The organism is Dyadobacter sp. HNCC25DJ186 (assembly GCF_056895235.1).
In genome coordinates this window covers 980,414-1,162,349 of the sequence record NZ_JBXHAS010000001.1, presented here as the reverse complement: position 1 = coordinate 1,162,349, position 181,936 = coordinate 980,414, and the positions used below count along the sequence as shown (strand labels likewise).

Sequence of the window (181,936 nt, the reverse complement as noted above, 5' to 3'; positions counted from 1 at the left end):
TATTAAACGAAGACCATCTCAAAAGGATGGTCTTTTTTTGCGTTGTTGACCTCTTCCAGGCTGCGCCAGCTTGGTCGAAAGCCCAGCCCAGAACCGCCGATAATACTTGGGTCAGCGCGACGCGGTCAACGTGACGCGGTCAAACCTGGTAAAGTAGGCGGGGCGCGCAGTTTAGTCGCCAAATACGATTACAACTAATCCCATCTTCATAAGAGATGGGATTTTTTTTGCGTTATTCCTCTCTTCCCAGACTCTGATTTGCGTAGGAATGATAACGTTGGTTCTAAATCATGCCGATTACTACTCGTCATGGCAATTTAAACACCCCAGGCCGTTACAACTAAACTTCGAGAGCCACCAAAATCCCGATGCTCGCAAAGATAAATTCCCTGCCAGATTCCCAGAGCTAACTTTCCATTTCGAATAGGAATGATGACCGAGCTGCCCAGCAGAGAAGCTTTTAAATGAGCCGGCATATCATCGGAACCTTCATAATCATGCCTATAATCCGGATCGTTTTCCTTAACAGTTTTGTTAAAAAACATCTCAAAATCTTCTCTCACCGTTGGGTCTGCATTTTCGTTGATAGTCAGTGAAGCAGAAGTGTGCTGAATAAATACCTGAAGCATACCCATTTTTATTTCATTGATCTCCGGCATTGTCTGCATAATTTCCCTTGTGATCAAATGAAAACCTCTTCTTTTTTCTTTTAACTGTATAATCTCCTGGAACATTTTCATAGCTTTTGGTGATGGCTGATTTCATTGTAATTAATATATACTAGTCCCGAGTACCCTTTGTAAAAAAAATGGTAAGTCACTCTGTCAATTTATCTCATCTAAAATTAAAGGTTTATTATTGCTGATCGCTGTTATACTCCTAACGTCTTCCGACGTAAATTGAATCAATGCAGATACTTAAATGGACACTCTAATTTTTGCCTGGCTTTTCTTTTTCATTCACCATTTATTCAAGCAGGATTGTCTTGCACAGTTTCAGTATCAAAATGATAATACTCGACCTGTTCAACAGCAAAAACGGGATTTCAGATTTTTATTTCTGAAATCCCGTTTTACATATAAAGAATAAGTATCATGAACCCTTCACAATCTTCCTGAAAGCACGGTCATTTCCTTGTTTGATTTCAAGGATATAAACACCTGCTGGTAACGTTGAAATATCGATTTTTTCTACCTCCGAGGCATTACCGGTCTGGAAATATATTTTTTTATGAAGCCTTCCAACTCCGGCATCAAACAAATTGATTTCTATCGGAGCGTTGCTATTATTTTTCATATCAACTGTGATATAGTTCACCGTTGGATTTGGGTAAACATTCACTGAATTGTGTAAAGTAAAAGGCTCTTTTTCCGTAGCGGCAAGATAATTTACCGATAATGCGGAATCAACGACGGATTGCCTGGCATTTGAGGCTGAGGATGGGATAATAAAAGTTGGCGTTTCAGTAGCTGTGATAGTCAAATTTCCACCCAGCGCTTCGACTTCTTCCATATCCATATTATCACTTCCGGCTTTTGGACGATAAATTTTGGCACCATTAAATTCACCAATATTTAATGTATAATTCGCAGTTCTGCCTTTTTCATCAGGAACTGTCAGAATATAGAGTGATTTTCCATTCAGTTCATAACGGTCAACAATGGGATCCTGATTCGTTGTTTCTTTATAAGCATACTCACCAAAAAGTTTGTTCACCTGATGAAAATAATCAGCAGCGGGCCTGCGGGTCAGATCTCCATTAATAAGTCCGGAAGTACCAAACATTCCCCCTGAGTTATTGTCGTCATACATTTGATAAAAGAATACTTTTGAAACGCCATGACGAGCTGAAAATAATGAAGTTCTCAATATCCAGTCTCCTTGTGTTTCCATAGCCGTTTTATTCCCAATCGGAATCGCTTTTAACGGGCTACCCTGATTAACATCATAACCTGCCTCCGTAATCCACACGGGCATGTCCTGGGAAACGTCATGGGAAACTTCGATAAATTTATCCAGAATCGTGTTGGCGTTAGTCACCTCTGGTGCTGCGCCACGTGTGGAGGTTCCACTTTGGGAAGATGACGCGTCATCAGTATATAAATGGAAATTTACAATATCCCAGCATAAATTGACAGAACCATCTGCCTTGTATCCGCGGAATTGTTTACACCAGTCTACCATTCCTTTTACATAATCTGAACCCGTTACCAGCCCTGCGATAACGACTTTCATGTTTGGATCAGCATTTTTTACGCCAACAGCCGTACCCATCGTATTTTTGTGTCCGTCATAAAATGCCGATAAGTTCGCGGCATATTCTCTCGCAGTCTGATAACCTTTCCGGCCCTTCCACCATTTATCCCGCTCGTTGTCACATTCGATATATTTAATCAGATTTAAACCTATTTTAACCGAATTAGGTGTGTCTCCAAACCACCGGGGCGTTGTGTGAACACTCAGCAAACCAGGATCCACATTTGTATTGCTTCCATATCGCGCTGCGTACTGAAATGCAATTTTTGCCTGTTCGATATAAGACAATGGATCTGCAAAATCTTTTCCAAATCGGACAGGTACGTTCTCATTATCTTGCAGATCAGCGGGATAAGTTTCTTTCATCCATTCCGGAATCGTTTTTAAATCGGCTAAAACTTCGATATTGGCTGCTTTACAACGTTCGTAGATGGCGTCGTAATTCCAACCACCGCTAAGCGTAGGATTATATGAAAACACACCTTCCGATGATTCAAGTTTTCCCCAGTCCATGTAATGTCTTATACCGGTAAAACTTTTTGCAGCGTTCATTTTGTCCTCATTGATTTGCCATGGACTGTTGCCATCTTCAAAATTCCATTCATAGGCATTTACACCGAACATATCCCGAAGTCTGATATTTTTTGCCGGAATTGGCGTTACAGGTTTTGTTCCGCCTGAATGTGTTCCATATAATTCAATTTCGGTAGGTAGTCCACTTTTAATATTGATGACCAAATAACGGATGTTGGAAACCGGATGATCCAAGTTAAACTGGGCATTACCGGAAAGATTTCTATCCGGATAGGGCCCTACCCAGCCATTATAAATTTCACCAGTGAAAGTGGCAACAGGAATACGTTCCCATTGATCTGTTATCACAGACAAGGTCATCGGATTCTCCTTGAAATTGCCTGTGAAGTCGAAAAATTTCAGACTTTCCAGTGTTATTTGCTCTCCATCCAACAAGGGATAGTAGGCGTCCCAGGAACTTAATGCCAAACCCCACCCAAGCTGAACCTCTGTTTGGGTATCCCCATCAAAAAGTCCGTCCATACCTCTGGCAGTATTGTTCAACTGATACCAACGTTTTGGATCCAGTGTAATCTTTTCTCCTTTCAAAGGTACATCAGGTGCTGAAGCAGGTTGAATAACCTGATTTCTTGTCACATTTCCAGCCGCAAGAAAGTTGGTGCTTTCGGCCTGTGAAGCTGAAATCGTTACTGTACCTTCCGTATGAATGGTCGCTTTCCAACTCCCTGTTTCATTAGATACTGAAACGATTGACGGATTTGAAGAAGTGAAAGTGATCGGCGTTTCGTTATTTGTACTATTGGCTGCAAGATCGAAAACCCCTGATCCAACATTTCTTGTAGGAAGCTCTGAGAACGTGATCACAGCCTGTACTTTTTCCGGCGCAGATTCATCTGTTGAAACTTCAAACCAGTTGAAATTAAAAGCACCTTTATTTGCATATATTCTCAGGATCTGGCTTCCGGCATTTAAGTTTGCAGTTGTACTGAGCGTAATATAAGATTCCCATCCGCCCGTACGCGGTACATTTACGTGACCTAATACATTTCCAGACGCATTTTTTATTTCGATTAGCCCATCACCGTAACTGTTTGCAACCCGAAAGTTGAAAGCATAAGTGCCAGAAGAAGCTACGTTGACATTATAATCCAGAAAATCTCCGTCGTCAATATAACTGACATTTTTTCCACCGTCGATATCCCCGGTATCATCTGTTCTGATATCGCTGGATAGGTCATAATTTTCTGCTTCGATTTTTCCAGGCAGAGGTTTTGAGACTATGGATTCAAACCAGTTTAAGCTAAAAACTCCTTTTTTTGCAAAAACACGTATCACCTGATCGCCAACTGGTAATGAAGCGGTTAAGTTCGATGTGCTCCATCCTTGCATCCCGCCCGTACGTGGAAGATTATTAATGGTTCCTAAAACAGTTCCATCAGCGGCACGAAGTTCCAGTGTGGCATCATCACTAAATCCATTTGCATACCGGAATTTGAAAGAGTAAATCCCCGCTGTTGCTACTTTCACATGATAATCCAGCCAGCCATTGTCGCCGATCCAGCCAACATCCAGTCCTCCGTCTGCATCAGCAGTTTGTTCTGTTCCTGCTCCACTTGTTGCAGAGAAATCTTCTGCTTCAATTTTTCCTGGAACAAGATTGGCCTTTTCAACTTCAAACCAATTAAAATTGAAGGATCCGCGATTTGCGTAAATCCGGATGACCTGACTTCCTGGTGTCAGGGAAACGATTGTGCTGACATTAATATACGTTTGCCACCCTCCTGTCCGAGGTATGTCAACGCTGCCAAGAACGATTCCGGTAGCATTTTTTATCTGGATATTGCCATCTCCCCAGCTGTTTGCTACCCTGAAACTGAATAAATAATTTCCGGCAGAAGTCACGTTGACATTGTAGTCCAGGTAATCGGCATCATCGATGTAGCTCACATTTTTTGCTCCGTCAGCATCTCCGGTATCTTCTGTTCTTACATCGCTTGAAACGTCAAAGTCCTCAGCCTCAATCTTGCCCGGTATAGATCTAGAACCTTTTGCTTCAAACCAATTCAAACTGAAAACTCCTTTTTTTGCAAAAACACGTAACGTTTGCGTGCCCGCTGGTAAAGACGCAGTCAGGCTGGCTAGTCCCCAACCTTGCATACCGCCTGTCCTTGGAAGATTGTTTATTTCGCCTAATACTGTTCCATCTGATGATTTCAAAGAAAGCGAGGCGTCATCGCTGAACCCGTTTGCAACACGGAATTTGAAAGTATATATTCCGGCTGTTAACACTTTTACCTCATAATCTATCCAGCTATTATCGCCGATCCAACCGATATCCATTCCACCGCCGGCATCTTCCGTATTTTCAGTGTTCGCGTTATATATTGCGGAATAGGCTTCGGCCTCAATTTTTCCTGGAATAAGATTTTCCTGGATGGCTTCAAACCAGTTAAAATTAAATAAACCGCTTTTAGCAAAAATTCTGATGGTTTGAACACCAACAGGTAGTACCGCTTGCGTGCTGACAGTAATGTAGTTTTGCCAGCCGCCCGTTTGTGGAATATTTACCTGTCCAAGCACCTCACCTGCAACAGTCTTAAGTTCTAAAATTCCGTATCCATGACTGTTTGCAACGCGGAAATTGAAGGTATACGCGCCGGCTGTGGTAACATCGACCTGGTAATCCATCCAGTCTCCGTCTTCGATGTAACCAATGTTTTGTCCGCCGTCAGTATCACCGGCTGTTTCAACTACCACTCCATTCATTTGAGTGAAGCTCTCTGCTTCCAGTTTTCCTGGAAATGAGGAGATTGTCTGAGCAAAACTCAGAAACGCAGCAAAAAAAAATATTACGCAGAGCAGAAGTTTTCTCATAGATGAAATGTTTGAATTTTTCATCTAAGATACTCTTGTTTTCAATTTTTTGTAGACAATATTTAATAATTGTAGAAACAATTCGCACCGCCAGGTAAAATAATTGCCTAATTAAAAGTCGTAAAGCGCCAAGGAATAAACTTGACGCTTTTAGCTTTTATATTTTGGATATTTAAATTTCAAGCTGTTATCATTTCTGAGCAAGCTTCTGCACACTTTCGGCAGGCTTCGGCACATACTTCGCAATGTTTCATCCCCATAGCTGCATGTTTTTCACATTCTTCGGCACATGCATTACATACATCCGCACAAACCTTACAAAGATCATCAGCAAATTCGCTATCCAGGGTTAGTAATTGTGCAGTGGCATAACATAAAGCAGCGCATTGCAAATCCAGATTTATACATTTGGCCTGCATGTTCACGTCTTTTTCTTTCAAACAAGCACTTGCACAATAATTACAGGCAGCCGCACAGGCATTACATAAATCGATACAGTTTTGTAGTGTTGAATTAGCCATAAGTTCTTTTTTGATCGTTATTGATGTGTTGAACTGATATCTAATAAAATCTTGCCAGCTTATTCTGCTGAAATGTGTTGCGCTACACAACCAAAATATTAGCCGTAGAAAGATTACCTTTATGAAAATTTTGAAATTGAATTAACTATGCTATTTAAACAAAAACACCTTGAAGGAATTAAGGCAGGCACCATATCTATCGCATTCCGTAAATGGAAAAAGCTGACAGTAACTGCCGGAAGTCTTATTAAAACCAGCGTGGGTGTAATAAAAATTATTTCAACAAAGGAAATATCTTTGAACGAAATATCTGACTCAGAGGCTAATCAGGCTGGTTTTACCAGTGCACAGGCTTTAACTCAGCTTTTGGAAAGCCAGAAAGAAGGCCTGATTTATAAAATCGAGGTAGCATTTGATTCTGAAGACCCGCGAATCGAATTAAGAGAAAGTGTAACACTGGACGAGGAAGAATTTGAGACGCTGAAAACGACGCTTGAAAATTTGGACAAATTCAGCAAAGTGGGTAAATGGACGACCAAAACTTTGCAGGTCATCAAGGAAAATCCCAAAATGAAGGCAGCTGATCTTGCCGTTAAAGCAAAAAAAGAAAAAGAATGGCTCAAATTAAATATTAGGAAACTAAAAGGACTTGGACTTACAATAAGCCATGAGCCTGGTTACACATTATCGCCCAGAGGTGAAGAATATTTAAGATTGATAAGTCAGTAATGAACAAGCCGGATTCTGTTCGGCTTTTTTATTTGTAAGAGTAAACGCAATTGGGATTCTTCTAATCTGATTTTAATTTGGAATGGTTATTTTAAGTATCAAATTATAAATGGTTCTGATAACTTAATTAAATATGTCAGGGTATGAATAATGACGGACCGATAATAGTCATTGAGGATGATTTGGAAGACCAGTTTTTAATAGCAGAAACATTCAAGAATCTTGCATACACGAATCCGATTTTGTTTTTTGAAGATGGCGCTAAAGCACTTAACTACTTAAATGAAACGGATACAAAACCGTTGTTAATTTTGTCAGACATAAATCTGCCAAGGATTAACGGTATGGAAGTGCGGGATCAGGTGAAACAGAACGATCATATTAATGTGAAGTGTATACCTTATTTGTTTTTCACAACTTCTCCAAATCATAAAATTGTAATTGATGCATACTGTTCTTCGGTGCAAGGTTTTTTTCGAAAACCAGCTTCTTTTCAGGACTTTGAGAAGACCATCCAGATCATTGTAGATTACTGGAAAGTTTGTATAAAACCAGATGAATGTTATTAAATCAGCAGCACTATGAAAACGTTAAGTTCCAGAATTGAAGTTATCCAGGGTGATATCACAAGGCTTAATGTGGATGCAATTGTCAACGCTGCCAACTCATCGTTGCTGGGTGGAGGAGGTGTGGACGGAGCAATTCACAGAGCGGGCGGCTCCGGGATTTTGGAGGCTTGTAAGAAAATTGTTTCAGAACAGGGTGGCTGCCAAACCGGAGAAGCGGTTATAACCTCGGCGGGGAAACTGCCAGCAAAGTTTGTTATCCATACCGTTGGTCCCGTTTGGCATGGAGGGAAAAATGGTGAGCATGAAAAGCTGGCTTCCTGTTATATCAATTCGCTACAATTGGCCGTCATAAATGATTGCAAATCTATTGCCTTTCCCAACATTAGTACTGGTGTTTATGGATATCCCAAAATACAGGCCGCTCAGATCGCTGTGAGTACGGTTTCAGGTTTTCTCTCAAAAAATAGTGAAATAGAAAGCGTAATCTTTGCCTGTTTTGACGAAGAGAATTATCAGCTTATTCAGCAACAGTTAAATGTGTTAAGCATGTATTCCTGACTAATTATATTTTTTAATTGATTTTTTGAACTATAAAAATATAATTGTTAAAAACGATTTGAGATGCCAAAACAATTCAAAAACCAAGAACTCAGATCGATAATTATTGTTGTTTAAATATGGGCTAACCCATTTATATTCAGGGTTGACTTTTATTTAAACCATTTGAACGACACGTTGAAATTACCCGAAAAGCACGACGCATACTCCGCACTTCGTTTTCCCGAATTCCGTTATTTTCTTGCCAATAGTTTTTTATACCGGTCCGCGCTTCTTATTCAGGAAGTGATAATTGGCTATGAGCTCTACCGATTAACTCATGATCCGCTGGCTCTGGGAATGATCGGTCTGGCAGAAGTCGTACCGTTTATCACAGTTTCGCTTTTTGGCGGTCACGTGGCTGATCGTTATGACAGGAGGATTATTCTTCGTATCAGTTTGTGCGTGATTATCGCAGGTTCAGCTATTCTGTATTTTTTATTTCAACCGGAATGGCTCGCGGCACTTAACAAAAATCAGCATTTATGGGCCGTTTATGCTGCATTTTTTCTGATCGGCCTGGCAAAGGGTTTTTATTCACCCGCTTCCTCTTCTTTGAAACCGTTTCTCGTTCCGAGGGAATTTTATTCTAATTCATCAACCTGGAGCAGTACTTTTTCGCAGGCAGGGGCAGTTTTAGGGCCAGGTATTGCCGGTTTTTTGTATGTATATCTAGGCTTAACGGAAACGCTTTTGGGCATTATGCTCACCATGGTGTTTTGTCTGGTATTAATCACACTTATAAAAACGAATCCGGTTAATATTCGTCATGCAGGAATATCGATCTGGGAAAGTCTTCGTGACGGTCTGAGGTTTGTTTTCCGTACAAAAATCATTTTGTACGCACTTTCTCTGGATATGTTCTCCGTATTGTTTGGCGGAGTAATCGCGATTTTGCCGGTTTTTGCTGAGGATATTCTGCATGTTGGCCCGGAAGGTTTGGGATTATTGAGAGCCGCTCCGTCGGTTGGCGCTTTGATCACCATGTTTGGCATGGCGCATTTTCCGCCAACCCATCAGGCGTGGCGTAACATGCTGATCGCGGTGGCTGGCTTTGGGGTTTTCACAATCATTTTCTCGTTGTCGACAAATTTCTGGCTTTCTTGCGTTGCACTTTTCGCGACCGGTGTTTGCGATAGTATCAGTGTGGTGATTCGTCAAACGATTATGCAGATTTTTCCACCAGACGAAATGCGCGGGCGGGTGGCTTCTGTAAGTGGCATTTTCGTAAGTTCTTCTAATGAACTGGGTGCTTTCGAATCCGGATTAGCCACAAGAATTGCCGGTCCAATTCCGACTGTTCTGGCAGGCGGAGCGATAACACTTCTCGTTGTTACCTATGTGTATTTGAAGTCGAAAGATTTGTTTGCGATGCGATTGACGTAATGGAACTATGATGTGAGATTGTAAATGTCTGATATTCTTTCTCTAACGTATTTAATGTTGATTGTGTTTTTTATAATCATACCTTTATACGTTGCTGAATTTTATCGGAAACTTACCCCTTCTCATGAATAGAATTAAAAGTATTGATGGCCTTCGGGCTATATCCATTATAATGGTCTTGCTGGCTCATGCAGGACCAACAATGCCGCAGATTTTAAGAGGCCACTTTCTATTCAACTTTCTGGCCAATGCGGGGCTTGGCGTCAGGATTTTCTTTGTTTTAAGTGGTTATTTAATCACAAAAATATTAATAATCGAAGAAGCAAAAACAGGAATTATTAACATCAGACAATTTTTCTTGCGTAGGATGTTAAGGATATTTCCTATTTTTTATCTCTATATCCTGGTGGTAGTACTTCTGAAATTATATTACATCCCCAATATTATTGACAAAGTATCAGATGTGTTTCCCGCATTGTTTTACGTATGGAATTATAAATTTCTATGGGTAAATATCTCAGGAAATGCCAACTGGTTTTTAGGGCATTTCTGGTCGTTATCGATGGAAGAGCAGTTTTATTTATTTTGGCCATTTACTTTTGCCTTTTTTTATTCAAATGATTCCAGGTCACGTTTTTTTCGTGTATTAATAGCAGTCATCGTTTTAATGCCTGTTTTAAGAGTTGCTTCATACTTTCTCATGCCGGAGAATCGGGGACAAATCGCGTGGATGTTACATACAGGCGGCGATTCTATTCTGATAGGATGTCTGGGTGCTCTGATCGAGAAAACGGAAAGATTTAAGTCTGTTTTTATTGATTATTTAAATAATAAATGGTTGATCGTTTTTACATTGTTATTTCTTTTTATTCTATCACCGTCCTTATCCTTAGCTTATGGAGGAGCTTATCAACTGCCATTTGGGATCAGTTTAGACAATATTTTTATATTAATCCTGCTTTTTTGGATCATGTATATTCCAACGATTTTTACAAAATTTCTGAACCATAAAGTGATGGTGAATATCGGAACTTTGTCGTATTCCCTTTATGTCTGGCAACAAATATTTCTGACAAATATTTATAAATACTGGTTTAATCTGTTTCCCCAAAATCTGATTATCGTTTTTCTGATTGGGTATTTTTCATACTATGTCATAGAAAAGCCAATTTTAAGATTAAAAAGAAAACTTAAACCTGTTGCTGCAAACAGTGCAGTAGGTATACCCGGTATTTAACAATTTATCGTTGAGGAGAGAAATGACGATATAGATTGAAATAACACCAAATAATAGATTTTCCATTAACGCCATGCTAATAAGACTAAAAATGAAAAAATTGCTACTATTCGTGATGTTGCTTTTTACCGTTTGCACTGCTTCCGGACAGACATTATACAGTAAGACTTTTGGCGATAAGAATAATAAACCCGTCATATTTATTCACGGTGGCCCCAGTGGAAACGCTGTACACTTTGAAGCAACAACAGCTAAAAAACTAGCTGAAAGAGGCTTTTATGTAATTGTTTATGATAGAAGAGGAGAAGGCCGCTCTGCTTATAAAAATGCTAAAATTAACTACCATGAGGCTTTTAACGATTTAAATAATCTTTACAAAACGTATGGCCTCAAAAAGGCAACTCTGATAGGATTCAGTTTTGGGGGTTTGGTGAGCACGCTCTATGCAGAAAAATATCCGGAAAAGATTAATTCGTTGATCCTGGTGAGCGCGTTATTTAATCAACAAGAATCTTACGACCATATTTTAAGTTCGGTCAGGAAAATATACACGGAAAAAGGTGAAGCTGAAAAGCTTAAAAAAGTTACCGAGGTGGAAATTCTGGATAAAAATTCTGCTGAATACCGTGGGGAATGTTTTGCCCTGGCTTCGGAAAATGGATATTTTAAAGTTGCAAACCCGGATAAAGAAGCTGTAAAAATTTACAATGACTATGAAACGGATGAATTGTATAAAAGCAATATCAGAAATAAAAATGCACCAGCACTTTTCTATAAAAATGAACCGCGGAATAATATCAATGTAAAGCCTGTTTTAGAACATCTCAGGAAGAAAGGCATGGATATTTATGCGTTGTATGGCAAGCAGGATGGTATTTTTTCGCCAACACAAATGATGGGTATGAAAAATTTGGTTGGAGCAACAAATTTCAAATTCCTGAACAATTGCTCCCATTATTTGTATGCTGATCAGCAAATGGCGTTTTTAGATAGTATTGAAGGGTGGTTGAAGTAGTCAATCAGACATTATAACAATAATATTGAAAGAAACCAGCTCCTGTAAGGCTCTACAAGAGCTGGTATATGTCTCATCACGAAGCTTTAAAAAACTTTGAAAAGAACAAGACCTGGTAACCAATCGCGTTGCTCCAATATTCCCAGTTATGAGCACCTTTGCGGCTAATGAAGTCGTGCGGAATATTTGTTTCCAGAAGTTTGTTGTGCAATTTTACGTTGACAGGATAAAAGAAATCTTCCGAGCCGCAGTCGATAATTAATGGCAATGATTTAGCAGTAAGCAAATGTGTTAGGTTAATGACGCTATGGTTGTCCCATCGCTCAGGAAATTCTGAATACGACCCCAGTCTTTTTGACAGATCCCAGTTTAAAGGAAACGGTCTCAGATCGACACCTCCGCTCATACTTCCTGCCGCTCCAAAAATATCCTGATGTTTAAAAGCCAGATATAATGCGCCGTGGCCGCCCATGCTCAACCCGGTAATTGCGCGTCCGGAAGGCGTATTGTTCGTTTTGTAATGTGAATCAATCCATGCAGGAAGTTCAGTGCTGACATAAGTTTCATACTTCCAGTTTTTATCAGCCGGACTATCAAAATACCAACTTGAAAAATTCCCATCCGGGCAAACAATGATCATTTTATATTGATCGGCATAATCTGCTACGGTTTTTACTTTACTGATCCAGTCGGAATGATTGCCGCTGTAGCCATGCAGAAGATATAATACCGGTAGTTTTTCGCCTGAATTTGAAACGTCCGGAGTAATGACAACAGCCTTGATATTTTGCTTCATCGACGTGCTGTATGTCATCACAGTATCAACTTTGGATGCTTTGGCGGAAATGAAGCCGGATATAAGGAAAACGAAAGCAATTAATTTTTTCATTTTAAGAAATATTATTGAAAGGGATAATAAAGGTTTTAAATATTGAATAGTATATTTTGATAAAACGGTGACTTTGGATAACAAACCCTAAAGTAAATTTTTATCCTTTAATCAGTCAATCATTTATGGAACTTGATCCAAATTATTCCCGCAAGATCACATTTTATGGACAGGGCAACAAACTGTTTGGTATCTATATTGTCAATATCTTGTTAACCATCCTAACCCTTGGTTTGTATTATCCATGGGCGAAAGCAGCTGTTCTGCGTTACGTTTATCAGGAAACCGAATTCGAAGGCAGTCGATTTTCTTTTCACGGCACAGGAAAAGAAATGTTTAAAGGATTCATTAAAGCGATCGGGATTTTTATCGGCCTTTATGCCGTTTTGATCGGCTCAGTTCTAACCAAAAACAGTGTAATTGTAGCACTTGGAATGCTGTTTTTTTATATGGCTTTGTTGTTATTAATCCCCGTTGCCATTCACGGGTCGTTAAAATACCGTATGTCTCGTACTTCATGGCGGGGTATTCATTTTGGATATCGCGGCATTCTTAAAGATTTTATGGAAGAGTTTGTTGTGGGTGGATTGCTGTCAATCGCTACGCTTGGGATTTATTCTTTCTGGTTTACAATAAAATTGAGAAAATACATTTTCGGCAATATCCGTTTTGGAAATATTTCTTTTTCCTACAAAGGTGATGGTACCGAGTATTTTATGTTAAATCTCAAAGGCTATTTTTTAAGTTTCCTGACGCTGGGAATTTATTCTTTCTGGTTTGTAAGTGATCTTTTTGCCTATTTTATTGACAATATGCGCATGAATCAGGAAGGGAATGTGGTCAAATTCCGGTCTACTGCAACGGCTGGCGGTTATTTTGGATTGATATTGGGAAATATTTTTATTATCGTGTTTACGCTGGGATTAGGAACTCCGTGGGCAACGGTTCGTACGCTCAACTTTGTTTTTTCAAACATCATGATGGAGGGAACCCTTGACGTCAATGCAATAATCCAAACTGAAATAGATTACAGAGATGCAACCGGAGAAGATATATCAGACATGATTGACATCGGTTTGATTTAAAATAGTCATGCAAAAATTTGATATTTTTTATTACGATGGGGAAACTTCGGTTTCTCATAGTGCTCGTTTGTCGCTACATCATGATTCATGGCTCATCGAATATATTGATCCACTTTTGAACAATCGAATTGTCCGTTGGGAGATTAATCAGATCGAAAGGGACATGGGGTTTACGTCCATATTCATTTTTCGGTATGGGGATTTCCCCAAGCAAACGCTGGAATGTAAAAATGAACATTTGCTTGATTCATTAAAACAGCATTATCCGGATCAACCGTCTTTTGATAAAAAGATTGACTTTTTATTGAGGCAGAATACCACGCTTATTCTGGGATTGGCAGTTGTTCTGATTGGTTCGCTGGTCGGCTCGTATCTGTATATACTTCCATGGTTTGCAGAAAAAATATCCATTCAGATTCCCATTTCTATGGAAATTAAATTTGGAGAAATGATGTATGAAAATACGATCAGTCACTATAAAAAAATTGACAGCCTGACGGTTCGCGTCAATGATTTTGTGAAAGATATCGATTTTAAAACGGACTATCCGATCGAAGTGACTGTTGTTCAGGAAAACGAAATAAATGCATTTGCCATGCCTGGCGGGCACATTGTTATTTATGATAAACTGCTCCGGCAAATGAAATCCAAGGATGAACTCGCGGCGCTGCTTGCTCATGAAGTATCTCATGTTCATTACCGCCATTCGTTAAAAAGTATTTTCAGAAGCTTGTCAGGATACCTGGCCATTTCATTGCTCCTGAATGATCTGAACGGGATTGCTGCCGTGCTGGCCGAAAATTCTGATGTGTTGGTTAATCTGAGTTATTCACGATCACTTGAACAGGAAGCGGACGAAAAGGCTGTTGAGATTTTGCGTGCGAATAATATAAATCTTTATGGATTATTGGACCTGCTGACTTTGCTGGAAAAAGGTAATACAGATTCAGAACCTTTCGAACTGTTGAGCACCCACCCTTTAACAAAAGAAAGGATTGCATTTGCAAAAAAAATGGCAAATAAGCAGGTCGGAATATCGGCGAATGAAAGTCTGGAAGATAAATGGAAAGCGATTCATGCTATCAAGGCTAACTAATTTAAGTCGAATGGCACCATTTTTGTTGAACTAAACTGATAGTATTGTTTAAGTTAGCTAAAAATGAATATGAAATCACTCACAAAAGAAGGGGAGAAAAAAATAGAAGATATAGCAGGCCGGTATGGATTAAGTCAGGACAGTGTAAAGTCGTTGTTAAATGCGATCATTCAGGGAAATGCAACCATGGCCCAGTTTAACATTCCAGAGCTTGGCGGTCACGGTCAGTGGATGAAAGGAGGAATGACAATGGTTGGAGATATGTTTAACAGTTCCTTAAAAACCACGGTTGACGCACTTTGTGCCGAGCTGGCAACTTTGGTAACCACTGAAATTTTGTTTGAAAAATCAGAAGAGTCAGCGAATTCCGATAAGATGGAGATCAAATCGAGCAAACCATGGCCATCGGTATTTGGTACGCCAACAACCAGCGGCTCTCAAAACAATTTCCGCTATGCCTACTTTGCCCAGGTTCACCGTCTGATTATCGAGAAAGATGGAAACCGATCAATTTATGATACGAAACATCATCAGATCTCAGGCGTTTCACAACAGCAGGGTTCAGGACAATCATTTGTATTAACCAGCCAGGATGGACCAGTTGACATTGCCAGTTTAACGCTAATTTCAGAACCAGGAACGTTGGCACAACCGACGCCGGAATTGCAGTATGACGTTGTGAAATCTGCCGGGACGCTGGAAAATAATACCACTCAGTCCAAAGTAATTTCAGAAGATGACATTTTTGCCAAGATTGAAAGACTTGCGGCTTTGTTTGAAAAAAGTCACATTACGGAGGAAGAATTCAAAATGAAAAAATCGGAATTACTGGCCCGCTTATAAGAACAGAAAAGTCTGTCTGTTTTCATAATTATTAATAAGAGCGGATAAAAAATAGCCTGGCTGAATATTTCAGCCAGGCTATTTTACCTATTTATTATTACAAGCTGTTTACAGCCTTATGTGCATCACGGTATTTTTTAATCAAATTATGTGATGTCAGCAATGATGCTTTTTGATCTGTAATCATTTGTCTGATTGACACCGGCAGATCTGCATCTGTTGCCAATGCGTCATCGTATGCTTCCTGTGCTGCATCTTCCCCGTATTCGCAACTTTCCAGAACTGACTGTCTGTCGTGACCTGAGAATGTCGCTTTGATATCCATCCACACGCGGTAAATTTTACCTGAATTTGTAGTGCCAGTGGCTACTTCTCCTCCAAGACCAGCAACTTGACTAGTCAATTCAGAAACGTATTCGCGGCTCTCATTGGCCATTTTCTGAAACAGACCTTGAAGATCTACATCAATATCGTCAGTTTCCTTAATCGCTTTTTCGTAACCGTCAATACGGTCATTGTTGATACGGATAAGGTCATTTAATGTTTCTATAAGATTTTCGTTCGTTGACATGATATGTGTAATTTAAATGAATAATAATCAGATACTTAAAAACGCTATGCCATATCCTGATTAGCTAAAAAAAGCAGTTCGATGAAGCAATTTTGTTCAAAGTGTTGCTGATTTTTCCCGATGATGCGCGATCCATGCGCTTCTCGTGTAAGTCATTCCCGTGGAAAATTCGCCCTTTCCATCCGTATCTAAAACGCCACGCCAATTCTCACGCCACCCCATTGGTGCGGCATACCTCCCTCGAATTCTTTGCTGAGGAAAACATGATTAAATTCCAGATAAATATTTCTGAAATTAAGTACGGCACCAAGCGAATTTTGGTAGACCAATCTGTTAATCTCGTTCGCTTTTAAAGTGTATGGGCTGTCCCGATTAAATACGCCGCCTTGCATCGCAGCATCATAACCAACCAGATTGATCAGCGGCTGAGCATAGAGGTATAATTGGAAATTCTGTTTTGTCCGCTTTTCTCTTGCTTCAAATGGGGAGTCAAACTTTCCCAGGGTGAGTGTTGCACCGGCTTGTAATTTATCCGAGAGTGTTCCCAGTCGAATTTGAGAATTTGTATTTAACGAGATAATGTTCGGTATATTAAATATCTCTTTCTCATAATTAACTTCGTAGTTGATTGCAGCATCATTTTTGATCTGGAATTGCCAGCCCATTGGTTCATTGTCACCCGTCCAGGTGTGAATTTTCTTTTGCATTGGACCGGCAATAGCCACGGGCCCAATCATGCCGGTGCTCAGCACAGAGGATAATCGGGAACGACGAATTGTATCAACTGAAATGGTGAAACTTTTTATTAAAATAACACCTGCATACGGACGATCTTTATACAAAATCGAGCTGCTTGCTATGATGGTCGGGGTAAATCCGTAATGTTCAAGCGCAATACCATATTTTACCCGGCTATTTCTAAGCTTTAATAAGGTATGAGAAAGCGGGTTGTTTTTCAACGCTGGATTTACCAGTTCCAGGTTATAGCCCTGCGTGTAATAATAGTCGGATTTTCCCCAAAAGTCATTATCATAATGGAGTCTGATATATTTTTCTCCGCCAATATTCCTGAAAGAGACAATGTTGTCTATTCTCTGTCCTGATGACAGTAGGGGGAATGAAAATAGCAGCAATCCTGAAATGAGTTTTCGCATATTTGATATACGATTTCAGGATCGCTGCGGATTATAATACATTTTTTTGCTTCGATTATAATGTCGGGCGCGCTAGTAAGGATTTTACATGTTGCTCATTCCATGATAGATAAGGGAGGTCGCTTACCTCTTTATTTAAAATACGTTTTAATTTCCCTTTTTCATAGGCTAAGAAAACAGCGGGATGAACATAATATTTTTTACAGACCGTCCGCGTATTCCCCAAATGAGCAGCCACAGCGTCCAGACATGTATTCACTGTCTTAGTATACTCGCGTTTCGTTTTATATTCCAAACGTTCGCTTAAAAATTCGAAAGCGGTTACTGTCCCCATCCAGGTTCTGAAATCTTTCGCAGAAAAACTGGCACCAGTGTGTATCCTGATATATTCATTAACATGACTTGCCGATAGAGCACATTTTTCACCATTGTCGTTAACATACTGGAAAAGTCTGCGGCCCGGCATTTCTTTACATTGTTTGACCAAACGTGCTAATTGAACATCTTTTAATGTAATATCCTGCTTAATTCCCTTTTTGCCCTTAAACATAAACCGGATTGTTTTACCTTTTATCGTAGCATGTCGCGCGTCTAAGGTTGTTATGCCTGAGGATCCATGCTTAATTTTATAACGCTGGTTTCCTACACGAATACAGGTTTTATCCATCAGCTTGATGACCAACGCTATCGCTTTGTCCATATCGAATGTATGTCTCCGCAAATCCGATTCCACGCGTTCACGGAGCTGGGGTAGGGAATCAGAAAAAGTGAGCAAACGGAAATATTTAGCCTGATTTCTTACCAGATTCCAATGTGGATGATACCGATATTGCTTGCGCCCGGCTTCATCAATCCCGGTAGCCTGCAAATGGCCGTTCGAATCTTTACTGATCCAGACTTCCTGCCAGGCAGGAGGCAATACAAGAGATTTTATTCTTTTGATAGCATCTTTATCTTTACACCTGCTTCCGTCTTTTTCAGTGTAATAAAATTTTGGAGCTTTTCCTTTTCTCAAATATCCCGGAGCATCGCTGCCGGATATATAGTTCAGGCCCGCAGCAACGGCAGTTAATGCAGGATCCTTTTTTAACTTTTTAAATTCTTTTGGAGAAATGACAGGCATTTCTGTCAAGGTTCCTACGGATGCGGCTACGGACATGATTTCGATACATTTATTTGAATTAATAGGATGTAACAAATCAATACCAAAAGAATATTTTGACAAAGAGTAAAATTTATGCCTTCTGTAAATATTAGATAATCAGCTGTTTATATAGAAAACTCCGGGTTTTCCTTTTTGAGTGCTCCTGCATCCTATGAATCCGATGCGGAAGTATCTACTCAATATCTGAAAGTGGGGATTTAAAATGACCAGAACTTCTATTCATTTGAGATCAGAAATTCTGACAATGCAGGTCGGTTAACTAAGCTGCTTTTCTTTAAAAGACATCTTTCCAGAATTGTCACGAGATTAGAAAAACTTGTAGGTTTTTGAATATAGAGATTCGCTCCAGCTTTGTATGCGTCTTCAAGTAGATAACCTGCCACTGACGTAGACAGAATTACTACAGGCGTTTTGCTGTAAGTGGTAGAACTGCGTAATTCCTGCAAACATTCCAAACCATTTTTAACAGGCATATTCATATCCAGGAAAATCAGATCAGGCACCACTTCCGTAGATCCCAGCTTTCTCATCAGCTCCATACCATTTTCAGCAATTATAAGATCTGTCGGTACAGGGATTTGCTCAAGTGCTTCTTGAAAAAGAAAGGTATCATCTTCGTCATCATCTGCCAGAAAAATATTGCAGGTCTCGTGCAAGTTCATGGTTTACGTATTGGATCGTTTTTCTTGAATATTACGTGCAAAAATAATATAACTTTCTTAATAAAATATGCCCAGCTTCACTTTGAACAGTTTCTGAAATAGTCCCCTGTTCTAAGCCGAACAATATTGTTAAAAACTCTGATCATTTTTATGCAGACATATATCAACATTGTGGGACAAGGAATATTCATATAGGTAAATCATAAAAAATGTAAAAGATGCCTCGTTTTGGATTGAGGTCATATTGCAGGGTTTGGCACAACTTTTGTTTAGATTTTAATATAATATCACCAAAAATGAAAATTATTATGAAAAAGATAACATTAAGTGCCCTGTTCCTTGCTAGTATAATCACATTTTCATCATGTAACAGTACAGAAAAAAAGGATAGTACAGAGGTTGCTGAGGATGCAAACGAGGCTAAATTTGATGACACTAAGCTTGAAGACGATACTGAATTCGCAGTTGCTGCTGCAGACGGAGGAATGTTTGAAGTAGAGTTGGGAAAACTTGCTGAGAAAAATGCAGTTTCCAAGGACGTAAAAGATTTTGGAGCCATGATGGCGAAAGATCATTCAAAAGCCAACGACGAGCTGAAAGCTTTGGCTTCACAAAAAAATATAACTCTGCCGGATTCGCTGAGCGAAGACAAACAGAAAAAATATAACGATCTTGCTGAGAAAAAAGGTTCTGATTTTGATAAGGCTTATGTTTCTTTAATGGTGGATGATCACAAAGAAGATATAAGAGAATTTGAAGAAGCTTCAAAAGATGCAAAGGATGCGGAAGTGAAGGCTTGGGCGGCTGGTAAGTTACCAACCCTTAACCAGCATCTTGAAACGGTTCAGGCCTTGAAAGATAAATTGAAGTAGTAGATAGATAGCTTCAGATTGAGAGAGAGGGACGGTTGAAAAACTGTTCCTCTTTTTTGTGTTTAGTCATTTGTCAAAAGCTTTACGCTAAATAAAATTTGTTTTTTGAAAGCATATAGATTTAATTTGTCTACTACTTTTATAGACTAATGTTGTGCATCGTCTTGTCACGACGTACCGGATCTTTGAATTGATATAATTGTGCAAAAAACGGAATATGACGCCATTGTAATTGGTTCAGGTCCAAACGGATTCGCAGCTGCCATTACATTACAGCAACAAGGACTTTCGGTGTTGCTGCTGGAAGGTAAAAAGGATATTGGTGGAGGAATGCGAACCCAAACGCTGACTTTACCCGGATTTATCCATGACGTTTGTTCGGCCGTTCATCCAATGGCTGTCTTATCCCCGTTCCTGAATAGTTTGTCGCTGGAAAAGTTTGGTCTGGAATTGATTCAGCCAAAATATGCCGCGGCGCATCCGTTTGATGACGGAACGGCCGGTGTTTTGCACGGCTCTGTGGAGGATACAGCAAAAGGACTGGGTGAAGATTGGGAGCCATACCTGAAATTTATGGGGCCGGTTGTACGTGACTTGCCTAAACTCTTACCTGATGTGCTGGGTCCATTCCCGATACCGAAATATCCGTTCGCTTTGGCTGAATTTGGCTTAAAAGCACTGCCATCGGCGACTTGGATAGCCAAAAGATTTAAAACAAAACAGGCCCGTGGATTATGGGGTGGAATGGCTGCTCATGCGATTCAACCACTTGAAAACCTGACCACGGCAGCAATCGGATTGATGCTTATGGCGGGAGGACATGTGGCCGGCTGGCCAATTCCCAAAGGTGGTTCCCAATCTCTTGCCAATGCTTTGGCAGCTGTATTTGTGAGTTTGGGAGGCGAAATTCAAACAGATTTTATGGTAAAATCCATTGATCAGTTGCCTTCATCAAAAGTCGTTTTATTTGATACAACACCTAAACAATTGGTGGCCATTGCTGGAAATAAACTAAGCTCTTCGTACATTGGAAGGTTGAGTAAATACCGGTATGGGATGGGTGTTTTCAAAGTTGATTGGGCTTTAAGCGCGCCTATCCCTTTTACTGCAGAAGCCTGCCGCAGTGCCGGAACAGTACATTTGGGGAATACCATTGAAGAAATCGCTTCAACGGAAAAAGAGACATCTAAGGGAAAACAGGCTCAGAAACCTTTTGTGTTATTATCACAGCCCAGTATATTTGACAAAACACGCGCGCCTGAGGGAAAACATACGGTTTGGGCCTATTGCCATGTTCCCAACGGCTCAACCGAAGATATGACGCAGGCGGTTGAAAATCAGGTAGAGCGTTTTGCTCCGGGATTTAAAGATCTCATTATTGGCAGGAGTACGATGAATACAGCTCAGATGGAAGCTTACAATCCCAATTATATCGGTGGTGATATTAATGGAGGAATCCAGGATATTTATCAATTATATACCCGTCCTGTTTTGAGCGCATCCCCATACAGAACATCCGCAGATGGTATTTATATTTGTTCGTCTTCAACGCCACCAGGTGGAGGGGTTCATGGAATGAGCGGGTATCATGCTGCTAAACAGGCGCTTATTGATGTTTTTAAAATTAAATTGAAATAAAAAAAATCCATAGTAAGATATTTTTAAATGAAGCTTAATCTTAATTTATTTCTTCTTTTTTTGCTTGCGATGGTAAGTTTTAAATGTAGGACAAAACAAACCGCAGCGGAAAAAACTGCGGATAGTTTGGCCCATTGTATTGCAGAAGGTATACCGTCCAGGGCTTCTGCAATTTTGGCTAGTCAGAACGAAATCATGGAAGGAAAAGGAGATACCACAGATATGGTTTGGATCAGCGGTGGTAAATTTCTGATGGGCTCTGATGATTTTCCTGACTCTCGTCCCATGCATCAGGTAACTGTTGATGGTTTCTGGATGGACTCGCATGAAGTTACGAATGAAGAGTATGCGCGCTTCGTGGCGGCGACAAATTATAAAACGGTTGCCGAACGTCCTTTGAACCCAGCCGATTATCCGGGCGTTCCCGCTGATAAACTCGTCCCTGGATCCGCAGTTTTTACACCGACGGCTGAAAAAGTCTCTTTTGAGAATCCGTTGCAATGGTGGAATTATGTTCCGGGTGCCAGCTGGGACCATCCGGAAGGAAAAGGCAGTTCGATAAAAGGCCGTGATAATTTTCCTGTTATCCATGTCTCCTACGAAGATGCTGCCGCTTATGCAAAATGGGCTGGGAAACGTCTTCCAACAGAAGCAGAATGGGAATTTGCTGCGCAGGGTGGCAGAGGAAATCATACGTACTATTGGGGAGATCAGTTAAAGCCAAACGGAAAATGGGTTGCCAACATTTATCAGGGCAGTTTTCCGGATAATAATCTGAAAGAAGATGGATATGCAGGCGCAGCCCCTGTAAAAAATTTTCCTGCCAATCCTTATGGTTTATATGATATGGATGGAAATGTTTGGGAGTGGTGTGAGGACTTGTATCGTCCTGATTATTATCAAAAAAGCCCAGCCAAAAATCCGACCGGGCCTTCGGATAGTTATGACCCTGATGAACCTGGTGCCGTGAAACGTGTGCAACGTGGCGGCTCTTTCCTTTGCAGCGATGAATATTGTATCCGCTATAAGGCAGGAAGTCGTGGGAAAGGCGAGACATCTAGTGGAAGTAATAATCTTGGTTTTCGTTGCGTTAAATCGGTTAATGGAAAAATTTAATCAATTGTTTGTTAATTAGATTGTTGTGTAATATGAACTCAGATTGAAACTTCACTTTGAGGAAATAAAACTGGTTTATATAATCTATTAAATAAATAGACTATATCTACTATTGTTTAATTCGATTTTAAAGCATTTCTTTGTGACATAGCTATTGATTGTAAGTTATTAAAATCATGAGTACTCGCTTTCTGACAGTTCCGGGCTTGGCAGGTTCCGGACCGCAACATTGGCAAACAATTTGGGAAACGCAATATCCTGATTCTTTTAGAAGGATTGAACAGGATAACTGGGACTGGCCGAATCGTGATCAATGGGTCGCCAGATTACAGGGAATAATCGGTCAGCTAACCGAGCCGACAATTTTGATCGCCCACAGTCTGGGCTGCATGACCGTCGCGCATTGGGCTGCCCGGTTCTCGTCGCCCTGGATTGAGGGCGCATTGCTGGTTGCCCCTGCAGATGCTGAATTATCAAAAAGATTAAATTTTGTAGAAGGATTTACGCCAATCCCTGTAATGCCTTTTCCCTTCAAAAGTATTGTTGTTGCAAGCACAAACGACATCTATGCGACGATCAAACGCTCAAAATTTTTTGCTGATTCCTGGGAAAGTGAATTTATAAATCTTGGGAAAAAAGGACATATCAATGCCGTTTCAGGACTAGGAGATTGGCCGGAAGGCAAAGCAATATTGAAAAACCTGGTAAGTTCAGAACATGCCGGTTTCTTAAAAGTGAATAATTAAGGTTCAGAATATCTTATTTAAGTGGTAATTGGAGCTATTACAGGGTATCGGGCATGAATTTACGTGCCCGATACTCTTTTTAAGCATACCATTTCATATATTTATACAATTCTTTAATCAATTTAACGTCAAACGAAATCATGAAAAAAATTATTCTATTTGCATTGGTTGGTCTGTTTGTAAATTCTGCTGTGATCGCCGGTCCGGATAAAACAAAAACTGCGGATAAAACTTTGGCTGTTGATGCAAAAACCAGCAAAATTACCTGGGGCGCTAAAAAGGTTACGGGCACTCACGCCGGCGAAATTCCTCTGGAAAGTGGCTCTCTGGTTGTTGATGGTTCAAAATTAAAAGGAGGTAGTTTTGTATTTGATGTAAAAAACCTGACTGTTACTGATATTAAAGATGCAGAAATGAACGGCAAGCTGACAGGTCACCTTAAAAGCCCTGATTTTTTTGCTGTTGAATCACATCCGCAGGCGAAATTTGTAATCACTTCCGTGACACCAAAAGGTGGAGATATTTATGATGTTGCCGGAAAATTGACAATTAAAGGAATTACGGACGAAGTGAAATTTCCTGCAACAGTCAAAACTGACGGCAAAAAAGTTGTTGCTGACGCTAAAATCGTTGTGGACAGAACGAAATATGATATCAAATTCCGTTCTACTAATTTCTTTGAAAATCTTGGGGACAAAGCAATTTCCAATGATTTTACACTGGATGTTAACCTTGTAGCGAATAAATAGTCAAATAAAGTTTAAGCTCAACAAGCTTGTTCGCTTTATTATTTAAGAAATCCTGCCTGCAATACATCAGGCAGGGTTTTATTTTATATAAGGATCCCAATATCACGAAGATTCAAAGTTGACTTTTTGATCAATGATTTATTTTTAAGATGGCAGAAGGGTAAGGAAAGTTTATAAGGTTCTTTGCTTATTTAGGCTATCATCAAAAAACAGAAATGAAAAATTCAATGAAGGGATTATTACTGGGATTACTTTTTACAGGATTTCAGGTAAATGCGCAGACTGACAATAAACTTCCCGAGTGGGCTTTTGGAGGATTCAAGCGGCCGGCAGGTGTTAATCCGGTTATTTCGCCGGATACCAGTTCCAGATTTTTTTGTCCTATGAATAAAAAAATGGTGGATTGGGAATCAAACGATACTTTCAATCCTGCCGCGACTATAAAAGACGGGAAAATTGTGGTTCTATATCGGGCGGAAGATAAAGCCGGGAAAGAAATTGGTTACCGGACTTCAAGATTGGGTTATGCCGAAAGCGCAGACGGTATTACTTTCAAGCGCAAAAAAACACCGGTTTTTTACCCTGATGAGGACGGCCAAAAAGCGAATGAGTGGCCCGGAGGTTGTGAAGACCCGAGAGTTGCTGTGACCGAAGACGGAACGTATGTTTTAATTTATACCCAATGGAACCGTGATAAAGCCCGGTTGGGGATAGCAACTTCCAAAGATCTTGTAAAATGGGAGAAACATGGACCTGCATTTGTCAAAGCATACAACGGAAAATTCAATAATATCTGGTCAAAATCGGGCTCGATCGTTACCAAACTGGTGAACGACAGACAGGTTATTGCTAAGATTAATGGAAAGTACTGGTTATATTTTGGTGAAGCGAATGTCAATGTGGCCACATCAACCGACCTGATAAACTGGACTCCTCTCGTGGACGATAAGGAAAACCTGATCAATTTAATTTCACCAAGAAAAGGTTTTTTTGATAGTAATCTGACCGAATGCGGGCCTCCGGCAATTGTGACGGATAAGGGAATTGTACTATTATACAATGGGAAAAATGACGCAGGTGCAAATGGCGATTTGCGTTACACACCTAATTCTTATTGCGCCGGGCAAGTGCTTTTTGATAAAAATGATCCCTCGAAACTTATAAGTCGCCTGGATGTTCCATTTTTCAGACCAATGGAGCCGTTTGAGAAAAGTGGTCAATACGTAGCCGGAACTGTGTTTATCGAAGGTCTTGTTTATTATAAGAAAAAATGGATGTTATATTACGGCTGTGCCGACTCGCGGGTAGGTGTTGCTGTATATGACCCGAAAAATAAGAGCTTGGCAGATCCGATACCCGTTAATTAAGATAAGGTCGTATAAGGATAATACCACTTTTTGAAAATTTAAACTTTTACAGAAATTAAAAATATTAAAAATATTTTACCAGGATCGATCTAAATCATTTTGTTTAACGTATGTCATTAAAACTTAAACAAAATATGATCATTATGAAATCTTTAAAAATCAAATTTACAGGATTGCTTGCGGTTGCTCTGTTAACTACGTTTGGCGCATTTGCTCAAAAAGAAAAAACAGTAATGGTAGGCGGTGCTGAAATGTATCCTTCGAAAAACATTATTGAGAACGCAGTTAATTCAAAAGACCACACAACGCTTGTTGCAGCAGTAAAGGCAGCAGGATTAGTTGAAACTTTGTCCGGAGCTGGTCCATTTACGGTTTTTGCTCCTGTGAATTCTGCTTTTGCAGCATTGCCGGCAGGAACAGTTGACAACCTTTTGAAACCTGAAAACAAAGCAACATTAACTTCTATCCTTACTTATCACGTGGTTCCGGGAAAGGTTGATGCTAAATCTGTGATGACGATGATCAAAGATGGCGGTGGAAAAGCAATGGCGAAAACGGTTCAGGGAGAAGAATTGACATTCTCTTTGAAAGGTAAAAATGTTATTGTTACTGACTCAAAAGGAAACATGGCAAAGGTTACAACTGCTGATGTATTCCAGTCGAATGGTGTCATTCACGTGATTGATAAAGTCTTAATGCCATAGTATCAGTGTTAGTTGAATAAGTGGTGAGTGTTGATTTTCAGCCTCTTTTGCAGATGGAAAAATTTCCGGATCGCAAAGGGGGCTGATTTTTTTTGTTATATAACTAATGATTATAGAATGAAGTTTTCGAGCTTTAAATATATGTAACCATTGTTGTATAACTGAATAAATACGTTTTCAATTTGAAGTATACTTTACGCAAAACATCAAAATAAGTACTTTGATAACTTTTAAAAATAACAAAGCAGGCTAGTACAGGATAGTGTGGTCAATATTTTTAGGAATTTTTGGATATTATTTTCTTCTTTTTAAAGAGTATTATCGTTAAAATACGTCTTGTAAGAAAGAAGGCGTAAGGGTATTAATTCATTCAGAAGTCTAAAAACGAATAAAATGTTGTCTAAAATGAGGTCCAAATTGAATATCGCCGCAGCTGCGATCCTTGTAATAACCCTGCTTTCAGTACAGAGTTCATGCATTGCCCAAAAGAAGGAAAAAGGATTCGTACAGATTTTTGATGGCAAGTCTCTGAAAGGCTGGGAAGGCGATACGAAGTATTGGCGCGTGGAAAATGGAAATCTGGTTGGAGAGATCACGCCGGAAACACTGTTGAAAACTAATTCATTTATTATCTGGAAAGGCGGCGAACCTGGTGATTTTGAATTGAAAGGTTCATTTAAGATTACAGAAAAAGGGAATTCGGGAATTAATTACCGAAGCGATCAGCTGACGGACGTTCCTAATGCATTGAGAGGTTACCAAGCAGATATCGACGGAGCGAACCGCTATACCGGCCAGAATTATGAAGAAAGAAAAAGGACTACGTTAGCATATCGGGGCGAAATTGTAACGATAAACGAGCCAACGGATAAATCGCCTGAGGCATTTAAGGCAAACCTCAAAAATAACGCCTGGCTTGGCAGAACAGTAACGGGTTCTTTGGGAACTTCTGATGAATTAAAAACCAAAATTAAAGGCGAAGAATGGAATGAATTTCATCTGGTAGTAAAAGGGAATCGTTTGCAGCATTATATAAACGGCGTTTTGATGAGCGACGTTACGGATAAAGATACTGTTAATGGAAAATCGAAAGGACTTTTAGGCGTACAGGTTCACGTTGGTCCGCCGATGAGAGTTGAATATAAGGACATCCGAATCAAGCAGTAATTGTTTAGATTAAAATAGCAGGTGGCAATTTCTCCGGCTGCTACATGCCAATAGCTAAAAATTTATGAATAAAATAGGATTTAATGTGCTTGCCTGGACGGCAGCTGTGTCTGACGATTTATTTCCGGTCATTGACAGATTAAAAAAGATCGGTTACGACGGAGTGGAATTTTATCTTGGCGCACCTGATACGGGCGCTTATAAAAGAATGGGTGATTATACCCGCGATCTTGGCCTGGAAACGACAGCTGTGATGACCGTTGGCGTTGATGATAATCCCGTTAGTGAGTCGGTTGCGGTCCGCGAAAAGGCACTGGATAAAATCAAATGGGGAGTTGACCGCGCGCATGATTTGAATGCTAAAATTATTTGCGGGCCATTTCACTCAGCGCATACCGTTTTTGTTAACCGTCCGGCTGTTGATAGGGAATATGCGTTGGCAGGCGAAGTACTGAATGCGGGTGCAGAATATGCGGCTCAGGCCAACATCGTTTTTGCATTGGAAGCACTGAATCGTTTTGAATGTTATTTATGCAACACGATGGAGCAACTGGTGAAACTTGTGAAGGCAGCTGATCATCCGAACGTCAGAGCAATGTTTGACACTCATCATTCCAATATTGAGGAAAAAAGTTATGCTTCCGCATTGGACACAATCGCTCCTTTTCTGGCTCATGTGCATATCAGCGAAAATGATCGGGGGACGCCGGGAGAAGGGCAGGTATTATGGGATGACGCGTTCTCCTCTCTTGCAAAAATCAATTACCAAGGCTGGCTTACCATCGAAGCTTTTTCAAGAAACGATCCCGATTTTGCGAATGCAATTGGTGTCTGGCGTGAATTTTCAGACCCATGGGATATCGCTGAAAAAGGTTACAAATTCATCAAAGAAATGGGCCGAAAACACAACCTGTAACCCAAATCCCCAGTCCAACGGACTTATTATCTTAGCCCAGGGCAACGCCCTGGGGAGACACAACAGTCATTAACAATTCAAAAAAACAATGTCAGAAAAACTCCCATTCCGTTTCGGTTCAGAAGTCTACACCTGGTTTATGAGTAACAACGGACAAACCCATCAGGGGCGTCTTGGACACATGATTGAAGTTATCTCGAAAGCTGGTTTTACAGGAATCCAACCCATATTTACCTGGATGGGAGATTTAATTGACCCAAGCCTTCTGGAAGCAAAATTAAAAGAACAAGGAATCGAATTAGCAGCACTGGCACTTGCCTTAGACTGGAATGAAGCAGAAGAAACAGAGCGTGAAAGAGAAGTAGCGGATCATGCCATAAGCGTATTGCAAAAATTTCCGGGAGCGGTTTTGAATACAGTTCAAATACCAACGGGAAGACATAATCTGGCTGCACGTCAGCAAAATTTGATCAATATCGTTAACCGTGTTTCAGCAAGAGCAGCCGAAAAAGGCGTTCCTTGCAGTTATCATCCCAATTCACCGCACAGTTCTATTATCCGTACAGCAGAAGATTACAAAATTGTTCTGGAATCTTTGGATCCAACCGTTACAGGATGGACACCCGATGTTGGGCATATCATAAACGGCGGCATGGATCCACTGGAAAAGATGAAAGAATATCAGTCGCTAATTAACCATGTGCATTTCAAAGATTGGGATGGAAACCCGGAATTTACTTTGATGGGGAAAGGAAAAGTAAATCTTGTGGGTGTAACGCAGTGGCTGAAAGATATAAATTATAATGGATGGATAATCTGTGAGGACGAAGGGGCAGAAGCACTGGAAGATCCTGACTTTGTAACATTACACGATGGAAAGTGGATACAGGAAGAGTTGATACCAGGACTTAGGTAGCTATTGGCTTTTAGCTATTAGCTTTTGAATTTCTCAACATTTGTTGCTGTCTTCGGAAATACAAAAAATAAATAAACGCATTTAGTCAAATAGTTTCAATCATCAAAAGCTAAAAGCCAAACGCTAGAAGCTAACAGCCAAAAAAAATGCCAACAGTTAAAACCAATGGAATTTATCTGCATTATGAAGAGCGCGGATCCGGAGCTTCTCCTGATGACGTGCCTTTGTTGTTGATCATGGGAATAACGGCTCCCGGATCTGTTTGGAACATTCATTTGGCAGACTGGCAGCATCATTTCAGATGTATTATTGGCGATAATCGAGGTGTAGGATTGTCCGATAAACCGGCAGGGCCTTATTCTTCTGAACAAATGGCGGATGATTATGCCGGATTATTAGATGCAATTCAAATTGAAAAAGTCAGGGTAGTAGGCTGTTCCATGGGAAGTACGATCGCGCAGCAGTTAGCTATCCGGCATCCCGATAAAGTGCATTCGCTGGTGTTAATGTGTCCATGGGCAAGATGTGATCATTATGCAAAATCGCTTTTTCAGCACATTATGAACTGTAAGGGACGGTTCAGGCCGGAGGAATTCAGCTTATACATTCAGTTGCTTATTTTCTCTAAATCAAGCTGGGACAATGCTGAAAAACATGAAGAACTTGCGACTGGGAGAAAACAGGATGGTGCCAATCCATTTCCGCAGCCACTTCATGGACTGGAAGGTCAGGCAGCGGCTTGCATCTCACACAATGCACTGGCAGATCTTCATAAAATTGATAAACCAACATTAGTCATTGGCGGCAGACAAGACATTTTTACACCTGGATGGATGGCTGAGGAAGTCGCTAACGGAATTCCAGGATCTGAGATTTTTCTATACGATAATCTGGGTCACGCATTCCATTTTGAAGATACAGCAGACTTTAATCCAAGGATCAGAAACTGGTTACTGGCTCATTAAAGTTATTTCTAAATAGTTAGTCAGATTAAATATCGTGTGATACTGCCTTTTTTGATTAGGATAATATTTTTAATTTATAAAAAGAAATGAAGGAAGCTGTTGATGTAAAACGGGACTGGAAGGACAAGATATCTAATCACACACAGTTAGGTGGAATAGAAACTTCTGTGATCGATAACGGTGCCGGGCGGGGAACGAGGATCGCATGGATTAATACAGGAACCGGCCTGCGCTTCAAAGTTGTGATTGACCGCGCTATGGATATTGCTGATGCATTTTTTAATCAGCACAGCCTTGCCTGGATAAGTCACGGAGGCATAACCTATCCACAGCCATTCTCTGATAAAGGAATTGAATGGCTCAGAACTTTTGGCGGCGGACTGCTTACAACCTGTGGCTTAACACATGTGGGCGGACCGGAATCGGATGAGTTCGGCGACAGAGGTCTACACGGCCAGATCAGCAATTTGCCGGCAGAAATTGTATCCATCATTCAGCCGGATCCCAGGAGAGGAAATTTGGAAATGAGTATTACCGGCATAATCCGTGAAACAAAACCATTTGGCCCAAGCCTTGAACTTCGACGGACAATATCCGCTACGCTGGGTAAGGCGACAATACGTATTCACGATGAGGTAATTAATAAAGGTAACACACCATCTCCCCATCTTCTGTTATATCATTTCAATTTCGGCTGGCCGCTTGCCGATGAAGGAGCTGATATTTTGTGGAAAGGAAAATGGTCGCCGAGAAACGGTGAGGAAAATGCAAAAATATTTAGAGAGGGTAACGATTTTAAGAAATGTCAGGCACCGCTGGATGAGCATTCAGGTGGAGGCGAAGAGGTTGTTCTGGTTGATATTGAAGCGGACATTTTCGGACAAAGTGTTTGCGGAATCTCTAATCCAAAGATCGGTCTGGCAGTTGCATTAAAATTTAAAAAGGACCAACTGCCCTGGGTTGCCAACTGGCAGCATTGGGGAAAAGGCGAGTATGTGACCGGTCTGGAGCCAAGTACCCATCCGTTGACCGGGCAGGCAAAAGCCAGGGAAGATGGAACGCTCATCTTTATTGAACCCGGAGAAAGCAAAAGTTATGAGCTCGAACTGGATGTATTAGACGATATAGAAATGATTAAGGAGTTTTTAATAGATTATAACTAAACCAAATTTTCAATATCAAACAATGGGACTTTCAAGTATAGCTGAAAAAGCACTCGAGCAGGGAAAAGGAATATTACGTTTGGCTCCGACATGGGTGCCAAGGTCTTTTTGTGTACCTGGTCGCAGAATAAAATTACATCCGGATGATTATTACGTTTTGGGAGGCGAACGGGGCGGAATTGATGAACGTTGGCTGTCTTCAACTACTCCGGCAGAGAACGGCCCGCTTACCGGCGAAAATGAAGGGCTGAGCCAGATCGTTTTTGAAGATGAGTCAGGTGTTCAAAAAGTCACGCTGAAGGATGCGGTAAATGAGCTGAAAGGTGAAATTATAGGTGACAGACTTTGGGATGAATACAAAAGCTGGCCAATGTATTCCAAGTTTTTTGATAATATGGGTCCATTGCCTCACCATATTCACCACAGAGACGAACACGCTGCTATGGTTGGTCAGAACGGAAAGCCGGAAGCATATTATTTCCCTCCACAACTTAATAACCACGGCGGTGATTTTCCATATACATTCATTGGTATAGCGCCTGGCACCTCGAAAGAACAGATCAAGGAGTGCCTGATGAATTTCACCAAGGGTGATAATAAGATTACCAACTACTCGCAGGCGTTTCGTCTGGAACCTGGAACTGGGTGGGATGTTCCGCCTGGCATGTTGCATGCTCCCGGTAGTTTGTGTACCTATGAGCCTCAAAAAGCTTCCGATATTTTTGCAATGTATCAATCGCTGGTCAATGAGGCGGTTATTCCGGAGGAATTGCTTTGGAAAGGTACTCCGAAAGACAGAATTGGTGATTACGACTTGTTAATGGAAGTGATCGACTGGGATTTGAATGTGAATCCTAACTTGATGGAAAAGCACTTCATGCGTCCTAAGCCGGTAAAAGATGTCGAAGAAATGGCGGCAGAAGGGTATAGTGAAAACTGGATTTGTTATAAAAACGAGGCTTACAGTGCCAAGGAACTTACCGTGTTCCCAGGACAGACGGTTACCATTACTGATGCCGCTGCTTACGGATTGATCGTCATGCAGGGACATGGTAAACTTGGTGCGTGGGATATTGAAACGCCTGCACTTATTCGCTATGGTCAGCTTACAAATGATGAGTTTTTTGTAACTGAAAAAGCTGCGCAGGGAGGTGTTGTAATCAGCAATCCTTCGGCAAATGATCCGATCGTTATCCTGAAACATTTTGGTCCGCTTAATCCGGATCTGGTATTGTAGGAGTTCAGAGTTTATGAGTCTATAAGTAATAAGAAGCTCCGTCGCTTATGAACTCATAAACTTTAAACTAAAAACTTTTTAAACATTAAACATTCTTAAACCATGCCAGAAAATAATTATCCCAAAATCCACAATGCCACATGGCCTGGTATTGTTGGAAAAGGTTCTGATTCAGAGCCGGTTATTTCCTTTGATACAATGCTCGAAAAAACTGCCGCCGCTGAGGTGAACGGCATTAAATTTGACGGTGTTGATCTAGGCCTATTCGACCCTCATATTGATCTGGATATGAGTGATGAGGGTATCCAAAAACTGGTTGACAAAGTTGGTGGACTTAATCTCGAAATTGGCAGTCTGGTTGCTCCGATCTGGAGTGGTTCTGCGATGGGCAGCAAAGATGCCCGTGATGAGTTTGTCAATCAGGTGAAAAAGGCCTCCATTTTTGGTCAGAAACTTAGAAAGTTGGGTATGCGTCCCAATGGAATTATTCGTATTGACTCATCAAGCAAGCCCGAAGACTGGGCTCTGGATCCTGTTAATAACACAAAACTGATCGCTGAAACTTTCCGAAGGGCCTGTGATGTAGCGGCAGAATACGATGAAAAACTTGCCGCGGAAGGAGAAATATGCTGGGGCGGTATGCAAAGCTGGAAAACCATGATTGACACGCTGGAAGCCGTGGATCGTCCGAATATTGGCTTTCAGGCAGATATGTCTCACACATTTCTTTATCTTTTAGGATATAATCGTCCTGAAGACCGGGTTCTCCCAGTTGATTTTGAATGGAGCGACCGTGCTGCTTTGGAAGAAGGTTTGAAAAAAATGACAAGTGCTCTGCGTCCCTGGACCATAGATTTTCATGTAGCGCAGAATGATGGAACCGTTCATGGAACTGGTTCCCATGATAAAACAGGCCGTCATTGTTTGGCAACTGATCCGAATGGAAAACTTGATATTACGCATGATGCTGGTTACTGGCTTCGTCACGAAAATGGTGAACTAACCAAAGCGTTCCGCCATATCTGCTGGGATGGTTGTATGTTCCCAAATGCGGTCATGACAGATCAGCAAACCTGGAATGATATCCTTGCCGCAATGGTAAGGGTGCGTCAGGCGCATGGCTGGTACGAGGCTTAGGAGTTGTAAAGTCAAATTGAACCAAACGCATTTTAGATTATGTCAAAAAAGAAAGAACTTAGAATTGGATTGATCGGTACGGGTTTGATGGGCCGTACGCATTCTAATGGATATAACAGAATTGATAATTTTTTTCCTGAACTGGAATATACCCCGGTTTTGAAGGTAGCCTGTTCACGTAACGCTGAGAAAGCGAAAGCTTTTGCAGAGCAATGGGGGTACGAATCATTTGAAACCGACTGGAAAAAGGTAATTGCAAGAGACGATATTGACGCGGTGGACATTTGCACGGCTAATGATACGCATGCGGAAATTGCAATTGCGGCCGCAGCGGCTGGTAAAATGATTTTGTGTGAAAAACCTTTGGCAAGAACTTTGGCAGAGGCACAATCAATGGTGGATGCCATCGAAAAAGCGGGTGTTAAAAATACGGTTTGGTATAACTATCGCCGTGTTCCTGCTGTGACTTTGGCGAAACAAATTGTTGATTCTGGTAAGTTGGGGCGCATTTTCCATTACCGTGCTAATTTCCTTCAGGACTGGACGATCAATCCTGATGTCCCGCAGGGTGGAACTGGTACATGGCGTTTGGATGCTGAGGCTGCCGGTAGCGGTGTAACGGGTGATTTGCTGGCACATTGTATTGATACAGCGATGTGGATTAATGGCGGAATTAAGGATGTTTCAGCTGTAACAGAGACTTTTATTAAAGAACGTGTGCATCAGGAAAGCGGACAGGTTCAAAAGGTGGGGATTGATGATGCGTGTATTTTTCATTGTCATTTTGAAAATGGGTCTTTGGGCCTTTTTGAATCAACGCGTTATGCCCGTGGACACAAAGCCCTTTATACTTTTGAGATTAATGGCGAACATGCATCCATCCGATGGGATTTACACGATCTGAATAGACTGGAATATTTTGATCATTCAGATGATTCGATCGTTCGGGGATGGAGATCCATTTTGGTTACAGATTCAGATCAGCCGTATATGAAAAGATGGTGGATTCCGGGAACAAGTATCGGATATGAGCATTCTTTTATTCATCAGGTAGCTGATTTCTTTGAAAGCTTGCAGACCGGAAAGGATTGCAGTCCGACTTTTAAGGATGCTTTGGAAACGCAGAAGGTTTGTGAGGCTGTGCTGGATTCTGCCAGTTCGAAGAGCTGGAAGGATACTGGCGTTGAATGGGAGGGATGATTTTCTTGAGACATTCGGCGTTGTTATCGAAAACATAGGGCGGTGCCCTATGCTAAAATAATAACCCTTTCAGGGTGGTTGTTTGCGCGACGCCCTGAAAGGGCATAATATCTTAGGATGGGGCATCGCCCTATCGATTTGGGTATTGGCGTCATTTCAGCCAAATCCGCAATAATTGTAAACACACACTATAAGCCTCCGGGCAAAAAGAAAAATGCCGCAGTCATTATCAAAAATCTGTACACACATCGTGTTCAGTACTAAATATCGTCAGCCGTTAATTGACGAAAAAATTGAGGCTGAACTTCACCGTTACTTAGGTGGAATTTGCAAGAAATTTGATTGCTTTCCGATAGTGGTTGGCGGTTATGTTGATCATGTCCATATCCTCTGCGTTTTATCCAGAAAGATTGCTGTAATGAAACTGCTGGAAGAAGTTAAAAAATCTTCTTCGAAATGGATCAAGACACAAGGTTCCGACTATGCTAATTTTTACTGGCAAGATGGGTATGGAATATTTTCGGTAAATCCTTTTGAGTTGGATGTCGTGATCAAGTACATTGAAAATCAAAAGATGCATCATGAAAATAAAACCTTCCAAACGGAGTATCGCGGATTTTTGAAAAAATACAATGTCGAATATGACGAACGTTATGTCTGGGAATGATGGTCAAGTCAGCAGGGCGATGCCCCGCGCTAAGATATGTCGCCCTTTCAGGGCTTTTTTGTTGAGCTATGCATGACGTTATTCTTTCTATAACCAATCTTTCAAAATCCTATTCAGGTGTTAAAGCCCTGGATAATGTCCAGCTTACCCTAAAAAAGGGTGAAGTTCATGCCCTGATGGGAGAGAATGGAGCAGGCAAATCTACCTTCATGAGAATTCTTGCCGGCCTGGTTATCCCCGATTCGGGTGAAATTATGCTGGGTGGCGAGATACTAAAAAACACGACTGTCAACGACATAATAAATAAAGGTATCTCCATGATTCATCAGGAGATACTGATGGTTCCGGAACTTACTGTTGCGCAAAATATATTTTTGGGCCGGGAAAAAAGTGTTACCGGAACCAGGATCGGATGGATCCGGGAGAAAATTTTGACTTCCAGAGCAACTGCCCTTTTAAGTAAAATTGGAGTAACTATACCGGCTGATATTAAAATAAAATATCTCAGTGTCGCACAAATGCAGATGGTTGAAATTGCCAAGGCAGTCTCAAATAATGCCAAAGTCATCATCATGGATGAGCCCACGTCGGCAATATCTGATAAGGAAGTGGGGACCCTTTTTCGAATAATCAGAGAATTGAAGAGTAATGGCGTTGCAGTCATTTACATATCCCATAAGATGGATGAAATATTTCAAATCGCTGATAGAATTACCGTCCTGAGAGATGGGAAATTTGTTGCGACTAAAAGTGCCTCGGAGCTGAACAAAGGTAATTTGATCTCGATGATGGTAGGCAGGGAGCTTACCAGTATGTTTCCTGAACATGCTATTCCAACAAATAACAATGTATTTCAGGCTCAAAATTTATCTCGAAAAGGTATATTTTCTAATATCAATTTCTCTGTACGGGCAGGGGAAATATTTGGTATTGCCGGACTAATGGGTGCCGGGAGAAGCGAAATCGCCAGAGCTATTTATGGATTAGACCCTCTGGATAGTGGAAATATTCTGATCAATGGAAAACCAGTAATAATAAACGCTCCCAGAGACGCCGTCGACAGCGGAATTGGTTTTGTAAGTGAAGACCGAAAAGGATTGGGTTTTATTCCTGAAATGTCTGTAAAACATAATATCACACTTTCAAGCTTGTCGCAGCATCGCCGTGGGGTTTTACTCGATAGCGAACTTGAAAATAATGCTGCCGACCAGATGATTTCAAACCTTAAAATTAAATCTTCTGACAGACACCAAAAAGTGACACATCTCAGTGGAGGAAACCAGCAAAAAGTCGTCCTTGGAAGAGCACTGATGTCTTCGCCAAAAGTATTTATCCTGGACGAACCAACGCGAGGTGTCGATGTTGGGGCGAAGTTTGAGATATATAAATTGATTCATCAACTCGCCTCACAGGGTATGGCAATCATAATGATCTCCTCGGAATTGCCGGAAATTTTGGGTATGAGCGATCGGATAATGGTTATCTCAAAAGGTGTTCAGACAGCTATTTTGTCACGTGAAGAAGCAAGCCAGGAATTAATCATGAAGTATGCTGTTCAATAATTTTCAGTTTCAGCAAGTAATTAAAAATGGACTTTTAAATTCGACCGGGTGGAAAACAGATTTACTTTAAAATTTCGTGGATTAGGACAATATGGCATCTTTCTGGCCTTTGTGATTATTTGTATTGGTTTGGCATTCAGTACTCCTAAATTCTTTACAATATCAAATTTAATGAACATCGGAACGCAGGTTTCGATTAATGCACTGTTAGCTTTTGGGGTAACTTTTGTCATCATCACCGGTGGAATTGATTTGTCTCTGGGCTCCATGGTCGCAGTTACCGGCGTTGTAGCTGCCACTTTTGCGCATCCTGATACTTATCCGGTGATCATTCCGATTTTTATCGGTCTGGTAGCAGGTATTTTTTTGGGAGCCTTTAATGGATTGGTAATCACAAAAAGCAAAGTACCTCCCTTCATTGTCACCTTGGGAACCATGACCATTGGGCGTGGCCTTGCACTGATATTTAGTAAAGGCAGGCCCATATCCAACCTTTCTGATTCTTTTAATTTCATTGGCGGAGGGAATATTTTTGGAATCCCATTTCCCATTGTCATTCTGATTATTGCCTTTATAATCTGTTCGGTTGTATTGAATAAAACAATTCTTGGCAGATATATGTATGCAGTTGGTGGAAATGAACAGGCCGCGCGCGCATCCGGCATTCGCGTTAACCGTGTCAAAATGTGGGTATATACCATTTGTGGGTTGCTTTCAGCAATGGGAGGAATTTTACTTACTTCCAGGATTACGACCGGACAGCCAAATGCCGGAGCAGGTTTTGAACTGGACGCTATTGCAGCAGCGATTATCGGCGGCACCAGCACATCCGGCGGCACAGGCACCATGCCAGGAACCCTAATTGGAGCCTTGCTTATCGGAGTGATCAGCAACAGTCTGGATCTGCTTAACGTAACCTCCTATTATCAGCAGGTTGTGATGGGGGCCATAATTATTGGGGCGGTTGTTCTGGACAGCATGGGAAAGGATAAAAGTTAATCTGATTTTTCTATAAATTATTTGCATTTACATTTTTTTGAATTAACAGTTATGACATTCAAACCATTTTTATTGCTCACACTTTTCGCCATAATTCTCATTGGCTGCAATCAATCCAAAACTGATGAAACCGGGAAAACGGATTCTGGTAAAAAACTTGTCATTGGAAGTACCATGTTAAGTATGCAAAATGAATTTGTTGTGACTGTGAGCGATGAGATGGAAGCGAAAGCCAAGGAACTTGGAGTAGAATTAATCACCGTTGATGCCGAGCGATCTGCGTTAAAGCAAGTGGAACAGGTGGAAAGTTTTATTGCGCAAGGTGTAGATGCGATTATCATGAACCCTTGCGAGGTCGAAGCAAGTTCCCCGGCAGTAAAACTTGCACTGGATGCAAAAATTCCCATCATTAATGTTAACTCAGAAACCAGTAGTAAACCAACTGCATTCGTAGGTTCCGATGATACAGAATCTGCAAGGATTGCGATGAATTACATTGTCAAAAAATTGAGTGGGAAAGGAAATGTGATCATGATGCACGGTTATATGGGGCAGGCTGCGCAGATTAAAAGAGATAAAGGAGCGAAGGAAATTCTAAAAGCCAATCCAGGGATGAAACTTCTGGCTGAACAATCGGGAGAATGGGACCGGGCGAAAGCAATGTCTTTAACTGAAAACTGGATACAATCTTTTGGGACGCAAATCAACGCAATTTTCGCGCAAAATGATGAAATGGGTATGGGGGTTGTCAAGGCACTGGAAGCGGCCGGACTGAAAAATAAAATTATTGTCGTAAGTATCGATGCAATTCCTGATGCTTTGCAAGCTGTAAAAAAAGGAACATTGGATGCAACGGTTTATCAAAATGCGAAAGAGCAGGGAGGAAAGGCGATTGATACTGCGGTGAAAGCTGCAAAAGGAGAAAGTTTTGAAAAGGAAGTTTTGATTCCGTTTCAGTTGGTTACGAAGGAAAATTTAGCCGTTTTTTTGAAGTAAGAAAATGAATTTGGAACTGGCTATTCTATAATAACTAGTTTGATTTTTGATTTGCGATTCGCAAATCGTAAATTGCGAATCGCAAATCAAAAATTGCTATGAAAGATCATAAAGGAATGCGTCCACAGGATATAGTTATTTTGTTGGCAATTGTATCGTTACACCGCGACGGATGGGACAGGTCGGGATTAAGATTTTTACACCGATCTCCGTATCCACAAAATAAGGATTTAGCTGAACTGCTGAAAATCAGCACTGCCGAAATTTCAGCTTCAATTTACAGATCTTCATTTTCAGGGCTTATAGATGCAGGTCCAATGAAACGTGTATTCATGCAGTCTCTTTTTGAATTTCTAAAATTTGGCGTTAAATACGTTTTTCCGGTTCAACCAGGTGCTTTGGTAAAGGGAATACCAACCGGACATTCAGCAGAGCCTTTAAGAAATAGTCTTTCTTTTCAGGAAGAAGTTGTATGGGAACATCCGGAGGGTACCGTTAGGGGGCAAGCCATAATCCCACTTTACCCAACAGTTCCAATAATAGTTAAAAAAAATGAGCTGCTTTACGAATTGTTAGCATTAACTGATTCGTTGCGAATCGGTGGGGCGCGGGAAAAAGACCTGGCAACGACAGAATTAGAAAAAAGATTCTTCAAATGATCTATAATAAACATTTATATATTAAGCGAATCAGAGAGATAGCCTTAAAGCTTGACTATTTGTTGAATGACGTAGTCTTTGTAGGAGGTTCGGTTGTCGCTCTTTATGCAGATGATCCCGCGTCTGATGAAGTCAGGCCTACGGATGATATTGATATTGTAGTATCGATTTCAACGCGGGTAGAATTTGCCTTATTTGAAGAAAAAATACGTCAATTAGGTTTTAAAAATGTAACAGATTCGAATTTTATAGGCCGATATAAAATCAGCGATTTGATTGTAGATGTAATGCCGATTGATGAAAGCATTTTAGGTTTTAGTAATAGATGGTACGAAAAAGGAATACAGGAAAGTTTTTTCTATGAAATAGATAAAGAAATTTCAATACGCCTTATGCCATTTCACTATTTTATAGCTTCAAAAATCGAAGCGCATAACAGCCGAAACGGCGGAGATTTTCGAACAAGTAAGGATTTCGAAGATATTGTCTATTCTTTTGACAACCGTCTGAACCCCTTAGATGATATGCAAAAAGCAACGGGTGAGGTGGAAAATTATTTAAAAATTCAAATCGCTGGATTTTTGCAAAACTTAAATTTTCATGAGGGTATTTATAGCCATCTAAACGCTGGATCAAAATCTAAACGTACAGAACGAATAGAAAGAATTTGGCAAGCTTTTCTTTAAAATGACTGTTACTTAAAGGATACTAAACAGGTTTTTAACGTTTTAGCAAAGTCATAATAAATGAAATTTTTATCCCAACATATTAAATGCAGGCATTTTTTAGTTTAATAGATATCTGAAAGCAGGAATTAAACCTTCCCTTATAAATGTTGTCAGATATACCGTAAACTAAAAATTTATCAACAGTATGAAAAGGATAGTGAAAGTGACAAAATCAATCGTGATGATGGTTATGGCGGGGGCGATGATGATAGCATGTAGTCAGGCACTTCAAACGAGTTATGATTATGACTCATCCGTAAATCTAAAGCAATTCAAAACTTTTAACGTAGAACCTGAAAGTAAAAATGAACAGGATCCATTATTGGGAAGTGAGCTGAATAAAAGGAGGTTGAAAGATGCGGTAGTTGAAGTGATGCAGGCAAAAGGTTATAAACTTGACAACAATCCTGAAATCGTCGTTCGTTTTATGACCGACTTGAAAGAGCGGCAACAAGTACGCTCCAATAATATGTATTCGCCGTATATGTGGTGGTATGGAGGTGGAAATAATATCTCTACTTACAATTATCAGGAAAGTCGATTTATTCTGAATATTTACCAAAGAAGTAGTGACAGGATGATTTGGCAGGGATGGGCGTCTGGCAAAGTAAAAGCACCTTCTAAAAAGGACGATCGCGAAACGATGGTGAAAAACACGATGGCAGATATTTTGAGAACTTTCCCGGAAGCAACGCTTGATACATATAGTAGAAAGCAGTAGTCATTCGGTATGTGGTTATGCATAAAGAAGTTACAGCACCAGTTGCTGTGACTTCTTTTCTTTATACGCTGATCTAATTAACATGTCTTGAAAATGGATTCTGAAATATTACATCAAAACAAGCATAAGAAACAGGATCCATGTGACTGCCGGCTTTGAATTGCTCCATAATACCTAAATCTACGATCATGTCCGCTTTCTTGAAAACGTGACGGAAGTAGGCTGTAAACCGATCTTCCGTGAAATGATAATTGGACCATGTTTGGTGACGTTCAGACGGAATGGTCGATTGATATTCGTCCACAGCAGTCAAAATTTCATTTCCTCCAATGATAAGATTCGTCTTGTCCTGATTTAACGGAACACTTGCTGTGGCTTTCAAACGGATACGAAGTTCAAACGGGTGGGAAGACGGATCCCAGTCAGAAGAATAAAAAGTTCTTGCTTCCGGCCGAAATGCATAATTAAGTGCCACTTTCCTGAATTGCTGACGGTAATAAAGCCGTCCATAGTATCTCAATTCATAACGGTAAGAAGGATCTTCTGCTTCATATGGAGACTCTTCCGAATATAGATTCTGCAAACGGAAGCTGTTTGCAAAAGATACCTGCCATTTTTTACTGAATTTGTAAAGTAACTCCTGGTTGTAAACTGCTATTCCCTGTTTTTGTGTCAAAGACCAGTTATCAGGATTACTCATTCTAGCTGCGCCGCCATAAACTGTCAGGTTCAGCTTTTTATTGAGCACTTGGCTAAAACCAACAACGCCCCAGGAAACTGCCTTGGTTCCATCCAATCCGGGAGGCGAGATCTGAGCAAATATCAGGGAGGTGTAGAGTAAACAAAATAGCGTTAAATAATACTTGATGAGTTTCATTAAAGGTGTCAGTTTGGTACAGAATATTTACTTTTTATTCCGTGCAAAACTATGTTTGAATTCTGGAAACATCCGGGAATTCAAAAATCTGCAAGGCAAAATTTAGTAAATTTACCTTGCAGATTTTTTAATGATTGGAATAGAGCATCCGAATAGATTCAGTTATTTACCTAATGCCTTTATAATATCTTTCTCCAGAGTCTTATTGTTAGGAAATTCCTGAGGTATCCATCGATCAACAATTTTTCCTGACGAATCCAGGACTACAAAAGGATAACGGATGTCAACTGCATAATTTTGTTTCAGTAATTCGGTGCTGTCTTCGGAAGCCCACAGATGTTTCACGCCATTTCTAGCCTGTGTGTAAGGCTTCCAGCTTTCAAACGGCATCCCCGAAATCATCGTGATATATGCAAAATTTACTTTGTCAGCATATTTCGCTTCCATTGCTTTCATTGTAGGTTCGTGTGCACCAATATTAAAAGCAAAAACCATTATGGTTGGTTTTCCTGCCAATTGTTTCAAGGAAACGGCGGCACTGTCGCGGTCGAGCAAGGTAAAATTAGGAGCAGCTGAGCCGCTTGTTAATTTTGATTTGGTAGCAAGAAGTTTCGTGAAGTAATCCGTATACTCCGATTTTGGATATTTGGTTTTATAATCTGCCAATAAAGTCTGACTTGTCTCAATCGTAGGAATAGCGGTTGCTGCGTAATTGAGCCAATAAGTCAGCAGGTATTCTTGTTGCTTAGGATGACTTTGCAGTTTTTCTTTGCTGAAATTATAAACGTCTGTTAAAGCCTTCGGACTCAATTCATAACGTGTCGCTGAGTCCAAAGGAAATTTTCTAGTTGTCGGAATCAACGCCCAATTGCGCAGTTCATCACGGTATGACTGGCTTAATAGCGCTTCGTCAGGTAAAATTTTGAAATTATTTAAGGTGAAATCTTCAAGCTCTTTTTGCTGTGCAGGTTCCAGCTTTTTTGCTCTGTTTCTCCGCATTATTTTTTCCTGCAATAACCGGTGAATAACAAAAGGCTCAGTCGTTGTCGTAGCGTTTACATAAGCATCGAAGGCAGGAACCGGCGCATTTGCAGTTTTAAAAGTAGCATAAGCATTCTGACGAATTTTCTGTAAACTATCACTTTGCTGAGCTACACTTTTATTATCAATTTGGGATGGTTTATAACCGAATACCGGCAGGTATTGGTATTGATTTTCAAGGAAATATGTTTTTAAAAAATCCTGATAATTTGCATTTTTTCCTGAAAAGGCAACGTTCGCTCCTCCCGAAAAAGTGGCTGTAAGATCATCGCCGGGCTGGACAAACAACATCCAGGTTTTATTCACGCCACCGCCGCTGTATTGGAGACGCATAATTTTAGGTTCGCTCATAGGCGCATTAATTTTCTCAGAAGTTTTTTCCTGAAAATTAATCATCGCCAAAGGTTCCAGCTTCGTGTCTGCCAGGCCGATGCCCAGGTTGGGGTGAAAGTGGACATCTTCTAAAACCAGCGAAACAATGGCTTGTTCCGGCTTAGCAGTCGTCAGCGTGATGGTAGAAGTCTTTTGTGCAAAAGATAACAGACTGGAAAGGAGAAAAATAAGTGTGGTAATTTTTTTCATAGTAAACAAGGATGATTTTGTAAGTCGTTCGAAGAATAATGAATTAATATTCAAAGGATTATAGCTTAGATTTGTTGAGATGATAATTAAATAATTATGCCAATATCGGATTTCTTTCCGTGAATACATTTGAACTGCGGATGATCGTTCTGTTTTTCATACGGTAAGGTTATCTTTGAACGAGAAAACCTGATTTCCGAACGATTAGTAAATACTTGCGTCCGCAAGTGCTGCATAGATGATGAACCGCATTACCTTATTAGATTTTAATTCTCTCAAAAACGGATTTGAAGGAGAACTTTATTACGACGACTCCACTGTCCATACAGCCCAAAGACATATTTATGCGACGGATGCCTCAGTATACCAGGAATTGCCGGTTGCCGTTGCTTTGCCGCGAACGGTAGAGGATATCCGGAAGCTTATAAAATTTGCAGGCGAACAAAAACTGACGCTGATTCCAAGGGCGGCCGGGACTTCCTTGGCCGGGCAGGTTGTAGGAAAAGGTATCGTGGTGGACATTTCAAAACACTTTGGCGCAATTCTGGAAGTGAATGCAGAGGAAAAATGGGTTAAGGTTCAGCCTGGTGTGATCCGCGATGATTTAAATAAACATCTGGCTCCTTACGGATTACTCTTCGGTCCGGAAACATCAACAGCCAGTCGTGCCATGATCGGCGGGATGATCGGTAATAATTCTTGTGGCTTGCATTCCATCACCTGGGGAGCGACACGGGATCATTTGCTGGAAGTAAAAGCCTTATTATCGGATGGAACAGAAACCGTTTTTAGTAATTCTTCAACCGAAGATTATGTTAAAAAAGTGTCTAAATCCGGTTCCGGTAAACGTGAGCAGGCGATTTACGCTGGTATGTGGGGAATACTTTCAAACCCGGTTGATCAGGATTTGATTAAGAAACAATTTGCAAAGCCAACAGTAACGCGCCGGAATTCGGGTTATGCGCTGGATGCATTGGTTGACAATTTTGAAAAGAACCAGGTAAACCTCTGTAATCTGATCGCAGGCTCCGAAGGTACACTATGTTTTGTGACAGAAGCAAAACTTGCTTTAGTTGATATGCCTCCGGCTTCAGTTGGTGTTGTTTGTGTTCATGCCAATTCTCTTGCAGAATCCCTGCATGCAAATCGGGTGGCTATGAAACACAATCCGAAAGCATCAGAATTGGTGGATCGATACATTATGGATTTTACCAAAGGCCATCATATTTATTCAAAAAACAGGTTTTTTCTGGAAGGTGATCCCGCCGCTTTGCTGATGGTTGAATTTTGGGGAGATTCGGATGATGAAGTAAAAGCACAGGCCGATGCACTGATCAAGAATTTGCTTGAAGAACAGTTGGGATATGCCTATCCGCTTTTATTTGGCGACGATGCAAACAAAGCCTGGGAAATCAGAAAAGCAGGCTTGGGATTGATCAGGAATTTGCCGGGCGATACCCAACCAGTGAACCTGATCGAAGATTGTGCTGTTGCCGTGGAAGATCTGCCAGCTTACATTCATGACCTTGAACAGTTGCTGGAAAGCCATGGTTTGCACGCATCTTACTATGCTCATGCCGGTGCTGGTGAGCTGCACGTCGAGCCAATGATCAATCTTAAAACTTCTGAGGGAAAACAGAAATTCAGGCAGGTGCTGGCGGATACGGCAGTGCTTGTGAAAAAATATAAAGGCGCTCTTTCCGGAGAACATGGAGACGGCCGCCTTCGTGGCGAGTTTATTCCCTTTATGATGGGGGAGGAAGTGTATGAAATTTTCAGACAGGTAAAAAGAATCTGGGATCCGAATGGCATTTTTAATGCAAACAAGATCGTCGATACACCCCCGATGAATGAGTTTCTGCGGTTTGAACAGGATAAGGAAAAACCAGTTATTACTACCACTTTTGATTTCTCAAAAGACGAAAGCATGTTGCGTCTGGCAGAAAAATGTAGCGGATCCGGCGACTGTCGAAAAACCGAATTGACCGGCGGAACAATGTGCCCAAGTTACATGGCAACCCGCCGTGAACGTGATACCACCCGGGCGCGGGCCAATATTTTACGCCAATATCTAACACCAGGAGCGGCACAAGTTGAAAGTGCAACCACACCGGAAATGGTCAAAGAAGTTCTCGATTTATGCATGTCCTGTAAAGGCTGCAAGTCGGAATGCCCGTCGAGCGTCGATGTCGGGAAAATGAAAGCTGAATTTACACAGCAATATTATGAGACGCACTCCATTCCACTGAGGACAAATCTGATCGCTAATTTTGGTAAGCAGATGAAACTGGCTTCGATAGCACCCTGGGTTTTTAACGCTGTTTTTGGAACAACGGCTCTCAGAAAAGTAGCTAATAAAATGGTCGGATTTCACCCGGACAGATCCATGCCGTTACTTCATAGTACTACGCTTAAACATTGGTGGGAAAAACATAACAGAAAGAATTTGAGTACAAAAATTCACTCAAAAGTCTATCTTTTTTGTGATGAATTTACTAATTATAACGATGTTGAAATAGGCAAGAAAGCTGTAATGTTGCTGGAAAAGCTGGGCTATGAAGTAGTCATACCTGACCACGCAGAATCAGGAAGGTCTTATTTATCTAAAGGTCTGGTAAAAGAAGCGCAAAAGTTAGCAATTCGAAATGTTGAGTTGTTGAAAGACATTATTTCTCAAAAAACACCTTTGATCGGTATTGAGCCGTCCGCAATTCTTTCTTTCCGTGACGAATACATTGACCTGGTTCCGGAAAATTTGAAAATTGACGCCCAAAATATCGCGTCACATGCGCTATTGTTTGAAGAATTTGTATCAAGGGAGATCGACGCAAAAAGAATAACAAAGGAAGCTTTTAATACTAAGGAGCAGTTGGTTAAACTTCACGGTCATTGTCATCAGAAAGCATTATCGTCATTGACCACTTCAAAGAAAGCGCTATCGATTCCTGAAAATTATAAAGTACAACTCATCCCCTCAGGTTGTTGTGGGATGGCTGGTTCTTTTGGATACGAAGAAGAGCATTATGATGTTTCAATGCAGATAGGAGAATTGGTGCTCTTCCCGACGGTGCGCCAACAACCCGAAAACGTAATTATTGCCGCACCCGGTACAAGTTGCCGGCACCAGATAAAAGATGGTACCGGACGTAAGGCAAAACACCCGATTGAAATCTTGTGGGAGGCGCTGAACTAATTATTCAGTGCCTCTGACACTTTTCATGATTGTGTCGGGATGAACTTCCATCGTTGTGTCTGATGCTGCTGTGTCCGCGGGCATGGTGGCATTTTCCGATGGCGTTTCTGCCTCGCTAAAATTCTCATCATGATTCAGGAATCCTCCCCAAAATGCAATTAACATTAATACAACACCAATGCCCAAGATCCATTTCCAAACGTTCTTGGTATTTTTGGTAGCTTTCGCTTCTTTGTCTGTTTCTCCTCTGTCCATGATAGTAGTGATTTGGTTTGCACTTTATAGTACCATTTTTGTACCAAATCAAAATGATACCATTTAATAAGGTTTAGATTTAATTGTGTTGAATAAATTACCCTAAAATGCGCTAAATCGAACGAATGGTATACTAAAATACGTTGGTTCAATGTTTAGTCTCATAGAATTATTGAAAACGCACGATTATAAGTTTTTTTATAAAATTCACTCCCGTATGATAAAGCCTCTTTTTTACTTTCTTTCGTTAACATCGCTATTCTTATTGCTTCAAACGGAGCTTGTTAAGGCACAGGATACCAGAAACTTCTTTTCCGTAACCGGCGGATATAGCTTGCCGGTAGGGGAGCTTGCAACGGAAAAGTTAAATGATCCGCTTGCTGGTCTGGCTGGTTCGGGTTATTTTGGACAGGTTAGTTATGATCACAGAATCGCGCGATGGTTCGGTATAAAATTATCCGGCAGTTACAATCAAAACACAACCAACTCCGGCCCTATCATAGATAAAGCAAACTCCTATGTGGAAGCATTAGGACGAACGTATGCCTGGGATAGCAATGTTTCTAAATGGAAATTAGGTGCAGCTTTAATCGGTCCTGCTATTTACCTTAATTTTAATCGGGTACAATTTGAAGCACACGTTCAGGGTGGGATTGTGAAAGCTACAACGCCGTCCGTGTTGTTAACAGGTCGCCGGCTTAATTCCGATGGGCAGATCATGGAGGGATCCAGCGAAATTCAGGTAAGTTTAGATCGTAAAATTGTTAATCCTATTGGTTTTGGAGCAGGGGCAAGTTTGCGTCTTCCTATTGCAGGTGCTTTGTTCTTTCATGTCAGTGGCGATGTAATCGGTGCAAAAGCAGAGGTAAAGGATTTGGCTATAAAGGCCGTGGGCGAAGGTTTTGATCATAGTGACCGGATCAATGAAAGCAGGTTTATTGGTGTTGTAAATTTAGGAGCAGGTCTTGGAATTGCCTTTTAAAAAGTTAATTCAAATTTTATTTTATAAAAAAAGAGGATACCCGTGTTTGGCAGGTATCCTCTTTTCGTTAAGGTACTTCGATCAGCTGTTTATTTCGCAAACCAAAGTTTAAGTTTCATGTCATTTTTTCCACCTTGACTTTTCAGTGCAGCATCGTAGTTCACGAAGTTCAGTGACTCTTCTGAACCTGGATAAGGAAGACGCGTTGGAAGAACATTTTGGTTTGTGTTATTTGTAGGCGTTACGAGTGCAGGAATGCCAGTGCGACGATATTCTGTCCATGCTTCCAAACCCTGGCCGTACAAAGCAATCCACTTTTGCTCCATGATCTGCGTAAATCCATCTGTCCCACTTTTCAACGCATTCGCTGCGATGTATGCAGTCGGAGCCGGCAACTTGTACTGTGCGAATGAGGCCGTGATCCCAGCCGCATAATTCGTTGCAACATCACCTGCCGAAGTTACGCCTTTGTAAGCAAATTCAGCTTTCAGGAATAACAGTTCAGCATAAGTCATGATTACCCCAGGCGCTGTTGCAGATGTAAAGAAACTTCCTACTTTTGAAGTTTTTGTTAAACCCAAAGCATTGGCATCCGAGGAAGCCAGGCCATTTGGAACGCCTTTATAAGTACCGCCGTCTGCTGGCAAATTCGCATAAATGGCAAGTCTGTCGTCGTTCATGGCTGCCAGTTTATTTACTAAAGTGGCACTTACACGGTGGTCATCACGTGTTCTGCGATTTACGAAAACCGGATTCTGGTTATTTGTTGCGTCCAAATAATTAAGCTGAATGTTTTCAGAAACAGAAGTAATGACAGGATATTTTGCAGGATCGCCAAGGATTCTCGCAATCTCCGTTTTCACATCGATCGGTGCATCTGCCTTATCAATCATTCGACTCAAAAGGCGAAGACTAAGGGTGTTTGCAAATTTTTTCCATTTGGCCATATCGCCGTTGAAAAGTATATCGCCACCAATAGGCATGGATGTGTTTGCTGTATTAATGGATTCACCAGCTGTTTTCAGTTCTGCAACCAAGCCTGCATAAACATTTTTTTGAGCGTCGTAAGTTGGCAGCAAAGTTCCTTCCAGTCCCTGGATAGCAGTTTTGTAAGGAATATCCCCATAAATATCTGTCAAAAGTGAAAACACCCACGAGCGCAGAATTACAGCAACAGCCTGATAATTGGTATTGCCGCTTTCTTCTCCAAGTTTGTAAATACGGTTATAGTCCGCAAGCGCTTCGATGTATAGTCCCTGCCAGCCAGTATTGTAAACATCGGCGGAAACTGTATACTGGTCTATATCGGTATACTGGATACGAGCCCAGTGCTGCGAAAATCCCTCGCCGATATCCATACCCAATGTACCACCTGACTGAATATCAACGGCACTCTGGATTCCGTGCGGCATAAACAAATCAGCAGTTCCGGAAGACGCACTGTTTGGGTTGGTATTAAGTTCATCAAAATCTCCGGTGCAAGCGGAAGCGCACAAGAAAGTGGCTGCTAGTAATATTTTGGAACGGAATGAATATTTGAAACTTTTCATATAAAATCAATTAAAGAAAATTACTTAAAGATTGAAGCTGATGTTAAAACCGATTGATCTGGTTGTCGGAATCTGACCATTTTCTATACCTTGTAAATTACCGTCGTTGTAATAACTTGTTTCAGGATCGATGTGAGGAAGATTGCTTTTTAGGAGAGCAAGGTTTCTGCCTACAACGGACACTGCAATGTCACGGAAAGGAAGTTTTTTCATTACTTTTCCGGAAATCATATAAGTAAATTTCACTTCGCGAAGTTTTACATAACTCGCATCGAAAATGGTGTTTTCGTTGTTTGTCAGCAAGTAATATTTGTGGTGGTATTCCTCAGAGGAGATGCTTTTCGCGTTAGGAACATAGTTTGGCGCATCGGCAGTGCCTGTGTTAATCACGCCCTGACCAACAACACCTGTTTCACGACCAAGCGTTGTTTCTTTCAAAACACCCGTGTAACGTCCAACGTTAATTGATTGCGAGAAGATATCGCCACCGTGTTTGATATCAATCAAAGTACTAAGCGAGAAGTTTTTATATTTAAATACGTTAGAAATACCGCCAATCCAGTCTGGTGTGAAGTTTCCTAAGACACGGCTGACAGGATCAATCATTGGATATCCTTGTGCATCATAAACAATTTGTCCATCCGGGGCGCGTAAAAATCCTCTTCCGAAGAAGGTTCCATAGGGCTGTCCAACTCTTGCCTCAACGGATAATCCACGGAAACTGCTCGTTGATGTGGCCTGAGTAAGCGGATTGTAACTTGTATTTAGCTGGTAAGTAGTCAGGTTATCGGCAAGTGAAACCACTTTGTTTTTGTTACGTGCCCAGTTCAAATTGATATCCCACTGGAAGTTTCCAACTTTAACAGGTGTTGTCGTCAGCTGAATTTCAATTCCTTTGTTCGTGATTTTCCCAGCGTTCAAAAGCTTAGATAAATATCCTGAAGCATTTGAGACGTTTACGTCAAGAATCTGGTCAGTTGAAGATTTGCTATAATAAGTAACATCAAGTCCAACACGGTTTTGCCAAAGTCTGATATCCGCACCGATTTCATAAGAAGTTGTGATTTCAGGTTTTAACTCAGCATTTAACAGCGCATTATTTTCAGATAAACTCGGCGTGCTTCCCCAAGGGTTTTCATATTTGTAAGTACTTGCCAGGCGATATGGATCAGTATCATTACCAACTTGCGCAAGACCAGCTCTTAATTTTGCAAAGGATAGAACATTAGACTTTATGTCAAACATATCCGAAAGGATCGCGCTCACAGCGGCTGATGGGTAGAAATAGGATCTGTTGTTTGCAGGCAGAGAGCTTGACCAGTCATTACGTGCAGTAAGATCAACAAATAAATAGTTACGGAAACCTAAGTTCGCCGAGGCATATAAACTGTTTACCGTTTTCTCAATGAAAGAGTTTTCTGTTACCGGACGCTGACGGGAGTTACCCATATTCCAAACTCTTGGGATCGCAAGTTCGGTTGCGCCCATATAGTTTCTTTGTGCAAAGTTTGAACGGTGGTTACCTCCGATGTTTGCAGTAATGTCAAACTCACCGAATTTTTTCGTTGCGTTCAACAAGAAATCAGAGTTGGATTCGCGAACAAAAACCTGCTCTTCGTTATACGCGTCGTAAAGTTGCGTCGTTCCAAGTTTGGCCTGACGTGCAGCTGTTCTTGTTTTGCGGCGATCTTCATAAAAGTCAGTACCAGAACGACCTGTTAAAGTAAGCCAGTCAGTCAGTTTGTAAGTAGCAGAAATATTTCCATACAAACGATCACGCTGGTTTTCTCTTGTGCTGTTGTTTAGCAGGTAATAAGGATTTGTCCAGTAGTTATCATTCCAGTTATTCTGATAAATGCTTCCCGGTTTCGTATAATTCGTCAGATTATTCATGTTAACCTGACGGCCAAACCAGATGAAATAAAGACCGAAATTGTTACGGTTATCGCTACCATCTTTCACATAATTAACCGTCGCTCTTACGTTCAATTTCGGCGTAAGGTTCCAGCCGGCATTTAAAGAAACCGTCTGGCGTTTGTAATCTGTGTTTGGTAAAATACCTTCTTGTTTCAGGTTAGTGAAAGACAAACGGAAATCCGCTTTGTCGTTTCCACCTGTTACGCCGATGTTGTTGGTATACGTTTTACCAGTTTGATAAAATTGATTTACGTTATCCGGATTTGCAACCCAGGGAGTAGGCGTTCTTGTTCCGTCAGCTGCTATTGGTGAGTCAAATTGCGGCAATAATCTTCCGTCTAATTTTGGTCCCCAGCTTTCATCCACGCCGTCATTTACGCCGCCGCCTTGACCATCCTTATAAGAAAAAAGACCTTTTGCGCCCTGTCCGTATTCATTTTGCCATTCGGGCTGACGGAAAACGGATTCAAAGGAAGTGTTGGTATTGAAAGACACACCGACTCCTTTTGAGCCTTTTCCGCTTTTAGTAGTGATCAATACAACACCGTTCGCGCCGCGAGATCCGTAAAGTGCAGCAGCACTTGGTCCTTTCAAAACGTTGATAGACTCAACATCGTCCGGGTTAATGGAAGCAGCAGCGTTACCATAATCTACACCTGTTCCTGAACCGAAGTTGCTGTTGTCGATCGGTACACCATCAACAACGAAAAGTGGCTGGTTGTTGCTACCAATTGAGCTGGCACCACGAATAATCATACGTGAAGAAGCGCCCGGGGCACCATTTGAGTTGGTAACCTGAACGCCTGCTAATCTTCCTGAAAGTGAGTTGATTAAGTTAGTTTCGCGAGCCTGGGTTAAAGCCTTTCCGCTCACTTCCTGCACCGAATAACCCAACGCTTTTTTCTCACGGGCGATACCAAGTGCGGTTACTACAACCTCATTGAATTGTGTTGCGTCTTCTTCCAGTGCAATGCCGATGGTCGTTTTCGCTCCAACAGGAACTTCAAGCGACTTAAATCCTATAAAGGAAACTACCAGCACTGCGTCAGAAGCAGCATTGATCGTGAATTCCCCATCTGCATTGGTCGTGCTACCGCGGCTTGTGCCTTTAATTAAAACACTTGCACCTGGCAAAGCTCCGCCGTCACCTTTTGATGTGACCTTACCTTTAATGGCTAGCTCCTGTCCAAAACTTGCTAAGCTCAGCAGCATTAGAAGGGACATGAAACCCAGTGTAAAAAGTTTTTTCATCAGTTAGATTTTTAAGAGTGGTTAAATAGTAATATTTAAATAAAATAGGAGTGAAAATTCTAAATTTGATATGGTATAAATTTGAGTGCTTTCTAATAAATTTATTTAAAATCTCATAATTAGGTTGTTTTAAATAGTGATATTAAAAGTTAATTAGATAATTGTTAGAAATTCAATATTCAAAGTAAAGTAATTTATTTCAGAATAATATTCTTTAAAAATAAAATATTTTAAAATTATAGCCTGTAAAATATGATTAACTAAAAATTTAAATTGATTATAATACAGTTTATTGAAATTAAATTTTAATAAATCTTGGAATTGTATAAGTTTTTTGTAGTTGGATTTAGAAATTGTATTTTACCAATTGATTGGTGATGTTTTAATTTTATATAGGACCGTTTTTAGCTGGTCAATAATAAATTATTCACAATAAGGTACGCGGACTCCTTACCCACTTTGCTAATTCGTTTTAGTTGCAATCTTGGGTTGTATCGATTGGTTTTAAATCATGAAAAATGTAGCACTTGACTGCTTTTCATTCTTAAAATCAACCTTCAAGGCATTTGAATTACTATATTTGCAACCCGGCGTCCGCAGGTGCCGGCTTAGTGCACATATCAATTTGATTAATTCGTAATAGCTTTAAATGAAGGTTCTTAAATTTGGTGGCACATCGGTCGGTTCGGTCGATAGTATCAAGCAGGTAATCGGTATTCTTGAAAATAATCTGGCAACTGGCGAAAAGATCGCCGTCGTTTTTTCTGCAATGGGAGGTGTTACAAACCGCCTTATTGAAATCGGGAAAATGGCAGCATCCGGAAACAGCGAGTATACGGAATTCCTGAAAGTAGTTGAGGAACGTCATTTTGTAATTGTTCGCGGATTGATCAATGTCAAAAATCAGAGCAGTACGTTTGCTGCTGTGCGTGGACTTTTTAATGAATTGGGTGATATTCTTAAAGGAGTTTCCTGGATTCGCGAATTGTCGACCCGCACCATGGATCTGATCATGAGCTTCGGAGAACGGCTTTCCACACTTGTTATCACGGAAGTTTTGAAAAGCAGAGGCGTTGCCGCAGAGTTTTGTGATGCCCGCCAAATAATCCGTACCAATGATACATACGGTATGGGCGATGTCAACTTTGAAATTACCAACCAGCTGATTCTCGAATATTTTGCAAAGGTTAATGCCTTGCAATGTGTGACCGGATTTATTTCGTCTACAAAAGATGGTATCACAACTACCCTCGGCCGTGGAGGCTCTGATTACACCGCTTCGATCATCGCAGCTGCTTTGGATGCGGATTCCATAGAAATCTGGACAGATGTTGATGGCATGATGACGGCCGATCCGCGCAAGGTTACCAATGCCTTCACAATTCCGTCGATTTCCTATTCAGAAGCGATGGAGCTTTCGCATTTTGGAGCGAAGGTGATTTATCCGCCAAGTTTGCAGCCGGCATTTGCAAAAAATATAACGCTGAAAGTTCTGAATACTTTTAACATAGGTTTTGAAGGTACATTTGTTCAGAAAGTTGCTAATAAAAAAGAGTTTCCGATTACGGGGATTTCGTCCATAGATGAAATTGCATTGGTCAATATTCAGGGAAGTGGAATGATCGGTGTTGCCGGTATATCCGGTCGGCTTTTCACAGCTTTATCCAATAATGCCATCAGCGTAATACTTATTTCCCAGGCATCTTCGGAGCATTCCATCTGTTTTTCAATAGATCCGAAAGATGCCCAGAAAGCAAATGAAGTGCTTAATCATGAATTCGCTTCTGAAATTGATCACGGATATATTGACAGTATCACGATAGAAAAAAGCCTTTCGATCATCGCGATCGTTGGAGAGGGTATGAAAAAAAGCACGGGTGTTTCCGGTAAACTTTTTTCTGTTTTGGGTAAAAACGGTATCAATGTTGTCGCTACGGCCCAAGGTAGTTCCGAACTTAATATTTCTGTTGTCATTTCAAAAAGTGATTTATCCAAGGCGCTGAATGCCATTCATGGTGTTTTCTTCCATTCCGAGACTCGTTCGCTCAATTTATTTGTGGTTGGTGTCGGACTTATCGGGAAAACGCTTTTGGAACAAATAAAAAATCAGACAAAATATTTGCGGGAGGAAAAATTCCTGAATCTGAACGTTGCCGGTCTCTCCAATACGAAAAAAATGCTGCTCGATCCTGATGGAATAGGATCGGAACAATGGAAAGAAAGAATAGAAGGCGAAGGAGTAAAAACAAGTTTGCCAGCTTTTGTCCAGCGTATGATTGAGCTCAACCTGCCAAACAGCGTTTTTGTGGATTGCACTTCTGATAAAGATATTGTGCAGTATTACAACATGTTGCTGGATGCCAGTATATCGGTTGTTACGCCTAATAAAGTAGCAAATTCCGGGACCTATGCTGAATACATTTCATTGCAGAGAACTGCCTTGAAGAGAGGTGTGAAGTTTTTATATGAAACCAATGTTGGCGCGGGACTGCCAATTATCAACACCATTCAGGGCCTCATGTCGAGTGGAGATAAATTTCTGAAAATAGAAGCAATTCTATCAGGAACATTATCTTATATTTTTAATTCTTTCGGTCCGGGAATTCGGTTTGTGGATGTTGTTAAGGAGGCAAAGGCGAAAGGTTTCACAGAGCCGGATCCGCGCGATGATTTGAGCGGTGCGGATGTGGCGCGTAAAATATTGATTCTGGCTCGTGAAGTAGGTGTCCCTCTCGAATCAGAAGATGTAAAAGTTACCCAGCTTTTACCCCAAAACTGCTTGCAAGCACCAACAGTTGAGTCATTTTTTGACGAATTAATTATCTCGGATGAATATTTCGCTACACTTCAGGCCAATGCAGAAGCAAATGGTGAAGTACTCCGGTTTATTGCAACTTTGGAAAATGGAAAAGCTGTGGTAGAGCTCAGAACTGTAAATCAACAGCATCCTTTTTATACATTGTCGGGAAGTGATAACATCATTTCTTTTACAACAGAAAGATATAAGGACCGTCCGTTGGTAATCAAAGGCCCGGGTGCGGGTGCGGAAGTTACCGCCTCGGGTGTCTTTGCAGATATCATGAGCATTAGTAGTTATTTGGGGTAGAAGGTTTTAAATTGGTGGAGATTTCTAACGAGCCATTTCAATCATGAGCAACAGAATGATTCCGGAATCGGTGGCCAGATTAACTGAGGAATTTGTTAGTCAGGTGACTGCTTTATATGGCGACCGTCTTAACAAGGTAATTTTATATGGGTCATACGCCAGAGGGGACCAACGAGAAGATTCTGATGTGGACTATCTGGTCGTTCTAAACGATGAAAAAATCAGGACTTTGCGGGAAATTAGTCTTATATCACCTATTACGAGTTCATTAGGGCTTAAATATGATGTATGGATTTCTGCTGTGCCTTTTACTAGCAGCAAACTATCTTCTGGTCAAACTCAACTAGGTTTGAACATTTATAATGAAGGAATCTTGTTATGAATGAAACAACACTGGCTAAAATACTATTTAAAATTAAGGATTGTCTGGATAGCAGTCAGGCATCTTTCCAAGATAAATTTTATGAAGCTGCTGTCAATCGCGCTTATTATGCGATGTTCCATTCTGTACAGGCCCTACTTTTTGTTTCTGAATCACCCACAAAAACACACAACGGGGCACATAATAAATTCAGGGAATTATTTATCAAAACCGGAGTTTTGGACAAAGAATTAAGCACTAGCTTACAGCGGTCTTTCGAAAAAAGGCAATTTAGTGATTATGACTACGATGAAGTTTTAGAAGAGGATGCTCAGGAATCAATTCAGGATGCAATAAATTTTGTGAACGCTACAAACCAATATTTAAAGGAAAATAATTTTTTAAAGTGAATTATATAAAAGCATTTGCCCCGGCCACAGTTGCCAACGTTTCGTGTGGATTTGACATTTTCGGTTTTGCAATTGAAGAGCCAGGCGATGTGGTTGAAATTCAGCGTCGCGATGAACCCGGAATTATTATAAAGGATATTTTTGGCGACGAGGGAAGATTACCCCGAAATCCTGAAAAAAATGCAGTAACCGGCGTAATGATTCATTTGCTAAAACATCTGGGTATAAAAGATTTCGGCTGCGAGGTAACGTTACATAAAAACATGCCGCTGGGCAGTGGTATGGGGTCAAGTGCCGCAAGTGCCGTTGCAGGTGTGGTGGCCTTGAATGAGCTTCTGGATTGTCCTTTGACCAGAACTGAACTTCTGCCTTTTGCTATGGAGGGTGAGCGCATCGCCTCAGGTTCTGCCCATGCTGATAATGTCGGACCTGCGCTTCTGGGTGGTTTTGTAATTATCAGAAGTTACAATCCGCTGGATGTTTTTTCAATTCCCGTCCCAAAAGATTTGTACTGCACCCTGGTTCATCCGGATATTGAAATCAATACCAAAGATGCAAGGTATATCCTTCGGGACGAAGTTTCGCTCAAAAATACTATTTCTCAGATGGGAAATGTAGCGGGTTTGGTAGCCGGACTTATGAAGGCAGATTATGATCTGATCAGCCGTTCGATGGTTGATGTGATCATCGAACCGGTTCGTTCTATACTTATTCCTGACTTCGGTAAAGTGAAACAAGCCGCTCTTGACAATGGTGCTTTGGGTTGCAGCATTTCAGGTTCCGGACCATCCATGTTTGCATTGAGCCGTGGAATAGAGCATGCAAAAAAAGTAGGGGAGGTTATGAAAATGACATTTGCAGAAGCTGGAATTGAATCAAGTACGCATGTTTCGCTTATAAATCAGGGAGGTCCGTTGATTATGGATAAGCGATAGACTGCTTGTTCGCAAATAATTGGGGTAATATCAGCGTCCAAACTTATCTTCTCCTGAACTTTCTGCGTTATTTTATACGTTACATAGTCCATAAGCATTAAATTAAAAGATCATGGTTACTGTAAGTGATACTGCGAAGAATAAAATCATAGAATTACGTAAGGCTGATGGGCATGAGGATGATTATCAGATCCGTGTTGGTGTTTTAGGAGGAGGATGTTCAGGTTTGACATATAATCTTGAATTTAACTCTGATACCAATCCTAATGACATGGTTTTTGAAGATAAAGGGGTAAAAATTATTGTAGATAAAAAAAGCATTCTTTACCTGGCAGGCACTACATTAGATTTTTCTGATGGTCTGAATGGAAAAGGATTTCAATTTGTGAATCCAAACGCCACGCGTACTTGTGGCTGTGGCGAAAGTTTTGCCGTATAAATTTTAGATTTTGTGGATAATAGTAAAAGCGTTGTGACTTCTCACAGCGCTTTTTTTATTTCCACCAAAATTGCCGCAAGTAGTATATTTTCCTTATTTTATTGTTTTTTTGTGCAAGGAAAGCATTTGTCAGATATCTGTATATTTCGATTTTCGTGAAATGTGCACCGATAGTTATTCCAGCATAATGGCAGGTCGTTTTCAATTTTTCACTTTCAATTTTCAAACTAGTAAATGAAACCAACTCTTTTAATCTTGGCTGCCGGAATAGGAAGTCGTTATGGAGGTATTAAGCAACTTGACCAGTTTGGTCCCAACGGAGAAACCATTATTGACTATTCTTTGTATGATGCAATTCGCAGTGGTTTTGGCAAGGTGGTATTTATAGTCCGGAAGGAAATTAAGGATGAGTCGGAAGCATTATTTGCTCCAAAATTAAAGGGAAAGATTGACTATGATTTCGCGATACAAGGCGTGCAGTCTTACGTGCCGGAAGATCTTGGAACCGTTGAGCGCGTGAAACCCTGGGGAACGGGGCATGCAACATTGTGCGCCTGGGAACAAACGGATACTCCTTTCGCTGTGATCAATGCCGACGATTTTTATGGTTTAGGTGCATTCGAAACGATGTCGAAGTTTTTGAGCACAGACACCAATGACAAGCAACATGCGATGATTGGTTATGAAATTAAAAGAACGTTGTCCGAAAACGGAACTGTTTCAAGGGGGGTTTGTATTGAAAGAGAAGATCAGAACCTGGCTTCTGTCGTAGAACGCACCAAGATTTTTGAAGAAAACGGGACAATCTATTTTGAAGAAGAAGGTGAAAAAACCGAGTTAGCTCCTGAAACACCTGTTTCAATGAATTTCTGGGGTTTCAAACCTTCTATGTTTCCGATAACAAAAGAATTGTTTGAAGAATATGCCCGCGTTAATCTGGATATACCTAAAGCGGAATTTTATATCCCAACAGTGATGTCCTATATCATCGAAAATGGCCTTGGAGACTGCCGTGTTTTCCGCAGCTCATCAGATTGGTTTGGGGTTACCTATCCGGAAGATAAGCCGAAAGTTCAGGCATCCTTATCTGCTTTGCACGAATCGGGAGATTATCCTGCAAAACTTTGGGACTAGAATATATATTTACAAAAGCAAAAAGTCAGATTTCGACAACCTGACTTTTTGCTTTTGTAATTAAAAAAATTGTAACCTATTTTTTCAACAACGCTTCCATCATTTTCTCAGCCAGGAATTTGTTTCCGGTTTCGTTTAAATGCACACGATCCGTTGTCAGAATTTCTTTTTCTTTGTTTTCAGGATTGTTTTTTACTTCATATTCCTGGAAATATTTTCTCAGATCACAAAGCTGAAGATTATTTTTGGTGGCAATATCTCTTATCAGTTTTGAATAATAATTCAAATCGCCATCCTGCATATTTGAATTATCATTTCTCTCGCCAATCACTGTCGGCGTACAAAGGATCACCCGGATATTTTGCGCTTTCATTTTCCTGATCAGTGCTTCATAAAACTTCACATATTTGTCCGGGTCTGTTCCAGTTCCCATTGAACTTTTGTGCCAGACATCATTGATACCAACATAAATAAAGACAACGTCCGGTTTTTTTGAAAGCACATCATCTTCCAGACGCAAATAAAGATCATAAACTTTATTTCCTCCAATGCCTGCGCCCATCAATTCAAACTGGCCACTTTGGTTATTGGTTTTAAGCATCTCGGTCATCATTGTGATATAACCTTTTGGTCCAACACCTGCCTGCGTAATAGAATCACCAAAAAATATAACCCGTAATGGTTTGTCCTGCTTCATGGCAAGCAATGGAAAGGCGACAAGTGCAATTTGTAAAAGTCGAAAAATAATTCGCATGTGATTGAAAAGATTAGTTTTTAAAAGAAAGACATGGATATATAAAAATTACCCTTAAGAATGCCAGGGTGGTTTTATCGGAAAAACTATGGTTATTTTATCAATTCGATTTCAGGAGTATCAAGTGAATACCGCATTGCAAAGGCACGTCCGGGCGACATATCCGGAAGCCACAGCAGTGGTAATTTTAAAGTACGGACCGTTTGCTGGATCAGCGCAGTTACCAGTAAGTGGTCATCAAAAACAATACAGGTTAAGACTTCTCCAAACAAAACCAATTGTTCATCCGTTTTCTGTTTTGGTAAATATACCTCTGACGGCGTTCCCTGATTGATAATCTGTCCATTTTCAATAACAATAACATGCTGAGCCATTCGAAAAATCTCACCGAGGTCATGGGTTACGATAATCATTGTAAAACCGTGTTGCTTTTGTAGTTTCAGCAAATATTCCTGCAAACGCCGCCGCATATTATGATCCAGCGCAGCAAGCGGTTCATCCAGTAATAACAAATCAGGTTTTTTGACCAGCGCGCGGGCTAAGGCAACGCGTTGCTGTTGTCCCCCGGAGAGTTGATGCGGTTTTCGCTCAGCGAGTTGAGTAAGCTCAACTGCATTGAGCAAGTCATCCACAATTTTTTTATCAGCACTTTTATCAAGCGCAAACAGGAGATTTTCTTTTACTGTAAGATGTGGAAACAATGCATAATCCTGAAAAACAAAACCTAAGCTCCGATGTTGAGCTGCGAGGGAAAACTTAGCGGTTGTGTTCAGCCAAAGATCATCGCCAAACTGGATACTGCCATGATCCGGATGGACCAATCCTGCGATCTGCCGCAATAAAGTAGTTTTTCCTGAACCGGAAGGGCCGGTAACCGCAGTGATATTTCCTTTCCGTGCAGAAAAAACAATATCCATCGGAAGAATTCCGCTGGCTGTTTGTAAAGAATGTTTAATGGAAATATCAAGAAGTTTGTCGGACACCTAATAAGCGATTGTTGATAGTATATACCAAAAGTAAGATAATAAAAGTGATCGCAAAAAGTATCAGCGCATATTGGTTTGCACCGGAATAATTCAACGCTTCTACTTCGTTGTAGATAGCTACGGACGCGACTTTGGTAACGCCCGGAATATTGCCTCCGATCATCAGAACGACGCCAAATTCACCGACCGTATGTGCAAATGTTAAGACGATAGCGGTCAGAATTGCAGATTTGCAATTGGGTAAAAGTATTTTGTAAAACGTTTCAAAACGACTTTTTCCCAAAGTATACGAAGCTTCGCGGAGGGATGCCGGAAGGGATTGCAAACCGGCTCGTAATGGATATACCATGAAAGGTAAGCTGTAAATGACGGAGCCGATGACTAAGCCGGGAAAAGAAAATACGAGCCGTAAACCCAAAATATTTTCAATCCAGGCACCAAACCAATAAGAAGGACTAAATGCAAGTAACAAATAAAATCCCAGAACAGATGGCGGAAGTACGAGCGGCATGCCAATAATGGCTTCTATCAAACCGCGCCCTTTAAACTTTGCAAAAGCCAGCCAATAGGCAAGTGGCAGTGCAACGACAAAAAGAATAATCGAAGTGATGGTTGCCAGCCTGAATGTGAGCCAAAGTGGTTGCCAATCCATTTTAATTTTGAATGATAGAATGAGTGAATGATAGAATGGGTCGCAGGGTTCGGGTTTGGTTATTTATATCCGTATTTTTTGAAAATCGCTTTTGCTTTTGGTGAAAACAGGAAGTCGTAAAATTTTTGGCTTGTTTCTCTTTTTGGAGAATTTTCGCTGTGGCGCAGCAACAATGCAGCCTGTGCAATCGGATTATATAATGTTGAGTCGATAACGGTATAATGTCCTTTTCCTTTCATTTCAGGTGCCAGTATTACGGATAAGGCGGTGAATCCTGCTTCTACATTTCCGGTGGTGATATACTGAGCTGCCTGCGCAATACTTTCGCCGTAAACGATTTTGCTTTTTATTGGCTCCAATAAATTTTGTTTTGTCAAAGCCTGAATTGCTGCTTCTCCATAAGGTGCGACCTTAGGATTTGGTAAAGCTATTTTTTTGACCCTATCAGAAGTTAAAACACCTGGATTTAATTCATTTTCAGGAATCGTGAGAGACCATAAAGCTAACGTTCCATAAGCATAAATTTTGGGCTCGACATCGGAACCGCCGTTTTTAAAAATTTCTTCCGGATATTTTGCATCTGCTGAAACGAAAACGTCAAATGGAGCACCTTCCCGAATTTGTGCAGTTAATTTTCCTGATGAACTGACAACCACTTCAATTTCCTTGCCGGATTCTTTCTCGAATTCGGCCTTTAATTCTTTCATAACATACTGGACGTTGGCAGCTGTGGCAACAATAATCTTTTCTGATGGTTTTGTGCAGCCACTCAGAAGAATCAGAATTGGAAGAAAAATACGTTTCATGTTCATTTTGCTAATTTAACGTATTAGACCGGATACACACAAAAAATCCAAATGCTTTAACCATCTAGCCCTGAAAGGGCGCCATATCTTAGCATAGGGCATCGCCCTATGGCTTCGGGCGTCGAAAGTTTTTGGATCGTTGTATGTCGATTGCGTCCGTTGCGTTTAATTATCGTAAATTGCGTCCCATTTTGATCGGCATAGCCGAAAATAATAATTAATGCGTTAAACAATGATAATAGAAACTGCCCAGCGTACCCGGCAAACGTCGGAGTATTACTTTTCAGTGAAGCTGGCCGAAGTAAGAAAATTAGTAGCCGAAGGACACGACGTAATCAATCTTGGAATTGGAAATCCGGACATGATGCCTTCTGAGCAAACGCTAACAGCACTTTCAGAGGCGGCTTTAAAGCCTCAGGCACATGGTTATCAACCTTATGTCGGTACTGTGTCTTTTCGGAATGCAATTGCAGAATATTATCAGAGAACCTATCATGTAACGCTAAATCCGGCCACTGAAATTCTTCCGTTAATCGGATCGAAAGAAGGCATCACGCATATTTCCCTGACTTTTTTAGATCCGGGAGATGAAGTGCTCGTTCCAGAACTAGGATATCCTGCTTACCGTGCTGTCAGTCAAATGGTTGGAGCAGTTGTTAAGGAATATCCGTTGCGTGAAGAATTCGGATGGCAGCCCGACTGGGAAGTGATGGAAGGATTGGTAACGGCAAGGACAAAAATACTATGGCTGAATTACCCGCACATGCCAACGGGAGCTCCGGCAACCATAGAATTGTTTCAGGCGGCGGTAGCCTTTGCGAAAAAATATAAAATTTTGCTTTGCCATGACAATCCCTACAGCCTTGTTTTGAACAAAAAGGAGCCGATCAGTTTATTGTCAATCGAAGGTGCAAAAGATGTCGCGATCGAGCTTAATTCCATGAGTAAATCGCATAACATGGCAGGCTGGCGTTTGGGCTGGCTGGCTGGGGCGAAACCCTATATCGATGCGGTTCTGACAATAAAAAGTAACGTTGATTCCGGCATGTTCTGGGCTCTACAGGAGGCGGCGGTTGCGGCACTTGGAAATTCTCAGCAATGGCATGAAGATAGAAACACAGTATATCAAGGCCGTCTGGAAGCATCCGAAGCATTTTTAAACGCCGTTGGTTGTACCTGGGATAAAAAACAGGAAGGTATGTTTTTGTGGGGAAAATTACCAGATTCAGTGGAATCAGCTGAAACGTTGGTAAATAGCCTGCTGACTGAAAAACATGTTTTCATAGCACCTGGATTTATTTTTGGCCCCAAAGGACAACGTTATATCCGCCTTTCTCTTTGTATGCCAAAAGAAAGAATCTGGGAAGCTGTTGAGCGTCTCAAAAGTTAATTTATTATTCTTATAAAATTTCATATCCTGCAAGATGTCTTCTTGCAGGAAAATTTTCAATATACATGATAATCAGCATTATAGGAGTTGGCCTGCTTGGTGGCTCATTCGCATTATCGCTTCGGGAAAAATACCCGAATATGAAATTTGTTGGTGTCGACCAATCGGTTGTCAATCAGAAAATCGCGCTGGCAAAGGGGATCGTCGATGAGATCATGACGCTGGAAGAAGCATTGCAGGTTGCTGAACTTAGTATTTTGGCTACACCTGTTGATGCTATTACTTCTCTTTTGCCAAAAATACTGGATCAGCTTCCGGAAGGCAGAACACTTATGGATTTCGGTTCCACAAAAGAATTAATTTGTAAAGTGGCCGATGAGCATCCAAAGCGTGCGCAATTTGTGGCAGTACATCCCATGGCAGGTACTGAAAACTCGGGGCCGGGTGCTGCTTTTAAAGAATTGCTTCCGGGAAAAAACGTGATTATTTGTGATAAGGAGAAAAGTAATACCGACTGTCTGACATTGGCAGATACTTTCCTGCGCGATATAGGGATGAAAATTCATTACATGACTCCTGTCGAACATGACCTTCATTTGGCTTATGTTTCTCATCTAAGTCATATCAGCTCATTTGCTTTGGGACTTACCGTGCTTGAAAAGGAACGCGATGAAAAGGCAATTTTTGATATGGCAAGTACCGGATTTTCTTCGACTGTACGTTTGGCGAAAAGTTCTCCGCAAATGTGGGCGCCGATTTTTGATCAGAATAAACGGAATGTTTCAAAAGCGCTTGGTGACTACATCGAGTTTTTGAAAAAATTCAAAGAAGCCATTGACAGCGAGGATTTAACAACTAGTCTTGATTTTATGTCAAAGGCAAACGATATCGGGAGAATTTTGAGTGGTATCGAAAAAAAGTAAACTATCCGATGCCCGAAATTTGTTATATTCCGTAATCACTAGTCATGTAATCGCATGGAATTACCGTTAATCATACGTCCGATGGCCGGTCTTACTGAAGATATGTTCTTCGATCTTTGTCAGGCGAATGAACAGCTTTCCATGGAGCGCGATAAAGATGGAAATATTATAGTTATCACACCGACAGGATCTGACACCGGATTTTATAATTCAGACATTAACGGACAGATTTGGTCATGGAACCGTCTGACCAAAGCCGGTTATGTTTTTGATTCGTCTACAGGTTTTACACTGCCAAACGGTGCGGTCAGATCTCCTGATGTTTCCTGGATTGTCAAGTCCCGATATGAAGCGTTAAGTGCCAGCGATCGCAAGAAATTTGCCCCTGTTTGTCCTGATCTGGTTATTGAGGTTCGCTCTCAGAGCGATAATCTAACTGATCTGAAAGAGAAAATGGAAGAATATCGTGACAATGGAAGCAAGCTGGGATGGCTTATCGATCAGATTGGGAAGAAAATTTATATTTATCGGGAGAATGGTGTTAATGATACAAAAGATATTCCTGCTATTTTAAGCGGAGAGGATTTACTTCCCGGATTGAATGTGGAAATAAATTTGTGATCTAAGCTAGCAACAAAAACGTCCGGCAAATTGTAGTTTGCCGGACGTTTTTGTTATACAAATCTATTTTTTAACTCTTCTTCCTCACTTCAACAACCACTGCACCAACCACCAAAGCAATCAAAAGCAGAGAACTTACCAGATCGATTTTACTTCCAACCGCAATCGAAACAGGCTCGAAACGGAATTTGATGGTATGTTTTCCAGCTGGAATACGTAGCGCACGAAGCACATAATTCGCACGGATCATGTCAGCAGGTTTTCCATCAATTGTCACTTTCCATTCATTACGGACGTTGTAATAAATTTCTGAAAATACTGCCAAACCTTCATTTTTTGCATTGCTTTCATAAATCAGTTCATTCGGTTTGTAAGTGATCAGACTGATTTTGTCGGTAGAATCCGGCGCCGGTTTTAAGCCTGTTAATTTATCTGCAAAACGCTGATCAATTACGGCGGTTTCTCTCGGTTTTAAAGAGTCAAGTGCAGCCATTTCTGCATCTGCATTGGGTACAATTTTATATTCTCTTACAAACCAGGCATGCCCAAATGCATCAGGATTTGGCTGTGCTATTTGCTGTCCCTGCTGATCGACACTCAAAATGTATTTAGTGTTAAGCATATTCAGGATACCGGGATTCGCATTTTGTTTGGCAATCTGGTGTTCGAATAATTCCTGGTAACGTCTCAATTTTGCGCCATGGTACCCGCCCAGAGATTTGTGGTAATAAGATGCATCAGCACTGTTAAAAGTACTTCTTGAAACATCCAGAACTTTATAATCAGGATCAGGGTCAGCCATGATCTGTTCGTCTGCCGGACTTGGTGCAAGCGCTGCCTGCGTGGCACTTTTGCTGATAAAATCGGCGTTGTTCAGGTATCTTTTGTCGATACCGAACATATCAAAAATCATCAGTAAAAGCAGGATTGGATATAAAAGCGCAGTTTTAATTTTGTCTTTCATCCACATCCAGATCAAACCCGCTGTTAAAACAATAAAAAATAAACTTCGGAAGGCATCGGTACGCATCAGGCCTGCTCGATCCTGCACGATAGCATTTACGATTTGTTGGCCAAAAGCCGGATCATTGGCTTGCTGCCCAAAACTTTCAGCCAATTGCTGATCACTTAATCCCCGAAAATTAAAAAACAAGGTGGGCATAAGTGCCAGGATCAGAGAAATTCCGCCCGTTATTGCCAGACTTATCAAAAACGGACGTTGCAGATCTTTCCAGCTAATCTTCTTTTGTGCTAACGTATGCAGTGCTAAAACGGCAAGAAAAACCATTAACAGCTGAACAAGTGCCAGAACCATCGTGATCGCCCGGAACTTATTGAACATCGGGAAATAGTCGTAAAAGAGGTAGTTAAACGTTGCAAAGTTCTTACCCCAGGACCAGAATAGATAAAGTACAACCGCACCTGCAATCCAGTTTTTTATCGGCCCTTTCACAATAAATAAGCCCAAAATAAACAGGAAGAAAATGATAGCTCCTGCATAAACAGGACCGCTTACAATCGGCTGGTCTCCCCAATAAAGCGGCAGTGATTGAACGACTGTACTTGCCGTCGCCGCGTCAAGTCCTCTGTTTGTTAATACTTTATAAGTCTCGGAAGTGTTTGATAATGAAGCTCCATTTGAACCACCATATGCATTAGGTATGAGCAAAGTTAGTGTTTCGGCAATGCCATAACTGTAAGAGAAGGCATATTCTTTATCTAATCCACTTTGTTTTTCATCCGTTTTCACACCGTTTGAAACACTCAGTTCTGGTTTGCCGCGTATCGTTTCGTTGCTGTAATCATATCCGTTCCACAAACGTGTGGTATGCGTTCCTACCGCAACGGCAGCAGAGAAAGCCAGCCCGATGATAATAAACGAAAGTTTTTTGATCTCTCCGCTTTTTATCAAAGGCAAACTTTCAATAATCACCAAAATTATAATTCCGATTCCTAAATAATACGTGATCTGGACGTGGTTTGCATACAGTTCAAGTGATAGGAAAATAGCTGTAACTGCTGCTCCGGCTAACCAGTTTTTCCGGAAAGCTAAAATTACACCAGCCAAAACACCCGGCGCATAATAGATAGCCAGCATTTTGGAAACATGGCCAGCTTCGAGGCTGACCAGATTCCAGGCGGCGAAACCAAAGGAAATAGCTCCCAATGCCGATAGCCAGATGCCCGCACCGGCGACAAGAAAAAGGATATAGGCACTCACGCAGCCGATCAGAAAATAATTAGCAGGAGCAGGCAAAATTTTATTCACCGCCTGCCCGATTTTTGTCGAGATACTCGTTGGATAATCTCCGGCAATCATATAAGCTGGCATTCCGGCAAACATGCTGTTAGTCCAGTTTGACCATTCCCCTGTTTTTTCGTGGTAGGTAACTACTTCGCGTGCAGCAGCTTTTGCTTGTACATCGTCATGTTGGTTCAGTTTTTTGCCTTCCAATACCGGAAAGGCATACATCAGTGACAAAAACATGAAACCCACGACTGCAACCAGATGCGGCCAGATTCGTTGCCAGGAGAATAAATTTTTCATTTTAATAATAGTAAACCGAAAGGGTATTAAAAAAGATGATGTTGTAATATCAATAATACGTACAAATGTGACTTTTCTTTCACAATACTCCCAAAGATCATTTGACCTTGTACGTTAATTTTTTGTTAACAAGCGCAAATATAAAAGTATTGATATATGTTTGAGATGTAAAATTTGAATCTGTTTTTGGTGTTTTTTTGATAGAAATCCGAAATAGGACGTAAAATTTCAGAAAATACCCGATAAATTTGCAGAAATTGTGCCTTCAAGTTAGATCACAACTGAAATAGGATTGATTAGTAGTAACCCGATATATAAATGAAAAGAATTGGAGTTTTTACCTCAGGAGGAGATGCACCCGGAATGAACGCTTGTATCCGTGCTGTTGTGCGCGGTGCTGTTTACCATGGAATTGAAGTGTACGGAATCCGCAGAGGATATAGTGGAATGATTGCTGGTGATGTTTATAAAATGGAATCGCACTCGGTGAGTAACATCGTACAAAGAGGCGGAACAATCCTTAAATCTGCTCGCAGTAAAGAATTCATGACGCCGGAAGGCCGTAAAAAAGCATACGAACAACTCAACGAACATGGTATTGAAGGTTTGGTTGCCATAGGTGGTAACGGAACTTTTACCGGTGCAATGATTTTTGGTAACGAATATGGAATTCCTACGGTTGGCGCGCCCGGAACAATTGATAACGACTTGTACGGTACAGATTACACAATCGGTTTTGATACCGCAGTAAATACGGCTCTGGACGCAATTGACCGCATCCGTGATACGGCTAGCTCACATGACCGTATCTTTTTTATCGAAGTAATGGGTCGTGATTCAGGTTATATCGCGGTACAATCCGGTATTGCAGGTGGAGCCGAGCTCGTCATGGTACCGGAAGTGCTTACGCCACTATCCGAAGTTGTCGAAACTTTGAAACAAGGATGGAGCCGCTCAAAATCTTCTTCGATTATTGTTGTTGCAGAGGGTGATGAAGCCGGAAGTGCGGTAGAAGTTGCGGAAAAAATAAAATCTCAGGTTGATGAAAACGCGGATATCCGGGTAACAACTTTGGGGCATACACAGCGCGGAGGTTCGCCTTCGGCTTATGACCGTATTCTTGCGAGCCGTTTAGGTTTAGGCGCTTTGGAAGGATTAATTGGCGGACAGAAAAACGTCATGGCGGGGATCATCAACAATGACCTTGTGTATACACCGTTCGAAGACACCATCCGTCTTCCGAAACCAATCAGCGACGATTTGTTGAGAATGGTTAAAATATTGAGCGTTTAGAAAGAATAAATATTTGTAGTCAGGAATAGTCACTTGTTGTTATACATTGAATCTGGTAACAATAAATGACGATTACCTGGCTTGCGCCGGGAGCAACTTTTAGCAGTAGCCCATGATTTTATAAATCACAATGCCTACCAGCTCTCTGAACAAAAGCTGAGAATATCCCAGTACCTCTGGGTCTGGAATTAAATATTCTTTGATCTGCGTATCATAACTGCTACCATAGAAATCGGCAGGAAACTGATCTGTGTTGATACCCGCTTTTTTAAAACACCCAACAGAACGCCGCATATGAAAGGCTGATGTGATCAGCAAATAATTTTTTTCTGGGAATTTCTGGTTTAGTATTTGAGCCGTAAACAAAGCGTTTTCTCTTGTGTTTCGTGCTTTCTGTTCCAAAATAATATCCTGCGGATTCACCCCCCATTGGATTAAAAACTTTGCGGTTTGCTGAGCTTCTCCTTTTCCGATATCAGTAAACTGTTTTCCGCTGGCTCCGGTAATAATTATGTTTTTGATTTTTCCAGCTTTGTATAATTCATAAGTCTGTAAAAACCGGTCCGCATGAAGCCCTAAACCAGCATCAGAAGATAAGTCAGGGATGTTTGTCAATCCGCCGGTCAGCAAAATCCCGACATCGTAAGTCTTACCTATTGCGTTTACGCTGACAGGTTTATATTCCCACCAGACAAATGCCTTATTGATCAGAAAAGAATTGGATATCAAAAAGATAATTACAAAAGAAAGAATGACTGCATTTTTCTTACGTTTCGGTTTTTTTGTTCCAAGCGCATACAGTAAAAGGATCAGGCTGATGCTTAGCGGCATCAACAGGAAATCGATTGTTTTGGATAGAAAAAAAAACATTTGGGTACGAAGCTGGTAGAAGTAAGCGTTTTGATTTTAATTTTGTGTTTCGGTCACGATTTAGCTTAATAATTAAACAGTTCATAATGATCCCTCATTTTCAAATGAAAAAAATAACGCACACGGCAGTTTTTACTTTATTATTTATTACAAGTTCAGTCGTTTACTCTTTAGGGCAGGGATACCGTATCGAGGCGACTTTGAAAGGTGTTAAGGATAGCGCTTTTGTTTTGGGTCATTACAGTTACAGCAACAAACAATTTGTTGCGAAGGATACTGCGAAGGCTGATGCTAAGGGCCACATGGTTTTTGAAGGTAAAACAAACCTGCCTGGCGGTCTTTATCTGTTGCTTTTTCCTGGAAATCAAAAGTGGATCGAGATTGTTTATTCCGGAAAGGAGACAAACTTTTCCATGGAGACGGATACCGCGAGCTTGGTTGAAAGCATGGTTGTTAAAGGCTCAAAGGATAATCAGCTTTTTTATGCGTATCAGAAAGAACTGAAAAAAGGAGTTCAGCAAATGGAAGCGCTGAATAAAAATAATTCCGCGGATGGACCTGCAAAAATGAAAGCAGCACAGGATAATTTTAAAGCGTATCGGGATAAGTTTTTTAAAGAAAACACCGATTCTTTTACGATTAAATTATTCAAAATGTCCAGTGAGCCGGAAGTTCCCACAGCGCCCAAACTGGCAAATGGAAAAACGGATTCGCTCTGGGTTTTCAATTATTACAAAAATCATTATTGGGACGAGATCGATTTTTCGGATGACAGAATTTTACGTACTCCTTTTCTGGAAGCTAAAATTGACCGTTATATTAAAAACCTGGTTGTGCAGACGCCTGATTCTTTAATCAAAGATACCGATTGGTTGGTGTCAAAAGCGTCAGCGAATAAAGATGTCAAATCGTATGTTGTATTTTACATAATTAACCAATATGAAAATCCTAAAACGGTAGGAACTGAGGCACTTTGGGTTCACATGGCGAATAAGTACTATTTATCGGGTGATATGGGGATTTCTGACGAGGCCAAAAAACGTATCTCCGATAAGGTTAATACGCTGAAAGATGTATTGGTAAATAAAACTTTCCCCCCATTACCGATCACGGACGCGGCAGGAAAAAAGATCAATTTGCAGGCAATTGAAGCGAGTTATACGGTTTTATTCTTTTATGCAGCTACCTGCGGACATTGCAAGGAGGCTTCTCCCGTCTTGAAATCTTTTTATGATAAAAATAAAGCAGACGGCGTGAAAGTCATCGCCATTGATACCGAACATAACCAGGACGAATGGAAGTCATTTATCAAAACATATCATCTGGAAGAGCTCATCAATGGTTTTGATCCGCTTAACCAGGTTGATTTTAACAAAAAATATGATGTGGTAACAACGCCGACGATTTATGTTTTAGATAAAAATAAAAAGATCATTGCCCGTAAAATGCCTGTGGAGCAGCTGGACGATTTCTTAAATTATTACAAGAAAAAACAACTGGCTTCAACCAAATAATGTGGTCTTCTAAAATAAAAAACTCCGCAAAAAGCTGCTTTTGCGGAGTTTTTTGTTTTTAGATGAATTAGATTTTACAGATTAGCTTTACAAAAAAGCGATGCAAATAGGCAGTTTCACGGATATGCTTTCATGTTTGAATGTCAGCTTTCCTGTTTTCGGGTTAATCTCGTATACCACAAGATTATCCTTGTCCTGATTGGCAACGATCATATATTTTCCGGACGGGTCAATATTAAAATCCCGCGGCGTTTTAATCGCCTGTGTTTGTTCATCAATTTTTTGAAGTGTTCCATCCGCTTTTATCTGGAACGCACTTATGCTGTTATGGCCGCGGTTTGAAGTATAAACGAATTTCCCATTTGGATGCAGCCGAATGGCTGCACTCGTGCTTGGATCTTTAAAATCTGCCGGAATTGTTGGATAACTTGCAATTGCTGTGATCACGCCGGCGTCATTCAGCGAACAGGCAGTCACGGTCAGATCCAGTTCATTCAGGATAAACATATTTTTCCCTGACGGTGTAATTACAAAATGTCTTGGTCCGGCGCCTGGTTTTGCTTCAAAAGCTGCCTGGGAAGGATTAGTTTTTAACTCGCCTGTTTGCGTATTAACAATGTAATTCATCACATGGTCTGTCCCCAAATCTACTGTATAAACATATTTTCCATTTGGCGAAGCAGCCGAGAAATGGGCATGTGCTTTTTCCTGACGTTTCTCGTTCGTGCCTTTGCCGGTAAATTGTTGCGTAAAGGTTGGTGGATTTACTTTTCCGTCGGCCGCCAATGTATAAGCCGTAAAACTTCCGCCCGTATAATTTGAAACTAAAACCATTTTTCCAGACGGATCGACTGAGACGTGACAAGGATTCATTCCTTCTGACGACTGGCTGTTTTGGTAGGTTAATTTATGATCTGCACCGATGGCATAAGCAGAGATTTTATTATCACCAGTTACCGCATACAGATTTTTCTTGTTGGGAGAAATACTGACATATCCCGGCGCAGGGCCAGTCTTGAAAGCTTCTTTCAGCGTGATTTGTCCCGTTGTCAAATCAAGTTCGGCCAGTGAAACGGCAGTATTTTCAGATTTGTCTTGTGAACCAATATAAAAAAGTACCGTTTTATCTTTAAACGAGAAAGCAAAAAGACCCATCATCAGAGTCAGTGCCAGGCATACTAAATTTCTCATAAAGTATCGTTTTGATTTTGTGGAATATTCAGCAAAAGGGAAATGGACTACGTTTTTAATGTAGAAATCAATTTTATAAATCAGAAAAGAAAATATTAATCAGTTAAGTAAAAAATAATGGAGGAAATTACCTGGCAGGATTTTGAAAAAGTTGACCAAAGAGTAGGTACAGTCGTTCGGGTTGAAGATTTTCCAAAAGCGAGAAAGCCCGCCTACAAACTTTGGATTGATCTCGGTGAAGAAATTGGTATTAAACAAAGTTCTGCCCAAATCACGAAACGCTATTCGAAAGAGGCGTTGGTCGGGAAACAGGTTTTATGTGTGGTCAATTTTCCGATAAAGCAGATTGCAGATTTTCGTTCGGAAGTGTTGACAACGGGATTTGTTTTACCTGACGGAGAAGTAATTCTGGCAGTCGCGGACCAATTGTTGCCAAATGGAACCAGGCTTGCCTAAACATTTCATAATCATGTAAGTGCGGGCTATAATTGTGTAAAATTTTCGGCCTTGGTAATCCGTACCTTTGAAACATAGCATATAGTAATCTCATGGAAGCGGATCATAAAGTTTTAAATACGAAGAAAGTCACATTGCCCGTCACAGGAATGTCTTGTGCGGCCTGTGCAGTAAGCGTGGAATCCATGCTGAAAAGTACGTCCGGAGTCGCCGACGCCGGTGTTAACTATGCAAATCAGTCTGCCTGGGTCGATTTCGATCCCAAGGCGACGGATTTGCCAGCGTTGGATAAGGTTTTGCAAAGTATTGGCTACGGATTTATTATCAATGATGATGAAGACGAAAGCATAGCCGAGCAGGAAAAATTAAAATTGGAACATTATCATGACCTGAAAAGAAAAACGGTCTGGACAGGAATTCTGGCTATCCCGGTGGTCATCATCGGAATGTTTTTCATGGATATGGCCAACGGCAATTATATCATGCTGGCACTAACTGCGCCGGTATTATTTATTTTCGGGAAAGATTTCTTTGTAAATGCATGGAATCAAGCCAAACATGGAAAGTCGAATATGGATACGCTGGTAGCTTTAAGTACTGGTATTGCTTTTTTATTCAGCACTTTTAACACTTTTTATCCTCAGTTCTGGCATGAAAAAGGAATCCATCCGCATGTTTACTTTGAAGCGGCGGCGGTTATCGTGTTTTTTATTTTACTTGGAAAATTACTGGAAGAAAAGGCTAAAACGAATACATCAGACGCGTTAAAAAAGCTGATCGGTTTACAGCCCAAAAACGTAAAAGTAATCCGGGAAAATGCTGAGATTGAAATTTCTGTTAAGGATGTTCAACTGCACGATGAGATTGTGATTCGGTCTGGTGAAAAAATTCCTGTGGATGGAAAAGTAGTCAGCGGAAGTTCTTTTGTGGATGAGAGCCTGATGACAGGTGAGCCGATACCTTCTGAAAAAACTGCCGGAACTCAGGTTTTTGCAGGAACAATAAACCAGCAGGGAAGTTTTACTTTCATTGCCGAAAAAATAGGAAAGAATACAGTGCTCGCCCAGATCATTAAAACCGTCCAGGCAGCGCAAGGGAGTAAGGCACCGGTTCAGCGGCTGGTGGATAAAATCGCCAGAATTTTCGTTCCTGTTGTGATAGGAATTTCCATTTTGACATTTGTCGTTTGGATGTTTTTCGGAAGCGAAAATGCATTGACGCAAGCGCTTTTGGCTGCGGTTTCTGTATTGGTCATTGCTTGTCCGTGTGCGCTCGGTTTGGCCACTCCGACTGCTATTATGGTAGGTGTGGGGAAAGGTGCCGAGAATAATATCCTGATTCGCGATGCAGAAAGTCTTGAAAAAGCGCACGAGGTAAATGTTGTCATTTTGGATAAGACAGGAACATTAACGCAGGGACATCCACAGGTTACCGACTGGAAATGGAGCGCAAATATATCGGATCAGGCAAAACACGCCGTTGCCGTTAAACTTTTAGAATCACGTTCTGAACATCCATTGGCTTTGGCGGTTGTAAATTATGTGCAGGAAAATGGTGATACGAAAGTTGAGCATTTTGAATCGGTAACCGGAAACGGGATAAAAGGAATCGTTGGCGGCAATGAATACCTGATTGGTACCTTGTCATTTCTGCAAAATGAGAATGTAAAACTTGATGCAGATCTGGAAAAACTGGCTGATGTGCAGAGAGAAGCTGCGCAGACTGTTATTGGCGTGAGTTTGAATAAAGTTCAGATTGCTTTGATATCAATCGCCGATCAGTTGAAAGCGACTTCTGCTGAGGCTGTTCAAAAATTGCAGGAGCAGGGGATTGAGGTATATATGCTGACAGGAGATAATGCGCAAACGGCTGCTGCGGTTGCGCGTCAGGTTGGTATAAAAAATTATATGTCCGAAGTGAAACCGGATGATAAAATGCAGTTTGTTAAACAATTACAGGCAGAAGGTAAAATTGTTGCGATGGTAGGAGATGGGGTCAACGACTCACAGGCACTGGCTCAGGCCGACGTTAGTATTGCCATGGGAAAAGGATCTGACATCGCGATGGACGTGGCAAAAATGACGTTGATAACTTCCGATCTGATGGTGCTGCCGAAAGCCTTAAAACTTTCTAAAAAAACAGTTGCAACGATCAAACAGAATCTCTTTTGGGCATTTATCTATAATTTAATCGGAATACCAGTCGCTGCCGGAATTTTGTATCCGTTCAATGGGTTTCTATTAAATCCAATGATTGCCGGAGCAGCCATGGCGCTGAGCTCTGTATCTGTCGTGACCAATAGTTTGAGACTGCGCAGTGCAAAATTGTAGTTGATCAGTAGGGGGAGAACGGTCTGTCGGTTGTCTTTTAGTAAAAGCAGTTCAATCCATTAGCCAGATTAACGATGACCGAATTATTTTTTTCGCAGTTATATCGAAACCAAAGACGTAGCCGCCTGCGCACGTCTTTGGTTTTTTGTTTTACACTCTTCGTTAATTTAAGTTTTGGACAGAAAAATGCAGTCGAGTCGGAAGTAATATGGACGCTGCGAACTCATATTATGACCGAAGCAGGCTGGGCGATGATGCAGGAGCCTATCACCGTTACCGCAGAAACAAGTCCAAGAAGTAAGGGCGGAAAACATGATTTTTATTCAGAAGGTGATTACTGGTGGCCAGATTCACTGAATCCTGACGGTCCGTATATTCAGCGGGATGGCCTGACAAATCCGAATATTTTTACTGCACATCGGTTGGCCATGATACGATTCAGCAGAATTGTTGGCGCACTGGCTTCGGCTTACAAACTTACTGGCGAAGATAAATATGCAACCCAGGCATTTCGGCATATCAACGCTTGGTTCGTCGACAAAGAAACAAAAATGAATCCCTCATTACTTTTTGCCCAGGCTATAAAAGGACGGGCTGCGGGACGGGGAATTGGCATTATTGATACGATTCATTTAATGGAAGTGGCGCAGGGAATAATTGTAATGCAGCAAGCAAAATCTGTGAAAAAGGAAGATGTTGCGCAAACGAAAAACTGGTTTGCTGAATATATCAACTGGCTGATGACGCATCAGTACGGCAAAGATGAAATGGAAGCCAAAAATAATCATGGAACCTGCTGGGCTATGCAGGTGGCGTCTTTTGCTAGATTAACTGAAAATAGGGAGGTACTCGATTTTTGTAGAAACCGGTATAAAACAGTCTTTCTACCCTATCAAATGAACGCAAATGGAAGTTTTCCTCAGGAGCTAAAAAGAACAAAACCTTATGGTTATTCCATCTTTAATCTGGATGCGATGGTGATGTTATGCCAGATTTTATCTGATAAAGAGAATAACCTATGGACGTATCAGACGATAGATGGACGGAATATCAGGAAAGGTATTACGTATCTCTATCCCTTCATTTCAGATAAGAAAAAATGGCCGTTGAAACCGGATGTTATGTATTGGGAAAACTGGCCTGTTGCCCAGCCATTCCTGGTTTTTGGAGCTCTGGCTTTCAAAAAAGATGACTGGTTCAGAACCTGGCGGAAACTGGATCATAATCCCAAAGTGGAAGAAGTACTTCGGAATTTGCCTGTGAGAAATCCGATAATTTGGTTTAATTGATATTTGAGTTTGGGAATTATTCAAATTTCGAATAAAGCGCTTTTTGTGTTGTGATCAAGTTTTTAATAGTTTAAATTTGATAATACCCACACACTTGATAAAAGCTTTTTATGCAAACAGCAACACTTGTGACGCACGAAGAATACTTTGACCTTTTAGCAAAATCTGATGTAAAACTGGAATATAATTCCGGAGAGGTGACTGCCATGGCCGGTGCTCAGCCTGCTCATAACAGGATTTGTGTCACATTATCTTTCGCTTTGGAGAATTGTTTAGGCACAGGCGATTGTCTTATTCTTAGTAATGATCAACTTATTAAAGTCGAAGGTTGTGACAAATACACCTTTCCGGATTTGGTGATTGTATGTAAACAGCCGGTCTACGAAAAATCGGGCAGAGGTTTAGAAGCATTGATGAATCCTGAAATAATAGTAGAGGTATTGTCGGATTTCACAGAAGCGTATGACCGGTCAGAAAAATTTGATTGCTACAAAACAATACCATCTTTCAGAGAATACGTATTGGTTTCCTCAAAAAAGAAAAAGATTGAGGTCATCAAAAAAATAAATGAAGCCGAATGGTTAAGTCATACTTACACTGAAAAGGATGAATATGTAATGATCGGTGAATGTTCTATTACTCTTAATAAAGTTTATAATAAAGTTGATCTGCAGGATTTAAAAACCATTGGTTTTTGAATTGAAAGTGGTCGTTGAAGATCTAAAACCAAAAACTCTGTAACGCCGCTCCTTAATTCTGTAATAATCATTCCGGGTTTCCTGCCGATCTTTGCAAAGAGATAATTATTAAGGATTGTCTCAATTAAAAAATCGTTAGATCAAATGGAAACTCTAAAATTTAAAACCAATATTAAATGCGGTGGTTGTATTGCCGCCGTAACTCCCTTTTTATCTGCTGAAAACGGTATTGGTAAATGGGAAGTTGAACTCCAAAATCCCGACCGGATTTTGTCTGTGGAAACTGATAAGTCGGCCGGAGAAGTGGCTGAGGTTGTAAAAAAAGCCGGATATGTCGCGGAGCCTATTGAGTCCTGATAGTCAGGTTAAAATAAGAATAAGTTGCCCGAAGTCAATTCGTTTGTTATTGCTTCAATAAGGTTTTACTTTTGCACGCATGGAAAACAAATTTCATAAATTCATCACCATCTTCATGGCCACACTTGTGCTCGTTAGCAGCACGGGTTTCGGGCTGATAGAGCATCAGTGCATGATGCGGGGGATGACTATGAAATTTGTTTCTGAGAAAAAAGCCGATTCCTGTGAGAAAAAAGTGGTTTCTTCCTGCTGTGCGAAAAGTAAAGCGTTGAAAGAATCAGGCAAAACCTTTTTCAAAAAGACAGATTGCTGCAAGGATCAACAGAAATTTGAAAAGGTGGATGTTGTTTCTTCACTGGCTCAATTACACGCGAAAGCGCTGAAAATGATTGCGGACGGTGACCTTTGGTCTGTTCAGTCTTTTGTTTTTCTTTCTCAGGAATGGATTTATCCTTCCGCCAATTCTTCTTCCGATACCATATCATTCTCTTCTCTTTTTCATGGGAGAAGTATGCTCTCTTTTGTGCAGACTTATCTGATATAAGTCGCTGATTGTTAAATTTTTAATGTGTTTGTGTATTTGTTCTCACGACGCATTGGTATTTATCAAATCACGACTTAACACTGATGAAAAGATATTTAATCGGAGCAATCTTGCTTCTCTACACGCAATCATCTTTTGCGCAACGTATTACCGGAAAAGTTTACGAACAACTGGTAAGTGATAAAACACTCAAACCACTGACCGGCGCCAATGTTTATTGGACAGGTTCCACGCAGGCATCTTCAACCGATTCCAGTGGCCGGTTTTCAATTCCCCGAATTACGCAGTCAAATCAGCTGGTGATAAGTTTCGTGGGTTTTAAAAATGATACCATCAGGATTGGTGCTGAAAGTGAGCTGGAAGTGATTTTGAAAAGTGATCAGACTTTGAATGAAGTCGTGGTGAAGGCAAACGCAACCTCCATCGACCGGTTATCTCCGCATCAAACAGAAATAATTACGACACGGGCACTTGCAAAAGCAGCATGCTGTAATCTATCAGAAAGTTTCGAAACCAATGCCTCGGTTTCCGTTTCTTATAGTGATGCTGTAACCGGCGCAAAACAAATCCAGATGTTGGGTTTGAATGGTACCTATATCCAGACAAACATTGAAAATATTCCAACAATCCGTGGCTTGGCTTCAACATTTGGGATGAATTTTGTGCCCGGAACCTGGATTCAGTCTATTGATGTGGGCAAAGGTGCAGGTTCGGTCGTGAATGGCTACGAGTCGATGACCGGCCAGATTAATGTTGAACTCCAAAAACCGGATACGCAGGAAAAGCTTTATTTCAATACCTATGTAAATAATTTTGGCCGCGCTGAACTGAATCTAAATTTGGCTCACCAATTGAATGAAAAGTGGAGCACTGGTTTATTGACACATGCAAGTACCCTCCAAAACAGAATTGATAAAAATGGCGACGGATTTCTGGACCTTCCCTTATATACCCAGTACAATGTGATCAATCGCTGGAAATATCAGAGCAATCGAATGATGGCCCAGTTTGGTGTAAAAGCTTTACATGAAGACCGGTTAGGCGGACAATCTGATTTTCGTGAAGAAATGAAAGGTACCACGCAGGCGTATGGGTTTGGGGCGAAAGTCAATCGCTATGAGTTTTTCTCAAAAATCGCCCGACTTTATCCTGATAAACCTTACAAAGGTTTGGGGCTGATCGTGAATGCGTCTGTCCATGATTCTAAGTCATATTTTGGACTGACCAATTATAACGGTCGGCAGGAGACTTTGTATGGAAATTTGATCTATCAATCGATTCTCGGAAATACAAATCATTCTTATAAAGCTGGCGTAAGTTATATGCTGGATAACTATAACGAAAAATACAAAGACACAACCCTGTTGAGAAGAGAATCTGTCCCGGGTGTTTTTGTTGAATATACTTACAATAATCTCGACAAATTTGTGCTTGTCGCTGGCTCCCGTGTCGATTTTCACAACTTGTATGGAACGCAGTTTACGCCGCGCCTGCATTTGAAATATAGTCTTTCCAATAACACCACATTACGTGCTTCGGCAGGAAGAGGTTTTCGGGTGGCGAACCCGCTCGCCGAATATTACGGCAATCTGGTAAGCGCGCGTCAGGTGTTATTTCTGGAAAAACTTCGCCCGGAAGTGTCCTGGAATTACGGAGTAAGTCTGACGCAGGAATTCAAAATTGGTGAAATGGCCGGTACTTTCATCACTGATTTCTATCGGACAAACTTTGAAAATCAGCTCGTTGCCGATTTGGAAAACCCGAAGTATATCCGTTTTTATAACCTGAATGGAAAAGCCTATGCGAACAGTTTTCAGGCTGAGGTAAACCTCACGCCAATCAAACGTTTTGATCTGAAACTGGCTTACCGTTTGTTTGATGTAAAACAGACTGTTTACGGTCTTGCTGATGAAAATGTTTTGCTACCAAAAATGCTGGTGAGCCGCGACAGGATCCTTTTCAACGCTGGTTATGCTCTGCCTTACGATAAATGGAAGTTTGATGTTACGGTACAATGGAATGGAAAACGCCGGTTGCCAAGTATGGATCCAATGTATGGTATGACAGGACATGGTGATTTGTCCACCGAAGTTTCTACGGAAGCACCTTCGTTTTATAATCTGAATGCCCAGATTACCCGTACTTTTCCAAAGTGGGATATTTATCTTGGCGGAGAAAATTTGAATAACTTCCGCCAGAAAAATCCGATTTATGCTGCCAACAATCCTTTTGGAAAAGAATTTGATGCAGGTATGGCCTGGGGACCGGTTGTGGGAAGAATGATTTATGCAGGCGTGAGATTCAAAATCATCAGATAATTGTTATTGCCAAGTCAGTGAAATTAACAATTCATCATTAACCATTAACAATTATAATGAGGTTATATATCAAAAATATGGTTTGTGATCGCTGTATCAAGGTTGTCAAAGAAGAGTTGGGCAAAATTGATATCAGTTTGAAACATATTGAATTGGGAGAAGTGGACACGGAATCTGACCTGAACGAGGCAAAAATTTCGGAGGTGAAACATATTTTGGAAACGAACGGATTTGAACTGCTGGATGATAAAAGGGCAACGCTGGTTGAAAATATCAGAACGCTGATCATTGAAGAAGTGCAGTATTTGAAAGGACATAAGCCAGCGTCGTTGAACTTTTCAGATTATCTTTCTCAGAAAACAGGGTATGAGTATTCTTATCTGAGTAACCTGTTTTCTTCTGAAACCGGACAAACCATTGAGCAATATATCATCGCGCAGAAAGTTGAAAAAGTGAAAGAATGGCTTTCTTACAATGAGTTAAGCCTGAGTGAAATGGCTTGGAGGTTATCTTACAGCAGTGCGGCGCATCTTAGTAACCAGTTTAAAAAGGTAACAGGCATGACGCCCGGAGAATTTAAAAAAACAAATACACTGGCAAGAAAAACGCTGGATCGGGTGGGAGAAACTAAAATTTGAAACATTAATATTAATCAAAAAAAAACGATGAGAAAGATCCTTTTTGCATTGCCATTAACACTGCTTTTTGCTTGCTCGGGAAACCAGGAGAAGTCAAAAGAAACAGAGGCCAAAACTGAAACTGTATCAACAGCAGATGCTAAAAAATATGCTTGTCCGATGCAGTGTGAAGGTGATAAAACCTATGCGCAAGCGGGGAAATGCCCTGTTTGTAAAATGGACTTACAGGAAATTGCCCTGGCTGAAACGGATTCTACCACACACAATCATTAATTATTAACCAAAACAATCAAAAACACAAACATGAAAAAGACGATCATTTTATTCATAACAGCCCTGTTCTTATCCGTGAATTTTGTCCATGCTGACGGAAAAGATAAAGAAGTGAAATTTAAAACTTCGGCGATCTGCGAAATGTGTAAGGCACGTATTGAACGCAACCTGGGATTATCCAAAGGTGTGAAAGAGTCAAATCTAAACCTCACCGACAAAGTGGTTACAGTAAAATATAATCCGGATAAAACGACAGAAGCTGCGATCAAGGCTACGATCAACAAAACCGGATACGATGCAGATTTGTCGCCTGCGGACCAAAAGGCGCATGATAAATTGCCAAGCTGCTGCCGTAAAACTGCTGCGGCACATTGAAACTAAAAAATTGACTAATGGTTTTAAAACAAACAATATTTCTCGTTGCGGGTAGTTTACTCGTTACGACAGCGTCTGCTTTTGCCCAGCATAACCACATGGATATGCCTGCAAAAAAGGATACGGCTAAACATGAAATGCAGGATCACGCTGCGCACGACATGGATTCGAAACAAAAACCCGACTTCATGGCTGAAATGAAAATGCACATGAGTCATGCATTTTCGCTAAGCCTGCCAATGAACCGGAACGGTTCGGGGACTGGTTGGCAACCGGATGCAACGCCGATGTATGCCTATATGAGGCACGGCAATAAATGGAATTACATGCTGCACGGAAGTTTGTATCTGCGATATACAAGCCAAAATTTGAATAATGATGGCAAACGAGGCTCTTCTGCCAAAGTCAGTGCACCAAATTATGTTATGGGAATGGCGCAGAGACAAGTCGGAAAAAATGGATTGTTTACAGTGCGTTCTATGATTTCGCTGGATCGTATTTTTGATGGCGGCTCCGGATATCCTTTACTTTTTCAATCCGGGGAAACCTGGAAAGGCAAACCGCTGATCGATCGTCAGCACCCGCATGACCTGATATCGGAATTAGCCGTTGGGTATACGCAGAGGATCAATAAAAAAATGGACGTCAGTATTTATGCAGGTTACCCCGGTGAGCCAGCATTAGGCCCGACCGCATTTATGCATCGCATGTCTGCTTTCAACAATCCGGATGCCGTACTCGGTCATCACTGGCAGGATGCGACACATATTACTTTTGGCGTTGTCACAGCTGGCGTTCGTTATGGGAAATTTAAAGTGGAAGCTTCCGGTTTCACTGGCCGTGAGCCGAATGAAAATCGTTTCAACTTTGACAAACCTCGTTTTGATTCTTATAGTTATCGTTTGTTATATAATCCGTCTGCGAACTGGGCAATACAGGCTTCCCGTGGTTTTATAAAAAGTCCGGAACTCAATCATGCAGATGAAAACGTGAACAGAACAACAGCTTCTGTCCAGCATAGTATGAATTTGAGTTCGGAAAACCACTGGATTTCTTCATCCATTGTTTATGGTTTGAATGATTCAGGAGAGGGACACAAAGAAAGTTCTTTGCTAGCCGAATCAAATCTTCAACTAAATAAATGGTCGGTGTATGGAAGATATGAATGGGTGGAAAAAAGCCAGGAAGAGCTGGATTTCTATCCGGTTGATGCTTCGCATGATCAGAAATTTCCTGTTTCAGCTTTTACAATTGGATTGAACCGCCAGCTCTTTTCATTTTCAAACACACTGTTCCAGGCAGGAATTCAGACAAGCGTATTCGCGATTGGTGACGACCTGCGGACTGCTTATGGAAAAGTCCCGGTTTCCGGTCAGGTGTATCTTCGGCTCACACCGGGGCTGATGCGCATGTAACTTTGAGCAAAATCCGACTTTTTAATAAGGTATAAAAAAGGCCGGGCGACCATTTAAATTTTTTTAAACTACTTTTGTGGAAATTAAATCTTCACCACATTGGCCTGGTATCATACATATTTTAACGGTTTGCCTCAAATCGCCTGGAAATTAAATCAGGACGAAACGTATACAGAATACGAAGTAGATTTTCTCCGTGACACATTGGAGCTGAAAAATGGAAGTAAGGTTTTGGATATTATGGCGGGTTACGGCCGTCATGCGTTGCCACTTGCTGATCTTGGTTCTCAACTTACCTGCGTTGATCTGTCATCCGAGTATTGTGAAGAATTGCAGAAAATTTCGGCTCAGGAAAATTTACCGCTTACTGTGATCTGTGATGATATACTGACACTTTCTTTCGAAGAAAAATCGTTCGATGCTGCCTATTGTTTTGGTAACAGTTTTAGTTTTTTTCCGAGGGAGGATATGCAAAAATTTTTGCAAAAGATTTCTGACCTGCTTGTAGACGGCGGATTTTTCAGCATTCATACGGAAAACCTTGCAGAAAGTATTTTTCCTAATTTTCAGACCAGGAACTGGATGCCTGTAGCAGACGACATGATCTATCTGGCCGAAAATGACTACAATCCTGAGGAAGGATATATTGAAGCGGAACAAACTTTTATCTCTGGCACTGAAAAAGTTACGCACAGTGTTCGACAACATATTTACACCTTGGGCGAATTAAACTTCATGTTCAAATCAGCTGGCTTTCAGGTTATCGGTGCTTTCGGAAATCTGGAAGCAGATCCGTTTATGCTGGGAGACGAGCAGTTATATCTTGTTGCAAAGAAACTATAATCAATGTGGGAGTCTGGAACGGATTAATCCATAAGTCCAGGTTCCCGCAATTGCGCTGAGCAGGGTGATGATAACGACAAAAAATCCGCTTCCGATTTGTGCAAATAATGGTCCTGGGCAAGCGCCCGTTATCGCCCAGCCCAAACCGAACAAGAATCCGCCATAAATTTGTCCCTTGTTAAATTTTTTTGAAGGGACATTAATTTCTTCCCCACTTCTCGTTTTGATATTGAACCGCTTAATGATCTGTAAGGAAATCAGGCCCGTGACCACGGCTGACCCGATAACTCCATACATGTGAAAGGAATCTAACCTGAACATTTCCTGTATTCTGAACCAGGAAACGATTTCTGCTTTCACAAAAACAATTCCGAAAAATAAACCGACAATCAGATATTTCAGGTTTGCAGCCAAACCTTCTTTTTGAGATTGCTGATTTGTTCCGTCATAACTATCCGCATCCTGATCTAATTGATCTTTCAAATTTATTCCGGAAACGGTATTGAATTTAGCAGTAGCCATATAAAAAGTGCGTTATTGGAAATTAATTAACTAGCTGAAATAACCAGGGAAGAAGTATCCAGGTCGAAAAGAAGCCGCCGATCATGAAAAATATGGTTGCAACCAGCGATGGCCATTGCAGATTGGAAAGTCCCATGATCGCATGCCCGGATGTGCATCCGCCGGCATAACGGGTTCCAAAACCAACAAGAAAGCCGCCAAGCACGAAAAATATCAATCCTTTTAAGGTAAATATATTATCAACAGTAAAGATCTCAGCGGGCATTAAGCCTGAAAAATCTGTAATTCCAAGTTGCGAAAGGCTGGTTTGTGTTTTCTCCGCGATCATGAACGATTCCGGATTGGTTAGTAAATAGGTCGCAATAAATCCGCCTATTGCGATTCCGGCTACAAAGAACAAATTCCAAATTTCCCTTTTCCAGTCGTATTTAAAAAACGAAATATTAGCAGGAATAACCGCCGCGCAAATGTGTCGCAGAGAAGAGGAAATCCCAAATGATTTGTTTCCAAGCACCAGCAAGACCGGAACTGTCAGTCCGATCATTGGCCCGGCAACATACCACGGCCAAGGTTTACGGATCATCTCAAATAAGTCCATATTGAAATAATTTAATTTTCTTGATTCAAATAATCATTCCTGATCTATAAGCTTTAATTTGGCTCCTGTACTAATCTGCCAACAGGCACTTCTGTTTTTTGGATTTCTCCGAAACCTCCTTCAATGTTGATCACATCGTCAAATCCTCTTGCTTTTAAAATTGAGGCCGCGATCATGGAGCGGTATCCGCCAGCGCAGTGTACATACAATGTCTCGTTTTTTGATAAAGAAGACATATTATCGTTGATCGAGTCCAGCGGTATGTTTTCGGCACTTTCCACATGTCCTGCCTCGAATTCATCCGGCTTTCTGACATCAACAACTTTTATATCACCATCATGGTAACTTTTTGCAAATTCTTTTGCAAGGAGCGAAGTGATTGAATCACTCTCTTTTTCAGCTTTTTTCCACGCTTCAAAACCACCATCCAGATATCCGATCGCGTGATCATATCCTACTCTGGCCAGTCTGGTCACTACTTCTTCTTCCCGGCCAGGATCCGTGATAAGCAAAATGTTTTGTTTTAAATCCGGGATGAGTGCGCCAACCCAGGGTGCAAAACCGCCATCGATTCCGATATTGATCGAATTTGGAATAAATCCCTTTGCAAAATCTTCTGGTTTTCTGGTGTCCAGTATTAAGGCACCCAAAAGATTTGCTTTTAATTCGAACGCATTTGCAGATAAAGCCTGGTCGCCACGTTCTAATACATCATCGATACTTTCGTATCCATCACGGTTCATTTTAACATTTTCAGGAAAATATTGAGGAGGTTCAGTCAGGCCGGTGGTTACCTCTTTTATGAATTCCTTTTTGGTCATATCCGCACGCAGCGCGTAATTGAATTTTTTCTGGTTACCCAGCAAGTCACTCGTTTCTTTGCTCATGCTTTTTCCGCAAGCGGAGCCGGCGCCATGGGCCGGATAAACGATGACATCATCAGGCAAAATCATAATTTTCGAGCGAAGACTGTCAAACAATATTCCTGCAAGATCGTCTTGCGTCACGTCGCCATTCTGAGCTAAATCCGGACGGCCGACATCACCGATGAAAAGTGTATCACCACTAAAAATAGCGATTTCTTTTCCGGTTTTATCTGAGAGCAAATAACAGGAAGATTCCATCGTATGCCCCGGAGTATGTAAAACTTTAATTGTTATTTCTCCCAGTTTAAATACCTCACCGTCTTCGGCAATATGCGCCTCGAAGCCGGTATTCGCATTGGGGCCATAAACAATTTTTGCGCCGGTTTTTTCGGCGAGATCAATATGGCCGGATACGAAGTCTGCGTGGAAATGTGTTTCAAAAACGTACTTGATCCGGACATTCAGTTTTTTCGCTTTTTCAATGTAAGGTGCGACTTCCCGAAGCGGATCAATGACAGCCGCCTCGCTGCCGGATGTAATGAAATATGCACCTTGCGCAAGGCAGCCGGTATAAATTTGTTCGATTTTCATATGGAAGTAGTTGTAGTTTGTTCGCAATCGATTTTTCGAATAGACTGCCAATTTTGGTGTTTTTTACGGTTTTTTTTACCGTATAATAAATTCGTTGTTATTATTCAAAGATAACTGTTTTAATCCCGCATTTTGTTTCCTGACAGAAAGTGTGGATTGAAGAGAATACGCGCTGTTTTGCTCTCAATGCGATAAATGTCTACAAATCTTTCTATTGTCGTGTCGAAGTGGTTCTAAGTCCACTCGCTTGATTTTGTACTAATTTCGTAATGTAGGAAAATTAACAAATAGAAAATTTTTGACGCCAAAATCAACTTCATAAGTCACTATTTCAATTTCCCTGGAAGTAATTTAACATCAAGACTGGCACCAAAAAATCCATAAAATTCAAATTATACCATACCTCAATATCCTCCTCGCAAGTCATGTATGATAATAAATTTTACTTATATTTTCTTTTACTTTTCATTTTTCTTATCGGGCCGGATGCAATCGGGCAGAACAGTCCCGACTATAAATTATACCTCAAAACAGGTACAATTGTTCCTGATAAGAACGTTTCAAAAAATCTTGGTAAATCAGGATTAAAAGTCTCGGGCCAAGGCCAGAAGTCGCTCCTCATCATACAATTCGAAAAGCTGCCGGATGCGTTTCAGCGCGATGAGCTTAGGCAGGCAGGCATTGAGCTGCTCGACTACATCCCCGACAATGCGTATATTGCTACCGTTAAATCTGAGGTCGACTACGCGTTGCTTACGAAGTTTCGGGCCAGATCAATATTATCTTTGACCCCAGAGCAAAAGATGCAGGCGGCTTTAGCCAATGGTAACTTTCCAAAACATGCAGAAAAAGTACCCGGTCAGCTGGATGTCTGGATGAATTTTCCGAAGTCTTATTCGTTCGATGAGGTAAAAAGAGAATTGGATAATAGTAAGATTCAAATCATCTCTGACAATCTCAAAGCCTATCAGATCATAGAAGTTCGTGTTGCAAAAAGCTTGTTGAAAGAACTTGCCAGTTTGCCATTTGTGCAATATATCCAGGCAATTCCGGGCGAAGAAAAACCTTACAATTTTAGAAGTGTAACAAACTCTCATGCAAATGTACTCCACGCTGCGTCACCCCTTGGTTTTAATTTACATGGTGAGGGTGTAACCATCGGGATTGGCGATAATGCAGATCCTCAGCAGCACATCGATTTTAAGGGGCGGCTGATCAATCATTCCGGGATCAAAGGGAATTCGCACGGTTTACACGTTATGGGTACGGTTGCGGGCGCTGGGATTGTCGATGAAAGATATATGGGGTTTGCGCCGAAATCCAGGGTTATTGCTCAGATTAACAGCAATATATGGGCCAGCGCAGGCATGTACGTTAGAGATTACGGGATGGTAATCACCAACAACTCCTATGGTGTTGATGCAGGATCTTGCAGTGATTTTGGCGATTATAATTTAACATCCAGGGTTTTGGATCAACAAGCTTTCGATTTTCCATACTTGCAGCATGTTTTTGCAGCAGGAAATAGCGGGCAGATAAGTATGTGCGCTGGAATTCCTTCCGGCTTTGGTAATGTGTTAGGAGGATATACTGCTGCAAAAAATGTAATTACGGTAGGCAATACTTATGATACCGGAATTTTAAATAATTCTTCCAGTAAAGGCCCGACAAAAGACGGCCGAATAAAACCTGACTTGACGGCTACCGGTTCTGCGGTCACCTCCACTACGCCGAACGATCAATATGGACTCGGAAGTGGAACAAGTATGGCCGCTGCATCTGTATCTGGCGGACTGGTATTAATGTATCAGCGATACCGCCAGCTGCATAATGGAGATAACCCCCAGAATGCCCTTATGAAGGCACTTTTATGCAACGGAGCTACTGATCAGGGTTTGGCCGGGCCGGATTATGGCAATGGCTTTGGGGGATTGAATCTGCTGCGTTCTTTACAAATGCTCAACCAGAATAGTTATCTGGAAAGCCAGATTTCTAACGGGACTTTGAACCAGCATGTTATTAAAGTACCGGCCAATACTGCGCAGTTGAAGATTATGCTGTACTGGAACGATCCGGCTCCTTCGGTTTTAAGTGGCAAGGCTTTGGTAAATAACCTTGATCTTCGCGTTGTTTCTCCAGAATCACCTGAGTTGCTTCCACAACTGTTAGACCCAAAAAATATTGTGTCACCGGCTGGAAAGGGAGCTGACGATACAAATAATATGGAGCAAATTGTTATCGACAATCCGGGAGCTGGCGATTATAACATTTTTATTAATGGGACAACCGTTACGCAGGGGAACCAGAAATACGTCGTTGTTTATGATAATATTCCCGTTTCCACCACGCTGACTTATCCGGCTGGACAGGAACATTTGGTAACGGGAGAGGATATTTACATCAGCTGGGATGCATACGGAAATAATACCAGGACTTTTAAAATAGAATATTCTTTAAATAACGGAAGCTCGTGGATCTCTATTAATGATGCTGTAAGTGCCGATCTGCGACAGTTGAAATGGACTTTGCCGGCAGCCGCTACGAGTGAGGCGAAAATTAGGATCAGTCAAAATGATACGGAAATGGTAAGTGAAAGTGCTCCATTTACCATTTTAGGTTCGCCAGCAGTATCGCTATCGCCTACACAGTGCGAAGGATATATCGCCATTCAGTGGCCAGCCGTTAATGGTGCTTCGGAATATGAAATTATGACACTTCAAGGCGAGGAAATGTCGCGTCTGGCAACGACAAATAATACCAGTTACACGCTATCCGGCTTGTCAAAAGATTCAACTTATTATGTTTCCGTCAGAGCGATCATTAACGGCCATCCCGGCAGACGTAGTCCTGCAATCATCAGGACGCCAAATCAGGGAAATTGTTCCGGAAGTATTTCTGACAACGATCTGAAAATTGAAACCATAATCTCTCCGGCTCAGTCTGGCAGAGTGCATACTTCCTTGGAGCTTTCTGCCTCTAATCCTGTTACGATTCGTATAAAGAATCTTGACGACCAGGTTTCAGATCAAAATATTCAGGTTGGATATTCTGTCGGAGATGACAATAGTGTTATTCTTTGGGAAACGATCAAACCTTCTATCCAGGCAGGCGCTACCTATGATCATACTTTCGCGACTTCTGCAAATCTGGCAAATGTCGGCTCTTACCGTTTTCGGGTATTTGTTAAAAAAACTGGTGATCCTGTTGAAGGAAATAATTCGATCACCCAGGTTTTCAAACAACTTGATAACATACCGCTGAGTCTTCCGTTTTTAGAACAATTTGAAAATTATCCTCTTCAGCAAGCAACCGCCAGTCAGGTGGGTTTAGATGGCGGTGATCGTTTTGATCTGACTGCTTCAACCAGTTTCGGACGACTTCGCACCAATGTCGGCTCTGATATGACTTACTCAGGAAACCGGGCTCTGACGCTGGATGTACTTAAAAATGTAACGGTTGGGAACGTCAATTATCTCGTTGGGACATTTAACCTCGCACAATATAATCCTGCCAATGACGATTTGCGGTTATCATTCTGGTTTAATAATCACGGCCAGTATTACAATGAAAATGATAAGGTTTGGATTCGGGGAAAAGATACAGATCCCTGGATTGAAGCTGACAACCTATACGTTTATCATAGCTCACCAGGCGAAGGATACAAGCAGGCTATTATTCAATTGAGCAAGATTCTTACTACGAATAACAAAACTTTTTCTGAAAGTTTCCAAATCCGTTGGGGGCAGTATGGTGACAGGGTGACGGCAAATCAGTATGGTGGAGCAGGATATAGTTTTGATGATATTCAGATAACGAGAGAATCAAACGATATAGAATTAACGCGGATCATACCTCCGGTTTCCAATAATCTGGTTTATAATAATCAGAGAATAAGTGTAATTGTAAGAAATAATTCGGTTGGTGATGTTTATGATATTCCTGTTAAGATGCAGATTAATAACGGGGTAGTTGTGCGACAGAATATTTCGTATATCAGAGGTGAATCGGCTACAACCTACCAGTTTCCGGATATCGTCAATTTTGCATCCACAGGCATTTACGCTATCAAAGTTTGGACGGAAAAAGACTGGGATTCTAAACCGGAAAACAATTTTGCTCAAATCGATATTGTCAGCTCACCGGTCATTTCTTCTTTCCCATATTTACAAAACTTTGAAACAGAACCCGGAAACTGGCAAAGTGTGGGCGAAAACAGTTCCTGGGCCTATGGCAATCCGCAGTCTGAAAAGATCAACAAAGCGGCAAGTGGAACGAAAGCCTGGAAAACGAATTTAACGGGGGCGTATAACTCTTCGGAAAAATCCTTTCTCTATTCACCCGGTTTCGCAATTGATGGCATGGCTCATCCCACGCTAAGTTTTAGCCTTGCCATCGATTTGAAAAGATGTCCCGATAAACTTTGTGATTTTGCGTATGTGGAATATTCAACCGACGGAAATATCTGGACAAAATTAGGATCGTCCGGTACTGGTACAAATTGGTATAACGTTAAGTCCGATTCAGACCTTTGGAGCGTGGAGGATTATACAAGATGGCATGTGAGCACCGCAGCAATTCCGACTGGCCAGAAAAATGTTCGTTTCCGTTTTGCTTTACGGAGCGACGAAAATGATAACAGAGAAGGAATCGCTATTGACGATGTGCACGTATATGACCTTGTTAATCCGATTTATTCTTCCGGGCCACAATCTTCATCGGTGTCAAAAACGGAGGTAAGCGGAACGAACTGGATTAATTTTACTGAAAATAATAAAATAATTGCTTCCATTCAGCCTAATCAGGATCTGGGAAAAACGGTTGTGCAGACTTATCTGAATCAGGGAGCCGTGCGGAACAACAATGGCCAGTATTACCATGATCGAAATTTTACGATTAAATCCGAGAGTTCTTCTTTTTCAGAATTTGCCATAATCCGGCTTTATTTTTCCGATCAGGCAACTGAAAGATTGATTTCTGCGACGGGATGTGCAGGATGTGCAAAACCTGCATCGGCTTATGATCTGGCAATCTCAAAATACAGCGATTTTCAGAAAGAGCTTGAAGATGGCAATATTTCTAACAATGCCAGTGGCAGCTGGACGGTATTGGCAGCAACGGATATCGTAAAAGTGCCTTACGACGACGGATATTATCTCGAATTTAAAACAAAAAGCCTGTCAGAATTCTGGTTTTCAAAAGGCGGGCTTCAATCTTCAATTCCTTTGCCTGTCGAATTAGCCAGTTTCACGGCAAAAAAAATAAAACCGGCTGACGGTTATAACAGCGTTTTGCTGGAATGGGCAACGGCCTCAGAGAAAAATTTCAGTCATTTTGAAATTGAAATGGCTTCCGGTGAAACGGACTTGCATCAGAATTTATTTGCGAAAATCGCAGAGGTCGACGGTATGGTAAATTCTTCTTCAACGACGAAATATCAGTTTACGGACCAGCAGTTATCAGGTTTTGCAACGCGTTACTACCGGTTGAAAATGGTTGATACGGATCAGACATTTACTTACTCAGCCATTCGTTCAGTTACGTTTTCGGATCAAGCAGCCTGGAAAGTTTATCCTAACCCATCAAACGGGATATTTAATGTGGATTTTCAGGCAGATAAAAATAATCCGGTAAATGTTACTGTGATCGATATCAGCGGGAGAGTTTTGGAAAAGAGGACGGTACCTTCCTCTGGTTCTTTACAAACGCAGCAGGTCAACATTTCGGCAGCAGCTGTGAAATCGGGGATGTATTTTCTTGAAATAACATCCGGGCCACAGAAACAGATTTTTAAAATTTTGAAAGAATAATCTTCTTGAAATTTAACGCCAGCCTCTAATTATTTTGCCACGGATACAGGAATTTTCACGAATCCGCAATCAGCCATTCGTGAAAAATTCGTGCATCCGTGGCTGTTTTTAAACCTTGACCGTTTTCCAGTTTCCCTTTCTGAATTGCCAGATACCTAACAAAGCCAGAAAGGATTCGGCAACCGGGACAGAAATGAAAACGCCGATTGGTCCGAGCTGAAATACGATCGCCAGGTTAGCCACGAATACAGGAATTTTCACGAATCCGCAATCAGCTATTCGTGAAAAATTCGTGCATCCGTGGCTATTTTTAAACCTTGACCGTTTTCCAGTTTCCCTTTCTGAATTGCCAGATACCTAACAAAGCCAGAAAGGATTCTGCAACCGGGACAGAGATGAAAACGCCGATTGGTCCGAGATTAAACACGATCGCCAGAATGTATGCCAGCGGAATTTCAATTGCCCAGAAACAGATCAGGTTCAGTACTGTTGGTGTTTTGGTATCGCCGGCACCGTTCAGCGATTGGATCACGACCATGCCATAAGCGTAAAATCCATAACCCAGACATAAAACCCGCAACGCTAACTTTCCGGTGTGGATCGCTTCCACATTCGGGCTGAACCAGCCGATGATATGCTCTGCGCCAATGAACATAAAGACAGAAAGTCCAACCAGAAAATAGAGATTATACGAAGCGCATTTCCATACGGAAAGCTCGGCACGCTCTGGTTTTTGTGCGCCAAGATTTTGTCCAACTAAAGTCGCAGCGGCGTTGGCAAGTCCCCACGCCGGTAAAAGGGTGAACATGATCACACGGATTGCAATGGTATATCCGGCAACGACATCACTACCAAATTCTGCGAGAATTCTGGTCAGAAAAATCCAGCTTGCAGAGGATATCAGAAACTGAACCGTACCACCCGTGGCAACCTTGATCATGGCCTGAATCGTTTCCCGGTGCGGCCTCAAATCCCGTAAGACAAAAGCCAATGCTGTATTGACCCTCGTAAGCGAATAAAGCTGATAACTCACACCTATGGACCGACCAAGTGCCGTGGCGATGGCCGCGCCTGCCACGCCAAGTGCCGGAATGGGGCCCAGTCCGAAAATTAGTAGCGGTCCCAAAACCATATTAAAACAATTCGCGACGATGAGCGAACGCATGGCCGTAGCCGCAGCACCGGCTCCGCGCAATGCACCGCTTAATGAATAAAGCAATATGACAACTGGCGCGCTCAGAAACTGAATCTTTGCAAAAATTGTCCCGGTTTCAATTACTCTCTGATCTGCGCCCATGACGGCTAAAACGTCACCGGCATATACAAAACCAAGTATCGCAATAGGGAACGAGATGGCCAGAGAAATCAATATCACCTGTCCGATTGCGCGGCGAGCCTGGGCCGGATTTCCTTCACCGATCCGCCTCGCGACAGTCGCAGTCGCAGCGGTGCTTAATCCGATCGCAATGGAATAAACGAGTGTTATAACGGATTCGGTAAGTCCGACTGTTGCGACTGCTTCAATACTAATTTTGGAAACAAAGAAAATATCGACAACGGCAAATAACGATTCCATGACCATTTCCATGATCATCGGTACAGATAAAAGAAAAATTGCCCGGTTGATACTTCCGTCGGTAAAACTTTCTTCAGAACCGCGCAGGGCCTGACGAAGTAGTAAAAACCACTTTTTCATGGGTAAAAAATAAAGTCAGAATAATAATAATTTTGTGGACGCATTTTATCGAAATGCGTAACGAATATCCCGGAATCTGGGATTAAAAAAGACGGATTGGCTTAAAGTAAGCCGGAGACGGGCATCAACATAACTTTGAATATTTTGACAAAAATAAAAACTGTTTTTTAATATTCAAATAAAAAACTGGAATACCAGCAGGTAAGTTGTAACTTCATCCCGGATGTGCCTGAACTTTTGACGGTAATATTCCGTTTTCTAACTACCCTTTTTGTGTAAAAAAAGGCTTGTTTCTTACTAAAAAGAGAAACCTGAACAATAACATATCATTGAATGATCGATAAAAGTAAATTATTCTCAACCGCTGTAAGACCTGAAACCGCAGTACTCGTAGCGGTGAGTACGCAAAAACAAACCAGTGCAAAAACCAAAGAATACCTGGATGAGCTCGCTTTTCTGGCGACAACTTTGGGTGTTGAAACCATTCAGAAATTCACTCAGAATCTGGAACGGGCTGATATAAAGACTTATGTAGGAAAAGGTAAACTTGAAGAAATAAATATATTCATTACTGCGAATCCGGTTGATATGGTCATTTTTGATGATGATCTTTCGCCTTCACAGGTACGTAACCTTGAAGTCATTTTTAAGGACATCAAGGTGCTGGACAGAAGTCTCCTGATCCTGGATATTTTTGCGATGCGTGCGAAAACGGCACAGTCCAAATTACAGGTGGAGCTTGCACAGTACCAATATATGTATCCGCGACTGACCAGACTTTGGACTCACTTAAGCCGCCAATCTGGTGCGGGAGTCGGTATGCGCGGTCCGGGTGAAACGGAACTTGAGACGGATAGACGTATTGTAAAAGACAGGATTGCGTTTTTGCAGGAAAAACTTGAAAAAGTAGACCGTCAGAGCATGACGCGCCGCAAGGAACGCGACCGTCTGGTACGTGTTGCCATTGTGGGTTATACCAACGTAGGTAAGTCAACTTTGATGCAGAGCCTTTCGAAATCGGATGTTTTTGCTGAAAACAAGTTGTTTGCAACCGTGGACTCGACTGTTCGAAAAGTGAATATGGAAAATGTTCCGTTCTTGCTGACCGATACGGTAGGGTTTATCAGGAAATTGCCGACAACACTGATCGAATCTTTTAAGTCTACTTTGGATGAGGTTCGTGAAGCGGATATTCTGGTTCACGTTGTTGATATTTCGCATGAATCTTTTGAAGAGCATATTGAAGTAGTAAACAAAACATTGGTGGATATCGGCGCAGCCGACAAGCCGACGATCCTGGTATTTAATAAAATTGATGTTTACAAGCCTGCGCCACAGGAAGAAACGTGGGAAGGTGAGGATGAGCCAGAGATGGAGGAAGTTACTCCGGAAAGCACTTTGAGCCAGTTGAAGAAAAGTTATCTTTCGCACAAAGCGGATCAGGTTGTCTTTATTTCAGCAGAGAAAAAGGAAAATATGGAAGAGTTGCGGAATACATTATTCTCGCTTGTGAAGGCAAAACACTTTGCAATTTATCCAAACTGGCTCGACCTGGGATATTCTCCCGTACAATCAGAAGAATAAGCACTTGTAATTGAACCGGAATTTTTTCAATTTTGCACCCCGATTGGTATTCATAGGAATATGGATACCAATTTATTTTGACTGCGTAGTTCAACGGATAGAATAGGAGTTTCCTAAACTCTAGATATGGGTTCGATTCCCGTCGCGGTCACTTTGAGCCACCTCAATTTTTTTGGGGTGGCTTTTTTTTATTTACGAAAATAAAGATTTTCTTGACGTAAAATATGGTCAGCGTTGATTGTCATTTCTTTATTCAAAGTGCATAGATTTGGGGGATACAAACCAAGAAATAGAATTTCGATTGCCAATCTCACTATTTCAGGATTAATAGAAAGATTTTAGTTTAGCTAAGGAATTGTCGAGATTAGAAATAACAAAAGGGAAAGACAGTGATGCTTTGCTTTGTAAGCAGAAAAATGCGCAAGCGTAGCTTGCGCATTTGTGTCTATAGCTCAAACATTTCGTATTTAATGATTTGTTGATCACCAAAATGTCTTTGCCTTGTTTTAAGTAGAGGACTAACTACAGTTTCCATAATAGTCTCAACATCTAATGCACTCAATGTAGATATAGAAGAAAGCTTGTTACCGAGAGAGTTAATCGAAGAACCCAAAACTAAACCAACTTGTTGATCAGGTAGTATTATCCAACGATCGTGAAAGGGAGTATCATTAAATTGGTTGGATACACTTACAAATGTCGCTGGCGGTGTTGTTTCAGATGAGTTGTGTCGCCATGCATTGATATATGAACTCTTAGCAAAATCAGAATCTCCTTTGCAACTTGTGAGAATTGAGATATTTGCTCCCTCAGCCCAAGAAGCTAAATCTTTAAGAAAAGTTATATCTCTTTGACTAAAATATGGGTCGAGAATGTAAACCTCCTCTTTTGAATAATTTCGAATAAATTTTTCGATGAATTCGAAGCCTTTTTCTCGCATTCCAGGTTTCAGCATTATCATGTTCTCCGATTCAGGAAGGTCTTCTGAATGAATGGTGTAATTTTTGTTAGAAATGCTGCTTATCAGATTATAACATAATTTTGCATTTGAATGCGCGGCATCACAAAATGCTATTAATAATCCTTCTCTACCTGGAAAACTACCTTGCAGGTTTTCTATGAAAAATTCAAATAGAGGTAGTGAATAAAAAAACGGCAACGTAGATGCAGTGTAAATCATCTGGATTGTTTGCTCGAGGTTTTTTGGCTTGCGATTGCCGGAATTTAGTTCTGCCAGCATTTTGTAAACCATTTTACCCATTTGCTTCCTGTTTTTTAAGCGACCTATTTTCGAATAGTCGTCTTGGACAACCTTTTCTGTTTCAAGTAGATCATAGTGGTCTGTCACTTGGGATTTTAGCTGTTTTCTTCCCGGATCACTATCAAGTGTTGATAGTAGTCTGATAGCAAGTGCTTTATCGTGTTTAAAAGCTAAGTCAATCAGCTTCCTGTAATATACATATCTGTCGCTTTCTTCTAGTTTCAGAATATCAGTTTGGAGAGCAAATATTTTTTCTCTAAACGCGTCCTGAAAATCTAACGACAATTCATCTAGTGCCTGCTCCTGAATACTGATTTTCTCTTTAAGTGAACGGATATTTTCAGCGACCTCAAAACAACGTAATAATAATTCCAACTTTTTCTTTTTTATAGGACATTCTATTGCCATCATAATTAACACTAATGCCATATCCGTGGCATTGGTAATTGTGTTCGCTTCCTTCTCCAGATCATCGAACTCTTTTAATCTTTCCCCAGGTTTATTTATATTAAAATGAGTTATGGCTGCTTTACTTACAATTTTATAGCCAATATGTTTAATTCCAGTAGCAGAATTAGGTAGCTTATCTTCTATCAATTTCGTTAGTCTTCTTTTGATATCATTTTTTTGCTCTTTCGAGAAGTTAGCAGGAGAATTTTTAGCAATGCCGGATAAATTTTTTATATGCCGAAATAGAAGTGAATCGGTTTTAAAGTATTCTAGTAAATTTATATACTCCGAAGCCTCTTGGAATTTAATCTCGCTAAATCCTTTCCTATCTTCGTAGGGTTCAGACTCATGTACGCGTGACAGTATCGTAAAGCAAACCGACACAACAATAATTTCTTTATAGATATCGCTTAGAGGTGATATTAATAATTTGAAATTTTCTTGTTGCGAAAAATAAATCGCGGGAGCTGCTTGTCTAAGAACTGTATAATAATTATAGTCACCTGCAGTATAGAGATCTAAAATAGGGATGATTTTTCTGCTTACAATTTCATCTAGAATGCGTTTATTTCCTTTCAAATATGTTCTGATGGCGAATTCTGACCATAAACTAATTCGTTCTATGTTTGATGGTACAAGGTCAATCAAAGTAGATAATTTATTATAAGGGTAATCAGCGTCCTTCTCAACTAGTTTACAATGCAATCGAATAGAAATTCTAACGGATTCAATATACGTTATTAATTGTATGCGATTATCAATGATACTGCTTTCGGATAGTGTCTCTGTATTATTAAAATAAAATTCGGCCAAGGTTCTATCCACGGAAGAGAACATAGAAGCTAGGGAATAGCCTATGTTTATTTTTTTTATTGTATCATCTATTTTATGGTAAAATGTTTCAAGGAATTTTTTTAAGTTTTCGGTTGGTTTAGAATATGATGGTTTTATCGATTCATAGTTTGTAGGATCGAGTGATAGTATGTAAATGCATTTGCTTAACATTTTACACTTTTCACTGTATTTTACGGTCTTGGAAATAAGCGGAATTATTTCAAAAAGCTTGTTCTTATAGTTTACAACAAAGTCTTTTTGTTCAAAAGCTTGGTTAAGAAGATCGGAAAGTGCAATGCTGTAATAAGGTTCATTCAGTAAGTTGAATATTTCTTTAATTAATGCTAAATCCCAATTGGAAAATGGTATTTCTGAATAGATTGAAATACATTTGACAAGTGCTTCGGATCTTCTATCATGAGTGTTTAGTTTCTTTGCAGTCTCGATAGAAAAGGATAAACTAATTCTGGGGATTATTTCAAATGTATTTTCAATTTCATCAAAATGGTCAGCACAGTTTTCTAAAAATTGATTAAAGGCAGTGTTTAAGTCATTTTGAATACTACTTTCGTCAAAAATAAATTCTGAAATATTAAAGTCACTTTTAGCATCTAAATTCCTTAATAACATCCAAACATTTGCCAAAGCTTCTATTTTTGAAGAGTGATCAGTAATTTTATCTATATCTTCATAAAGGTCGAATATTCGTTCATTTGCATTTGTTATGTCATATGGCGCCAGCGCTTCCACGATTAAAAGTGAGAGTTTTATTTTATGATTATTAGGGCTTTGAATTTGACTCATCAACTCATCCAGCCTATTGATCATAGATAAGATTGAATCTTTATCCTTCAAAGTAAGTAGCGGTTCAAAAATATCAAGGAGGCTTGTTGTTGTAGGTTTTATAGTTGAAGAGCTTTCTAAAAGAATATTGATTGCGTAGCTCATTACCTCTATAATATTAGATGCTGCACAATTTTTCTTGATCCAGACCTTCACTAAATATAATTTGTCGGATATATTTTCGACATTAGGAAGTGTTTCTAAAATTTCATGCTCAGATAGTTCTCCAATCCCAAATCCTATTGACTTTGAAAATTTTTCACCAAAGGTTTGTCCCAATTTTACAGAGCTTAGATCTGGCCCTTTAAGGCTATTCTGATCGCCCGATTTCCCATTCATAATGTGAGCGATGTAGCCGATTAAGAGTTCAAGCGATCCCTCTTCCTCCTTTTTTCCAAACGCCATTTCAATTACAGCCACTGCATATTCTGGTAGGAAATATGCAAGACCAGTGGCTATTTCAACGATGTTCTCTTTTAGGTAATTTGTGTCTAAATCTTCAATCTTGTCTTTTATTTCTTGAATAAAGATATCGTCAATACTAAGATCTTGTAATTTACTTTCCTTGGCATATTTGATCAACATTCTCAATCTGTCTTCTTTTAGGACAGCTTTGGAAATAATGGAAAATATCTCACCTTGCCGACCTAAGGATATGTAGGCTTCTAATTGTGCTTCTCGAACGTCGCTTTTTTGTAGGCCGTTTACTAAGCTTCGATACAACGCAAACTTAAAAATTCCCCCTTGGGAATTTTTAAGTTTATTAGATGCTTTATATCCAAAATTGAGTTCACGTTTAATTTCTGCAAATGATTTACTATTGGAGACTAACAGAGATAAGTTTCCAACAGTGAGTAGTTCGATAATACTGTTCCAATCTTGATTTTTATCAAGCAAGACTGGAAGGTTCTGAAGAACACTTAACTCATCCTGCACCTTGTAATATGCTATTAATAGGCTAAACGTTTGTTTTTGATACCTAGCTAATTTTTTGATTGCATATTTTCTATAAGATGCAGATATATAAGATAATTCATCATCCTTTACTTTTATAAAAGAAATCGCATTTAGAGTTGTGAAAATATCTTGATCCTGACTATTAACAATTTCCAGTATTTTGTCTAATCTCCTTAAATTTTCGTCAAACGCTAGTATGCAAACAATTTTAACAAGACCATTGTTAAATCCTGTTTTATCGATTTCAGAATTTTTCCATTCAATTTCTAATAAATCATCCTTTTCCCTAAAATCATTTCGAAGGAAATCATTGATATGAATTCCACTATTTAGAATTCTTTTAACTTGGGCAAGTCTTTCCGGATGGCCATTCCATGTCGTATGAATTTCTTTTGCGTTTGGGCTATCCACCCAATTGAAAAATTTTAATGTCTCGTCATAGGAGAATCTAATCACTCGAAAACTTTTGGCTTTTTTTAACACTTTAGTATCAAGTATAGTTGCCAATTTTTCACTTGAACCTGAGATTATAAAAAAGAAGTTATTTATCGTCCATGGTAAGTTCAATATTATAGGTTTTATGAGCTCAATTTCAGATTTTTCTAATTGATCCAATCCATCAAGGATAAAAAATATTTTTTTATCCTTTTTAAGCGGACGTCGGATTAAATCCATTAACAGATTGTTAAAGACACCTTCATTAATTATTGTGTCTTCCTCAATCTTGTCAGAATTTAAATAGAAAAGAATTTGTTTTCCGAGATCCTCGATTAAATAATCCGGCTTAGCTGTGAATTTGCAGGAGGGATTGGCAAAATAGCTGAAAGAGTTGAAATTGTGTTTGTTAGCAAATTGCAAAAGGATATTTGTTTTTCCAATACCTTCATTACCTTCTACAATAATGACTTTATGGTCTGATGAAGCAATTTCTTCAATCTCTTCTAGAAGGTTAGGTCTATCTATGAAATCATTAGTAAATATGTTATTAAAAGATAAGGAATATTCTCGGAGGCTAAGAAGTTTCAAACTCATTTTAATTATTTGGGTTTACATTTATGCTAAAAGTTCAATGTATTGAATTTTTACCGTAAATGTTACTCTAACTGTTTTCTGGTAATTAATGAGGCGAACAGAATTCTTTGAAGACCACTTTGCATTATCTCAAAGATTTAGGTTTTTTTTAAAAGGAACAAAGTTGTTCTAATCTTTTAAGAATTGATCGTCGACGACTATTTTTGGTACCATATTGTTGCCTGTTATTAAAGAATATTCTAATAGCCAATCTAAAGAAATTCCCGTCGCGCTCACAAAACCTCCGGCCTAAGTCTGTCCTTTTGTGCTTATTATTATTTTGATTCACGGCGGAGTGAAATCCAAGAAATAACCAAGGCAATTGCTAACCAGCACCAACAAACACAATTATCAAAAATCCCCCCCCCACCCACCATGATCCACGTCAAGAAACTTCATATTTCTGATGCCTGTGTAACATTTGAAAGTTCGTGTTATTTTTGCCTGATCATGAATACAAACCGTGTGGCTGTTATAATAAGTAAGCGTATTGCAAGCCACCGGGAATTTTGAAAGGTAATTTATTTTGAACAGCTTGCCGGAGAATACTCAATCAAGCCAGATTTTACCTTTTTGAAGCTTATTCCGGATTTTTATCTATCAGATCACGCGCTTCCTGGTTTTTTCTGAGAAGTTTTTAGCTTCTTCAAACGTAAACGCACAAAAATTGTTTAACCAATCCATACACAAGATACCGCCGTCAGGCACTGATTTTAGAACTCCAAATCAAACACTGGATGGAAAGTGGTTTTTAACCCTGGTTTTTTTTGCATTAATCATCATGCTGCCCAGGTGGTATTATGTGGAAAATTTTGCAGTTTCGCTTCCCTTCTGGGATCAGTGGGATGCTGAATGGGTAGGGCTGTTAAAGCCGTGGATTGAAGGAAATTTAACGGTCTCCGATTTATTTGTAGGGCATAATGAGCACCGAATTCTGCCCACTCGTCTGACCACCCTTGCTACATTTGTTATGACTGGCACATGGAATAACCTGACCGGGGCTCGCTTCAATATTCCACTGAGTGCTGTTACGCCGTTAATTCTAATATGGCTTACATGTAAACACGGTGCCGTATCGGGTTCTAAGTGGCTGGTCGTCGTCGTGATTCTTGCAGGCGCATCGCTTCCATTTTCTTGGGAGAATATCTTAATTGGCTTTCAAAGTCAGTTCTACTTCTTGAATTTGTTTACACTTTGTGCACTGGCATTGTCTGTTTTCAGGCCCGAGAAATTCACTTCCATTGCAGGGGTCATATTGTTTTGCCTGTTAAGTGTTCTTACCACGGCATCGGGTTTGTTAACTTGTCTGTCAGTGGCGGTGGTTTTCGCTTTAAATTGTTTTCTTAAAAGAAAATTAACGCTTAGGTACGCTCTGGTGATTTTAATTTTACTGGTCATGTCATGTACTGCTTACTACACCATGCCGGTTGTGAAAGGGCATAAACTACTGCACTCAGAAAATATATTGGAATTTATCAAAGCTGCGGTTCGGATCATGGGATGGCCGCTTCGTGGAAGTCAATTGTATATAGGTCTTATGTGGCTTCCTTCTTTAATAACGATTCCTGTTCTCCTGTTTCGAAGGGAGATCAAAGACATTGATTTATTGATGACAGGCTGTTTTGTGTGGACCGGAATGCAAATTGCTGCACTCGCTTATGGGCGGGGACATGAAATATTGCACATGCCCTCACGGTACTCGGAAGTTCTCTTGTTGGGTTTAGCGGGCAATAGTTGGTTCATCCTTCGTCTTCCTGACACTTTCGCAAAACAGGTGAAAAGAAGATGGGTATTGCAGGTCTTGGTAACAATATTTTTCTGTGCAGTATTTATCAGCTTTATGCAACGGACGAAAGGTGATTTCAAAACGTTAAAAGAGGAGCGTGATCGAAGATTAACACAAACGGCAAATGTTTGCGGTTATTTAAGTTCAAAAAACTTTAATTTTCTGGACAAAACAACCTTTCAGATACCTTACCCGGATCCTCGTAAGCTGCAACAGTTTTTAGATGATCCGCAGTTGCAAAAAGTTCTGGTTCTCGATAATTGCCCTGGTAAGCAATAAGGAGACAGGAACAGTTAAAAAACAATGATATAGATTTTATTCAGGCAGCTGAATAAACTGTAAACTCACGAAGGTAAGGTCTAGTAGCGTGTCTTAAACCTCCCTTTCCATAAATTCAGGTCCCCTCAGCCACCTGCCCAAATTCCAATGCGTCAGACAGGCAACGCCAATAGACGCAAACACCACAACGAAGTACAAAATACTATTTTGCACCAACGTTTCGTAACCCAGCAGATAAGTTAAGACGATGAAACTTGTGAAAAGAATGGAACAGGCGAAGGTTTTCGAAAGTGCTCCGATGGGCGTGTCCCAGCGTTTATTATCAAGACCTTCAAGAGACGGATGCTGTTCTACGGCACGCAATTTTTTTCCAAGCCACCCTGGAACTGTACCTTTTATGACGTGATAAAAGTTGTAGCAAAGGTAAGCAAGGCTGAGAGTGAACAGGAAAGTATACATAACCGGAAGCGTTTTAAGGAGTTACTAAGTTATGCATATTTCGTGAATTAGTAAAATTATTTCCCAGGATCTACGCACTCCAATAACTTCTTTCTGGTGATTTCTTTCGATCGTATTTCTTCCTGAATTCCTTTACAATCCGTAACGTATAATTTTTCCAGATCGCGGTAAATAAAATCAACAATCAATTTGGGCTTTCCGATGTTAAAAGATTTTGCGCCTTTGTCGGGATATTCGCCGATCAGCGTGTCAAGTGTTTCAGCACCGTCAAATTCCAGGCATTTTAGTGTGAAATGGTTGCCTTCGCCATCCCAGTTGAGGTAAAGGAGATAAGGGTAGTGGTCGGTAATTTTGAAATAAAAGTTAAAACGCCGATGCAGAGCAAAGTAGCTCGAAAGTTGCAGTTCGTAAGATTCCGTAAAATGTGATTTTATCTCTTCTCTTAAATAATCTATGGCTTCCATTCTGTTGAGTTATATTTTGTTCTGAGATTTGATCACAAAGGCAAATATATAGATGATGATTTTAATATTCAACGAATTGAACAGTAAAACATATTACCGGCCGGTCCGGAGGAATTTTCTTACCTTGCTTTCGGGACTAATTCATTTATTACACAGAACTTTAAGGTAAGCACTCCATAACGTATGACTGATTTTTTAAAAGCGAAGTGGGAAAATCTTGTAATGGCAAATTACAGTGTTCCGCCTGCGCTGTTACTACCTTACCTGCCCAAAGGCGTTGAGCTGGATTATTTTGAGGGGCAAACATTTGTCAGTCTGGTAGGTTTCCTTTTTAAGGACACGCAAATTTTCAAGGTGCCCATTCCGTTCTTTGGCACTTTTGAAGAAGTGAACCTTCGTTTTTATGTTATCCGAAAGGAAGGAAATGAGATTAAACGGGGCGTCGTATTTATCAATGAAACGGTTCCCAGCAAGGTTGTGGCGTTAGTGGCCAACTATTTATACAAAGAGCATTATGTTTCTATTCCTACAAAACATCTTTGGGAAATCAGCAGGGAAATGAAGAAAATTGAGTATGAGTGGAAGATCAATCAGGAGTGGAACCGGATTTATGTAGAAGCATCACCGGAGAGTTCTCCCATGAAGCCCGACACCATTGAAGAATTTATTTTTGAACATTATTACGGATATACGAAGATTGATTCAAATTCGGCGGAGGAATATAACATCCGGCATGCGCGCTGGAATGTGAGTGAAATAATAAATTATGAGATTGACTGCAATTTCGAGGCGATGTACGGCAGTGATTTTGCATTTCTAAAAAACAAAAAACCTGACTCGATCATGATCGCCGACGGTTCTCCGGTTTCCGTAAAATGGAAAAGAAATCGTTTTTAATTTCTGAAATCCTGAATTTGAAATTAGCTGGCGGTCGTTAAAAAACTTCCGCCAGGCCAGCAAATTCGATATAATCCGATTTGACGAAATCAATGATTGCCTCAATCTGACGTTTGTACATATTTTTTTGCTGCAATCTCGAAAATAGAATGACATCCGAATCGTCTGCGCTTAAAACGATTTCTCTGTCGTAAGAAATAAAGTCGTTATGTAGATCAAAGATTTGGAAATGGATCCTGAGCAATGTCGCTCTCGGCCATGTGGCAAGTGAACGGAAATTGATCGGAGCAAGAATGATATCCTCCGGTTTGTCAAACTTGAAAGCCAGAATCGGCACGTCGCACATGGTATGCAGTTCGAAACGGAAGTTGTTAAAACTTATTTCCTCACTGCCGTTAGTGCAAACTCTGACTGTAATACTTTCTTTGTTTGGGATAATTTTAATGGTTTCAATATTGATCATGTTGTTGAAGTTTTTCGCTTGTCAGATATGCTATACAATTGATAATAAGCAACTAATAAATAATATGATATTTTAAGTATCTTTATATTGATTAATTTAGTATCAATAATACCTGAAATTATTTAAAAAGACAAGCGTCGAACACAAATCAGCGCAACTTTTTTTTGACAGGAAAATTACTGTTGTAGATAACAAACTGGATTAAAACGCACTGCACTTAAAAAGTGAAAGAGCCGCGTAATATTGCGGCTCCTTCACTTTTTAAAATTTATTTCTCAAAAATTTCCTGTCATTTTTGAAACTCTGTTGGCTCTGCTTCCAGCACTCCCACATCGGAATCCTCAACGCCGGTTACTACGCGTGTGATAGCAAATGCGCCCGGAGACGTTTCGAAAATGACATATTCACTGTATGATGTTCCGGACGACGAATACGGAGTTGCGCGAACGTCGTGTCCGTTGAAAACAACTGTCGCATACACCTGGGTGATCAGGCAGAGGCCGCGGCTGTTTGACCAATCTCCATTGGGCGCAATCTGAAAACTGTCGTCCGAGCAAAACGCACTCGCATAATTTACTTTACCATTGATCACCTTGTAAGGAGTCGAATTTTTGACATGAACATCAGGATAAGCCATGATCTTTGAAGTTTTTACGTTGAATGGAAATCCGGGATATGTTTCCAGGACAGATCAAAAGTAGTAGAGATAAAATGGGTGTGTAAGCCTGTAAACACGTGAATATCAAAACAGGTGTTTATACTTAGTATTGTTTTTTATTGAAATAATTATATAAAACTTAGCTATAAAAGTGTTATTTATAATACAGTCTGGAAAATGACAAGAATTAGATTTTCTCAGATAATGTAACGCAAAAAAATACCTTGAAATGAATTATGGAAAATTCAATTCAAGGTATTTAAGGATCACTTCCGGCCAGTTAAACTGGCTGATTTTTTTCTGCTTTATTTCAGAACTACAATACGCTCAGTGTAAATTGAACCGTCCCGGCCCGTTATTTTCACGATGTAAGTTCCGTTGCTAAAACTGCTCATATCCACGCCTTCTGCGGAAACTTTGCCGGATTTATAAATAAGGTTTCCATTGGCTGTAAGGATGGAGATTTCTTTAACATCCGTCTCTTTCAGAAAAAGAGTTTTGCTCGCCGGATTAGGATAAATGGTCACCTGCTGCGTCTTGTCAAAACGCACGCTTTCAATACGGCTGTATGCAAATGTGGCGTCATTGTCAACCATTCTCAGGCGATAGTAGTTCATGCCGGAAGCAGGAGATGCGTCTGTAAATGCGTAATGCAGTATCGCTTTGCTCTCACCTGCTGCGGCACGCGTACCAATGGCGGTCCAGTCTTTCGCATTGCTGCTGCGTTGTATTTCAAAATGGCTGGCATTGGTTTCTTCTGTGGTCGACCAGGCCAAAGACGAAGTCGCTGACTCCCGTGCAGCCGTAAAACTGATCAATTTTACAGGCAGCGGCAGGGTAACACCGCCAATGCCAATCGCACTGTACAGACTCATGTTCGTCACATTACCGGTTACGATCGTATTTTCAAGATTGGAGGCTGCACCCGTGGATCCACTCAGATTGTCCCACTGATTGGTGGTGGTGTTCCATCCTACAAGCCGCATGTCTGCGGCGTTGAAACCGCCAGTTGCGCTAAAATCAGAGATGGATACAGAAATGGTAACCGCGGATGTTCCGGCAACGGGCACCCAGTCCCAGAATTCGATCGGAGATACTGACGCAAGTTTATCAACACCATCAACACCTGCCGGATTAAGTGCAGTACGGCTGTGTGCGCCGCCAGTTGGATCAAGTGCCGTAGCCACATCACCACGCCAGTAAGCCACAGAAATTTCGTCGCTAACAACGCCCGGCGCTGAAATGCTGAGTGACCTCAGATCCGTACCAGCCTGGTTTCCAACCGGAAATACAAAAGCATCGTTGCCCGTTTTGCTGACATAACCATTCACAAACTGAGCATCTGACAGGTTGCTGTTGGTGTAGCTGGCACCATCAGCAAAGTGGATGGCGCCAGTGCTGCCAGCGGAGCGTATGGTGCTGGTAATGCCATTGTTAAAGGCTAGCGTACCGGCTACGTTAATACCGCTGGTATTGGTAATATCCATGGTATTGGCACCAATATCGAAATTGGCATTGAAAAAATTGGGCGCAGTGGTTCCAGAGATGGTATTGGTTCCAGGCGCAACAAAAAGATCGAGACTTCCTGTTGTACCTCCCCAGTTTCCCAGATTATTCATTAGCAAATTGCCGTGCTCCCAGGTGCTGTTATTTTGAAGCAAAACATCGCCGTCGGCAAGAATAAAAAGGCCATCGGGGTTGTAATCGCTTGTGTAACCGCCGTATATGGTCACCGGGCCGGTTCCACTGCCGATGGTCGTGCTTTGAGCCAGCGCAGCCTGCGTACCCAGCAGCACTGCCAGGGCACCATGCAGCCATGGTTTATATTTTTTATAGGTTTTATGCATACAGATCAGATTTAGAAAATGAAAGCAGAATTATTTCGCACTGGTTTGTGACTGAGTTTTTCCGCCAGTCACGAGTTCCTGCAATGATTTAATCTGATCCGCCAGGCTGGCCACTGCTTTTTCATTAGCTTCCACTCGGGCAGCCGCAGCGGAAAGGCGCAGATTTTCTGCTTTTAGTTTTTCAATCTGTGACTGCAACTCTTTCACTGCATTGATCAGCGTGTAGGTAAGTTCGGAGCCGTCATATTTGCGTAGGTCATCAAAACCATCAGCTTTGATTGTGCTCACCGTGGAAGGAAGTACTTTTTCTATTTCCTGGGCCAGCACACCGACATATTTTTTTCCGTCGTTTTTGTAAATCGCTTTACCGTTGTACTCAAAGGTAACCGGACGTATGGCCAGGATTTCCTTTAAACCTGCGTTGTAATCCTTCACATTTTTTTTGATACGTGCATCGGAAAAGGATCCCCATGAGCCACCGCCAACTTTATCGGCAGTACCGTTTACGCTTAAAAGTGAGGTTGGGTTAGTGGTACCAATTCCTACAGCACCTGTACCTGACACCACCATATCGGGTTCTTCATCGGGTGTAGAGGCTGCGTGAAGCTGTAACCGGCCAGAGCTGATACCCAATCCATAGAAGTCGTTCCCGGCTGCATCATTATAAACCGCCAGTTTTTTACCGGAAAGTGCCGAAGTGTTACCACCAAATCCCGTACCGAGATCGAGCTGGCTGTGTGGATTCAGGGTATTGATACCTACCAGGCCTGTCTCGTTGATATACATACGGTTGGCGGCACTCGTAGCAAAGGCAAGACTACCCAGGTTATTGGTTCCGTCTCCCCGATAATTTGCGAGTATGTTGGCTGAAGTAACCCACGCACTATTGGCCCGGGCTACAAACTGCATACTACCGATGCTTTCGTTACCGACAAGATCTACAGGGGAAAGTGCGGTGCCGCCTGATTTCCAGCTCTGGTAAACGGGTGCACCACCTCCGAAGCTTTTAATGTCCACATTGTCTTTGTTATCGTCATTTTCTGCAACAACTGACAGGCCGCCCGTTGGAAGGCTTGTACCGATACCCACACGGCCCAGCTGGTAGATATTCTGGTTATTGGTGGTAGCCGGTGTGGTTGTGCCCGTCACATTCCAAGGTTCCTGATATGCAGAAGCAGCACCGCCTTTTTTACTGACCCAGCCTGTTCCGTCCCAGTAATATTCCCCGATGCCTGCGGAAGGGTAGGATGCATTACTGCTGGTGATACCTGCTGTGGTATTAAAAACGGTCATACCTGCTACCGGTGCAGCTCCATTGAGCCCCCACGTGGTTGTAGTGGTAAGTGCTATGCGGGGCAGTAACAATCCTCTGTCGGAACTGCTCAATTCGAGAACAGCACCCACGTTTGGAGCACCGCTGGCACCAACTTTCATTTGGGCAAATGCGGATGTAGCCGCCAATGAAGCAAATGTGAAAAGCGTAATTTTTCGAAGCATACTTTTAAGCGTTGAAAGTGAAAAATAATTAAGTTTTGATATTGAAGTTTTCTTTAACATTGATGCTTTTCCCCTTTCGCAGTTCAATGCAGTTTGAATTATTTTTTTATTTGTTTTTTGATAATGTCATGTACATCAGATTCTTAGAATCTTGAAACAGGCAGACTTCTATCTTGCAAAGCTAGGGATGAAGTACGTAGGGGGTTGTAGAGGAATGTTTGAGGTGGTTATAGAAATATATCTACAAATAAATTTTTGATTACAATCGATTAATTTTTAATGCGCGTAGTAAATCCCTTGTCTACATGCCTATACGTAAACTTCAATAACAGGAATGACCGGCTTTCCCTAACATCATTTATACCAAAGTTTAGTGGAGTTGCGTGGTGTCGTATATAGCGATTTGCTTTTTAGGATTATATTGTGGAAAACTGCCGGGAGTTGTTATGATCGTGTTTACTAATTTCCCCATCTAAATCAAAAAACATTACACAGAAATGGCTTTTTTTGAGCTAACCTGTTAATAAATAATAATTTAAACATTGACGTTTCGTTTAAGCAACACTTAGCACGACAATTTATTTGTACTCAACAATACCACTTAATTTAATCAACATGCAATTACGATCCGGTACGAACCGATTTAAATACCTTTCATTTATTATCCTCTTTTCGTTTGTCATGCTTCAGTCCTGTAAGAAGGATGCAGGGGAGATGAGCCGGGAAGAACTTTCGCAGGAATTGAGTAAGGAGAAGTATTACAGCAAAATATTGGAATATGCTTCCGGTGCGGGAATCAAAACAGACAAGTTTTCTTCTGAGGAATCTGCCCGGGTTTTTGCATTACTTGAAGAAGTCGGTTTTGGCCATAAGCCTGCCATTCGTTATATTAACAAGAAAGTTACTGCAGATACCACCATTTTAAGGAAAGCAGCGGAGGATTTGTTAAATGGTACTGATGTTGCAAAGGTGATGGAATCTCTGGAACCTGAATATCCGGTTTATGGTAATCTTAAAAAACATTACACGCGCCTGATTGGAGAAAATAAAAAGGACAGTGCCGCCATTGTTGCTGAGTCTCTTAATGCATATAGATGGATTCACCGTCAGGCAAATGGTGCCCCGCGTATCGTGATGGTAAATATTCGCGGTGCCTATCTGACCGGTATGGATGCAACCGGAAAAGATCTGATCACGATGAGAACGATTGCCGGAAAAAGAGATACGCCAACACCAACGATTGATACCTACGCGACAAGTATTGTTACAAATCCGTATTGGAACGTTCCAAAAAGTATTGCCATCAAAGAGATTTTTCCAAAAGCAGCGAAAGATGCAGAATATCTTGTGAGAAATAAAATTGAGATCATTAAAGGAAAAGGGGAGGTAGTGGACCCCGATGATATCGACTGGGAAACAATGACTGCGGACGAATTCCCTTATCGTTTCCGACAGGAGACTGGTGGAGATAATTCCCTTGGATTGTTGAAAGTTGAGATTAAAAACCCGCTGGCTATTTATTTGCACGATACCAACGCGAGATATTTATTCGCCAGCGACAAGCGTTGGAGAAGTCACGGATGTGTGAGAGTGCAGCGTCCGACTGAGCTTGCCAATTTTATGGCAGGAGAACAATTGCTTGAAAACGATTCTCTTGCTGAGCCGGACACGGTCTCACTTCCTCCAAAATGGCATAAATTGAAAAAGAGAATTCCCGTTTTTCTTTTATACCTGGGTGCAGATTGTAACGAAAAAGGCGATTTACTTTACTTTGAAGACGTATATAAAAGAGATGCACCAAGTGCCTGACCTTTTTCTTTCATGAGATTAAGTCCTGCTAACAGTGATGATTTTTTGAAATAATTCTGATTTTGAGAATAAATGAACAGTCCTGCTCCGTTGTACATAAGCTGAATCAGTTTTTTATGATCAGCAATTGATACAGCGGGGCATCCTTGGCTTCTACCCAGACGACCTGTATTTTTAATAAAATCCTCGCTTACGTAGTCTGCACCGTGCATGACAATCGCACGTTCGAAAGCACGATCATTAATGCCTTTTTCAACGCCTTCAAGTCTCAATGAAAGGCCATGTTTACCCTGATAAGTGCCAAGCGTTTTATAAAATCCTAAACTCGATTGAAATGATGAATTATCGTTTGAAAAGTTCTTTGCATACTCCTGACCAGAGTTTCTTCCATGCGCCACAAAGGTGTTCAGCACCAACTTCTTTTCAAGAAAATCGATTACATATAACCGTTTCTTGCAGGAAGATTGGCTAAAATCAGCAATCGCCAGAATGTGTTTTCCAAGATTCATTTTTTTATAACCATACCACGCGTATTGGAAAGCTGCTTCAGATAATCCCTTGTTTTTCAGGTCTAAAGAATCATAAACGGCAATCCATTCTGGTGTTGTAACAGTGTCCTGACGGACAGATAATGTGTCTGAAGAAGCAGGACTGGTATTAAAAAGTGGATTTATTTTTTGAAAGCCAAAGGATACGCTAAGCGCAACAACCATTAATAAAACTACAACGTGTGCTTTTGTCATCTTGAATACTTAAGGTTTTTAAATAAGATTCAGTAAAGAGGACCGGGTGGATACTATTGATGAAAACGTAATAAGAGAAAAAAACTTGTATTCCGGCGTTTCTTCTCTTTTGTATCTGCGAGTTTAACTAACACTGCTTCGATTGAAAATGGTTCCAAAGGAAATATCAAATGCTTGAAAATCCGACAATTATGGAGTTTTTATGTCGATTATTAAAATTTTTTAGGAAAAACAGTTCCAAATGAAATTTTAATAAAAATATTTTCATCTTTTTGCGCATGTTTGTATTCTGATCTGCACACATAGTTTAAAAATTTCGTTATCTAGTCTCCGAATTTATAGTGAATAAGTTCCAAATTTAACCTTGCCACCTACTAAATCAGGATAGATTCCCCGGTCTATCAACGAGTAAATACTATGAATAAGTGCAAAATTTTAATTGTTGACAACAGTACGATCGTGAGGATTGGGCTGAGCCAAATTATCAATGGAAATTTCAATTGCGAAATATTGTCTGAGGAAAGTTCGTCACAGGGCGTTATTGATATTTTCCAGAAAAAAATTAAATTCGATATCGTCATCATCGGAACAATTTCAGAAGAAGTTGAAGATCTGATTAACGAGATCAAGGAAAATAACACCGATACGAGAATCCTGGTTTTTGCGAAAACCATGCATTATCCGCACGCCATGAGTTACCTGATCGCCGGTGCAAATGGATTTCTTACCCAGTCGGCTTCCGGAGAGGAGATAGCGGCAGCAGTTGGTAAAGTACTGAATCAGGAACGCTATCTGTGTATGGAATTGCTGGAGGCCATGGCGCAGGAGACTTTCCTGAGCAATGTGCACAGAAGAAAAAATTCTCCGCATAAAAGTAAGGAAACCACACATCATGCGCTGAATGACAAGTTATCAAGACGTCAGAAAGAAATTGTTGAATACCTTATTAAAGGTGAATCCTTATCGGCGATTGCCAATCATCTGGATATTAAGGTTTCCACCGTTGGAACGCACAAGTCAATTGTATTCGAAAAACTGGGCGTGAAAAATATTCTGGAACTGATCGAGATTTATTATGGTGAACTGATTGTATAAGTTTTCAATGGACCATTTTAATTTTCCGATGTAATGTGATGCCGTATTATTCTGGCATGATATTACTATACGTTATAGTTGGATTTACAAACGAACTATAACCGTTATTCAATGGAAAATGAAATTACCCCTACCAAAAAGAAGTGGTACAAATGGAGATTTATTGGTCTGGCTATCGTCGCCCTGGCCATTTTTGTTAAGTTTTTTGTGATGAAGGATGAGGAGGATGAAACGCTGGCGCCCATAGTTCTGGTTGATCTGAGTAAAGTTGCTTTCAAAAGTGAAAAGGAAGTGGAAGCTGTTTTAGGCAAGGGGACGCTGGACAGTTACTGGCGCGACGCAAAGGCAGGCTGTGATAAATGTCCTAAAATGATTTACAGAGAAGGGAAGATTGAGATCATTTATATCAATGAAATCGCAGACAGGATCACAATCACGGATCTTTCAGAATTTTCGTTCAAGCATCATGTAATTCTGGGTATGCTGAATTTAAAACGGGATATTGCACCGACCTTTGAAAACGATGATGTGATGCGCTGGGATAATTATGAGAAGTATACGGAAATTGCAGCTTTTGCAAAAAAAGATAAAGTCGATTATCTCCTGATTAAGAGTAAATCAAAATAATTAAAACAGTCCGGTGCTTTTCATAAGTACCGGATTTTTACTGTCATTTTAATTTTTTATCAAATTTTGCCATACTGACGAAATCTGGAATAATTGCAGTTACTTTTGTAATTCAATTCGACCGTTTCGTTATGTTTTCTTCAAAATATTATAAAAATGTAGCGCATTGCCTGGTTTTTGGCTCTTTGGTACTATCTTCCTGCGCCCGACAATTCTCTGTTTCCAGCAATCAATACAAGCAATATGCCGTTACACAGGAAACCGGCGTTGACTCCTCTGTTGTAAAATATTATCTGCCCTATAAAAAACAGATGGATTCTGAAATGAGCCGTGTCATCGGAAGAACGGAAAGGGAACTTACCAAACCATCCGATCCTGAAACACTTATGGGTGATTTCTTCTCCGATGCTATTTTAACAGAAGGATTAAAAAAAGATCCAACGATTCAACTGACACTGGCGACAAAAGGTGGTTTGAGAACAACATTTCCAAAGGGGAATATTACAGTTTCTCATGCATTTGAATTGATGCCCTTTGAAAATGAGTTGGTTGTGTTGAAATTGTCGGGTGCCAACATTCAAAAAGTAATCGATTTTATTGTGAAGTCTGATGGGCAGCCCGTGGCAGGAATCCGGATGAAAATTAAGGACAACAAAGCCTACGACGTGTTTATTGGCGGAAAACCTTTTGATATCAATCAAACTTATAATCTGCTCACCTACGATTATCTGGCTAACGGTGCGGAAGATCTGAGCTGTTTGGCAAACCCGATCGAAAGTAAGATTATTAATAAAAAAGTACGCGACGCCATTATTGATTACATCAGTGATTTGACGCGTGCGGGAAAAACTATAAATACGCAATTAGATGGAAGAATTACTGTTGTCAACGACTAGTCGCCGGGATTTTCTGAAAAGCGGCAGTGCGGCTGCTGCACTATTCGCATTAAGTGCATCTCCCTTTTTGGCTTTTGCCAGGGATGAAACGGTGCAGCTGACCATTTTGCATACCAATGATGTGCATAGCCGTATCGAACCTTTTCCGATGGACGGATCCAGAAATCAGGGATTGGGCGGAGTTGCCAGACGGGCGGCTCTGATCAAACAAATCAGAGCTGAGCAAAAGAACGTACTGCTGCTGGATGCAGGAGATATTTTTCAGGGAACTCCCTATTTTAACATGTTCGGAGGGGAACTGGAAATGAAGCTGATGAGTGACATGGGTTATGATGCAGGAACGATGGGTAACCACGATTTTGATAATGGAATTTCAGGATTTATAAAACAACTTCCACATGCGAATTTCCCTTTTCTTATCAGTAATTATGATTTTAAAAATACCGACCTGAAAGGAAAAACACAATCCTATAAAATTTTCAAAAAACAAGGCTTGAAAATAGGTGTTTTCGGTTTAGGGATAGAGCTGGCTGGTCTGGTTGATAAGAAAAATTATGGCGATGTTGTTTATCAGGATCCCATAACCAAAGCGAATGAAACGGCAGCAATTCTTAAAAATGATCTGCATTGCGACCTCGTGATCTGCCTTTCCCATTTAGGTTACAGATATAAGGAAAATAAGGTTTCCGATCAGATTTTGGCCAGTTCAACACGGAATATTGATCTGGTGATCGGAGGGCATACGCATACTTTTATGAAAGTACCGGAAGATATTAAAAATCTGGATGGCAAGATTACGACGATCAATCAGGTCGGTTTTGCCGGTATCAATCTGGGGAGGCTGGATTATTTCTTCCAAAAAGGAACAGGCAAAAAAATGATGACAGCAGCTGTTTGTCCGGTACACAATTATCTGCCTGCTTAAAATTAAATTATTGATATTTTATAAACAAAAAGGACTTGGTATGATTCGCACCAGGTCCTTTTTGTTTATAAATTTTATTCAACGCGACTGATTTGCATAATGGGCGTAACCGAGGTGAAGTTGGGGATATCGGCTATCAGAATTGGTCCTTGGGCATCCATACCGGTCTGCAATGAAACGAGATCGCTGAAAAATATTCCGCAGATCAATTCATAAGGTGGTTCTGAACCGGGAGCTGCGCCGGCAATTCCGACTTCAATATCCACTTTCACGAGACCATAAGGGCCAAGTAATTCTTTCACCAACGGCGTATGCGAATTAAGGTAATAGCCAATATTAAAATCATCTTCGGCAGCGCGCGGGTAAACAACAGTTATTTTGAACATGGGGGCTGTCAGTTAAGTGGTTATAAATTCAACTTTGAATATAAGCTTGAAAAAAACTTTTATACCTGTTTCCGGAACTTTGTTATTAATGAATAATCCCGCTTTCTGCGCCGGCTTCTACTTCAACTTGCTGAGAGATTGTACGCTTGCCAATCAGAAATACGCCAAGTGCGAGCAACGATGAACCTGCCATAGCGGAAGCCATCGGAAAAGTGGACGGCTCTTCAAAAAGGCTGATCACGACGGAAATTAAAGCACCCATACCCATCTGTATCGCTCCCATTAATGCAGAAGCGCTTCCTGCGTTTTTCGAGAACGGCGCAAGTGACAGTGCCGCAGCATTTGGATTTATTAATCCGATGCAGCAAAGGAAAAAGAATAATAAAATGATGGTAGGCGTTAGCGTTAGCAGTCCATTAAACGATGCAAAAGCCAATGTAAAACTTATTAACAATTGAAAAATCAGCGCGGTATTGATGATCTGTTCACTTTTATATTTTCTCAGCAATAAGGTATTTAACTGACTTGATCCGATAAACCCAACGGATAAAAATGCAAAAATCCAGCCGTAAACTTTTTCATCGGTATGGAAAACTTCCATGAAAACCAGCGGAGATCCGGAAACGTAAGCGAACAAACCAGAAAAGGCGATCGCGCCAGTCAGCGAATAGGTGTAAAATTGCGGCTCACGGATTACAGATAAAAAATTCAGGAGGATCGGTTTTGGTTTTAGTGATAGCGAAGTATCAGGTTTGAAGCTGTCCGGCAGCCATAATACTGTTGCCGTGAGAATCGCCACACCCATTCCGGTTAATATTAAAAATACAGTTTGCCAACCGAAAGCTGCCGTTACGTAGCCGCCAACCGTTGGGGCAATCATGGGTGAAGCACCTACGACAAGCATTAATAAAGAAAAAACTTTCGCGCTGTCTTTGACCGGAAATAAGTCCCTCACCATGGCGACCGAAGCCACCGCAGCTGCACAACTTCCGATTGCCTGGACGAACCGCATGACAATCAGCATATCAATACTCGTTGAAACGGCGCAACCCAGAGAAGCGAGAATGTAAACCGTTAACCCAATAAAAAGTGGTTTTTTTCTCCCAAAACGATCTAACAAAGGTCCATATAAAAGTTGTCCGGCAGAAATTCCAATGAAAAAGCCGGACAATGAAAGAGAAACTTTGGAAGCAGTTGTATGCAAGTCTTTCGCAATGGCCGGAAATCCGGGAAGATACATGTCAATTGAAAACGGGCCAAGTGCGGTGAGACTGCCGAGTATTAAAATTAAAAAGAAGTAAGTCCTGCTGGTCATTTTTAAAAATTAAATCAGTTTTGATTAACGTTGAAATGGTGAAGGTTAAATCCGGTATAAAATGATGCTACCTGAGTAGAGGGCGACGGAAAAATATCAGCTTATTGCTTGTAGTAATCGCCGATTCCGTTTACTGATAAGTACATCCCGCGGATCGAAACAGTTTCATTAATTTTCACAGATTTTCGGAAAATGTAGAAAACGAGTCCCTGAATCGTTGAAAGCTGTTCAAATAGTCTTCTAAGGTAAACAATAGCCAGACAAAGGCAATCAGGCTGATTACAGAAATTGAGGACTTGTGGAACGTGAATGATCTGCCTGACAAACCCTTTACCGAAAATGATCTGGCGGAAGTTTTGGAGCGGGAAATTTTATAGTTATTTTCACTGCAAGCAACCATTCGTCCGAAAATCCCATCTCGGATATAGCCATGAAAATCCTAAACATATATGCGTCACCGTTCTACTCTGATTGTTATACTTATCCTGTTGCTCACTGCAACAAGCTTTGCACAGACCGGAAATATTTCTACGGGATTAAAGGGAATTATTAAAACCCAGAAAGGAGAGCCGCTTCCTTTTGCAGCAATTGTTGTGAAAGGAACTGAGATCGGAACTATTTCAAACGAAGAGGGAAAATATCAGCTTGACCTGAAACCGGGATATTATGAAGTTATTTTCCAATACCTGGGATTTAAGACTGGCTTAAAAGCAATTACCATTGAAAACAAAATGGAAACTTTCGATCTGACAATGGAAGAACAGGCTTATAATCTGGGTGAGGTCAGAATTGGAAATAAAGGTGAAGATCCCGCGTATACGATTATGAGGAGAGCGATTGCTAAGAGCCGGTATCATTTTTTGCAGGTTGAAAGTTATACGGCCAAAGCTTACTCGAAATCCTCATTTGTCATTACGGATCTTCCTTTGGAGTTTTTATATAAAAAGGAATTAAAAGAAATGGAGAAGGAAACTAATTTCAAAAAAGGTGTTCCTATTCTAAATGAAATTGTTTCTGAAGTCACTTTTCGACAGCCCAATAATTACAAACAGCGGGTGATCGCAGCACGAAATAGTCAGGATAAAAATTTTGCAAGTGCGGATCAGTATTTTCTAACTAGTTTTTATCAACCCGAAGTGGTAAAAGCTGTTTCGCCTTTGTCACCGCGTGCGTTTACTTATTACAAATTTGAATACCAGGGCAGTTTCATTGAAAATGGTGTTGAGATAAATAAAATAAAAGTTACGCCGAGGTCTTATGGAGAAGGTGTTTACAAGGGGACGATCTACATTACTGAAAATCTATGGAGTATTTACAGCCTGAATCTTCAAACAGTTAATACCGGTTTTAATATTGAAATAAAACAAGTATACAGCCCGGTTCAAGGTGTCTGGATGCCCATTAACCAGCAGTTTCACGTCAATGGCGGTATTTATGGTATCAAAGGAAAAGGTGATCTGGTGATCTCGCAAACTTTTTCAAAATTAAAAATCAATCCCGCTTTTCAGGCTGACATTACCGTTGTCGATGGGAAAAAGGAAAAAGAAGAAGCTAGGAAAATTGGCTTGTCGAGCCGTGAGATAAAGAGTCAGAAACTGGACGAGGTTGTGAGCAAGCAGAAGGAGTTTTCAGCGAAAAACCTCAAAAAGCTCATGAAGGAATATGAGAAACAGGACCTTAAAAAGAAGGAAGAAAAAGGAGAAGATATTGATCTGAACTTTACCCGAAATGATTCAACTTCGGTGGATTCACTGGCCAACGTGCGAAGTATGGCTTTTTGGGATTCTATTCGTACGGTTCCGTTGACAGTTGCAGAGGTTAAAAGTTATACGCGTCTGGATAGTTTGGTCATTATCAATGAGGGTACGCAGGCGCAACGTGATAGTCTGAGAGTTTCGAAATCGGATACGACAGGAAAGAAAAACGGGGGTTCAAACTTTTTCGAAGATTTGCTCACCGGACATACTTTCCGGCTGGGAAAAAAAAGTCCCTGGCGACTGGAATATGTGAGTCCGCTATACGGTTTGCAAATGAATACGGTGGAAGGCTGGGTACTGAATGGCGGAGGTTTTAAACTAAAATATAAAAAAGGTGAGCAAAAGGAAAATTCAGATCAGTTGAATATTTCTAACAATGGTATCAAAAGAGTGACATACCGGGATCAGGGAAGCTGGACTTTCAGCGGGCTGACGCGTTATTCGTTTGCCAGAGAAAAATTGTTTGCGACGGGTGGGGTTGACTATAACTGGAAAAGAAATGTTATAAATCTTTCGGGGGGCAGAACAGTGTCCCAGTTTAATCCGGAAAACCCTATGCACCCGATCCTGAATAGTTTGACTACGTTATTTTTAGAACAGAATTTTATTAAAATTTATGAAAAAAACTTTGTTCGGCTGGACTTTAAAACGGACCAAAAAAATGACCATTTTGAGTTGAGAGCCAATGTCGAGTATGCCGACCGAAGTGCCCTTCAAAACAGAAATAATACCAATCCTTACCGCTGGATCGATTGGAAGAAAAGAACTTTTACTTCCAATATTCCATATAATGAAGAATTATCGGATGAATCTGGAACGTCATCTTTTGAAATGCAGGCGCATCAGGCACTGACAATAGGGTTGTCGGCTTATTATAAGCCATGGCAGAAATACAGGACCAAAAAAGGCGAGACAACATTTTATGAGGATGATTCTCCGAAAATTTCCGCGGCCTATCGCAAGGGAATTAATAATGCGTTTGGAAGCGATGTCGATTTTGACTTTGTTCAGGTAGGGATATCCCATGGATTTGATACCGGAATTCGTAGCAAATTAAGTTATAAAATAGCCGCGGGAGCCTTTTTGAATGATAATGCTGTTCAGTTTCCAGACTATCAGCATTTTGCAGGAAATCGGTTTTTTTTCCAGTACGGCGATCCGGTCGGGACTTTCCGGATGCTTGATTATTACCGTTATAGCACTGCCAAAAGGTTCGTCGAGGCACATGCATTGGCTGAACTTCGTAAATTTTTGTTGACGCAAATTACCTGGTTCCGGATTATGGGAATTAAGGAAAACTTCTTCGCGCACTATCTTGCAACACCTGACTCAAATAATTACGGAGAACTTGGCTATGCCCTCGACGTCGGAATCCGATTTCCTTTTCGCGTAGAAGTAGCAAACAGCTTTGAAGGATTTAAGTATAAAAATACCGTCTTCCGGATTGGAACGACGATGAATTTTTCTTTTGGGAAAAAGTAGAAACTAGAATTTAGTGTTATAAAATAAATTCTTCGAAATTGTCCCGATGAATAACTTTAAACGCACTTTGAGGATATGCGTCTGTGAATGTTTTTGAAATGGAAACTTTTGCATTTGGATTCCATTTGAACTCGTATGCATATAGTCTACCATCAGTGTCTTCGAGATAATCTATCTCGGTTTGCTGCTTGGTTCTCCAATAATAGTTGTTAGTCCAGATTCCGTGATAATTGATAAATTTAACACGTTCAGATATGATGAAATTTTCCCATAAGGCGCCAATGTCATCTCGGATTTCAGGTGGGCTAAAATTAGCAATTAGCGCATTTCTGATTCCGTTATCATAGAAGTAGATTTTTCGGCTGTTTTTTAATTCGTTACGCAAATTTCTATTAAAAGTGCCAAGTCTAAAAATTACGAAAACTTGTTCGAGTAAGTTTACATATTTTTCAATAGTCTTATTGTCGAGTCCACAAATTTGCCCTAATTCATTAAAAGAGACTTGTGATCCAACCTGAAAAGCCAGTGCTTTTAGCAATCTCAACAATTTATCAGGCTTTTGTATATTTTCCCATGTTAAAATATCTTTATACAGATAGCTATCAGTCAGTTGTTTGAGAATATCTTTTTCAGAACCCGGATTATTGACAATATCAGGGTAATATCCATAAATAAGCCTTTGAGGTAGAAGGCGTTTTTCTTCCATAAGCCCATGGTGATTAACCATCTCTTCAAAAGAAATAGGGAACATTTTGTATTCCCATTTGCGGCCGGTAAGAGGCTCGTTTATTTTATTTGCAAGTTCAAAAGCAGAACTTCCGGTAGCAACAAGTTGAACATTCTTAATATTGTCGGTAATCAATTTTAATTTCAGTCCAATGTCTGATATTCGTTGGGCTTCATCGATAATAATATTTTTATTGTTACCGAAAATATTTTTGAGACGTGAAGAAGTTATATTTTCAAATAGAGCCTGCACATCCGGTTCATCGCCGTTTAACCACATCGTGTCTTCTGCACGATCAAATACTTTGTGCAAAAGGGTAGTTTTGCCAACTTGTCTTGCGCCTAAAAGTATAATGGCCTTGCCATCACGAAGCTTGGACTGAATCGTTTGCTCGAGAGATCTTTGAATCATATCAGGACTATTCTAGTCCAAATATAGAACTTTTTGGGAATCCATTCCTAAAAAGTTATGACTTTTTAGGAATCCATTCCCAAAAAGTTAACTCCTTTGGTTACATTTTTTGAATAAACATCGTTTTCAGAACCATAACCGTTCTGTCCACTTTACCCTCGATTTCCTCGGCATCGTCAGTGAGACGAATATTTTTTACCACGGTTCCTCTCTTCAGAGTTGTTGAGGAACCTCTTACTTTAAGATCCTTTATCAGTTTTACCGAATCTCCTTCCGAGAGGAGCGTTCCGTTACCATCTTTAACTTCCATGAATTAACTTTTACTTATGAATAATTTTCAACTTGCGGCAAAGGTAGGAAAAAGGCTCAAAAATGCTTGGCCAAGCGATTTGAGGTTAACGAAAACTGATGAAAGTCATATTATTCAACACAAAAAAGCTGCTCCCATTTCTGAGAACAGCCAATAAGATAAAGTCGATTGAAATTTAATTAGGCATCCAACGCTTCGCGAAGCGCTTTCGCTGCAGCTGCCGGATCAGCGGCGCCATAGATGGCAGCACCTGCTACGGCAACTTTTGCACCCGATGCTTTCACGGCTGCAATGTTACTTAATTTCACACCACCGGCAATTGATACCGGAACACCTGCCCGGGATGCTTCGTCGATTAAAACCTGAATAGAATAACCAGGTTGTGCTTGCTCGTCAAGACCGGCGTGTAATTCAACGAATTCTGCTCCTAAAGCAATGACTTCCTGAGCGCGTTTTACACGATCTAAAACACCAATTGTATCCACAACAACTCCTTTTCCATGTTTTTTTGCTGATTTTATAGCACCAATAATGGTTGCATCTCCTGTTGCCCCTAAAATAGTTATCAAATCTGCGCCTGCACCAAATGCCATGTCTGCTTCCAGTTCGCCGGCATCAGCTGTTTTGAAATCTGCAAAAACAAGTTTGTCAGGAAAGGCTTTTTTCATTGCTGTGATCACAGCCAGTCCTTCACTTTTAATAAGAGGAGTTCCCAATTCAATAATATCAACATAAGGAGCAACTTTTGTTGCCAATGCGATTGCGTCTTCTGTTGTCAATAAGTCTATTGCGACTTGTAATTTTGCCATGATTGTGATTATTTATAATGTAAAATACTGGTATTCAATTAATTCTATTCCAGGTTCGCATGTCTTTTCCAAAGTTCTTCTGCGGGCGTTCCATCCAGCTTCCATAATGTCTGGATGATTGCATCGGTAAGCAGCAAAACCGATTGTTCGAATAAACTTCCTGCGTATTGTTTTGAAATTGTCGCACCGTGGTCCTGCTTTTGTGCGGCGGGAAGTATCGCAACATGGTTGGACAACGCCGCCAGCGGAGACTCTTTTGTGGTAGAGATCGAGATCACTTTCGCTTCAGCAGATACAGATTTCTCCGCGGCTTTGACGATACTGCTGGTCGTTCCGGTACCTGAGCCAGCAATTAACAAATCACCTTTTCTGATTGCTGGCGTTGTTGTTTCCCCAACAACAAAAACGGTAAACCCGAGATGCATAAGCCGCATTGCAGCCGCTTTTAAAGCTAGGCCGGTTCTTCCCGCTCCGACGACAAAGATGCGATCTGCATTCTGGATAAAAGGGACTATTTCTGCAATCTGACTGAAATTTATCTGACTCGTAAGTTTTTGATTTTCCAGAAGAATCATTTCCAGATTCGCCTGTATATCAGTTGCTAAATCAATATTTATTACTGAACTCATTATTTCACTTCCCATTTATTCAAATCATTAAAAATTCTCTATATCAAGAAAATCCCGTAAATCAAGATCACAAAGGTACTTGGAGGTTACAGGTCAGACGTTACACAATCAGCGCGACATGTTGGACTATTTGCTAATTATTTTAAAATCGATTGCATTATTTGCTAATTTTGGTGCCAGATTCGGAATGTACCACTTGGTCTGGCGATTTTGGTAATCATGTTATTGAAGGAAAATGGAAGAAAATAAGCTAAGTATAGAATTAAATAAGACACTCATCTATATAAGGAACCTCGATAATTGTCCACCCAGTTACCTGAACGATCCAAGCCGAAAGGAGTTTTTTGAGATTGTCTGGCTGAAAAATGAAAATGCCTTACATACTGTGAAAGGAGACGAATTATTGAAGGGTGACTGGATATACCTGATTCCTCCATACCGCGTTCATCAACTGAATAAAGCGGGTAAAAATGGAATTTTATTATCCTTCAAAAGAGATATTCTGGATGATGATGTAAAAGAATTTTTGCTCGATGTCTTTAAGATTTTTAATATACAGGGAGAGTTTTCATGTTTACAGATCAATGATGAAACAGCCGAACAATTAGGTAAAGTTTATGAATTACTCGAAGAGGAATATCAGCGGGAAAACAATAGCCTCGTTATCATCAAGGCACTTTTAAAGGTTTTTTTGCTGCAACTGGTACGGATAAAGGAGCATAGTTTTACTGTTCAGGATATTAATCAGAAGCGTGTTTACGAGTTTATGGTCTTGCTTGAAATGAATTATCAGCAGGTCAGAAATACTGATTTTTATGCAGGAAAAATAGGGATCAGCTCAAAGCGGCTGAATCAGATTTTAAAAGAGAAACTGGATAAGACCGGAATGCAGCTGATTCATGACCGGATCGTCCTTGAAGCCAAGAGGCAGATTATTCATAGCGAAAGTACAATCAAGGAGATTGCTTATGATTTGGGTTTTACGGACAGGCCCTATTTCAGCCGATTTTTTAAACAGCATACCGGCTTATCTCCCGAACAATTCCAGAACGAAGCCAAGGCGCATATTGTGACAAAATTTAATACTTTATTCTGAACGGCTATGCTTCTCGTCTCAGAATAATTTTATCCGGTGTCGGATATTCCAGCAATTTAGTAAAATCAACCTTCCAGAAATCAAGGTCTAAAAGGTGATTTTTATCGTCTCTCGTCAGGGTGATCACAACCGGCGTTTCATCCGAATCCACATATTCAACCTGAATTAAATCACCAGCGTATGCAGAAACATCACCTCCAAGACTTATGCTGCCCATTTTTCCATCTTCATATTCATCGACATATTCATCGACAGGGTAATCTTTCGGATCCAGATTTAGTTGTTTCAGTAGAAACTCAATCAAATCCTTTTCGTTCTGGCGGATTAATCTTTTTTCTCTCATTTTAAATCACAATGTCAGGCAAGTTTCTTTTCCGGGTTTCTCCACTCTTCTGCTTTTTTACCAACGAACCAAAAAGAGACCGCAAGTATAGCAAAGAAAATTCCTTTGTTGGTCCTGTCCCAGAAATATTCGAAGTAGCGCGTGTAGATATTTAACAAGAAAAATACCAGACACATGTCTCTCAAAACATCATTTTTGGTCTGGAATGCGTATGCTGTAAGTGCACCTAAAACAATGGTATATCCGACTGCCCAGTACCACAAAGTTCCCTGTCGAATAGCCGTCCATCGATCGAGATCATCATAATTCCCAAAAATAGAAAGTGTCCATGCAGCCAGAAGAAAGAGAAATAAACCGATCGAATAAGTTACCGGAGTGAACGACTTCAATGCGTTAATCTTATCAACAATCCAGGAAAGCGACCAGATCACAAGTCCGAAAATGGTCATGTTTAGGGGGTAATTCATGCCTGCAAAACGATAAGAACCACCCGTCCAGTAGTATGTCTGAGCACCCCACCAACCTGCGATAGTCAGTAACATCACCGTCCAGAGAAGCTGGGAATTCAGGTATGCGGCGGTTATGAAATAGGCGATGGCAGCTATCAAGAGCGGTCGCGCATAATTGCCTTCAAAATAAGCGAAACTTCTGGTCCAGTATGCGATTGCGATGGCAACACTCAAAATAATGGTTATGGTATATGTTTCATTGCTCGCTCTGGCGGTTGGATATTTGAGTTTTCTTCGTTTTGCCAGAATAACAAAAACGACGGCAACCAGGGAAAATCCGATCCCGACAACGGTTTCAGAAAAGCCCCATTTAGTACGTAATAATTCTATCCATTTTTCGTCAATTACTAATGCGCCAAATGCCAATAATCCGCAGGACACCGCTGAAATGAACGCATACCAGGTTATGGTGTCGACATTCGAGTTACGCAGCGAATAGCTGCCGCGCAGTTCATCAGCGAGTTCGGGAGTCACTTTTCCGGATTCCTGCCAGAATTGAATTGCATTATTAATAACAGCGGCGTCTTTTTTGTCCAGTTCCATTTCGTTGATGATGCTTTTCTTAAAAGTGTGTCATGACTATTTTTTTTCAAATATACCTTTTTTAATATTTCATCATCAATATCATGCCGGTTCGGAAATCTGGTTACCATAAAAAAATAAGCCAACTCAGGAAGTCCCTGGCTGGCTTATTTTCATTTCAATATTTCTAATCTGTTACAATTATTTCAAACCTGATAAAAATTCAACGACATCGCGAATCTCTCTTTTGGACATAATAGAACCCATCGGAGGCATACTGGACGGAACGTTATCGCGTTTCGCAATTCTTGCCACAGGGATTTTCAAAGGCTCAGCTTCTGACGTTTTCAGAACAAGTTCATGATCATTTTCCGCAGTTAAAATACCAGCCGCTGTCTGGCCGTCTTTTAATGTCAGTACCACCATACCAAAGCCGGGAGATAATCTCGCACTTGGTTCTACAAGCGCCTGAAGAATTTGTTCTCTTGTCAATGTGCTTCCAATTTTTGTTAACGATGGTCCCACGGCACCGCCCTGGCCACCAACCGAATGACAACGTGTACATTCTCCCTGCGAACTGGTCATGAAATATCTCCGGCCAAGCATTGCATTACCTCCATAAAGTGCTTCCTGATAGTCAGCAACGGTATCGCCGGTTTTACGCATTGGCGCAAGTTTAGCAATTAATGTACTTGATTTAGTAGAATCGATGGCTTCCCCCAGATCCAGTGCCAGATTCTTTGGCAGTTCTTTGGAAGCCATTTTGCTGATTAATCCATCAAAAATTGTTTCTGTTTTCGCCACGGGCAGTCCGCCCAGAACACGCAGCATTTGCTGTTGTTCTTTCACGCTCCCTTTTTCAAAAATCACTTTTGAAATATCAGCAAGTGTTTCTTTTGACATGTTTACACTGCTCATAAGGGCCAATGCTGATGTGCGAACGTCTGCATCAGAATCGTTCATTCCCTTTTTCATCGCTGCTTCCATATCCGAATATTTCAGGTCATGCAAAGCAGTCAGCATAGCGGCTCTCACTTTCGGATCTTTATGATCGTTAAGAATTTTGGCGAGCGTCGCATTGTTGTCTGAAATTCCAAGTTCACTTACCATTTGTCCGGTGGCGATCAGAATACCCGCGTCATCATCTTGCAGTAACGTGCTGATCTCAGGTTTTATTTTCGATTTTACAACATCTGCATTTCGGTTAATTACACCACGGTAACGACCATCAACGCGATCCAAAACCGATGGATTTGCCCAGCTTCCCAATGTAGCCAAAGCTTCTGCTCTTAACTCTTTACTAACATCTTTTCTCTTTGCAAAGGCGATCAGATTATCCAGCTGCTCATTCCCGCCAACCCTTAAAGAGGCATTGATCGCACGACGTAATAAGGGTTCAGAAGTAAATCTTTTTTCATTTAACGATGCAGCCAAAGCAGGTAACGCAGGTTCAATCGACAAATCGTCATTGATCGCACGAGCCGCTTCGGTAGCGATATATTCGTCTTTATCATTCAGGAACAAACTAACTTTTTCGCTACTCAGTCTGCGCAATACAAGAACCGCAGCGATACGAAGTGATTTATTCGGGTTGTTTGATAAAGCCACCATCGGCTCCACATCCCCAATCCGTGACAGAGCTAAAACAGCTGCGTGTCTCAAATACAGATCTTCATCGTTGTTCGCCTTAATCATATCAAGAAGCGCAGTAACCGACTGTTTTTCCTGAATACGACCCAACGCCTGCGCGCCAAAGAATTTCACGCGGGGATTTTTATTCGTTAAAAGAGGAATCAAAAGCGGACCCGCCTCAGCGATTTTGGCATCACCCAAAACCTTTGCTGATTGTGCAATGATTTCAGGATCGGCATCTTTCAAAAGCGTCATCAAAGTATTTGCATACGCTTTATCTTGTCTTGCCAATTGTCCAACACCCCAAATACCGTGGATCCGGGCCAGCTGACTTCCGGTCGACGTAATTGCTTTGTTGAGTTCGACTGCGCCTTTTGCGCCACGCGATGCAAGTTCAAACTGCGCTTTAAGCCTGATACGCATATCCTGGTTTGAAAGAAGCGTGTACAGCATTGATTCGGATTGTTTGGTATAATCCAGCTGCATCAGGCGTTTTGTTTCAACTCTTATTGCTTTCAAATCATTCTTTGCATCAGTAACATCAAGTTTCCAGACACGTCCATAGTTTTTAGTATCCCAGCCATTGATCCAGTCAGCAACATATAGCGCGCCATCCGGACCGAAGCGGATACCCGTTGGCAGAATTCCGTTCAGAATATTTTTTTCGCCATCCAAAACAAAAGATGCGCCCTTCGGTTTTAAACCAAATGACCAGATTGGCGAACGGGCCGGGTTCCCGACAAATTCGACAAGGAAAAACTTATTTTTCCACTCCGATCCCAAAGCAGTTCCCGGATTGTATTGCATACCCGTTGGACCATTATGGAAATTCTGGATCGGGGGAATGATGTAAGCCGCCTGACCATCCCAGCGTGGAACATAAAGTTTTTCGTCCATCCAGACTTTATAACTGTTGTTTTTTGGATCAGTATATTTGCCATACTGCCAGTTCGAACGCCAGCCAGCGTCAGAGCCTTCCACAACGTGAACCAAACGCTCACTTTCGCCAGGATGGTCACCGTCGTTATCAGAGCTGATCAGGTTCCCGTATTCGTCGAAAACAAACTCATGCGTATTTCTTAATCCGCCTGCAAAAATTTCAAAATCAGTTCCGTCAGGATTTGATCTTGCTATAATCCCTTCATTCGAACGTTTAAAATTGACACCTTCTTTTGTAGTAATATTCGCTCCAATATCCCCAATGTTCCAGTAAATTTTTCCATCGGGCCCTTCAATCGGATTGGACATACCATGTCCGCCAAAACCAATATGCACACCATAACCATGGCTGATCGATGTTTTTTCGTCCAGAACGCCGTCTCCGTTCGTATCTTTCAAACGCCAGACATCCGGCGCGATGGCAACAAAAACATCATTTGCACGAACAAGCAAACCGCCTGCCACATCAGAAACTTCTTCAAAAAAGTCGCTGAGAATGCGCATGGAAACGTCTGCGATACCATCATTGTCAGTATCTTCCAGGCGCCAAACTTCATCTTTTTCAACGGTCAAATCTTTCCAGTCATGGGAGCCGTCACCGTTCAAATCTTTCAGCCAGGAATTTTCCTTGCTTTTTGACGGATCAAAGGTGCTGCGTAAAAATGCGCGCCGATCTTCCACCGTTTGAAGCGCGATCGAAGGCGTCATCCAGTTACGGTGTCCGCGAATATCAAACTCGGAGTTTTTCTGTCTGTTGGTACGGTTAAGGTAAACGCGTCCTTTATCATCGATCGCCATGGCAACCGGGTCCGGCGCCAGGGAATCAGAAGCCCATAAATCAAGCTTTAATCCGTCGGCAAGTTTGATAACCGTATTGTCACGAATTTCTTTTGCTCTTGCTTTTCCGGTAGCTGCATCTTCACGGATCACCAAAGCTTTGCTGGAAGTTTTGGACGTTGTTGGAGCCATTTTCATACAGGAAACAACTACAATAGCCGTAAATGCTAGTACAGGAAGTGGTTTTCGTAAAAAGTTTCTGGGGATCATCAGGTTCAATTACTGTTTGGTATGGAATATCTTTTTAGTCGTTGAAGACTAAATGTAACTTGCAAAATATTAAGAGACGGAATTGCCCGGTTTTTACTGATCGAAATTAAGAATGTACAGGAAGAGATAATAATGAGTTAAAAAGATAAATAAACGCACTTAAAACAATTTCAGCTGGCCGTTGTTTCCTTTTGGTTTTTTTGCTTTTCCTGTCACAGTCCGGCCTTCATATTTCCAGGAATTTTCCCGTTCGTTTTGAATAACATCTTCAAAACGGTTATTCGGTTGAAAGTCTTTTTCAAGCTGGGCGGCTACTTTTGATAAATTTTTCAACACATCCGATTTATCATGATCACCAAGCCTGAACTTTTGAACAGCCTTATCCAGAATTTGAATTGATTCGTCGTAAATAGTTATCGGGACAGGAAAAGGATGGCCGTCTTTTCCTCCGTGCGCGAAAGAAAACCGGGCAGGATCGGAAAAACGGGAAGGCGTTCCATGAATAATTTCGCTGACAAGTGTTAGCGACTGGATCGTCCTCGGACCAACGCCTTCCAGCAAAAGAAGTGATTCCATATCTGGTACCGGATTATCTTGCGCGAGCGCAAGCACAGCACCAAGTCTTTTCAAATTTACATCTTCCGCACGGACATCGTGATGTTCAGGCATAATTAATTTTCTGACCTCCCGCATCATTTTATCTGGATTCTCCAAAGTAAGTTCCAGAATTCCGGATCGGGTAGGAGCGGCAGCTTTGTCCGTCAGGTTTAGTATTTGTCCCTGATTTTGACCGTAAATAAATGTATGAGGCTCTTCAATAAACGACTTGATACCTGGCGAGTGCCAGTGATATCGCCGCGCCATTTTTTCATTCGTATTCATTCCCTGTTGCACAACCGCCCAATTTCCCTCTTTTGAAACGACGAATGAATGGAGATACAGCTGAAAACCATCCTGAATGGCAGTATTGTCAACTTTTGCAGAAAGGCGGCTGTTACGAACCAGAAGATTTCCATCAAGCCCGGTTTTATTAGCAATGGCCAGTAATTCAGCAGGCGTCTGCAGCGATTGTTTACCTCGTCCGCCGCAAATGTATATCCCTAAATCAGCAGATTTTTTATTGACCGATCGTTTCAAAGCACCCATGACCGAAGTGGTAATGCCCGATGAGTGCCAGTCCATACCCAAAACACATCCCAACGATTGAAACCAGAAAGGGTCACTCAATTTTTGCAGCAAAACATCACGCCCATACTCAATCACAACAGATTCCACGATTGCTCCTCCCAGCAAACTCATTCGCTGGGCAAGCCATTCCGGCACTCTTCCATAATGTAAAGGCAAATCCGCATGTCCACTTTTCATACTTGAAAGTTAATCAAAATCGCTCGGATCGGAAAGCTCGGAGTCGTTGTCTCTTCTACTGCAACGCCATATAAATCAGTTTTTTTAATTTTAAGAAAGACAAGAGCAAAACAAGGACGATATTTGTAAAAAATATTTGGGGTAATAAATAAGAAGATATGACCAACAACGATATTCTAAAAAAGTTACGTGTAGCACTTCATTTGAGAAATGATGAAATTATTCAAATTCTGGCGTTAGTTGATTTTAAAGTAACTGCCAGTGAACTAGGCGCATTATTCCGCAAGGAAGGACATGAAAATTACAAACCATGCGGAGATCAGTTATTGCGCAATTTTCTGAATGGATTAATTATTCACATGCGCGGACCTGCGCCTGATGGAAAAATTCGGGACGAGGAGTAGCCTGGCTATCGGTTAAAAGTGTGCATTTGACAAACAAAAATGCTTTGATCATTTCATTTTTTATATCTTTGATTGTACCGGATATGATTTATACAAATCAATCCGGTTATTTTTTTACGCTTATCAATACAATCACCTAAAAAGCAAAAAATGGTTATTCAGGTTGTCATTACCCTGGTCCTTGTACTTCTTAATGGTTTTTTCGTTGCTGCCGAATTTGCTATTGTAAAAATCAGAGCCTCACAACTCGAACAAAAGGCGCAGGACGGGAACAAAATGGCTATTTTGTCAAAAAAGATTGTGGCAAACCTCGACGGTTATCTGGCTGCCACGCAGTTTGGTATCACACTTGCAAGTCTTGGTTTGGGTTGGATTGGAGAACCTGTTGTTTCGAAAATTCTGATCGGAGGAATGGAGCTGATCGGTATCACACTTGATCCGGTTTTGGCTCACCAGATTGCATTACCAGCTGCCTTTGCGATCATTACCGTGTTACATATTGTTTTTGGAGAATTGGCTCCCAAGTCGATTGCCATTCAGCGGCCGGAAGCTACTACCTTGTTTTTGTCTTATCCGCTTCATGTATTTTTCCTGGTCTTTCGTCCGATTGTCTGGATTTTAAATGGGATCGCCAATTTTATCTTAGGAGCAATCGGTATAACACCGACGCATGGCAGCGAGGTGCATAGCAGCGATGAGCTTCGGTATCTGGTTCAGCAGCAAAAGGAAAGCGGGATGATTGAGGCCGCGGATTATGACCTGATCAAAAATGCATTTAATTTCTCGGAGCGAATTGCCAGGCAGGTAATGATACCGCGGACAAAAATGGTCGGGGTTGATATCAATGATTTTACAGAACCGGATCTTGAAAAAATTATTGAAGAAGGCTATTCCAGGATCCCGGTTTATGAGGACTCCATGGATCAGATCATCGGCGTTTTGCATTTGAAGGATTTATTAATGAAGATGAGAAAGGGAAATGAGATTATTCTTTCTGAACTTGTAAGGCCGATTTCCATGGTTCCGGAATCAAAACCGATCGGTGCGATTCTGCGTGATTTTCAGCTGAGTCGTCAGCAAATGGCTGTTATTGTCAATGAATATGGTGGTGTGGAAGGAATTGTAACGATGGAAGACATTCTGGAAGAACTGGTTGGAGAAATTCAGGATGAATACGATAACGAAACGCCAATTGTTAAAAATGAAAACGGGAAATATCTGGTTTTAGGCTCGGCCTCACTGAGTGATATCAATGAACACTTACCAACAGATATTTTCAGGGAAGGTGATTATGAAACGCTGGCAGGTTTTCTTATCTCAAAATTCAACCGGATTCCATCGATAGGGGAAAAGATCCGTACGAAAGATTATGAATATATGGTCATGAAAAAGCAGCGCAGTATGATTACGCTTGTGCAGATCACGGCATTAGAGGAGTGACGAATTTCTATTTCAGGGAAAGATCAATTTTTAAAACTTGTTGATTTCTCAGGATTTCGAGATCCAGTTTGCCGGTCCAGTTATATTGCTGGCGAATTGCTTCCAATCTTACCACGTTTCCCGCTTCCTCTTTATTGGCTGTTCTGATCACATCGCCAGCTTGAAGTTTGCTTTTTGAAAGAATACTGGAAGCGGGGATTTCGACAAGAATAACACCTTTTTCGTCCGGCAGTCCAAAAGCGGAACGATCGCCCAGGCCGTTTACATTTCTGATTTTGGCACCCAGCCAGACCGTTTCCTGCAACTCTTTTTCCAACGCTGCATTCAGGAGAACTGGAAGCTCAACTTTGTTAGCCATTTTTCGCAGACGTGCTTTTGTTACACCGAAATCATTCATCGGGAAATTCTTAAAGCCGACGCTCAAAGCAGGACTGGATGACTTAACATGATAATTTCCACTTTTGGCATCTGCAAAAACAGCATCTCCTGCCTTACTGTTTTTATCTATGTTCAGGACTTTCGCACTTGCCAGCGCAGTTTCGTCGGGGAAAAGATTATTGTTTACTTGCTTACCCCAGTCGTTAACCAAGATCGGAAAATAAGGGCGCATGACAATATTTTTTCTAAAAATATCACCGCTGTTTTTAAACCAGACGTGTGGGTGAAAAGAGTTATTGATCAGGATATTATTTTCGGCGATACGCTTGAACCCTTCCCGGAATTTAAGTCCGCCGCTTAGCAATACATTGTTATAGATATGGTAATTGGAACTTCCGTCATCCAGGTCGATATCCCAGCCATGATCGCACCGGAATCGGTTATTTCTTATCACGATCGTTTTTTGAGCATCCAGAAATATTAATTCCGGATGTTTTGACACAAGGCTATCCATGGTTTTCCGATTTGGATGCCAGAACCGATCCCGTCCCCAGGAATTAAAAGCACCGTGATCGCCTGTCTCCATGACGGTCTCGAAAACGTCATTATTTTCAATCAAATGCCCACCCCAACAGCCATCACCGATATTTATTCCGGCACGCGGGACGCGATAAATGGTATTATAACGGACCAAAATCTCTGAGGCCATCTCAATTTGTACCGCAGTTGACTGTTTTTCAATTTTTCCAATATCATGTATCAGATTGTTTTCGGCAAAGCAAGCGGAAGGAAAGCGATTGTTTTTGGGACCCGGGGTTTTATCCAGTTTAGCGTAAACAACAAAATTATCGTAACCAAAAGCCGGAGAACGGACGGCTGAACTATCTCCGACAAAACAAATAGCGCTTGCGCCAATGTTATGGAAATGTGACCCTGTAACCCCGGAAGCATGATTATATCCACTGAACAAAACTGCATTTCCGCCCAAAAAATTGAATTCCGAATCTTCAACAACACAGTTTTCTGTATTTTCCATCAGAATGGCACCGCCACGATAAATCATCCAGTCACTTCTCAGTAGCGGCTCATAATGATCCATGAAGGTTCTTTCAGTATGTGTAAATCTGATTCCTTTTATAGTAACATTACGAATTGGCTTTTCCGGATAGCCCTTTATTTCAAAAATATGTTTAAGATTGGAAACCTCAAACTTCGCTGTTTTGAGATCGATTCCCGGCTGAGGATAGAGATATAATGTTTCCGATTTTTTGTCATAGTACCACTCACCAGGCGCATCCAGCTCTTCAAGAATATTTTCAACAAAACGGTACTTCGGATGAAGCGGTGCGGGACGGTTATTTTGCCAGCCTCCTTCCAGATCAGCTTTTCCGTTAGTAATTCCTGTAATCCGGTAGTGAAAACTTCCCCATTCGCCTTGGTGAAGTGCATGAAAATAACCGCCCGCCGGATTTTTCCATTTGGTCATCCGTTCTGGCGAAATTGCATCTTCGGCAGTTCCGTTAAAAACCCGCGCGGTTGAGTCATAATTTGGATATCGTGCAAGAATCTGAGGTATTCCATTAATAAATAGTGACTCAAATCCTGTATTTTCAATTTTGGCCTTCCAGATATTTTCAGTGTATTTTCCCCAATCAGGAGATAATTTTAAGCCAGCGCTAAAAGTGACATTTTCGTTTTTGAGTGATTCTATGGATACAATTTTTCCTTTTAATACGTTCTCATTGAGTATTATAGTCTGGTCAAGGTAATAAGTGCCCTGCCGAATCAGTATCGTAATATGGCTTTGTTTTAACTGCTTTATTTTATTTATAGCACCTGATGGTGTTTTCAGAGGAGAAGTGATCGAACCTGCATTTGCATCATTTCCGGATGGAGAAACGTATAGTTTATGTTGGGCGTATGAAGTGAATGAGACAACCTGGATCCAGATAAGCAATGTGTAAAAGTATCTATTTCGCATATCGTCAACGTTGATTGAAAATGATTTAACCTTTGCTGGTTAAATGAAGATTTTCTCATTACTTTTCTACCCATTTTAAAAGGATTCTCGATCAAAAATTTTGTAGCCATGAAGTATTATGTAAAATTGGCGGCTGGGGTTATTCTTCCGATATGGACGGGAAGTTTTTTATTGGCACAGAACAAAGAGTTAAAAGATTCTCTTCCCTCTTATGCGCAAATTATGCCGAAGTTTTCTGAAATGGTTGATCATGTCAGTCCTGGGCAAGATGGCATACTTGAATTACCAGTAGGAAAGGCACCGGCATCGAATCAATTAAACGCAGATGGTTCCGTAAGAGTCAACCGGACCGGGGAAATCGTTGTTCCCGCTGTAACGCCTGATATAATGAAGATTAAAAGGCAAAAAGACTTGCCGGTTCCGGTAAGAAAGGTAATCAGAAAATAGTTACATAGATAAAAATCATAGTTCGTATTTGCGGGTTGGCCATTTAGTCGGTGCCGTAAATTTTCAAAACCGTTTCATGAAGTTTCGTCCCGGGTTCGCTCAGTACAAACGCGATGTTCTCGGCAATATCAGTTGGTGCAACCCATTTAGAAAAATCAGCATCGGGCATGGCCTTGCGATTCGTAGGCGTATCAATGATCCCGGGTACAATAACTGTTGCAGTGATATTTTTTGATTTCCCTTCCGCATTAATGAACTCAGCCATTTTGAAAACTAGTGATTTGGAAAGTGCGTAGGCGAAGTTATCTTTTCCCTGATTAGCTTCAAGTGCTGGTCTGGCACCGATGAAAATGAATTGTCCGCCGCCGCTGCTTTCGAAATGTTTCATAAGTGGTTTGACGAGATGGAAAGCTGTGAAAAAATTAATACTGAACATATTTTCAAGCAGCGCATTATCGGTAGCGTGAAGATCTCCGGGAGCATATCCGCCAACGAGAAAAACTCCAGCCTGAATTGTCGACGCTTTTTCAAGGGTTGTATTGACAAAATCCAGAGCTGCTTCCTGATCCGACAGATCAACAACCTGGCTTATCACATTTTTGAGATCGGTAAAAGCTTCCGGTTTTGTGGATCCAAATGTTACATATAGGTTATTGCCCCCTTCACTGAGTTTCTTAACTACGTCCTTTCCAAGTCCTCCCGATGCTCCGCTAATGATGATGTTTTTAGACATTTCTATTCCTGGCTGATGTGATTGCTAAAATAACGAAGTCGTAGCAAAAGTGTGTGTTTTGAATAAATAAAAAGAGAAGCCGGCTAAATGCGTCGACTTCTCTTTTCGGACAGGACCTTCCTCGAACCTCTTTTTTTATTTATTTAAAAGGTCAATCAGAAACTTTCTGAATGGTTCTGCAAATTCTTTTCTCTTCAGTGCAAACTCTACTGTCGTTTTAAGATAATCCAGTTTATCACCGATATCATGACGTTTCCCTTCGATGTGATGTGCGTAAATATTTTCGCGTTTCAGAAGAAGCAATAGGGAATCTGTTAATTGGATTTCGTTATTCTTTCCTTTTGGTGTTTGTTCGATCGTATTAAAAATCTCCGGCGTCAAAATGTAACGACCTGCAATGGCCAGGTTGGAAGGGGCAAGTTCAATGGCTGGTTTTTCAACCAATGTGCTTAATTCCAGAATGGTATCGCTCAGTGAAGTGCCACCAACAATGCCGTAACGATTAACCTTGTTTGCCGGCACCTGTTCAACCGCGATCACCGATCCGCCATACTGTTCATAGGTATCCATCAATTGTTGCGTAACGGGGATGACTGAATCCATGATCGTGTCACCCAACAATACTGCAAATGGTTCATTACCAACGTGATGGCGAGCGTAATAAATGGCATCGCCCAGTCCATTTGCTTCTTTCTGGCGTACGAAATGGACATTGGCCATATCAGCCAGACGGCGCATTTCATTGAACCAGATCATGTCCTCTTTTTCTTCAAGACGGGATTCAAGCTCAACATTCCTATCGAAATGATCCTCAATCGCGCGTTTCCCTTTTCCTGAAATAATTAGAATATCTTCAATCCCTGAATCAACAGCTTCCTGCACAACATATTGGATCGTCGGAATGTCGATGATAGGTAACATCTCTTTCGGCATTGACTTGGTCGCTGGCAAAAAACGGGTTCCGAGTCCGGCAGCAGGAATTACAGCTTTACGAATCATAAGTTTTGGCTTTCGGCGGTAGGCTATCGGTTTTCAGTTGGTAGCGTTTGGCCAGTTGGTTAAGTTTTTATGTTTTTAATTATTGCAAGTATTAATTAGTTTGATAAAATCAGCTACTGACAGCCGGAGGCCGACAGCCGATAGCTAAATAACAAATGGCTTAATTACCCTTGCATTGTATTTTTTGAGTTTTACAAAAAGCTGGTTTAACATGTCGTCGTCTTTATAGATTCCGATAATGGTACCGCCGGAACCTGCGAATTTGGCTGACGCCCCGCAGGATCTCGCTTCATTGATGAGTTTTTTGTTTGAATCCGGAACGTTATAAATCTGACAGCGAAGATCGAAATTTTGGTTCATTAGTTCGTGGAGGTCGCCAGGCCGGCCCTCCTTTAAGGCAGTATGCGCTTCTTTCGCTTTCTGTGCGATTTGTCCCAAGACGTCGATCACATCCTGTTCGCCGCGATCGAATCTTGCGCGAACGTCACTGTGAACTTTTCCGGAAACTTTGCTGAGGTTGGTATTATAAGCGACGTAAAGCTTAGGCAAAAGCGCCGGGTCTATTCTTTCGTAAAGTCCGTATCCCTGAGATTGAATCAGTGATTTGTCAAAGTCCATATAAACACAGCCTTCATAACACTGGATAACACGGTCCTGCAAACCAGCGGCAATTCCCAATTCTTCCGTTTCTGAAACCATGACCAGCTGTGGCAGAATTTCGATAGGTATCTCTACTTTGTAAAATTGCATCAAAGCCCTGAAAAGCGCGACAACAATTGCGCTGGAACCAGACATTCCTACCTGACGAGGTATTGACGAGCGATATCTTACAGTGAAATTCCGGTTGGGTAATTTGATATTATGATCTTCACAATAATCGGCAAATTTTTTGATACCTGCTTTTATCAAAGGAATCCCACCATTGTAACCCAGCATACTAACGGAATCCCGGAGGTGGAAAACGCTGCGGAATGTGCTGCCATCCTGCGGTTCAGGCTCAATGTGTAGCTCAGGGGATTCGTATAAAGAAATAGATGCTCCGAAATTCCGGACAGATATTGATATTGTTTTTCCAAAAAAACCATCAGAAGGATTTCCCAGCAGCCCGGCCCGGGCATATGCGCGTGTTTCAATAATCAATGTAAATATTTTTTAACGTCAAAGTAGTAACCAGTTGACGAAGCTTTACAGCTTTGTCCCTTAATTGAATGTGAGGTTCAATAACGGAAAATTTATCAAAAGTTAATGCCTAATTGAAATATTTTCTCTGCCAATAAATAAAAAAACGGACAGACCAGGTACGTATTCGACCTGATCTGTCCGCTAATATTTTTACCTGAAATTATGCTTGCTTAATCAACTGGATATTGATAACCAATTTGATTTCGTCGCCAACTACTACACCACCTGCCTCAGTTGTCGCACTCCACGTTAAACCAAATTCCTTACGACTGATTTTACCTGCCACCTCGAAACCAGCTTTGCTTTGACCATAAAAGTCTGTCATTGCTCCACCATATTCTGCGTCTAAAACAACCGGATTGGTTACACCTTTAATGGTCAAGTCGCCTTTAAGTTTATAAGTGTCTTCACCTGTTTTTTCAAGACCTGTTGAAACAAAAGTTAGTTTTGGGTAATTCTCTGCATCAAAAAAGTCGCCTGAACGAAGGTGTTCGTCACGTTGCGCCTGATTTGTGTCGATGCTTGCAACATCAGCAGAGAAATTAATACTTGCTGTTGTCAAATCGTCTCCGTCAGTTTCGGCTGTTCCTTCAAAAGTTTTGAATGCACCTGTTACAGTGGAAATTACAAGGTGTTTTACTTTGAACTGAATCTCTGAATGCGTTGGGTCAATAACCCATGATGTTTTAGTTGACATGATATCTATTGTTTTGATTAATATGTTTCTACATTTAATGTATATACATGTAAATATCAGAAAAAGTTTAAAAAATGGCAAAAAAAATTCTCAATCTTTTTAGATTGAGAATTAAATGGTTGACAGTAAGGTTTTTACTTGTAAATTTTATTTCTAAATTATTCTTTGGGCATAACAAAAATAGATTCGTCGATCTTTGGATTTACCTGTAAAGATTTGATGGTCATAGCCATCGATGCTCCGGGCATAGCAGAAGTTTCAACTTCCGAAGTGAAAGGATAAGTTACACCATCCACTTGTCTGAAATCTGATTGGTTGTTGGTGGATTGGACGTCCTGCCCATTTACGTTCATGAAGGCAACAACTTTCAAAACATAATACGTGTCTTTGGAAATGTAGTTGGTTCGTTTACCTCCATTTTTCAGATTTACAGTCACTTTGTAAACTTTTGCGCCTGCAAGGTCATCCTCACCGTCCAATGTCAGGGTTTGTCCTTTTTCTTTGTAATTGTAAAGTCCGGTTAGATCGGTTTCTGCGGAGAGAGACTTAACAACTTCCTCTGGCAATGGTGTAGCTTTGGTTTGGCCAGCCATCGGATTAACAGACCAACCTTTGTCTTTATCAATAACCTGAATGATCGTTTGTCCTTGTACCGTCGTTTCACTGCGGAATCCACGGTCCTGAACGATAGTGGTGATGACCGGAATTTCCATGTTCATTACCTTCATTTCTCCGGTTATTTTTACACTTTTCAACTTTGACAGTTTATCAGCACCTCCCATTGCGGTAACGTGCTTGGCTATGATTTCGTCAACGGTCTGCGCAAAGGAAGAAGTGCTTATCGCTGCTATGATCAAAAAGATCAACGACTTTAAAAATGTCTTATTTTGCATTTGAGCTTGTTTTGATAAAGTGTAAATCTATGAAAAATTAGTTTAAAACCGAGGTCGGTTAAGGATGGACGGATATCGTGTCTGTTGAGCGTTGGAATTTTTTGTTTACCCGTCCGATGGCGGAAAAAGCCATCGGACGGGTCGCTCGTTCCGGTCGGACGGCTTTTTCTACCGTCTGACCGGAAAAAAACCTGCGTAAACCAAAGCCGTCCTATTCAAACTTTGAATAAAAAAAAACGAACGAACCAAAAATGGTCCGCTCGCCAAAATATATAAGTTCTTAAACTAACTATGAATTTTTCAATGCTTCTGCACCACCAACAATTTCAAGGATTTCTGTTGTAATTGCTGCCTGACGTGTACGGTTATAAACCAGTTTCAACGCTTTCAAAAGATCCTGAGCATTTTCAGTTGCCTTATCCATCGCCGTCATACGCGCGCCTTGTTCCGAAGCATTCGATTCAAGAACTGCACGATATAACTTGATCTTTAACGATTTTGGAATTAATTCAGCTAGAATTTCTTCCTCGTTCGGTTCAAATATATAATTAACCTCCGGTGCTTTAACTTGCTGGGCAGTTGTATCAGCCACGATCGGTAAAAACGGATCTGTATGAATTATTTGAGTCGCAACATTTTTAAATTCGTTAAAAACAAGATCAACAACATCATAACGACCTTCTGAAAAGTCTTTCATGATATTTTCTGCTGCTTCTTTAACGTTAACAAATTTAAGTCTTGTGAAAAGATCAGTAAAACCCGTGTTCACTGTAAATCCTCTGCGAACGAAAGCTTCTGCGCCTTTTTTACCAATTGCAAAAATCTCAACATTTCCTTTGCTTGCCTGCACTGAATATTTTTCATTGATCAGTTGCAAGGTTGCTTTAATAATATTGGTATTGAAAGCTCCGCATAATCCACGATCAGAGGTAACGACAACGATCAATACTTTTTCTATCGCACGAACGTCTTTCAGCGGGCTATCAACAGAATTTTCAGAACCTGCCGAGACTGTCGAAAGCATTTGACCTAGCTTTTGGGCATAGGGACGCATTTGCAGGATATTGTCCTGAGCTCTGCGCAATTTAGCAGCCGCAACCATCTTCATGGCTTTGGTGATCTGCTGGGTGGAGTTAACCGAAACGATCCGGTTACGTACTTCTTTTAAGCTTGCCATCTTAGGGAAATTAAATGCGGTCCGCCTGAGGTAATCAATAAGTGAAAAACTAAAAACATATCACTGCTTTTAATTTTTCACTCAAAGCTTCTCTTTTAATATTTAGCTGAAATTTCTTTCGCTACTTTATCTAGTACATCTGTGATGTTGCTGTCAAGCTTACCTGCACGCAAAGCGGCAAGGGTGTCGCTGTATTGAGCAGAAAGAATAGTTAGGTATTCTTTGTCAAACTGCTTAACCTTATCAACCGGAATTCTGTCCAACAATCCTTTTGTAGATGCATAAACAGTAGCCACCTGATGTTCAACTGGTACCGGAGCATATTGAGGTTGTTTCAATACTTCCTGGTTACGGCGTCCACGGTCAATCGCAAGTTTAGTAGAAGCATCAAGATCCGAACCGAATTTTGCAAAAGCTTCCAATTCACGGAACTGAGCCTGGTCAAGTTTTAACGTACCTGATACCTTTTTCATTGACTTGATCTGGGCGTTACCACCCACACGTGATACCGAAATACCCACGTTGATCGCAGGACGGATACCCGAGTTGAACAAGTTTGATTCAAGGAATATCTGTCCGTCTGTAATAGAAATTACGTTCGTTGGGATATATGCAGAAACGTCACCAGCCTGTGTTTCAATAATTGGAAGTGCAGTCAATGAACCACCACCTTTCACTTTTCCGATTAGGGAAGGAGGAAGGTCATTCATGTTTGCAGCGATTGCATCATCATTGATGATTTTTGCAGCTCTTTCCAACAAGCGGCTGTGAAGGTAAAATACGTCACCTGGATAAGCCTCACGTCCCGGAGGGCGACGAAGCAACAAGGAAACTTCACGGTATGAAACTGCTTGTTTTGAAAGGTCATCATAAACAATAAGTGCAGGACGACCAGTATCACGGAAGTATTCACCGATTGCAGCACCTGTAAATGGAGCATAAAATTGCATAGGTGAAGGATCCGATGCACCAGCTGCTACGATTACCGTATAGTCCATTGCACCATAACGGCGAAGTGTCGCTTCGATACCTTTGATAGTAGAAGCCTTTTGGCCACAAGCTACATAGATACAGAAAACTGGCTCGCCTTTATCGTAATATTCTCTTTGATTGATGATTGTATCAATAGCAACAGCTGTTTTTCCAGTCTGGCGGTCACCGATAATCAACTCACGTTGTCCACGTCCGATTGGAATCATCGCATCGATTGCCTTGATACCAGTCTGAAGAGGCTCAGTTACTGGCTGACGGAAAATAACACCGGGCGCTTTACGCTCAAGTGGCATTTCAAAAAGCTCTCCCTGAAGAGGGCCCATACCGTCGATTGGTTCAGCCAATGTGTTAACAACACGGCCTACAATCCCATCACCAACTCTTACTGAAGCGATTTCCTTCGTACGCTTCACTGTGTCGCCTTCTTTGATTTCACTTGAATCACCAAGTAAAACGGCTCCAACATTATCTTCCTCGAGGTTTAGTGCGAGGGCCTTTAAGCCATTTTCGAAAACAAGCAGCTCACCCGCCTGTACTTCAGAAAGGCCATAAATGCGGGCAACACCGTCACCAACTTGAAGGACTGTTCCTACTTCTTCGAGTTCCGCTACCGATTTAGCGCCTGCAAGTTGTTCCCGCAGGATGGCCGAAACTTCGTCCGGTCTAACAGATACCATAGTATAATTGACTTATTTAGAGTATAGTAGTAAGTTTTTGAAATCAGCCGCAAAGGTAGGTTTAATTCTTTAAATAAAGAATACTTCACTTAAAAAACTGACCACAAAAATTAGATTTTTCCAAGTTTACTACGCTGTCCTATTACAGTGGCGTAAAAATATGGAATTTCAGGCATTTAAAAGGTTTTTAAAACTTTTTTAGGTACTAATTGTGTTTTTGTTGTAATTGAGTTCGTTAATAACCATTACTTATCAAAAATTTAATTTTCTGACCATCCTTAAGTAGAATGTACAAATTAGAAAAAACCATTTTAACCTCTGTATTATGTATCGGTTTAGCTGCATCACAAGGGTTTGCGCAGGCACCGAAAAAAGTGACCAAACCCGCAGCGACAGTTAAGAAGTCCACAGCCACAGTGACAAAGGCAACACCTTCTGCAAATGTACTCAAGAATCAGATGGATTCACTGTCTGCGGCGATCGGAGTAAGTTTTTCCAACTCTTTAGCGTCTCAGGGAATATCCGGTATCAATACTGCTATTCTTAACAAAACGATTGAAGCGTCACTTAAAGGAGATAAAACAACTTTTAGTGCTGAAGAAGCAAATAAATTTATTGGTGAGTATTTTCAAAAATTAACTGAAGAAAAAGGAGCTGTGGTAAAAATAGAAGGAGAAAAGTTTTTGGAAGAAAACAAGAAGAAAACAGGGGTAACGACCACCGAAAGTGGATTGCAATACTCGGTCATTAAAATGGGCGATGGTCCTAAGCCGACAGCCACTGATAAGGTAAAAACGCATTATCACGGCACTTTGACCAATGGAACAGTTTTTGATAGTTCTGTTGATCGGGGTGAGCCGGTTGAGTTTCCGGTAAATGGTGTTATCAAAGGGTGGACAGAAGCGCTGCAGCTTATGCCGGTTGGTTCGAAATGGAAATTATTTATTCCTTATTCGCTGGCTTATGGCGAACGCGCAGCAGGTCCTCAGATTCCAGCTTATTCAGCTTTAGTTTTTGAAGTTGAATTATTAGAAATTGTTAAATAGTTAACAAAAATTCGACGAATGAAAAAATACCTGATCACTCTTATTCCTGTTGTATTACTTGGCTGGCAGCGAGGTCCCGTACAGCAAAATGCAATCGTAACGACGGAAACATCACTGGCGGAAGACATCAAGCCGACCGTAGCGCAGTATAAGGCGGAAGAGCTTTCGACGCGAATTCTATCAAATTATCACTATCGGAAAATAAAACTGAATGACTCATTGTCGTCAGCGATTTTTGACAAGTATATTGATGGTATTGACCATGGGCGATTGTACTTTCTGGCTTCTGATATGGCAGAATTTGAAAAGTACAGGTATTCTTTCGACGATTTTTTACAAAAAAGAGACCTGGACGTTCCTTTCAACATGTATAACCTTTTCAGAAAGCGTTATCAGGAAAGAAGTGAATATATCCAGACGCTTTTGAAAACGCCGAAGCCATTTGATTATACTGAGGATGAGTCGCTTAATACCGACCGCGAAAAAGTAGCCTGGGCGAAATCAAATGACGAATTAAACGATACCTGGAGAAAGTATTTGAAGAGCGAAGCGCTCGACTTAAAACTTGCCGGAAAAGCAGATTCTTCGGTAGTTAAAACGATGAGTGATCGTTATAAAAATCGTGACCGTGGATTGAGCCGTATCAGGACCGAACAGGTTTTTCAAATGTTTATGAATGCGTATGCTGAATCTTTGGATCCGCATACGAGTTATATGGCACCAACTTCTGCAGATCGTTTCAAACAGGAAATGAGCCAGTCGGTTGAAGGTATCGGAGCGTTACTTCGTGAGGAAGATAACTACATTAAAATTGTTGAAGTAATCCCTGGCGGTCCTGCTTTTAAGGGAAAACAACTTAAAAAGGAAGATAAAATTATTGGCGTTGCGCAAGGTGATGACGGAAAGTTTGTGGACCTGGTAGGTTGGTTTGTCGACGATGCAGTGAAACTTATCAAAGGTACTAAGGGTACGGTTGTTCGTTTGCAAATTTTATCAGCTGACGCTTTATCAAGCACTCCTCCGAAAGAGATCAGATTGGTTCGTGAAAAAATCAAGCTTGAAGATTCTCGCGCTAAGAAGGAAATCGTCTCCATAAATACTGGAAATAAAGATTACAAAATTGGTGTAATCGATATTCCATTATTCTATCGTGATTTCGAAGGAGCGCAGCAGAAAGAAAAAGAATTCTCAAGCACAACCCGTGATGTTCAAAAATTGATTACCGAACTACAGGCTGAGAGTGTTGATGGAATCGTAATTGATTTGCGTAACAACGGTGGAGGATCTTTGACCGAAGCTGTTTCGTTAACAGGTTTGTTTATCAACAAAGGCCCGGTTGTTCAAGTAAAAGAGGGTCAGGGAGAAATTCAGGTAGAGACTGACAATGACCCAATGATCGCTTACAATGGTCCGATGGCGGTTATGGTGAATCGTTTCAGTGCTTCTGCATCGGAAATTTTTGCCGCTGCCATTCAGGATTACAAACGTGGAATTATTGTAGGCGAACAAACTTATGGTAAAGGAACCGTCCAGACTTTAATTGACCTGAACCAATGGGCTCCGAAGGAAACGGATCAGCTTGGTCAGGTGAAATTGACGGTTGCGAAGTTCTATCGTATTAACGGAAGCAGCACGCAGTTGAAAGGTGTTGTGCCTGATCTGGAATTACCGTCTGCTTTTAAAGTAAATGAGTATGGCGAAGGATCGCAGCCTAGTGCTTTGCCTTGGGATCAGATCGCATCTTCGAAATACGAAAGCGCAAATAATATCAACGACAAAATTGTTGGTCAGCTTCGCGATAAGTATAAACAACGTTTGAAATCTGATGAAGAATTGAAAACGTTGGTGAAAACATTAGATGATTTTAAAAAGGCGCGTGAAAATAAGATTGTTTCATTACAGGAAACAAAACGTAAAGTTGAACGTGACGAAGCAGAAAAGAAACGTGCGGCCATGAAACAACTTGGGGAAGATGCTGAGGAGGAAGATGAGGATGCTGATCCGAAAGTAGCGGTAGAAGCACCGAAAGATGTCAAAAAGAAAAAGGATATCTACATCACGGAAACTGGCCGTATGCTTGCTGATTTGATCGTCATTTCAAAAGAGCCAAGCTTAGCCGGATCAAAGAAAAAGTAAGATAGATTTGGAATGAAAAATGGACAGCCGGCGGAAACCAGCTGTCCATTTTTTATTCCAGGATATTGATAATTTTTAGCAAATCTTATTCCCAGCCGCCGCCAAGCGAACGATATAATTCTATCAAAGCCAGATGTTGGTCTTTTTGAACTTCCATTAACGATAATTCAGCCTCCAGTACATTTTTTTGTGCCGTTATAATTTCCAGGTATGTTGCGTAGCCTGTCAGAAAAAGATCGCGGGAAACTCCAACAGCCTGTTGCAAAACGTCGACTTCCTGTCTTTTGAAATCCGCAAATTTTTTGGTATTTTCAATCTTTTTAAGACTGGTACTTACTTCCTGAAAACCGGTCAAAATTGCTTTGTTGTAAGAGTACAACGCCTCGATATTTGCCGCCTCAAATCTTTTTTGTCCAGCCAAAAGTGCCTTTCTATTAAAAATTGGTGCTGCCAGGCCGCCTAATGCACTGTAAGCAATGGAGCCGGGATTGAATAATAACGAACTTTTAAAAGCATTAAAACCCAATAATCCCGTAATGTTAAGAGAAGGCAGAAACGCCAGTCTTGCAGCTTGCAAATCTGCGTTATTTGCCAGTAATTCCAGTTCCGCCTGTTGAACATCTGGCCTTCTGATCAGCATTCTGGAAGGGATTCCGGCCTGCACCCGCTCAGGTAAATTCTCGCTTAATTTTCCACTTCTTGTGATTTTTTGTGGAAAACGGCCTAGCAAAAGATTTAGATTATTCTCTGCCTCCACGATACGCTGGTTAATCTGTATTTCAAGGCTTTGCGTATTCAGTAATTGTGCTGTAAATTGTTGGACGCCGAGCTCATTCGCACGGCCTCCTTCTTTTTGTATTTTAATATTTTCTACGGCAGATTGCTGCAGAATAATGTTTTTCTTAATAATCTCCTGTTCGGCGTCCATTCCCAGCAACTCAAAATACAGACGTGATACCTGTGCTATCAAACTTGTTGTCACCAAATGTTTTCCTTTTTCAGAAGCAAGAAAACGGGTATATGCTGCCTTACGCTGCGTTCTTAATTTTCCCCAGATATCTATTTCCCAGGTACTACGAAATCCTACAAAATAATCAGGCAGGAAGGGAGCGGGTAACCTTCTGTTGGCATCAATATTATCTGAAAAGTTGGTATCATAATTTCCAACACCATCCATCGTATAATCTCCGAATTTCCTTCCGCCGCCAGACACTTCTGCATTTACGGCAGGCAACAAAGCGCCTTTCGCTAGCAAGACATTGGATCTGGCCATTTCAATGCGCTGCATAGCAATTTTTAAGTCAGGATTATTGACTAAGGCGGTATCAATCAAGGCAATTAAGTTAGGGTCTTTGAAGAAAGACTTCCATTGTATCGAGCCGATACCTGTTGAATCGCTTTGATTTTCAAAAGTTCCCGGGGTGGGAATGGACGCCGATTTTGTTACTGGTTGCATCATTTTACATCCACTCATGAATATCAAAGCAGCAACCGGAAGGGTTTTATAAATTGTTTTATATGTTTTCATTAATTGAATGCAGTTAGTAAGATCGGGCAGCCAGAATTGCTTCGAGGCTGCCCTGATATTGGCTGAGTCTTAATGGACCAGAACTTCTTCTTCTTCCATTTTCGGCGCAGAAGGTTTTTTCGGTAGCGCCAGTGTTGCGAATAAAACGTAAAGCCCCGGAATAATGATAACCCCGAAGAGTGTTCCGACGAGCATACCACCGGCAGCCGCCGTTCCGATTGACCGGTTTCCCAAAGCACCAGCGCCGGATGCGATACAAAGTGGGATAAGTCCGGCAATGAAGGCAAAGGATGTCATTAATATAGGACGTAACCTTTCTGTGGCTCCTTCCAGTGCCGCCTCAAAAACTGTCCGGCCCTCTTTCTGACGAAGAAGAGCATACTCCACAATCAGAATGGCATTTTTCCCGAGAAGACCAATAAGCATAACCAGGGAAACCTGTGCATAAATATTGTTTTCCAGTCCCATTAATTTCAAGGCCAGGAATGCTCCGAAAATCCCGGTAGGCAAGGATAAAATTACCGGAAGCGGAAGCAAAAAGCTTTCATACTGGGCAGCGAGAAGCAGATATACAAATAGCAGACATATCGCAAAAATATACATCGCCTGATCGCCCGACAGAATTTCTTCCCTGGTCATTCCTGACCATTCATACGAAAATCCTTTGGGAAGCTTTTCTTTTGCCACACGTTCTACGGCCTTGATGGCATCTCCACTACTAAAACCGGGAGCCGCATCGCCATTGATCATCGCGGACGTAAACATGTTGTAGCGCGTCAGTAATTCTGGCCCGTAAACCCTTTCAAGACGTATGAATGTCGAAAACGGAACCATTTCGCCTCTGTTGTTTTTAACATACAATTTTAAAATATCTTCAGGGCTTCTTCGGAAACTTGGGTCTGCCTGTACCATAACCTTATACATCTGCCCAAACCGGATGAAATTGGAAGCATACAAACTACCAATCAAAGTCTGGAGTGTGCTCATGGCCGCATCGACAGAAACTCCTTTTTTGGAAGCGATATCAGCATCCACATGGATCATGTATTGCGGAAAGCTGGCATCAAAACTGCTGAATGCGCTGGATATTTCCGGCGTAGCCATCAATTCCTTTACAAATTGATTCGTAACACTGGCCGTTTTTTGAAGATCATCACTGCCTGTCTTATCCTGGATACGTAGCTCAAATCCACTTGAGTTACCAAATCCGGGAACAGTCGGTGGAGGGAAAAACTCAATCTTTGCATCCGTGATATGCTTCGTTTTTTGCTCCATTTGTGCGATGATGTCTTTCACAGATTCTTTACGCTGATCCCAGGCTTTCAGGTTAATCATCGCCATACCGTATGAGGATCCGGCGGATTCTGTAATCAAGCTATATCCTGAAAGGGAGGATACAGATTCCACAGGTTCCAGGGACGCCGCTACTTTCTGTATTTCATCCAGAACAGCTTCTGTTCTTTCAACCGTAGCAGCAACCGGCGTTGTGACGTTCACATTAATAACACCCTGATCCTCAGTTGGGATAAACCCACTTGGAAGAATCGAACTTATACCATATGTACCGATACAAAACGCGATCAGCAAACCAATCGTAATCATTCTACGTCCGATGATAACAGAAAGGAGTTTCTGGTACTTATTTGAAATGCCATTGTAACCATTATTAAACCCTCTGAAAAACCGGTCAAGCGGGGTGTTTTTTGAAGGTTGTCCATGGGTATTTTTAAGCATGATTGCGCAAAGTGCAGGTGTCAGTGTCAATGCGTTGATACCTGAAATCACAATCGAAATAGCCAGCGTGATAGAAAATTGCCGGTAAAATATTCCGACCGGACCAGACATAAATGCTACCGGAACAAACACAGCCGACATCACGAGCGTGATAGCAATAATTGCCCCGCTCATTTCTTTCATCGATTCAATGGTTGCTTCTCTGGCATCCAGATGTTTTTCGGCCATTTTTGCATGGACGGCCTCGACGACGACAATGGCATTATCGACCACAATACCAATCGCTAATACTAGGGCAAAAAGGGTAAGCAAATTAATCGAAAACCCGAAAAGCTGCATGAATGCAAATGTACCGATCAAAGCTACCGGAACTGCTAACGCAGGGATAAGGGTTGAACGGAAATCCTGTAGGAACAGATAAACAATAATGATAACAAGAATAAAAGCCTCGATCAATGTACGCACCACTTCGTGGATAGAGGCATCAAGAAAGCGTGATACGTCATAAGAAACAAAGTAGTCCATTCCCGGCGGAAAGCTTGTAGTTTTCAGCTCAGCTACTTTATTTTTGATATTCTTGATAACATCCTGCGCATTGGAACCCGGACGCTGTTTGATCATGATCGATGCCGACGGTTTTCCGTTGGATTTGGAAGCCATGTCATAATCCAGTGTACCAAATTCAATATCAGCAACGTCTTTTAATTTCAGCATAGACCCATCCGGATTGGATCGCAGAACAATATTTTCATATTGAACCGGTTCAAATAACTTTCCGGTATATTTTAAAACATATTGTAAAACCTGTGTTTCGCGGCCGGAAGCAACGCCCGTTTTTCCGGGTGCAGCAACCACATTCTGGTCGCGTATCGCCTGTACAACTTCATCTGCTGATACGTTGTAATTATTCATCCGGTCGGGTTTCAGCCACACACGCATGGAATAATCCTTACTTCCCATGATTTGCGCACGACCCACACCGTCAATTCTTTTTAGCTCTTTTAAGATGTTTATATCAGCGAAGTTGTACACAAAGTCCTCGCCAACAGTCGTATCGGTGCTCATAATATCCAGATACATGAGCATACTGTTTACCTCTTTTTCAGTGGTAACACCAGCCTTAATTACTTCTTCAGGAAGTTCGTCGATAACCGTTTGTACACGATTTTGTACGTTTACGGCGGCGAGATCAGGGTCTACTCCTACGTTAAATGAAATGGTGATTGTTGTAACACCATCGTTGCCGGAGACACTGGTCATGTACGTCATTCCAGGCACACCATTAATGGCTCTTTCCAGAGGAACAGCAACGGCATCGACACAAACTTCTGAGTTAGCCCCTGTATAGGTGGCGGTTACGACAACAGAAGGAGGGACGATATCAGGAAATTGGGAAACCGGCAGTCCTGTGAAGGCCAAGATACCCAGGAGGGTTATGAAAATAGAAATTACCAGCGACAGAACCGGTCGCTCTATAAATTTTTGAAACATAATTTAAAATTCAGGTGAGCGTTTGATTTTATCGTGCTGTAAGCTCGATTTTGTTCGTTTCTGTTTTTACGGAATCCATAAGGATTACTTTTGGATTAATCGTAACCCCATCCTTCAATCCCTGAAGCCCCTCGCAGACGATCGTTTCTCCCGGCTCTAATCCTGACTTTACAATATAATATCCTGAAAGCCTCGATTTAGGTACGAAACTTCTGGTCTTTATTTTATTGTCTTTATCTAAAACGTAAACGAAGCTTTTATCCTGAATTTCAAAAGCTGCTTTTTGAGGAATTAAAACGGCGTTTTCAACGGTGTTAGTCAATCGGATCGTGCCGGTTGAGCCATGTTTTAATAATTTCTCGGGATTTGAAAAACGTGCCCTGAAAGCAATGGATCCGGTACCTTCATCGAAAGCCCCCTCCATAGTTTCAATAGTTCCTTTATGTTTGAAAAAAGAACCATCTGCCAATTCAAGCTCTACGACCGTGTTGTCACTGGATTTTGCCCCCCGCGCTCTCGTATATTCGAGATATTCATTTTCTGAGACATTAAAATAAGCAAATACATTTTTAGTGTCAGAAAGCGTAGTCAACAGAGTGCCTTCATTGATAAGACTACCTGTTTTATAAGGAAGCCTGTCGATAACGCCATCGAACGGTGCTTTGATCACTGTTTGCGCCAGGTGCAATGCGGCTGTTGATCTTTCGGATTTTGCCTCTTCGATTTTAGCATTTGCAGCTGCCAGTTTTGCCTGTGCAACCTCTAACTCGGTTTTAGAAATAACATTTTTTTCAACCAATAATTTAACGCGTTTCAGTTCAAGTTCCGCCCCCTTGGCATCAGCATCTGCACTTTGTAAATTCGCTTTTGCTTTGGCAAGTCCGGATTCATATTCTGCGCTATTGATGCGAAACAACGTCTGTCCTTTTTTTACTTCTTTGCCTTCGTCAACATAAACCTGCTCTAGATAGCCTTTGACGCGTGCGTATATTTCTACATTCCTGACAGCATGAATGGATCCGACATATTCCCTGTGTAGATCTGTTTTCTGAGATTTCAATTCTGTCACAGGGATGGTCGGAATCGAATCTTTAATTTCTGCGGAATCTTTACTTTGCGTGGAACAGGCCATTGTAAAAAGGCTGATTCCTAATAGTAAAGACCAGTTGTAGTTTTTCATGATGAGTTTGTAAATAATTGAAAATGAATACTGAGAAAGAAAAGGAATAGAATTTTAGCACACAGGAATATTCCCGAAATTTCTAAATCGGGATAAGGTTATCTAAGCAGACGACGAAATACATGCAATTATATGCAGGCATTTCTGATGTCTGTAATGATTTTAACTAAACTGTGCGGCTAAATAATTGGGCAGAAAATGCCTGATAATCCGTTAAAACGGACAAAGTCTGTGAAGAAAACTGTAATAGTCGGGCAAGGTAAGTAACCCCTCCATGGAGCCGATAACTTGCTTTGTATAATGTTTTACGACTGATTTTAAACAGCAATAGAAATAATTTGAAAGGACAGTTTCGAAACTTAAAAAGCGATAACTGGATGTCCGGTGGCGTAAAAGATGGGTGAGACTTTCTTTCCATTCAAATTCGTCAGCCTTAACAACTGCCTGGCGTTGACAAATTGAATAATCAATCTCAATCAAGTCCTCTTCCTCTTCTTCCTCGTAATAGGAATTGTTGAAAGGGGATAAAAATTTAATTCCAAAATTAGACCGGCATGACGCCTCTGCCTGTCCGGAAAACAGCGAGGAAGCAAGAATTTGCCCAATGCAAAAAAACAATAAAAAAGTTCTTTTAAACATAGTTTTGGTCAAATTTCAAAACACTAAAAATTCATATTTTTATAATGAATTCAAGAATGATTGGAATTATTGGGATTGTCATGCAAAACTGCAAACCAATTATTCAAATATAACAATTCAAACTTAATAACCAAATTTTCGGGATTGTTAACATCTGTTAATTAGATCTAATATTTTTCTAATTTAACCTTTAACTGGTTGGTTTTTAAGTTACTTGATTTAGTTCGACATTTATAGTTGCAAGATTTCTCTCGCTTTTTGCCTCGCGGTTACCCTTGATCCATTTTCCAAAAATATAATTTTAGGTATTACGAATTGCGGTTGATGTAACTTCTTAATCAGACTTTTGCTCTGGTTCGTATGTTATATTAAGATATTGAACTTGGAATAATCTGATTTTTTAATCTTTAGATAAAAATATTAGTGCACTATTTACGAAAATTGTCCGGTGTATAATTCATAGTATTTACCTTTTTTCGACATAAGATCGGTATGACTTCCGCGTTCGATAATATTGCCAAATTCCAGGACGATAATCTCATTTGCATTTTGCACGGTTGACAATCTGTGAGCAATTACAAATGTAGTTTTTCCCTGCATCAGTGTGTCCATCCCTTGTTCAATGAGCTTCTCAGTCCGGGTATCAATTGAACTTGTAGCTTCGTCCAGAATAAGAATTGGTGCTTCGGCAACCGTGGCGCGGGCGATATTGAGCAATTGTCGCTGTCCCTGGCTCAGGTTACTTCCGTCGCCATCCAGTACGGTCTGATATCCTTTCGGCATTCGGGTAATAAAAGAATGAGCATTGGCAAGTTCTGCTGCATGAATAACTTCGGCGTCTGTGGCTGTTAACCGTCCATAGCGAATGTTTTCCATCACTGTTCCGGTAAATAAATGTGTGTCCTGCAACACAATCGCCATTGATTTTCGAAGACTTTCTCTGGAAAATTCTTTTATATTAATGCCGTCAATCGTTATTTTTCCTGACTGAATATCGTAGAAACGTGGAAGTAGATTAATAATCGTTGTTTTACCAGCACCGGTCGAGCCGACAAAAGCGATTTTGTTACCTGGTTTCACACGCAGATTAATGTCATGTAAAATCATCTTTTCAGGACCATATCCAAATGTCACATTTTCAAAACGAACTTCGCCTTTTACTTTGGAAAGCGTAATTGCATTTTCTGCGTCGGTTGGTTCAGGCAATTGATCCATCATTTCGAAAACGCGTTCAGCTCCTGCCAGTGCTGCTTGCAAGCTGTTAACCTGACTGGATAATTCGTTTATTGGCCTTCCAAATTGTCTGGAATATTGAAGAAAGGAAGCCAAACCGCCAATGTCCAGTCCACGTGTTACTGCAAGAATTCCGCCGATTGTAGCCGTAAGCGCATAATTGATCGTACTCATATTGATCATAATCGGCATCATCATACCAGAAAACATTTGCGCTTTCGTCGCTTTTTCCCGCAGGTCGGAATTCAGTTTTTCAAAATCAGCTTCCGCTTTTTTCTCGTATCCAAAAACTTTAACGACTTTGATTCCGGTAATGATTTCTTCGATATAACCATTCGTTACTCCAACTGCCTTTTGCTGAGCCATAAAATAATTTTTACTTCGTTTAATCACTTGCGAAGCCAAAAAGAGCATAAGCGGAACCATGACCAATGTCACCAAAGTCAGCAAAGGGCTGATATATAACATGAGCAAAAATGTCCCGGTCAGGGTTATGATGCTTGTGAAAATCTGGGTCAGGCTGTTGTTTAAAGATTCGCTAATCAGATCGACATCGTTTGTAAACCGGCTCATCAACTCCCCGTGACTGTTCGTGTCGAAGAATTGCAGTGGCAGTGATTGTAGTTTTTCAAACAGATCATTCCTTATTTCATTCACGGTTTTCTGAGAAATAATAATCATAAACCTGCTTTGCAGATAAGCGGCAGAAGCGCCTGCGAGATAAATGATCAGCATAAAACCCAGCAAATGAAAAAGACCGTCAACGTCTTTTGGGATTATGTAATCGTTGATGAGTGGCCGAAGCATATAGGAGCCCGTCAGCGAGGCAGTCGTATTGATCAGAATAAACAGGACAACTGTAAATAATCCCAATTTGTTTTTTTGCAGATAACCCCAGAGTCTTCGCATCGTCAGACCCATATTTTTAGGTTTTTCTACGGAAAAGCGACGTCCGGAACTTGATCCGGGCATGCCGCCCGGCGCTGCTGAGGTGGTTGTATTTTTCTCGCTCATGAGGCTATGGCTTCATTTTGCTGTTGTGACTGATAAATTTCCTGATAAACGGCATTGGTCTTCATAAGCTCGTCATGGGTCCCGATTCCAATAATTCTGCCGTCATCCAGAATGACAATCCTGTCTACCGATTCAATAGAGTTGATTCTTTGGGCAATGATCAATGTGGATGTCTGCTGATATTTTTCTTGTAGTGCGGTCCTGATTTTCGCCTCTGTTGCTGTGTCCACCGCACTGGTGCTATCGTCCAGAATAAGAATGACCGGTTGTTTTAAAAGTGCCCTGGCGATACATAATCTTTGCTGCTGCCCCCCTGAAAGATTGACGCCGCCCTGGCCCAGAACTGTTTCATATTGTTCAGGAAATGACATGATAAAATCGTGTGCCTGGGCATCTTTTGCGGCTGCTATTATTTCGGTATCAGTCGCGTCAGGTTTACCCCATTTCAGGTTACTTTTAATTGTCCCTGAAAACAATACATTTTTTTGCAAAACGGTCGCAGTGGCTTCGCGAAGATGTTTCAGTGAATAATTTCTGACATCGATACCATCAATCAGGATTTGTCCTTCGGTGACATCGTATAGTCTTGGAATAAGTTGCACAAGACTTGTCTTAGCAGACCCTGTTGCGCCGATGATGGCGATCAGTTCTCCCGGAGCAACTTTAAAATTGATATCCTTTAATACAAACAAATCGCTTTCCAAATTGTATTTGAAACACACCTCACGAAATTCAATTTCGCCTTTCTGAACCTGAAAATTTCCAGCATTCGCCGCAGCGGTATCTTTAATATCGATTTCGGTGTCCAATACTTCCAGGATCCTTTTCGAAGAAGCGCTTGCTCTGGAAAACATCATAATGGTCATGGAAAGCAACATCAACGCGATCAGGATTTGTGTGATATAACTGATAAACGACATCAGCTGACCAACCTGCAAGTCGCCCGTCATCACTTTGTTTCCTCCAAACCAGACCACAGCAACAATGGAAACATTCATGATCAACATCATCACGGGCATGATCAAAACGACGATTGTAGATGCTTTTACCGACATATCCATTAAATCCCGGTTGGCTACGGAAAATTTTTCTTCTTCAAAATCACTCCGTACAAAGGATTTTACAACACGGATATTGGTGAGATTTTCCTGGATCGCTGCGTTAACACGATCCAGTTTTTGCTGCATTTTTGTGAAATAAGGAATGCCTTTCTTCATGATGAAAAAAATGGCAAAGCTTAATACAGGAATGGCAACAGCTATAATAATGGTCAGTTCCTTATTGATTTGTAATGCAAAGATTACTGCACAAACCAGCATCAGCGGAGCCCGGATCAACAAACGCAAGGACATCATCACGACTTGTTGAAGCGTGTTGATATCGTTCGTAAGTCTCGTCACCAGCGAGGCACTGCTGAACGTATCGATATTGGAAAATGAAAATTCCTGAATTTTATTGAACAGGCCCTGACGTAATTCACTCGCAAAACCCACCGAAGATTTAGAGGAGTAATAAACATTTCCAACACCTCCAAAAATTGCTACAAGTGACAGCGCAATCATAAGTGCTCCCATTTTCAGAATATAATGCGTGTCCTGATTTTTTATTCCAATATCGACTATATCAGACATAAGCATGGGCTGCACGATTTCGCCAAAAACATCGATGATTGCCAGTAAAGGCCCTAGTATGATGGCTGTTTTGTATTTTGTTATGAAAGGGAAATATCGTTTCATCTTGATTTTGGCATAAGGAAAAGGATCACATTACAGAGGAGTACGCAAAATAGAAATATATTCGGGAGGATGTTACAAATATCCTGCCTGTTTCAGCGTAATCACATTAGATTTATTCCTGACGTCTCCGGAAAATAAAAGGGATGGTTTTATTCTAATTTTATTTTGCAAAACGTATATTTATAAAATCAATAATAAGTCTATTTAATCATTTGAATTTGTGATCGTTACTTGCAAACCACGCAAGGCGGTATTTATTATGAAAATATTTTCCATCAAGACCAATCGTTTTATTTTAACAAAAATGACAGCCTCTGATGGCGACAAATATTTTAGATTGAGTAACAACGAACATGTAATGAAATATGTGACCGGCCACGCGCTGAACCGTCAGGAGTCGGATGAGATGCTGGGCAGGATTGTGAAAGAAAATGATTCGGAAACCTATTTTGGAAGATACTTAATTGAAGAGAAAAAGACCGGGAAACTGGTTGGGGCGGCGAAACTGGAAGCCTATGGAGAGGAAGTTGAAATCGGTTACCGGATTTTGGAAGAATACTGGGGGAAAGGTGTTGCAACCGAAATAGCCAAGGCTTTGCTGGTTTTTGCTATCCGGAAATTTCAGCCACCTGCCGTAATCGCTTTTGTAAATGTGGAAAATGCCGCTTCCATACGAGTTTTGGAAAAGGCGGGGTTGAGCAATTTAGAGCGAATTGAAGATCTTGACGAAATTAAATACAAGTTCAGTTTCACACCTAAAACAAATCCTCTTATGAAAAAAGCGCTCTACATTCTTCTTGGAATCATTGCCATTTTTATCCTTGCGGCGACACTCATGCCCAAGGAGTATGCCGTTGAAAGAGAAATCATCATCAATAAGCCAAAATCCGAAGTTTTTGCCTACCTGAAACCGCTGAAAAATCAGTATGATTGGAGTGTATGGATGATTAAAGATCCGGATGTAAAAAAAACGTACAGAGGCACAGATGAGACGGTAGGATTTATTGCCCGTTGGGAGGGAAATGAGGAAGTTGGGGTTGGAGAACAGGAAATTAAAAAGATTTCTGAGGGTGAGAGGATTGATACCGAACTTCGTTTTATTAAACCTTTTGAATCAACGAATAATGCCTACATGATCACGGAAATCGTTGGCCCGGAACAGACCCGCGTTAAATGGGGTTTTACGGGCTCCATGCCGATTCCGATGAATGTATTCCTGCCTTTTATGGGCATGGAAGACTCAGTTGGAAAAGATTTTTCAGACGGATTAAAAAATCTGAAAAAGATTCTGGAAAAATAAAATATAGCCACGAATACACGAATTTACACAAATGTTTGAATCGATATTTGTGGAAATTAGTGTATTCGTGGCTGGAAAAGTTTTAATTCAGATACTTCAGAAACTGCCGTTTTCGTCGGCTAAGACATATCTGAAAGTATAATATTTTGATTCTTCCGTGGGCACATCTTCCGGCGCGCCTTTGTAATAACTGATAAATTCAATTTTTGCGAATATGCCCTCAGCCGTTTTAACTATGATCGTTCTACCGGTTATTGGTAAAATCGCATGAACGTTCATGTCATATTTGTACCAGGAATTCCCACTGCCGCTTGCAATTGCGTTTCCTGAACCTTCGTCGGTTTTATATCCGTCTTTCGGTGCTTCCGTAACAGTATCAAATGGTTTTTCTAAAACAAGTGCTGCACCTTTTCCCGAGCCGCTCGTTCCTCCGTTGACAATAATTGTCGTGCCGCTGAAAGCAATATCCCATTTGGTTGTTTTGGCATCTTCTGATAATATTTCTGTTCCGACGATCAGGCTGAAATAATGATAGGTGTTAGGTTTTGCGGCAGCGTTAAAATCCTTGATAACCCTGATCTCTGGTGTTACCACACTGGAAATGATTTCAGAATGTGCCTCACAATCATTGCCAACGGATGTTTTCGAAATATCCGGATTGATAAACAAGGAAACTGAAAAAATGATTGGTATAAACATTTTTGTATTGATTTTCTTTTAAAATCAGAGAGAAAGGCACAAGCGGTTCTCTCTGATTTTTTTGAATAAATTAAATAATCAGGCTCCCTTTTTAACCAGTTTATATTCCAGTTTTGGCTTACCTCTTTCGCCACCATCACTGGCGTGGAAGCTCAGGAACCTAAGTTTGTACACATTTCCTGCACCGTCTTTGATCACGTAAAAGCGATCTGTTTTTACGCCGACAGTTCCACCTGAGGTAACTCTCCATTTTGACCCGATCACGTCACGATCCGCAACGAAAGTCACTGATGCTACATTACTTTCAGCAAATGCGTCATAAGTCGTTGTCGAAGTCAAAACTTCTGCTGCGGTTACACCCGCATGATGATTGATGAAAACCAGGTCAGAGAAAGAATAAGGTGTCGTTCCTGTGAAATACAGACTATATCCCCAGACAATATCCCAGCGTGCTTTTGCTGGCTCCACGCTAACGGCAGCACCTTTTTCAAGAGATACGAACTGGAAATTAAAAGTCGGATCTTTTGTTACATCAAGGGTTTTGAAAGTGGTTTCATTCAACTTCGCATATTGAAGTGTGTAACCGGTTCCTTTTCGAAGTACCCGAACTTTGTAAATTTTATCAACTGTTAAAACCGAACCCGAACCACCTGCACGGTTGATGACATATACCTTATTATCAGTATCCGTGGCAGAAATTTCCTTGATAACGGTTTTAGTAAGATCTCCGGTGACACCGTCATATAGTGCGAAGGTGCCGGCACCTTGTCCCACGGCCAGTGTGCTGATGTCAAGATCTTTATCGGAAACAGTGTTGATATCTGATTTATTGATTTCAATGGCCGTTGCGCCGTTGGTATTGTTAAGAATCACACGAAAATCTGTGCCGCTGTTGAACCCCAGATCCCAGCTGTCGCGCAGCACAGGTGTCTGTGTATTTGCGCTTAAATCCAAATAAACTGAATTTCCGGCACTGGCACCAGCCTCAGATCCTGCAATTCCGTTTAGTTGCAACTGAGTTCCATCCGAAACGATTGCTTTAAAGCTAAGCTTCAATTCTGTGTTTGTGCCAACAACTACAGGCGACGAAACCGATGCGATTTTAAATGTTATACTTTCGTCACCATTTAAAAGTACACCTGTTGTTTTTAGCACCTTAATGTTTGCAGTAGTTTGCCCAGCCGGAACTGTTATAGCAATGGTATTATTTGTAGCTGCCGGCTCCGTGGTAAATTGCGTACCATAGGTCAAAAGGTTTGGTGTAAGGGCAACTGAAATTGAAACCGCAGTTTCAGTGGCTCTTCCCAGATTGATTTTCAGATCAACACTTTCTCCTTCAAATCCTTGTGCTGTTGATTCGAAAGAAGCAAGATTGTCCGGAAGTGGTGGTTCATCGTCGCTGCACGCGTTAAATATTCCCAAAAATGCAATGACAAGCAGAGGTTTGATCAATCGTTTCATAATGGTTTGTTTTTATTAAAAATGGGTAGGTGTATTATCTTTTTGACCATTGGACATTCATTCCCAGAAAATAGGAGCGGCCGCTGAAACCTGGTCCTGATGCGTCATGGCCGGTGCCGATAGTTGTATTTTTTATAGAAGTCAGATCAAAGAGGTTTTTGGCTCCACCGATCAGATTGATATATTTTCCGATGGTTTTAGTGACAGTGATATCGGCCATATTATATCCGCTAATTTGTCTGAGACTGGCCGTTACCGGCGTCGTGCTCATCAGCGCATAGGCCGGTTTTTTACCAGTATACTTATAGAAAAGATTTACACTGGCTCCAAGTTTTGGGAAATTGTAGAGAAGGTTTGCATTAATTTCCGGAGACCATACAAATTCAGGAAGGTTCTCATTCAGTTCCGCGTCTTCGCTGATTTCGTTGTAAGTTCCAATGTAGGTACCACCCAATGATGCCTGAATATTTTTCCAGTTCACTTTATTATCGAACGTCAGGCCAGTAGTTTTGTACAAACTGATGTTCAGATAAGTTGTCTGCGTGGGATTGTTGGGATCAAATCCGGTATCGATCCGATCATGGAAAACATTATAAAATCCACCAAGCGTCGAGGTTAACCGGAGCGTTGTTTTTTCAACCGCGCGCCAGGTCAGGAAAGAATTAAAGCTGTTGGAGTATTCTGCTTTCAGATTAACATTGCCATTGATCGAATGTGAAGCATCGTGAAAATCAAAATACAATTCACGTAGCGCAGGCGAGCGGAAACCGCGAGCATAACCCATTCGAAGGTCCAATACCTTATTCAGTATTATTTTTGCATTCAATGCAGGAATAACCGGCGGCGCATCGTAAACAGAGTTTTTAATGAAACGAACTCCCGGACTAAACTTTATCGCAGGGGTTATTTTCAATTCAGAAGACACAAAAAACGCATATTCATTAATGGTCGGAGAGCCCAGAATCCGTTGTCCGCTGCTGTTGTTATTATTGATTTCGATACCTGGAAGAAGCGTAACATTGGAGTTAATTTTATATAAAGCGGTCCCTCTGAAAAACACTGTTGTGAAAATGGATTTATCCTGAGCCGCCGCGTCTATCGAAAGTGTTCTGCGGCCGGTATTAAGATCCAGCACTGTACTCAGCGTTCTCCGGCTGTAATCGGTATAGGAAAGTGCTCCCGTGAAACCTAATTTTTCACTTGCTTTATATTCTCCCTGCGCCTGATGAAACCACCGTTTCGTGATATAATCTTTATCAGCAGCTTTATTTTCAGCACTTATTTTCCCAAAATATTTGATGGTTTCGTCCGTTCCGTTGAAACGATACCAGGCGTTCCACTTTTCTTTCGAATACCCGATTCCGGCATTATACAGCATTTGTTCCTTAGGCATCCAGGCTTTCAGGCGGCCCGTGGAATCACCTTGCCAGCCACCGAAATTATTTCTGGTCAGGCTTCCTGATAACTGAAAACCCTTCTTTTGCCAGTTAACTCCCAAACTCTGGTTATGCGTACCCTTATTCGTAAAAGCGTTATACTCGTCACTTACCGTTTCTTCCTGCATGCGCGCCGAAATGGAGAGGTTGTCATTTCCATCTCCTTTTTTGGTAATTAAATTGATTACACCGGCCAAAGCGTCTGTTCCATAAATAACAGACATCGGCCCTTCGACAATCTCTATACGTTCAATGGTATTGATATCAATTTGGCCAAGACTTTCACGTGTTGCACCGCGGTCAACCATCGGAATTCCGTCCAACAAAATCTTTACACTCTGGCCGGACATACCCATTAATTGTATATCCGAGGTGCCGAGAGTCAGATCGTTTGAAAATCGGATACCGAGTTCTGTATTGAGGATGGTCTGTACGTTCGTTGCACCTCTCGCCCGGATCCGTTCGCTATCGATCGTACGAACCTGATACACGGAATTACGTAGAGATTGCTTGCCAAATTGCCCTGTTATTACAGCATCATTCAGTGAAATGCCTGATTCAGATAGTGTTATGTCATGTAGTGTCGTTACTGAATCAGTCACCATAACTGCTAGTTCACGTTTTTCATAACCAAGAAGGCTTACGACCAGCGTATAATTTCCAGCAGGGACTTTCAGGCGAAACTTTCCATTACCGTCGGTTATACCATCGTATCTGGTATCCTTCAATGTGATATTAACACCCTCAAATGTCTTGTTATTTTGTGCCAAAATCTTCCCTCTGATTTCTCCATTCTGCGCAAAAACCACTTGCGCACAGGACAAACAAAGTAGGCATGTAAGGGTAATGAGAATTTTCATTGAAGAATTATATCTATTTAGACCAATTATATTTTACAAATAAAAGGTTAATTAGACTAATTACAAAGTAATGACTATGGATTATTTTTTATTAGGTATGCATTTGGAAGTTTATTTAGACATCGGTAGATGTTATAACTGAAAAATGCATCTAAATCAGCTATTTGCCGATTTAGATGCATTTTATATCCCTGTTGGATTTTTATTTGATAACTGCCTTCATCGTCACTGTCACCACATCTTTCAACTTCCAGTTGCTTTCTCCGACTTTATAATCCAGCCTGTTGATCTCAAATGTGCTGTTAAGCGAATAACTTCCGTCAGTATTTTTCTTCGCTTCGAACGGCAAGGTCACTGCTTTGGAAACATCTTTAATTGTCAGCGAACCGATTGCCTGATATTTATCACCCTTCTTCTCAATCTTGGAAGATTTGAAACGGATCTCCGGATACTTAGCCACGTCAAAATAACTATCGCTTTTCATATCCTTATCACGGGCATTGCTATTCGTTTTGAAAGAGTTTGTCGCAACAGTCAGATTAAAGTTACAGGCATTCAAATTATTCGGATCAAAATTGGCAGTTCCTTTTGGTGCATCGAAGGTACCGTTACAAGTGCCGAGGATAAACTTTACACTAAAATCAGTCGATCCTGAAATTACTTTTGAAGTCTGTGCCGGTGCTTGTAAATAAGCGAGAAATGTAAATACAAAAACAAAAATCGTTGATTTCATAAATTAGTATAAGTTGTTGAGGAACCGAACATTCTCAAAGCTCTTCGAGAAGTGAATCACCTTCCGACAGATCTCCCGAAGTCCATTGCCATTTTTCATGTAAACGAATTTTTCCGTTTTGTAATATTTCAGGCGTCGACTTACAAATACCCGTTGTGATTTCACCTTTGTCATTAATTTGGTGATACCGCATATCCAGGCATCCGTTTTCATCAACAAGCGCAATTAAATGTCCTGAACGGATATTAGCGCCTACGTAATCGCAGGTCAGAAGGTTGCCTGATTGTTTGTAATGAAACTTCATTTGTAAATCAACCTCACCATTTTCTGAATTGGATAGAGGAATAAATGTTTTGCCGTCGTAATTAATCATTGGATAAAAACTGCTGTTACGGATTTTTAAATGTCATTTTTACTGCACAAACTATCGACACGCTCCGTCAACTTTTTCAATAAGTCAAGTTGTTTTGCCTGTACATCAAACAAGGTTTTGATTTGTTCTTCCAACAACAAGTCCATTTTTTGATGCAGGCTACGTACTTCCAGTTCGGCTTTCATATTGATCAGATAATCATTTTCTGCCCGGATCCTGTCTTTTTCTTCCTGCCGGTTCTGGCTCATCATGATGATAGGCGCCTGCATGGCCGCGACGCAAGAAAGGATTAGATTCATTAAAATAAATGGATAAGGGTCGAATTGCTCTGCTTTTGGAAGTGTTGAATTGTAAATAATCCAAAGGATAAGAATCACACTGAAAATGATAATGAAAGTCCAGCTGCCGCCAAATCTTGCCACTTTATCAGAAACCCGCTGGCCTTGTGTAAGGATTTCCTGCGGCGGATGTGCCAGATTGTCAACGATCAATTCTTCTTCCTGAAAAGCTTTTGTGACAATATCGTGTAATTTTTTAATCTGCTTATTTTGGTTGGCGAGGATATCGTCAACTTCATCAAGAATTTCGGCCATCTTTAATTCGGGTAATTTGTCTTAAAAGTACGAATTAAAGATGGCTTCCAAATTATTTCACGGAAGTAATCCACCAAACGTTTCCGCTCGGATCGGTCACGCCGCAACTCCTTCCATAATCCTGATCTGCCGGTTCCATAATCGTTATAGCGCCTTCTGAAAGTGCTTTTTGATAAGTTTCGTCGGCATTATTAACATAGATAAAAAGATTGGCAGTTTCTGTTTTCCATTTTTCAGTACTGTCACAAAACATAATCGTACTGCCACCAATCTGAATTTCAGAATGCATGACAACATCTGTATCATCCCGCATTTTTTTAAACATTACTTCCGCACCAAAAACTTTTGTCGTAAAATCAATAAATTTCTCTGACGATTCCAGCATCAGGTAAGGCATTATCGTCTGGTGCCCGATTGGGATTTTCATAGTGCTCATTGTTTTTTGGTTAATGTTTAAGTAAATGTAACACACTGAAAAAGAACAAAATTGGAAAAACACGACATTAAACATCCCGGTATTCTGCCCCTTCTCCTTTTCCGGAAAAGAAAAATCTTGGGTGTTGTCCGGAAAATTCCTTAAAGTCGTGAATAAAGTGGGACTGGTCATAATACCCGCACGCATAAGCGATTTCCGTTAGTGATTTTTCAGAATCCCCATACATATTTACTGCGGATTGAAAGCGGACAATCCGGGTATATAACTTCGGACTAAAACCTGAAAAAGCTTTAAATTTTCTTTCAAATTGCCGTGTTGATAAGAAACTTTGTTCTGCCAGCTGCCGGACATTAGTAATGCCCTTCGTTTGAATGATATCAAAAATTGTTGAAAAGACCGCGGGTTCATGTCTGTAATTATCGGCAATCTTTTTTTCCAGAAAAGTGGTAATGATCTCAACTCTTTTCTCATTTGTTTTTGCCAGCATTATTTTTTCTTCCAAAACTTTACCTTCATTTCCCAACAAAACTCGGAGATCCGGCATTTCATTGCTCATTTCATCCGATGGCATTGAAAATAGAATCGGAATGGCAAAAGGGTAGAGATAAACACCAAAAATTCCGAAATTTTGACGGACGATAAATCGGCGGAAATTTTGAGATTGTCCGTGAACACCTGAACTGAAAGAAGTTTCTATAGAATCGTTTGACCGAATTTCATCAAATGGAGTTTGATGATGAAAAATCATCTCTGCGCAGCCGTCAGCCATGACCCGATGAATATACGGCTTTTCAGTGCCGACTTCATTTTCTAAAACCCAAAAAAATCTAACAAATTTTGAAAGTTTAGGCGGCGGGGCAATGGTTAGGTATTCCATAGATCAGACTGTCTATTATTAAAAAAACCATTCAATAATCAAAAGTGAAGTTACGTTTAATGTATAATTTTGAGTCTGATTGTGGTCATATTTTTTCGTTGTCCAATCATCTAATTTAGCGGTGCTTTTTGGAAATAATTGGTTGTAAAGTACACATTATGAAATCAGTCAACTAAATTTTAACTGAAAACACAATAGGTATATTTCCGATTTCCTTTAATACATTTGAAGAAAAATTGGAAATATTGGTTCAAATACGTGAGGTCTGCATTAATATTATCGTCGTTTTGGTGAAGAATATGAAAATCAAATCTTTTAGAACTAATACCCAAATTGGAATTGTTATAGGTAGCAGTTACAAAACGGCCGCAAGCTGATAACAATCTCTTTACTTAGTCGATTACTAATTATACTCGGTTTCTGTCATGAAATTAGTGCCCATAGAAAAGCGTACCGGACTTACCCGGGAAGAATTTATTGAGAATTATCTTAAACCAAGTCGTCCTGTTGTATTCACAGATTTGGCAAAAGACTGGCCGGCCATGCAAAAATGGACCTTCGAATGGCTTCGTGAAAACCATGGCCAAATTGAAATTCCCTTGGTGGATAACCACATGCACGACGCTGACAAATATTTCCAGATTGCAAAGACAATGAAGTTTGGAGAGTATTTGTCCCTGATCGAAAAAGGCCCGACAGACCTTCGGCTTTTCCTTTTTGATATTTTCAAAAAAGCACCTTCTCTGACGGAAGATATCCGGTTTCCAACCATTATGGACGGATTTCTGAAGTATTATAAGTTTGTATTTTTCGGTGGTGAAGGGTCAATTACAAACCTTCACTATGATATGGATTGTTCCAATGTATTTTTGACGCAATTCCATACCCGTAAGCAGGTTATTTTATTTTCTCCGGAAGAAAGCACAAGACTTTATCAGCATCCGTTTACGGTGATGAGCAAAGTGGATCCGATCAATCCGGATTACGAGCGATTCCCGGCAATGAAAGGTGCGACAGGTTTTGAAACGACTTTATACCACGGAGAAACAATATTTATTCCATCACTTTGGTGGCATTATATCCGATATATCGACGGAGGTTTCAGCCTTGCATTAAGAGCAAATAATTCAGTTTTCACTGCGGTTCGTGGAGGTATGAATCTTGTCCGTCACACCTTCGTAGACAAAGGTATGGCTTCTCTTTTGGGCCTCGAATGGCAGCATTGGAAAGAGAAAAAAGCAGTTGAAAAAGCACAGCAGCTGATCGCTCAGGAAGCATAGAGGAATTCTGACGCATTCCGGAGAAACTATTTTATCTTTGGAATGCGTTATGACTTGTATTCCTTTTATGTTTTGATATGAATTTTGAACTCACTTCCGAATACCAGCCTACGGGAGATCAGCCCGAGGCAATCAGACAACTTTTAGAGGGAATTGCAGCCGGCGAGCCTGCACAGACCTTGCTCGGGGTGACAGGTTCCGGAAAGACTTTTACAGTCGCTAACGTCGTGGCGGAAATCAATCGTCCTACGTTGGTATTAAGCCATAATAAAACCTTGGCCGCCCAGCTTTACGGCGAGTTTAAGCAGTTTTTTCCTAATAATGCGGTTGAATACTTTATTAGTTACTACGACTATTATCAGCCGGAAGCCTTTATTTCAAGCACCAATACTTATATTGAAAAGGACCTGATGATCAATCAGGAAATTGATAAATTACGGTTGCATACGGTTTCTTCGCTCATGAGCGGACGCCGTGATGTTCTGGTAGTTGCTTCTGTATCCTGTATTTACGGTGCAGGGAATCCGAATGAATATAAAAAAAGTATTGTCAAGGCAAAACTAGGCGATATTGTAAGTCGTAACCAATTTCTATACAGGCTTGTTGAAATTCTTTACAGCCGGACCGAAGTAGAATTTGGCCGCGGGACTTTCCGGGTAAAAGGTGATACCGTTGACATTTATCCCGGATATGCGGATTTTGCTTATCGTTTTATCTTTTTTGGAGATGAAATCGAAGAGATCCAACGTATTGAACCAGAAAGCGGAAAGAAGATTTCAAGCGAAAAGGCAGTTTCTATTTTTCCTGCCAATCTCTTCGTAACTGGCCGTGATGTGCTTTCTCAATCGATCAAAGAAATTCAGGATGACCTGGTAAAACAGATCAATTATTTTACCAACAATGGAAGAGTTGCAGAAGCTGAACGCGTAAAAGAGCGTACAGAGTTTGACATGGAAATGATGCGGGAACTTGGTTACTGCTCGGGAATCGAGAACTATTCAAGATATTTTGACAGACGAATTCCAGGTCAGAGGCCTTTCTGTTTGCTGGATTATTTTCCGGAAGATTTCTTGATGGTTGTGGATGAAAGTCATGCAACTATGCCGCAGCTAAAAGCCATGTGGGGCGGTGACCGGTCCAGAAAAGAAGCTTTGGTGGAATATGGTTTCCGTTTGCCCTCGGCGATGGATAATCGTCCGTTGACCTTTCAGGAATTTGAAGACCTGACGCCTCAGACGATTTTTGTAAGCGCAACGCCGGCAGAATATGAATTGCGTCGTTCAGATGGTGTTGTCGTTGAACAGATAATTCGTCCTACAGGCTTACTGGATCCGGAAATTGAGGTGCGTCCAAGTCTGAATCAGATTGATGATTTGCTGGAAGAAATCAATATTCGTATCAAGCAAGGCGACCGGGTTTTGATCACCACGCTGACCAAGAGAATGGCAGAAGAATTGAGTAAATATCTGGATCGTGTAGGGATAAAATGTCGTTATATCCACTCAGAAGTAAAGGCGCTGGATCGGGTTGAAATTCTTCGTGAATTGCGTCTTGGCGTTTTTGATGTTTTGGTTGGGGTTAACCTTTTGCGTGAAGGTCTGGATTTACCGGAAGTGTCTCTGGTTGCCATTATGGATGCTGATAAGGAAGGATTTTTGAGAGATATTCGCTCGTTAATTCAAACAATCGGACGTGCGGCGAGGAACGAGAATGGGAAAGTTTTGATGTATGCGGATGTGATGACCGGTTCTATGGAGGAGGCAATTGGCGAAACGAACAGACGTAGAGCAATTCAGCTTGCTTACAACGAAGAGCACGGAATTACACCTAAAACAATTCTGAAATCGAAGGAAGCGATTATGTCGCAAACTTCGGTTGCTGACTCGAAACCAAGAAAAATTTATGTTGAACCAAGTGAAATCCGGATAGCGGCAGATCCTGTTGTTCAGTATATGGGTAAAAATGATCTTCAAAAACTCATTAATGAAACTCAGAAAAAAATGGAAAGTGCTGCAAAAGATATGGACTTCCTGGAAGCTGCTAGGCTGCGTGATGAGTTGTTGCAGTTGAAGGAAAGGGTGAAAGATAAGGTGTAGATCAATCTGTTACATACCTTATCGTTAAGAAGCTGACTTCGCTAAATGTGAGGGCAGCTTTTTTTTATACAGAAATGGGGAAGTTATTTACTCGATTTTTTAATCCAAAGAGAAATTAATTTGTAAACCTTTGTGATTACGTATATTGCAACCAGAAAGGTCTTTTTGCCTTTTACAATATTCTTTCTGCACACATATCATATCATTTCTCATGAAAAAACTTTACCTGTTAGGTGTTCTGTTAATTACAGCTTTTACAGCAATCGCACAAAACAAAATTGATTTTAGTATTCCTAAAATTACCAGTGGAGTCGACCTTCGCACAAAGTTTAAACAACATAAATTGATTAAAGCCGATTTGGAAGGCATTTATTTGAAATTGGAAAATGAACCAAACGGTCAGATGGAACTTTCATTTTCTGGTCAGCCCAGATGGATGTTTGAGCTTGAAGAAAATAATTTGCTTTCCTCAGGTTATTTTGAAACTGTTGCCGGAAGTAATGGCGTACGCAAGCGAAGTAATGCAACGGTAAAAACATTTGATGGTACGCTAAAAGGTGGAAAAGGAAAAGTTTCGCTCACTGTCGACCACGGGTTTTTCTCGGCTGTAGTCAACGACGGCGGCCAAACGTGGTACATTGAACAAGCCCAATATATCAATGGAGAGTCAGATAATGAGGTGCTGGTGATGTATAATGCGCTGGATGTTATTGGGGGAAAGGAGTTTAGATGTGGCGTGGAGGACGATAAAAACAAGGCACAAGAATTGCTTCAACCGAAATCGGGAATGAGAACTCTGGCCGACGGATGTCAGGTCGTGGAAATGGCAATAGCTTCTGATGTAAGTATGTTTACGAAATTTGGAAGTACGGCTGCCGTATTTAATCATAATATTGCAGTGATGAATAATGTAAGTGTGCTTTACAGACATGAATTCATTGACAATATTGAGTATAGTATCGTTACCCAGTATGGAAGTATGGATTTTTCCAGCGATCCACTGTTGGTAAATACAACTTCCACGGATCCAACAACTTTATTACCTGCGTTTGCCGCCTGGGGGCAGGCGGGGAATTTTGGAGTTACTTTCGACGTTGGACAGTTCTGGACTAACCGGGATTTTGATGGAACAACGGTTGGATTGGCTTACGTTGGGACGATTTGCACGAATTACCAATACCATATTTTACAAGATTTTTCACCCGATATTTCATCTGTTGCTGTAATGACAGCACACGAGATTGGTCATAATTTCAATGCGAATCACGATGCGCCAGGTTCGCCTACCATTATGGCTCCATCAGTAAACCTGACAAGTACCTGGTCGTCGCAATCCGAAACTGCTATAAATGACCATATTACTACCCGAACTTGTTTAAGCAATTGTAACGGAACAATAAATTCTGCTTTTATTGCCATGCCTTCCGCCGTTTGTGTAGGTGGAACCGTGCAATTTAAGGACCAAACAATCAATGGTTCTACGAGAAGCTGGACCTTTCAATCGGGTAATCCAGCAACTTCCACGTCAGCCAAGCAGGCAACGACCTATTTGACCGCGGGCACTTTTGACGTAACCCTGGCGAGTGGTACTCAGACCCTGGTTGCCAATGATTATATCATTGTGAATAATCCGGCCCTTAATACTGCTTCCTGTTCTTTGCCAAGCGGTACGCCTGGGAACGGTGGACTACGATATTTTGCTTTAAATTCCATAAATTTTCCGTCGGGAAATGCGACCTCTGATGGAAGTAAGTATATGGATAGGTCGTGTACGCAAATTACTGAATTGACGGCAGGGAATTCTTATGACGTAACAGTCAGCATTGGGAATTATGACGAGAATGTAACCCCAACTATATTTGAGCGAATAAAGGTGTATATTGATTATGACAATGATGGCCTTTTCAACGAAACTACGGAATTGGTTGTAAATTCCAGTAGTTTATGGGCAGGTTACCTTACTTACGATGCATCCAGCAGGCCATGGCTGCGATTTACTACGCCAACAAACGCAACTAAAAATAAGATATTAAGACTGCGTGTTGTTACCGATACATCAAATCCGTCTGATGCATGCCATAACACAGCAGAAGGCCAGGTGGAGGATTATGGTGTTGTATTTCATCAAATCAGTCCGCCATTGCCGGTTGACCTGATATCATTTTCAGGAAGGAAAGCCGGAAATGGTAATTTGCTGGAATGGAAAACAGTAAATGAAACAAAAATGGAATCGTATACCGTAGAGAGAAGCGAGACCGGAATCGGTTTTTCTGATATTGGTACGGTTGTGTCTAACAATACAGGTAAAGACCAGTTTAATTACCAGTTGACAGATGAGTTAATTCCTAATACTGTTGGTGGCTATTACTACAAACTCAGGATGGCAGAAATGGATGGAAAAGTCAATTTTAGCAGAATCATTTTTGTTAAAAATTCTGATGTACAAGCAGGGCTGGTTTTAAAAAATTGTCAGACATTGATTGGAGATGATATTGCTTATGAATTGCTGTCTGATACGGAACGCGTGGTAAATATTACGCTATTTAACATCTTAGGGAATCCGGTAAGAGCCTGGAAAAAAGGACTATCCAAAGGTAATAATCAAATCAAGGACGATATGACCAATTTAAATTCAGGTTTGTTATTCCTAAGTATTCAGGCGGACGATCAGCCAGTGATTGTTCAAAAAATATTAAAGTAAATTTGCGTTGAATTAAATTTGAAATCATAAAACGGGTCGGTCAGACAGTTCTGACCGGCTCGTTTTATGATTTGTTTAATGCGCTTCCTCAGTTGCATTTGTGGTTTTTAGCAATGCCACAGCCTCTTTCCAATTATTCACTCTTGTGTGCCGGTCTACATTGATGTTATGCCCGGCCGTAAACAGAATCGGCATTCCTTTGTGGAAATCAAGATTTTTCAAATGATCGTCAATTAAGAAGTCGGTACCAATAACACTTTTATCTCCACAGAAAATAATATTTCTCCATGATATAAATGGGAAATGTTCTGCAAGCCAATCGTGTTTTTCGATCAGAGAATTGGGGAATTCCATAGCTGCGGAAACGATGTAGACATCAAAGTCTTCCTGCAATTCTTTCAACGCTTCAACTGCGCCTTCGATCACCGGTGCATTGCGAAAAAATCCCTTTTTATAAATAAGGCTCCTTGCCGCGGCCGGATCGGGGAATGCGAAATCTTCTGGTTTTCCCAGCAAATCTTCTTTTTCTACCCGAACACCAAATTCCTGCTCGTAAAAATGAATCCAGTTCGTTTCGATATCCGCTATGACATTGTCCATGTCGATGGCTACTGTTTTTTTCATTTATATGATATTTTAGCTGCAAAATATTGCGACAAATGTAGCTATATATTGCAATAATTTGCAATATATAATTTTAATTAATTATTATCTTTGCAAAAAGTTGAATCTACGTCGATGTTAAAAGAAGAACGCTTTCGGGTTATACTAAGTCAGTTAGGGCAAGATCAAAAAGTGCATTTATCCGGACTGAGTGGTATTTTAAATGTTTCTGAAGATACGGTCCGCCGGGATATCAAAGAATTAGCAGAACAGGGATTACTCAAGTCGGTCAGGGGAGGAGCCGTGCCGCATTCGCCTGGACCGCATCATTTCAAAGATCGCATAACATATGGGCATGACCAGAAGCGCATCATTGCGAATAAAGCGCTAACTTTTCTGAAAGATGGTCAGGTCGTCATTTTTGATGGCGGAACTTCTGCCATGCTGATCGCACAGGCATTACCCAAAGACATTCATCTAACGGTCGTAACAAACAGTTTTCCGATCGCGAGTATTTTGGAAGAGCATGAAAAGGTGGACGTTTTGTTTGCCGGTGGAAGGCTGCTGAAAAAATCTTTTGTAACGATAGGGAATGAAACGATACAGTATTTTAGAAAATTCCGGGCCGATATCTGTTTTTCAGGAATTTGCAGTATCCATCCGGAACTGGGCGTTACAGGGCCGGATTATGAAGAAAGTGAAGTGAAAAGGGCGATGGTGGAATCTTCCAGAGAAATCATTGCGCTTTCTACGCTGGAAAAATTAGGAACTGCCGAGGCATATTATGTTTGTCCGACCAATCAGTTGACGACGATCATTACCGATCAGCCGGACAATTTAGATATGTTTGAGGTTTATAAAGCAATGGGAATCAAGATGGGTTAATCTTCATTTTCGGAAGTTTGCTCGATCTTATGAAAAGTTTCGTCCATCGTTTTTGTTTCCTGATTTAAAACATTAGCAACACCCAGCATATAGGCAATGGTGAAATACCTGAGCCATTTTATGGCTCCGAGAATTATCTTGTTGATTTTCATGATTTCTAAATTGAAGTAATAAGACAAAACGAAACCTTACTTCCCAAACGGGAAATCAAGTATTGTCAGACCAATAAATGGCCTGGGTTTCGACATAGAGAATATGAGCCATTGCGCAGCAGTAATAGCTGGCTAGGAAACGAAATCAGGAAAATCGTCAGAAGAATTGGAAGTCAATATTCGACTTCTAAAATGAAGAATTGTATTTTGAGATACTGGTTTGAAAAGGCTATATTGTCTGTTCAGAAGAATATGGGCATGGTTATTCAATCTGTGAGACAAAAGATTTATTAGTATAAATTGAGAATTTTGCTGTTGGTTGAAATAACTTTTCTTAGAGGATATTGAAAATTTAGCAAAAGCTTTTTTCTTTCCCGAATTTGGAATAAGCTGGTCAACGCGTTCAATCAGAACAGGTTTTCCAAATTGAAGATTGTTGTTGTGATGAGAAATTCCGGATGACAGAAACAGAAAAAACAGCCAACTGAAAATTGGAAGTTTGCGATTGATATTTTGTCTCTGTTTCATGTTGTAATTATTTCGCGCCCATCCGTATGGCACCATCCAGGCGTATTACCTCACCATTTAACATCGGATTTTCAACAATTGATTTTGCTAACAAAGCATATTCGGACGGTTTTCCCAAACGCGATGGGAATGGTACCTGCTGTCCCAGAGAAATTCTAGCCTCCTCCGGTAAATCCATTAATAGCGGTGTTTCAAATAATCCAGGCGCAATGGTCATGACCCGAATACCTGCTTTTGCAAATTCGCGCGCTATTGGTAACGTCATGCTTACGATACCACCTTTGCTGGCTGCATAAGCCGCCTGACCCATTTGTCCGTCATAAGCGGCAACGGAGGCTGTGTTTATAATTATTCCGCGTTCGCCTTCTGCGTTCGTCTCATTTTTCTCCATGGCAAAACCAGCTAAACGAATCACATTAAACGTCCCGATCAGATTGATACGAATAGTTTTTTCAAACGCTTCAAGAGCATGCGGACCATAAACCCCATCAACTTTTCCAATGGTTTTTCTGGCGATTGCAATACCGGCACAATTAACAACGATCTGAATCGAGCCAAATGTTTCCAACGCCGAATTGATAGCCAACTTCACATCGACTTCATCCGCTACGTCTGTTTTTACAAATTTAAGTTTTCCAGGAAATTCCTGTTCAAGTGCTTTTCCCGAAGTTTCGTTTAGGTCAAGGATAACGACATTGGCTCCTTGTGAAAGGAATAGTCGGGCGGTGGCTTCGCCGAGCCCGGAAGCGCCGCCTGTGATGAGTGCTGTGGAGTTTTGTAGTTGCATGAAGTGTGAAGGCTAATTATTGTTAATCACTTATCACTTCTATGTCGATTCAGTATATGCTCCGGAATTGGGTGTTTTTCTAAAAATGCGCGGGCTTCACTCACTTTTTTCAAAACAACAGGATGCTGTGAAAGATCAGGTAGTGAATTGTCAATAATTACTTCACCATATTTAGGTGTTCTTTTACTACCCTTTGATTTTATTGATCCCATAATATTAAACTATGTCTAAAATTAATTCCTTTTAAAATGAGAAGGAATAGGATACTTCCTCAACGTTTCTCTTGCCTTTTCAGCTTTTTCCAAGGCGATTTGTGGAACAGGTAAATTGTCTAAAGAAGGATTATATATAATTCCTCCCTCGCCCTCTTTCGTGATATTTTTTTCTACAACTTTCATTTCTATGAAAATTAATTTCATCTAAATTAACTCTTTTTTTCAATTAAAAAACCTTCAAAATTAATATTAGGTTCGAATGGATGCCATTCTTGATTTTTAAGTCCAAGTATAATCAAATCTTGAATATCAGAGTTATATATTTTGTTAATAACAATTTGGTATAGTCTAGTTCTTGAAGAAGTAGTTCCCTCAAAGTAAATTTTCCTATTTCGATATGCTTTTAAAAACGCGGTTACAGCATTTATTACTGTGGCAAAAATTTCCGGCATATCACCATTATTGGTTACCAATAAATCACTGTATTCCTGAGAAGTGGGATTGTAATCCAATAAAGCAAGATTATAAATATCATCGGCTAGTAATTGGAATAAAATTACTTTTTCAAAAACACCTCGTTTGCCAACGCTCTGAAATTGGAACCGAGTATGGTCTTTATTTATATCTAGTGCGTATGGTTTATAATTCATTATATAGCAAAGCCTTTAGACCTTACTAAACTGTGTTTGGTACATCTAGTACGTAACAGATCAACATAAGTTACGCAATCAAAAGAAAAAGGAGCCCCACAAAGAAAAAAATCTCTGTGAACCTCCTTTTTTACTCTTCCTAACGCTGCGTTTTCTAAACTAGAAATCAGGACACCACCTCAATTTTTACCTTCAATAAAAACTCATCCATTTCAATCTCGCTGGCAGAACCATTGAGGTCGCCTACCAGGCTAAGATCCAATGCCTGAACTTCCTGACATATATATTCTCTGTTCGCAGTTACAGCACTTGCCAATAATTCATCATTGTTTTGAAGCGTGATTTTTATTTTATCCGTTACTTCAAATCCGCTGTCTTTACGAAGATTTTGAACACGGTTTACGAAGTCACGTGCGATACCTTCCAGACGAAGTTCGTCGGTAACGGTGATATCAAGGGCAACAGTCAGACCATTTTCACTTGCAACCAGCCATCCCGGAACGTCTTCAGTATAGATTTCTACTTCGTCAATCAAAATCGCCGCTACCGGATTGAGATCGGTAATCAAAAACTGACCGTCCTTTTCCAGTTGTTTGATTTCAGTATTGTCCCAAAGCTTGATTTTCTCTGCGACAGCCTGCATATCTTTTCCAAACTTTTTACCTAAAACCTTAAAGTTCGGTTTTGCTCTTTTATGGAAAAATCCGTCGTTGTCGTTGATCGCGTCAACATCTTTCACGTTAACTTCCGATAAAATAATCGAAGCAACCTGACGAATTTGTCGACTTGTTTTTTCTGTCAAAGCCGGAATCAAAACTTTTGAAAGCGGTTGACGTACTTTTAATTTATGTTTTTTACGGATCGAGTGAACCAGCGAACTGATCGACTGAGCCATTTCCATCGCTTCTTCCAGATCCAGGTCGATTTCATTGTATTCAACCTTCGGCCAGTGTGACAAATGAACCGAGTCGTATTTCAAATGAGAATCCGCTTTGATCAATTCTTCTCTGATTCCGTCTGTCAAACTTTTATACAACCATTCCGCAAAAAACGGAGCGATTGGCGACATTAACTGAGAAACCGTAACCAAACAATGCTGCAACGTTTCATAAGCCGCTTTTTTATCTTCTGTCAATCCGGCATTTTCGCTTGATGGATTCCAGAAACGGCGACGGTTTAAACGGATATACCAGTTTGAAAGCTGATCCGTTACGAAATCCTGAACCAGACGTCCCGCTTTTGTTGGGTTATAATCGTCAAACTGCTCACCAACTTCTTTGATCAGCGTATTCAGTTTTGACAAAATCCAGCGATCCAGTTCCGTTCTGCTTTCCACAGGAACAGACGTTGCTTCATGGAAATTATAACCATCCAGATTCGCATACAAAGCGAAGAAATTGTAAGTATTTACTAGCGTTCCGAAAAACTTGCGCTGCACTTCCTGGATCCCGTCGATGTTAAATTTAAGGTTATCCCAAGGTTCCGCATTGGTGATCATATACCAGCGCGTCGCATCTGGACCATATTTTCCAAGTGTTTCGAATGGATCAACGGCGTTTCCAAGACGTTTTGACATCTTGTTACCATTTTTATCCAAAACCAAACCTGTTGAAACAACGTTTTTGAACGCTACCGAATCAAACAACATTCCGGCAATCGCATGCAAAGTGAAGAACCATCCGCGTGTCTGGTCGACGCCTTCGGAGATAAAATCGGCCGGGTAACTTTCGTTGAATGTTTCGTTGTTTTCAAATGGATAATGCCATTGCGCATAAGGCATCGCACCGGAATCAAACCAAACGTCGATCAGATCCGGCTCGCGGAACATGATATTTCCCTGAGCAGAAACGAAATAAATGTTGTCAACATAAGGACGGTGAAGATCGAAATCTCCTTCGCTCAATTTTGCCAGATAAGACGAATTACTTTCAGTTTGTTCTGCCGATAATTTCCCGGAAGCATTTGCGCTTTCAAGCAATGCCTTCAGTTCACTGATCGCACCAACACAAACTTCTTCACCAATTTCACTGCGCCATATCGGAAGCGGCGTTCCCCAGTAACGGGAGCGGGATAAATTCCAATCCACCAGGTTTTCCAGCCAGTTCCCAAAACGACCTGTTCCGGTGCTTTCAGGTTTCCAGTTGATTGTTTTATTCAATTCAACCAGCTTATCTTTCATCGCTGTTGTTTTGATAAACCAGCTATCCAGTGGATAATATAACACCGGTTTGTCCGTTCGCCAGCAATGCGGATACGTATGTTCGTATTTTTCGACTTTGAACGCTTTACCTTCTTCTTTCAGTTTGATGGCAATCAAAACGTCCGTTGCACGGAATTCAGGATCAGCCTGTTCTTCTGCTGAGTAATATTCAGGCTTCACAAATCGGCCTGCATAATCTGTTATTTCTTTAACAAAACGTCCACGACGATCCACGATCGGTACTTCTTTCCCCGTTTCGTCTTTCACCATAATGGCAGGAATACCATTCGCGTGAGAAACCCGAAAGTCATCCGCGCCAAAAGTTGGTGAAGTATGTACAACGCCGGTACCATCTTCTGTGGTAACGAAATCTCCGATAATCACACGGAAAGCAGGTTTGTCTGGCTGAACGTATGGCATCAATTGCTCGTATTCAACACCTTCCAGATCTTTTCCTTTGAATTCTTTCAGGACAGTCCAAGGCAATAATTTTTTGTCGCTCGCAGCATATCCTTCGAAATCACCGTCTTTTCCTTTTTCAGTGAAATATTTTCCAATCAGATCCTTCGCCAAAACCACTTCAACAGGTTCGTAAGTGTAAGGATTGAATGTTTTTACCAATACATAATTAATGTTGGCGCCAACCGTCAAAGCTGAGTTTGCTGGCAAAGTCCAGGGCGTTGTCGTCCATGCCAAAATGCGCAGATCAACCAAACCAGCAACATCAGCAAAAACAGGATAACTTTCCACCGCTTTCACTTTGAACATCGCCACAATCGTTGTGTCCTTCACATCTTTGTATGTGCCGGGCATATTCAATTCATGCGATGACAGACCAGTTCCAGCTGCCGGAGAATACGGCTGGATGGTGTAACCCTTATAAAGTAAACCTTTGTCGTAAAGCTTTTTAAGCAAACTCCAAAGACTTTCGATGTATTCGTTTTCGTAGGTTACGTATGGATTTTCAAGGTCCACCCAGTACCCCATTTTTTCCGTAAGATCATTCCATTGGTCAGTGAATTTCATGACCGTCTGGCGACATCTTTCGTTATATTCTTCTACTGAAATTGTTTTTCCAATATCATCTTTGGTAATCCCAAGTTCTTTTTCAACCTGCAATTCAACCGGAAGTCCGTGTGTATCCCAACCTCCTTTACGCTTTACCTGAAAGCCCTGAAGGGTTTTGTAACGGCAGAAAATATCCTTGATCGAACGCGCCATCACGTGGTGAATACCAGGCGTTCCGTTTGCCGAAGGCGGACCTTCATAAAAAGTAAAGGAAGGCGAACCTTCGCGCGTATCGATCGACGCTTCAAAAATTTTATTGTCTTTCCAAAATTTCAGTATATCATCACCAATCTGTGGATAACTGAGGTTTTTATACTCTTTGTAGTTCATATCGGCAGTTAGCTATTAGTATGGTCCGTCACACGGTGTTCCGTCAAACGGATGGCCGTTAGCTTCGTTATTTGGCTCTTCCTAAATTTCAGACCGCAAATTTACGGATTTTTTGGGTGAAAGGGAAGGAGGTGTGATAATGATTAATGGCTGATTTGATACATTGTAGAATGTATAACAGAAATTGCTGATAAGTTGATCGTTAGAAGTTGTTAAGACTAGGCATAAAACTAAACAAGCTAATCTTCATCATTTCTGATAAACCCGCACATAATCAATCTCATACCGGGCCGGGAATTCCGTTTTAGCAGGATCTCCGCCATTATCACCGCCAATCGCCATACCTAGTAAGATATAATGCGGTTGCCGGAAAGGGTTTTTGTGTGGTTCTTTTGCGTTGTATGTTTTTTCAAGATCAATTGAATTCATCAAAAAATCATCAACATAAAGTTTGATGCGTTTTTCGTCCCAATCCATTCGCCAGACGTGAAATTTATTTGACCAGTCAGGGTCGTCGAATTCTGAAATTGGCTTTTTTACAGTGCTCCAGATACCTTTCCATTTTTCCATAGAACCCCATACCGCATTAGCCAGGATCGTTCCGCGGTAATATTCCATGATATCAATTTCACCGTTTTCCGGCCATTCGCCTTCATTTCCCAATGTCCAGAATGCAGGCCACATACCAGAACGGGTATCGATTTTAGCCTTTATTTCGAAACGTCCATACTTGAAACTTTGCATTCCCTGTGTAATCAGGCTCGCCGAGGTATAATGCGCAGAACTTCTTTCTTCCTTCCAGTTTTTACTCCCGGAAACATAATTTGGATTTTTTACCTCTTCCCGGCGTGCTTCAATAATGAGCATCCCTTCTTTACAAAAAGCATTTTCGGCCTGATACCATTGATATTCATGATTCCTGACAAAACCTTTTTCGGCTTTCCAGTTCTTTTGATCCGGCTTTCCGTCGATATTAAATTCATCAGACCAAACCAACTTCCACTGGGCTTTGGCAGTGATATTAGAAAATACTGAGAAAATTAAAATTAAGTAACTGATTTTCATTTTAAGGCGTTAATTGATCAGGAGTTTGATTTCTATCAACGATGATAACAGATTATTCCTAGCCAAACAAATAGGTCAAAAAGATTTAATTACGTTATATTCCACAACGAAATCGTATCATTTAAACCTTTTGTTCATTAGTTAGAATTCAAAAAAAATCATTAATAAACTTTAAACATTGATCTGATTAACTTCGGATTTTGTGAAAATGAAATGAATAGAATTGCAAGTGTGGCGCAAAAGGCTGGTTTAGACGGATTTTTACTGTTGCTGATCAGCATGATCGGATTGGCGTATTTATGGCCATATCCCGGAATGAAGACAAGCCCTGTGCCATTAGGCGAAATTGCCACGTACGGTGTTTCAGTAGTTTTTTTCTTTTACGGATTGAGGCTTAGTCCGGAGAAATTACGGGCGGGCTTGACCAATTGGCGATTGCACGTCATGATCCACTTTTCGACTTTTTTAATATTTCCATTGATTGCGTTGGCGCTCCGTCCGGTTTTTGTTGGAGAAGAAAATGAAATGCTTTGGTTATCTATCTTTTTTCTGACGACACTTCCTTCAACGGTTTCCTCTGCTGTCGTTATGGTTTCCATTGCAAACGGCAATATCCCGGCAGCGATCTTTAATGCCAGTATTTCCAGTTTGATGGGCGTTTTTATCACGCCGCTTTGGATGGGGCTGGTACTGGATGATGCCTCCGGAAATTTTGATTTGATAGGCGTAGTCGGAAAATTGTCTTTACAAGTAGTATTACCAGTTGCACTGGGATTGTTACTAAATAAAAAATGGGGATATTTTGCAGAAAAAAACAAAACGAAAATCCGGTATTTCGACCAGTCTACCATTTTACTGATCGTTTATACCTCATTTTGTGAATCGTTTGGCGAGCATTTATTTAGTGGATTTCAAATTAAAGATATTGTACTTTTAGGAATAGGAATGTTGTCGTTGTTTTTTCTTATTTACAATGTGCTGACTTTTTTTAGTCGATTGCTGCATTTCAGTCGGGAAGACGAGATAACGGCAGTATTTTGTGGTTCGAAAAAATCTCTGATTCAGGGTGCTGTAATGTCCAAAGTTTTATTTTCAGGCGCTGCTTATGCCGGTGTAATGTTGTTGCCCATTATGCTATACCATGCATTACAGCTTATCGCCGCCAGTGTTATGGCGCAGCGAATGGCCAGGGAGAATTTAAATATTACAGATTCGGAATAATTGTAACAAATTGATAAAGAGATGTTTTACTTAAAATATTTGTATGCGCTTAATACCATTCCTTATCCGATTTATTTTATTCGTACTTATTTTGGTCGGGTTAAAGTCGATGTGGGATAATTTCAGCACGGGAAACTGGGTTCCCGACTGGGTTTCGGGAAAAGACAAAATGGAGACGGTTCACACTTTGGTGCTGGAAGAAATGACAGCCATGGGAAAGCTGGAACTGGTAAAATATAATTTTAAAGATGTGGTTGAACAGGAGGTTGTCAAAACCTGGCTTCCCAATGCAAAAGCCGTTATCATTGTGCAGGGAGAAG

General features: G+C 40.9%; 154 protein-coding genes and 1 tRNA gene (1 of these 155 only partly in view). 81 read left to right on the top strand and 74 right to left on the bottom strand.

Annotated features, from left to right (window positions below; genetic code table 11):
* Positions 1-317: 317 nt before the first annotated feature.
* The 3 genes from AC1XUO_RS04985 to AC1XUO_RS04975 all read right to left on the bottom strand — a co-directional run bounded on the left by AC1XUO_RS04985 (position 318) and on the right by AC1XUO_RS04975 (position 6,185).
* Positions 318-740 (bottom strand): secondary thiamine-phosphate synthase enzyme YjbQ, encoded by a 423-nt coding sequence (locus AC1XUO_RS04985; RefSeq protein WP_483328648.1) that lies wholly within the window; start codon positions 738-740, stop codon positions 318-320.
* Positions 741-1,092: 352 nt separating this feature from the next.
* The gene (locus tag AC1XUO_RS04980) at positions 1,093-5,664 is read right to left on the bottom strand and encodes a carbohydrate-binding protein (RefSeq protein WP_483328647.1); all 4,572 of its coding nucleotides are present in this window, start codon (positions 5,662-5,664) and stop codon (positions 1,093-1,095) included.
* A gap of 179 nt (positions 5,665-5,843) precedes the next feature.
* On the bottom strand, positions 5,844-6,185 hold the full coding sequence (locus AC1XUO_RS04975; protein WP_483328646.1) for a four-helix bundle copper-binding protein: 342 nt from the start codon (positions 6,183-6,185) through the stop codon (positions 5,844-5,846).
* A gap of 147 nt (positions 6,186-6,332) precedes the next feature.
* Between AC1XUO_RS04975 and AC1XUO_RS04970 the strand changes: the two genes are divergently transcribed.
* The 6 genes from AC1XUO_RS04970 (at position 6,333) to AC1XUO_RS04945 (ending at position 11,718) form a co-directional block, all read left to right on the top strand.
* The gene (locus AC1XUO_RS04970) at positions 6,333-6,914 is read left to right on the top strand and encodes an ASCH domain-containing protein (protein WP_483328645.1); all 582 of its coding nucleotides are present in this window, start codon (positions 6,333-6,335) and stop codon (positions 6,912-6,914) included.
* A 143-nt stretch (positions 6,915-7,057) separates the two neighbouring features.
* A complete protein-coding gene (locus AC1XUO_RS04965; protein ID WP_483328644.1) occupies positions 7,058-7,483 on the top strand; it encodes a response regulator in 426 nt (141 codons plus the stop codon).
* Between the two features lie 12 nt (positions 7,484-7,495).
* Positions 7,496-8,041, top strand: a complete 546-nt coding sequence (locus AC1XUO_RS04960) for an O-acetyl-ADP-ribose deacetylase (RefSeq protein WP_483328643.1) — start codon at positions 7,496-7,498, stop codon at positions 8,039-8,041.
* A 177-nt stretch (positions 8,042-8,218) separates the two neighbouring features.
* Positions 8,219-9,466, top strand: a complete 1,248-nt coding sequence (locus AC1XUO_RS04955; protein ID WP_483328642.1) for an MFS transporter — start codon at positions 8,219-8,221, stop codon at positions 9,464-9,466.
* Positions 9,467-9,590: 124 nt separating this feature from the next.
* The gene (locus tag AC1XUO_RS04950; protein WP_483328641.1) at positions 9,591-10,703 is read left to right on the top strand and encodes an acyltransferase family protein; all 1,113 of its coding nucleotides are present in this window, start codon (positions 9,591-9,593) and stop codon (positions 10,701-10,703) included.
* A 91-nt stretch (positions 10,704-10,794) separates the two neighbouring features.
* Entirely contained in the window at positions 10,795-11,718 is a 924-nt protein-coding gene (locus AC1XUO_RS04945) for an alpha/beta fold hydrolase (RefSeq protein ID WP_483328640.1), read from the top strand.
* Positions 11,719-11,794: 76 nt separating this feature from the next.
* On the opposite strand, the gene AC1XUO_RS04940 is transcribed toward AC1XUO_RS04945, so the two are convergent.
* Positions 11,795-12,607 carry an alpha/beta hydrolase gene (locus tag AC1XUO_RS04940; protein WP_483328639.1) on the bottom strand — a complete coding sequence of 271 codons (813 nt, stop codon included), beginning with the start codon at positions 12,605-12,607 and terminating at the stop codon, positions 11,795-11,797.
* A gap of 125 nt (positions 12,608-12,732) precedes the next feature.
* On the opposite strand from AC1XUO_RS04940, the gene AC1XUO_RS04935 reads away from it, so the two are divergent.
* The 3 genes from AC1XUO_RS04935 (at position 12,733) to AC1XUO_RS04925 (ending at position 15,631) form a co-directional block, all read left to right on the top strand.
* Complete coding sequence (locus tag AC1XUO_RS04935) at positions 12,733-13,692, top strand: YjgN family protein (protein ID WP_483328638.1); 960 nt, start codon at positions 12,733-12,735, stop codon at positions 13,690-13,692.
* Positions 13,693-13,699: 7 nt separating this feature from the next.
* Positions 13,700-14,788: a M48 family metallopeptidase gene (locus AC1XUO_RS04930; protein ID WP_483328637.1), complete on the top strand. Its 1,089-nt coding sequence runs from the start codon at positions 13,700-13,702 to the stop codon at positions 14,786-14,788.
* Between the two features lie 69 nt (positions 14,789-14,857).
* Positions 14,858-15,631, top strand: coding sequence for an SHOCT domain-containing protein (locus tag AC1XUO_RS04925; protein WP_483328636.1), 774 nt, complete (start codon positions 14,858-14,860; stop codon positions 15,629-15,631).
* Positions 15,632-15,728: 97 nt separating this feature from the next.
* Here AC1XUO_RS04925 and AC1XUO_RS04920 read toward each other — a convergent pair whose 3' ends face one another.
* The 4 genes from AC1XUO_RS04920 to AC1XUO_RS04905 all read right to left on the bottom strand — a co-directional run bounded on the left by AC1XUO_RS04920 (position 15,729) and on the right by AC1XUO_RS04905 (position 19,183).
* A complete protein-coding gene (locus AC1XUO_RS04920) occupies positions 15,729-16,202 on the bottom strand; it encodes a ferritin-like domain-containing protein (RefSeq protein WP_483328635.1) in 474 nt (157 codons plus the stop codon).
* Between the two features lie 188 nt (positions 16,203-16,390).
* Positions 16,391-17,356, bottom strand: a complete 966-nt coding sequence (locus tag AC1XUO_RS04915; RefSeq protein WP_483328634.1) for a lipid A deacylase LpxR family protein — start codon at positions 17,354-17,356, stop codon at positions 16,391-16,393.
* Positions 17,357-17,411: 55 nt separating this feature from the next.
* The gene (locus tag AC1XUO_RS04910) at positions 17,412-18,515 is read right to left on the bottom strand and encodes a DNA topoisomerase IB (RefSeq protein ID WP_483328633.1); all 1,104 of its coding nucleotides are present in this window, start codon (positions 18,513-18,515) and stop codon (positions 17,412-17,414) included.
* Between the two features lie 221 nt (positions 18,516-18,736).
* Positions 18,737-19,183 (bottom strand): response regulator, encoded by a 447-nt coding sequence (locus AC1XUO_RS04905; RefSeq protein WP_483328632.1) that lies wholly within the window; start codon positions 19,181-19,183, stop codon positions 18,737-18,739.
* A gap of 308 nt (positions 19,184-19,491) precedes the next feature.
* Between AC1XUO_RS04905 and AC1XUO_RS04900 the strand changes: the two genes are divergently transcribed.
* The 22 genes from AC1XUO_RS04900 to AC1XUO_RS04795 all read left to right on the top strand — a co-directional run bounded on the left by AC1XUO_RS04900 (position 19,492) and on the right by AC1XUO_RS04795 (position 41,408).
* Positions 19,492-20,055, top strand: coding sequence for a DUF4142 domain-containing protein (locus AC1XUO_RS04900; RefSeq protein ID WP_483328631.1), 564 nt, complete (start codon positions 19,492-19,494; stop codon positions 20,053-20,055).
* A 201-nt stretch (positions 20,056-20,256) separates the two neighbouring features.
* Positions 20,257-21,693 carry a phytoene desaturase family protein gene (locus AC1XUO_RS04895; protein ID WP_483328630.1) on the top strand — a complete coding sequence of 479 codons (1,437 nt, stop codon included), beginning with the start codon at positions 20,257-20,259 and terminating at the stop codon, positions 21,691-21,693.
* A gap of 27 nt (positions 21,694-21,720) precedes the next feature.
* Entirely contained in the window at positions 21,721-22,809 is a 1,089-nt protein-coding gene (locus AC1XUO_RS04890; RefSeq protein ID WP_483328629.1) for a formylglycine-generating enzyme family protein, read from the top strand.
* A gap of 176 nt (positions 22,810-22,985) precedes the next feature.
* Positions 22,986-23,555 (top strand): RBBP9/YdeN family alpha/beta hydrolase, encoded by a 570-nt coding sequence (locus AC1XUO_RS04885; protein WP_483328628.1) that lies wholly within the window; start codon positions 22,986-22,988, stop codon positions 23,553-23,555.
* Positions 23,556-23,695: 140 nt separating this feature from the next.
* Entirely contained in the window at positions 23,696-24,304 is a 609-nt protein-coding gene (locus AC1XUO_RS04880) for a YceI family protein (RefSeq protein WP_483328627.1), read from the top strand.
* Between the two features lie 215 nt (positions 24,305-24,519).
* The gene (locus AC1XUO_RS04875; RefSeq protein ID WP_483328626.1) at positions 24,520-25,671 is read left to right on the top strand and encodes a glycoside hydrolase family 130 protein; all 1,152 of its coding nucleotides are present in this window, start codon (positions 24,520-24,522) and stop codon (positions 25,669-25,671) included.
* A gap of 143 nt (positions 25,672-25,814) precedes the next feature.
* Complete coding sequence (locus AC1XUO_RS04870; protein WP_483328625.1) at positions 25,815-26,375, top strand: fasciclin domain-containing protein; 561 nt, start codon at positions 25,815-25,817, stop codon at positions 26,373-26,375.
* A 405-nt stretch (positions 26,376-26,780) separates the two neighbouring features.
* Positions 26,781-27,542 (top strand): 3-keto-disaccharide hydrolase, encoded by a 762-nt coding sequence (locus tag AC1XUO_RS04865; protein WP_483328624.1) that lies wholly within the window; start codon positions 26,781-26,783, stop codon positions 27,540-27,542.
* Positions 27,543-27,606: 64 nt separating this feature from the next.
* Positions 27,607-28,458 carry a sugar phosphate isomerase/epimerase family protein gene (locus AC1XUO_RS04860; protein WP_483328623.1) on the top strand — a complete coding sequence of 284 codons (852 nt, stop codon included), beginning with the start codon at positions 27,607-27,609 and terminating at the stop codon, positions 28,456-28,458.
* Between the two features lie 88 nt (positions 28,459-28,546).
* Positions 28,547-29,374: a sugar phosphate isomerase/epimerase family protein gene (locus tag AC1XUO_RS04855; RefSeq protein ID WP_483328622.1), complete on the top strand. Its 828-nt coding sequence runs from the start codon at positions 28,547-28,549 to the stop codon at positions 29,372-29,374.
* Between the two features lie 146 nt (positions 29,375-29,520).
* A complete protein-coding gene (locus AC1XUO_RS04850) occupies positions 29,521-30,339 on the top strand; it encodes an alpha/beta fold hydrolase (protein WP_483328621.1) in 819 nt (272 codons plus the stop codon).
* Between the two features lie 86 nt (positions 30,340-30,425).
* Positions 30,426-31,502: an aldose 1-epimerase family protein gene (locus AC1XUO_RS04845; protein ID WP_483328620.1), complete on the top strand. Its 1,077-nt coding sequence runs from the start codon at positions 30,426-30,428 to the stop codon at positions 31,500-31,502.
* Positions 31,503-31,524: 22 nt separating this feature from the next.
* Positions 31,525-32,739 (top strand): class I mannose-6-phosphate isomerase, encoded by a 1,215-nt coding sequence (locus AC1XUO_RS04840; protein WP_483328619.1) that lies wholly within the window; start codon positions 31,525-31,527, stop codon positions 32,737-32,739.
* Between the two features lie 102 nt (positions 32,740-32,841).
* Positions 32,842-33,876, top strand: a complete 1,035-nt coding sequence (locus AC1XUO_RS04835) for a sugar phosphate isomerase/epimerase family protein (RefSeq protein ID WP_483328618.1) — start codon at positions 32,842-32,844, stop codon at positions 33,874-33,876.
* Positions 33,877-33,915: 39 nt separating this feature from the next.
* A complete protein-coding gene (locus AC1XUO_RS04830; RefSeq protein WP_483328617.1) occupies positions 33,916-35,076 on the top strand; it encodes a Gfo/Idh/MocA family protein in 1,161 nt (386 codons plus the stop codon).
* Between the two features lie 214 nt (positions 35,077-35,290).
* Entirely contained in the window at positions 35,291-35,743 is a 453-nt protein-coding gene (gene tnpA / locus AC1XUO_RS04825; RefSeq protein ID WP_483328616.1) for an IS200/IS605 family transposase, read from the top strand.
* 68 nt (positions 35,744-35,811) lie between these two features.
* On the top strand, positions 35,812-37,305 hold the full coding sequence (locus tag AC1XUO_RS04820; protein WP_483328615.1) for a sugar ABC transporter ATP-binding protein: 1,494 nt from the start codon (positions 35,812-35,814) through the stop codon (positions 37,303-37,305).
* 48 nt (positions 37,306-37,353) lie between these two features.
* Entirely contained in the window at positions 37,354-38,304 is a 951-nt protein-coding gene (locus AC1XUO_RS04815; RefSeq protein WP_483328614.1) for an ABC transporter permease, read from the top strand.
* A gap of 51 nt (positions 38,305-38,355) precedes the next feature.
* A complete protein-coding gene (locus AC1XUO_RS04810) occupies positions 38,356-39,300 on the top strand; it encodes a sugar ABC transporter substrate-binding protein (protein WP_483328613.1) in 945 nt (314 codons plus the stop codon).
* A 98-nt stretch (positions 39,301-39,398) separates the two neighbouring features.
* Positions 39,399-39,959 carry a hypothetical protein gene (locus AC1XUO_RS04805; protein WP_483328612.1) on the top strand — a complete coding sequence of 187 codons (561 nt, stop codon included), beginning with the start codon at positions 39,399-39,401 and terminating at the stop codon, positions 39,957-39,959.
* A complete protein-coding gene (locus AC1XUO_RS04800) occupies positions 39,956-40,645 on the top strand; it encodes a hypothetical protein (RefSeq protein ID WP_483328611.1) in 690 nt (229 codons plus the stop codon). Before AC1XUO_RS04805 ends, AC1XUO_RS04800 begins: the two co-directional genes overlap by 4 nt.
* A gap of 187 nt (positions 40,646-40,832) precedes the next feature.
* Positions 40,833-41,408, top strand: a complete 576-nt coding sequence (locus AC1XUO_RS04795; RefSeq protein WP_483328610.1) for a DUF4136 domain-containing protein — start codon at positions 40,833-40,835, stop codon at positions 41,406-41,408.
* A 73-nt stretch (positions 41,409-41,481) separates the two neighbouring features.
* Here AC1XUO_RS04795 and AC1XUO_RS04790 read toward each other — a convergent pair whose 3' ends face one another.
* Together AC1XUO_RS04790 and AC1XUO_RS04785 are read right to left on the bottom strand one after the other, a co-directional pair.
* Positions 41,482-42,285: a DUF2490 domain-containing protein gene (locus AC1XUO_RS04790; RefSeq protein WP_483328609.1), complete on the bottom strand. Its 804-nt coding sequence runs from the start codon at positions 42,283-42,285 to the stop codon at positions 41,482-41,484.
* A gap of 162 nt (positions 42,286-42,447) precedes the next feature.
* Complete coding sequence (locus tag AC1XUO_RS04785; RefSeq protein ID WP_483328608.1) at positions 42,448-43,908, bottom strand: TlpA family protein disulfide reductase; 1,461 nt, start codon at positions 43,906-43,908, stop codon at positions 42,448-42,450.
* 241 nt (positions 43,909-44,149) lie between these two features.
* Between AC1XUO_RS04785 and AC1XUO_RS04780 the strand changes: the two genes are divergently transcribed.
* Complete coding sequence (locus tag AC1XUO_RS04780) at positions 44,150-47,101, top strand: FAD-binding and (Fe-S)-binding domain-containing protein (RefSeq protein WP_483328662.1); 2,952 nt, start codon at positions 44,150-44,152, stop codon at positions 47,099-47,101.
* Here the strand turns inward: AC1XUO_RS04780 and AC1XUO_RS04775 are convergent, their stop codons facing one another.
* A complete protein-coding gene (locus AC1XUO_RS04775; protein ID WP_483328607.1) occupies positions 47,102-47,356 on the bottom strand; it encodes a hypothetical protein in 255 nt (84 codons plus the stop codon).
* A gap of 217 nt (positions 47,357-47,573) precedes the next feature.
* Between AC1XUO_RS04775 and AC1XUO_RS04770 the strand changes: the two genes are divergently transcribed.
* Entirely contained in the window at positions 47,574-48,338 is a 765-nt protein-coding gene (locus AC1XUO_RS04770) for a hypothetical protein (RefSeq protein WP_483328606.1), read from the top strand.
* 89 nt (positions 48,339-48,427) lie between these two features.
* On the opposite strand, the gene AC1XUO_RS04765 is transcribed toward AC1XUO_RS04770, so the two are convergent.
* A complete protein-coding gene (locus AC1XUO_RS04765; protein WP_483328605.1) occupies positions 48,428-49,888 on the bottom strand; it encodes a SusD/RagB family nutrient-binding outer membrane lipoprotein in 1,461 nt (486 codons plus the stop codon).
* 24 nt (positions 49,889-49,912) lie between these two features.
* On the bottom strand, positions 49,913-53,056 hold the full coding sequence (locus AC1XUO_RS04760) for a SusC/RagA family TonB-linked outer membrane protein (protein WP_483328604.1): 3,144 nt from the start codon (positions 53,054-53,056) through the stop codon (positions 49,913-49,915).
* 649 nt (positions 53,057-53,705) lie between these two features.
* Between AC1XUO_RS04760 and thrA the strand changes: the two genes are divergently transcribed.
* The 6 genes from thrA (at position 53,706) to AC1XUO_RS04730 (ending at position 59,441) form a co-directional block, all read left to right on the top strand.
* Positions 53,706-56,162, top strand: a complete 2,457-nt coding sequence (gene thrA / locus AC1XUO_RS04755) for a bifunctional aspartate kinase/homoserine dehydrogenase I (protein ID WP_483328603.1) — start codon at positions 53,706-53,708, stop codon at positions 56,160-56,162.
* A gap of 43 nt (positions 56,163-56,205) precedes the next feature.
* The gene (locus tag AC1XUO_RS04750; RefSeq protein WP_483328602.1) at positions 56,206-56,544 is read left to right on the top strand and encodes a nucleotidyltransferase domain-containing protein; all 339 of its coding nucleotides are present in this window, start codon (positions 56,206-56,208) and stop codon (positions 56,542-56,544) included.
* Positions 56,541-56,933, top strand: coding sequence for a HEPN domain-containing protein (locus AC1XUO_RS04745; protein ID WP_483328601.1), 393 nt, complete (start codon positions 56,541-56,543; stop codon positions 56,931-56,933). Before AC1XUO_RS04750 ends, AC1XUO_RS04745 begins: the two co-directional genes overlap by 4 nt.
* Entirely contained in the window at positions 56,930-57,868 is a 939-nt protein-coding gene (locus tag AC1XUO_RS04740) for a homoserine kinase (protein WP_483328600.1), read from the top strand. The genes AC1XUO_RS04745 and AC1XUO_RS04740 overlap by 4 nt, the downstream gene beginning before the upstream one ends.
* A gap of 112 nt (positions 57,869-57,980) precedes the next feature.
* Positions 57,981-58,307, top strand: a complete 327-nt coding sequence (locus AC1XUO_RS04735) for a HesB/IscA family protein (protein WP_090342161.1) — start codon at positions 57,981-57,983, stop codon at positions 58,305-58,307.
* Positions 58,308-58,541: 234 nt separating this feature from the next.
* Positions 58,542-59,441: a nucleotidyltransferase family protein gene (locus AC1XUO_RS04730; protein ID WP_483328599.1), complete on the top strand. Its 900-nt coding sequence runs from the start codon at positions 58,542-58,544 to the stop codon at positions 59,439-59,441.
* Positions 59,442-59,517: 76 nt separating this feature from the next.
* On the opposite strand, the gene AC1XUO_RS04725 is transcribed toward AC1XUO_RS04730, so the two are convergent.
* From AC1XUO_RS04725 to modA, 4 genes are all read right to left on the bottom strand, one after another.
* The gene (locus tag AC1XUO_RS04725; protein ID WP_483328598.1) at positions 59,518-60,195 is read right to left on the bottom strand and encodes an SGNH/GDSL hydrolase family protein; all 678 of its coding nucleotides are present in this window, start codon (positions 60,193-60,195) and stop codon (positions 59,518-59,520) included.
* Positions 60,196-60,287: 92 nt separating this feature from the next.
* The gene (locus AC1XUO_RS04720) at positions 60,288-61,178 is read right to left on the bottom strand and encodes an ABC transporter ATP-binding protein (RefSeq protein WP_483328597.1); all 891 of its coding nucleotides are present in this window, start codon (positions 61,176-61,178) and stop codon (positions 60,288-60,290) included.
* A complete protein-coding gene (gene modB / locus AC1XUO_RS04715) occupies positions 61,159-61,833 on the bottom strand; it encodes a molybdate ABC transporter permease subunit (protein WP_483328596.1) in 675 nt (224 codons plus the stop codon). Before modB ends, AC1XUO_RS04720 begins: the two co-directional genes overlap by 20 nt.
* 59 nt (positions 61,834-61,892) lie before the next feature.
* Positions 61,893-62,639 (bottom strand): molybdate ABC transporter substrate-binding protein, encoded by a 747-nt coding sequence (modA, locus tag AC1XUO_RS04710; RefSeq protein WP_483328595.1) that lies wholly within the window; start codon positions 62,637-62,639, stop codon positions 61,893-61,895.
* Between the two features lie 232 nt (positions 62,640-62,871).
* Between modA and AC1XUO_RS04705 the strand changes: the two genes are divergently transcribed.
* The 3 genes from AC1XUO_RS04705 to AC1XUO_RS04695 all read left to right on the top strand — a co-directional run bounded on the left by AC1XUO_RS04705 (position 62,872) and on the right by AC1XUO_RS04695 (position 65,573).
* Positions 62,872-64,029 carry a pyridoxal phosphate-dependent aminotransferase gene (locus AC1XUO_RS04705; protein WP_483328594.1) on the top strand — a complete coding sequence of 386 codons (1,158 nt, stop codon included), beginning with the start codon at positions 62,872-62,874 and terminating at the stop codon, positions 64,027-64,029.
* 65 nt (positions 64,030-64,094) lie between these two features.
* Complete coding sequence (locus AC1XUO_RS04700) at positions 64,095-64,952, top strand: prephenate dehydrogenase (RefSeq protein WP_483328593.1); 858 nt, start codon at positions 64,095-64,097, stop codon at positions 64,950-64,952.
* Positions 64,953-65,006: 54 nt separating this feature from the next.
* Complete coding sequence (locus AC1XUO_RS04695) at positions 65,007-65,573, top strand: Uma2 family endonuclease (RefSeq protein ID WP_483328592.1); 567 nt, start codon at positions 65,007-65,009, stop codon at positions 65,571-65,573.
* 70 nt (positions 65,574-65,643) lie between these two features.
* Here AC1XUO_RS04695 and AC1XUO_RS04690 read toward each other — a convergent pair whose 3' ends face one another.
* Entirely contained in the window at positions 65,644-68,121 is a 2,478-nt protein-coding gene (locus tag AC1XUO_RS04690) for a hypothetical protein (RefSeq protein ID WP_483328591.1), read from the bottom strand.
* 318 nt (positions 68,122-68,439) lie between these two features.
* On the opposite strand from AC1XUO_RS04690, the gene pfkA reads away from it, so the two are divergent.
* On the top strand, positions 68,440-69,414 hold the full coding sequence (pfkA, locus tag AC1XUO_RS04685) for a 6-phosphofructokinase (RefSeq protein ID WP_483328590.1): 975 nt from the start codon (positions 68,440-68,442) through the stop codon (positions 69,412-69,414).
* A 99-nt stretch (positions 69,415-69,513) separates the two neighbouring features.
* Here pfkA and AC1XUO_RS04680 read toward each other — a convergent pair whose 3' ends face one another.
* A complete protein-coding gene (locus AC1XUO_RS04680; protein WP_483328589.1) occupies positions 69,514-70,284 on the bottom strand; it encodes a YdcF family protein in 771 nt (256 codons plus the stop codon).
* Positions 70,285-70,388: 104 nt separating this feature from the next.
* Here AC1XUO_RS04680 and AC1XUO_RS04675 point away from each other — a divergent pair, with 104 nt between their 5' ends.
* Positions 70,389-71,798 carry a redoxin domain-containing protein gene (locus tag AC1XUO_RS04675; protein WP_483328588.1) on the top strand — a complete coding sequence of 470 codons (1,410 nt, stop codon included), beginning with the start codon at positions 70,389-70,391 and terminating at the stop codon, positions 71,796-71,798.
* A gap of 87 nt (positions 71,799-71,885) precedes the next feature.
* Here the strand turns inward: AC1XUO_RS04675 and AC1XUO_RS04670 are convergent, their stop codons facing one another.
* A complete protein-coding gene (locus AC1XUO_RS04670) occupies positions 71,886-72,989 on the bottom strand; it encodes a lactonase family protein (RefSeq protein WP_483328587.1) in 1,104 nt (367 codons plus the stop codon).
* 117 nt (positions 72,990-73,106) lie between these two features.
* Here AC1XUO_RS04670 and AC1XUO_RS04665 point away from each other — a divergent pair, with 117 nt between their 5' ends.
* The 12 genes from AC1XUO_RS04665 (at position 73,107) to AC1XUO_RS04610 (ending at position 84,525) form a co-directional block, all read left to right on the top strand.
* Positions 73,107-73,445, top strand: coding sequence for a tRNA-binding protein (locus AC1XUO_RS04665; protein ID WP_483328586.1), 339 nt, complete (start codon positions 73,107-73,109; stop codon positions 73,443-73,445).
* Positions 73,446-73,537: 92 nt separating this feature from the next.
* Positions 73,538-75,775, top strand: coding sequence for a heavy metal translocating P-type ATPase (locus AC1XUO_RS04660; RefSeq protein WP_483328585.1), 2,238 nt, complete (start codon positions 73,538-73,540; stop codon positions 75,773-75,775).
* Between the two features lie 74 nt (positions 75,776-75,849).
* The gene (locus AC1XUO_RS04655) at positions 75,850-77,064 is read left to right on the top strand and encodes an alginate lyase family protein (protein ID WP_483328584.1); all 1,215 of its coding nucleotides are present in this window, start codon (positions 75,850-75,852) and stop codon (positions 77,062-77,064) included.
* 110 nt (positions 77,065-77,174) lie between these two features.
* Positions 77,175-77,762 carry a Uma2 family endonuclease gene (locus AC1XUO_RS04650; RefSeq protein WP_483328583.1) on the top strand — a complete coding sequence of 196 codons (588 nt, stop codon included), beginning with the start codon at positions 77,175-77,177 and terminating at the stop codon, positions 77,760-77,762.
* A 144-nt stretch (positions 77,763-77,906) separates the two neighbouring features.
* Positions 77,907-78,119: a heavy-metal-associated domain-containing protein gene (locus AC1XUO_RS04645; protein WP_483328582.1), complete on the top strand. Its 213-nt coding sequence runs from the start codon at positions 77,907-77,909 to the stop codon at positions 78,117-78,119.
* 79 nt (positions 78,120-78,198) lie between these two features.
* Positions 78,199-78,663 carry an HYC_CC_PP family protein gene (locus tag AC1XUO_RS04640; protein WP_483328581.1) on the top strand — a complete coding sequence of 155 codons (465 nt, stop codon included), beginning with the start codon at positions 78,199-78,201 and terminating at the stop codon, positions 78,661-78,663.
* 83 nt (positions 78,664-78,746) lie between these two features.
* On the top strand, positions 78,747-80,981 hold the full coding sequence (locus AC1XUO_RS04635; protein WP_483328580.1) for a TonB-dependent receptor: 2,235 nt from the start codon (positions 78,747-78,749) through the stop codon (positions 80,979-80,981).
* A gap of 56 nt (positions 80,982-81,037) precedes the next feature.
* Entirely contained in the window at positions 81,038-81,619 is a 582-nt protein-coding gene (locus AC1XUO_RS04630; protein WP_483328579.1) for a helix-turn-helix domain-containing protein, read from the top strand.
* 27 nt (positions 81,620-81,646) lie between these two features.
* Positions 81,647-81,892, top strand: coding sequence for a heavy metal-binding domain-containing protein (locus AC1XUO_RS04625; protein WP_483328578.1), 246 nt, complete (start codon positions 81,647-81,649; stop codon positions 81,890-81,892).
* Between the two features lie 30 nt (positions 81,893-81,922).
* Positions 81,923-82,267 (top strand): heavy-metal-associated domain-containing protein, encoded by a 345-nt coding sequence (locus AC1XUO_RS04620; RefSeq protein ID WP_235148332.1) that lies wholly within the window; start codon positions 81,923-81,925, stop codon positions 82,265-82,267.
* Positions 82,268-82,284: 17 nt separating this feature from the next.
* Positions 82,285-83,682, top strand: coding sequence for a hypothetical protein (locus tag AC1XUO_RS04615; protein ID WP_483328577.1), 1,398 nt, complete (start codon positions 82,285-82,287; stop codon positions 83,680-83,682).
* Positions 83,683-83,781: 99 nt separating this feature from the next.
* Entirely contained in the window at positions 83,782-84,525 is a 744-nt protein-coding gene (locus tag AC1XUO_RS04610; protein ID WP_483328576.1) for a class I SAM-dependent methyltransferase, read from the top strand.
* On the opposite strand, the gene AC1XUO_RS04605 is transcribed toward AC1XUO_RS04610, so the two are convergent.
* Genes AC1XUO_RS04605 through AC1XUO_RS04595 form a run of 3 tightly spaced genes read right to left on the bottom strand, consistent with a single transcriptional unit; the run spans position 84,526 to position 87,102 of the window.
* Positions 84,526-85,047 (bottom strand): YeeE/YedE family protein, encoded by a 522-nt coding sequence (locus tag AC1XUO_RS04605; RefSeq protein WP_483328575.1) that lies wholly within the window; start codon positions 85,045-85,047, stop codon positions 84,526-84,528.
* Between the two features lie 22 nt (positions 85,048-85,069).
* The gene (locus AC1XUO_RS04600) at positions 85,070-85,645 is read right to left on the bottom strand and encodes a YeeE/YedE family protein (protein ID WP_483328574.1); all 576 of its coding nucleotides are present in this window, start codon (positions 85,643-85,645) and stop codon (positions 85,070-85,072) included.
* A 53-nt stretch (positions 85,646-85,698) separates the two neighbouring features.
* Positions 85,699-87,102 (bottom strand): MBL fold metallo-hydrolase, encoded by a 1,404-nt coding sequence (locus AC1XUO_RS04595; RefSeq protein ID WP_483328573.1) that lies wholly within the window; start codon positions 87,100-87,102, stop codon positions 85,699-85,701.
* Between the two features lie 425 nt (positions 87,103-87,527).
* On the opposite strand from AC1XUO_RS04595, the gene AC1XUO_RS04590 reads away from it, so the two are divergent.
* Positions 87,528-92,909 carry a S8 family serine peptidase gene (locus AC1XUO_RS04590; RefSeq protein WP_483328572.1) on the top strand — a complete coding sequence of 1,794 codons (5,382 nt, stop codon included), beginning with the start codon at positions 87,528-87,530 and terminating at the stop codon, positions 92,907-92,909.
* Between the two features lie 108 nt (positions 92,910-93,017).
* Here the strand turns inward: AC1XUO_RS04590 and AC1XUO_RS04585 are convergent, their stop codons facing one another.
* Entirely contained in the window at positions 93,018-93,170 is a 153-nt protein-coding gene (locus tag AC1XUO_RS04585) for a hypothetical protein (RefSeq protein WP_483328571.1), read from the bottom strand.
* 49 nt (positions 93,171-93,219) lie between these two features.
* A complete protein-coding gene (locus AC1XUO_RS04580) occupies positions 93,220-94,605 on the bottom strand; it encodes an MATE family efflux transporter (RefSeq protein ID WP_483328570.1) in 1,386 nt (461 codons plus the stop codon).
* 333 nt (positions 94,606-94,938) lie between these two features.
* On the opposite strand from AC1XUO_RS04580, the gene hflX reads away from it, so the two are divergent.
* Together hflX and AC1XUO_RS04570 are read left to right on the top strand one after the other, a co-directional pair.
* Positions 94,939-96,189, top strand: coding sequence for a GTPase HflX (gene hflX / locus AC1XUO_RS04575; RefSeq protein WP_235148340.1), 1,251 nt, complete (start codon positions 94,939-94,941; stop codon positions 96,187-96,189).
* Positions 96,190-96,268: 79 nt separating this feature from the next.
* Positions 96,269-96,340: transfer RNA gene (locus AC1XUO_RS04570), tRNA-Arg, on the top strand.
* 294 nt (positions 96,341-96,634) lie between these two features.
* Here the strand turns inward: AC1XUO_RS04570 and AC1XUO_RS04565 are convergent.
* Positions 96,635-101,566, bottom strand: a complete 4,932-nt coding sequence (locus AC1XUO_RS04565; protein ID WP_483328569.1) for an ATP-binding protein — start codon at positions 101,564-101,566, stop codon at positions 96,635-96,637.
* Between the two features lie 820 nt (positions 101,567-102,386).
* Between AC1XUO_RS04565 and AC1XUO_RS04560 the strand changes: the two genes are divergently transcribed.
* Positions 102,387-103,670: a hypothetical protein gene (locus tag AC1XUO_RS04560; protein ID WP_483328568.1), complete on the top strand. Its 1,284-nt coding sequence runs from the start codon at positions 102,387-102,389 to the stop codon at positions 103,668-103,670.
* 93 nt (positions 103,671-103,763) lie between these two features.
* Here AC1XUO_RS04560 and AC1XUO_RS04555 read toward each other — a convergent pair whose 3' ends face one another.
* Both AC1XUO_RS04555 and AC1XUO_RS04550 read right to left on the bottom strand, forming a co-directional pair.
* Positions 103,764-104,129: a hypothetical protein gene (locus AC1XUO_RS04555; protein ID WP_483328663.1), complete on the bottom strand. Its 366-nt coding sequence runs from the start codon at positions 104,127-104,129 to the stop codon at positions 103,764-103,766.
* A 56-nt stretch (positions 104,130-104,185) separates the two neighbouring features.
* Positions 104,186-104,593 carry a hypothetical protein gene (locus tag AC1XUO_RS04550; protein ID WP_483328567.1) on the bottom strand — a complete coding sequence of 136 codons (408 nt, stop codon included), beginning with the start codon at positions 104,591-104,593 and terminating at the stop codon, positions 104,186-104,188.
* Positions 104,594-104,776: 183 nt separating this feature from the next.
* Between AC1XUO_RS04550 and AC1XUO_RS04545 the strand changes: the two genes are divergently transcribed.
* Positions 104,777-105,490: a YqjF family protein gene (locus AC1XUO_RS04545; protein WP_483328566.1), complete on the top strand. Its 714-nt coding sequence runs from the start codon at positions 104,777-104,779 to the stop codon at positions 105,488-105,490.
* A gap of 37 nt (positions 105,491-105,527) precedes the next feature.
* Here AC1XUO_RS04545 and AC1XUO_RS04540 read toward each other — a convergent pair whose 3' ends face one another.
* From AC1XUO_RS04540 to AC1XUO_RS04525, 4 genes are all read right to left on the bottom strand, one after another.
* Positions 105,528-105,953, bottom strand: a complete 426-nt coding sequence (locus AC1XUO_RS04540; RefSeq protein WP_483328565.1) for a hypothetical protein — start codon at positions 105,951-105,953, stop codon at positions 105,528-105,530.
* 289 nt (positions 105,954-106,242) lie between these two features.
* On the bottom strand, positions 106,243-106,590 hold the full coding sequence (locus AC1XUO_RS04535) for a hypothetical protein (RefSeq protein WP_483328564.1): 348 nt from the start codon (positions 106,588-106,590) through the stop codon (positions 106,243-106,245).
* 326 nt (positions 106,591-106,916) lie between these two features.
* Positions 106,917-108,458, bottom strand: coding sequence for a T9SS type A sorting domain-containing protein (locus AC1XUO_RS04530; RefSeq protein ID WP_483328563.1), 1,542 nt, complete (start codon positions 108,456-108,458; stop codon positions 106,917-106,919).
* Positions 108,459-108,488: 30 nt separating this feature from the next.
* Positions 108,489-109,955 carry a tail fiber domain-containing protein gene (locus AC1XUO_RS04525; protein ID WP_483328562.1) on the bottom strand — a complete coding sequence of 489 codons (1,467 nt, stop codon included), beginning with the start codon at positions 109,953-109,955 and terminating at the stop codon, positions 108,489-108,491.
* A gap of 615 nt (positions 109,956-110,570) precedes the next feature.
* On the opposite strand from AC1XUO_RS04525, the gene AC1XUO_RS04520 reads away from it, so the two are divergent.
* Positions 110,571-111,764: a L,D-transpeptidase family protein gene (locus AC1XUO_RS04520; protein WP_483328561.1), complete on the top strand. Its 1,194-nt coding sequence runs from the start codon at positions 110,571-110,573 to the stop codon at positions 111,762-111,764.
* Here the strand turns inward: AC1XUO_RS04520 and AC1XUO_RS04515 are convergent.
* Positions 111,722-112,507 (bottom strand): murein L,D-transpeptidase catalytic domain family protein, encoded by a 786-nt coding sequence (locus AC1XUO_RS04515; RefSeq protein ID WP_483328560.1) that lies wholly within the window; start codon positions 112,505-112,507, stop codon positions 111,722-111,724. The genes AC1XUO_RS04520 and AC1XUO_RS04515 overlap by 43 nt on opposite strands.
* A 417-nt stretch (positions 112,508-112,924) precedes the next feature.
* On the opposite strand from AC1XUO_RS04515, the gene AC1XUO_RS04510 reads away from it, so the two are divergent.
* The 4 genes from AC1XUO_RS04510 to AC1XUO_RS04495 all read left to right on the top strand — a co-directional run bounded on the left by AC1XUO_RS04510 (position 112,925) and on the right by AC1XUO_RS04495 (position 116,050).
* Positions 112,925-113,602 (top strand): LuxR C-terminal-related transcriptional regulator, encoded by a 678-nt coding sequence (locus AC1XUO_RS04510; RefSeq protein WP_483328559.1) that lies wholly within the window; start codon positions 112,925-112,927, stop codon positions 113,600-113,602.
* A 111-nt stretch (positions 113,603-113,713) separates the two neighbouring features.
* Positions 113,714-114,229, top strand: a complete 516-nt coding sequence (locus tag AC1XUO_RS04505) for a hypothetical protein (RefSeq protein WP_483328558.1) — start codon at positions 113,714-113,716, stop codon at positions 114,227-114,229.
* A gap of 131 nt (positions 114,230-114,360) precedes the next feature.
* Positions 114,361-115,125, top strand: a complete 765-nt coding sequence (locus tag AC1XUO_RS04500; protein WP_483328557.1) for a 5'-nucleotidase C-terminal domain-containing protein — start codon at positions 114,361-114,363, stop codon at positions 115,123-115,125.
* The gene (locus tag AC1XUO_RS04495; protein ID WP_483328556.1) at positions 115,097-116,050 is read left to right on the top strand and encodes a bifunctional metallophosphatase/5'-nucleotidase; all 954 of its coding nucleotides are present in this window, start codon (positions 115,097-115,099) and stop codon (positions 116,048-116,050) included. Before AC1XUO_RS04500 ends, AC1XUO_RS04495 begins: the two co-directional genes overlap by 29 nt.
* A 74-nt stretch (positions 116,051-116,124) precedes the next feature.
* Here AC1XUO_RS04495 and AC1XUO_RS04490 read toward each other — a convergent pair whose 3' ends face one another.
* Together AC1XUO_RS04490 and AC1XUO_RS04485 are read right to left on the bottom strand one after the other, a co-directional pair.
* Positions 116,125-116,436: an EthD family reductase gene (locus tag AC1XUO_RS04490; RefSeq protein WP_483328555.1), complete on the bottom strand. Its 312-nt coding sequence runs from the start codon at positions 116,434-116,436 to the stop codon at positions 116,125-116,127.
* A gap of 85 nt (positions 116,437-116,521) precedes the next feature.
* Positions 116,522-117,751 (bottom strand): multidrug effflux MFS transporter, encoded by a 1,230-nt coding sequence (locus AC1XUO_RS04485; protein ID WP_483328554.1) that lies wholly within the window; start codon positions 117,749-117,751, stop codon positions 116,522-116,524.
* Positions 117,752-118,200: 449 nt separating this feature from the next.
* On the opposite strand from AC1XUO_RS04485, the gene AC1XUO_RS04480 reads away from it, so the two are divergent.
* Positions 118,201-120,990 carry a DUF5686 and carboxypeptidase regulatory-like domain-containing protein gene (locus AC1XUO_RS04480; protein ID WP_483328553.1) on the top strand — a complete coding sequence of 930 codons (2,790 nt, stop codon included), beginning with the start codon at positions 118,201-118,203 and terminating at the stop codon, positions 120,988-120,990.
* A gap of 16 nt (positions 120,991-121,006) precedes the next feature.
* Here AC1XUO_RS04480 and AC1XUO_RS04475 read toward each other — a convergent pair whose 3' ends face one another.
* On the bottom strand, positions 121,007-122,128 hold the full coding sequence (locus AC1XUO_RS04475) for an ATP-binding protein (RefSeq protein WP_483328552.1): 1,122 nt from the start codon (positions 122,126-122,128) through the stop codon (positions 121,007-121,009).
* 100 nt (positions 122,129-122,228) lie between these two features.
* Entirely contained in the window at positions 122,229-122,438 is a 210-nt protein-coding gene (locus tag AC1XUO_RS04470) for an alkylphosphonate utilization protein (protein ID WP_483328551.1), read from the bottom strand.
* Positions 122,439-122,454: 16 nt separating this feature from the next.
* Between AC1XUO_RS04470 and AC1XUO_RS04465 the strand changes: the two genes are divergently transcribed.
* Positions 122,455-122,595: a hypothetical protein gene (locus AC1XUO_RS04465; RefSeq protein WP_483328550.1), complete on the top strand. Its 141-nt coding sequence runs from the start codon at positions 122,455-122,457 to the stop codon at positions 122,593-122,595.
* 22 nt (positions 122,596-122,617) lie between these two features.
* Here the strand turns inward: AC1XUO_RS04465 and hxlA are convergent, their stop codons facing one another.
* Together hxlA and hxlB are read right to left on the bottom strand one after the other, a co-directional pair.
* A complete protein-coding gene (gene hxlA, locus AC1XUO_RS04460; RefSeq protein ID WP_483328549.1) occupies positions 122,618-123,247 on the bottom strand; it encodes a 3-hexulose-6-phosphate synthase in 630 nt (209 codons plus the stop codon).
* 44 nt (positions 123,248-123,291) lie between these two features.
* A complete protein-coding gene (gene hxlB / locus AC1XUO_RS04455) occupies positions 123,292-123,876 on the bottom strand; it encodes a 6-phospho-3-hexuloisomerase (RefSeq protein ID WP_483328548.1) in 585 nt (194 codons plus the stop codon).
* A gap of 235 nt (positions 123,877-124,111) precedes the next feature.
* On the opposite strand from hxlB, the gene AC1XUO_RS04450 reads away from it, so the two are divergent.
* Positions 124,112-124,972: a helix-turn-helix domain-containing protein gene (locus AC1XUO_RS04450; RefSeq protein ID WP_483328547.1), complete on the top strand. Its 861-nt coding sequence runs from the start codon at positions 124,112-124,114 to the stop codon at positions 124,970-124,972.
* Positions 124,973-124,976: 4 nt separating this feature from the next.
* Here AC1XUO_RS04450 and AC1XUO_RS04445 read toward each other — a convergent pair whose 3' ends face one another.
* From AC1XUO_RS04445 to AC1XUO_RS04430, 4 genes are all read right to left on the bottom strand, one after another.
* Entirely contained in the window at positions 124,977-125,315 is a 339-nt protein-coding gene (locus AC1XUO_RS04445; RefSeq protein ID WP_483328546.1) for a DUF6984 family protein, read from the bottom strand.
* A 14-nt stretch (positions 125,316-125,329) separates the two neighbouring features.
* Positions 125,330-126,367 carry a hypothetical protein gene (locus AC1XUO_RS04440; RefSeq protein ID WP_483328545.1) on the bottom strand — a complete coding sequence of 346 codons (1,038 nt, stop codon included), beginning with the start codon at positions 126,365-126,367 and terminating at the stop codon, positions 125,330-125,332.
* 180 nt (positions 126,368-126,547) lie between these two features.
* The gene (locus AC1XUO_RS04435) at positions 126,548-129,964 is read right to left on the bottom strand and encodes a DUF7133 domain-containing protein (protein WP_483328544.1); all 3,417 of its coding nucleotides are present in this window, start codon (positions 129,962-129,964) and stop codon (positions 126,548-126,550) included.
* Positions 129,965-130,123: 159 nt separating this feature from the next.
* Positions 130,124-131,329 (bottom strand): DUF763 domain-containing protein, encoded by a 1,206-nt coding sequence (locus AC1XUO_RS04430; protein WP_483328543.1) that lies wholly within the window; start codon positions 131,327-131,329, stop codon positions 130,124-130,126.
* Positions 131,330-131,487: 158 nt separating this feature from the next.
* On the opposite strand from AC1XUO_RS04430, the gene AC1XUO_RS04425 reads away from it, so the two are divergent.
* Together AC1XUO_RS04425 and AC1XUO_RS04420 are read left to right on the top strand one after the other, a co-directional pair.
* Positions 131,488-131,733, top strand: a complete 246-nt coding sequence (locus AC1XUO_RS04425) for a DUF1456 family protein (RefSeq protein ID WP_235148368.1) — start codon at positions 131,488-131,490, stop codon at positions 131,731-131,733.
* A gap of 150 nt (positions 131,734-131,883) precedes the next feature.
* The gene (locus AC1XUO_RS04420; RefSeq protein ID WP_483328542.1) at positions 131,884-133,173 is read left to right on the top strand and encodes a hemolysin family protein; all 1,290 of its coding nucleotides are present in this window, start codon (positions 131,884-131,886) and stop codon (positions 133,171-133,173) included.
* A 7-nt stretch (positions 133,174-133,180) separates the two neighbouring features.
* Here the strand turns inward: AC1XUO_RS04420 and AC1XUO_RS04415 are convergent, their stop codons facing one another.
* Positions 133,181-135,532, bottom strand: coding sequence for a peptide-binding protein (locus AC1XUO_RS04415; protein ID WP_483328541.1), 2,352 nt, complete (start codon positions 135,530-135,532; stop codon positions 133,181-133,183).
* Positions 135,533-135,640: 108 nt separating this feature from the next.
* Between AC1XUO_RS04415 and AC1XUO_RS04410 the strand changes: the two genes are divergently transcribed.
* On the top strand, positions 135,641-135,979 hold the full coding sequence (locus AC1XUO_RS04410) for a hypothetical protein (protein WP_483328540.1): 339 nt from the start codon (positions 135,641-135,643) through the stop codon (positions 135,977-135,979).
* 43 nt (positions 135,980-136,022) lie between these two features.
* Here the strand turns inward: AC1XUO_RS04410 and AC1XUO_RS04405 are convergent, their stop codons facing one another.
* From AC1XUO_RS04405 to atpA, 7 genes are all read right to left on the bottom strand, one after another.
* The gene (locus AC1XUO_RS04405) at positions 136,023-136,712 is read right to left on the bottom strand and encodes an SDR family NAD(P)-dependent oxidoreductase (protein WP_483328539.1); all 690 of its coding nucleotides are present in this window, start codon (positions 136,710-136,712) and stop codon (positions 136,023-136,025) included.
* 135 nt (positions 136,713-136,847) lie between these two features.
* On the bottom strand, positions 136,848-137,711 hold the full coding sequence (gene galU, locus AC1XUO_RS04400; RefSeq protein WP_090338954.1) for a UTP--glucose-1-phosphate uridylyltransferase GalU: 864 nt from the start codon (positions 137,709-137,711) through the stop codon (positions 136,848-136,850).
* Positions 137,712-137,855: 144 nt separating this feature from the next.
* A complete protein-coding gene (locus AC1XUO_RS04395; protein WP_483328538.1) occupies positions 137,856-138,851 on the bottom strand; it encodes a mevalonate kinase family protein in 996 nt (331 codons plus the stop codon).
* 202 nt (positions 138,852-139,053) lie between these two features.
* A complete protein-coding gene (locus AC1XUO_RS04390; RefSeq protein ID WP_483328537.1) occupies positions 139,054-139,590 on the bottom strand; it encodes a YceI family protein in 537 nt (178 codons plus the stop codon).
* A gap of 158 nt (positions 139,591-139,748) precedes the next feature.
* The gene (locus AC1XUO_RS04385) at positions 139,749-140,483 is read right to left on the bottom strand and encodes an outer membrane lipoprotein-sorting protein (RefSeq protein ID WP_483328536.1); all 735 of its coding nucleotides are present in this window, start codon (positions 140,481-140,483) and stop codon (positions 139,749-139,751) included.
* Positions 140,484-140,772: 289 nt separating this feature from the next.
* Complete coding sequence (gene atpG, locus AC1XUO_RS04380; protein WP_483328535.1) at positions 140,773-141,660, bottom strand: ATP synthase F1 subunit gamma; 888 nt, start codon at positions 141,658-141,660, stop codon at positions 140,773-140,775.
* Positions 141,661-141,755: 95 nt separating this feature from the next.
* Positions 141,756-143,330, bottom strand: a complete 1,575-nt coding sequence (atpA, locus tag AC1XUO_RS04375) for a F0F1 ATP synthase subunit alpha (protein ID WP_483328534.1) — start codon at positions 143,328-143,330, stop codon at positions 141,756-141,758.
* A 287-nt stretch (positions 143,331-143,617) separates the two neighbouring features.
* On the opposite strand from atpA, the gene bamJ reads away from it, so the two are divergent.
* Complete coding sequence (gene bamJ / locus AC1XUO_RS04370) at positions 143,618-144,376, top strand: BamJ family beta-barrel-assembly machinery protein (protein WP_483328533.1); 759 nt, start codon at positions 143,618-143,620, stop codon at positions 144,374-144,376.
* A gap of 18 nt (positions 144,377-144,394) precedes the next feature.
* Positions 144,395-146,512, top strand: a complete 2,118-nt coding sequence (locus tag AC1XUO_RS04365) for a carboxy terminal-processing peptidase (RefSeq protein WP_483328532.1) — start codon at positions 144,395-144,397, stop codon at positions 146,510-146,512.
* A gap of 85 nt (positions 146,513-146,597) precedes the next feature.
* Here AC1XUO_RS04365 and AC1XUO_RS04360 read toward each other — a convergent pair whose 3' ends face one another.
* The 6 genes from AC1XUO_RS04360 to AC1XUO_RS04335 form a co-directional block, all read right to left on the bottom strand.
* Positions 146,598-148,040, bottom strand: coding sequence for a TolC family protein (locus AC1XUO_RS04360; RefSeq protein WP_483328531.1), 1,443 nt, complete (start codon positions 148,038-148,040; stop codon positions 146,598-146,600).
* 69 nt (positions 148,041-148,109) lie between these two features.
* Positions 148,110-151,265, bottom strand: coding sequence for an efflux RND transporter permease subunit (locus AC1XUO_RS04355; RefSeq protein WP_483328530.1), 3,156 nt, complete (start codon positions 151,263-151,265; stop codon positions 148,110-148,112).
* A gap of 28 nt (positions 151,266-151,293) precedes the next feature.
* Positions 151,294-152,445: an efflux RND transporter periplasmic adaptor subunit gene (locus AC1XUO_RS04350; protein WP_483328529.1), complete on the bottom strand. Its 1,152-nt coding sequence runs from the start codon at positions 152,443-152,445 to the stop codon at positions 151,294-151,296.
* A 213-nt stretch (positions 152,446-152,658) separates the two neighbouring features.
* Positions 152,659-153,084 carry a hypothetical protein gene (locus AC1XUO_RS04345; protein WP_483328528.1) on the bottom strand — a complete coding sequence of 142 codons (426 nt, stop codon included), beginning with the start codon at positions 153,082-153,084 and terminating at the stop codon, positions 152,659-152,661.
* Positions 153,085-153,516: 432 nt separating this feature from the next.
* Entirely contained in the window at positions 153,517-155,331 is a 1,815-nt protein-coding gene (locus tag AC1XUO_RS04340) for an ABC transporter ATP-binding protein (protein WP_483328527.1), read from the bottom strand.
* Entirely contained in the window at positions 155,328-157,067 is a 1,740-nt protein-coding gene (locus AC1XUO_RS04335; protein WP_483328526.1) for an ABC transporter ATP-binding protein, read from the bottom strand. The genes AC1XUO_RS04340 and AC1XUO_RS04335 overlap by 4 nt, the downstream gene beginning before the upstream one ends.
* Positions 157,068-157,326: 259 nt before the next feature.
* Between AC1XUO_RS04335 and AC1XUO_RS04330 the strand changes: the two genes are divergently transcribed.
* Entirely contained in the window at positions 157,327-158,367 is a 1,041-nt protein-coding gene (locus AC1XUO_RS04330) for a GNAT family N-acetyltransferase (RefSeq protein ID WP_483328525.1), read from the top strand.
* 96 nt (positions 158,368-158,463) lie between these two features.
* Here the strand turns inward: AC1XUO_RS04330 and AC1XUO_RS04325 are convergent, their stop codons facing one another.
* The 8 genes from AC1XUO_RS04325 to AC1XUO_RS04290 all read right to left on the bottom strand — a co-directional run bounded on the left by AC1XUO_RS04325 (position 158,464) and on the right by AC1XUO_RS04290 (position 165,835).
* Positions 158,464-159,066, bottom strand: coding sequence for an HmuY family protein (locus AC1XUO_RS04325; protein WP_483328524.1), 603 nt, complete (start codon positions 159,064-159,066; stop codon positions 158,464-158,466).
* A 78-nt stretch (positions 159,067-159,144) separates the two neighbouring features.
* A complete protein-coding gene (locus AC1XUO_RS04320) occupies positions 159,145-160,527 on the bottom strand; it encodes an HmuY family protein (protein WP_483328523.1) in 1,383 nt (460 codons plus the stop codon).
* Between the two features lie 34 nt (positions 160,528-160,561).
* Complete coding sequence (locus AC1XUO_RS04315; protein ID WP_483328522.1) at positions 160,562-162,823, bottom strand: TonB-dependent receptor; 2,262 nt, start codon at positions 162,821-162,823, stop codon at positions 160,562-160,564.
* Between the two features lie 202 nt (positions 162,824-163,025).
* Positions 163,026-163,556 carry a YceI family protein gene (locus AC1XUO_RS04310; RefSeq protein WP_483328521.1) on the bottom strand — a complete coding sequence of 177 codons (531 nt, stop codon included), beginning with the start codon at positions 163,554-163,556 and terminating at the stop codon, positions 163,026-163,028.
* 34 nt (positions 163,557-163,590) lie between these two features.
* Positions 163,591-163,929, bottom strand: a complete 339-nt coding sequence (locus tag AC1XUO_RS04305; protein ID WP_483328520.1) for an avidin-fold protein — start codon at positions 163,927-163,929, stop codon at positions 163,591-163,593.
* 26 nt (positions 163,930-163,955) lie between these two features.
* Positions 163,956-164,522 (bottom strand): DUF1003 domain-containing protein, encoded by a 567-nt coding sequence (locus AC1XUO_RS04300; RefSeq protein ID WP_483328519.1) that lies wholly within the window; start codon positions 164,520-164,522, stop codon positions 163,956-163,958.
* Positions 164,523-164,574: 52 nt separating this feature from the next.
* On the bottom strand, positions 164,575-164,949 hold the full coding sequence (locus tag AC1XUO_RS04295; RefSeq protein WP_483328518.1) for a VOC family protein: 375 nt from the start codon (positions 164,947-164,949) through the stop codon (positions 164,575-164,577).
* 76 nt (positions 164,950-165,025) lie between these two features.
* On the bottom strand, positions 165,026-165,835 hold the full coding sequence (locus AC1XUO_RS04290; protein WP_483328517.1) for a DUF6597 domain-containing transcriptional factor: 810 nt from the start codon (positions 165,833-165,835) through the stop codon (positions 165,026-165,028).
* A gap of 425 nt (positions 165,836-166,260) precedes the next feature.
* Here AC1XUO_RS04290 and AC1XUO_RS04285 point away from each other — a divergent pair, with 425 nt between their 5' ends.
* The 3 genes from AC1XUO_RS04285 to AC1XUO_RS04275 all read left to right on the top strand — a co-directional run bounded on the left by AC1XUO_RS04285 (position 166,261) and on the right by AC1XUO_RS04275 (position 171,912).
* The gene (locus tag AC1XUO_RS04285) at positions 166,261-167,115 is read left to right on the top strand and encodes a cupin-like domain-containing protein (protein ID WP_234649908.1); all 855 of its coding nucleotides are present in this window, start codon (positions 166,261-166,263) and stop codon (positions 167,113-167,115) included.
* A gap of 77 nt (positions 167,116-167,192) precedes the next feature.
* Positions 167,193-169,211: an excinuclease ABC subunit UvrB gene (uvrB, locus tag AC1XUO_RS04280; RefSeq protein ID WP_483328516.1), complete on the top strand. Its 2,019-nt coding sequence runs from the start codon at positions 167,193-167,195 to the stop codon at positions 169,209-169,211.
* A gap of 211 nt (positions 169,212-169,422) precedes the next feature.
* Positions 169,423-171,912 (top strand): M12 family metallo-peptidase, encoded by a 2,490-nt coding sequence (locus AC1XUO_RS04275; protein WP_483328515.1) that lies wholly within the window; start codon positions 169,423-169,425, stop codon positions 171,910-171,912.
* Between the two features lie 75 nt (positions 171,913-171,987).
* Here AC1XUO_RS04275 and AC1XUO_RS04270 read toward each other — a convergent pair whose 3' ends face one another.
* On the bottom strand, positions 171,988-172,536 hold the full coding sequence (locus AC1XUO_RS04270) for a 5' nucleotidase, NT5C type (protein ID WP_483328514.1): 549 nt from the start codon (positions 172,534-172,536) through the stop codon (positions 171,988-171,990).
* Between the two features lie 90 nt (positions 172,537-172,626).
* Here AC1XUO_RS04270 and AC1XUO_RS04265 point away from each other — a divergent pair, with 90 nt between their 5' ends.
* Positions 172,627-173,400, top strand: coding sequence for a DeoR/GlpR family DNA-binding transcription regulator (locus tag AC1XUO_RS04265; protein ID WP_483328513.1), 774 nt, complete (start codon positions 172,627-172,629; stop codon positions 173,398-173,400).
* Here the strand turns inward: AC1XUO_RS04265 and AC1XUO_RS04260 are convergent.
* The 8 genes from AC1XUO_RS04260 to AC1XUO_RS04225 form a co-directional block, all read right to left on the bottom strand.
* Entirely contained in the window at positions 173,397-173,552 is a 156-nt protein-coding gene (locus AC1XUO_RS04260) for a hypothetical protein (RefSeq protein ID WP_483328512.1), read from the bottom strand. The genes AC1XUO_RS04265 and AC1XUO_RS04260 overlap by 4 nt on opposite strands.
* Before the next feature lie 132 nt (positions 173,553-173,684).
* On the bottom strand, positions 173,685-174,080 hold the full coding sequence (locus tag AC1XUO_RS04255; protein WP_483328511.1) for a hypothetical protein: 396 nt from the start codon (positions 174,078-174,080) through the stop codon (positions 173,685-173,687).
* A 7-nt stretch (positions 174,081-174,087) separates the two neighbouring features.
* Positions 174,088-174,867: a 3-hydroxyacyl-CoA dehydrogenase gene (locus AC1XUO_RS04250; protein ID WP_483328510.1), complete on the bottom strand. Its 780-nt coding sequence runs from the start codon at positions 174,865-174,867 to the stop codon at positions 174,088-174,090.
* Between the two features lie 26 nt (positions 174,868-174,893).
* The gene (locus tag AC1XUO_RS04245; protein ID WP_483328509.1) at positions 174,894-175,079 is read right to left on the bottom strand and encodes a hypothetical protein; all 186 of its coding nucleotides are present in this window, start codon (positions 175,077-175,079) and stop codon (positions 174,894-174,896) included.
* Between the two features lie 21 nt (positions 175,080-175,100).
* The gene (locus tag AC1XUO_RS04240; protein ID WP_483328508.1) at positions 175,101-175,265 is read right to left on the bottom strand and encodes a hypothetical protein; all 165 of its coding nucleotides are present in this window, start codon (positions 175,263-175,265) and stop codon (positions 175,101-175,103) included.
* Between the two features lie 26 nt (positions 175,266-175,291).
* Complete coding sequence (locus AC1XUO_RS04235) at positions 175,292-175,732, bottom strand: DUF6934 family protein (protein WP_483328507.1); 441 nt, start codon at positions 175,730-175,732, stop codon at positions 175,292-175,294.
* A gap of 166 nt (positions 175,733-175,898) precedes the next feature.
* The gene (ileS, locus tag AC1XUO_RS04230) at positions 175,899-179,330 is read right to left on the bottom strand and encodes an isoleucine--tRNA ligase (RefSeq protein ID WP_483328506.1); all 3,432 of its coding nucleotides are present in this window, start codon (positions 179,328-179,330) and stop codon (positions 175,899-175,901) included.
* Positions 179,331-179,579: 249 nt separating this feature from the next.
* Positions 179,580-180,395: a glycoside hydrolase family 16 protein gene (locus tag AC1XUO_RS04225; RefSeq protein WP_483328505.1), complete on the bottom strand. Its 816-nt coding sequence runs from the start codon at positions 180,393-180,395 to the stop codon at positions 179,580-179,582.
* Positions 180,396-180,608: 213 nt separating this feature from the next.
* Here AC1XUO_RS04225 and AC1XUO_RS04220 point away from each other — a divergent pair, with 213 nt between their 5' ends.
* A complete protein-coding gene (locus AC1XUO_RS04220) occupies positions 180,609-181,616 on the top strand; it encodes a bile acid:sodium symporter family protein (RefSeq protein ID WP_483328504.1) in 1,008 nt (335 codons plus the stop codon).
* Between the two features lie 43 nt (positions 181,617-181,659).
* On the top strand, positions 181,660-181,936 hold the start of the coding sequence (locus tag AC1XUO_RS04215; protein ID WP_483328503.1) for a DUF4230 domain-containing protein. Its footprint extends 347 nt past the window's final position; the window shows 277 of its 624 coding nt (coding positions 1-277); its start codon is at positions 181,660-181,662; its stop codon lies beyond the right edge, outside the window.

Excerpts from the sequence above, each read along its gene's own strand:
- AC1XUO_RS04985 (WP_483328648.1), bottom strand. The coding sequence starts at position 740 with ATGAAAATGTTCCAGGAGATTATACAGTTAAAAGAAAAAAGAAGAGGT.
- AC1XUO_RS04980 (WP_483328647.1), bottom strand. The coding sequence starts at position 5,664 with ATGAGAAAACTTCTGCTCTGCGTAATATTTTTTTTTGCTGCGTTTCTG.
- AC1XUO_RS04975 (WP_483328646.1), bottom strand. The coding sequence starts at position 6,185 with ATGGCTAATTCAACACTACAAAACTGTATCGATTTATGTAATGCCTGT.
- AC1XUO_RS04970 (WP_483328645.1), top strand. The coding sequence starts at position 6,333 with ATGCTATTTAAACAAAAACACCTTGAAGGAATTAAGGCAGGCACCATA.
- AC1XUO_RS04965 (WP_483328644.1), top strand. The coding sequence starts at position 7,058 with ATGAATAATGACGGACCGATAATAGTCATTGAGGATGATTTGGAAGAC.
- AC1XUO_RS04960 (WP_483328643.1), top strand. The coding sequence starts at position 7,496 with ATGAAAACGTTAAGTTCCAGAATTGAAGTTATCCAGGGTGATATCACA.
- AC1XUO_RS04950 (WP_483328641.1), top strand. The coding sequence starts at position 9,591 with ATGAATAGAATTAAAAGTATTGATGGCCTTCGGGCTATATCCATTATA.
- AC1XUO_RS04945 (WP_483328640.1), top strand. The coding sequence starts at position 10,795 with ATGAAAAAATTGCTACTATTCGTGATGTTGCTTTTTACCGTTTGCACT.
- AC1XUO_RS04940 (WP_483328639.1), bottom strand. The coding sequence starts at position 12,607 with ATGAAAAAATTAATTGCTTTCGTTTTCCTTATATCCGGCTTCATTTCC.
- AC1XUO_RS04935 (WP_483328638.1), top strand. The coding sequence starts at position 12,733 with ATGGAACTTGATCCAAATTATTCCCGCAAGATCACATTTTATGGACAG.
- AC1XUO_RS04930 (WP_483328637.1), top strand. The coding sequence starts at position 13,700 with ATGCAAAAATTTGATATTTTTTATTACGATGGGGAAACTTCGGTTTCT.
- AC1XUO_RS04925 (WP_483328636.1), top strand. The coding sequence starts at position 14,858 with ATGAAATCACTCACAAAAGAAGGGGAGAAAAAAATAGAAGATATAGCA.
- AC1XUO_RS04920 (WP_483328635.1), bottom strand. The coding sequence starts at position 16,202 with ATGTCAACGAACGAAAATCTTATAGAAACATTAAATGACCTTATCCGT.
- AC1XUO_RS04915 (WP_483328634.1), bottom strand. The coding sequence starts at position 17,356 with ATGCGAAAACTCATTTCAGGATTGCTGCTATTTTCATTCCCCCTACTG.
- AC1XUO_RS04910 (WP_483328633.1), bottom strand. The coding sequence starts at position 18,515 with ATGTCCGTAGCCGCATCCGTAGGAACCTTGACAGAAATGCCTGTCATT.
- AC1XUO_RS04905 (WP_483328632.1), bottom strand. The coding sequence starts at position 19,183 with ATGAACTTGCACGAGACCTGCAATATTTTTCTGGCAGATGATGACGAA.
- AC1XUO_RS04900 (WP_483328631.1), top strand. The coding sequence starts at position 19,492 with ATGAAAAAGATAACATTAAGTGCCCTGTTCCTTGCTAGTATAATCACA.
- AC1XUO_RS04890 (WP_483328629.1), top strand. The coding sequence starts at position 21,721 with ATGAAGCTTAATCTTAATTTATTTCTTCTTTTTTTGCTTGCGATGGTA.
- AC1XUO_RS04885 (WP_483328628.1), top strand. The coding sequence starts at position 22,986 with ATGAGTACTCGCTTTCTGACAGTTCCGGGCTTGGCAGGTTCCGGACCG.
- AC1XUO_RS04880 (WP_483328627.1), top strand. The coding sequence starts at position 23,696 with ATGAAAAAAATTATTCTATTTGCATTGGTTGGTCTGTTTGTAAATTCT.
- AC1XUO_RS04875 (WP_483328626.1), top strand. The coding sequence starts at position 24,520 with ATGAAAAATTCAATGAAGGGATTATTACTGGGATTACTTTTTACAGGA.
- AC1XUO_RS04870 (WP_483328625.1), top strand. The coding sequence starts at position 25,815 with ATGAAATCTTTAAAAATCAAATTTACAGGATTGCTTGCGGTTGCTCTG.
- AC1XUO_RS04865 (WP_483328624.1), top strand. The coding sequence starts at position 26,781 with ATGAGGTCCAAATTGAATATCGCCGCAGCTGCGATCCTTGTAATAACC.
- AC1XUO_RS04860 (WP_483328623.1), top strand. The coding sequence starts at position 27,607 with ATGAATAAAATAGGATTTAATGTGCTTGCCTGGACGGCAGCTGTGTCT.
- AC1XUO_RS04855 (WP_483328622.1), top strand. The coding sequence starts at position 28,547 with ATGTCAGAAAAACTCCCATTCCGTTTCGGTTCAGAAGTCTACACCTGG.
- AC1XUO_RS04850 (WP_483328621.1), top strand. The coding sequence starts at position 29,521 with ATGCCAACAGTTAAAACCAATGGAATTTATCTGCATTATGAAGAGCGC.
- AC1XUO_RS04845 (WP_483328620.1), top strand. The coding sequence starts at position 30,426 with ATGAAGGAAGCTGTTGATGTAAAACGGGACTGGAAGGACAAGATATCT.
- AC1XUO_RS04840 (WP_483328619.1), top strand. The coding sequence starts at position 31,525 with ATGGGACTTTCAAGTATAGCTGAAAAAGCACTCGAGCAGGGAAAAGGA.
- AC1XUO_RS04835 (WP_483328618.1), top strand. The coding sequence starts at position 32,842 with ATGCCAGAAAATAATTATCCCAAAATCCACAATGCCACATGGCCTGGT.
- AC1XUO_RS04830 (WP_483328617.1), top strand. The coding sequence starts at position 33,916 with ATGTCAAAAAAGAAAGAACTTAGAATTGGATTGATCGGTACGGGTTTG.
- tnpA (WP_483328616.1), top strand. The coding sequence starts at position 35,291 with ATGCCGCAGTCATTATCAAAAATCTGTACACACATCGTGTTCAGTACT.
- AC1XUO_RS04820 (WP_483328615.1), top strand. The coding sequence starts at position 35,812 with ATGCATGACGTTATTCTTTCTATAACCAATCTTTCAAAATCCTATTCA.
- AC1XUO_RS04810 (WP_483328613.1), top strand. The coding sequence starts at position 38,356 with ATGACATTCAAACCATTTTTATTGCTCACACTTTTCGCCATAATTCTC.
- AC1XUO_RS04805 (WP_483328612.1), top strand. The coding sequence starts at position 39,399 with ATGAAAGATCATAAAGGAATGCGTCCACAGGATATAGTTATTTTGTTG.
- AC1XUO_RS04800 (WP_483328611.1), top strand. The coding sequence starts at position 39,956 with ATGATCTATAATAAACATTTATATATTAAGCGAATCAGAGAGATAGCC.
- AC1XUO_RS04795 (WP_483328610.1), top strand. The coding sequence starts at position 40,833 with ATGAAAAGGATAGTGAAAGTGACAAAATCAATCGTGATGATGGTTATG.
- AC1XUO_RS04790 (WP_483328609.1), bottom strand. The coding sequence starts at position 42,285 with ATGAAACTCATCAAGTATTATTTAACGCTATTTTGTTTACTCTACACC.
- AC1XUO_RS04785 (WP_483328608.1), bottom strand. The coding sequence starts at position 43,908 with ATGAAAAAAATTACCACACTTATTTTTCTCCTTTCCAGTCTGTTATCT.
- AC1XUO_RS04780 (WP_483328662.1), top strand. The coding sequence starts at position 44,150 with ATGAACCGCATTACCTTATTAGATTTTAATTCTCTCAAAAACGGATTT.
- AC1XUO_RS04775 (WP_483328607.1), bottom strand. The coding sequence starts at position 47,356 with ATGGACAGAGGAGAAACAGACAAAGAAGCGAAAGCTACCAAAAATACC.
- AC1XUO_RS04770 (WP_483328606.1), top strand. The coding sequence starts at position 47,574 with ATGATAAAGCCTCTTTTTTACTTTCTTTCGTTAACATCGCTATTCTTA.
- AC1XUO_RS04765 (WP_483328605.1), bottom strand. The coding sequence starts at position 49,888 with ATGAAAAGTTTCAAATATTCATTCCGTTCCAAAATATTACTAGCAGCC.
- AC1XUO_RS04760 (WP_483328604.1), bottom strand. The coding sequence starts at position 53,056 with ATGAAAAAACTTTTTACACTGGGTTTCATGTCCCTTCTAATGCTGCTG.
- thrA (WP_483328603.1), top strand. The coding sequence starts at position 53,706 with ATGAAGGTTCTTAAATTTGGTGGCACATCGGTCGGTTCGGTCGATAGT.
- AC1XUO_RS04750 (WP_483328602.1), top strand. The coding sequence starts at position 56,206 with ATGAGCAACAGAATGATTCCGGAATCGGTGGCCAGATTAACTGAGGAA.
- AC1XUO_RS04745 (WP_483328601.1), top strand. The coding sequence starts at position 56,541 with ATGAATGAAACAACACTGGCTAAAATACTATTTAAAATTAAGGATTGT.
- AC1XUO_RS04735 (WP_090342161.1), top strand. The coding sequence starts at position 57,981 with ATGGTTACTGTAAGTGATACTGCGAAGAATAAAATCATAGAATTACGT.
- AC1XUO_RS04730 (WP_483328599.1), top strand. The coding sequence starts at position 58,542 with ATGAAACCAACTCTTTTAATCTTGGCTGCCGGAATAGGAAGTCGTTAT.
- AC1XUO_RS04725 (WP_483328598.1), bottom strand. The coding sequence starts at position 60,195 with ATGCGAATTATTTTTCGACTTTTACAAATTGCACTTGTCGCCTTTCCA.
- modB (WP_483328596.1), bottom strand. The coding sequence starts at position 61,833 with ATGGATTGGCAACCACTTTGGCTCACATTCAGGCTGGCAACCATCACT.
- modA (WP_483328595.1), bottom strand. The coding sequence starts at position 62,639 with ATGAAACGTATTTTTCTTCCAATTCTGATTCTTCTGAGTGGCTGCACA.
- AC1XUO_RS04705 (WP_483328594.1), top strand. The coding sequence starts at position 62,872 with ATGATAATAGAAACTGCCCAGCGTACCCGGCAAACGTCGGAGTATTAC.
- AC1XUO_RS04700 (WP_483328593.1), top strand. The coding sequence starts at position 64,095 with ATGATAATCAGCATTATAGGAGTTGGCCTGCTTGGTGGCTCATTCGCA.
- AC1XUO_RS04695 (WP_483328592.1), top strand. The coding sequence starts at position 65,007 with ATGGAATTACCGTTAATCATACGTCCGATGGCCGGTCTTACTGAAGAT.
- AC1XUO_RS04690 (WP_483328591.1), bottom strand. The coding sequence starts at position 68,121 with ATGAAAAATTTATTCTCCTGGCAACGAATCTGGCCGCATCTGGTTGCA.
- pfkA (WP_483328590.1), top strand. The coding sequence starts at position 68,440 with ATGAAAAGAATTGGAGTTTTTACCTCAGGAGGAGATGCACCCGGAATG.
- AC1XUO_RS04680 (WP_483328589.1), bottom strand. The coding sequence starts at position 70,284 with ATGTTTTTTTTTCTATCCAAAACAATCGATTTCCTGTTGATGCCGCTA.
- AC1XUO_RS04675 (WP_483328588.1), top strand. The coding sequence starts at position 70,389 with ATGAAAAAAATAACGCACACGGCAGTTTTTACTTTATTATTTATTACA.
- AC1XUO_RS04670 (WP_483328587.1), bottom strand. The coding sequence starts at position 72,989 with ATGAGAAATTTAGTATGCCTGGCACTGACTCTGATGATGGGTCTTTTT.
- AC1XUO_RS04665 (WP_483328586.1), top strand. The coding sequence starts at position 73,107 with ATGGAGGAAATTACCTGGCAGGATTTTGAAAAAGTTGACCAAAGAGTA.
- AC1XUO_RS04660 (WP_483328585.1), top strand. The coding sequence starts at position 73,538 with ATGGAAGCGGATCATAAAGTTTTAAATACGAAGAAAGTCACATTGCCC.
- AC1XUO_RS04655 (WP_483328584.1), top strand. The coding sequence starts at position 75,850 with ATGACCGAATTATTTTTTTCGCAGTTATATCGAAACCAAAGACGTAGC.
- AC1XUO_RS04650 (WP_483328583.1), top strand. The coding sequence starts at position 77,175 with ATGCAAACAGCAACACTTGTGACGCACGAAGAATACTTTGACCTTTTA.
- AC1XUO_RS04645 (WP_483328582.1), top strand. The coding sequence starts at position 77,907 with ATGGAAACTCTAAAATTTAAAACCAATATTAAATGCGGTGGTTGTATT.
- AC1XUO_RS04640 (WP_483328581.1), top strand. The coding sequence starts at position 78,199 with ATGGAAAACAAATTTCATAAATTCATCACCATCTTCATGGCCACACTT.
- AC1XUO_RS04635 (WP_483328580.1), top strand. The coding sequence starts at position 78,747 with ATGAAAAGATATTTAATCGGAGCAATCTTGCTTCTCTACACGCAATCA.
- AC1XUO_RS04630 (WP_483328579.1), top strand. The coding sequence starts at position 81,038 with ATGAGGTTATATATCAAAAATATGGTTTGTGATCGCTGTATCAAGGTT.
- AC1XUO_RS04625 (WP_483328578.1), top strand. The coding sequence starts at position 81,647 with ATGAGAAAGATCCTTTTTGCATTGCCATTAACACTGCTTTTTGCTTGC.
- AC1XUO_RS04620 (WP_235148332.1), top strand. The coding sequence starts at position 81,923 with ATGAAAAAGACGATCATTTTATTCATAACAGCCCTGTTCTTATCCGTG.
- AC1XUO_RS04615 (WP_483328577.1), top strand. The coding sequence starts at position 82,285 with ATGGTTTTAAAACAAACAATATTTCTCGTTGCGGGTAGTTTACTCGTT.
- AC1XUO_RS04605 (WP_483328575.1), bottom strand. The coding sequence starts at position 85,047 with ATGGCTACTGCTAAATTCAATACCGTTTCCGGAATAAATTTGAAAGAT.
- AC1XUO_RS04600 (WP_483328574.1), bottom strand. The coding sequence starts at position 85,645 with ATGGACTTATTTGAGATGATCCGTAAACCTTGGCCGTGGTATGTTGCC.
- AC1XUO_RS04595 (WP_483328573.1), bottom strand. The coding sequence starts at position 87,102 with ATGAAAATCGAACAAATTTATACCGGCTGCCTTGCGCAAGGTGCATAT.
- AC1XUO_RS04590 (WP_483328572.1), top strand. The coding sequence starts at position 87,528 with ATGTATGATAATAAATTTTACTTATATTTTCTTTTACTTTTCATTTTT.
- AC1XUO_RS04580 (WP_483328570.1), bottom strand. The coding sequence starts at position 94,605 with ATGAAAAAGTGGTTTTTACTACTTCGTCAGGCCCTGCGCGGTTCTGAA.
- hflX (WP_235148340.1), top strand. The coding sequence starts at position 94,939 with ATGATCGATAAAAGTAAATTATTCTCAACCGCTGTAAGACCTGAAACC.
- AC1XUO_RS04565 (WP_483328569.1), bottom strand. The coding sequence starts at position 101,566 with ATGAGTTTGAAACTTCTTAGCCTCCGAGAATATTCCTTATCTTTTAAT.
- AC1XUO_RS04560 (WP_483328568.1), top strand. The coding sequence starts at position 102,387 with ATGCTGCCCAGGTGGTATTATGTGGAAAATTTTGCAGTTTCGCTTCCC.
- AC1XUO_RS04555 (WP_483328663.1), bottom strand. The coding sequence starts at position 104,129 with ATGTATACTTTCCTGTTCACTCTCAGCCTTGCTTACCTTTGCTACAAC.
- AC1XUO_RS04550 (WP_483328567.1), bottom strand. The coding sequence starts at position 104,593 with ATGGAAGCCATAGATTATTTAAGAGAAGAGATAAAATCACATTTTACG.
- AC1XUO_RS04545 (WP_483328566.1), top strand. The coding sequence starts at position 104,777 with ATGACTGATTTTTTAAAAGCGAAGTGGGAAAATCTTGTAATGGCAAAT.
- AC1XUO_RS04540 (WP_483328565.1), bottom strand. The coding sequence starts at position 105,953 with ATGATCAATATTGAAACCATTAAAATTATCCCAAACAAAGAAAGTATT.
- AC1XUO_RS04535 (WP_483328564.1), bottom strand. The coding sequence starts at position 106,590 with ATGGCTTATCCTGATGTTCATGTCAAAAATTCGACTCCTTACAAGGTG.
- AC1XUO_RS04530 (WP_483328563.1), bottom strand. The coding sequence starts at position 108,458 with ATGCATAAAACCTATAAAAAATATAAACCATGGCTGCATGGTGCCCTG.
- AC1XUO_RS04525 (WP_483328562.1), bottom strand. The coding sequence starts at position 109,955 with ATGCTTCGAAAAATTACGCTTTTCACATTTGCTTCATTGGCGGCTACA.
- AC1XUO_RS04520 (WP_483328561.1), top strand. The coding sequence starts at position 110,571 with ATGCAATTACGATCCGGTACGAACCGATTTAAATACCTTTCATTTATT.
- AC1XUO_RS04515 (WP_483328560.1), bottom strand. The coding sequence starts at position 112,507 with ATGACAAAAGCACACGTTGTAGTTTTATTAATGGTTGTTGCGCTTAGC.
- AC1XUO_RS04510 (WP_483328559.1), top strand. The coding sequence starts at position 112,925 with ATGAATAAGTGCAAAATTTTAATTGTTGACAACAGTACGATCGTGAGG.
- AC1XUO_RS04505 (WP_483328558.1), top strand. The coding sequence starts at position 113,714 with ATGGAAAATGAAATTACCCCTACCAAAAAGAAGTGGTACAAATGGAGA.
- AC1XUO_RS04500 (WP_483328557.1), top strand. The coding sequence starts at position 114,361 with ATGTTTTCTTCAAAATATTATAAAAATGTAGCGCATTGCCTGGTTTTT.
- AC1XUO_RS04495 (WP_483328556.1), top strand. The coding sequence starts at position 115,097 with ATGGAAGAATTACTGTTGTCAACGACTAGTCGCCGGGATTTTCTGAAA.
- AC1XUO_RS04490 (WP_483328555.1), bottom strand. The coding sequence starts at position 116,436 with ATGTTCAAAATAACTGTTGTTTACCCGCGCGCTGCCGAAGATGATTTT.
- AC1XUO_RS04485 (WP_483328554.1), bottom strand. The coding sequence starts at position 117,751 with ATGACCAGCAGGACTTACTTCTTTTTAATTTTAATACTCGGCAGTCTC.
- AC1XUO_RS04480 (WP_483328553.1), top strand. The coding sequence starts at position 118,201 with ATGCGTCACCGTTCTACTCTGATTGTTATACTTATCCTGTTGCTCACT.
- AC1XUO_RS04475 (WP_483328552.1), bottom strand. The coding sequence starts at position 122,128 with ATGATTCAAAGATCTCTCGAGCAAACGATTCAGTCCAAGCTTCGTGAT.
- AC1XUO_RS04470 (WP_483328551.1), bottom strand. The coding sequence starts at position 122,438 with ATGGAAGTTAAAGATGGTAACGGAACGCTCCTCTCGGAAGGAGATTCG.
- AC1XUO_RS04465 (WP_483328550.1), top strand. The coding sequence starts at position 122,455 with ATGAATAATTTTCAACTTGCGGCAAAGGTAGGAAAAAGGCTCAAAAAT.
- hxlA (WP_483328549.1), bottom strand. The coding sequence starts at position 123,247 with ATGGCAAAATTACAAGTCGCAATAGACTTATTGACAACAGAAGACGCA.
- hxlB (WP_483328548.1), bottom strand. The coding sequence starts at position 123,876 with ATGAGTTCAGTAATAAATATTGATTTAGCAACTGATATACAGGCGAAT.
- AC1XUO_RS04450 (WP_483328547.1), top strand. The coding sequence starts at position 124,112 with ATGGAAGAAAATAAGCTAAGTATAGAATTAAATAAGACACTCATCTAT.
- AC1XUO_RS04445 (WP_483328546.1), bottom strand. The coding sequence starts at position 125,315 with ATGAGAGAAAAAAGATTAATCCGCCAGAACGAAAAGGATTTGATTGAG.
- AC1XUO_RS04440 (WP_483328545.1), bottom strand. The coding sequence starts at position 126,367 with ATGGAACTGGACAAAAAAGACGCCGCTGTTATTAATAATGCAATTCAA.
- AC1XUO_RS04435 (WP_483328544.1), bottom strand. The coding sequence starts at position 129,964 with ATGATCCCCAGAAACTTTTTACGAAAACCACTTCCTGTACTAGCATTT.
- AC1XUO_RS04430 (WP_483328543.1), bottom strand. The coding sequence starts at position 131,329 with ATGAAAAGTGGACATGCGGATTTGCCTTTACATTATGGAAGAGTGCCG.
- AC1XUO_RS04425 (WP_235148368.1), top strand. The coding sequence starts at position 131,488 with ATGACCAACAACGATATTCTAAAAAAGTTACGTGTAGCACTTCATTTG.
- AC1XUO_RS04420 (WP_483328542.1), top strand. The coding sequence starts at position 131,884 with ATGGTTATTCAGGTTGTCATTACCCTGGTCCTTGTACTTCTTAATGGT.
- AC1XUO_RS04415 (WP_483328541.1), bottom strand. The coding sequence starts at position 135,532 with ATGCGAAATAGATACTTTTACACATTGCTTATCTGGATCCAGGTTGTC.
- AC1XUO_RS04410 (WP_483328540.1), top strand. The coding sequence starts at position 135,641 with ATGAAGTATTATGTAAAATTGGCGGCTGGGGTTATTCTTCCGATATGG.
- AC1XUO_RS04405 (WP_483328539.1), bottom strand. The coding sequence starts at position 136,712 with ATGTCTAAAAACATCATCATTAGCGGAGCATCGGGAGGACTTGGAAAG.
- galU (WP_090338954.1), bottom strand. The coding sequence starts at position 137,711 with ATGATTCGTAAAGCTGTAATTCCTGCTGCCGGACTCGGAACCCGTTTT.
- AC1XUO_RS04390 (WP_483328537.1), bottom strand. The coding sequence starts at position 139,590 with ATGTCAACTAAAACATCATGGGTTATTGACCCAACGCATTCAGAGATT.
- AC1XUO_RS04385 (WP_483328536.1), bottom strand. The coding sequence starts at position 140,483 with ATGCAAAATAAGACATTTTTAAAGTCGTTGATCTTTTTGATCATAGCA.
- atpG (WP_483328535.1), bottom strand. The coding sequence starts at position 141,660 with ATGGCAAGCTTAAAAGAAGTACGTAACCGGATCGTTTCGGTTAACTCC.
- atpA (WP_483328534.1), bottom strand. The coding sequence starts at position 143,330 with ATGGTATCTGTTAGACCGGACGAAGTTTCGGCCATCCTGCGGGAACAA.
- bamJ (WP_483328533.1), top strand. The coding sequence starts at position 143,618 with ATGTACAAATTAGAAAAAACCATTTTAACCTCTGTATTATGTATCGGT.
- AC1XUO_RS04365 (WP_483328532.1), top strand. The coding sequence starts at position 144,395 with ATGAAAAAATACCTGATCACTCTTATTCCTGTTGTATTACTTGGCTGG.
- AC1XUO_RS04360 (WP_483328531.1), bottom strand. The coding sequence starts at position 148,040 with ATGAAAACATATAAAACAATTTATAAAACCCTTCCGGTTGCTGCTTTG.
- AC1XUO_RS04355 (WP_483328530.1), bottom strand. The coding sequence starts at position 151,265 with ATGTTTCAAAAATTTATAGAGCGACCGGTTCTGTCGCTGGTAATTTCT.
- AC1XUO_RS04350 (WP_483328529.1), bottom strand. The coding sequence starts at position 152,445 with ATGAAAAACTACAACTGGTCTTTACTATTAGGAATCAGCCTTTTTACA.
- AC1XUO_RS04345 (WP_483328528.1), bottom strand. The coding sequence starts at position 153,084 with ATGTTTAAAAGAACTTTTTTATTGTTTTTTTGCATTGGGCAAATTCTT.
- AC1XUO_RS04340 (WP_483328527.1), bottom strand. The coding sequence starts at position 155,331 with ATGAGCGAGAAAAATACAACCACCTCAGCAGCGCCGGGCGGCATGCCC.
- AC1XUO_RS04335 (WP_483328526.1), bottom strand. The coding sequence starts at position 157,067 with ATGAAACGATATTTCCCTTTCATAACAAAATACAAAACAGCCATCATA.
- AC1XUO_RS04330 (WP_483328525.1), top strand. The coding sequence starts at position 157,327 with ATGAAAATATTTTCCATCAAGACCAATCGTTTTATTTTAACAAAAATG.
- AC1XUO_RS04325 (WP_483328524.1), bottom strand. The coding sequence starts at position 159,066 with ATGTTTATACCAATCATTTTTTCAGTTTCCTTGTTTATCAATCCGGAT.
- AC1XUO_RS04320 (WP_483328523.1), bottom strand. The coding sequence starts at position 160,527 with ATGAAACGATTGATCAAACCTCTGCTTGTCATTGCATTTTTGGGAATA.
- AC1XUO_RS04315 (WP_483328522.1), bottom strand. The coding sequence starts at position 162,823 with ATGAAAATTCTCATTACCCTTACATGCCTACTTTGTTTGTCCTGTGCG.
- AC1XUO_RS04310 (WP_483328521.1), bottom strand. The coding sequence starts at position 163,556 with ATGAAATCAACGATTTTTGTTTTTGTATTTACATTTCTCGCTTATTTA.
- AC1XUO_RS04305 (WP_483328520.1), bottom strand. The coding sequence starts at position 163,929 with ATGATTAATTACGACGGCAAAACATTTATTCCTCTATCCAATTCAGAA.
- AC1XUO_RS04300 (WP_483328519.1), bottom strand. The coding sequence starts at position 164,522 with ATGGCCGAAATTCTTGATGAAGTTGACGATATCCTCGCCAACCAAAAT.
- AC1XUO_RS04295 (WP_483328518.1), bottom strand. The coding sequence starts at position 164,949 with ATGAAAATCCCAATCGGGCACCAGACGATAATGCCTTACCTGATGCTG.
- AC1XUO_RS04290 (WP_483328517.1), bottom strand. The coding sequence starts at position 165,835 with ATGGAATACCTAACCATTGCCCCGCCGCCTAAACTTTCAAAATTTGTT.
- AC1XUO_RS04285 (WP_234649908.1), top strand. The coding sequence starts at position 166,261 with ATGAAATTAGTGCCCATAGAAAAGCGTACCGGACTTACCCGGGAAGAA.
- uvrB (WP_483328516.1), top strand. The coding sequence starts at position 167,193 with ATGAATTTTGAACTCACTTCCGAATACCAGCCTACGGGAGATCAGCCC.
- AC1XUO_RS04275 (WP_483328515.1), top strand. The coding sequence starts at position 169,423 with ATGAAAAAACTTTACCTGTTAGGTGTTCTGTTAATTACAGCTTTTACA.
- AC1XUO_RS04270 (WP_483328514.1), bottom strand. The coding sequence starts at position 172,536 with ATGAAAAAAACAGTAGCCATCGACATGGACAATGTCATAGCGGATATC.
- AC1XUO_RS04260 (WP_483328512.1), bottom strand. The coding sequence starts at position 173,552 with ATGAAAATCAACAAGATAATTCTCGGAGCCATAAAATGGCTCAGGTAT.
- AC1XUO_RS04255 (WP_483328511.1), bottom strand. The coding sequence starts at position 174,080 with ATGAAACAGAGACAAAATATCAATCGCAAACTTCCAATTTTCAGTTGG.
- AC1XUO_RS04250 (WP_483328510.1), bottom strand. The coding sequence starts at position 174,867 with ATGCAACTACAAAACTCCACAGCACTCATCACAGGCGGCGCTTCCGGG.
- AC1XUO_RS04245 (WP_483328509.1), bottom strand. The coding sequence starts at position 175,079 with ATGGGATCAATAAAATCAAAGGGTAGTAAAAGAACACCTAAATATGGT.
- AC1XUO_RS04240 (WP_483328508.1), bottom strand. The coding sequence starts at position 175,265 with ATGAAAGTTGTAGAAAAAAATATCACGAAAGAGGGCGAGGGAGGAATT.
- AC1XUO_RS04235 (WP_483328507.1), bottom strand. The coding sequence starts at position 175,732 with ATGAATTATAAACCATACGCACTAGATATAAATAAAGACCATACTCGG.
- ileS (WP_483328506.1), bottom strand. The coding sequence starts at position 179,330 with ATGAACTACAAAGAGTATAAAAACCTCAGTTATCCACAGATTGGTGAT.
- AC1XUO_RS04225 (WP_483328505.1), bottom strand. The coding sequence starts at position 180,395 with ATGAAAATCAGTTACTTAATTTTAATTTTCTCAGTATTTTCTAATATC.
- AC1XUO_RS04220 (WP_483328504.1), top strand. The coding sequence starts at position 180,609 with ATGAATAGAATTGCAAGTGTGGCGCAAAAGGCTGGTTTAGACGGATTT.